The 230,686-nt window shown below is 37.7% G+C and carries 242 protein-coding genes, 5 pseudogenes, 1 riboswitch and 3 other annotated features (2 of these 251 only partly in view); of the genes and pseudogenes, 195 read left to right on the forward strand and 52 right to left on the reverse strand.

Features of this window, described 5'->3' with window-relative positions; all coding sequences use genetic code 11:
* Positions 1 to 634, forward strand: partial view of a class I SAM-dependent methyltransferase gene (locus ACFOY7_RS11345; RefSeq protein WP_390252194.1) — the 3' portion only. 476 nt of this gene lie to the left of the window's left edge; the window shows 634 of its 1,110 coding nt (coding positions 477-1,110); its start codon lies beyond the left edge, outside the window; it ends in the stop codon at positions 632 to 634.
* Positions 635 to 778: 144 nt separating this feature from the next.
* A complete protein-coding gene (locus ACFOY7_RS11350) occupies positions 779 to 1,963 on the forward strand; it encodes an acetate kinase (protein ID WP_390252195.1) in 1,185 nt (394 codons plus the stop codon).
* A 51-nt stretch (positions 1,964 to 2,014) separates the two neighbouring features.
* Here ACFOY7_RS11350 and ACFOY7_RS11355 read toward each other — a convergent pair whose 3' ends face one another.
* The gene (locus ACFOY7_RS11355) at positions 2,015 to 2,458 is read right to left on the reverse strand and encodes a universal stress protein (protein WP_390252197.1); all 444 of its coding nucleotides are present in this window, start codon (positions 2,456 to 2,458) and stop codon (positions 2,015 to 2,017) included.
* A gap of 318 nt (positions 2,459 to 2,776) precedes the next feature.
* Between ACFOY7_RS11355 and ACFOY7_RS11360 the strand changes: the two genes are divergently transcribed.
* The 8 genes from ACFOY7_RS11360 (at position 2,777) to ACFOY7_RS11395 (ending at position 9,943) form a co-directional block, all read left to right on the forward strand.
* Positions 2,777 to 3,529: an SDR family oxidoreductase gene (locus ACFOY7_RS11360; RefSeq protein WP_390252198.1), complete on the forward strand. Its 753-nt coding sequence runs from the start codon at positions 2,777 to 2,779 to the stop codon at positions 3,527 to 3,529.
* A 137-nt stretch (positions 3,530 to 3,666) separates the two neighbouring features.
* The gene (locus ACFOY7_RS11365) at positions 3,667 to 4,176 is read left to right on the forward strand and encodes a DUF4178 domain-containing protein (RefSeq protein WP_390252199.1); all 510 of its coding nucleotides are present in this window, start codon (positions 3,667 to 3,669) and stop codon (positions 4,174 to 4,176) included.
* Positions 4,177 to 4,189: 13 nt separating this feature from the next.
* Complete coding sequence (locus tag ACFOY7_RS11370) at positions 4,190 to 4,858, forward strand: PspA/IM30 family protein (RefSeq protein ID WP_390252200.1); 669 nt, start codon at positions 4,190 to 4,192, stop codon at positions 4,856 to 4,858.
* Between the two features lie 91 nt (positions 4,859 to 4,949).
* Positions 4,950 to 5,624 (forward strand): DUF4247 domain-containing protein, encoded by a 675-nt coding sequence (locus ACFOY7_RS11375; RefSeq protein ID WP_390252201.1) that lies wholly within the window; start codon positions 4,950 to 4,952, stop codon positions 5,622 to 5,624.
* Between the two features lie 21 nt (positions 5,625 to 5,645).
* Complete coding sequence (locus ACFOY7_RS11380; protein ID WP_390252202.1) at positions 5,646 to 6,041, forward strand: DUF350 domain-containing protein; 396 nt, start codon at positions 5,646 to 5,648, stop codon at positions 6,039 to 6,041.
* A 113-nt stretch (positions 6,042 to 6,154) separates the two neighbouring features.
* On the forward strand, positions 6,155 to 7,684 hold the full coding sequence (locus tag ACFOY7_RS11385) for a polyamine aminopropyltransferase (protein ID WP_390252203.1): 1,530 nt from the start codon (positions 6,155 to 6,157) through the stop codon (positions 7,682 to 7,684).
* Positions 7,685 to 7,758: 74 nt separating this feature from the next.
* On the forward strand, positions 7,759 to 8,439 hold the full coding sequence (locus ACFOY7_RS11390) for a metal-dependent hydrolase (RefSeq protein WP_390252204.1): 681 nt from the start codon (positions 7,759 to 7,761) through the stop codon (positions 8,437 to 8,439).
* A 190-nt stretch (positions 8,440 to 8,629) separates the two neighbouring features.
* A complete protein-coding gene (locus tag ACFOY7_RS11395; protein WP_390252205.1) occupies positions 8,630 to 9,943 on the forward strand; it encodes a DRTGG domain-containing protein in 1,314 nt (437 codons plus the stop codon).
* An 18-nt stretch (positions 9,944 to 9,961) separates the two neighbouring features.
* Here the strand turns inward: ACFOY7_RS11395 and ACFOY7_RS11400 are convergent, their stop codons facing one another.
* Positions 9,962 to 10,261, reverse strand: coding sequence for a YtpI family protein (locus tag ACFOY7_RS11400; RefSeq protein ID WP_390252206.1), 300 nt, complete (start codon positions 10,259 to 10,261; stop codon positions 9,962 to 9,964).
* Positions 10,262 to 10,390: 129 nt separating this feature from the next.
* Between ACFOY7_RS11400 and ACFOY7_RS11405 the strand changes: the two genes are divergently transcribed.
* Complete coding sequence (locus ACFOY7_RS11405; RefSeq protein ID WP_390252207.1) at positions 10,391 to 11,332, forward strand: DHH family phosphoesterase; 942 nt, start codon at positions 10,391 to 10,393, stop codon at positions 11,330 to 11,332.
* A gap of 44 nt (positions 11,333 to 11,376) precedes the next feature.
* Here the strand turns inward: ACFOY7_RS11405 and ytrI are convergent, their stop codons facing one another.
* A complete protein-coding gene (ytrI, locus tag ACFOY7_RS11410) occupies positions 11,377 to 11,886 on the reverse strand; it encodes a sporulation membrane protein YtrI (RefSeq protein WP_390252208.1) in 510 nt (169 codons plus the stop codon).
* The gene (ytrH, locus tag ACFOY7_RS11415) at positions 11,886 to 12,218 is read right to left on the reverse strand and encodes a sporulation membrane protein YtrH (RefSeq protein ID WP_390252209.1); all 333 of its coding nucleotides are present in this window, start codon (positions 12,216 to 12,218) and stop codon (positions 11,886 to 11,888) included. The genes ytrI and ytrH overlap by 1 nt, the downstream gene beginning before the upstream one ends.
* A gap of 195 nt (positions 12,219 to 12,413) precedes the next feature.
* On the opposite strand from ytrH, the gene dnaE reads away from it, so the two are divergent.
* The 6 genes from dnaE (at position 12,414) to ACFOY7_RS11445 (ending at position 21,331) form a co-directional block, all read left to right on the forward strand.
* The gene (gene dnaE / locus ACFOY7_RS11420; RefSeq protein ID WP_390252210.1) at positions 12,414 to 15,716 is read left to right on the forward strand and encodes a DNA polymerase III subunit alpha; all 3,303 of its coding nucleotides are present in this window, start codon (positions 12,414 to 12,416) and stop codon (positions 15,714 to 15,716) included.
* Between the two features lie 178 nt (positions 15,717 to 15,894).
* A complete protein-coding gene (gene accD / locus ACFOY7_RS11425) occupies positions 15,895 to 16,776 on the forward strand; it encodes an acetyl-CoA carboxylase, carboxyltransferase subunit beta (RefSeq protein WP_390252211.1) in 882 nt (293 codons plus the stop codon).
* On the forward strand, positions 16,754 to 17,719 hold the full coding sequence (gene accA / locus ACFOY7_RS11430; protein ID WP_390252212.1) for an acetyl-CoA carboxylase carboxyl transferase subunit alpha: 966 nt from the start codon (positions 16,754 to 16,756) through the stop codon (positions 17,717 to 17,719). The genes accD and accA overlap by 23 nt, the downstream gene beginning before the upstream one ends.
* Before the next feature lie 231 nt (positions 17,720 to 17,950).
* Positions 17,951 to 18,910 (forward strand): 6-phosphofructokinase, encoded by a 960-nt coding sequence (pfkA, locus tag ACFOY7_RS11435; RefSeq protein ID WP_390252213.1) that lies wholly within the window; start codon positions 17,951 to 17,953, stop codon positions 18,908 to 18,910.
* A gap of 64 nt (positions 18,911 to 18,974) precedes the next feature.
* Positions 18,975 to 20,738: a pyruvate kinase gene (pyk, locus tag ACFOY7_RS11440; protein ID WP_390252214.1), complete on the forward strand. Its 1,764-nt coding sequence runs from the start codon at positions 18,975 to 18,977 to the stop codon at positions 20,736 to 20,738.
* A gap of 200 nt (positions 20,739 to 20,938) precedes the next feature.
* Positions 20,939 to 21,331 carry an FxsA family protein gene (locus ACFOY7_RS11445; protein ID WP_390252215.1) on the forward strand — a complete coding sequence of 131 codons (393 nt, stop codon included), beginning with the start codon at positions 20,939 to 20,941 and terminating at the stop codon, positions 21,329 to 21,331.
* Here the strand turns inward: ACFOY7_RS11445 and ytvI are convergent.
* A complete protein-coding gene (gene ytvI, locus ACFOY7_RS11450) occupies positions 21,312 to 22,439 on the reverse strand; it encodes a sporulation integral membrane protein YtvI (RefSeq protein WP_390252216.1) in 1,128 nt (375 codons plus the stop codon). The genes ACFOY7_RS11445 and ytvI overlap by 20 nt on opposite strands.
* A gap of 304 nt (positions 22,440 to 22,743) precedes the next feature.
* Here ytvI and citZ point away from each other — a divergent pair, with 304 nt between their 5' ends.
* The 18 genes from citZ (at position 22,744) to ACFOY7_RS11540 (ending at position 43,250) form a co-directional block, all read left to right on the forward strand.
* A complete protein-coding gene (gene citZ / locus ACFOY7_RS11455) occupies positions 22,744 to 23,859 on the forward strand; it encodes a citrate synthase (protein ID WP_390252217.1) in 1,116 nt (371 codons plus the stop codon).
* A 108-nt stretch (positions 23,860 to 23,967) separates the two neighbouring features.
* Positions 23,968 to 25,233 (forward strand): NADP-dependent isocitrate dehydrogenase, encoded by a 1,266-nt coding sequence (gene icd / locus ACFOY7_RS11460; RefSeq protein ID WP_390252218.1) that lies wholly within the window; start codon positions 23,968 to 23,970, stop codon positions 25,231 to 25,233.
* Positions 25,234 to 25,446: 213 nt separating this feature from the next.
* Positions 25,447 to 26,142, forward strand: coding sequence for a response regulator (locus ACFOY7_RS11465; RefSeq protein ID WP_390252219.1), 696 nt, complete (start codon positions 25,447 to 25,449; stop codon positions 26,140 to 26,142).
* Positions 26,142 to 27,521 (forward strand): two-component system histidine kinase PnpS, encoded by a 1,380-nt coding sequence (gene pnpS / locus ACFOY7_RS11470; RefSeq protein WP_390252220.1) that lies wholly within the window; start codon positions 26,142 to 26,144, stop codon positions 27,519 to 27,521. The genes ACFOY7_RS11465 and pnpS overlap by 1 nt, the downstream gene beginning before the upstream one ends.
* A 173-nt stretch (positions 27,522 to 27,694) precedes the next feature.
* Entirely contained in the window at positions 27,695 to 28,678 is a 984-nt protein-coding gene (gene hflK, locus ACFOY7_RS11475; RefSeq protein ID WP_390252221.1) for an FtsH protease activity modulator HflK, read from the forward strand.
* Positions 28,665 to 29,603: a protease modulator HflC gene (hflC, locus tag ACFOY7_RS11480; protein ID WP_390252222.1), complete on the forward strand. Its 939-nt coding sequence runs from the start codon at positions 28,665 to 28,667 to the stop codon at positions 29,601 to 29,603. The genes hflK and hflC overlap by 14 nt, the downstream gene beginning before the upstream one ends.
* A 128-nt stretch (positions 29,604 to 29,731) precedes the next feature.
* Positions 29,732 to 32,374, forward strand: a complete 2,643-nt coding sequence (gene polA / locus ACFOY7_RS11485; protein ID WP_390252223.1) for a DNA polymerase I — start codon at positions 29,732 to 29,734, stop codon at positions 32,372 to 32,374.
* Between the two features lie 18 nt (positions 32,375 to 32,392).
* Entirely contained in the window at positions 32,393 to 33,223 is an 831-nt protein-coding gene (mutM, locus tag ACFOY7_RS11490; protein ID WP_390252224.1) for a DNA-formamidopyrimidine glycosylase, read from the forward strand.
* A gap of 62 nt (positions 33,224 to 33,285) precedes the next feature.
* A complete protein-coding gene (locus tag ACFOY7_RS11495; RefSeq protein WP_390252225.1) occupies positions 33,286 to 33,897 on the forward strand; it encodes a manganese efflux pump in 612 nt (203 codons plus the stop codon).
* Between the two features lie 14 nt (positions 33,898 to 33,911).
* Positions 33,912 to 34,520: a dephospho-CoA kinase gene (gene coaE, locus ACFOY7_RS11500; protein WP_390252226.1), complete on the forward strand. Its 609-nt coding sequence runs from the start codon at positions 33,912 to 33,914 to the stop codon at positions 34,518 to 34,520.
* Between the two features lie 334 nt (positions 34,521 to 34,854).
* On the forward strand, positions 34,855 to 35,232 hold the full coding sequence (speD, locus tag ACFOY7_RS11505; protein ID WP_390252227.1) for an adenosylmethionine decarboxylase: 378 nt from the start codon (positions 34,855 to 34,857) through the stop codon (positions 35,230 to 35,232).
* A gap of 293 nt (positions 35,233 to 35,525) precedes the next feature.
* Entirely contained in the window at positions 35,526 to 35,915 is a 390-nt protein-coding gene (locus tag ACFOY7_RS11510; protein WP_390252228.1) for a cytosolic protein, read from the forward strand.
* Positions 35,916 to 35,933: 18 nt separating this feature from the next.
* Positions 35,934 to 36,401, forward strand: a complete 468-nt coding sequence (gene nrdR / locus ACFOY7_RS11515; protein WP_390252229.1) for a transcriptional regulator NrdR — start codon at positions 35,934 to 35,936, stop codon at positions 36,399 to 36,401.
* Between the two features lie 12 nt (positions 36,402 to 36,413).
* Positions 36,414 to 37,790, forward strand: coding sequence for a replication initiation and membrane attachment family protein (locus ACFOY7_RS11520; protein WP_390252230.1), 1,377 nt, complete (start codon positions 36,414 to 36,416; stop codon positions 37,788 to 37,790).
* 11 nt (positions 37,791 to 37,801) lie between these two features.
* Positions 37,802 to 38,734 carry a primosomal protein DnaI gene (dnaI, locus tag ACFOY7_RS11525; RefSeq protein WP_390252231.1) on the forward strand — a complete coding sequence of 311 codons (933 nt, stop codon included), beginning with the start codon at positions 37,802 to 37,804 and terminating at the stop codon, positions 38,732 to 38,734.
* Between the two features lie 553 nt (positions 38,735 to 39,287).
* Entirely contained in the window at positions 39,288 to 40,130 is an 843-nt protein-coding gene (ytxC, locus tag ACFOY7_RS11530) for a sporulation protein YtxC (RefSeq protein WP_390254067.1), read from the forward strand.
* 376 nt (positions 40,131 to 40,506) lie between these two features.
* The gene (gene thrS, locus ACFOY7_RS11535; RefSeq protein ID WP_390252232.1) at positions 40,507 to 42,453 is read left to right on the forward strand and encodes a threonine--tRNA ligase; all 1,947 of its coding nucleotides are present in this window, start codon (positions 40,507 to 40,509) and stop codon (positions 42,451 to 42,453) included.
* Between the two features lie 347 nt (positions 42,454 to 42,800).
* Positions 42,801 to 43,250, forward strand: coding sequence for an Lrp/AsnC family transcriptional regulator (locus ACFOY7_RS11540; RefSeq protein ID WP_390252233.1), 450 nt, complete (start codon positions 42,801 to 42,803; stop codon positions 43,248 to 43,250).
* Between the two features lie 34 nt (positions 43,251 to 43,284).
* On the opposite strand, the gene ACFOY7_RS11545 is transcribed toward ACFOY7_RS11540, so the two are convergent.
* Positions 43,285 to 43,815, reverse strand: coding sequence for a chromate transporter (locus ACFOY7_RS11545; protein WP_390252234.1), 531 nt, complete (start codon positions 43,813 to 43,815; stop codon positions 43,285 to 43,287).
* A 6-nt stretch (positions 43,816 to 43,821) separates the two neighbouring features.
* Positions 43,822 to 44,370, reverse strand: coding sequence for a chromate transporter (locus ACFOY7_RS11550; RefSeq protein WP_390252235.1), 549 nt, complete (start codon positions 44,368 to 44,370; stop codon positions 43,822 to 43,824).
* Between the two features lie 504 nt (positions 44,371 to 44,874).
* Between ACFOY7_RS11550 and ACFOY7_RS11555 the strand changes: the two genes are divergently transcribed.
* The 7 genes from ACFOY7_RS11555 to ACFOY7_RS11585 all read left to right on the forward strand — a co-directional run bounded on the left by ACFOY7_RS11555 (position 44,875) and on the right by ACFOY7_RS11585 (position 49,519).
* A complete protein-coding gene (locus ACFOY7_RS11555; RefSeq protein WP_390252236.1) occupies positions 44,875 to 45,900 on the forward strand; it encodes an LCP family protein in 1,026 nt (341 codons plus the stop codon).
* Positions 45,901 to 46,030: 130 nt separating this feature from the next.
* Positions 46,031 to 47,005 (forward strand): aldo/keto reductase family protein, encoded by a 975-nt coding sequence (locus ACFOY7_RS11560; protein WP_390252237.1) that lies wholly within the window; start codon positions 46,031 to 46,033, stop codon positions 47,003 to 47,005.
* 64 nt (positions 47,006 to 47,069) lie between these two features.
* Positions 47,070 to 47,203 (forward strand) — a sequence feature (ribosomal protein L20 leader region).
* Positions 47,204 to 47,320: 117 nt separating this feature from the next.
* Complete coding sequence (gene infC, locus ACFOY7_RS11565) at positions 47,321 to 47,827, forward strand: translation initiation factor IF-3 (protein WP_390252238.1); 507 nt, start codon at positions 47,321 to 47,323, stop codon at positions 47,825 to 47,827.
* 34 nt (positions 47,828 to 47,861) lie between these two features.
* Positions 47,862 to 48,056: a 50S ribosomal protein L35 gene (gene rpmI / locus ACFOY7_RS11570; protein WP_089742733.1), complete on the forward strand. Its 195-nt coding sequence runs from the start codon at positions 47,862 to 47,864 to the stop codon at positions 48,054 to 48,056.
* A 63-nt stretch (positions 48,057 to 48,119) separates the two neighbouring features.
* Positions 48,120 to 48,476 carry a 50S ribosomal protein L20 gene (gene rplT, locus ACFOY7_RS11575; protein ID WP_153402087.1) on the forward strand — a complete coding sequence of 119 codons (357 nt, stop codon included), beginning with the start codon at positions 48,120 to 48,122 and terminating at the stop codon, positions 48,474 to 48,476.
* Positions 48,477 to 48,629: 153 nt separating this feature from the next.
* Positions 48,630 to 48,893, forward strand: coding sequence for a DUF1294 domain-containing protein (locus ACFOY7_RS11580; RefSeq protein WP_390252239.1), 264 nt, complete (start codon positions 48,630 to 48,632; stop codon positions 48,891 to 48,893).
* A gap of 47 nt (positions 48,894 to 48,940) precedes the next feature.
* Positions 48,941 to 49,519 carry a VTT domain-containing protein gene (locus tag ACFOY7_RS11585; RefSeq protein ID WP_390252240.1) on the forward strand — a complete coding sequence of 193 codons (579 nt, stop codon included), beginning with the start codon at positions 48,941 to 48,943 and terminating at the stop codon, positions 49,517 to 49,519.
* Here the strand turns inward: ACFOY7_RS11585 and ACFOY7_RS11590 are convergent, their stop codons facing one another.
* Positions 49,520 to 49,900 carry a sigma-w pathway protein ysdB gene (locus ACFOY7_RS11590; protein ID WP_390252241.1) on the reverse strand — a complete coding sequence of 127 codons (381 nt, stop codon included), beginning with the start codon at positions 49,898 to 49,900 and terminating at the stop codon, positions 49,520 to 49,522.
* 133 nt (positions 49,901 to 50,033) lie between these two features.
* Here ACFOY7_RS11590 and ACFOY7_RS11595 point away from each other — a divergent pair, with 133 nt between their 5' ends.
* From ACFOY7_RS11595 to ACFOY7_RS11605, 3 genes are all read left to right on the forward strand, one after another.
* On the forward strand, positions 50,034 to 50,519 hold the full coding sequence (locus ACFOY7_RS11595) for a dUTP diphosphatase (protein ID WP_390252242.1): 486 nt from the start codon (positions 50,034 to 50,036) through the stop codon (positions 50,517 to 50,519).
* A gap of 17 nt (positions 50,520 to 50,536) precedes the next feature.
* The gene (locus tag ACFOY7_RS11600; RefSeq protein WP_390252243.1) at positions 50,537 to 51,613 is read left to right on the forward strand and encodes a M42 family metallopeptidase; all 1,077 of its coding nucleotides are present in this window, start codon (positions 50,537 to 50,539) and stop codon (positions 51,611 to 51,613) included.
* A 320-nt stretch (positions 51,614 to 51,933) separates the two neighbouring features.
* A complete protein-coding gene (locus tag ACFOY7_RS11605) occupies positions 51,934 to 54,522 on the forward strand; it encodes a family 43 glycosylhydrolase (RefSeq protein WP_390252244.1) in 2,589 nt (862 codons plus the stop codon).
* A gap of 33 nt (positions 54,523 to 54,555) precedes the next feature.
* Here ACFOY7_RS11605 and ACFOY7_RS11610 read toward each other — a convergent pair whose 3' ends face one another.
* Together ACFOY7_RS11610 and sspI are read right to left on the reverse strand one after the other, a co-directional pair.
* The gene (locus ACFOY7_RS11610) at positions 54,556 to 55,200 is read right to left on the reverse strand and encodes a lytic transglycosylase domain-containing protein (protein WP_390252245.1); all 645 of its coding nucleotides are present in this window, start codon (positions 55,198 to 55,200) and stop codon (positions 54,556 to 54,558) included.
* Between the two features lie 114 nt (positions 55,201 to 55,314).
* Entirely contained in the window at positions 55,315 to 55,521 is a 207-nt protein-coding gene (gene sspI, locus ACFOY7_RS11615; RefSeq protein ID WP_390252246.1) for a small acid-soluble spore protein SspI, read from the reverse strand.
* Positions 55,522 to 55,621: 100 nt separating this feature from the next.
* Between sspI and ACFOY7_RS11620 the strand changes: the two genes are divergently transcribed.
* From ACFOY7_RS11620 to pheT, 3 genes are all read left to right on the forward strand, one after another.
* The gene (locus ACFOY7_RS11620) at positions 55,622 to 56,362 is read left to right on the forward strand and encodes a TrmH family RNA methyltransferase (RefSeq protein ID WP_390252247.1); all 741 of its coding nucleotides are present in this window, start codon (positions 55,622 to 55,624) and stop codon (positions 56,360 to 56,362) included.
* Between the two features lie 68 nt (positions 56,363 to 56,430).
* Positions 56,431 to 56,669: a binding site (T-box leader), on the forward strand.
* Between the two features lie 81 nt (positions 56,670 to 56,750).
* Positions 56,751 to 57,785, forward strand: coding sequence for a phenylalanine--tRNA ligase subunit alpha (pheS, locus tag ACFOY7_RS11625; protein WP_390252248.1), 1,035 nt, complete (start codon positions 56,751 to 56,753; stop codon positions 57,783 to 57,785).
* A gap of 16 nt (positions 57,786 to 57,801) precedes the next feature.
* Positions 57,802 to 60,228, forward strand: coding sequence for a phenylalanine--tRNA ligase subunit beta (gene pheT, locus ACFOY7_RS11630; protein WP_390252249.1), 2,427 nt, complete (start codon positions 57,802 to 57,804; stop codon positions 60,226 to 60,228).
* A 101-nt stretch (positions 60,229 to 60,329) separates the two neighbouring features.
* Here pheT and rnhC read toward each other — a convergent pair whose 3' ends face one another.
* Positions 60,330 to 61,271 carry a ribonuclease HIII gene (rnhC, locus tag ACFOY7_RS11635; RefSeq protein WP_390252250.1) on the reverse strand — a complete coding sequence of 314 codons (942 nt, stop codon included), beginning with the start codon at positions 61,269 to 61,271 and terminating at the stop codon, positions 60,330 to 60,332.
* 171 nt (positions 61,272 to 61,442) lie between these two features.
* Between rnhC and zapA the strand changes: the two genes are divergently transcribed.
* From zapA to uvrC, 7 genes are all read left to right on the forward strand, one after another.
* Positions 61,443 to 61,703: a cell division protein ZapA gene (gene zapA, locus ACFOY7_RS11640; RefSeq protein WP_390252251.1), complete on the forward strand. Its 261-nt coding sequence runs from the start codon at positions 61,443 to 61,445 to the stop codon at positions 61,701 to 61,703.
* 25 nt (positions 61,704 to 61,728) lie between these two features.
* The gene (locus ACFOY7_RS11645; protein WP_390252252.1) at positions 61,729 to 62,256 is read left to right on the forward strand and encodes a CvpA family protein; all 528 of its coding nucleotides are present in this window, start codon (positions 61,729 to 61,731) and stop codon (positions 62,254 to 62,256) included.
* A 72-nt stretch (positions 62,257 to 62,328) separates the two neighbouring features.
* Positions 62,329 to 64,050: a DNA polymerase/3'-5' exonuclease PolX gene (polX, locus tag ACFOY7_RS11650; RefSeq protein WP_390252254.1), complete on the forward strand. Its 1,722-nt coding sequence runs from the start codon at positions 62,329 to 62,331 to the stop codon at positions 64,048 to 64,050.
* A 13-nt stretch (positions 64,051 to 64,063) separates the two neighbouring features.
* Positions 64,064 to 66,412: an endonuclease MutS2 gene (locus ACFOY7_RS11655; protein WP_390252256.1), complete on the forward strand. Its 2,349-nt coding sequence runs from the start codon at positions 64,064 to 64,066 to the stop codon at positions 66,410 to 66,412.
* Between the two features lie 18 nt (positions 66,413 to 66,430).
* Positions 66,431 to 66,838, forward strand: a complete 408-nt coding sequence (locus ACFOY7_RS11660) for a DUF350 domain-containing protein (protein WP_390252258.1) — start codon at positions 66,431 to 66,433, stop codon at positions 66,836 to 66,838.
* Between the two features lie 183 nt (positions 66,839 to 67,021).
* On the forward strand, positions 67,022 to 67,336 hold the full coding sequence (gene trxA / locus ACFOY7_RS11665; RefSeq protein WP_089742766.1) for a thioredoxin: 315 nt from the start codon (positions 67,022 to 67,024) through the stop codon (positions 67,334 to 67,336).
* Positions 67,337 to 67,593: 257 nt separating this feature from the next.
* Positions 67,594 to 69,381, forward strand: coding sequence for an excinuclease ABC subunit UvrC (uvrC, locus tag ACFOY7_RS11670; protein ID WP_390252260.1), 1,788 nt, complete (start codon positions 67,594 to 67,596; stop codon positions 69,379 to 69,381).
* Positions 69,382 to 69,400: 19 nt separating this feature from the next.
* Here uvrC and ACFOY7_RS11675 read toward each other — a convergent pair whose 3' ends face one another.
* Positions 69,401 to 69,829, reverse strand: a complete 429-nt coding sequence (locus ACFOY7_RS11675) for a YslB family protein (protein WP_390252262.1) — start codon at positions 69,827 to 69,829, stop codon at positions 69,401 to 69,403.
* Between the two features lie 363 nt (positions 69,830 to 70,192).
* Here ACFOY7_RS11675 and ACFOY7_RS11680 point away from each other — a divergent pair, with 363 nt between their 5' ends.
* The 24 genes from ACFOY7_RS11680 to opp4A all read left to right on the forward strand — a co-directional run bounded on the left by ACFOY7_RS11680 (position 70,193) and on the right by opp4A (position 92,967).
* The gene (locus ACFOY7_RS11680; protein ID WP_390252264.1) at positions 70,193 to 70,801 is read left to right on the forward strand and encodes a succinate dehydrogenase cytochrome b558 subunit; all 609 of its coding nucleotides are present in this window, start codon (positions 70,193 to 70,195) and stop codon (positions 70,799 to 70,801) included.
* Between the two features lie 38 nt (positions 70,802 to 70,839).
* On the forward strand, positions 70,840 to 72,591 hold the full coding sequence (gene sdhA / locus ACFOY7_RS11685; protein ID WP_390252266.1) for a succinate dehydrogenase flavoprotein subunit: 1,752 nt from the start codon (positions 70,840 to 70,842) through the stop codon (positions 72,589 to 72,591).
* A gap of 18 nt (positions 72,592 to 72,609) precedes the next feature.
* The gene (sdhB, locus tag ACFOY7_RS11690) at positions 72,610 to 73,371 is read left to right on the forward strand and encodes a succinate dehydrogenase iron-sulfur subunit (RefSeq protein ID WP_390252268.1); all 762 of its coding nucleotides are present in this window, start codon (positions 72,610 to 72,612) and stop codon (positions 73,369 to 73,371) included.
* Between the two features lie 210 nt (positions 73,372 to 73,581).
* Positions 73,582 to 75,159, forward strand: coding sequence for a tetratricopeptide repeat protein (locus ACFOY7_RS11695; RefSeq protein WP_390252270.1), 1,578 nt, complete (start codon positions 73,582 to 73,584; stop codon positions 75,157 to 75,159).
* Between the two features lie 522 nt (positions 75,160 to 75,681).
* Positions 75,682 to 76,143 carry a GNAT family N-acetyltransferase gene (locus ACFOY7_RS11700; RefSeq protein ID WP_390252272.1) on the forward strand — a complete coding sequence of 154 codons (462 nt, stop codon included), beginning with the start codon at positions 75,682 to 75,684 and terminating at the stop codon, positions 76,141 to 76,143.
* Between the two features lie 423 nt (positions 76,144 to 76,566).
* Positions 76,567 to 77,073, forward strand: a complete 507-nt coding sequence (locus ACFOY7_RS11705; protein ID WP_390252273.1) for a hypothetical protein — start codon at positions 76,567 to 76,569, stop codon at positions 77,071 to 77,073.
* A complete protein-coding gene (locus tag ACFOY7_RS11710) occupies positions 77,066 to 77,287 on the forward strand; it encodes a helix-turn-helix transcriptional regulator (RefSeq protein WP_390252274.1) in 222 nt (73 codons plus the stop codon). Before ACFOY7_RS11705 ends, ACFOY7_RS11710 begins: the two co-directional genes overlap by 8 nt.
* Positions 77,288 to 77,314: 27 nt before the next feature.
* Positions 77,315 to 77,974 (forward strand): DUF4386 domain-containing protein, encoded by a 660-nt coding sequence (locus ACFOY7_RS11715; RefSeq protein WP_390252275.1) that lies wholly within the window; start codon positions 77,315 to 77,317, stop codon positions 77,972 to 77,974.
* A 143-nt stretch (positions 77,975 to 78,117) separates the two neighbouring features.
* A complete protein-coding gene (locus ACFOY7_RS11720) occupies positions 78,118 to 78,414 on the forward strand; it encodes a DUF3817 domain-containing protein (protein ID WP_390252276.1) in 297 nt (98 codons plus the stop codon).
* A gap of 86 nt (positions 78,415 to 78,500) precedes the next feature.
* The gene (locus ACFOY7_RS11725) at positions 78,501 to 79,262 is read left to right on the forward strand and encodes a PAS domain S-box protein (RefSeq protein ID WP_390252277.1); all 762 of its coding nucleotides are present in this window, start codon (positions 78,501 to 78,503) and stop codon (positions 79,260 to 79,262) included.
* A gap of 512 nt (positions 79,263 to 79,774) precedes the next feature.
* Entirely contained in the window at positions 79,775 to 80,029 is a 255-nt protein-coding gene (locus tag ACFOY7_RS11730; RefSeq protein WP_390252278.1) for an HPr family phosphocarrier protein, read from the forward strand.
* A 257-nt stretch (positions 80,030 to 80,286) separates the two neighbouring features.
* A complete protein-coding gene (locus tag ACFOY7_RS11735) occupies positions 80,287 to 80,691 on the forward strand; it encodes a VOC family protein (protein WP_390252279.1) in 405 nt (134 codons plus the stop codon).
* Between the two features lie 142 nt (positions 80,692 to 80,833).
* A complete protein-coding gene (locus ACFOY7_RS11740) occupies positions 80,834 to 81,703 on the forward strand; it encodes an AraC family transcriptional regulator (protein ID WP_390252280.1) in 870 nt (289 codons plus the stop codon).
* Positions 81,704 to 82,159: 456 nt separating this feature from the next.
* On the forward strand, positions 82,160 to 82,780 hold the full coding sequence (locus tag ACFOY7_RS11745; protein WP_390252281.1) for an NUDIX hydrolase: 621 nt from the start codon (positions 82,160 to 82,162) through the stop codon (positions 82,778 to 82,780).
* Positions 82,781 to 82,942: 162 nt separating this feature from the next.
* On the forward strand, positions 82,943 to 83,488 hold the full coding sequence (locus ACFOY7_RS11750) for a sigma-70 family RNA polymerase sigma factor (protein WP_390252282.1): 546 nt from the start codon (positions 82,943 to 82,945) through the stop codon (positions 83,486 to 83,488).
* Positions 83,472 to 84,560, forward strand: coding sequence for a DUF4179 domain-containing protein (locus tag ACFOY7_RS11755; RefSeq protein ID WP_390252283.1), 1,089 nt, complete (start codon positions 83,472 to 83,474; stop codon positions 84,558 to 84,560). The genes ACFOY7_RS11750 and ACFOY7_RS11755 overlap by 17 nt, the downstream gene beginning before the upstream one ends.
* 151 nt (positions 84,561 to 84,711) lie before the next feature.
* Positions 84,712 to 85,005: a hypothetical protein gene (locus ACFOY7_RS11760; RefSeq protein ID WP_390252284.1), complete on the forward strand. Its 294-nt coding sequence runs from the start codon at positions 84,712 to 84,714 to the stop codon at positions 85,003 to 85,005.
* 53 nt (positions 85,006 to 85,058) lie between these two features.
* Entirely contained in the window at positions 85,059 to 85,862 is an 804-nt protein-coding gene (locus tag ACFOY7_RS11765) for a phosphotransferase family protein (protein WP_390252285.1), read from the forward strand.
* Positions 85,863 to 85,978: 116 nt separating this feature from the next.
* Positions 85,979 to 86,866 carry a VanW family protein gene (locus tag ACFOY7_RS11770; protein WP_390252286.1) on the forward strand — a complete coding sequence of 296 codons (888 nt, stop codon included), beginning with the start codon at positions 85,979 to 85,981 and terminating at the stop codon, positions 86,864 to 86,866.
* 401 nt (positions 86,867 to 87,267) lie between these two features.
* Entirely contained in the window at positions 87,268 to 88,287 is a 1,020-nt protein-coding gene (locus ACFOY7_RS11775) for an ABC transporter ATP-binding protein (RefSeq protein WP_390252287.1), read from the forward strand.
* Entirely contained in the window at positions 88,274 to 89,206 is a 933-nt protein-coding gene (locus tag ACFOY7_RS11780) for an ABC transporter ATP-binding protein (RefSeq protein ID WP_390252288.1), read from the forward strand. The genes ACFOY7_RS11775 and ACFOY7_RS11780 overlap by 14 nt, the downstream gene beginning before the upstream one ends.
* The gene (opp4B, locus tag ACFOY7_RS11785; RefSeq protein ID WP_390252289.1) at positions 89,207 to 90,169 is read left to right on the forward strand and encodes an oligopeptide ABC transporter permease; all 963 of its coding nucleotides are present in this window, start codon (positions 89,207 to 89,209) and stop codon (positions 90,167 to 90,169) included.
* A gap of 18 nt (positions 90,170 to 90,187) precedes the next feature.
* Positions 90,188 to 91,084: an ABC transporter permease gene (locus ACFOY7_RS11790; protein WP_390252290.1), complete on the forward strand. Its 897-nt coding sequence runs from the start codon at positions 90,188 to 90,190 to the stop codon at positions 91,082 to 91,084.
* Between the two features lie 17 nt (positions 91,085 to 91,101).
* Complete coding sequence (opp4A, locus tag ACFOY7_RS11795) at positions 91,102 to 92,967, forward strand: oligopeptide ABC transporter substrate-binding protein (protein ID WP_390252291.1); 1,866 nt, start codon at positions 91,102 to 91,104, stop codon at positions 92,965 to 92,967.
* A gap of 119 nt (positions 92,968 to 93,086) precedes the next feature.
* Here opp4A and tlp read toward each other — a convergent pair whose 3' ends face one another.
* Complete coding sequence (gene tlp / locus ACFOY7_RS11800; RefSeq protein ID WP_390252292.1) at positions 93,087 to 93,320, reverse strand: small acid-soluble spore protein Tlp; 234 nt, start codon at positions 93,318 to 93,320, stop codon at positions 93,087 to 93,089.
* Positions 93,321 to 93,729: 409 nt separating this feature from the next.
* Positions 93,730 to 94,242, reverse strand: a complete 513-nt coding sequence (locus ACFOY7_RS11805) for a DUF3231 family protein (protein WP_390254069.1) — start codon at positions 94,240 to 94,242, stop codon at positions 93,730 to 93,732.
* 259 nt (positions 94,243 to 94,501) lie between these two features.
* On the opposite strand from ACFOY7_RS11805, the gene ACFOY7_RS11810 reads away from it, so the two are divergent.
* From ACFOY7_RS11810 to ACFOY7_RS11850, 9 genes are all read left to right on the forward strand, one after another.
* Positions 94,502 to 95,116 (forward strand): hypothetical protein, encoded by a 615-nt coding sequence (locus ACFOY7_RS11810; RefSeq protein WP_390252293.1) that lies wholly within the window; start codon positions 94,502 to 94,504, stop codon positions 95,114 to 95,116.
* Positions 95,117 to 95,187: 71 nt separating this feature from the next.
* The gene (locus ACFOY7_RS11815) at positions 95,188 to 95,724 is read left to right on the forward strand and encodes a hypothetical protein (RefSeq protein ID WP_390252294.1); all 537 of its coding nucleotides are present in this window, start codon (positions 95,188 to 95,190) and stop codon (positions 95,722 to 95,724) included.
* Between the two features lie 57 nt (positions 95,725 to 95,781).
* Positions 95,782 to 96,591, forward strand: a complete 810-nt coding sequence (locus ACFOY7_RS11820) for a multinuclear nonheme iron-dependent oxidase (RefSeq protein ID WP_390252295.1) — start codon at positions 95,782 to 95,784, stop codon at positions 96,589 to 96,591.
* Between the two features lie 280 nt (positions 96,592 to 96,871).
* Positions 96,872 to 97,246, forward strand: coding sequence for a VOC family protein (locus tag ACFOY7_RS11825; RefSeq protein WP_390252296.1), 375 nt, complete (start codon positions 96,872 to 96,874; stop codon positions 97,244 to 97,246).
* A 432-nt stretch (positions 97,247 to 97,678) separates the two neighbouring features.
* Positions 97,679 to 98,098, forward strand: coding sequence for a DUF5412 family protein (locus ACFOY7_RS11830; protein ID WP_465260651.1), 420 nt, complete (start codon positions 97,679 to 97,681; stop codon positions 98,096 to 98,098).
* Positions 98,099 to 98,319: 221 nt separating this feature from the next.
* A complete protein-coding gene (locus ACFOY7_RS11835; RefSeq protein WP_390252297.1) occupies positions 98,320 to 98,859 on the forward strand; it encodes a P-loop nucleotide/nucleoside kinase family protein in 540 nt (179 codons plus the stop codon).
* 79 nt (positions 98,860 to 98,938) lie between these two features.
* The gene (locus ACFOY7_RS11840; protein WP_390252298.1) at positions 98,939 to 99,643 is read left to right on the forward strand and encodes a tubby C-terminal domain-like protein; all 705 of its coding nucleotides are present in this window, start codon (positions 98,939 to 98,941) and stop codon (positions 99,641 to 99,643) included.
* Positions 99,644 to 99,733: 90 nt separating this feature from the next.
* The gene (locus ACFOY7_RS11845) at positions 99,734 to 100,651 is read left to right on the forward strand and encodes a PhzF family phenazine biosynthesis isomerase (protein WP_390252299.1); all 918 of its coding nucleotides are present in this window, start codon (positions 99,734 to 99,736) and stop codon (positions 100,649 to 100,651) included.
* A gap of 6 nt (positions 100,652 to 100,657) precedes the next feature.
* On the forward strand, positions 100,658 to 100,855 hold the full coding sequence (locus ACFOY7_RS11850; RefSeq protein WP_390252300.1) for a DUF4083 domain-containing protein: 198 nt from the start codon (positions 100,658 to 100,660) through the stop codon (positions 100,853 to 100,855).
* Between the two features lie 454 nt (positions 100,856 to 101,309).
* Here ACFOY7_RS11850 and ACFOY7_RS11855 read toward each other — a convergent pair whose 3' ends face one another.
* Complete coding sequence (locus ACFOY7_RS11855) at positions 101,310 to 102,116, reverse strand: methyltransferase domain-containing protein (RefSeq protein WP_390252301.1); 807 nt, start codon at positions 102,114 to 102,116, stop codon at positions 101,310 to 101,312.
* 53 nt (positions 102,117 to 102,169) lie between these two features.
* Positions 102,170 to 102,384, reverse strand: a binding site (T-box leader).
* 335 nt (positions 102,385 to 102,719) lie between these two features.
* Here ACFOY7_RS11855 and ACFOY7_RS11860 point away from each other — a divergent pair.
* The 3 genes from ACFOY7_RS11860 (at position 102,720) to ACFOY7_RS11870 (ending at position 104,318) form a co-directional block, all read left to right on the forward strand.
* On the forward strand, positions 102,720 to 103,145 hold the full coding sequence (locus ACFOY7_RS11860; RefSeq protein WP_390252302.1) for a GNAT family N-acetyltransferase: 426 nt from the start codon (positions 102,720 to 102,722) through the stop codon (positions 103,143 to 103,145).
* 327 nt (positions 103,146 to 103,472) lie between these two features.
* Positions 103,473 to 103,664 carry a DUF6366 family protein gene (locus ACFOY7_RS11865; RefSeq protein WP_390252303.1) on the forward strand — a complete coding sequence of 64 codons (192 nt, stop codon included), beginning with the start codon at positions 103,473 to 103,475 and terminating at the stop codon, positions 103,662 to 103,664.
* Positions 103,665 to 103,805: 141 nt separating this feature from the next.
* The gene (locus ACFOY7_RS11870; protein ID WP_390252304.1) at positions 103,806 to 104,318 is read left to right on the forward strand and encodes a DinB family protein; all 513 of its coding nucleotides are present in this window, start codon (positions 103,806 to 103,808) and stop codon (positions 104,316 to 104,318) included.
* A gap of 658 nt (positions 104,319 to 104,976) precedes the next feature.
* Here ACFOY7_RS11870 and ACFOY7_RS11875 read toward each other — a convergent pair.
* The 3 genes from ACFOY7_RS11875 to ACFOY7_RS11885 all read right to left on the reverse strand — a co-directional run bounded on the left by ACFOY7_RS11875 (position 104,977) and on the right by ACFOY7_RS11885 (position 108,248).
* Positions 104,977 to 106,557: a DUF4179 domain-containing protein gene (locus ACFOY7_RS11875; RefSeq protein WP_390254073.1), complete on the reverse strand. Its 1,581-nt coding sequence runs from the start codon at positions 106,555 to 106,557 to the stop codon at positions 104,977 to 104,979.
* A gap of 1 nt (position 106,558) precedes the next feature.
* Positions 106,559 to 107,086 (reverse strand): RNA polymerase sigma factor, encoded by a 528-nt coding sequence (locus ACFOY7_RS11880; RefSeq protein WP_390252305.1) that lies wholly within the window; start codon positions 107,084 to 107,086, stop codon positions 106,559 to 106,561.
* Positions 107,087 to 107,333: 247 nt separating this feature from the next.
* On the reverse strand, positions 107,334 to 108,248 hold the full coding sequence (locus ACFOY7_RS11885) for a class I SAM-dependent methyltransferase (RefSeq protein ID WP_390252306.1): 915 nt from the start codon (positions 108,246 to 108,248) through the stop codon (positions 107,334 to 107,336).
* A 296-nt stretch (positions 108,249 to 108,544) separates the two neighbouring features.
* Here ACFOY7_RS11885 and ACFOY7_RS11890 point away from each other — a divergent pair, with 296 nt between their 5' ends.
* Positions 108,545 to 108,907, forward strand: a complete 363-nt coding sequence (locus ACFOY7_RS11890) for a hypothetical protein (protein WP_390252307.1) — start codon at positions 108,545 to 108,547, stop codon at positions 108,905 to 108,907.
* 581 nt (positions 108,908 to 109,488) lie between these two features.
* The gene (locus ACFOY7_RS11895; protein ID WP_390252308.1) at positions 109,489 to 110,025 is read left to right on the forward strand and encodes a hypothetical protein; all 537 of its coding nucleotides are present in this window, start codon (positions 109,489 to 109,491) and stop codon (positions 110,023 to 110,025) included.
* 554 nt (positions 110,026 to 110,579) lie between these two features.
* On the opposite strand, the gene ACFOY7_RS11900 is transcribed toward ACFOY7_RS11895, so the two are convergent.
* Positions 110,580 to 111,467, reverse strand: a complete 888-nt coding sequence (locus ACFOY7_RS11900; protein WP_390252309.1) for an alpha/beta fold hydrolase — start codon at positions 111,465 to 111,467, stop codon at positions 110,580 to 110,582.
* 246 nt (positions 111,468 to 111,713) lie between these two features.
* Here ACFOY7_RS11900 and ACFOY7_RS11905 point away from each other — a divergent pair, with 246 nt between their 5' ends.
* The 14 genes from ACFOY7_RS11905 (at position 111,714) to ACFOY7_RS11970 (ending at position 125,041) form a co-directional block, all read left to right on the forward strand.
* Positions 111,714 to 112,148 carry an NUDIX hydrolase gene (locus ACFOY7_RS11905; RefSeq protein ID WP_390252310.1) on the forward strand — a complete coding sequence of 145 codons (435 nt, stop codon included), beginning with the start codon at positions 111,714 to 111,716 and terminating at the stop codon, positions 112,146 to 112,148.
* Positions 112,149 to 112,265: 117 nt separating this feature from the next.
* Positions 112,266 to 112,976 carry a nucleotidyltransferase domain-containing protein gene (locus ACFOY7_RS11910; protein ID WP_390252311.1) on the forward strand — a complete coding sequence of 237 codons (711 nt, stop codon included), beginning with the start codon at positions 112,266 to 112,268 and terminating at the stop codon, positions 112,974 to 112,976.
* 54 nt (positions 112,977 to 113,030) lie between these two features.
* On the forward strand, positions 113,031 to 113,393 hold the full coding sequence (locus ACFOY7_RS11915) for an NIPSNAP family protein (RefSeq protein ID WP_390252312.1): 363 nt from the start codon (positions 113,031 to 113,033) through the stop codon (positions 113,391 to 113,393).
* 187 nt (positions 113,394 to 113,580) lie between these two features.
* Positions 113,581 to 114,606, forward strand: coding sequence for a DUF2332 domain-containing protein (locus ACFOY7_RS11920; RefSeq protein WP_390252313.1), 1,026 nt, complete (start codon positions 113,581 to 113,583; stop codon positions 114,604 to 114,606).
* Between the two features lie 334 nt (positions 114,607 to 114,940).
* Positions 114,941 to 115,849, forward strand: a complete 909-nt coding sequence (locus ACFOY7_RS11925) for an endonuclease/exonuclease/phosphatase family protein (protein ID WP_390252314.1) — start codon at positions 114,941 to 114,943, stop codon at positions 115,847 to 115,849.
* A gap of 346 nt (positions 115,850 to 116,195) precedes the next feature.
* On the forward strand, positions 116,196 to 117,275 hold the full coding sequence (locus ACFOY7_RS11930) for an NAD(P)H-dependent flavin oxidoreductase (RefSeq protein WP_390252315.1): 1,080 nt from the start codon (positions 116,196 to 116,198) through the stop codon (positions 117,273 to 117,275).
* A 122-nt stretch (positions 117,276 to 117,397) separates the two neighbouring features.
* Positions 117,398 to 118,303, forward strand: coding sequence for a VOC family protein (locus ACFOY7_RS11935; protein ID WP_390252316.1), 906 nt, complete (start codon positions 117,398 to 117,400; stop codon positions 118,301 to 118,303).
* Between the two features lie 466 nt (positions 118,304 to 118,769).
* Positions 118,770 to 119,147, forward strand: coding sequence for an SET domain-containing protein (locus ACFOY7_RS11940; RefSeq protein ID WP_390252317.1), 378 nt, complete (start codon positions 118,770 to 118,772; stop codon positions 119,145 to 119,147).
* 402 nt (positions 119,148 to 119,549) lie between these two features.
* On the forward strand, positions 119,550 to 119,738 hold the full coding sequence (locus tag ACFOY7_RS11945; protein ID WP_390252318.1) for a hypothetical protein: 189 nt from the start codon (positions 119,550 to 119,552) through the stop codon (positions 119,736 to 119,738).
* Positions 119,739 to 120,253: 515 nt separating this feature from the next.
* Entirely contained in the window at positions 120,254 to 120,376 is a 123-nt protein-coding gene (locus ACFOY7_RS11950; protein ID WP_390252319.1) for a hypothetical protein, read from the forward strand.
* Positions 120,377 to 120,417: 41 nt separating this feature from the next.
* Positions 120,418 to 121,401, forward strand: coding sequence for an alpha/beta fold hydrolase (locus tag ACFOY7_RS11955; RefSeq protein WP_390252320.1), 984 nt, complete (start codon positions 120,418 to 120,420; stop codon positions 121,399 to 121,401).
* A 38-nt stretch (positions 121,402 to 121,439) separates the two neighbouring features.
* On the forward strand, positions 121,440 to 121,655 hold the full coding sequence (locus ACFOY7_RS11960) for a VOC family protein (RefSeq protein WP_390252321.1): 216 nt from the start codon (positions 121,440 to 121,442) through the stop codon (positions 121,653 to 121,655).
* Between the two features lie 561 nt (positions 121,656 to 122,216).
* Positions 122,217 to 122,576 carry a hypothetical protein gene (locus ACFOY7_RS11965; protein WP_390252322.1) on the forward strand — a complete coding sequence of 120 codons (360 nt, stop codon included), beginning with the start codon at positions 122,217 to 122,219 and terminating at the stop codon, positions 122,574 to 122,576.
* Positions 122,577 to 122,773: 197 nt separating this feature from the next.
* A complete protein-coding gene (locus ACFOY7_RS11970; RefSeq protein ID WP_390254075.1) occupies positions 122,774 to 125,041 on the forward strand; it encodes an ATP-dependent DNA helicase in 2,268 nt (755 codons plus the stop codon).
* A gap of 107 nt (positions 125,042 to 125,148) precedes the next feature.
* Here the strand turns inward: ACFOY7_RS11970 and ACFOY7_RS11975 are convergent, their stop codons facing one another.
* Entirely contained in the window at positions 125,149 to 125,343 is a 195-nt protein-coding gene (locus ACFOY7_RS11975; RefSeq protein ID WP_390252323.1) for a YwbE family protein, read from the reverse strand.
* Positions 125,344 to 125,727: 384 nt separating this feature from the next.
* Here ACFOY7_RS11975 and ACFOY7_RS11980 point away from each other — a divergent pair, with 384 nt between their 5' ends.
* From ACFOY7_RS11980 to ACFOY7_RS12005, 6 genes are all read left to right on the forward strand, one after another.
* Positions 125,728 to 126,738 (forward strand): hypothetical protein, encoded by a 1,011-nt coding sequence (locus ACFOY7_RS11980; protein ID WP_390252324.1) that lies wholly within the window; start codon positions 125,728 to 125,730, stop codon positions 126,736 to 126,738.
* A gap of 104 nt (positions 126,739 to 126,842) precedes the next feature.
* The gene (locus ACFOY7_RS11985; protein WP_390252325.1) at positions 126,843 to 128,027 is read left to right on the forward strand and encodes a winged helix-turn-helix domain-containing protein; all 1,185 of its coding nucleotides are present in this window, start codon (positions 126,843 to 126,845) and stop codon (positions 128,025 to 128,027) included.
* Positions 128,028 to 128,136: 109 nt separating this feature from the next.
* Positions 128,137 to 128,237, forward strand: a riboswitch (TPP riboswitch).
* A 139-nt stretch (positions 128,238 to 128,376) separates the two neighbouring features.
* Positions 128,377 to 129,129 carry a 3-oxoacyl-ACP reductase gene (locus ACFOY7_RS11990; RefSeq protein ID WP_390252326.1) on the forward strand — a complete coding sequence of 251 codons (753 nt, stop codon included), beginning with the start codon at positions 128,377 to 128,379 and terminating at the stop codon, positions 129,127 to 129,129.
* Positions 129,130 to 129,202: 73 nt separating this feature from the next.
* Positions 129,203 to 130,510: an LLM class flavin-dependent oxidoreductase gene (locus tag ACFOY7_RS11995; RefSeq protein WP_390252327.1), complete on the forward strand. Its 1,308-nt coding sequence runs from the start codon at positions 129,203 to 129,205 to the stop codon at positions 130,508 to 130,510.
* 442 nt (positions 130,511 to 130,952) lie between these two features.
* The gene (locus tag ACFOY7_RS12000) at positions 130,953 to 131,519 is read left to right on the forward strand and encodes a GNAT family N-acetyltransferase (protein WP_390252328.1); all 567 of its coding nucleotides are present in this window, start codon (positions 130,953 to 130,955) and stop codon (positions 131,517 to 131,519) included.
* Positions 131,520 to 131,969: 450 nt separating this feature from the next.
* Complete coding sequence (locus ACFOY7_RS12005; RefSeq protein ID WP_390252329.1) at positions 131,970 to 137,330, forward strand: phosphodiester glycosidase family protein; 5,361 nt, start codon at positions 131,970 to 131,972, stop codon at positions 137,328 to 137,330.
* Between the two features lie 267 nt (positions 137,331 to 137,597).
* Here the strand turns inward: ACFOY7_RS12005 and ACFOY7_RS12010 are convergent, their stop codons facing one another.
* Complete coding sequence (locus ACFOY7_RS12010) at positions 137,598 to 138,047, reverse strand: AraC family transcriptional regulator (RefSeq protein ID WP_390252330.1); 450 nt, start codon at positions 138,045 to 138,047, stop codon at positions 137,598 to 137,600.
* A gap of 163 nt (positions 138,048 to 138,210) precedes the next feature.
* Here ACFOY7_RS12010 and ACFOY7_RS12015 point away from each other — a divergent pair, with 163 nt between their 5' ends.
* From ACFOY7_RS12015 to ACFOY7_RS12030, 4 genes are all read left to right on the forward strand, one after another.
* Positions 138,211 to 138,498, forward strand: coding sequence for a hypothetical protein (locus ACFOY7_RS12015; RefSeq protein WP_390252331.1), 288 nt, complete (start codon positions 138,211 to 138,213; stop codon positions 138,496 to 138,498).
* Between the two features lie 167 nt (positions 138,499 to 138,665).
* Positions 138,666 to 138,815, forward strand: a complete 150-nt coding sequence (locus tag ACFOY7_RS12020) for a hypothetical protein (RefSeq protein ID WP_390252332.1) — start codon at positions 138,666 to 138,668, stop codon at positions 138,813 to 138,815.
* Positions 138,816 to 138,928: 113 nt separating this feature from the next.
* A complete protein-coding gene (locus ACFOY7_RS12025; protein ID WP_390252333.1) occupies positions 138,929 to 139,489 on the forward strand; it encodes a sugar O-acetyltransferase in 561 nt (186 codons plus the stop codon).
* Positions 139,490 to 139,508: 19 nt separating this feature from the next.
* Positions 139,509 to 139,634, forward strand: coding sequence for a P-loop NTPase family protein (locus tag ACFOY7_RS12030; RefSeq protein WP_390252334.1), 126 nt, complete (start codon positions 139,509 to 139,511; stop codon positions 139,632 to 139,634).
* Between the two features lie 9 nt (positions 139,635 to 139,643).
* On the opposite strand, the gene ACFOY7_RS12035 is transcribed toward ACFOY7_RS12030, so the two are convergent.
* Both ACFOY7_RS12035 and ACFOY7_RS12040 read right to left on the reverse strand, forming a co-directional pair.
* Positions 139,644 to 139,826, reverse strand: coding sequence for a hypothetical protein (locus tag ACFOY7_RS12035; RefSeq protein WP_390252335.1), 183 nt, complete (start codon positions 139,824 to 139,826; stop codon positions 139,644 to 139,646).
* Between the two features lie 19 nt (positions 139,827 to 139,845).
* Positions 139,846 to 140,316 carry a hypothetical protein gene (locus ACFOY7_RS12040; protein WP_390252336.1) on the reverse strand — a complete coding sequence of 157 codons (471 nt, stop codon included), beginning with the start codon at positions 140,314 to 140,316 and terminating at the stop codon, positions 139,846 to 139,848.
* A 374-nt stretch (positions 140,317 to 140,690) separates the two neighbouring features.
* Here ACFOY7_RS12040 and ACFOY7_RS12045 point away from each other — a divergent pair, with 374 nt between their 5' ends.
* The 4 genes from ACFOY7_RS12045 to ACFOY7_RS12060 all read left to right on the forward strand — a co-directional run bounded on the left by ACFOY7_RS12045 (position 140,691) and on the right by ACFOY7_RS12060 (position 143,001).
* Entirely contained in the window at positions 140,691 to 141,203 is a 513-nt protein-coding gene (locus ACFOY7_RS12045; RefSeq protein WP_390252337.1) for an excalibur calcium-binding domain-containing protein, read from the forward strand.
* Positions 141,204 to 141,445: 242 nt separating this feature from the next.
* Positions 141,446 to 141,622, forward strand: a complete 177-nt coding sequence (locus ACFOY7_RS12050; RefSeq protein ID WP_390252338.1) for a hypothetical protein — start codon at positions 141,446 to 141,448, stop codon at positions 141,620 to 141,622.
* Between the two features lie 164 nt (positions 141,623 to 141,786).
* Complete coding sequence (locus ACFOY7_RS12055) at positions 141,787 to 142,011, forward strand: helix-turn-helix domain-containing protein (RefSeq protein WP_054859055.1); 225 nt, start codon at positions 141,787 to 141,789, stop codon at positions 142,009 to 142,011.
* A 189-nt stretch (positions 142,012 to 142,200) separates the two neighbouring features.
* The gene (locus ACFOY7_RS12060) at positions 142,201 to 143,001 is read left to right on the forward strand and encodes a nuclease-related domain-containing protein (RefSeq protein WP_390252339.1); all 801 of its coding nucleotides are present in this window, start codon (positions 142,201 to 142,203) and stop codon (positions 142,999 to 143,001) included.
* A 283-nt stretch (positions 143,002 to 143,284) separates the two neighbouring features.
* Here ACFOY7_RS12060 and ACFOY7_RS12065 read toward each other — a convergent pair whose 3' ends face one another.
* From ACFOY7_RS12065 to ACFOY7_RS12080, 4 genes are all read right to left on the reverse strand, one after another.
* The gene (locus ACFOY7_RS12065) at positions 143,285 to 143,743 is read right to left on the reverse strand and encodes a hypothetical protein (protein ID WP_390252340.1); all 459 of its coding nucleotides are present in this window, start codon (positions 143,741 to 143,743) and stop codon (positions 143,285 to 143,287) included.
* A gap of 130 nt (positions 143,744 to 143,873) precedes the next feature.
* Positions 143,874 to 144,062, reverse strand: coding sequence for a GNAT family N-acetyltransferase (locus ACFOY7_RS12070; RefSeq protein WP_390254077.1), 189 nt, complete (start codon positions 144,060 to 144,062; stop codon positions 143,874 to 143,876).
* Positions 144,034 to 144,288: a hypothetical protein gene (locus ACFOY7_RS12075; protein ID WP_390252341.1), complete on the reverse strand. Its 255-nt coding sequence runs from the start codon at positions 144,286 to 144,288 to the stop codon at positions 144,034 to 144,036. Before ACFOY7_RS12075 ends, ACFOY7_RS12070 begins: the two co-directional genes overlap by 29 nt.
* A 478-nt stretch (positions 144,289 to 144,766) precedes the next feature.
* A complete protein-coding gene (locus ACFOY7_RS12080) occupies positions 144,767 to 146,446 on the reverse strand; it encodes a methyl-accepting chemotaxis protein (protein ID WP_390252342.1) in 1,680 nt (559 codons plus the stop codon).
* Positions 146,447 to 146,955: 509 nt separating this feature from the next.
* Here ACFOY7_RS12080 and ACFOY7_RS12085 point away from each other — a divergent pair.
* Together ACFOY7_RS12085 and ACFOY7_RS12090 are read left to right on the forward strand one after the other, a co-directional pair.
* Positions 146,956 to 148,494 carry a BCCT family transporter gene (locus tag ACFOY7_RS12085; protein ID WP_390252343.1) on the forward strand — a complete coding sequence of 513 codons (1,539 nt, stop codon included), beginning with the start codon at positions 146,956 to 146,958 and terminating at the stop codon, positions 148,492 to 148,494.
* A 189-nt stretch (positions 148,495 to 148,683) separates the two neighbouring features.
* Entirely contained in the window at positions 148,684 to 148,773 is a 90-nt protein-coding gene (locus ACFOY7_RS12090) for a putative holin-like toxin (protein ID WP_390254079.1), read from the forward strand.
* A 341-nt stretch (positions 148,774 to 149,114) separates the two neighbouring features.
* On the opposite strand, the gene ACFOY7_RS12095 is transcribed toward ACFOY7_RS12090, so the two are convergent.
* The gene (locus tag ACFOY7_RS12095; RefSeq protein WP_390252344.1) at positions 149,115 to 149,948 is read right to left on the reverse strand and encodes an AraC family transcriptional regulator; all 834 of its coding nucleotides are present in this window, start codon (positions 149,946 to 149,948) and stop codon (positions 149,115 to 149,117) included.
* Positions 149,949 to 150,059: 111 nt separating this feature from the next.
* On the opposite strand from ACFOY7_RS12095, the gene ACFOY7_RS12100 reads away from it, so the two are divergent.
* Together ACFOY7_RS12100 and ACFOY7_RS12105 are read left to right on the forward strand one after the other, a co-directional pair.
* Entirely contained in the window at positions 150,060 to 151,061 is a 1,002-nt protein-coding gene (locus ACFOY7_RS12100; RefSeq protein WP_390252345.1) for a Gfo/Idh/MocA family protein, read from the forward strand.
* Between the two features lie 5 nt (positions 151,062 to 151,066).
* Complete coding sequence (locus ACFOY7_RS12105; protein ID WP_390252346.1) at positions 151,067 to 151,996, forward strand: aldo/keto reductase; 930 nt, start codon at positions 151,067 to 151,069, stop codon at positions 151,994 to 151,996.
* A gap of 703 nt (positions 151,997 to 152,699) precedes the next feature.
* On the opposite strand, the gene ACFOY7_RS12110 is transcribed toward ACFOY7_RS12105, so the two are convergent.
* Positions 152,700 to 153,152, reverse strand: coding sequence for a hypothetical protein (locus ACFOY7_RS12110; RefSeq protein WP_390252347.1), 453 nt, complete (start codon positions 153,150 to 153,152; stop codon positions 152,700 to 152,702).
* Positions 153,153 to 153,216: 64 nt separating this feature from the next.
* Positions 153,217 to 153,534, reverse strand: a complete 318-nt coding sequence (locus ACFOY7_RS12115; protein WP_390252348.1) for a helix-turn-helix domain-containing protein — start codon at positions 153,532 to 153,534, stop codon at positions 153,217 to 153,219.
* Between the two features lie 198 nt (positions 153,535 to 153,732).
* Between ACFOY7_RS12115 and ACFOY7_RS12120 the strand changes: the two genes are divergently transcribed.
* The 8 genes from ACFOY7_RS12120 (at position 153,733) to ACFOY7_RS12155 (ending at position 161,475) form a co-directional block, all read left to right on the forward strand.
* Entirely contained in the window at positions 153,733 to 155,994 is a 2,262-nt protein-coding gene (locus tag ACFOY7_RS12120; RefSeq protein WP_390252349.1) for a phage/plasmid primase, P4 family, read from the forward strand.
* Positions 155,995 to 156,405: a hypothetical protein gene (locus ACFOY7_RS12125; RefSeq protein ID WP_390252350.1), complete on the forward strand. Its 411-nt coding sequence runs from the start codon at positions 155,995 to 155,997 to the stop codon at positions 156,403 to 156,405. It abuts the gene before it with no gap.
* A gap of 560 nt (positions 156,406 to 156,965) precedes the next feature.
* Entirely contained in the window at positions 156,966 to 157,517 is a 552-nt protein-coding gene (locus ACFOY7_RS12130; RefSeq protein ID WP_390252351.1) for a CPBP family intramembrane glutamic endopeptidase, read from the forward strand.
* Positions 157,518 to 157,645: 128 nt separating this feature from the next.
* The gene (locus ACFOY7_RS12135; protein WP_390252352.1) at positions 157,646 to 157,912 is read left to right on the forward strand and encodes an HAD family hydrolase; all 267 of its coding nucleotides are present in this window, start codon (positions 157,646 to 157,648) and stop codon (positions 157,910 to 157,912) included.
* 13 nt (positions 157,913 to 157,925) lie between these two features.
* Positions 157,926 to 158,048: a hypothetical protein gene (locus ACFOY7_RS12140; protein WP_390252353.1), complete on the forward strand. Its 123-nt coding sequence runs from the start codon at positions 157,926 to 157,928 to the stop codon at positions 158,046 to 158,048.
* A 463-nt stretch (positions 158,049 to 158,511) separates the two neighbouring features.
* Positions 158,512 to 159,672: an acyltransferase family protein gene (locus tag ACFOY7_RS12145; protein ID WP_390252354.1), complete on the forward strand. Its 1,161-nt coding sequence runs from the start codon at positions 158,512 to 158,514 to the stop codon at positions 159,670 to 159,672.
* Between the two features lie 532 nt (positions 159,673 to 160,204).
* On the forward strand, positions 160,205 to 160,762 hold the full coding sequence (locus ACFOY7_RS12150; protein WP_390252355.1) for a cysteine hydrolase family protein: 558 nt from the start codon (positions 160,205 to 160,207) through the stop codon (positions 160,760 to 160,762).
* Between the two features lie 275 nt (positions 160,763 to 161,037).
* Entirely contained in the window at positions 161,038 to 161,475 is a 438-nt protein-coding gene (locus ACFOY7_RS12155) for a VOC family protein (protein ID WP_390252356.1), read from the forward strand.
* Positions 161,476 to 161,675: 200 nt separating this feature from the next.
* Here ACFOY7_RS12155 and ACFOY7_RS18450 read toward each other — a convergent pair whose 3' ends face one another.
* The 3 genes from ACFOY7_RS18450 to ACFOY7_RS12175 all read right to left on the reverse strand — a co-directional run bounded on the left by ACFOY7_RS18450 (position 161,676) and on the right by ACFOY7_RS12175 (position 164,489).
* On the reverse strand, positions 161,676 to 162,248 hold the full coding sequence (locus ACFOY7_RS18450; protein WP_465260652.1) for a LysM peptidoglycan-binding domain-containing protein: 573 nt from the start codon (positions 162,246 to 162,248) through the stop codon (positions 161,676 to 161,678).
* A 646-nt stretch (positions 162,249 to 162,894) separates the two neighbouring features.
* On the reverse strand, positions 162,895 to 163,875 hold the full coding sequence (bioB, locus tag ACFOY7_RS12170) for a biotin synthase BioB (protein WP_390252357.1): 981 nt from the start codon (positions 163,873 to 163,875) through the stop codon (positions 162,895 to 162,897).
* An 11-nt stretch (positions 163,876 to 163,886) separates the two neighbouring features.
* Entirely contained in the window at positions 163,887 to 164,489 is a 603-nt protein-coding gene (locus ACFOY7_RS12175) for a biotin transporter BioY (protein ID WP_390252358.1), read from the reverse strand.
* A 744-nt stretch (positions 164,490 to 165,233) separates the two neighbouring features.
* Between ACFOY7_RS12175 and ACFOY7_RS12180 the strand changes: the two genes are divergently transcribed.
* From ACFOY7_RS12180 to ACFOY7_RS12245, 14 genes and pseudogenes are all read left to right on the forward strand, one after another.
* Positions 165,234 to 165,683: a DinB family protein gene (locus ACFOY7_RS12180; RefSeq protein ID WP_390252359.1), complete on the forward strand. Its 450-nt coding sequence runs from the start codon at positions 165,234 to 165,236 to the stop codon at positions 165,681 to 165,683.
* A gap of 300 nt (positions 165,684 to 165,983) precedes the next feature.
* Positions 165,984 to 166,304, forward strand: a complete 321-nt coding sequence (locus ACFOY7_RS12185; RefSeq protein ID WP_390252360.1) for a response regulator transcription factor — start codon at positions 165,984 to 165,986, stop codon at positions 166,302 to 166,304.
* Between the two features lie 188 nt (positions 166,305 to 166,492).
* Positions 166,493 to 166,621 carry a hypothetical protein gene (locus ACFOY7_RS12190; RefSeq protein ID WP_390252361.1) on the forward strand — a complete coding sequence of 43 codons (129 nt, stop codon included), beginning with the start codon at positions 166,493 to 166,495 and terminating at the stop codon, positions 166,619 to 166,621.
* A complete protein-coding gene (locus ACFOY7_RS12195) occupies positions 166,618 to 167,367 on the forward strand; it encodes an NAD(P)-dependent oxidoreductase (protein ID WP_390252362.1) in 750 nt (249 codons plus the stop codon). Before ACFOY7_RS12190 ends, ACFOY7_RS12195 begins: the two co-directional genes overlap by 4 nt.
* A gap of 264 nt (positions 167,368 to 167,631) precedes the next feature.
* Positions 167,632 to 168,660, forward strand: a complete 1,029-nt coding sequence (locus ACFOY7_RS12200) for a serine hydrolase domain-containing protein (protein ID WP_390252363.1) — start codon at positions 167,632 to 167,634, stop codon at positions 168,658 to 168,660.
* A 2-nt stretch (positions 168,661 to 168,662) separates the two neighbouring features.
* A pseudogene (locus tag ACFOY7_RS12205) lies at positions 168,663 to 168,925 on the forward strand (carboxymuconolactone decarboxylase family protein); the annotation flags it as partial.
* 178 nt (positions 168,926 to 169,103) lie between these two features.
* The gene (locus ACFOY7_RS12210) at positions 169,104 to 170,384 is read left to right on the forward strand and encodes an MFS transporter (protein ID WP_390252364.1); all 1,281 of its coding nucleotides are present in this window, start codon (positions 169,104 to 169,106) and stop codon (positions 170,382 to 170,384) included.
* A gap of 215 nt (positions 170,385 to 170,599) precedes the next feature.
* The gene (locus ACFOY7_RS12215) at positions 170,600 to 171,043 is read left to right on the forward strand and encodes a YrvL family regulatory protein (protein ID WP_390252365.1); all 444 of its coding nucleotides are present in this window, start codon (positions 170,600 to 170,602) and stop codon (positions 171,041 to 171,043) included.
* A gap of 71 nt (positions 171,044 to 171,114) precedes the next feature.
* On the forward strand, positions 171,115 to 171,570 hold the full coding sequence (locus tag ACFOY7_RS12220; protein ID WP_390252366.1) for a hypothetical protein: 456 nt from the start codon (positions 171,115 to 171,117) through the stop codon (positions 171,568 to 171,570).
* A 62-nt stretch (positions 171,571 to 171,632) separates the two neighbouring features.
* Complete coding sequence (locus tag ACFOY7_RS12225) at positions 171,633 to 171,776, forward strand: hypothetical protein (protein WP_390252367.1); 144 nt, start codon at positions 171,633 to 171,635, stop codon at positions 171,774 to 171,776.
* A 671-nt stretch (positions 171,777 to 172,447) separates the two neighbouring features.
* Entirely contained in the window at positions 172,448 to 172,735 is a 288-nt protein-coding gene (locus ACFOY7_RS12230; protein ID WP_390252368.1) for a GrpB family protein, read from the forward strand.
* Between the two features lie 138 nt (positions 172,736 to 172,873).
* A complete protein-coding gene (locus ACFOY7_RS12235) occupies positions 172,874 to 173,041 on the forward strand; it encodes a GrpB family protein (RefSeq protein ID WP_390252369.1) in 168 nt (55 codons plus the stop codon).
* Between the two features lie 91 nt (positions 173,042 to 173,132).
* Positions 173,133 to 173,684 (forward strand): DUF6609 family protein, encoded by a 552-nt coding sequence (locus tag ACFOY7_RS12240; protein ID WP_390252370.1) that lies wholly within the window; start codon positions 173,133 to 173,135, stop codon positions 173,682 to 173,684.
* A gap of 33 nt (positions 173,685 to 173,717) precedes the next feature.
* The gene (locus ACFOY7_RS12245; RefSeq protein WP_390252371.1) at positions 173,718 to 174,455 is read left to right on the forward strand and encodes a hypothetical protein; all 738 of its coding nucleotides are present in this window, start codon (positions 173,718 to 173,720) and stop codon (positions 174,453 to 174,455) included.
* Between the two features lie 138 nt (positions 174,456 to 174,593).
* Here the strand turns inward: ACFOY7_RS12245 and ACFOY7_RS12250 are convergent, their stop codons facing one another.
* From ACFOY7_RS12250 to ACFOY7_RS12260, 3 genes are all read right to left on the reverse strand, one after another.
* Complete coding sequence (locus ACFOY7_RS12250) at positions 174,594 to 175,016, reverse strand: VOC family protein (RefSeq protein WP_390252372.1); 423 nt, start codon at positions 175,014 to 175,016, stop codon at positions 174,594 to 174,596.
* Positions 175,017 to 175,291: 275 nt separating this feature from the next.
* Entirely contained in the window at positions 175,292 to 175,573 is a 282-nt protein-coding gene (locus ACFOY7_RS12255) for a hypothetical protein (protein ID WP_390252373.1), read from the reverse strand.
* A gap of 9 nt (positions 175,574 to 175,582) precedes the next feature.
* Complete coding sequence (locus ACFOY7_RS12260) at positions 175,583 to 175,723, reverse strand: hypothetical protein (RefSeq protein ID WP_390252374.1); 141 nt, start codon at positions 175,721 to 175,723, stop codon at positions 175,583 to 175,585.
* Positions 175,724 to 175,837: 114 nt separating this feature from the next.
* Here ACFOY7_RS12260 and ACFOY7_RS12265 point away from each other — a divergent pair, with 114 nt between their 5' ends.
* Together ACFOY7_RS12265 and ACFOY7_RS12270 are read left to right on the forward strand one after the other, a co-directional pair.
* Positions 175,838 to 176,335 carry a kinase gene (locus ACFOY7_RS12265; RefSeq protein ID WP_390252375.1) on the forward strand — a complete coding sequence of 166 codons (498 nt, stop codon included), beginning with the start codon at positions 175,838 to 175,840 and terminating at the stop codon, positions 176,333 to 176,335.
* A 74-nt stretch (positions 176,336 to 176,409) separates the two neighbouring features.
* On the forward strand, positions 176,410 to 177,150 hold the full coding sequence (locus tag ACFOY7_RS12270) for a DUF4184 family protein (protein WP_390252376.1): 741 nt from the start codon (positions 176,410 to 176,412) through the stop codon (positions 177,148 to 177,150).
* 213 nt (positions 177,151 to 177,363) lie between these two features.
* Here ACFOY7_RS12270 and ACFOY7_RS12275 read toward each other — a convergent pair whose 3' ends face one another.
* Positions 177,364 to 178,569: an MFS transporter gene (locus tag ACFOY7_RS12275; RefSeq protein ID WP_390252377.1), complete on the reverse strand. Its 1,206-nt coding sequence runs from the start codon at positions 178,567 to 178,569 to the stop codon at positions 177,364 to 177,366.
* Between the two features lie 152 nt (positions 178,570 to 178,721).
* Here ACFOY7_RS12275 and ACFOY7_RS12280 point away from each other — a divergent pair, with 152 nt between their 5' ends.
* The 4 genes from ACFOY7_RS12280 to ACFOY7_RS12295 all read left to right on the forward strand — a co-directional run bounded on the left by ACFOY7_RS12280 (position 178,722) and on the right by ACFOY7_RS12295 (position 182,238).
* The gene (locus tag ACFOY7_RS12280; RefSeq protein WP_390252378.1) at positions 178,722 to 179,309 is read left to right on the forward strand and encodes a TetR/AcrR family transcriptional regulator; all 588 of its coding nucleotides are present in this window, start codon (positions 178,722 to 178,724) and stop codon (positions 179,307 to 179,309) included.
* A gap of 271 nt (positions 179,310 to 179,580) precedes the next feature.
* A complete protein-coding gene (locus ACFOY7_RS12285) occupies positions 179,581 to 180,039 on the forward strand; it encodes a GNAT family N-acetyltransferase (protein ID WP_390252379.1) in 459 nt (152 codons plus the stop codon).
* 452 nt (positions 180,040 to 180,491) lie between these two features.
* Entirely contained in the window at positions 180,492 to 181,016 is a 525-nt protein-coding gene (locus ACFOY7_RS12290) for a hypothetical protein (RefSeq protein ID WP_390252380.1), read from the forward strand.
* Positions 181,017 to 181,404: 388 nt separating this feature from the next.
* Positions 181,405 to 182,238 (forward strand): SPL family radical SAM protein, encoded by an 834-nt coding sequence (locus ACFOY7_RS12295; protein WP_390252381.1) that lies wholly within the window; start codon positions 181,405 to 181,407, stop codon positions 182,236 to 182,238.
* Positions 182,239 to 182,590: 352 nt separating this feature from the next.
* On the opposite strand, the pseudogene ACFOY7_RS12300 reads toward ACFOY7_RS12295, so the two are convergent.
* Positions 182,591 to 183,316 (reverse strand): annotated as a pseudogene (locus ACFOY7_RS12300) (MerR family transcriptional regulator).
* 93 nt (positions 183,317 to 183,409) lie between these two features.
* Between ACFOY7_RS12300 and ACFOY7_RS12305 the strand changes: the two are divergent.
* The gene (locus ACFOY7_RS12305; protein WP_390254081.1) at positions 183,410 to 184,114 is read left to right on the forward strand and encodes a CPBP family intramembrane glutamic endopeptidase; all 705 of its coding nucleotides are present in this window, start codon (positions 183,410 to 183,412) and stop codon (positions 184,112 to 184,114) included.
* Between the two features lie 206 nt (positions 184,115 to 184,320).
* Here the strand turns inward: ACFOY7_RS12305 and ACFOY7_RS12310 are convergent.
* Positions 184,321 to 184,681, reverse strand: a pseudogene (locus ACFOY7_RS12310) (GyrI-like domain-containing protein).
* A gap of 133 nt (positions 184,682 to 184,814) precedes the next feature.
* Here ACFOY7_RS12310 and ACFOY7_RS12315 point away from each other — a divergent pair.
* The 14 genes and pseudogenes from ACFOY7_RS12315 (at position 184,815) to ACFOY7_RS12380 (ending at position 197,622) form a co-directional block, all read left to right on the forward strand.
* The gene (locus ACFOY7_RS12315) at positions 184,815 to 186,362 is read left to right on the forward strand and encodes a PTS sugar transporter (protein ID WP_390252382.1); all 1,548 of its coding nucleotides are present in this window, start codon (positions 184,815 to 184,817) and stop codon (positions 186,360 to 186,362) included.
* Positions 186,363 to 186,603: 241 nt separating this feature from the next.
* A complete protein-coding gene (locus ACFOY7_RS12320) occupies positions 186,604 to 187,005 on the forward strand; it encodes a hypothetical protein (RefSeq protein WP_390252383.1) in 402 nt (133 codons plus the stop codon).
* A 17-nt stretch (positions 187,006 to 187,022) separates the two neighbouring features.
* Complete coding sequence (locus tag ACFOY7_RS12325; protein WP_390252384.1) at positions 187,023 to 187,235, forward strand: hypothetical protein; 213 nt, start codon at positions 187,023 to 187,025, stop codon at positions 187,233 to 187,235.
* 20 nt (positions 187,236 to 187,255) lie between these two features.
* Positions 187,256 to 187,666: pseudogene (locus ACFOY7_RS12330) on the forward strand (GNAT family N-acetyltransferase); the annotation flags it as partial.
* A gap of 161 nt (positions 187,667 to 187,827) precedes the next feature.
* Positions 187,828 to 188,448 carry a lysozyme inhibitor LprI family protein gene (locus ACFOY7_RS12335; RefSeq protein ID WP_390252386.1) on the forward strand — a complete coding sequence of 207 codons (621 nt, stop codon included), beginning with the start codon at positions 187,828 to 187,830 and terminating at the stop codon, positions 188,446 to 188,448.
* Positions 188,449 to 189,170: 722 nt separating this feature from the next.
* Positions 189,171 to 189,506 (forward strand): annotated as a pseudogene (locus tag ACFOY7_RS18430) (hypothetical protein); the annotation flags it as partial.
* 17 nt (positions 189,507 to 189,523) lie between these two features.
* Entirely contained in the window at positions 189,524 to 190,117 is a 594-nt protein-coding gene (locus ACFOY7_RS12345; RefSeq protein ID WP_390252388.1) for a GrpB family protein, read from the forward strand.
* Between the two features lie 14 nt (positions 190,118 to 190,131).
* On the forward strand, positions 190,132 to 190,689 hold the full coding sequence (locus ACFOY7_RS12350; protein ID WP_390252389.1) for a GNAT family N-acetyltransferase: 558 nt from the start codon (positions 190,132 to 190,134) through the stop codon (positions 190,687 to 190,689).
* 312 nt (positions 190,690 to 191,001) lie between these two features.
* The gene (gene ggt, locus ACFOY7_RS12355; RefSeq protein ID WP_390252390.1) at positions 191,002 to 192,720 is read left to right on the forward strand and encodes a gamma-glutamyltransferase; all 1,719 of its coding nucleotides are present in this window, start codon (positions 191,002 to 191,004) and stop codon (positions 192,718 to 192,720) included.
* Between the two features lie 274 nt (positions 192,721 to 192,994).
* The gene (locus tag ACFOY7_RS12360; protein ID WP_390252391.1) at positions 192,995 to 193,546 is read left to right on the forward strand and encodes an ATP-binding protein; all 552 of its coding nucleotides are present in this window, start codon (positions 192,995 to 192,997) and stop codon (positions 193,544 to 193,546) included.
* A gap of 924 nt (positions 193,547 to 194,470) precedes the next feature.
* Positions 194,471 to 194,776, forward strand: a complete 306-nt coding sequence (locus tag ACFOY7_RS12365; protein WP_390252393.1) for a TIGR04104 family putative zinc finger protein — start codon at positions 194,471 to 194,473, stop codon at positions 194,774 to 194,776.
* 95 nt (positions 194,777 to 194,871) lie between these two features.
* Positions 194,872 to 195,660, forward strand: coding sequence for a CPBP family intramembrane glutamic endopeptidase (locus tag ACFOY7_RS12370; protein WP_390252394.1), 789 nt, complete (start codon positions 194,872 to 194,874; stop codon positions 195,658 to 195,660).
* 105 nt (positions 195,661 to 195,765) lie between these two features.
* Positions 195,766 to 196,875, forward strand: a complete 1,110-nt coding sequence (locus ACFOY7_RS12375; protein WP_390252395.1) for a PQQ-dependent sugar dehydrogenase — start codon at positions 195,766 to 195,768, stop codon at positions 196,873 to 196,875.
* A 246-nt stretch (positions 196,876 to 197,121) separates the two neighbouring features.
* The gene (locus ACFOY7_RS12380) at positions 197,122 to 197,622 is read left to right on the forward strand and encodes a hypothetical protein (RefSeq protein ID WP_390252396.1); all 501 of its coding nucleotides are present in this window, start codon (positions 197,122 to 197,124) and stop codon (positions 197,620 to 197,622) included.
* A gap of 243 nt (positions 197,623 to 197,865) precedes the next feature.
* Here the strand turns inward: ACFOY7_RS12380 and ACFOY7_RS12385 are convergent, their stop codons facing one another.
* Together ACFOY7_RS12385 and ACFOY7_RS12390 are read right to left on the reverse strand one after the other, a co-directional pair.
* The gene (locus tag ACFOY7_RS12385; RefSeq protein ID WP_390252397.1) at positions 197,866 to 198,387 is read right to left on the reverse strand and encodes a GNAT family N-acetyltransferase; all 522 of its coding nucleotides are present in this window, start codon (positions 198,385 to 198,387) and stop codon (positions 197,866 to 197,868) included.
* Positions 198,388 to 198,603: 216 nt separating this feature from the next.
* Complete coding sequence (locus tag ACFOY7_RS12390) at positions 198,604 to 199,818, reverse strand: CynX/NimT family MFS transporter (RefSeq protein WP_390252398.1); 1,215 nt, start codon at positions 199,816 to 199,818, stop codon at positions 198,604 to 198,606.
* A 321-nt stretch (positions 199,819 to 200,139) separates the two neighbouring features.
* Here ACFOY7_RS12390 and ACFOY7_RS12395 point away from each other — a divergent pair, with 321 nt between their 5' ends.
* The 3 genes from ACFOY7_RS12395 (at position 200,140) to ACFOY7_RS12405 (ending at position 202,300) form a co-directional block, all read left to right on the forward strand.
* Complete coding sequence (locus ACFOY7_RS12395) at positions 200,140 to 200,622, forward strand: DinB family protein (RefSeq protein ID WP_390252399.1); 483 nt, start codon at positions 200,140 to 200,142, stop codon at positions 200,620 to 200,622.
* Between the two features lie 76 nt (positions 200,623 to 200,698).
* Complete coding sequence (locus ACFOY7_RS12400) at positions 200,699 to 200,881, forward strand: hypothetical protein (RefSeq protein ID WP_390252400.1); 183 nt, start codon at positions 200,699 to 200,701, stop codon at positions 200,879 to 200,881.
* 132 nt (positions 200,882 to 201,013) lie between these two features.
* Positions 201,014 to 202,300, forward strand: a complete 1,287-nt coding sequence (locus tag ACFOY7_RS12405; protein WP_390252401.1) for a serine hydrolase — start codon at positions 201,014 to 201,016, stop codon at positions 202,298 to 202,300.
* Here the strand turns inward: ACFOY7_RS12405 and ACFOY7_RS12410 are convergent.
* On the reverse strand, positions 202,297 to 202,584 hold the full coding sequence (locus ACFOY7_RS12410) for a transposase (RefSeq protein ID WP_390252402.1): 288 nt from the start codon (positions 202,582 to 202,584) through the stop codon (positions 202,297 to 202,299). The two genes, ACFOY7_RS12405 and ACFOY7_RS12410, sit on opposite strands and share 4 nt — an antisense overlap.
* A gap of 144 nt (positions 202,585 to 202,728) precedes the next feature.
* Here ACFOY7_RS12410 and ACFOY7_RS12415 point away from each other — a divergent pair, with 144 nt between their 5' ends.
* Entirely contained in the window at positions 202,729 to 203,544 is an 816-nt protein-coding gene (locus ACFOY7_RS12415) for an aminoglycoside adenylyltransferase domain-containing protein (protein WP_390252403.1), read from the forward strand.
* Between the two features lie 492 nt (positions 203,545 to 204,036).
* On the opposite strand, the gene ACFOY7_RS12420 is transcribed toward ACFOY7_RS12415, so the two are convergent.
* On the reverse strand, positions 204,037 to 205,416 hold the full coding sequence (locus ACFOY7_RS12420; RefSeq protein ID WP_390252404.1) for an aminotransferase-like domain-containing protein: 1,380 nt from the start codon (positions 205,414 to 205,416) through the stop codon (positions 204,037 to 204,039).
* Between the two features lie 108 nt (positions 205,417 to 205,524).
* Between ACFOY7_RS12420 and ACFOY7_RS12425 the strand changes: the two genes are divergently transcribed.
* From ACFOY7_RS12425 to ACFOY7_RS12445, 5 genes are all read left to right on the forward strand, one after another.
* On the forward strand, positions 205,525 to 205,950 hold the full coding sequence (locus tag ACFOY7_RS12425; RefSeq protein ID WP_390252405.1) for a GNAT family N-acetyltransferase: 426 nt from the start codon (positions 205,525 to 205,527) through the stop codon (positions 205,948 to 205,950).
* Positions 205,951 to 206,027: 77 nt separating this feature from the next.
* The gene (locus ACFOY7_RS12430) at positions 206,028 to 206,591 is read left to right on the forward strand and encodes a DUF4256 domain-containing protein (RefSeq protein ID WP_390252406.1); all 564 of its coding nucleotides are present in this window, start codon (positions 206,028 to 206,030) and stop codon (positions 206,589 to 206,591) included.
* A 411-nt stretch (positions 206,592 to 207,002) separates the two neighbouring features.
* A complete protein-coding gene (gene nhaC / locus ACFOY7_RS12435) occupies positions 207,003 to 208,475 on the forward strand; it encodes a Na+/H+ antiporter NhaC (RefSeq protein WP_390252407.1) in 1,473 nt (490 codons plus the stop codon).
* 394 nt (positions 208,476 to 208,869) lie between these two features.
* On the forward strand, positions 208,870 to 209,400 hold the full coding sequence (locus ACFOY7_RS12440; protein ID WP_390252408.1) for a GNAT family N-acetyltransferase: 531 nt from the start codon (positions 208,870 to 208,872) through the stop codon (positions 209,398 to 209,400).
* 256 nt (positions 209,401 to 209,656) lie between these two features.
* The gene (locus ACFOY7_RS12445; protein ID WP_390252409.1) at positions 209,657 to 210,916 is read left to right on the forward strand and encodes a LysM peptidoglycan-binding domain-containing protein; all 1,260 of its coding nucleotides are present in this window, start codon (positions 209,657 to 209,659) and stop codon (positions 210,914 to 210,916) included.
* A gap of 40 nt (positions 210,917 to 210,956) precedes the next feature.
* Here the strand turns inward: ACFOY7_RS12445 and ACFOY7_RS12450 are convergent, their stop codons facing one another.
* Positions 210,957 to 211,829 carry an N-acetylneuraminate synthase family protein gene (locus ACFOY7_RS12450; RefSeq protein WP_390252410.1) on the reverse strand — a complete coding sequence of 291 codons (873 nt, stop codon included), beginning with the start codon at positions 211,827 to 211,829 and terminating at the stop codon, positions 210,957 to 210,959.
* 268 nt (positions 211,830 to 212,097) lie between these two features.
* Between ACFOY7_RS12450 and ACFOY7_RS12455 the strand changes: the two genes are divergently transcribed.
* Together ACFOY7_RS12455 and ACFOY7_RS12460 are read left to right on the forward strand one after the other, a co-directional pair.
* Entirely contained in the window at positions 212,098 to 212,790 is a 693-nt protein-coding gene (locus tag ACFOY7_RS12455) for an aspartate/glutamate racemase family protein (RefSeq protein WP_390252411.1), read from the forward strand.
* A gap of 105 nt (positions 212,791 to 212,895) precedes the next feature.
* Positions 212,896 to 213,180 (forward strand): hypothetical protein, encoded by a 285-nt coding sequence (locus ACFOY7_RS12460; protein ID WP_390252412.1) that lies wholly within the window; start codon positions 212,896 to 212,898, stop codon positions 213,178 to 213,180.
* Positions 213,181 to 213,261: 81 nt separating this feature from the next.
* Here the strand turns inward: ACFOY7_RS12460 and ACFOY7_RS12465 are convergent, their stop codons facing one another.
* Positions 213,262 to 214,089: a metallophosphoesterase gene (locus ACFOY7_RS12465; protein WP_390252414.1), complete on the reverse strand. Its 828-nt coding sequence runs from the start codon at positions 214,087 to 214,089 to the stop codon at positions 213,262 to 213,264.
* Positions 214,090 to 214,227: 138 nt separating this feature from the next.
* Here ACFOY7_RS12465 and ACFOY7_RS12470 point away from each other — a divergent pair, with 138 nt between their 5' ends.
* Together ACFOY7_RS12470 and ACFOY7_RS12475 are read left to right on the forward strand one after the other, a co-directional pair.
* The gene (locus ACFOY7_RS12470) at positions 214,228 to 215,025 is read left to right on the forward strand and encodes an alpha/beta fold hydrolase (protein WP_390252415.1); all 798 of its coding nucleotides are present in this window, start codon (positions 214,228 to 214,230) and stop codon (positions 215,023 to 215,025) included.
* Positions 215,026 to 215,203: 178 nt separating this feature from the next.
* On the forward strand, positions 215,204 to 216,112 hold the full coding sequence (locus ACFOY7_RS12475) for a BMQ_0737 family morphogenetic spore coat protein (protein ID WP_390252417.1): 909 nt from the start codon (positions 215,204 to 215,206) through the stop codon (positions 216,110 to 216,112).
* 205 nt (positions 216,113 to 216,317) lie between these two features.
* Here ACFOY7_RS12475 and ACFOY7_RS12480 read toward each other — a convergent pair whose 3' ends face one another.
* Together ACFOY7_RS12480 and ACFOY7_RS12485 are read right to left on the reverse strand one after the other, a co-directional pair.
* Complete coding sequence (locus tag ACFOY7_RS12480; protein ID WP_390252418.1) at positions 216,318 to 217,022, reverse strand: BclA C-terminal domain-containing protein; 705 nt, start codon at positions 217,020 to 217,022, stop codon at positions 216,318 to 216,320.
* A 101-nt stretch (positions 217,023 to 217,123) separates the two neighbouring features.
* Positions 217,124 to 217,498 (reverse strand): S-Ena type endospore appendage, encoded by a 375-nt coding sequence (locus ACFOY7_RS12485; RefSeq protein ID WP_390252419.1) that lies wholly within the window; start codon positions 217,496 to 217,498, stop codon positions 217,124 to 217,126.
* A gap of 358 nt (positions 217,499 to 217,856) precedes the next feature.
* Between ACFOY7_RS12485 and ACFOY7_RS12490 the strand changes: the two genes are divergently transcribed.
* The 5 genes from ACFOY7_RS12490 to ACFOY7_RS12510 all read left to right on the forward strand — a co-directional run bounded on the left by ACFOY7_RS12490 (position 217,857) and on the right by ACFOY7_RS12510 (position 221,878).
* Positions 217,857 to 218,330, forward strand: coding sequence for a 2-thiouracil desulfurase family protein (locus ACFOY7_RS12490; RefSeq protein WP_390252420.1), 474 nt, complete (start codon positions 217,857 to 217,859; stop codon positions 218,328 to 218,330).
* Positions 218,323 to 219,015: an SAM-dependent methyltransferase gene (locus ACFOY7_RS12495; RefSeq protein ID WP_390252421.1), complete on the forward strand. Its 693-nt coding sequence runs from the start codon at positions 218,323 to 218,325 to the stop codon at positions 219,013 to 219,015. Before ACFOY7_RS12490 ends, ACFOY7_RS12495 begins: the two co-directional genes overlap by 8 nt.
* Before the next feature lie 424 nt (positions 219,016 to 219,439).
* Positions 219,440 to 220,051, forward strand: coding sequence for a class I SAM-dependent methyltransferase (locus tag ACFOY7_RS12500; RefSeq protein ID WP_390252423.1), 612 nt, complete (start codon positions 219,440 to 219,442; stop codon positions 220,049 to 220,051).
* 81 nt (positions 220,052 to 220,132) lie between these two features.
* Positions 220,133 to 220,267 (forward strand): hypothetical protein, encoded by a 135-nt coding sequence (locus tag ACFOY7_RS12505; RefSeq protein ID WP_390252425.1) that lies wholly within the window; start codon positions 220,133 to 220,135, stop codon positions 220,265 to 220,267.
* 111 nt (positions 220,268 to 220,378) lie between these two features.
* Positions 220,379 to 221,878 carry an extracellular solute-binding protein gene (locus ACFOY7_RS12510; RefSeq protein ID WP_390252427.1) on the forward strand — a complete coding sequence of 500 codons (1,500 nt, stop codon included), beginning with the start codon at positions 220,379 to 220,381 and terminating at the stop codon, positions 221,876 to 221,878.
* Positions 221,879 to 222,101: 223 nt separating this feature from the next.
* On the opposite strand, the gene ACFOY7_RS12515 is transcribed toward ACFOY7_RS12510, so the two are convergent.
* Positions 222,102 to 222,923: a lipid II flippase Amj family protein gene (locus ACFOY7_RS12515; RefSeq protein ID WP_390254083.1), complete on the reverse strand. Its 822-nt coding sequence runs from the start codon at positions 222,921 to 222,923 to the stop codon at positions 222,102 to 222,104.
* Between the two features lie 155 nt (positions 222,924 to 223,078).
* Here ACFOY7_RS12515 and ACFOY7_RS12520 point away from each other — a divergent pair, with 155 nt between their 5' ends.
* Entirely contained in the window at positions 223,079 to 223,279 is a 201-nt protein-coding gene (locus ACFOY7_RS12520; RefSeq protein WP_390252428.1) for a hypothetical protein, read from the forward strand.
* Positions 223,280 to 223,347: 68 nt separating this feature from the next.
* Here the strand turns inward: ACFOY7_RS12520 and ACFOY7_RS12525 are convergent, their stop codons facing one another.
* Complete coding sequence (locus tag ACFOY7_RS12525) at positions 223,348 to 223,539, reverse strand: PspC domain-containing protein (protein WP_390252429.1); 192 nt, start codon at positions 223,537 to 223,539, stop codon at positions 223,348 to 223,350.
* A gap of 52 nt (positions 223,540 to 223,591) precedes the next feature.
* Entirely contained in the window at positions 223,592 to 223,717 is a 126-nt protein-coding gene (locus tag ACFOY7_RS12530) for a hypothetical protein (protein ID WP_390252432.1), read from the reverse strand.
* Between the two features lie 299 nt (positions 223,718 to 224,016).
* Between ACFOY7_RS12530 and ACFOY7_RS12535 the strand changes: the two genes are divergently transcribed.
* A complete protein-coding gene (locus ACFOY7_RS12535) occupies positions 224,017 to 224,586 on the forward strand; it encodes a DUF6434 domain-containing protein (RefSeq protein ID WP_390252434.1) in 570 nt (189 codons plus the stop codon).
* A gap of 11 nt (positions 224,587 to 224,597) precedes the next feature.
* On the opposite strand, the gene ACFOY7_RS12540 is transcribed toward ACFOY7_RS12535, so the two are convergent.
* Positions 224,598 to 224,777, reverse strand: coding sequence for a hypothetical protein (locus ACFOY7_RS12540; protein ID WP_390252436.1), 180 nt, complete (start codon positions 224,775 to 224,777; stop codon positions 224,598 to 224,600).
* 80 nt (positions 224,778 to 224,857) lie between these two features.
* Between ACFOY7_RS12540 and ACFOY7_RS12545 the strand changes: the two genes are divergently transcribed.
* Genes ACFOY7_RS12545 through ACFOY7_RS12560 form a run of 4 tightly spaced genes read left to right on the forward strand, consistent with a single transcriptional unit; the run spans position 224,858 to position 227,150 of the window.
* Entirely contained in the window at positions 224,858 to 225,328 is a 471-nt protein-coding gene (locus ACFOY7_RS12545) for a GNAT family N-acetyltransferase (protein ID WP_390252438.1), read from the forward strand.
* 21 nt (positions 225,329 to 225,349) lie between these two features.
* Positions 225,350 to 226,090 (forward strand): class I SAM-dependent methyltransferase, encoded by a 741-nt coding sequence (locus ACFOY7_RS12550; protein ID WP_390252439.1) that lies wholly within the window; start codon positions 225,350 to 225,352, stop codon positions 226,088 to 226,090.
* A 4-nt stretch (positions 226,091 to 226,094) separates the two neighbouring features.
* The gene (locus ACFOY7_RS12555; RefSeq protein ID WP_390254085.1) at positions 226,095 to 226,829 is read left to right on the forward strand and encodes an AAA family ATPase; all 735 of its coding nucleotides are present in this window, start codon (positions 226,095 to 226,097) and stop codon (positions 226,827 to 226,829) included.
* Between the two features lie 21 nt (positions 226,830 to 226,850).
* A complete protein-coding gene (locus ACFOY7_RS12560) occupies positions 226,851 to 227,150 on the forward strand; it encodes a TIGR04104 family putative zinc finger protein (protein WP_390252440.1) in 300 nt (99 codons plus the stop codon).
* 176 nt (positions 227,151 to 227,326) lie between these two features.
* Here the strand turns inward: ACFOY7_RS12560 and ACFOY7_RS12565 are convergent, their stop codons facing one another.
* Entirely contained in the window at positions 227,327 to 228,817 is a 1,491-nt protein-coding gene (locus ACFOY7_RS12565) for a hypothetical protein (protein WP_390252441.1), read from the reverse strand.
* Positions 228,818 to 229,112: 295 nt separating this feature from the next.
* Here ACFOY7_RS12565 and ACFOY7_RS12570 point away from each other — a divergent pair, with 295 nt between their 5' ends.
* The 3 genes from ACFOY7_RS12570 to ACFOY7_RS12580 all read left to right on the forward strand — a co-directional run.
* Positions 229,113 to 229,790 (forward strand): BMQ_0737 family morphogenetic spore coat protein, encoded by a 678-nt coding sequence (locus tag ACFOY7_RS12570; protein ID WP_390252442.1) that lies wholly within the window; start codon positions 229,113 to 229,115, stop codon positions 229,788 to 229,790.
* Positions 229,791 to 229,935: 145 nt separating this feature from the next.
* Positions 229,936 to 230,475, forward strand: a complete 540-nt coding sequence (locus ACFOY7_RS12575) for a hypothetical protein (RefSeq protein WP_390252443.1) — start codon at positions 229,936 to 229,938, stop codon at positions 230,473 to 230,475.
* On the forward strand, positions 230,462 to 230,686 hold the 5' portion of the coding sequence (locus tag ACFOY7_RS12580) for a hypothetical protein (RefSeq protein ID WP_390252444.1). 60 nt of this gene lie beyond the right edge of the window; the window shows 225 of its 285 coding nt (coding positions 1-225); the start codon lies at positions 230,462 to 230,464; its stop codon lies off the right edge, out of view. The genes ACFOY7_RS12575 and ACFOY7_RS12580 overlap by 14 nt, the downstream gene beginning before the upstream one ends.

Here is a 230,686-nt window from a genome sequence, read left to right on the forward strand (position 1 = left end):
TCGCCTGTTTGATCCAGCGAGTGGTACAGGGAACTTACTAACAGCAGTAATGAATCAAGTAGAAGCGGATGTTGAAGGGTTTGGAAGTGAGATTGATCCAACACTAATTCGTCTGGCTGTGGAAAGTGCTAATCTGCAAAAACAAACGATTGAGTTTTTCCATCAGGATAGTTTAACATCACTTTTACTGGAACCAGTAGATATTACAATTGGAGATTTACCTGTTGGATACTATCCAGATGATATCCAAGCGATGAAATACGAACTGAAAGCAGAAGAAGGGCATTCTTATTCACACCATCTATTTATCGAGCAAAGTTTAACATACACAAAAGAAGGCGGATATTTATTGTTTTTAATCCCGAATTTTTTATTTACTAGTGATCAGAGAGAACAACTTCATAAATTTTTGCATAAGCATGTACACATTGTAAGTCTATTACAATTACCTTTAACCATGTTTGCATCAGAAAAACATGCCAAGAGTATATTCATCCTGCAGAAAAAAGGGGAAAACACGAAAGCACCGAAGCAAGCATTAATGGCCCAATTACCTTCTTTTAAAGATGCGGATAAAACATATAATATGTTAAGAAAGATAGATACATGGTTTAAGTCGGAATATAGGGAATAGTCTGAAAATATAAAATTTTGCAAAGGAAACGGTAACATCCGAGATCTCTGTTGCAAACTTGATCTGTCGGTGGTTAAATGGAGTTGGGAATGTTAATTTCATTAATTATTTAAAGGAAAAAGAGGAACGAAAGGATGGAAAATATTGCGTAAAATATTAGCAATAAACGCTGGTAGTTCATCATTAAAATTTCAACTGATCGAAATGCCGGAAGAAAAAGTACTGGCAATCGGATTGATTGAAAGAATAGGAATTAATGATTCTATCTTCACAATTGAATTTAATGATACGAAAGACCAGGTAACAGAGGATATTCCAAATCATGAACAAGCAGTAAAGCTTTTATTGGACAAGCTCACACAAACTGGTGTGATTAAAAGTCTGGATGAAATTGATGGAGTTGGCCATCGTGTTGTTCATGGTGGGGAGAAGTTTAATGATTCAGTAAAAATAGATGAAAAGGTCATTGAACAAATCGACGAAGTGTCAGAACTGGCACCATTACACAATCCGGCAAACTTAACTGGTATTCGTGCATTTTTGGAAGTATTACCGAATGTTCCAGCTGTGGCTGTCTTTGATACAGCATTTCACCAAACAATGCCAGAACAATCTTATCTTTACAGTTTACCATATGAATATTATGAAAAATATGGAATCCGTAAATACGGTTTCCATGGTACCTCACATAAATATGTTTCCGAGCGTGCAGCAGAGTTAATGGGAGTTCCACTAAATCAATTACGCCTATTATCTTGCCACCTTGGAAATGGAGCAAGTATAGCCGCAATTGAAAATGGTGAATCCATCGATACTTCCATGGGCTTCACACCATTAGCTGGTGTGACAATGGGTACGAGATCAGGTAATATTGACCCTGCTTTAATTCCGTACATTATGGAAAAAACAGGTCAATCTGCTAATGAAGTAATGAATGTATTAAACAAGAAGAGCGGGATGCTTGCATTATCTGGCTTCTCTAGTGATCTTCGTGACATTCAAGAAAAAGCAGATGCAGGAGACCATCGTGCTGAATTAGCTTTAGAGGTGTTTGCTGAACGTATTCACAAATATATTGGTTCATATGCAGCTAGAATGCATGGTGTTGATGCGATTATCTTTACGGCAGGTGTTGGTGAGAATAGTATCACGATTAGAGAACGTGTATTAAAAGGACTGGAGTTTATGGGTGTATACTGGGATCCTAAACTTAACAACATCCGTGGAAAAGAAACATTTATTAATTACCCGCATTCACCAGTAAAAGTAATTATCATTCCAACAAACGAAGAAGTAATGATCGCAAGAGATGTTATGCGATTAACATAACTTACAGAAGGAAAAAAACGGCTTTCTCCGAAACTGGAGAAGGCCGTTTTATTAACTTCGTACAACAAGGACGTCACATTTTGCATAACGAGTAATGCTCTCTGAAACACTGCCAATTAGAAACCGTTCAACAGCATTCATTCCTGTAGCACCACATATAATTAAATCTGCTTCAAGTTTTTTGGCTAAGTCTTTTGGTATTTTTATTTTTGGTGAGCCTATTTCTACATGTGTCATAATATTAGTAATGCCTTTTTTGTTCGCCTTTTCTTTATACTCATCTAAAAGTGATTGGGCATAATTTTCTGAGCGGGCAGCAAGAGTCTGGTCATAAACTTCTGGTGCCACCGTTGTGATAGTTCGTGTATCAATAACATGCACAAGGAACATCTTTGCATTATTCCTTAAAACAATATCTACCGCTTTCTTAAACGCTAATTCTGATGCATCTGAACCATCGACAGCAACTAGAATACGATGATATTCGAATGCCATGATGATCACTCCTCTCTATAGTTCCATTATAACATGAACACGCTTACATGTGCTTTTATTAGAAGAATTTACTTATATATTTATTTACCACTTTTTTTCTGTCATGAAACACTTTAGAAGTTCTCCTGGAAAACATTCCATTTTTACATAAAATTATTATTTCATGAACTGCTAATATTAGAAAAAAAAGTAACCTTATTGTACGATAGTATGGTAAGTATTTCTGTTCATGTAATACAATATAGTGGAGGTTATGGTAATTGCCATAAGCAGACCAAGAGATGAGTCAAGCTTTTCGAAAGATAGGAGGTAATAAAAATGGGTCACGCGTTTATTACAGCTGGAACCAAAGGGCTAGGTAAAAAAGTTACTGAAGCAATGCTGGAAAAGGGGCATTCGGTTACTGTTACTTATTTCCAGGATGGAGAAAGAGCTAGACAACTAAAAGAAGAATATAAGAACTATCCCCTACATATTGTGCAAGCAGATGTATGTAACAAAGATTCAGTAGATCATGCTGTAAAGGAAGCGGTTCATGAATTTGGTACAATTGATTACCTTATCAACAATGCCGGGCCATTTATATTTAATAGAAAAAAACTTATAGAACATACCGATCAGGAATGGGAGGAAATGGTTCATGGGAATTTAAGCAGTGTATTTTATCTGCTGAAACGAACGGTTCCTATGATGAGGAAACAGCGATTTGGCCGAATCATTACATATGGCTTTCAAGGAGCGGCAAGTGCTAGTGGGTGGATGAAACGATCAGCGTTTGCGGCAGCGAAAGTTGGATTGGTGTCATTGACTAAAACGATTGCTTATGAGGAAGCAGAAAACGGCATTACAGCTAATATGATTTCACCTGGTGATATAACTGGTGAAATGAAGGAAGCAGCTATTGAGGAAAGCCGTGAAGTGTCAGATGCTTTTACTCCTATCGGGCGCTCTGGGACTGGGGAAGATATTGCAAGAGTTGTATTGTTTTTATGTGAAGATAATTCTGACATGATAACAGGTACAGTAATTGATGTGAATGGGGGATTAGATGTGATTCATCAAAATCGATAAAATTTTTAAATTTTTTATAAAAACTGAAACTTTGATGGAAACATGATCGTACATAATAATAACAAGACAAAATGTAACATTGCTATCCTTTAGGTAAAATATATTGGATAGTAAAAGAAAGAAATGAGGTGCACCCATTGGGGTTTTTTTCAAGGCTTTTTTCTAAAAAGGAAGAAAAGAAAGCTGTAACGAAAAGAGATCCACTATCTATTCAGATAGGTGATATTGTAGAATATGATCTGGCTGATTATGAAGTAGTTGGAAAAATTGTTTATAGGCAAGGTAATTATGAATGGTATAGCTACCAATTATTGGGGGAAAATGATACGATATGGTTAGCTGTCGAAATGGATGATGAACTTGAGTTAGGGATTTACAAGCGGATTCAGCTTCCTGAGGCAAGCACCTATCCAAAGCGGTTGGAGTATGATGGCATCACATATCATTTAGATGAGAGTGGTCAGGCGAACATCCGCGGGGAAGGCCGCAGCAGTAACTTAACGGGACAAGTGATGAAGTATACAGAGTATTGTGATGAGGATGAAGAGCATTTTATTAGCTTGGAAGATTGGGGAAGTGAAGTCGAAGCGAGTTACGGCTATCCGATCCAATCATTTGAAATAAAAATTATAGCAGGTACAAACTAAGGAGGAAAATAGAATGTTTCAATTTTTTAAAAGAGTAAAAACAGTGGTGAGTTCAGAGTTGAATTCAATGTTAGACAAGGCGGAAGATCCAGTAAAAATGCTAGATCAATTCATGCGTGATATGGAGTCAGATATTCGTGAAGCAGAAACATCCGTAGCAAAGCAGATTGCCAATGAAAAAATGTTGAAGCGAAAAGCAGATGATGCAAAGGCGCTTGTGGAAAAACGCCAGGCACAAGCAGAGAAAGCGATTGAAGCTGGTAATGAAGATTTAGCAAGACGTGCGTTAGAAGACAAGAATAGCCAGGAGCAGCAGGCGAATATGCTGAAGGAATCTTGGGAAAAAGCGAAACGCGATGCAGATCAGTTACGTGATAAACTAGATGAAATGAAGAAAGAATATCAAGAGATGCAATTAAAGAAAGACACTTTAAAAGCACGTGCAGAATCTGCGAAAACGAGAACGAAAATGAATCGTGCAATGTCCAATATTGGTACTGATGATTCTAAGCGAGGATTTGAACGGATGGAGGAAAAAGTTCTACGTTTTGAAGCGGAAGCTGAAACGAGTGATGATCTATCCTCATCAAGCAAAAGCTTGGATGATGAGTTTGAAGAATTAGATAAAAGCGGTGTAGATGATGAATTGGCTGCATTGAAAAAGAAAATGGGCAAAGAATAACACAATGTTAGAACAGTTGAGAAAGAGCCTTCCTTTTCGAAAGGTTCTTTCTTGCCTTTATACAGCATAATAGAATATAGGAGGTGAGTAAATGAAACATCATCTACTTATTATGAGCGGATTGATTTTATGTTTGATCCTGGCGGGGTGTGGTCAAGACCAGATTCAAAATATATCTGCGTTTGATGGGTCATCTTCCGTTAATAAAGAAGACGTTCAGACAGAAGAATCAAAAGAAGAGATTATTGACCAATTAAAGAATGGTAATACCGCAGATATGGAAAGGTTAATTGCAAACACTTTTCCGTTTGTAGACTCTGCAACCGGTGAGAAAACGACAGCGAACATATATGCAACAGATAAATTTGAAGTTCAGGAATTAGCAAAACTTTTAGAAGAGATTGAAAAGCCTGATGAAATCAGTGAGTATATTGATAATCAGCAAATTTTAATTTATAACGATCATTTTATTATTCTAAAAGATAGTGAAGAAATGGATGATGTTGTCTTTATTGAAGTAGCTAGTGATGATTTCGTCCGTAATAATTATTCACCCAATTTTCTAACAACCTATTTCGCTATTCGTTTATTAGATGATGTACTGGGTGTGGATAATTGGGCAAAGAAAAGAAGATCAACCTGTCAAAATGGTGGCTGTTATGGTGGGTATCGATCAAGTCAATCATATAATAAAGGGAATACAACGAATTCATCAAGTCGAGGCATGGGGTCGTTTCGTGGCGGCGGACCAGGCACTGGTAAATAATTTAAGGAGGGATTGTTAATAATGGAGGCATTTATATCAACATTTATTTATTTTATTGCAGCAATTATTATCGTGATTATCGGTTTAATAATTTTTGAGCAGTTAACAACGAAATACAAAGACTGGGATGAGATTAAGGCAGGTAATCGTGCCATTGCGTTATCGATTGCAGGAAAGATTATTGGCATCTGTATTATCCTGGCATTTGCAATCTATAATAGTATTACTGTTTGGGAGACTTTAATCTGGGGTGCTTATGGTGTTATCCTGCAGATGATTGCTTATTTAGTGTTTGAATTAGTAACTAGAAAATTCTCAGTGGAACAGCAGTTAAAGGAAAATAATATGGCGGTTGGAATTATTTCATTTGGTGTTTCAGTAGGGCTTGCATTTGTTATCGGTGCATCGATTACATAGTCCATCTTAAGAACCTGGTCGATTCATTGGCCAGGTTTTTCTCATAGAGATGAGTTAAATCACCCATAGCAGTTGGCTTTATAATTAAAATAGAAACACATGGAGTGGCAAAAATGGATAAACTTAAGGAAAGACAAAGTTATTTTATTTACTGGGCTTCGGGAATAGTATCAATTTGCGGGCTAATATTCGAAGTGTTGTTTGGGGCATTAGGCTCTTACATATTAGGTGATGGTGTGAAACAATATACATTGACCATCTCATTATTTTTAACAGGGATGGGGATTGGTGCAAGTTTAAGTGAAAAAGTAACAAAACGCTTAATTTTGTCGTTTATATATATAGAATTTGCAGTCGCATTAATTGGTGGATTTTCCAGTTTTATGATGTTCGGTATGACTGCTTTTGGGTCAAATGGAGCTGATGCGATCTTTTTATATGTCATTACACTGCTTGTAGGTGCATTGACTGGGGTCGAACTGCCAATTCTAATCCGCAAGGCAAACGCTATTGGTGTAACACTTGAGAAAAGTACGGCACGTGTATTATTTTCTGATTATGCTGGTGGTTTAATTGGTGGTCTCTTGTTTGTATTTTTTCTGCGGCCACAGTTAGGAATGGTTAAAAGTGCTTTCTTTGTAGGCCTGATTAATTTAACTGTTGCACTGATTGTACTTTATTTATTTAGAAAAGAAATTAGCAATAGTAAAATTCATAGCCTGACAGGTATTGCAATAGGATTATTACTAGTATTTGGATTGTTTTTTGGTGAAAAGATAGCCAATGGTTTTGAACAGAAGATTTACCAAGATCCCATTATCCATTATGAACAGAGCCAATATCAAAAGATGGTCATAACAAAGCAACAAGATGATGTCCGGCTTTACTTAGATGGTGCCTTACAGTTCAGTTCCATTGATGAGCACCGATATCATGAGTTGTTGGTCCATATACCGATGGCACAAGCTGATGAAAGCACTTCTGTATTACTATTAGGTGCTGGTGACGGTCTAGGTGCAAGAGAGTTATTGAAATATGAAGACATAGAAGAAATTACATTAGTTGATTTAGACCCTGCTGTTATTGAACTTGCAAATTCGAACCCGCATATGCTTGCTTTAAACAAAGGGGCTCTTCAAGAAGACCTGGTAAATGTAATTAATATGGATGCATTCCAATATTTAGAGGAAACTGATGAATGGTATGATGTAATCATTGTTGATTTACCTGACCCAAATAATGAAAGTCTGAATAAATTATATACAAAAGAGTTTTATTCATTAATTCGTAACCATTTACAGCCAGATGGAGCTGTTATGATTCAGGCAACAAGTCCCGTCTTTGCTCGTGAAGTTTATTGGACAATTTCTCACACCGTTGAAGCAACGGGAATGAATGTAGAGAATTTTCATGTTGATATACCAAGTTTCGGGAATTGGGGATTTGTGTTAGCAAGTCGGGAAGCGATTGATGTAGAACAGCTTGAAATAAATGTGGACACCTCTTTTTTAAAGACAGATATGTTAAAAAGCTTAATGAGTTTCGGTAAGGATGAAGACAAGGAAGGATTAGACATTGGTGTCAACACGTTAATTGATCCAATTCTCATTCCAATCTATGAGAAGTCTTGGCAGTATTACTAATATGTCGAGTTTTAATCTGTATGGAAGATGGGTATAAAAGAAATAGACCATAAAAATAAGGGAGTGTATTTTTCATGCGTGTTTCTTTTCATGGCCAATCTGTTGTGAAAATTTTAACAGAAAAACACACTATTTTAATTGACCCGTTTATTACCGGCAATGGATTGTGTGACTTAAATGCAGAGGAAGAAAAGCCTGATGTCATTCTACTGACACATGGTCATAATGATCATGTTGGAGATACAATTAGTATTGCAAAGCGAAGTAATTGTCTGGTAGTGGCACCAAACGAGTTAGCAGTATATTTAGAGTCGAGAGGTTTGAAAACACACCCAATGCATATTGGCGGAGCACATCAATTTGAGTTTGGTAAAGTGAAGTTCACCCAAGCCTTTCACGGGTCCATGTTTACAGATGAAAATGGGGAAAAAGTATATGGAGGGATGCCTGGAGGTATTTTATTCACTGCTGAAGGAAAAACTATCTATCATGCAGGGGACACGGCACTCTTCTCTGATTTAAAGCTAATTGGTGAAATGAACGACATTGACCTGGCCTTCTTACCAATTGGTGATAACTTTACAATGGGTCCAGAAGATGCATTAATTGCTGCAGAATGGATAAAGGCAAAGAAAGTTGTGCCAATTCATTATAATACGTTCCCGCTAATTGAACAAGATGGGGAAGGCTTCGCTAATAAAGTCAAGCCTGGTGAGGGGATCGCTCTTCAACCTGGTGAATCTGTTACACTATAGGGAAAAAGCCAAGGGGTGAATCCTTGGCTTTTTCAATTGGTACAGAGCACTAAATTAATATAAAACAGTCCATCATTTATGGAAGGAAATACATATTATTGTTAGAATAAATTGAATATTCATGAATTGAACTGTATAATAACAATAGATTAATAACTATTAGTACAGATGAAAGAATGGTGAGCTACTATTGGCTACAAAACATGAACAAATATTGTCATTTATCGAATCTTTAAAAGTAGGCAACAAAATATCTGTTCGACAAATTGCAAAAGAATTGCATGTGAGTGAAGGTACTGCATATAGAGCAATTAAAGAAGCAGAAAATAAAGGTTTGGTTAGTACAATAGAGCGTGTGGGGACAATTCGAATTGAACGAAAACAAAAAGAGAATTTTGAAAATTTAACATTTGCAGAAATTGTTAGTATTGTTGATGGGCAAGTTTTAGGTGGAAGAGAAGGACTTTATAAAACCTTAAACAAATTTGTTATTGGGGCAATGAAGCTTGATGCCATGATGCGCTATACAGAGAAGGATTCTTTGCTGATTGTCGGTAATAGAACAGAAGCACATGAATTAGCTTTACAAGAAGGTGCAGCTGTTTTAATAACAGGTGGCTTTGATACAGATGATAATGCCAAAAGGTTAGCAGATGAAAAAAAACTGCCAATAATCTCGACAAGTTATGATACTTTTACTGTCGCGGCAATGATTAATCGAGCGATCTATGATCAGTTAATTAAGAAAGAAATTGTCTTAGTTGGTGATATTTATACGAAAGAAGAACAAACATATTATCTATCAACAAAGGATACGGTTTCAAAATGGCATGAGTGGGAAAAAAAGACAACCCATAGCAGGTATCCTGTTGTTGGTGAGAAGAAAAAAGTTGTAGGGATTGTCACATCAAAAGATGTAATTGGTAAAAAGGAAGAAATGCTAATCGAGAAGGTAATGACAAAAAACCCGCTGACTGTTATGAAGGAAACTTCACTTGCTTACGCAGCGCATATGATGGTGTGGGAAGGGATAGAAATTATGCCGGTTGTTGATCAACATCACCAATTAGAAGGATTAATATCAAGACAAGATGTATTAAAAGCATTACAACATATCCAAAAACAACCTCAGGTTGGTGAAACGATTGATGATATTGTTTCCAACTATTTTGAACACACATCCAATGAACTTCACAAAAATACGTTTGAAGCAGAAATCACACCACAAATGACGAATCAGCTTGGAACATTATCAAATGGCGTTTTCGTATCATTTGTTATTGAAGCTGCGAGCAGTTTATTGCGTCAACAGAAAAAAGGCGACTTAGTTGTCGAAAATATTACCGTATACTTTATTAAACCAATTCAACTGGAAACAAAAGTAGTTTTTCAACCAAAGATTATTGATATTGGAAGAAAATCGGCGAAAATAGATGTTGAAGTTTATCATGAGCGGAAAATGGTGGGGAAAGCTATGCTAATGGCACAATTAATTGATCGGTAAAAGGAAAACTGCCTGTAATTATACACTGGCAGTTTCTCTCTTCTTAAATTCAGTTTTATAATGGCGATATCGTTTCCACCCTGCCAAGATTTGCATTATACCGATAACCAAAAAAATAATGGCGATAAATAAAGCTAGCTGTGTTTCATAAAATAAATATTGATTTACTCCAAAGAAACTGATACACAGACCGAGCGACATACGCGCCTTCGCATTTGTAATTTCTTGTATTAACGGATCTACACTGCGAACAATCATTACTTTATAATATACATACAGTATAAAGGAAACAATAATAACTATAGGATAAATAACCAATCGTCGACCTCCTAACCGTGCTATAATAGGAATGGATAATCTGAAACTCATTGTACCTTTTTGTTAGGTGAATTGCTAGTAAAAAATCATACAAAATATGTTGAAAATGTCTACTAATGGAGGAATATAATGAACACGACAGCAATTATTGAAAAAATTAAATCATACGATAATATTATCATTCATCGACATGTAAGACCAGATCCGGATGCTTATGGATCACAAAATGGTTTAGCTGAAATTATTCAAGCATCTTTTCCAGAGAAAAAGGTGTTTGTTGTTGGTGAAGAAGAGGATTGGTTAAAATATTTTGCGGTTATGGATGAGATTGATGACTCTATTTATGAGGAAGCACTAGTAATCGTATGTGATACAGCTAATCAAGAACGCGTGTCTGATCAGCGATTTAAAAAAGGGAAAGAAATTATAAAAATTGACCATCATCCAAATAATGATGCATATGGCGACATATTATGGGTGGACACATCTGCCAGTTCAACAAGCGAAATGATCTACACATTATATAAACAAGAAAAAGAACAAGGGCTTGTTATGACAGACCGTTGTGCTTCCCTGTTGTATGCTGGGATTGTTGGTGATACGGGGCGTTTTTTATATCCTAGTACATCCAACCTTACTTTCCAAATTGCATCAGAATTAGTCGAATATAAATTTGACAGAACAGAAATGTATCAGCATATGTACAAAACTAGTTTAAAAATGGCTAGACTGAAAGGATATGTTTTACAGAATGTTGAAGTCAGTTCAGCAGGTGTTAGTCATGTTAAGCTATCGAAAGACATCTTAGAGAAATTTGATGTGACTGCAAATGAAACAAGTGCCATTGTCGGTGTGTTAGGTGATATTGAAGGAATGAAAGCATGGGCGATTTTTGTTGAGGAAGAGGATGTTATCCGTGTTAGACTTCGTTCAAACGGACCTGTCATTAATGGGGTTGCTGCAAAGTATGAAGGTGGAGGGCATCCGCTTGCATCAGGCGCCAAAATACATACCTGGGATAAAGTTGATGACCTGCTGCAAGACCTTGAGCAAGTCTGTTTAGAAATGTAGTCAAAGAAGAAGCACATCATAGCAATGACATGGTGTGCTTCTAACTAATTTCCTTTGCTTAATTCAATAGATAATTGCAGAGTTTCTGTTACAATCATTTTTTTTACCTTTGCGCGGAATTTAAAATCGTCAATCGTGATGGTCTTATTTTCGATTGCACGTATGAGCAAATCTGTACTGTTGGTAACTTCAGCTAGGTTCATGCCAATCATTTGGCTGGTTTCCTGTTTAATTGCTTCATTCAATTGCTGGATCATTATGCGGTCATGTTCGATTTTATATGTTTTTAGATTGGTAAAAGTAATCGTAACTTCTTTTATTTCAATTCCTTCTTTAGCCTGTTCGTCCAATATTCGATGATTTTCTACTAATGCATTATGCGTTTCTTTCAGTTCTAAGAGTTCCCCACGCAATGCCAGGTTTTCTTCAATCCATTTTTCTTGCATTTCACCATACATAAAGACAAAAATAAAGTAAGCAATAAATGCACCAATAACCGAACCAGCTAAGAATCGTTGCCATCCAGGTCGTTTATATAATGGAGGAATATGCATTATTCAATCTCCTTCTGAATTAGCCATTCAATTATTAACAGTGCAGTTTGGGCTCCTCCCATTGCAATCACAATTAAAATAATTTGTTTGACCATATCAATGGTGGAACCATCTATCAATCCGCGTTCAAGGTTGGAGATCGCATCAAATGTTCCGCCAATGGCTGCTACAATTGCCCATATGTGTAACCCTCTCGCGATTCGGTGCATTTGAGTAAATGGTGGTTCACCTGTTGCAAACGATCCGATACTTCCGATTATTGATCCACCGATCATTACACCAAATGCAATAAAATAACATTGAATCATTGTCGCGAAAAAGCGTTCTTCCATAAGCATCCTCCTTGTATATCGGCATACTGTACTGTTTAGATGAATAAAATGGTAATGATCGTATAAGAAAAACGAAAGCTTATCTAATTTACTAAAATATATGGTTTTGTCTACCTACATATGTTTCTTAATTTCATCAGAGCAAATATTCGGGTATAATAAGATAGAGAAGAAAGAACGGTAGGTGAAAATAACATGCCTTTCACACAATTGCACATTAAAAGTGGCTATAGTTTGCAAAAAAGCATGATTCAAATTGATGAATTAGTCCAGCAAGCGAAAGAAATGGGCTACACACACTTAGCTTTAACTGATGAAGGTGTGTTACATGGCACTATCCCGTTTTACAATTCATGCAAAAAAGCAGGGATTGAACCGATTATCGGAATAGAAATACCTGTTACGATCAATGAAGACGAACCACCTGTTGCAATGATTATTTTGGCACGAAATGAAGAGGGGTATAGTCATCTATTAGCAGTTAGTACAGCTGTCCAACGGGAGAATATTCTCACATTAGCGAATTTTCGAGAGATGACGGATAGTCTTTTTTTTATTATTAAAATAGAGTCTTTTATTATTGAGAATGAACTAAAGATAGATAGGTTAGAAGCCTGTATGAATGTTATCAGGGAAAAGTCGTTTTTTTTCGGTGTTACTCCGAAACAGAAGCATATTTGGCCAATCATTAAAGATAATATAAAACATACCTCTGTTAAAGGTGTAGCGATTTCAGATGTCCGGTATATTCATAAACAAGATGAAGTTCCGTTTCGTTATTTATTAGCGATGGCAAAAGGGGAGAAATATGATGGGCAACTATCCAATGTTCTGAAAGGATCCCATCTTGAAACAGAAATGGAGCAACAGTATGCCTATGAGGAATGGCCTGAATTAGTTGAACAAGCGAATCATATTGCACGGTGCTGCAGATTAGAACTGCCCTCAAACCAACGTCTATTGCCGAAGTTTCCAGTCCCTAACGGGGAAAACGCCGATGAATATTTAGAAAATATTTGTCATAAATTGCTTCATGAAAAATATGAGAAGATTACAGAAAGTATTTATGACCGTTTGAATTATGAATTAGATGTAATTCACTCTATGGGATTTAGTGATTACTTTTTGATTGTGTCAGATTTTATCCAATATGCCAAAAACGAGAGGATTATGGTTGGTCCAGGGCGTGGTTCAGCAGCAGGATCTCTTGTGGCCTATATTCTGGGTATTACAAATGTAGATCCTATAGAGTATGACCTATTGTTTGAGCGGTTCCTAAATCCGGAACGTGTGACAATGCCTGATATTGATATAGATTTCTCTGACGAAAAACGTGATCAGGTCATTCAATATGTTGTGGACAAATATGGAAGGGACCATGTTGCACAGATAATTACCTTTGGGACATTTGCAGCCCGATCAATATTAAGAGAATTAGCAAAAACGATGGAGATTCCAGATAGTGATCTGCAATACATTCTGAAAATTTTACCAAAAGATCATAATGCGAAGCTCGCTACATTAGTGAATCAATCGAAAGAGTTGATTGATTATGTGAAGCAGTCGGAGAAGCTGAAACAATTTTTTAAAATTGCGAATCGGTTAGAAGGTTTGCCTAGACATATATCAACACACGCAGCTGGTGTGATTATAAGTGACCAAGAGCTTGTCCGGCATGTACCAACACTCCCTGCGCAAAATGGCATCAATTTAACACAGTATGCGATGAAAGAACTGGAACAAATTGGTTTGTTAAAAATGGATTTTCTAGGTTTGCGAAACTTAACATTAATTGAACGAATTGTCGGTCAATTAACTATGCAAAAAATACCAATAGATATAGAAAAAATTCCGCTCCATGATGAGAAAACATTTGAACTATTTAGAAATGGACTAACAAACGGTGTGTTTCAATTAGAATCACAGGGGATGAAACAAGTATTACGAGAAATGCAACCAAGCCATTTTGAAGATATAGTTGCTGTTAATGCTTTGTATCGTCCAGGTCCCATGCAATTTATCCCGACATACAATAACAGGAAAAACGGACGTGAAAAAGTTGACTACCTTCATCCAGATCTGGAACCAATTTTAAAGAAAACATATGGTGTATTAATCTACCAAGAACAAATAATGCAAATTGCAAATAAATTAGCAGGGTTTTCCTATGGTGAAGCTGATCTATTACGGCGTGCCGTAAGTAAGAAGGAAAAGGATGCGATTTTAGCCCAAAAAGAGAAGTTTATCCAAGGGTGTAAGGAAAATGGTTATCAGGCTAGTCTGGCGAATGAAGTATTTGATTGGATTATCAAATTTTCTAATTACGGATTTAACCGGAGTCATGCAGTAGCTTATAGTATGATTGCATATCAACTCGCTTATTTAAAAGCAAACTATCCGTTAGTCTTCTTCGCTGAAGTTCTCAGTATGCAGCTGGGAAATGTAGAGAAGCTGCAGTTGTATATAAGGGAAGCGAAAAATCGAGGGATAACCATATTACCTCCTTCGATCAATCAAAGCATTGGTAAATTTAAAGTCGAGGGTAAAGCGATTCGGATGGGCTTAAATGTAATCAAAGGAATTGGTTATACGGTAGTCCAAGACATTTTAACAACAAGAAAAAATGCTCCTTTTAAAAACATATTTGACTTTTGCTTACGGGTACCCAGTCAATTAAAACGAAATGTGATTGAATCACTTATACTGGCAGGTGCTTTTGATGAAACATACTCCAACAGAGCAACATTACTTGCAAGTTTAGATGATGCGATCGAGCAAGGCGAGTTATTTGGGGAATTTGATGACCAGTTTTCCTTATTTGATGATGATATAGCTTTAGATGTTTCCTATGTAGAGAAAGAGCCATTCCCAGCCATTAAACAATTAATGATGGAACAGGAAGTGATTGGCTTCTTTGTGTCAAAACATCCGTTACAAACAATTCGCCAAGCTGTCAGAGAACGGGGGTATTTGACAATCGATGAAGCATTATCCAGGAAAATGAGAAAAGTGAAACTGGCAACTGTTGTGCAAGCAATTCGAGTTATTCGTACAAAGAAAGGTGAATCCATGGCATTTGTGACAATTGCTGATGAAACAAATGAAATAGATACAGTCATCTTCCCGAATATATTCCGTCAAGTCAATCAGTGGCTTGATGAAGAAATCTTTGTCTTTGCAGAGGGGCGCCTTGATGAAAGAAATGGCAAACAACAATTAATTGTGGAAAAAGCGGAGCAGTTCGACATTGACAAACAAAAAACAAGTAATAAAAGAATATACATTAATTGGACAAATGATCATAAGTCTGAGATGATGGAGCGTCTCAAAACCATCGCACAAAGATATCCAGGTACGACACCGGTTTATTTGTATAAAAAAGAAGAAAAGCAATTGTTCAAGTTAGATCAACACTACAATTTGGATAGTGGCTGGGATGTGATCAAAGGTTTAAAAGATCAGTTTGGTGAGGAGAATGTAGTCCTTCGTCAAGAATAAGGGAGCGAAGGCTATTCTCTCACTACTTTACATAAAGAAGCCTTCTGATATAATATAGTAGTTAATGAACAAATACATTTGTGTGTGTTCTTTTAACAAGAATATTCATATACATAAGCAGTGATAACTGGATGCGTTAATCGTACAAGCTATGTACTCACAAAAGGAGGAATAATCCTTGCAATTGAAAGATTTGTTTGCGAAAAAGAAAAAATACGCGTCAATACCTAGTGAAAATGCAAAGAAAGATGTGCCTGAAGGATTGATGCAAAAATGTGATCATTGTCAAAAAATATATTATCAAAAAGAATGGCAAAAACATTTATATGTATGTCCAGACTGTGGACATCACCATCAAATAACTGCACATGAAAGAATTAACCACTTATTCGATGAAGATTCTTTTGTGGAATGGGATAAAGAGTTAATCTCTGGCAATCCACTTGATTTTCCACAATATGATGAAAAACTAGAAAAAGACCGGATAAAAACAGGTTTAAATGAAGCAGTTGTAACAGGTGAAGGAAGTGTGAAAGGTGTAAGAGCTGCGGTTGCTGTAATGGATTCTCGTTTCCGAATGGGAAGTATGGGTTCAGTTGTTGGCGAGAAGATCACGAGAGCAATTGAAAATGCCCGTGAAAAGCAGATACCGATTATTGTATTTACTGCTTCGGGAGGCGCTCGAATGCAGGAAGGAATCTTAAGTTTAATGCAAATGGCCAAAACATCGATGGCTATCCAACGACTTCATCAAGAAAATGGTCTGTTTATTTCTGTGATGACCAATCCTACGACAGGTGGTGTCTCGGCAAGTTTCGCATCAATTGGTGATTATAATTTTGCAGAGCCTGGTGCGTTAATTGGTTTTGCTGGACGGAGAATTATTGAGCAAACGATTCGCGAGAAGTTACCGGACGATTTCCAAACAGCGGAGTTCCAATTAGCTCATGGACAACTTGACAAAGTGATCCCAAGGGAAGAAATGCGCGACACCCTTGCAACAATTTTGGAAATTCATCAGTTGGGAGGTGCAACAGATGAAGCAAGTACTGGAATTTGAGAAACCTGTCGTCGAATTACGTGAAAAAATTGAAGAATTAAAACGAATTACAAAAGATAGTGATATTGATTTATCAGAAGAAATCGAGAAAATGGAAACAAGACTTGCTAAGCTTGAAAATGATATTTACGGTAAGTTAAAACCATGGGACCGCGTGCAAATTGCCCGTCATTCCGAAAGACCAACGTGCCTGGATTATGTATCGCAATTATTTACTGATTTTATCGAATTCCATGGGGACCGTTATTTTGGGGATGATGAAGCAGTTGTTGCAGGAATTGCTAAATTCGATGGCAAGCCTGTTACTATCATCGGTCAACAACGTGGGAAAAATACGAAAGAAAATATTGACCGTAACTTCGGTATGCCGCACCCGGAAGGTTACCGAAAAGCACTGCGTCATATGAAACAGGCAGAGAAATTCAATCGACCGATCATCACTTTTATCGATACGAAAGGTGCTTATCCTGGTAAAGCAGCAGAAGAGCGCGGACAAAGTGAGGCAATTGCACGTAACTTGATGGAAATGGCTGGGCTTCAAGTACCCATAATCTGTATTGTTATTGGCGAAGGTGGAAGTGGTGGTGCACTCGGAATAGGTGTTGGTGATCATATTCATATGTTAGAAAATTCCACATACTCTGTTATATCACCTGAAGGGGCTGCTGCATTATTATGGAAAGATGCAAAGCAAGCAGAACGTGCAGCAAAATCATTAAGAATTACAGCACCTGATTTGAAAGAGCTAGGCGTAATTGATGAAGTAATTGATGAGCCATTAGGTGGTGCCCACCGAAATATTGAAGAACAAGCTAGTTATATTCGGAAAGTATTGAGCAGTTCATTAGACCAATTAGCAGGACTGGATCAACCTAGTTTACTTGAAAAACGCTGGCTAAAATACAAAAAAATCGGTGAAATGAATGAGAATGTAAAAGCATAAGAAAAAAGCATCTTCCATATGCTCGAAGATGCTTTTTCCTGTGAACAAAATTATCTGTAAGGTAAAAACATTTTTTGACCGTCTTTTCGGGAAAAAAACAAATTCATAAGCAAAAACGTGAGTTTAGAATAGAATTCATGTATAATCATTTATGGAGTACACTTGTTTAAGATACAAGTAAAATGGGGAGAAATGAATAGGGACATTTTATTTTGAAAAAGAGGTGACATAATGCAGAAAATCGGCGTTTTAACTAGTGGTGGAGATGCACCTGGAATGAATGCAGCAGTACGTGCCGTTGTTCGGAAGGCAATATACCACAACTTAGAAGTGTTTGGTGTATATAACGGCTATGAAGGCCTAATGGAAGGTAATATCAAGAAAATGGAACTTGGTTCGGTTGGGGATATCATCCAACGTGGAGGAACGGTTCTTTATTCAGCAAGATCTGAAGAATTTAAAACAGATCAAGGACAACAAAAAGCAATCGAACAGATGAAGAAATTTGGTATCGAAGGGCTTATCGTTATTGGTGGAGATGGATCATTCCGCGGTGCAGCTAAATTAACAGAAAAAGGCTTCCCATGTATTGGTGTACCAGGAACAATTGATAACGATATTCCAGGAACAGATTATACGATTGGTTTTGATACAGCATTAAATACTATTGTTGATGCAGTAGATAAAATTCGTGATACGGCCACATCGCACGAACGTACATATGTTATTGAAGTTATGGGACGGGACGCAGGTGATTTAGCACTATGGGCAGGATTAGCAAATGGTGCAGAAAGTGTGATTATTCCCGAGAAAAAAGAAAGCTTTGAAAGTGTTGTTGCGAAATTAAACCGTGGTCAGGAACGCGGTAAAAAGCATAGTATTATCATCCTGGCAGAAGGTGTCGGCAGTGGGATGGAGTACGGGAAGAGAATAGAAGAAGAAACCAAGATGGAAACTCGCGTAACAGTGCTTGGCCATATTCAACGTGGCGGATCCCCGTCGGGATATGACCGCGTGCTTGCAAGCCGTCTCGGTGCAAAAGCGGTTGACTTACTAATCGATGGAATTGGTGGTCGCATGGTAGGGATACAGAATAATCTGGTGGTCAGCCACGATATTCTTGAAATACTAAATAAAAAACATGCAGTCAATATGAACATGTATGATTTATCAAATCAATTATCAATCTAGCCCGTGAGCTAGATTGGTATGAATACATACAATTTAGAAAACTGAAGGAGGAAATAGAAATATTATGAGAAGAACAAAGATAGTATGTACAATTGGACCTGCATCGGAAACGATTGATAAACTAGAACAATTAATGGAAGCTGGTATGAATGTTGCTAGATTGAATTTTTCCCATGGAGACTTTGAAGAGCATGGTGCCAGAATTAAAAATATCCGTAAAGCAGCGGAGAAATTAGGGAAAACTGTTGCGATTTTGTTAGATACAAAAGGTCCTGAAATTAGAACAGGGGTACTAAAGGACGGAAAAGCAGACATTACTAAAGGAAAAACGGTTTATGTTTCCATGGATGCTTCGATTGAAGGGGATGCTGAAAGAATTAGTGTAACATACCCTCAATTGATCAATGACGTAGAACCAGGTTCAAAATTGCTATTAGATGATGGTCTTATTGCATTAGAAGTAGTGGAAGTACTGAAAGACCAAAATGAACTAAAGACAGTTGCCTTAAACTCTGGTCTATTAAAAAATAAAAAAGGTGTAAATGTACCAAATGTAAGTGTGAAATTACCAGGGATCACAGATAAAGATGCCGCAGATATTAAATTTGGGATTGAACAAGGGGTAGACTTTATCGCTGCTTCATTTGTACGTCGTGCATCGGATGTTTTAGAAATCCGTGGCTTACTGGAAGAAAACAATGCAACACATATTCAAATCATTCCAAAGATTGAGAATCAAGAAGGTGTTGATAATCTTGATGCTATCTTGCAAGTTAGTGATGGATTAATGGTAGCACGTGGTGATTTAGGTGTGGAAATTCCGCCAGAAGATGTACCGCTAGTACAAAAAGAAATGATCGAAAAATGTAATAATGCTGGAAAACCTGTAATAACAGCAACACAAATGTTAGATTCAATGCAGCGTAATCCTCGTCCAACAAGAGCGGAGGCTTCCGATGTTGCCAATGCTATCTTTGATGGAACTGATGCAATTATGCTTTCAGGAGAGACTGCAGCAGGAGATTATCCTATCGAGGCGGTACTTACGATGAGTAATATCGCAAGAAAAGCGGAAACAGCGATTAATCATAAAACAGTATTAGACGCTCGTTCTAAAGCAACAGATATGACAATTACTGATGCGATCAGCCAATCAGTGAATCACTCTGCAATGAACCTGAACGTTGATGCAATTCTTACACCAACTGTTAGCGGGTATACTGCACGAAATATTTCTAAATATCGTCCCGAAGCACCTATCATTGCGATGACATTCAATGAACAAGTAAGTAGAAGACTTGCCCTTGTCTGGGGAGTAGAAACAATTGTTGGAAACTTACTACACACAACAGATGATGTGTTAGAAGAAGCAATTGAAAGAGGGCTTAAAACAGGACACTTTAAGCGCGGAGACCGTGTAATTATAACTGCTGGTGTACCAGTAGGAGAAAGTGGAACAACAAACTTAATGAAAATACACGTAATCGGCGATGTTCTTGCAAAAGGACAAGGTGTTGGTAAAGGCAGTGCATATGGACGAGCAGCTGTTGTAAAAGATGCGGACGAGGCAAAACTAAAAGTTAAACAAGATGACATTATTGTGACATATGGTACAGACAAAGATATGATGCCAGCAATTGAAAAAGCTGCAGGAATAATTACCGATGAAGGCGGCTTAACATCACATGCGGCTGTTGTTGGTTTAAGCCTGGGAATCCCAGTAATTGTTGGGGTGGAAAAAGCCCTGGAATTTATCAAAGACGGTCAGGATATTACTATAGATGCACACAAAGGTGATATCTATGCAGGTCACGCAAGCGTACTATAATTGATAGACATGTTATAATAGAGGAGCAGGACAATTAATGTTCTGCTTCTCTATTTTTATATGGGAAAGGATTCAATTGTTCAACATATCAAAATGCACCCTATAAAATGTGATTGAAGGATTAGAAACTGCTCAAATATATTAATTGATGAAACACGTACCGAAGGATATTTACTGAAAACAGAAAGGATTTGATGTAGATGTTTCGTTGGATTTTTATAGCGATTTTAGTTATGCCCGCATTAGAAATAGGTGTAATGATATGGGCTGGTGGTCAGGTCGGTCCATGGTGGGTTGTATTACTAATTGTCTTAACAGGAATTGCAGGTGCATGGTTAGCTAAGAAGCAAGGACTTGAAACCGTTCGAAAAGCACAGCAAGCAATGCAAATGGGCCAGTCACCACAAGAAGAAATCTTTGATGGGCTATGTATTTTGATTGGCGGTATTGTACTGCTTACGCCAGGATTTATTACTGATGCGTTTGGCTTCGTCCTGTTAATTCCTTCAACAAGAAAACCAGTAAAAGAAATGATTAAAAAACTCCTTCAAAAATTGATGACTAGTGGGCGGTTTACGATCTATCGACGTTAAAAGTTCCGGTTTTTAGAAAGTGGCTAATTGTTTTAAAAAGTCTCGCTTGATGTGCAGCTTTACCTAGAAAAAGAATAAGTGGTCCCGCCCAAAGCCCATGTAAACCAAAGAATTGAAAACCCAAATATACCGCCAGGATCGTTAATATTGGATGGATCCCAATCGCTTCAGATAATAGTTTGGGTTCTAATATTTGCCTTTGAATAATAATGAGCAAGTATAGCCCCATTAAAAAAATCGCTAATATGTTTTGTCCACTTAAAAGTAAGTACAATGCCCACGGGATAAATACAACGCCTGTTCCTAGTATCGGCAGCAAGTCTAATGCGGACATAATCAGGGCAATGGTAAAAGCATGTTCGATTCTTAAAAGCAAAAGCCCGATTAAAATAGTGATAAATGAAATACTAATCAAAATCAACTGTGCTTTCAGATACTTTACTAATGTAATTTTTAACTGATCATAGATTTGAAATGGGACTTGGTAGATGGAATCGGTAATATTTTGTTCCAGCCAATGGTCAAATTTAGGCCAATCTTTGCATATAAAGAAAGTACACAACAAAGAAAAGACAATAATTGTCATCATACCAGGTAATGCTGCTAATTGTTCACCGATTGAACTGAGCACATTTTCCAAAAAGTTGGCAAACTGATCAGCAAAACTTATACTGATTTCATCTAACTGCTCCTTCATCAAAGCATTTTGCTCAGGGGTTAAACTGTCCATATAACTATTCAGTTTGCTAAACAATGGCAATAACCAGCTGCTGATTTTTCCGGAAATGTCTATTAAAAATGTATGAAAGGGGCTTGGCAGCCATTTTGCTAAATAAATGATTCCATCAATAATTTCGATAAGGATGAATGCAAATAATAAGGCAATCGAAATGATGGAAAAGAATAATACTACAACACATGCAAAGGTATGCTGGAAGTTGAACGTTTTTTTGATGAATTGTATGAATGGATATAACATAATCGAAAAAAAGCATGCTAATAAAAACGGAAACAAGTATTGGATAGAAGAAAACAATACTAGAATGAAGATAACGAGAATAACCAGTAAAAGCACAGAACGATAGACTAATTTATTTGGAATATTCATTATTTTAATCCCCTCATGAACGAACATTGATATTTTTCAAAATATATTAAAATATGTTAAGATAATAAGGGTCAGAGGCTTTTCAAAATTTATTTAACATAACTTAATATATGTTCTCGTATTGTCTTGTTAGTACAAGCTATGCAAACAGGAAGATTATATGCTTAAATTTAATCGTTTTCATTTACTATCTAATTTTCTTTGTTTATAATAATAAGCATGGGGATGTTCAAAAGTACCTATTTTAAGAGCTTTTGAGGATAAGAGATTATTGAAAAAAGGATATGAAAAGGAGAGAGATGTTATGTCAACAACGAAAGGACTTGAAGGGGTAGTTGCAGCAGAGACAAAGATTAGTTCGATTATTGATGATCAACTTACATATGTTGGTTATACGATTGATGACCTTGCTGAAAACGCTAGTTTCGAGGAAGTTGTTTTTTTACTATGGAATAAACGCCTTCCAAATAAAGAAGAATTAGCACAATTGGAAAAAGACCTGTTCAATAATATGGCTATTCCATCAGGGATAATTGATCACTTTAAATCGTATGAAATACATAAAGTACATCCAATGGGGGCATTACGTACAGCGATCTCGTTACTAGGCCTTTATGATGAAGAAGCAGATGACATGAGTGAAGATGCAAACAAACGAAAGGCCATCCGGCTGCAAGCGAAAGTTGCTTCAGTCGTTACAGCGTTCTCTAGAGTTCGTGATGGGAAAGATCCCATCCAACCAAAGGAAGGGTTAAGTTATGCAGCAAACTTCTTATATATGCTAAAAGGGGAAATACCATCTGAACTAGAAGAAGAAGCGATAAATAAAGCATTGGTTTTACATGCGGATCACGAATTGAATGCATCAACTTTCACTTCTCGTGTGTGTGTTGCCACATTATCTGATATGTATTCAGGCATTACTGCAGCAATCAGTGCATTAAAAGGTCCACTTCACGGTGGGGCGAATGAAGCCGTAATGAATATGCTGCTTGAAATTGGCGATACAGAAAATGCGCTTCCATATGTGAAAGAAAAAATGGCTAATAAAGAAAAAATTATGGGAATGGGGCACAGGGTTTATAAAACAGGTGATCCACGTGCCAAGCATTTAAAGAAAATGTCTAAAGAATTAACATCACTTCACGGTATGGAAAAGTGGTATGAGATGTCAGAGCAAATTGAAGAGTATATTAAAGCAGAAAAAGGCTTACCGGCAAATGTTGATTTTTATTCCGCTTCTGTGTACCATTGTTTAGGAATCAAGCATGATTTATATACACCAATGTTCGCGATGAGTCGTTTCTCTGGTTGGATTGCCCACATTTTAGAACAGTATGAGAATAACCGCTTAATCCGCCCGCGTGCCGAATATGTTGGTCCAGAGCAGCAAAAATATGTTGATATTAACGAACGTTAATTTGGAGTAAAAACGAAGGCGAAATTATCAGGCAGTTTTACTTTCTGATTCGTCTAGTTTTTCTATACATGCTATAATGATAGTGATTATATTTTAGGAGGTTAAAGAATGGGAGAAAAAATTACAGTAGAAAACGGTAAGGTGCAAACACCAAATAAACCAATTATTCCATTTATCGAAGGAGACGGAACTGGTCCTGATATTTGGGCAGCAGCTAGCCGTGTTCTAGAAGCAGCGGTTGAAAAAGCATATAATGGTGAAAAAGGTATTGAGTGGAAAGAAGTACTAGCAGGGGAAAAAGCATACAATCAAACTGGTGAGTGGCTTCCGGAAGCAACTTTAGACGCTATTCGCGAATATAAAATTGCAATCAAGGGACCTCTTACTACTCCAATCGGTGGCGGTATCCGATCATTAAACGTTGCATTACGCCAAAAATTAGACTTATTTACATGTCTTCGTCCAGTACGCTGGTTTGAAGGTGTACCTTCTCCAGTAAAACGTCCGGAAGATACCGATATGGTAATTTTCCGTGAGAACACGGAAGATATTTATGCAGGTATCGAATGGCAAAAAGGTTCTGACGAAGTGAAAAAAGTAATCGACTTCTTACAAAATGAAATGGGTGTAACAAATATTCGTTTCCCTGAAACTTCTGGTATAGGTGTGAAGCCAGTATCTGAAGAAGGAACAAGTCGTCTGGTTCGCGCAGCAATTGATTATGCGATCAAAGAAGGCCGTAAGAGTGTTACTTTAGTACATAAAGGTAACATCATGAAATTCACAGAAGGTGCGTTCAAAAACTGGGGTTATGAACTTGCTGAGAAAGAATACGGTGACAAAGTATTCACGTGGGCTGAGTATGACAAAATTGCTGAAGAAAAAGGCCGCGGGGCAGCAGATCAAGCACAGTCTGAAGCAGAAGCAGCTGGTAAAATTATTGTGAAAGATGCGATTGCAGACATTTTCTTACAGCAAATCCTTACACGTCCGAAAGAATTTGATGTTGTAGCAACAATGAACTTGAATGGTGATTATATCTCTGATGCATTAGCAGCACAAGTTGGGGGTATTGGTATTGCACCAGGTGCGAACATTAACTACGAATCAGGACACGCGATTTTTGAAGCTACTCACGGTACGGCTCCTAAATACGCTGGTCTTGACAAAGTAAACCCATCTTCCGTTATTCTTTCAGGTGTACTTATGCTTGAACACCTGGGCTGGAGAGAAGCAGCTGATTTAATCGTTAAATCCATGGATAAAACGATTGGCTCTAAAGTTGTAACATATGACTTTGCTCGTCTAATGGATGGTGCAACTGAGGTAAAAGCTTCAGAGTTTGCTGATGAATTAATTAAAAATATGGGTTAATTACAGAAACCTCCCTTATGTGGGAGGTTTTTATATGTCTTTTGTTTCTTACTGGCAGGCTTTCCTATTACAATTCCTTTTTTGTTAAATAAATTTTAAGAATTGTAAATAAAAATTAACAGTAAATTTGTTTTTTTACGGGTCTAATCTATTCACAATCGTTTCCTGTCAATGTATGATAGGGGTAATATAGATAGTAGATGGGGTGCTTGAATGGAAGAGAAAGTCTTAATTGTCGATGACGAACAATCGATTGTTACACTTTTACAATATAATATTGAGAAGTCAGGTTTTCAGACTGAAGTAGCTTATGACGGTGTGGAAGGCCTTGAGAAAGCATCCACAGGAGAGTTCGATTTAATTGTGCTTGATTTAATGCTGCCTGGTATGGAAGGGACAGATGTTTGCAAAGCATTGAGACAGAAGCAAGTGGACACACCAATTTTAATGCTGACAGCAAAAGATGATGAGTTTGATAAAGTTCTCGGATTGGAACTAGGCGCTGATGACTATTTAACAAAACCATTTAGCCCTAAGGAAGTGGTTGCACGCATTAAGGCAATCTTAAGAAGAACAAGACAAAGGGATACGCCATCAGACCAACCTTTTATTAAAATATCGGATTTAATCATTTATCCGCAACAATATGAAGCAACGATTAATGGGGATACATTAAGTTTTACCAGGAAAGAGTTTGAATTATTGCATTATCTGGCTAAACATAAAGGGAAAGTATTATCAAGGGACCAGTTATTAAGTGCTGTATGGAATTATGACTTTGTTGGCGATACAAGAATTGTTGATGTCCATGTTAGTCATTTACGGGAGAAAATCGAACCAGACACGAAACATCCAGTCTATATTAAAACAATTCGCGGACTTGGTTACAAAATGGAGGAGCCGTCTTAATGGGTGACGGGAGTAAAGGCAATCTGTTTTTAAGATACACTGTGATGATGACTTCTGTCTTTATTTTAATGGGCATAGTTATTGTGCCATTTACAACAGGTGATGAACAATTTTTTGTCATTTTTGCTTTAACAATTGCTTATATAATTTTATTAGTTTTAATGTATCATTTATTCGAGAATTATGTAAAACCGATTCGTGCGTCAATAAATGTTACCAATGAGTTAGTCAAAGGAAATTATAATGTGCGTACATATGTTAAACCTGCTGGTGAAGCTCAACAATTAAGTGAACTAATTAATCAATTAGCACGAAACTTGCAAGAAATGTACATACAAGAAAAGATGCAAGGAAGCCAGTGGAAAACTGTGATCAATAATATGGAAAGTGGATTAATGTTAATTGATGAGCGGGGATACGTCCATCTGGTTAACCGTAAGTTTTTACAATTATTTGGTGAGAATTCGTTACATTACATCGGTTATTTATATTATGATGTGTTAGCACACAAAAGTATCCATAGAGTTGTTCAAGAAACATTTTTATACGAAGAAAAAATGACTGGTGCCATTACGCTGTCGATTGAGAATCAAAAGCATCATATAGAGGTGGTAGGCGCACCTGTAATTAATGATGTGAAAGAATTAAAAGGTGCCGTTCTTGTATTCCATGATATTACTGATTTGAAACGTGTGGAACAAATGCGAAAAGATTTCGTTGCAAATGTGTCACATGAATTGAAGACACCCATTACTTCCATCAGAGGGTTCTCAGAAACATTACTTGATGGTGCAATGGAAGATGAAAAATTATGCAAACAATTTCTTGATATTATTTTAAAAGAAAGCTCAAGATTGCAAGCATTGGTTCAGGATTTGCTAGAGCTATCTAAGTTAGAGAAAGAAGAGTTGCAGTTATCCAAAAAAATGATTCATATAGATGAATGGATAACCAATATAACAACATTAATTGAACAGCAAGCTAATAATAAATCAATCAGCTTTAAGGTGAACCTTGAAAAAGGGATCTCTTTTTATGGGGATCCTGATCGGCTGCAACAAGTTGTGCTCAATTTACTTTATAATGGTATTAATTATACAGCGGAAGGTGGAGAGATTTCTCTGCAGATCAGCAGTGACAAAGATGCTGTAAGGATAAAAGTGGCCGATACAGGTATCGGTATTCCTGAAGATTCTATTCATCGCATCTTTGAACGATTTTACCGTGTTGATCGTGCCAGAAGCCGTAATACAGGTGGCACAGGGTTAGGTTTGGCGATTGTTAAACACATTGTGGAAGCACATAAAGGGAAAATTGAAGTGGAAAGTGAAGTTAATAAAGGCACCACTTTCACCGTTATACTTCCAAAAGAGTGGTAGGAGTAATCCTGCCGCTTTTTTTTACGATTTTAGTATCTGTATCCACCAACTAAATACATCGAACTTTTGTTTTACATACTGTACTGTTTCGTTCAGGTTCTTGAAACCTTTTGATCAGTTTAACCGTACATATAGAAGAATTATTTTTATATATACAAGAGGGGGAAATAGGGATGACACTAAAACAAATCTATAGTTGGATTGGTATCGTGGCTGCTGCGATAGTGCTAGGTGTTGTTGCACTAACAAGCTGGTACACTGTGGACGAATCCGACCAAGCGGTTGTTATAACATTCGGGAAAGCGGACGAAGGGATAACAGAGCCAGGGCTCCATTTTAAATTACCGTGGCCTGTTCAAACGGTTGAAAAACTATCAAAAGAGACATTCAGTCTGAATTTTGGTTATGATCCTGAGAATGCAGAAAACGCGGATATTGTACGGATGATTACAGGTGATGAAAACATATTACAAGCAGACTTAGTTGTTCAATGGAAAATTATCGAGCCAGCACAATATATTTTCCATGCGGATGATCCGGAACAAATATTATATAATGCAACATCTGCCTCATTAAGAAGCATTATTGGTTCATCAACCGTTGATGAAGCATTGACAGATGGAAAGGCAGAAATAGAAAATCAAGTACTAGATCTATTAGTATCAGTAATGGAAGATTATGAAGTAGGAATTGCGATACAAGATGTAAAATTACAGGAAGTAGACTTGCCAAATGAAGAAGTGCGTCAGGCATTTATGAAAGTTACGGATGCTAGAGAAACAATGAACACAAAGAAAAATGAGGCAGATAAATATCGAAATGAGATTATTGAGGAAGCACAAGGGGAAAAAGATGCAATCATCTCTCGTGCAGAAGGAGATAAGGTTGAACGGATTGAAACGGCACGTGGTAATGTGGCTGGGTTTAATGCACTGTATGATGCATATCAAAGTAACCCGGACATTACACGCCAGCGTTTAGTGTTAGAAACATTAGATGAAGTATTACCTAATGCCAATATTTACATTATGAATGATGATGGAAATACGATTAAGTATTTACCGCTTGGACAAAACGGCTCTGCAACGACAATTCCACCAGTAGAGGACAATGCAGAGGACAGCAGTGAGGAGGGGAACACCAATGACAACCAATAATTCTGATAACGTGTACGATATGAAGAAAATGACGCCAAAACAAATAAAACGATATCTCAAAATCGGAATTTCACTATTACTTTTTGTTATTGTTGCCATTGTTTTTATTAGCAGTATGTTTGTTGTAAAAGAAGGAGAGTATAAAGTGGTTCGACAGTTTGGGGAAGTTGTTCGGATTGAAAGTGAACCAGGGCTAAATTTCCGAATACCATTACTCCAATCGCTTACAACATTACCAAATAAAAAACTAGTCTATGATGTAAATGAAAGAGAAATAAACACATTAGATAAAAAACGGATGATTATTGATAATTATGCAATATGGGAGATTACTGATCCAGGATTGATGATTGCTAATGCAAGGTCAGAAATGGGAGCGGAAGCAAGAATGGGTGAATTTATTTTCTCTGTTATTCGCTCAGAATTAGGGTCAATGAATTATGAAGAAATTATTAATGATGAAGGAAGTACGAGAGGTGACTTAAATCAACGGATTACAGAAAAAGTGAATGAGTTACTTGCACGTGATCAATATGGTATACAAGTAGATGATGTAAGAATAAAGCGGACTGATTTACCTGAAGAAAATGAACAGTCAATCTTCAACCGCATGATCTCTGAACGTGAATCACAAGCTCAACGTTATTTATCACAAGGGGAAGCAGAGAAGAAGCGGATTATTGCACAAGCTGATCGCGAAGTCACCGAAATGGTGTCAAAAGCAAATGCAGAAGCAGAGAAGATCCGGGCGGAAGGAGAATTAGAAGCAGCAGAAATGTATAATAATTCCTTCTCACAAGATCCGGAATTCTATCAGTTATACCGGACATTAGAGTCCTATAAACAGACAATTGATGGAGAGACAACAATTATTATCCCGCAAGGCTCGCCATATGCTGATATTTTGTTAGGGTATATAGAATAAATTTTAAAGTCTCACTTCTGCCGCGGAAGTGAGACTTTTCTTTTACATCCTTTCCTATTACATGATAATAGACACGAATAATGGTAAAATAAAAACCAGATCAGTTCAGGTAAAGGAGACTTTTAAAGATGTCCAATAAATTAGTTTTAATTGATGGGAATAGTATTGCCTATCGTGCATTCTTTGCATTGCCATTACTAAACAATGACAAAGGTGTTTATACCAATGCAGTGTACGGTTTTACGACAATGCTGCTACGAATGCTAGAGGAAGAAAAACCGACTCATTTACTTGTCGCATTCGATGCAGGGAAAACGACTTTTCGCCATAAAACATACAATGAATACAAAGGCGGCCGGGAGAAAACACCATCAGAGCTTAGTGAACAGTTTCCATTGTTGCGGGAATTACTGGATGCCTTCCAAATTAAGCATTATCAGTTAGAAAATTATGAAGCGGATGATATTATCGGAACCATTTCTCACAAGGCACAAGCGGAAAATTGGCAAGTGAAAGTATTCTCAGGAGATAAAGACTTACTTCAGCTCGTTTCGGATCAAATAGACGTTAGCCTGACGAAAAAAGGGATTAGTGATGTCAAAACATATAATCCATCCACATTAGTAGAAGAAATGGAAATTTCTCCTGAGCAAGTTATTGACCTGAAAGCATTAATGGGAGATAAATCGGATAATATCCCTGGTGTTCCCGGTGTTGGACAGAAAACAGCGGTCAAATTATTAAAGCAATATGAAACCCTGGAAAACTTATATGACCATTTAGATGAGGTTTCAGGTAAAAAGTTAAAAGAGAATTTAACCAATTATAAAGAGGATGCATTTATGAGTAAAGAGCTTGCTACAATTAACCAATCCTCTCCATTAGAAATTGGCTTAGCAGATGTACAGTATGATGGCTATGAACATACAAAGGTGCGGACAATATTTACAGAGCTTGGCTTCCAATCACTTATCGGGAGAATTTCTGGTGACGAAGCGGAGGAAGGAGAAGCGAGTGATCCGATCTCAGAGATTGAATTTACAAAAGTGGAGGAAATAACGGGAGAACTTTTCACTGGCCGTGATGCGTTTGATATCGAGATATTGGATGAAAACTATCATAACGAGAAAATGATTGGTGCTGCAATTGTGAATGAGAACGGAAATTTCTATATACCGATCGAATTATTAGAAGAATCGGATTTGTTCAAAAATTGGGCAGAAGATAATTCGAAAGTGAAATATGTTTTTGATGCAAAAAAAATAACAGTACTTTTAAACAGACTTAATATTGCGATCAAAGGCATACAATTCGATTTATTACTAGCATCTTATTTAATCAACCCATCAGATAATAACCATGATATCCCAGCGATAAGTCACAGGTTTGGTAAAACGGATATAATGCTTGATGAAGAAGTTTATGGCAAAGGTGCGAAAAAAGGCTTACCGGATGATGCGAGCAAGTATGAGGAACATATTGTGAGAAAAACTTCGATGATTCATTTGCTCAAAGACCAAATGGAAGAAGCTTTGTCTGACAACAAACAGCTTGATTTATTAATGGATCTAGAATTACCGCTAGCTTTAGTACTAGGTGAGATGGAAGCAACAGGGGTTAAAGTTGACCGCGAACGTCTAAAAGGCATGGGGAAGGAGTTAACTGAGCGTCTAAATGTTTTAGAGAATGATATCCAGGAATTAGCAGGGGAATCGTTTAATGTCAATTCACCAAAACAGTTAGGACCAATTCTATTCGAGAAATTAGAACTACCTGTTATTAAGAAAACAAAAACAGGTTATTCTACCTCTGCAGATGTGCTAGAGCAATTAGCTGGAAAACACCCGATTATTGAAAAATTACTGTTATATCGTCAATTGAAAAAACTGGATTCCACTTATATTGCAGGACTGCTTCGAGTAATTCATAATGATTCAGAAAAAATCCATACCCGATTTAACCAGGCATTAACACAAACTGGTCGTCTTAGTTCGATTGATCCGAATTTGCAAAACATTCCAATAAGAATTGAGGAAGGGCGCAAGATTCGCCAAGCATTTGTGCCATCTAAAGCAGGTTGGAAAATACTTGCTGCTGACTATTCTCAAATTGAATTACGTGTACTTGCCCATATTGCAAAAGATGAGAAATTACAAGCAGCTTTTAAAAATGATAAAGATATTCACACCCAAACAGCAATGGATGTGTTTCATGTCAAGGAAGAAGAAGTTACGAGCAATATGCGTCGTCAAGCAAAGGCGGTAAACTTTGGAATTGTTTATGGAATTAGTGATTATGGTTTATCACAGAATTTAGGTATTACCAGAAAAGAAGCAAAACGATTTATTGAGCGATATTTAGAAAGCTATCCAGCAGTTCGGGATTATATGAAAGCCATTGTCCAGGAAGCGAAACAAAACGGCTATGTAACAACAATTATGAATCGCAGACGTTATTTGCCAGATATTACGAGCAGGAATTTTAATGTGAGAAGTTTTGCTGAGCGAACAGCGATGAATACACCAATTCAGGGAAGTGCTGCTGATATCATTAAATTAGCAATGATTGAATTAGATACGAGGTTAAAAGAAGAAAAAACACAAGCTAAGCTCTTATTGCAAGTACATGATGAATTGATTTTAGAAGTACCTGAAGACGAATTAGAAGCAATGGAAAAGCTTGTAGTAGATGTGATGGAAAATGCAATAGATTTAAGTGTTCCACTAAAGGTTGATGCATCACATGGCGATACATGGTATGATGCAAAATAATAGTTAGGAGTAAGACAAATGCCAGAGTTACCAGAAGTAGAAACAATTAGACAAACATTAAGGCAGCTTGTAGTTGGTAAAACAGTCGAAAGTGTTGCTGTCCACTGGCCCAAGATTATCCAGGCACCAGACGATGTCGAACAATTTAAGCAACTGATGCCAGGTCAGACAATTACGGAAATACGCCGCAAAGGTAAATTTTTATTGTTTGATTTAACCGACTATGTATTAGTTTCTCATTTACGTATGGAAGGGAAATATGGTGTTTATCCCAAAAAGGACAAGATGCAGGATCACACCCATGTGATATTTTCTTTTACTGACGGGACAGAGCTTCGTTATCGTGATGTTCGTAAGTTTGGTACAATGCACTTATTTGAAAAAGGGAAAGAGCTATTGGACAAGCCATTAGTACAATTAGCAAAAGATCCGCTGGAGACAGATTTTGTCATCGATCTGTTTAAGGAAAAAGTTAAAAAAAGTACTCGCGTTATTAAGAATATTTTATTAGACCAGACGGTGATTGCTGGGCTTGGTAACATTTATGTTGATGAAACATTATATCTTGCAGGGGTTCATCCTTTAACGAAAGGAACAGATCTGTCTGACAAAGCCTTGGACCGTATTGTCGATGCGGCAATTGAAACATTAGAAAAAGCGGTTGCTCAAGGTGGTACAACGATTCGTTCCTATGTAAATTCGCAAGGACAAATAGGCATGTTCCAACAGGAATTAAAGGTCTACGGTCAGACAGAGAAACCATGTCAAGCATGTGGGAGACCGATCGAAAAAATAAAGGTTAGTGGCCGTGGTACGCATTATTGCCCGAACTGTCAAACACAAGCATAGTTTCACCGAATACCGTTTGTGCCCATATACTACAGATATCATACGGTAAAGGGGCATGAACTGTGATTACACTTACGCTTGTAGCGATTGCGATTAGTATGGATAGTTTCTTCATAGCATTTACTTATGGATTAAAGAAAATGGAATTGTCAATTGGACAGATGGCGAAGATTGCAGCAATTGTTGGCAGTGTCATTACTTTATCTATGACTGTGGGTAAATTAATTGTTAAGTATTTATCGGAAAGTCAAGCAGAAATAATAGCAGGGGCGATTTTAGTAATTATTGGCATTGTATTTCTTTTATCAAATGTAAAATTAACTGTGAATCGATTACCTTTATGGAAAAAACTCTTCTTTTTCTTTGATATATTGAAAAAACCGATGAAAGCAGACCTTGACCAATCAGGGAAAATTAATGGGGTGGAAGTGCTTGTATTAGGCATAGCATTATCATTAGATTCCATTGGAGCAGGTGTGGCAATCTCCATGCTGGATGTCCCCAGAATAATTGCAGCACTAATGGTAATGACAATTACCCTGCTTTTCCTGAAGCTTGGTCTCATTACAGGGAAATATTTCTCTGGATTTCAAAAGATGGATCGACTAAGTTTTATTCCAGGGTGTATATTAATTGTAATAGGGATGACTAAAATAATACTTGCTCCATTATAATTGGTGGTGATGTAATGATTATTGGACTAACGGGAAACATTGCAAGTGGGAAAAGTACAATTAGCAGAATTTTAGCAGAGGATTATGATCTACCAGTCATTGATGCAGATGTCGTCTCACGGCAGGTTGTAGAGCCTGGTGAGACGGCACTTGCACAAATTGCAGAAGTTTTTGGCACAGATATCTTGCAGGAAGATGGTCAATTGGATCGGACAAAACTTGGAAAAGTTGTTTTCACAGATAGTGCGAAACGGGAACAGCTTAATGCGATTGTCCATCCAGCTGTAAGGGAGCGAATGATGCTTGAGAAGGAACGGCTAAAGGCGGAAGGTTTCCCAACCATCGTGATGGATATTCCGTTGTTATTCGAAAATAATTTGACATATTTAGTTGAAAAAACGATTGTAGTCTATACAGAAGAAGCTACACAATTAAGGCGTCTAATGGAACGAAATAACTTATCGGAAACAGAGGCTAGACAACGAATGAATGCACAAATGCCACCATGTAAGAAAAAGGAATTAGCTGATGAAGTTGTCGATAATAGTGGCACAATTGAAGCATCAAAACAGCAACTTGATGCCATTTTACATAAGTGGGGATTAAAATCGGGAACCAGGTAAAAATAATTAACGTCTGATTTTTATAAAGAGTGAAATCATTATAATTTTTCCACAGGTGAAAGCTTTCACTCTACAGACTTTCACAACAGGCGGAGACATTAATACAAAAATCTCGACAAAATAACTTGTAAAATTGGCCAAAACCCGATATAATCTTGTTGCATATCTTTTATAGGCAATGCATAAGAAATATGTTAAGCTTGTAGAAAGATCTTTTGAATAAATGCATTCAAATGAAGACTTAAAGGGTTAGGACCTCTTTGGACTAACTTTCCCCCGTGGTCATTCATGCATTGATTTCGAGAGAACTTATGAATTAAGGGGGAATTACACAATGGATACAATGGGAAGACATGTTATTGCGGAATTATGGGAATGTAATCTTGACATATTGAACGATATGGAACGGTTAGAAAAGACGTTTGTTAATGCAGCATTAAAAGCTGGAGCTGAAGTGAGAGAGGTAGCTTTTCATAAATTCGCTCCATTTGGTGTTAGTGGTGTTGTCATTATTTCGGAATCACATTTAACGATTCACAGTTTTCCGGAACATGGCTATGCAAGTATTGATGTGTACACATGTGGCGATATCATCGATCCACATGTTGCTGTGCAATATATCCAAGATGAGTTGGATGCAAAAACAACGGAAATAATTGAAGTGCCTAGAGGTATGGGTGCTGTACAATTGAAAAATATAAAGGCACAGTAAAATAGTAAAATAAAGCGCTAATCCATTATGGATAGCGCTTCGTTTTATTATTATCTCGCTTTGGTTACTATGTATAGATTAGACAGATATCAGGTTGTGGCAAGACTCCATTGATCCAGGAGACTATTGCTGATGATAGGACAAATAGTTTCTGCTCTTACAGTTTAAAGTAAGAGTTTTTATTTTCCCATCAAAATGTATCTCTAGTTATTTATAGTCTTTCGTCGTTTTCTACATGAAAACGTGTTAAAATAGGAATAACTATAAATACATAATGAGGGTGTGAGCGAGAAATGTCATTTCGTAATACGTTAAATAAAAATTTCAATAACCACTCGGAAACAAGAGATAAACATTGGGATCCTGCATTACAGACACACTATTTTAAAACAACAAAAGATAAAGCGTTTGATAAATTAGAGCCATTATTTCGAAATATGAAAGAATGTGAAATTGTAGGGGTATCTAAAGATCATGGAGAAATGAGTTTTAATTATAAAGCAGGTCGAAAAGTTTTTGTAATTATGACAATTATTATGGTAAAACCGTATCGTACTGCGATCGATATTTCAGCAACAACCGAGTCAGCCATTCCGTTTGACTTTGGTTACAGCCATAAACTTATTCCTAAATTATATGATAAAATAAAACAAGAATTAGACTTTGTTGGTACAACAGAATAAAAGTTAGGATGATATACCGTGCGATGTCCACATTGCCATTACAAAAATACAAAAGTTCTAGATTCACGGCCTATAGAGGAAGGGCGGTCCATCCGCCGCCGCAGAGAATGCGAATCTTGTCAATTCCGTTTTACAACATTTGAAAGGATAGAGGAAGTACCACTAATTGTTGTGAAAAAAGAGGGGACAAGGGAAGAATTCAGCCGTGACAAACTAATGCGCGGCTTAATCAGGGCTTGCGAGAAACGTCCAGTTGCCTTGGAACAAATCGAAAATATAGCTATTGATATTGAGAAAGAATTACGCAATCGAGGAACATCAGAAATACAGAGTAATCATATTGGAGAAATGGTGATGGATCGACTTGTCCATATTGATGAGGTTGCTTACGTTCGTTTTGCATCAGTATACCGCCAATTTAAAGACATAAATGTATTTTTAGATGAGTTGAAAGACTTGATTCGGTCAGACAATGATAAGAAGTAAGGAGCGAGCGGGATGAGTCTAGGTGACTTAGGAAAGATTTTGCCATCAGAGCGTTATATTGTTGAATTATCTCGTGATGTACCAAGTTCTTTTACAAATGTGTTAACACATTTATATCAGCCGTTAATTGGTATTGATGCTCTCTGCTTATACCAGACATTGCATACTGAATCAACATTATTCTTTTCATCATCCAACTATCAGACACACCATATGTTAATGAATTATATTGGTTTACCCTTGGACAGGATTTATCGAGCACGGAGAAAACTAGAAGCAATTGGTTTATTAAAGACATATGAATATAGCCAATCAGATGACAGAGTTTTTCGCTATCTTTTATACCCGCCATTTTCTCCAGCTGGGTTTTTCAACAATGATTTTCTAAGTCAGCTGCTTCTCCATGAAATAGGAAAGGAAAAGTTCGACAAGTTACACCAGGCATTTGTGAAGGAAAATGAGATGGATCCCTCTCATATGGTGGAAACAACTGCGCATTTTAAAGATGTCTTTCAAGTGAAAGATGGTGTCACAGAAACCGAGCTTCTCTCAATAGAAGAGCATGAGGAAGAACATATTGTTGTTGGGAAAGAGATCGACTTTGAATGGATCGGTCAATTATTGGAGCAGCGGATGCTGCCAAAAACATCGATTTTAACGGTTTCCAATAAAAAATTAATTCAGCAAATGGCAGGGCTGTATAATTTAACAAATCAAGAAATAGAGAAAGCATTATTATGGGCGATTGCTGAAGACCACCGCTTTAATCGGCAGGAATTTAAAGAAGCTTGTTTTGACTTCGCCAAATCACCTAATCAAAAGGTCTCATTGAAAGTGGTAGATGACCGTGATAAAATTGCTCAGCAAGCAAGCAGTGATGATAAGAAGTCAAAAGAAGAGCAATTTATTGAAATGCTTGAACATATATCTCCAAAAGAATTGCTGCAGGATTTGACAGATGGTGCTACTGCATCTAACCAGGATTTAAAGGTAATAAGTGAAGTGATGACACAGCAAGGATTGAGCCCTGGTGTGATGAATGTGCTGATTCATTATGTGATGCTTAAAACAGATATGAAATTGTCGAAAAGTTATTTGGAGAAAATAGCAAGTCATTGGGCGCGCAAAAATGTAAAAACAGTCAGACAAGCAATGACACTAGCCAAGTCTGAGAATAAAAAATATCAGCAGTGGACAAATTCGACACCACAAAAACGGACAAGCTATACATCTAATAAAAAAGATATTGTCCCAGATTGGTATAAGAAACAAAAAGATGAGCAAAAGCGTACAAAACAGCAAGAAACAGACGAGGAAAAGGCAAAGAAGGCGAAGGAAGCCGATGCATTGCTTGCAGAATATTTACGCCAACATGCCAATGATGAGTAAGGATGATACAAATGGAACCAATTCAGTCCGCAATGAAAAGATGGATGAAGTCAAACAAGAAAATAGGAGAAACTTATCAAGCAATAAGTGAAGAAGTATTAAATGATCCACAGATTCAGGCAATTTTAAGTGAGCATATTGAACTTGATGAGAATGACATTAACCGTAATTTAATGAAATTGTATGAATACCATAACGCTTCTAAAGATTGCAGAAATTGTCCGAACTTAACAGGTTGTATAAATATTTTAAAAGGATATACACCGCATATCGAATTAGATGGTAAGGATATATCTTTACGTTATGAAAGGTGCTCTAACAAAGTGCAAGAAGATCTAATGAAAGAGAAAGAATCTCTTGTGCAAAGCATGTATATGCCGAAGCAAATTAGACAAGCAGAATTAACGGAATTAAAAACAGATTCCTACGAAAGAAAAAACGTTGTGGCTGAAGTGATCGATTTCGTTCAAAATTATACTCGGGATAATTTTCGAAAGGGTCTTTTTATCCATGGACCGTTTGGTACAGGGAAGTCTTATATTCTAGGGGTTGTCGCAAATGAGCTTAAAAAGCGAAATATTGCTACAGCGATGATTTATATGCCAGAATTTGTTCGTGTAATGAAGTCATCTATTCAAGATGATTCATTACAATCAAAAATGGACCATTTTAAAAATGTTGATGTTCTCATGTTTGATGATATTGGGGCGGAAACAATATCGTCATGGTTTCGGGATGAGGTACTAGGAGCTATTATGCAATACCGGATGACAGAAGAACTGCCAGTATTTTTTACATCGAACTTTAATTTAGATCAATTAGAAAAACATTTAGCTACATCGAACCGTGGCGATGTGGAGACAATTAAGGCAGGGAGAATTGTTGAACGGATCAAGCAATTGAGTAAACCTGTTGAGCTTGAAGAAAGATATCGTAATAACTAAAATGAGACTGGAACCTATCAAAACTTTACAGCTGACGACAAACTATAACAGAATTAAAATTTTGAATGTACCACTAGTAAGCATTGGTTCTAATACGCAGTAGAACAAACAGTGTATGAATAACACTATAGAGAATGCTTGTGAGTGTCGAGTGCCAAGACAGTCGATCCGGAGGAGTATTCCGCGTCCTCTGGGGCTGGCCACAGCTTCCTCTTAAAGAAATTCACTTTACTGCACTTCATATCAGTCATCCACAGCAGGAGGATCTGATTAGCATCAAATTTCCCATCCCCGTCAAAAAAATGATAAGTAGATCCATTAAATTTATCGTTTTTTCTCCACACGGTTTATATAAAACACAGCATTCCTTCCTCTTATTTCCAGAAAAAATTTTACGATTATGTTCTAATTTTATTACTTATGCCCATGCAAACTCCACAGGTAATGCTCGCACAAATTAAATCTGTTTTCAATTTCTCTGGTTATTTTTTCACTTTTTCACCCATATAATATACCAGTTTGATGCTGATGAGGGTGATGAGAATTGTTAGAAGTGAATTTTGAGCAAGTGTATGAAGCGGAATCATTTTACCAATTTATAAAAGAGGGTTGTGCAAATTGGAAGGCATTTCGAAAACGTGGTGATATTCATACGATTCATATCTTACCAGAGGATGAGTTGGAATGGGATACTTGCAAGAAAAAGTTATCGCAACTGTTAAGCAGTGTTTATATAAAACATAGAGAAATCCCAGCGATTCAAACCATTCTAGAAAAAAAGTACCATTTTACAAATCCAGAAGAAAAAGAACGGATTACGAGTCTGGCGATGTCATTAATTGAAAAAGATGAAGATGTATATGAGCACCGTATCCATCAGCATGAATTACACGACATATTACAAGCAATATTCATACTTCATTTAGAAAAAGGGACCATTCGTTTTGATTCGATTGTTCATTTCAGGTTTCATCATTATATAGAACAATTAACAGAATTAGTGGGACTTGCCATTGATGAATTTAAGCGGGAAGAGGATTATCAATCATTTATCCATTCTGTCAGGGAATTTATCACACGAAAGGAACCAGAGGTTGACGTCGTTTATGTGGTAGAGGGAGAACAGTTTCAATTCTTCCGTGAAGATGGTACGCATTACACGGAAAAAGACATGACTGACTTAATGAGCAGGTTTCCGCTATATGTTTTTGGCTTATCAGAAGGGGAGTGGAACATATCCCCGTTAATAATGCTTGCACCAAATCATGTGTATTTGTTCGGAGATGATTCTACAGAGCCTCGGATGACAACAGTAATCAATATTTTTCAGGAAAATTGCACCTTTTTACCAACAGAAGAGTTTCCTTTTTCAATGGAGGTAGAAAAAGGCTCTTGATTTTTACTGCAACTGTCGTTATAATATAGCGCATAGATCAATATTTATTGTTATGAAGAGGACAAGATAGTCTGTATGGGTTTCTAGAAGAGAGGAAAGCCTTGGCTGAAAGCTTTCTGTTACACCACATGCTGTTACCACCTCTGAACTCTGCTTATGAAAACTAACCATGTGATTAGTAAGTGGCGACTCATCATCGTTATCGATTAGAATGAAGCCATACGTTTATTTGTATGGAAAAATGGGTGGAACCACGGGTATAACAACGCTCGTCCCTTTACTGCAGGAGTAGAGGGATGGGCGTTTTTTAGTGTGGAATTTTACTGCAGACCATGTGTATTAAATGATGAAAGAAGAAAAGAAGGAGCGTTAACCAATGAGTGAAATTAAAATAACTTTTCCTGACGGATCAATTAAGTCATTTGATCAAGGAATTACTGGTGAACAAATTGCACAGTCGATCTCACCAGGTCTTAAAAAGCAGGCAGTTGCAATCAAGTTGGATGGGGAATTCTATGACTTACGTACACCACTTGAACACGATGGAGCGATTGAAATTGTTACATTAAAAAATGAAGAGGGCTTGGATATTCTTCGTCACTCAACAGCACACTTAATGGCACAAGCAATTAAACGCCTATATAAAAATGTAAAATTAGGTGTTGGTCCAACAATCGAAAATGGTTTCTATTATGATATTGATATGGAAGAAAGCTTAACACCGGAAGATCTTCCGCGTATTGAAAAAGAAATGAAACGAATTGTTGATGAGAACCTGGAAGTTGTTCGTAAAGAAGTAAGCCGTGATGAAGCGAAAGCGAAATTTGAAGAGATTGGCGATAATCTGAAACTGGAATTATTAGAAGCAATCCCGGAAGATGAAAAAGTAACCATATATGAGCAAGGGGAATTTTTTGATCTTTGCCGTGGAGTCCATGTTCCACAAACAAGTAAAATTAAAATCTTTAAACTGTTAAGTATCTCCGGTGCTTACTGGCGTGGTGACAGCAAAAATAAAATGCTTCAGCGTATTTATGGAACAGCATTTGAAAAACAAAGTCAGCTTGATGAGTACTTGCGTCTCCGCGAGGAAGCGAAAGAGCGTGATCACCGCAAACTTGGAAAAGAATTAGGAATCTTTACTATATCACAAAAAGTAGGTCAAGGTTTGCCGTTATGGTTGCCTAAAGGGGCGACAATCAGACGTACAATTGAGCGTTATATTGTCGATTTAGAAGAACGTTTAGGCTATAACCATGTTTATACACCAGTTCTTGGAAGTGTGGAATTGTATAAAACAAGTGGACACTGGGATCATTATCAAGATGATATCTTCCCGCCGATGGAAATGGACAATGAAGATCTAATCTTACGCCCAATGAACTGTCCGCACCATATGATGGTATATAAAAATGAACTGCACAGCTATCGTGAGTTACCTATTCGTATTGCTGAGTTAGGCACAATGCACCGTCACGAAATGTCAGGAGCACTAGCTGGACTTCAACGTGTTCGTGGGATGACATTGAACGATGCCCATATTTTTGCAAGACCTGATCAATTAAAAGATGAATTTAGCCGTGTTGTTGAACTTGTACAAAACGTGTACAAAGACTTTGGCATTGAAGATTACTATTTCCGTCTGTCTTACCGTGATCCGGAAGATACAGAGAAATATATTGATAATGATGAAATGTGGGAAAAGGCACAGGGCATGCTGAAAGAAACAATGGAGGATCTAAAGCTTGATTATGTCGAAGCAGAAGGTGAAGCGGCATTCTACGGTCCGAAGTTGGATGTCCAGGTAAAAACAGCACTTGGTAAGGACGAGACGCTTTCCACTGTTCAACTTGACTTCTTGCTGCCAGAACGTTTTGACTTGACTTACATCGGGGAAGATGGAAAAGAACATCGTCCAGTCGTTATTCACCGAGGAGTTGTGTCAACAATGGAACGTTTTGTTGCATTCTTATTAGAAGAATATAAAGGGGCATTTCCTGCATGGCTAGCACCAGTCCAGGCACGAATCATTCCTGTTTCCAATGAAGTTCACTTAGACTATGCGAAAAAGATAGAAGAAGAATTACGTTTTGCTGGTGTACGTGTTGAATTGGATGAACGTGATGAGAAAATTGGTTACAAAATCCGTGAAGCCCAAACAGAGAAAATTCCATTTGCGCTTGTTGTTGGTGACAAAGAAGTGGAATCGAATGCTGTCAATGTCCGCCGTTACGGAGAAAAGGATTCGGAAACAATCAATTTTGAAGAGTTCAAGAGTCTGATTAGTGCAGAGATTCAACAAAGAACATTACGTCAAAAATGAATGGAAAGAACTCCCTAAATCAGGGGGTTCTTTTTTATTAAGTTCTGCTTCTCTATGAGGACAGGAAATGGATGCCGCCTTACTAACAGCAGGACAGTATGAGTTTAGTTTTCAGATTGGGAAGTATTATCAGAATAAAAAAGTGCGGTCAGGGGGTTATTCAAGTCTATAAAGGGAGTTAAATTATGAAACTGTTTTCAACTTAATAAAAAATGAAACTGGTTACCTTCGTTCATATTTTTATGATTTTACATTTACAATTGTTATCCATGGGCTGTATTTCCTTGACTTTTAGAAACGGACATTGCATCCTAATGTTAGACAATGCTCGCAAAAGGATGATTAGGATGAAAATAGATGACAAAGATAGAATGATTCTTGACCTGTTAGCGAAAAATGGCCGGATGTCTTATGTAGATATCGGTAAGGAGTTGGGTCTCTCAAGGGTTGCAATTCGCGAACGTGTCAATCAGTTAATCGATAATGGAGTCATTGAAGGGTTTAGTGTGATTATTAACTCGGAAAAGGTAGGGAAACAAGTTTCTGCATTTTTTGAAGTGGATTGTGAACCAGCCTCTTTAGTCCGAGTCGCACAACACTTGGCTGAACTCCCGAGCGTTGCTAGCTGTTACCAGATGACAGGACCAAGTACATTGCACATGCATGTTTTAGTCGAGGATTTTACGAAATTGGAATCTTTTATCAACAAGGAATTGTACAGCTTAGAAGGCATTACAAGAGTAGAGAGCCACATATTGTTGCGCAGGTTCAAAAGTAGAAAAGGGTTAAAGTTATAAGAAGAAGCGTCCAATGAAGAAGGACGCTTTATACTTACGCTAAAAATAAGGCACCATAACCTAATGCTGCTATGATAACAAAAACAGGATGGACTTTGAACTTTACTAAGAGCAGCCAGCTGGCACCAATTAGTATGAGTGTTTGCCATGTTCCTTCACTTTCATATGACTGATAAAAGAATTGAAAGGTTAATAAACCTAAAAGTACGCCAATGGTTGGTCTTATATACATTGTCATTCTTTTAACTTTTGGTGAACTTTTAAACTTATACAATATACTTAACAGAATAATCATTAAGATTAGAGAAGGTGCTACCGTAGCGAATATGCCGACAGCTGCTCCTAGCAGGCCTGCCTGGTCATAACCAATATAACCTGCCATTTTCGTAGCAATCGGGCCGGGTAATGCATTTCCAATTGCCAGTACTTCACCAAACTCTGAGATTGTCAGCCACCCAAAACGATCAACCACTTCATTTTGAACAAGTGGTATACTTGCAGGTCCGCCGCCATACCCCACAATCCCGGGGATGAAAAAGGCAACAAAAATCTCCCAATATATCATGGTCATTTACTCCTCTCTCTTATTCTTTGGTTTAATGGTGAATGCAGCGATGAGTAAGACGAGAATGATGATTGCAGGATGGATATTCAGAAACTGTAAAAGAATGAGGCTAGCCACCGTTAGTATGAGAGAGAATTTCCAGCCCAGGTCTTCCTTGGCTTTCACTAAAAAATCCCACGTTAACATAGCCAGCATAACACCGACTACTGGCACAATGGCATTTGTCATACCTGTTACCCATGGTAAATCACTAAAAGTACTTAATGAAACAAGCAGAACAATCATCGCAATTATGGATGGAACAACCGAAGCTATAACGGCATTTATTGCACCAAGCCATCCTGCCATCCTGTAACCTATGTAGCCTGCCATTTTAGTGGCGATTGGACCTGGAAGGGTATTTCCGATTGCCAGTATGTCAGCGAATTCATCGTCGTCCAACCAGTTGTAATGCTCCACAACCTCTTTCTGGACGAGTGGAATGGAAGAAGGACCTCCGCCATAGCCAAATATACCAACCTTGAAAAAAACCCAGAAGATTTTTAAATGTATCATCAAAATTCACTCATTTCTTAGTTGCGTAAATAAACTTTTGATGTTATCTTATCATAAATATTTACTTATGTTAAGGTAAAATAAACATGTACTTAACAAAAGGAACAAAAGAGCAAGTACTTTGTGTGAAGCTAAGAAGATATTTAAATGGAACGACCAACTATAAACTATAATGGCAATGATAGGTCATTATTATGCAGAGACGCTCTAGGTAGTTGCAGAAAAACATGGAGGTAGTTTCCAAGTACTTAAAAATACTACTTAAATCAATGATGCCAGTACTACATTTTCTAGAAGTTAACCGGGAAGTGATAGGCTTGCGTTAGGCTATTTACACTATTGATTCTCCCTTTATAAACAAAATGATCAGCTCGCAAGTCATATCATTGGTAATAAATGAAATTGAAAAAAAATAGTTACTATATTATCATAAAGGTTGTTTACTAATAGAAGGAAAACGTGTAAATTGTAGATTAGTGGTTATTTATGGAGAGAGGGAAAAAAATGGTGGAAAGAAAAAGAGTAATTGTGAAGAAAAAACGAAAGAAAAGAAGAAAACGCAAGCTGATTTTGTTTGCTATTCTTATATTTTTCCTCAGTGCGGTAGTATTTTCAGCTTTTCAATACTGGGAAGGGAAAAAAGAAGCAGAGGAGCGAATTAACGACCCTGAACGTAATGAAGAAATGGAAGAATATGCGAATGAATTTGAATCTGCTGAACCGGTTGATGGGAAATTAAATATGTTAATTCTCGGGGAAGATTCTGCTGATGAAGGAATTCCCAGAACAGATACCATTATGATCGCCCAGTACGATGCTGACGAACAACGAGCAAAGCTGGTTTCTATTATGCGTGATACGTATGTCAATATACCAGATCATGGATATAATAAAATAAATGCGGCTTATGCGTTTGGTGGCCCAGAATTATTAAGGAAAACGATTGTAGAAAATTTTGATATAGATATACATCATTACGCGATTGTAGATTTTGAAGGGTTTGAACATATTGTGGACACCATTGCCCCTGATGGCATAGAAGTTGATGTGGAGAAAAGAATGGTCTACACAGATACTGCAGATGGACTATACATCGACCTCCATCCAGGTGTGCAAACATTAAATGGAGAAGAACTACTTGGTTACGCCCGTTTTAGACATGATGCGGAAAGTGATTTTGGGCGTGTAAGAAGGCAGCAGCAAGTAATGGGACTAGTAAAAGATGAATTATTGTCATTTTCTAGTGTAATAAAAATTCCTAAAGTTGTCGGTACTTTAATTCCATATGTTAATACGAATATGTCAGAAACAAACATTGGGAAATATGCCCTTTCGTTCCTGACAAATACACCTAAGGAACTTGAAACAATGCGTATTCCTATAGAGGGATCATACTGGGATGAAGACCACAGCCATGCTGGTGCTGTATTAGAAATAGATGAAGCAGAAAACAGACAAGCATTAGAAGATTTTTTAGAAAGAGGAATTCGACCAGGTTCTGATGATTCGGAAGTAGAGAAAGAAGAGTAAACCTGTTAAATTTATCAATTTAGTAAGGCCCCTTATTTATGACGGGCCTTTTTTTTTATATATTTTTGGATACAAATTAAATGCAATCCTTTTTCTTGTAGTTTATGATAGTATCAAGGGAGGCGAGAGAATGAAATATCGTTATCTAGGCAATAGTGGATTAAGAGTTAGTGAAATCGCGTTAGGCAGTTGGCTGACATATGGTAAAGCAGTGGAGGATCAAACAGCAGAAGCATGTATACATAAAGCATACGAACTGGGAATTAATTTTTTTGACACAGCAAACGCTTACGAAGGCGGACAAGCAGAAGAGGTTCTGGGACAAGCGTTAAAATCTTATGACAGAAGCAGTTTGGTTGTTGCTACGAAAGTATTTTTTCCGATGGGTGCAGGGCCGAATCAGCGCGGGCTTTCGAGAAAGCATATTATTGAACAATGTGATGCAAGCCTAAAACGGTTAGGTATGGATTATATTGACCTTTATCAATGTCATCGATTCGATGAGAATGTCCCTGTTGAAGAAACATTGTTAGCATTAGATGACCTTGTAAGACAAGGGAAAATATTATATGCTGGTGTTAGTGAATGGACAGCAGCACAAATAGAAAAGGCGACAGGATTTGCGAAAAATTGGCGGCTTCATCCGCTTATTTCAAACCAGCCAATCTATAATATGATAGAGCGCTATATTGAAGAGGAAGTTATTCCGGTATCAGAACAGAATGGCCTTGGTCAAATTGTTTTCTCACCACTTGCACAAGGTGTATTAACAGGTAAATATAAACCAGGTGGAGAAATCCCTGCTGACAGCAGAGCAGCTAATGAGACCACAAATATGGTGATTAGCAGTTATTTTGATGAACGGGTTTTAACAACTGTCTCGAAAATGAATGATTTTGCCCAAGATCATGGGATGAAATTATCACAATTAGCACTCGCATGGATTTTGCGACAACCAAATGTTAGTTCAGCAATTATTGGTGCTAGTCGACCGAGTCAAATTGAAGAGAATGTTAAAGCGGTTGATATAAAGCTTACAGATCAAATGCTTAGTGAAATGGAACAAATATTAGAACCAATAAAAGATTTTCATCCAGCACGATAGATTATAAGGTTGACAAGATAAAGGGTGCATGTTAAGATATTAAGAGTGAATTAAATATGATCTCAAAGACAAGTAGAAGCACCCGCTTCTCACCTGATTGACACAAGTGCTGTAGTTAACAGGTATTTATCCGATGTTATTTGTAATGAAATCGAGGATGTGTGGGTGCAGTATGTGTACCGACACTTTTTTTATGGAGCAAAACAGATGTCACTGAAGATGATATCTATTATAATGATACGCTTGTCTCATATAATGATCATGTTTCATTACGCTTTTATTAAATTTCGGAGGTGGCTGATTATTAGCAAAGATATGAATGTCAATGAGAGTATTCGAGCACGTGAGGTACGTCTCATTGATTCAAATGGGGATCAATTAGGAGTTAAATCTCGCCAAGAAGCATTGGAAATTGCTCAAACAAGAAACCTTGATCTAGTATTGGTGGCGCCAAATGCAAAACCGCCAGTATGTCGTATCATGGATTACGGTAAATTCCGTTTTGAGCAGCAGAAGAAAGATAAGGAAGCTCGTAAAAAACAAAAAGTAATTAACGTGAAAGAAGTAAGATTGAGTCCTGGGATTGAAGAGCACGATTTCAATACGAAACTTCGAAATGCACGTAAATTCTTGGAAAAAGGAGACAAGGTTAAAGTCTCTATTCGCTTCCGCGGACGTGCGATTACCCATAAAGAATTAGGTCAGAAAGTATTAGAACGTATGGCTGAGGAATGTAAAGATCTTTCCACTGTTGAGCAAAAACCGAAGATGGAAGGTCGTAGCATGTTCTTAATGCTTGCACCTATTACAGAAAAGAAATAATGCCAACTATTTAGTTTTACAAGGAGGAACTATTATGCCAAAGATGAAAACACATAGCGGTACTGCAAAACGATTCAAAAAGACAGGTTCTGGGAAGGTAAAACGTTCCCATGCTTATACAAGTCACTTGTTTGCTAACAAGTCTCAAAAGCAAAAACGTAAATTGCGTAAAGCTGCAATCGTATCTGCAGGAGATTACAAACGTATCAAACAAATGTTACCTAAATAAGTAACAAAAGCGAAAACACAAATACAAACTTAGAATCGTTGATATATATAGGAGGGAATTATTATGCCACGTGTTAAAGGTGGAACAGTTACGCGTAAACGTCGTAAACGTATATTAAAGCTAGCTAAAGGTTATTATGGTGCGAAACACTCGCTATTTAAAACAGCAAAACAACAAGTAATGAAATCAGGTCAATATGCTTATCGTGACCGCCGTCAGAAAAAACGTGATTTCCGTAAATTATGGATCGCGCGTATCAATGCGGCAGCACGTTTAAACGATCTTTCATACAGCCGTTTCATGCATGGTTTAAAATTAGCTGGTATCGAAGTTAACCGTAAAATGCTAGCTGATTTAGCTATAAATGATGACAAAGCATTTGCAAGCCTAGCTGAACAAGCTAAAGCAGCATTAAAATAAATGATCGAATTAGACAGTTAAAAGGATTGTTTCATCACAATTGATGGGACAATCTTTTTCTTTTGGATAAGTAACCGATAAAATATTATTAATGAAGGAAACGTAAATACTAGTTGACCGTAACAACTGAAAAATTGCGACAGGAGATTTATTATGCTGTTAATCTATCTAATTATCATTAATTTAATTGGATTTATTGTAATGGGGGTGGACAAGAGAAGGGCGAGGAAACAAAAGTGGCGTATACCCGAAAGCCGTATCTGGTTCATTGCGATCATCGGTGGGGCACCTGGAGCAATGATAGCTATGAATTATTTTCGACATAAAACGAAGCATACAAGCTTTCGTGTGTTTTTACCACTGCTGGTGTTTGTACATATTGGTCTTTTTGTTTGGTATGAGTTCTTTCTGTCATAGCAGCACGTCTCATGTCATAGGCTAAGGACAGAAGGAGTTGATCCAATATGCATCTAGAATGGCTGACAGAAATGAAAGTAATCGAGGGATACTTTTTCGTTGCACCTTTTGCTTTTATTTTAATCCATATATTGCGACCGCTTTTTTTCTTACCTGTACTACTGTTATGTATAACCGGGGGCATTTTATTCGGTGTATTGGCAGGGACCATTTATTCTTTAATCGGCCTTATGCTGTCAAGTGTCCTCTTTTATTTAATTATGCGTTCCATGCCTAAACTTTATCAGAAGTGTGAATACCTTGAACAGAAGTGGCTTGGTAAGAAGACAGCTAATTTAACTATATGGCAAATCAGCCTGTTAAGGTTATTACCATTCATGCATTTTCATCTCTTATCATTTTACATTTATGAGAGATCAGATAACTTTGCAGCCTATTTGCGCACAACTCTTGTCACTGTCACACCATTAACAGTAATCTACACGATATTTGGGCAAACAATGCAAAGCCTATCTCTATTATATATGATCCCATTTTGCGCGGTAATTCTCATCTTTACATACATTTTCCGTCGCCGTCAAATGATTATCAAATGGCACACATTTTTCCCGCCTACTTCCCATTAGTTAAAGATGCAGGCGATCTATTGGGTGTTTCCAATCAATTTCTGCATGGGGATAGCGGATAAGAATTTCCTCTTCCAGAAAATAGAGATCTTTTCGCTCAAATCCCTTTAGTTTTTCCGGTTGATGGGTATGCATGGTGATATGTGTTACCTCAAAAGAGTTTTCCGTTGTTCCTAAGTACTTTTCCCCCTCAAATAAATAACCATGATAAGTAATAAAGAAATTTTTCTTAATATTATCATTGTTATCAAGGAAGTAAAATTCTTTCTTCTCCTGTGCCACTTCTAACTTTCGTTTCGAGTTCATTAAATATTTAAAGGCTGTATAAATCAATACAATGATTGCAATAAGGACAAGCAATCGAAATAATAAGACAATCATCTCTAGTCAACTCCTTTAAAGTGCATCGGCGTGTCTTTATATGATTTTTATACGAATGAGTAAGGGCAAAGGTTTCAAAAAAACTAAAAAAACATGCTATAATATTAACAGATCGACAGAAAAGAGGTGCAAAATGAACTGGCAAACATTATTTCACATGCAACGCGACTTAGATCATTATATCCTACAACAGCATGATTTGAAAAATGAAGAGGTTTTTGAGAAAAAGGTATTGGCACTTCTTGTCGAAGTTGGGGAACTTGCCAATGAAACAAGATGTTTCAAGTATTGGAGCTTGAAGCCTGCCAGCCCAAAGCAGGTGATTGCCGAAGAATATGTTGACGGAATCCATTTTATTTTATCAATTGGGCTTGTACTGGGGATAGAAGATTATAAAGAAAATGTCCCGGAAATAAAAGCTGATATAACAGAGATGTTCCTTCACATATATGAAGCGATCACCATTCTGAAAAAAGAGCGTACAAAAGCTGCGTTTAACAAGTTATTTTATACATATTTGCAATTAGGTGATAATCTAGGCTTTACGGCAGAAGATATAAAAACTGCCTATATTGAGAAGAATAAGATTAACTTTGAAAGACAAGACTCAGGATATTAAATCTAGGAGGTTTTTAAATGGATGAAATGTTAACAATGCTAAAGGAATTAACCGATGCAAAAGGAATCCCTGGTGATGAAAAAGAGCCGCGTGAAGTAATGGAAAAATGGATTACTCCATATGCTGACCGTGTATATACAGACAATTTAGGCAGTTTGATCGCAGAGAAAGTTGGCGAGGAGAACGGTCCGAAGATTATGGTTGCAGGTCACTTAGATGAAGTCGGATTTATGGTAACAAGAATTGATGAGAAAGGATTTGTATACTTCCAGACTGTTGGCGGCTGGTGGAGTCAGGTAATGCTCGCACAACGTGTAACAGTTATGACTAGAAAAGGTGACGTAACAGGAATTATTGGTTCCAAGCCACCACACATTTTATCAGCAGAAGCGCGTAAAAAACCTGTTGATATTAAAGATATGTTTATTGATATTGGTGCAACGAGCAAAGAAGAAGCGGAACAATTTGGCGTCCTGCCAGGGGATTCCATCGTGCCTTATTTTGAGTTTACACAAATGAACAATGAAAAGTTACTGCTCGCTAAAGCCTGGGATAATCGAATTGGCTGTGCCATTGCGATTGAAGTGTTGAAACGTTTAAAAGGGGAAAAACATCCAAATATCGTTTACGGTGTAGCAACAGCACAAGAAGAGGTAGGTCTTCGTGGGGCAAAAACAGCAACAAATACAGTTCAACCAGATATCGGCTTTGCTGTGGATGTAGGGATCGCTGGTGATACACCTGGAATTTCAGCAAAAGAAGCTGACAGCAAAATCGGTGAAGGGCCGCAGATTATTTTGTATGATGCATCAATGGTTTCACATAAAGGATTGCGTGACTTTGTTGTAAAAACAGCAGATACACACAATATCCCGTATCAGTATGCAACAATGGCTGGTGGTGGAACAGATTCTGGTTCGATCCATGTGACAGCTAATGGTGTCCCGGCCTTATCCATTACTGTTGCGACAAGGTATATTCATACACATGCAGCAATCTTACACCGTGACGATTTTGAAAATGCGGTACGTTTACTTGTTGAAGTAATTAAAGATTTAGATAACGATACGGTAACAAATATCACGTTTGATTAATGGAAAGATAAAGCTCGTAATGGCATCAGCTGTTACAAGCTTTTTTATTTAATAAATCAATCCATTTACATGCATAGTTTTTCCTAGTTAAAACATTAAAAAATAGTCAATTTGTAACTTGTTATTACATCTTTTCTCATGTAAAGTTATATTAACTTATACGTATATTATACGCTTAAAGTGTGAAAGAAATTAATGAAGTTATTTGGTTGTGCTGCTAAATGTGTTGTACGCTAAATAATTATGGTTGGTTCTTTTCTTTTTGCATAATGAAAGCGTTTAATTATAGGCGTATAAGAATATAAATCAGGAGGAATTTGATGAAAAAGTTATTACTTATGTTTCTTACTATTATTATGTTATTTGCCGGAAGCGGAAATGTAAGCGCAGCACAAGAGAGTCCGCAATTTTCGAATGTTTCTGTACATGATCCATCAGTTATTCGGGTCGATGAGAGTTATTATATATTCGGCTCACATTTAGCTGCAGCAAAGACAGAGGATTTGGTAAATTGGGAGCAGATTGAGGGGGATGGAGTAACAGCTGAAAATTCGTTATTCGATGATGTTACAGTGGAACTGGAAGAAGCTTTAACATGGGCAAAAACAGAGACTTTGTGGGCACCAGATGTCATTCAATTAAAAGCAGATGGAAAATATTATATGTATTATAACGCTTGTGAAGGAAGTTCCCCTCGTTCTGCGATGGGGATAGCAGTGAGTGATCATCCAGAAGGTCCATATCAGGATTTAGGGTTAATCTTACGTTCCGGCATGACACCGGAAGAATCGGCAGTAGTTGATGGAACTCCTTATGATGAAACACATTATCCTGAAATATATGATGCAACCATTCATCCGAATGTGGTTGATCCTACTGTATTTTATGATAAGGATGGAAAGTTATGGATGGGTTATGGTTCCTATTCGGGCGGGATTTTTATTTTGGAGTTGAATCCTGAAACGGGATTCCCGATTGAAGGACAAGGTTATGGTACCAAATTGTTAGGCGGAAACCATAGCAGAATAGAAGCACCATATATCACTTATAATGAGGAAACTGATTATTATTATTTATACTTATCCTATGGCGGCCTGGATGCTGTTGGGGGATATAACGTTCGTGTGGCACGTTCTGAAAATCCGGATGGTCCATATGTTGATATGCAAGGCAATCAAATGATTCATACAAAAGGGGAAGATGGGACATTTTTTGATGATGAGTCAATTGCACCAACAGGAACAAAATTAGTTGGAAATCATATTTTTGATACCGTTTTCGGAGAACAGGGAGAGACAACAGGATATGTGTCTCCAGGACATAATTCGGTATATTATGATAAAGAATCGGGCGAGCAGTATCTTATTTTTCACACGCGTTTTCCAAACCGCGGCGAGCAACACGAAGTACGTGTTCACTCCATTTATATGAATGAAGATGGCTGGCCGGTTGTTGCACCATACCGGTATACATTCGAAGAAAATAGAGAGTTTACGGAAACGGATGTAGCAGGGAGTTATAAGTTTGTCGCATTCCGTTCTGAAATAACCGCAGATATTGATCGATCTGTCCAAATTAAGTTACAGGAGGATGGAACGGTCACTGGTAATGTAACTGGAACATGGCAATTAACCGAAGATAAATTTATAACATTACAAATTGATGATACGGTATATAAAGGTGTTACATTAAACCAATGGAATCCAACGACCCAATCCGTCACACCAACTTTTACAGCAGTTGGGGATAATGGTTTATCTGTATGGGGAAGTCAGTATGAAGAGATCAACTATTCGGACAAGGAAATTGTCAGTATAGTTACAGACAATCTATCATTAGGGGATACTTCCAATATAATGAATAATTTATCATTGCCAACAAAAGGTGAAGCAGGAACAACCATTGTGTGGGAGTCGTCTGATCAGGATGTTGTGACGAATGATGGTATTGTCAATCGTCCCAAATATGGAGAAGATCCAAAAGTGATAAATTTGTCAGCAACCGTAACAAAAGGAACCGCATCGAATACAAAAACATTTGAGCTTACCGTCCTTCCTGAAACATTCCGGGGTTTAACAGCACATTATCAATTTGAACAAGATTTAACTGATTCAACAAACCGTGCAGCTGCAGGTGAAATCACAGGCAGTGTACTTGATGCAGATGGTGGTACAATTACCTATGTACAAGGTAAAAATGGTTATGCGGCTAAGTTTGATGGTCAGTCAGGGATTCGTTTAGCAGATGGTTTAATTACAAGTAACCGTTATACTGTTTCATTTTGGTTAAAACCAGAAACATTGACAGATTTTACGACAACTTTTTTCGGTGCGAAAAGCAGGGAAAACTGGATAAGTTTTGTTCCGAATGGATTGGATAGTAATGACAATGCTCTATTATGGTCTAGTACTAACTGGTTTGAAGGCACTGCAATTACAACGTTAGCCTTAAATGAATGGAGTCATGTTGCGTTTTCTGTGGACCAAGGAGATTTAGCGATTTATATTAATGGGGAGTTAAGCAACCGTATTACAGACTTTCCTGATGTATTTACTACATTGGATGGTGTATTTAGTTTAGGTGTGAATTACTGGGATACACCATATAAAGGTTTGATTGATGAAGTTGCTGTTTATAATAATATGACTTTGTCTGAAACACAGATACAAACATACTATAAGACTATGCAACTGCCTGCAGATCCGTCTGCATTGTTAGCTGTATTAGAGGAAGCGAAAGAGAAAGCGGCAGACAAGCAATATGCATATGGTTTACGAAAGAAACTAGATCGTGCTGTCCGGGAGATTGAACCGGTTATTGATGAAATGTCGCAATCAGAATTGGATAAAGCAATGGAAGAACTAGAAGAAGCATTAGATAAGTTAAAGCGATTAGGAAAATATAAATAAATGACAAAAGCGACAGATACTGGTCTGTCGCTTTTATGCTAAATAACTGCCTAGTACTTTCTGGACATAACTTTGTGTTTCTTGGAATGGTGGAATTCCATTATATTTGTCCACATTACCCGGTCCAGCGTTATATGCTGCTAAGGCTAATGATTTATTGCCATTATATTTTTTTAACATTTGGGCTAAATATTTCGTTCCACCTTCAATATTTTCCCTTGCATCAAACGAATTGAGTACACCAAGGCTGGCTGCAGTTGCTGGCATTAATTGCATAAGCCCCTGAGCTCCTGCATGACTGACTGCTTGCTGATTGTAGCCGGATTCGTTTTGAATGACTGCATCAATTAACTTCGGATCAACTTGATACTTTTCAGCAGCTTCTTCGATAATTGCTTTGATCTTAGTATTTGCAATGGTAGGTCCCGGCTGATTATATGCAGCAGGATTTGGTAATGCCGCTGGTCGTGTATCATTTGTCACCGGTGATATCGGTGATTGTAAAAAGTACGAAGCAGGGATCGCCTGATTCGATGAATAACTGCCTGATTGGCCCATGCCCATCATTAGTTCTTGAAAGATTGTTTCAAATCCTGTTGATGCGCCAGTTGTTTGGGTATTACTTAAGCTGGACATTGCTTGCATTTGCATTGCATGTCGAATGTATTGAATGTTCAATGTGAAGAACCTCCTATTTCCGTTCACTAAAAGATAGGAAATGTTGTCTATAAATCGCCAAGCTGATAGATTAAATATACAATGTTCTTCTAAAACATGCAATGCTTTTATGACTTATTGTACAGCTTTTTCTAATGCATCTAGTACTTCTTGCTTATCTTCTTCTGCTGCATTTTGCCAGTAAATTTCGAACAATACTCCTAAGCCTGGAAGCATTTTCTCTTCTCCGCTTTGAATGGCATCAACAATTGTTGCTTCTAAATCATTTGCAGTGTTTCCATGAATGTTTGACATAATTGCTTTTCTTAAATTTAAATCCATCATTTTCACCTCATATTGACATGTTTTTTTCATTATAGTTTGACCACAGGAAGCAAAAATATGTATGATAAAACTAATTAATCAGCGAGGATGAAGAAAAATGATTACATCAGTGAAAAATGAAAAAGTTAAAGAATGGCGTAAATTAAAGCAGAAAAAGGAACGGGACGCCAGTGGGAGATTTCTAATTGAAGGCTTTCATTTGATTGAAGAAGCCCATAATAGTGATTGGGTAATTGTTGAAGTTATTTATGAAGAAGGAAATGTGGATATCGGAGAACTTTCACAATATGAGCATTTTGCCGTTTCGGACAATGTGATGAGTACAATAACAGATACGAAATCCCCACAAGGAATTGCTGCTATTGTAGAAAAGAAGAAGTTTTCTGATCAAACTGTAACAAAAGCATTGTTAATCGATCGGGTACAAGATCCTGGTAATGTAGGTACAATGATTCGGACAGCAGATGCAGCTGGGTTTGATACAGTGATACTTGGCAAAGGTACGGTCGACTTATATAATGAGAAAGTTGTCCGGGCAACCCAAGGATCAATATTTCATTTAAACATAATCGAAGCAGATTTAGCTGATGAAATCAAACATCTTCAGTCGGCTGGTGTAAAGGTTTGGTCAACTGGATTGGAGAAAGCAAGCGTCTATCATGATCTGGAAGTTCCGGAAAAAGTAGCGATAATTGTGGGTAATGAAGGTTCGGGTGTTTTACCTGAACTTATGGAAAAGGCAGACCAAAATGTAATCATTCCGATCCATGGCCAGGCAGAATCATTAAATGTCAGCATTGCTGCCGCAATTTTAATGTATTATGTTGTGGGAAAATGAGCAAAATTTATTTATTAGGACTTGCATCATCTCAGACGTTTCATTATACTATATGAAGTAAAACTTGATAAAAAGCTGAGAAAGAGCTAGTAAATAGGCAACTATTGTTTATAAGGGAAGAAACACCACCTGACTGAAAGTGTTTCTAACAATCGCCTGTTGAATTTCACTCTGGAGCTGGCACTTGGACCTCTGTTTCTTAAGAGTAAAGGTGTTCCGGACTTTTCCGTTATCAAAAACCAAGTGGGTATAGCATGTGCTATATCAACAAGGGTGGTACCGCGATACATACAGTCTCGTCCCTTTTTAGGGGATGGGGCTTTTTTTATACAATCTTATAGTAGTTCCATTTCAAGTTTTTCAATTTTTTAAAGGAGGGTAATAACTGATGAAAGAACAATTACAGGCATTGGAACAGGAAGCATTAGTGAAAGTAGAAGCTGCTTCCACACTGCAAGAACTGCAAGATGTAAGAGTTGCATATTTAGGGAAGAAAGGTCCCATCACAGAGGTTTTACGAGGGATGGGGAAATTATCGGCAGAAGAACGTCCGGTAATTGGCGAACTTGCTAATAAGGTGAGAGGAAATATTGCCGAAGCCATTGATGAGAAAAAAGCTGGGATTGAAGCAGCACAATTAGAAAAACAATTGGCAGAAGAACAAATCGATGTAACATTACCAGGTCGTCCTGTTGCGGTTGGTGGTCCACACCTTTTAACAAGTATTGTGGAAGAAATCGAGGATTTATTTATTGGCTTAGGCTTCGAGGTGCGTGAAGGTCCTGAAGTAGAGACAGATTATTATAACTTTGAAGCATTAAATTTACCAAAAGGACACCCTGCACGTGATATGCAGGATTCTTTCTACATCACGGAAGAACTGTTATTGCGAACACATACGTCACCAATACAGGCGCGTACAATGAGTGCATCGGAAGATAAACGTCCAGTGAAAATGATTAGTCCAGGGAAAGTATATCGCCGTGATACAGATGATGCGACACACTCCCATCAATTTACACAAATTGAAGGACTTTATGTTGATAAAAATGTGCGCATGAGTGATTTAAAAGGTGTGCTGGACCGCTTTGCAAAGCATATGTTTGGTGAAGATCGTGAAATCCGCTTACGTCCAAGCTTCTTCCCATTTACTGAGCCATCTGTTGAAATGGATATCTCATGTAAAGTGTGTAATGGCAAGGGCTGCAGTGTTTGTAAACGAACTGGCTGGATTGAAATTCTTGGTGCAGGAATGATTCACCCGCGCGTTTTAGAGATGGCTGGGTATGATCCGAAAGAGTATAGTGGTTTTGCTTTCGGGATGGGTCCTGAGCGAATTGCCATGTTGAAATACGGGGTTGATGATATTCGCCACTTCTATACAAATGATATACGATTCTTAAAGCAATACCATCAAGCATAAGGAGGAGTTGAAAAGGATGTTTGTTTCATTAAATTGGTTAAAAAATTATGTCGATATCGATCAATTATCACCAGAAGACCTTGCGGAACGAATTACGAAATCCGGGATTGAGGTTGAAGGGATTGAACGGTTTGCACAAACCAGCACAAACGTTGTTGTCGGTTATGTGGAAAGTTGTGAAAAACACCCGAATGCAGATAAATTAAATGTATGTCAGGTGAGTGTTGGGGAAGAAACACTGCAAATTATTTGCGGGGCACCTAACATTGCCCAAGGGCAAAAAGTAGCAGTAGCAAAACCTGGTGCTGTTTTACCAGGGGATTTTAAAATTAAACGTGCAAAATTACGTGGCATTGAATCAAATGGAATGATTTGCTCACTGCAAGAGCTGGGTGTTGAAGAGAAATATGTTCCGAAAGAATATGCGAGCGGGATCTTTGTCTTCCCTGAGAATACAGAAGTTGGTGCAGATGTAACTGAGTTGTTGAACTTAGATGACATTATCATCGAGCTTGGTTTAACACCAAATCGCTCTGATGCATTAAGTATGCTAGGTGTTGCATATGAAGTTGCGGCAATCCTTGATGTGCCGATCCGTTTACCGCAAACCTCACTAAGAGCAGCAGATGAAGTGGCTGAGGATCATGTGTCGGTAAAAGTAGAAGCAACGGATGTGAACCCATATTATGGAGCATTTGTTGTGAAAGATGTCAAAGTAGGCCCATCCCCGCTATGGATGCGTAATTATTTAATGGCAGCAGGGATCCGCCCAATCAATAATGTTGTCGATATTACGAACTATGTTTTATTAGAATATGGTCAGCCGCTGCATGCATTTGATTATGATAAGTTCGGTTCAGATGAAGTGGTTGTTCGTATGGCGAAGGATGGCGAGAAAATGGTTACATTGGATGATGTGGAACGAACATTATCTGCTGAGCATTTAGTCATCACAAATGGCAAGGAACCTGTAGCACTTGCTGGTGTCATGGGTGGAGCTGATTCAGAGGTTTCTGATACAACCACAAACGTATTGTTAGAAGCAGCATACTTTAACGGGCAAACCGTAAGGAAAGCTTCAAAAGCTTTCGATCTTCGCAGTGAAGCATCAAACCGTTATGAAAAAGGGGTGGACCCGAATCGTGTTCGTGAAGCCGGTGTTCGAGCTTGTCAATTATTGAGTGAGTATGCTGGGGCAACTGTTTTATCAGGTGCAGTCGAGTTTGACCAGTTGGATTATTCAGAGAAAAAAGTTACGATCTGGACATCTACCATTAATGACCGTTTAGGAACATCTATTTCTAATGATGAGATTGCTGATATTTTACGTAAATTGCATTTTACTTATGAACAAGATGGAGAAACATTTGTCGTATCCGCACCAACTCGCCGTCAGGATATTGTCATTTTTGAAGACATGGTCGAAGAAGTTGCACGTATCTTTGGTTACGATAATTTGCCATTCACATTACCACAAGGCGGTTCCCAGGCAGGCGGTTTAACCAAAAATCAAGCATTGAAGCGCCATGTGAAACGTTTCTTGGAAGGTGCGGGGTTATCAGAAACTGTTACTTACTCATTAACAAGTAAAGATCGTGCCGAACAATTTGTCAGTCCTGAAGTAAAAGAACAAATGGTATCGACCGTCTCCCTGGCTATGCCGATGAGTGAAGAGCACAGTACGTTACGTGTCAGTATATTACCGGAAATGCTGAACTCTGTTGCATACAATTTAGCACGAAAACAGGCAGATGTTGCTTATTATGAACTTGGCAGTATCTTTATCTCTGAGGAAGAAAATGTAACGAAACAACCGGAAGAAAAATTGCGCCTTACTGGTGTAATAACAGGTCAGTGGCTGACACACCCGTGGCAGCAAGAGAAAAAACCTGCAGATTTCTTTGTTATAAAAGGTGTGTTAGAGGCATTGTTCGCTTCATTAAAAATCGATGTGACATATAAGCAGGCAAAAATCGATGGCATGCATCCGGGGCGTACGGCGCAACTTTTTGTTGGTGATCGTGCCATCGGGTTTGTTGGTCAAGTTCATCCAGCAATGCAAAAAGCTTATGATTTAAAAGAGACGTATGTATTTGACGTTGATTTTGAATATCTATTAGCCATTCACGATAATGAACCAGACTATGCTGTTATCCCGCGTTTCCCTAGTGTTACACGTGATATTGCACTAGTTGTTGATGAAACAGTACCAGCAGGTGCAGTCCAGGCAGTAATTGCTGAAGCGGGCGGAGAACTTGTAAAAGACATTCAAGTTTTCGATGTGTATCAAGGTGAGCACTTAGAAGCAGGTAAAAAATCAATTGCCTATAGCTTATTCTATCAAGATCCGGAACGAACATTGACAGATGAGGAAGTAGAAGCATCTTATCAGGCGATTTTAGAAGAAACAGCGAAGCAATTTGATGCGCAACTAAGAGGTTAAATGAGAGGAACTGTATCCGAGAGGGTGCAGTTCTTTTTTATGAAACACGATACGGAAAAGCACCACAGCTAATTACAAAAAAAGAGCCCGCATTCGGAGCTCTACTTATTTAGGTATTTCATCGCTTTTTCTGTATTCGCAAAATGGATTTTCGCAGCATCTTTTAATACATCGCGACCGCGTTTCTTTATTAGATAGGCAGCTGTTTCATCGACTTTGGCTGAAGCCCCTTTTGGAATGGTTACACCAAATCGCTGAGATAAAAGATCCATTTCTTTTACAAATTTAGCCCGAGCAAGAATGGATGCTGCCGCAACAGATGTGGAATGGCTTTCTGCTTTCGTCATAAAAAAGGTGTCAGGTCTTAATTCGCCACCTTCTGTCCCGATATATTTCATATAAACAGATGGCTGGCAAAATTGGTCAATCAAAACAGGCTGTTCTTCATCTATTTTGACCATAAGCTTCTCAATGGCATAGTGATGTAACATTGCCTTCATCTTGCCTTGATTCCAGCCTTTTTCCTGCAGTCGATTATATTTCGCATTATCCATTGTTAATAAGGTGTACGGAATTTCCGCACGTACTATCTCTTTCGCTAAGGAACGAATCCGGTCATCTGTTAATGCTTTAGAGTCTGTTATACCAAGCTTTTTCAAATAATCGATTTGGTCTTCTGAAACGAATACAGCACTAACGGTAATTGGACCAAAGTAATCACCAGTCCCTGCTTCATCTGTTCCAATATGTGCACTTGTGAAGATATCATTTGATGGTGCATAATCGTGATCGTTCACCGATTTTGAGGCTTTTTTCTTACTGCTGCTCGCAACAGTCCCGCCTTTTTGCAGCCATTTATTTGCTTCGGTTTGAGAATCCGTCCCTTGGAACATCACTTTACCTGATGCATATGCTGTAATAGAGGTACCATTCACTTTTGCTAAAAACAATGCGTTCTGAGGCATACTTACAATTGCATCAAGATAATACTCTTTCACTGCAGATAATTCTTCCCGTTTCATTTGTATAACTACATTTGACAAATAAATCGCTCCTTCATTGTATCTACCAACTAGTATAACAGAGTTTATCTTATCAGAATAGTTTTCTATTTGGCTCGTTCATGTTAATATAAAATTTAAGGTTTTACTAGGTTATACCACGTATTAATAGTATAATCAGATAAGTGAAAAGAATTTGTAGGGGGTATGAAGGTGACCCAACCGAAAAAATCACGGACTACTGTTAAAATATATGGAAGATCCTATAAAGTTGTAGGGGAAGAAAAAGAAGATCATGTTAAATTAATTGCAAACTTAGTAGATGAAAAGATGCAGGAAATACATGAGGTTAATAAATCCCTTGATACAACTAGTTTAGCCGTTTTAACAGCAATTAATACAATGAATGATTACATAAAATTAAAAGAGGATTTTGAAGTATTGCAAAATCTTCTGGAGGAGAAAGAGGAATAATATTGTCATGGTTACTTTAGCTATTTTGTTTTTTCTTGTAATTGGTTTTTTTGTTGGATTAAAAAGAGGATTAATCCTGCAAGTTTTACACCTAGCAAGCTTTATTATCGCATTTGTCATTGCAGCATTATACTATAAAGATATCGCCCCTAAATTAGAAATGTGGATCCCATATCCCCAACTTTCCGAAGATACACCGTGGGCTGTCTTTCTAGGTAATTTACCGCTTGAGACAGCATATTATAATGCAATTGCATTCGGTATCTTATTTTTTGTTACAAAAATTGTTTTACAAATCATTGCTACAATGTTAGATTTTGTTGCAAACTTGCCTCTCCTAGGTTTGGTAAATAGCTGGCTTGGTGCCATTCTGGGTTTTATAGAAGTCTATCTAATTATCTTCGTCCTATTGTATATCGCTGCACTTGCACCAGTGCCACAAGTCCAGGAATGGTTGGAAGCATCATCATTAGCCAGATTCATTATTGAACAAACACCAGTTTTATCAGAAAAAATCCGTGATATATGGTTTGCGAATGACCCAGCAAATTAAGACAGATAATAATGAAGACATACCCTTGCCACGATGATTTCGCAAGGGTATTTGCGCGAAAGGAGTTTTGTGATGACTGTAAATAAGAAAGATGTCATTAAATTACTAGAGAAAATTGCTACATATTTAGAATTAAAGGGAGAAAATCCTTTTAAAATATCTGCCTACAGAAAGGCAGCACAAGCATTGGAAAGAGATGAACGGTCTTTATCTGCGATCACAGACTTCACCAAAATACAAGGTGTGGGAAAAGGAACAGCAGCCGTCATAACCGATTATATGGAAAATGGTAAATCAGAAACACTTACCGAGTTGGAGAAAGAAGTACCAGCAGGCCTCATCCCGCTTTTACATGTCCAGGGATTAGGCGGGAAAAAGTTAGCGAAACTGTATAAGGAATTAAATATTACCGATGCTCAAACATTGCGCAAAGCCTGTGAAAATGGCCAGCTCCAAGATTTAAAAGGGTTTGGCAAAAAAACAGAAGAAAAAATTCTTGATGCTTTAAATAAAGTGAATGAACGGCCAGAACGGCTTCCTGTAGCATTTGTTCTGCCGATTGTTGATAAAGTCGAAGCATATTTAGAAACGATCGATGAAATCATCCGCTTCTCTATTGCAGGAAGTATGCGCAGATTCCGTGAAACGGTTAAGGATTTAGATTTTATTGTGTCAACAAACAAGCCTGAAGCTGTCCAAAAGAAACTGCTGGAAATGGACGGAATTGTGGAGACTATTGCAGCAGGTGATACAAAAGTTTCGGTTACAGTAAATCACTACTATGATGTGAGCATCGATTTCCGTATCGTGACAGATGAAGAGTTCCCAACAACGTTACACCACTTTACTGGATCGAAGGATCATAATGTGCTGATGCGTCAACTAGCGAAAGCACAAGGGAAGAAGATTAGTGAATATGGTGTAGAAGATGTGGAAACAGGTGAAGTGGAAACATTTGCTTCCGAGGAACAGTTTTTCCAAAGTTTTGGACTTGCTTATATCCCGCCGGAATTACGTCAAGGAAAAGATGAACTGAAGCTCGCCGAAGGAGAGATTCAAGTTTTACAAGATCATGATATGAAAGGCGATCTTCATATGCACACAACATGGAGTGATGGCGCCCAATCTGTGGAAGAGATGGTGGAACGCGCGATCGAAAAAGGGTATGACTATATTGCGATTACCGATCACTCCAAATATTTACGTGTTGCGAATGGATTAAATGAAGAAAGACTGCGCAAACAAGCAATAGAAATCGAACAAGCAAGAAAGAAATACCCTGATTTTCATATTTTCCGCGGTGTTGAAATGGATATTTTACCAGATGGATCGCTCGATTTTAATGATGATTTCCTGCAAGAGCTCGATTTTGTCATTGGCTCGATACACTCCAGTTTCAGCCAAAGCGAGAAACTGATCCATCAACGTTTGTTAACAGCGTTAGAGAATCCATATGTGAACATGATCGCACACCCTACAGGAAGACTTTTAGGAAAAAGGGATGGTTATCGCGTTGATGTCAAATGGCTGATTGATCAAGCAAAACGAACGAATACGATTCTCGAATTAAATGCGAACCCCAATCGATTAGACCTTGCCGCAGAATGGGTGGCACTTGCCCAGGAAAAAGACGTGAAGATAGCGATTAATACAGATGCCCATAGTTATGACATGTTGGAACATATGCCGATTGGCTGTGGGACAGCGCGTCGGGGCGGATTGACTACAGATACGGTTGTGAACAGTTGGCCGAAAGACAAACTGATTGAATTTTTAATGAAACAGAAGAAATAGGAGGAGTGCGACAATGAATGCGCGAATTTTTAACGTATTAGAGTTTAGCAAAATAAAAGAGCAATTAATCGCACAGGCAGCATCATCACTTGGTGTAGAAAAAGCACGATCACTTGCTCCTTCTACTGATTTAGAGGAAGTTATCCGGTGGCAAGATGAAACAGATGAAGCGTATCATGTTATACGATTAAAAGGAAATGTGCCACTTGGCGGTATCACAAATATTAAACCACATGTGAAGCGGGCTGCGATTGGCGGTGTATTAAGCACACACGAATGTTTGGAAATTGCGAGTACCATATATGGCGGAAAGCAATTGAAACTATTTATCGATAAACTGGACGATTTAGAGCTGCCTATTATTCGCGACATTACGGAAGAAATTGTGCCATTAAATGAATTGGAGCGGGAGATTAAAAACTGTATCGATGATAATGGTCATATGATGGATGGTGCGTCAGATAAATTGCGCAGCTTACGTACAAAAATTCGTACAAATGAAAACAAAGTTCGTGACAGATTGGAAAATGTGACAAGAACAAAAGCGAAGATGTTATCAGATGCGATTATAACGATTCGAAATAACCGTTATGTATTACCAGTGAAGCAAGAGTATCGCTCGGCAATCGGCGGGATTGTGCATGATCAATCGGCCTCTGGACAGACATTATTTATGGAGCCGCAATCTGTTGTAGAGTTAAATAATGCGTTATCGGCAGCAAAAGTTGAAGAGATGCGTGAAATTGAACGGATATTAAAAGAGTTGTCTGTCAGAGTGGCAGAGGATGAGGAATTATTACTGCAGAATGCAGAAGCATTAGCAACACTTGATTTTATTTTTGCCCGTGCAAAATTAAGCCATGCTATGAAGGCTAGTCGTCCAAAAATGAATGATCGCGGTGTAATTAAAATGAAACAAGCGCGTCATCCGCTTATTGATACAGACGATGTTGTCGCAAATGATGTCGAGCTAGGCGAGGAATTTACGGCTATTGTGATCACAGGACCCAATACTGGCGGGAAGACAGTGACATTAAAAATGGTTGGACTTTGTACACTGATGGCACAGTCCGGCTTGCAAGTTCCAGCACTTGATGGCTGTGAACTGGCCGTATTCTCCAACGTATACGCAGATATCGGTGATGAGCAGTCAATTGAGCAAAGCTTAAGTACGTTTTCTTCCCATATGACAAACATTGTTGACATACTAAAAAGTTTCGATCATCAATCGTTATTACTATTCGATGAATTAGGGGCAGGGACAGACCCGCAGGAGGGTGCCGCACTGGCAATGTCTATTTTAGATTATGTGATCGAAAGAGGCGCCCGTGTTATTGCAACAACGCACTATCCTGAGTTAAAAGCATATGGCTATAATCGGGATGGTGTTATTAATGCATCGGTAGAGTTCAATGTCGAAACATTAAAGCCAACCTATCGTTTATTAATCGGTGTACCTGGTCGAAGTAATGCATTCGAAATTTCAAAACGGCTTGGGCTGGACGATGCTGTGATTCAAGAGGCGAAAACACATATTGGAGCAGATTCAAAAAGTGTGGAAAACATGATTGCATCATTAGAAACCTCACGAAGAAAAGCAGAATCAGATTATGAAAAAGCGGAGCAAATTTTACAGGATGCCGAACAATTAAAGCGAGACGTGGAAAAACAATGGCAACAGTTTGAACAGCAAAGAGAAGCATTATATAAAAAGGCGGAAGAAAAAGCAGAAAAGGCTGTTGCGAAAGCTCGTGAAGAAGCAGAAATCATTGTATCTGAATTGCGTAACATGCAAACAGAATCGGAGTGGAAGGAACATGAATGGATCGAGGCAAAGAAATTACTGCAAGATGCCCAGCCAGAATTGTCGAAGAAAGAGAAGAAACAGCAAGCAGCTTTTGATGAAGGCAAAGCCAAGGAATTAAAGCCAGGGGATGAAGTTCGGTTATTGACTTTAGACCAAAAAGGAACAATTATCGAGCAATCCGGGAAAAACGAATTCCAAGTGCAAGTAGGAATAATGAAGATGAAGGCAAAGCGCAAAGACTTGTTATTTATTCGCAGAGAAGAGCCGACTGTCGAAAGGCCGCTGGCAACTGTCAGAGGCTCGAATTATCATGTCAAGCCAGAGCTCGATCTGCGTGGTGAGCGTTATGAGGAAGCATTACAACAGTTAGAAAAATATATGGACGATGCACTACTGGCAGGATATAACCATGTTTCGATCATTCATGGAAAAGGAACTGGCGCGCTGCGTAAAGGAGTACGTGACTATGCAAGAAAGCATTCACGAATTGCTCATGCACGTGATGGGGAGATGTCGGAAGGCGGATCTGGTGTCACTGTACTGGAATTGAAATAATTAACTGGAGGTGGAGAGATGTCAGATTTCTGGTCGAATCCATTTATTGAGACAGCGGCAAGGTATAGTGTGGCAGTACTTTGTTTAGTTGTCTTCCTTGTCATTTTCGAATTAGTGACATCCTATAAAAATTGGGATGAGATTAAGCGAGGCAATATAAGTGTTGCAATGGCAACAGGTGGGAAGATATTCGGGATCGCAAACATTTTCCGCTATACAATCGAGCATAATGACACGATTTTAGAAAGTATTGTATGGGGCGGTTTCGGCTTTATTTTATTATTGCTCGGTTACTTTATTTTTGAATTTCTTACACCAACTTATAAAATCGATAAGGAGATTGCCAGTGATAACAGGGCAGTTGGTTTTATATCGATGGTGATTTCAGTCGGTTTATCGTTTGTAATTGGTTCGAGTATCGGTTAAGAGGAGTGGCACACTATGAAGACATTGGCATATGTGTTAATTGCAGTAGCAATTATTTTTCTTATTGTAGGAATTTATTACGTGATGTCGGTATAAGCTAGCAATGATAAGCAAAGTATTAGTAAGTTTTTCATTAGTAATGGTATACTTGACTAGAAATTTGCAATACAAGGAGGAAATATAATGGCAATTGTAAAAGCGACAGATTCTAATTTTAATACAGAAACTAGTGAAGGTTTAGTCTTAGCAGACTTTTGGGCAACATGGTGTGGACCTTGTAAAATGATCGCACCAGTGTTGGAAGAAATAGATGCAGATATGAGCGAAACAGTAAAGATCGTTAAATTAGATGTTGATGAAAACCAAGAAACAGCTGGTAAGTTCGGTGTGATGAGTATCCCGACATTACTACTCTTCAAAGACGGCGAAGTTGTTGATCAAGTAGTTGGATACCAACCAAAAGAAGCACTTGTTGAGTTAATCAACAAACATGCTTAATCAAATTCCAAATCCCTTATTATAGTGCTATACTATAATGAGGGATTGTTTTTTGTTAAAATCCTATCAGACTTGGAGTCAGGCATGGATGATTAGACAGGCGTCTAAACATCAGAAGCAGAATCCGGGATTTGATGAAATTACTGATGGCGCAGATTTTTTTATACAACTACTGAACTTATATAGATAAAGAGCAAAAGTAAGATGAATCCCAGAACCAATTATTAGCATGAATTAGAATAGTGGAGGTGACCCATTTGAATGAGCATATTCAAGAAAAGCTTGCGGTATTGCCGATGCAGCCTGGCTGTTACTTAATGAAGGACAAACACGGTACAGTCATTTATGTCGGTAAATCCAAAAAGCTGCGCAACAGGGTCAGGTCCTATTTTATTGGGGCGAATGATCAGAAAACACAGCGGCTCGTTCGCGAAATTAGAGACTTTGAATATATTGTGACAAGCTCAGAAATTGAAGCACTTATTCTCGAAATGAATCTGATAAAAAAATATGATCCAAAATATAATGTATTGCTAAAAGATGATAAATCCTATCCTTTTTTGAAAATTACCAATGAGCGACACCCACGCCTTGTTATCACAAGGAAAGTGAAAAAGGATAAAGGGAAATATTTCGGACCTTATCCGAACGTAATAGCAGCACGGGAAACGAAAAAGCTATTGGATCGGCTTTATCCTCTGAAAAAGTGTAATAACCCTAAAGGACGGCACTGCTTGTATTATCATATGCATCAATGTTATGCATGTGCAGAAAACCCGCCATCACGAGAAGAATATAACGAAATCGTTCAAGAGATAGCAAGGTTTTTAAATGGAGGGCATCGTAAAATTAAGGAACAGTTAACGGAGAAAATGCTGAACGCCTCGGAAGAGCTGAATTTTGAGCGGGCGAAAGAATTACGTGATCAGATTCAGCACATTGAAGCAGTGATGGAAAAACAAAAGATGACAATGAAAGATCAGGTTGACCGCGACGTTTTTGGTTACAGCTATGATAAAGGCTGGATGTGTGTCCAAGTATTTTTTATCAGGCAAGGAAAGTTGATTGAACGGGATGTATCTATGTTTCCATTTTTTGATGATGCGGAAGAAGCATTCTTAAGCTTTATAGGAAGTTTTTATCTCCATCATCATCATCCAAAACCGAAACAGATTCTTGTTCCAGTCCCTACAGATGTCAATATCCTAAAAGAATTACTGGAAGTGGACGTCCATATCCCGATGCGAGGCCAGAAAAAGGAGCTCGCTGAATTGGCGAAAAAGAATGCAGAAATTGCCCTTGAAGAGAAATTCTCTTTAATTGAACGTAATGAAGAGCGTACCATAAAGGCAATTGAAAGTTTAGGTGAAAAACTTCATATTGAAACACCGTACAGAATTGAAGCATTTGATAACTCGAACATTCAAGGAACGGATCCTGTTTCCGCAATGGTTGTTTTCATTGATGGTAAGCCTGCCAAAAAAGAATACAGGAAATATAAGATTAAACAAGTTGAAGGTCCTGATGACTATGATACAATGCGTGAGGTTATTCGCAGACGTTACACTAGGGTGTTAAAAGAAGGAGCGCCATTACCAGATCTTATTGTTGTCGATGGGGCGAAAGGACAAATGTCAGCAGCGATTGATGTACTGGAAAATGAATTAGGTTTAGATATTCCGCTTTGTGGTCTTGCGAAAGATGAGAAACATAGAACGAGCGAACTGCTGTATGGTAATCCGGCAGAAGTTGTTTCACTTGACCGCCGCTCACAGGAATTTTATTTTATCCAACGAATTCAAGATGAAGTCCACCGTTTTGCGATAACTTTCCACCGTCAATTACGAGGTAAAAGTGCGTTTCGTTCCCAACTGGATGATATACCAGGTGTTGGTGAGCAGCGGAAAAAACTTCTCCTGACACACTATAAATCTTTAAACGAGATTAAGAATACAAGTATAGAAGATTTAATTAAATTAGGTATTCCGGAGCCTGTTGCAAGGAACATCATTGAACAATTAAAAAAAGATGATCTTTCTGATTAGAAATGATCATCTTTTTCTATTAATCACTATACATAACTTGGAATTCGACGAAGTCTTTCTTCACTTCGGCAATACATTCACAAGATTTACTAGTAATCTGTTCCATTACATATGCCAGAAAACCAGCTTCTAAGCGGAACTCAATATTTTCAATTGTTTCAATGCGAGCTTCAATCACTTCCCCGCTTAATTGAAACACATTCCCGCGGCGTTTTTCTTTCACAAGCTGCAGTTCTCCCCAGCCGACATGACGGAAGAATTCCATTACTTCTTCTATTGTTACCCAATCACTTTTGCCTGCCAAATTTTTACCCATTACATATAAAATTAAATCAGAATCCTTGCCAAGCATGTCAGGCAACCCAATATAGCGTAACAGATCATAGCCACTGCCCGTAATATGTAGATTTGCAATAATTGTTGCGATATTTGTCTTTTTATCTATCAAGATTTGACCCCTCTCTTACCAACAATCCGTATAGTTTTATTATCTACTTTTTTGTCAAATGGTGCAATAAGTAATATGATGTATTTCTTTTCAGCTTCACTGGATACAAGATTTATTCCCCTAAAAATCGACAACTAATCATTAGAAAAAGTATTCGTTTTCTTGACGCTTTCCCGTGATAGAAGTACAATAGTTGTGTTGACAATATACGAATTTCCTTGGATGGGTTGTCTCGTTCATTTATGGATGATACGAAAGAGAAATCTCTTATGACGAGATGTAAAGCGCTTTAAAGTAGTTTAATATAAAATCGTATGTTGAAATTTTAACACTTATCTATGTTAGAGGGGGGTAAAAAAAGAGATGGAGAATAGGGATTTTTTTTATCGTAGGTTACACTCATTATTAGGGGTAGTGCCAATTGGTATCTTTTTAATCCAGCACTTAATTGTCAATCATTTCGCAGTGTATGGAGCAGAGAGTTTTAACAAAGCGGCACATTTTATGGAATCATTACCATTCCGTTTCGCACTGGAAGCTATCATTATCTTTTTGCCGATTTTGTTCCATGCGGTATTAGGGGTGTATATCGTCTTTGTTGCAAAAAACAATGTTAAACGTTATGGATTTTTCCGTAACTGGATGTTCTTCTTGCAGCGTATTTCTGGGATAATTACACTTATCTTTATCGTTTGGCACGTATGGCAAACACGTGTGCAAATCGGACTTGGCAATGTTGAATTGGATTACAGCTTAATGGGAGATATTTTAGCCAGCCCGGCAATGTTCTGGTTCTATGTGATTGGGGTTGTTTCTACAACATTCCACTTCGCTAATGGACTATGGAGCTTTTTAGTGACATGGGGGATTACAGTAACACCACGTTCACAGAAGATTGCTACATACGCAACTTTAATCGTTTTCCTTGCGGTAACATATATAGGTATTCGCGCATTGTTCGCATTTGTTTAATAGATTAGTAATGTTAGAAAAAGAAGGAGTGAGTAGGAATGAGTGATCGCAATATTGTTATTGTCGGTGGTGGTCTGGCAGGATTAATGGCCACAATCAAAGCAGCAGAAGCAGGAGTACATGTGGATTTATTATCGATTGTTCCTGTAAAAAGGTCTCACTCTGTTTGTGCACAAGGTGGAATTAACGGTGCGGTAGATACAAAAGGAGAAGGAGATTCTCCGATGATCCACTTTGATGATACGGTTTACGGCGGGGACTTTTTAGCAAATCAGCCGCCAGTAAAAGCGATGTGTGAGGCAGCGCCAGGTATTATCCATATGTTTGATCGAATGGGTGTTATGTTTAACCGGACAAATGAAGGTTTACTGGATTTCCGTCGTTTCGGTGGAACACAACATCACCGTACTGCATTTGCTGGTGCGACAACAGGGCAGCAATTATTATATGCATTAGATGAGCAGGTTCGACGCTATGAAGTACAAGGATTAGTAACGAAATATGAGGGCTGGGAATTTATTTCAGCAATTATTGATGAAGAAGGTGTTGGCCGAGGCGTTATCGGTCAAAACATCAAATCACATGAATTTAAAGTGTTTAAAGGGGATGCGACGATTTTTGCATCAGGCGGACCTGGTATAATCTTCGGAAAATCAACGAACTCTGTCATTAACACAGGTTCTGCGGCTGCGGCACTTTATTTGCAAGGTGCAATCTATGCAAACGGTGAATTCATTCAAATCCACCCGACAGCAATCCCAGGTGATGACAAGCTTCGTTTAATGAGCGAGTCTGCACGTGGAGAAGGTGGTCGTATCTGGACATATAAAGATGGGGAACCATGGTACTTCTTAGAGGAAAAATATCCTGCATATGGAAACCTTGTACCACGTGATATCGCCACACGTGAAATTTTTGATGTTTGTGTTAATCAGAAACTGGGAATCAATGGCGAGAACATGGTGTACCTTGATTTATCACATAAAGATCCGAAAGAACTTGATATAAAACTTGGTGGAATTATCGAAATCTACGAGAAATTCGTTGGGGAGGACCCACGTAAAGTGCCAATGAAAATTTTCCCTGCTGTTCACTATTCAATGGGTGGTCTTTGGGTTGATTATGATCAAATGACAAATATTCCTGGTATTTTTGCTGCAGGTGAGTGTGATTATTCCCAACATGGTGCCAACCGTCTTGGAGCTAACTCATTATTATCATCTATTTTTGGTGGTATGGTCGCAGGACCGAATGCCATTAAATATATCGAGGGATTAGAAAAAACAATAGATGATATCCCTTCAACTGTTTTTGATCAACAATTAAAGCAGGAAGAAGAGCAATTCGAGCAATTGATTAACATGCGTGGTGAGGAAAATGCTTACCAAATCCACAAAGAGCTTGGAGAGTGGATGACAGATAACGTAACAGTTGTTCGTGACAATGCGAAACTGTTAAAAACAGATGAGAAAATCCAGGAGTTGCTGGAACGCTGGGAAAACATTAATATGGATGACACATCCCGGTGGAACAACCAGGGCGTTATGTTCACACGACAATTGAAAAACATGTTACATCTTGCTCGTGTTATTACGCAAGGTGCTTATAATCGGAATGAGAGCCGCGGGGCACATTATAAACCGGAATTCCCTGAACGTAATGATGAGGAATGGTTAAAGACTACAATGGCTTCATTCGATACTGCTAACAATGCACCGAAGTTTTCGTATGAAGAGGTTGATGTATCATTAATCAAACCAAGGAAACGTGACTATAGTAAGAAAAAATAATCAAGGGGGTAGCAAGAGATGGCTGAAGATAAAATAACGCTGATTATTACAAGACAAGATAGCCCGGACTCTCCGTCATATCAGGAGACATATAAGATCAACTATCGTAAGAATATGAATATTATTTCAGCTCTAATGGAGACCCAAAGTAATCCTTACAACGCGGATGGAGAAAGACGTCCCCCAGTCAATTGGGAGTCTAACTGTTTAGAAGAAGTATGTGGGGCTTGTTCGATGGTTATCAATGGGGAACCGAGACAAGCATGTTCTACACTTGTTGATAAATTAGAACAACCAATTACCATTGAACCAATGTCAACATTTCCAGTAGTCCGTGATTTGGTCGTTGACCGAAGCCGCATGTTTGATTCCTTGAAAAAAGTGAAAGCATGGATTCCCATTGATGGGACGTATGATTTAGGACCAGGGCCGAGAATGCCTGAGAAAAAGCGTCAGTGGGCATACGAGTTATCGAAATGTATGACGTGTGGTGTCTGTTTAGAAGCATGTCCAAACGTTAACAGCAAGTCAGACTTCATTGGACCAGCACCACTTTCTCAAGTGCGCCTGTTCAATGCACATCCTACTGGTGAAATGCATAAAGCGGAACGTCTGGAAGCATTGATGGAAGATGGAGGGATCACTGGCTGTGGTAACTCGCAAAACTGTGTTCAAGTTTGTCCAAAAGGTATTCCATTAACTACATCTATCGCGGCATTAAACCGTGATACGAATATTCAATCATTTAAAAACTTCTTCGGTAGTGACAGTAATTATTAATAGGAAACCTGTTCCATTAAATGGAACAGGTTTTTTTGTATATAAGTAAAAAGCATTACCTGCATTGTGTGTAAATATGGTGATATACACCTAAAACTAAAATAATTCCTCCTACTATTCAATCATTCTCTTAAACATAAACAGATAAATATTTACAGTTTTACCATATCTATATTATAATATTTGATGTTTACTTGAGGAGGCTTACCAATGGAAAATGAGACGAAAAGTCCAGGTTTATCCTTTTTATCACAACCTGTACGCATGTTTGAAGAATGGCAAGAAAAACGGTTAAGTTGGCAACAATTATTATTGCTGTCACTGGGATTAGGCAGCACCAATCTATTAAATCGATTTTATACGGTCGAAATGGGGGAACATTTCTCTATCATTGTGCTTATTGTTCTGGCAATCCTTCTAGGACCATTAGCTGGATTTGTTGGAATTAAAGTTGGAGCATTTTTTGCGGAGAAAATTGGTCGGCTTTTTAAAGGGAAAGCTACTTATCGTCAGATGGAGAATGTTGTCGGCTGGTCTGTTCTTCCACATCTATTATTAATTCCATTATGGATTATGGAAATCATTCTTTTCCCGGATATATTTACAGCAGAATTGTTCGCTTCAATGACAGAGCAGGAAGCATTTCTTTTTAATTTACTCTTATTTTTTGAAGTTATCGCCTATGGGTGGAGCATGCTTATATTTGTGATTGGCTTCTGTAACTATCATCAATTTAAGAAAATGAAGCCAGTTGTCTACATTGTACATACACTAGTCTTCCTGTTTCTCCTATTCAGTTGGGGGGCAGGAGGTTTGCAAATATATGATACAGTACAATACAACAATGCATTAGAAGAAGAAGATTATGAAACAATCCTGACGAATGCGGAAAAAGATCTAGAGGAAGAACCGACAGACCTTGTTGCATTAAATAATAAAGCATATGCGTTAATAAATGAAGGAAATTATGAAGAAGGTCTTGAGCTCGTAAATCAAGTATTGGAAATCGAACCGGAAAATGATATTGCCTTAAATAATAAAGGCTGGGCTCTCAATTTGCTTGAGCGAAATGAAGAAGCATTAGAGGCAATCCTCAAAGCACTTGAAGTTGCTCCAAATGATACTTATGAATATGTTAATCTAGGAAACATTTATTATGGCTTAGAAGAATATCAATCAGGTATAGAAGCATTTAATATGGCGATTGATTTGGGTATTACTGAAGATACAGCTAGTGCCTATTACGGACTGGGGCTCATCCATTATGAATTGTCAGATTATGACCAATCGATAGAAAACATGGAAACATATTTATCCTATGTCCCAGACGACATTGATGCCTATTGGGTGTTAGCAAATACTTATGATATACTCAGTGATCAAACAAAAGCCATCGAAATGGTTGATGAAATTCTTTTGAGAGATCCGATGAACGTCCCTGTCCAAACATATAGAGCAGACCTTCACCTTTATTATGAACAAGTAGAAGAAGCGGAAGCAATTTATCAGGAAATCCTTGCGAATTACCCTGATTACCCTGATGGTTATTATGGAATAGCAGCCATTGCAGCATATAAACAGAACATGTCAGAAGCCATCTCTAATTTAGAGATTGTATTACAATATGACCCTTACTATTTCGCAAATGCACTCCATGATGCTTTTTTTGATACGATCCGCAATACGAGTGAATTTAAAGAATTAGAAGCAAGATATTATGAGATGGATGGATTGTCCGAAGATGATGGTGATAGTGGTTTTAGGGAAGAAACCATTCAATATGATTAAAGAAAAATGTCCAGGCAAATGCCTCGGACATTTTTAATTGGCATCGGAACAAATTTTACCTTAATGATTCCTCAGAGATATACTAATTATTCGTATCAAAGTGCAAATCGACTGATAGCCTTTAACAGATGGGAGATCCCCTTTATATATAATCTTTGTTATTGAATGGATCAGTGGATTATTTCCCGGGACGATTAGTCCCTATAAGAATTCGAAAATAATAAACGGAAAGGAATCAACTCACCTTTTTATTCTTCTCGTTCTGGATAAATTTTTAACAGGAAAATTCCACCGAAAAAGAAATGTATCGTTAGGGGCGGATTTAAAAAAATGGGGAGAAATATGAGCTATTATTCTATCTATAGGACAGAGGTACAGGTATCTTCTTGGCAGGGTGTTGTACCATCTGCCTCCGTTTGCCAACTGATTGCTTTCTTAAGGAATAATAGGGATAAAATTGCATATAACTTATCGACAGTTTAAATCAATTGATGTCCCCGTGTTAACAAAGGAGGCTACTTTATGGACAGAGAAATTCATTTTAGAATGGCTGCAGAGCAAGATTTGGACAAAGTTGTTGAAATGCTTGCTGATGACGTTTTGGGCAGTAAAAGGGAAAAGTATGAACAGCCACTGCCAGAAAGTTATCTAAAAGCTTTCCAGGCAATTAGCTCTGATCCTAATAATGAATTAATTATTGCATATCAAGGAGAAGAAATTATTGGTGTCCAGCAAATTACTTTCACACCATATATAACACATCAAGGCGGATGGAGAGCTACAATTGAAGGTGTCAGAACTGCCAGGACTTATCGTGATAAAGGGATAGGAACAGCACTTATCCAATGGGCTATTAAACGAGCAAAAGCCCGTGGCTGCCATTTAATTCAGCTTACAACAGACAAAGACAGACAGGATGCTCTGAGATTCTATCAGCGACTGGGATTTAAAGCAACACATGAGGGTTTAAAAATGAAACTGTGAGCAACGAATCAGGAGGCTGAGGTTTCATCAATCTTTGCTAGGATATTGCTTTTTAGATATGTCTCAGCCTCGTAATTTATAAAATGGAAGGTCACAAGATAGGATAAAGTTTCCTAGAGATTCCGCCTGTATTAAATCTTCCGCCAAATAATTTGGACGGCAATCAATAATGCTTTTATATACTCCACTATGTCTCCTTCCTATGAAGTGCCTTTCCACCTACATACTCGCATACAGTGTTGTTTGGACTCTTTGTATGATCCATCCACTCTGAACTAACTTCCCAGGATAGTTAAAACTCTATCAAGCAAAAAAATTGGATGTCATCAAAAATTTACAGACAATAATGTTTAATCGCTTTGACATGATGTAAAAAAAATCATACAATATGTATATAATCTATTACGCGGAGGGGTGTTAGATATGTCGTTTCATGAAAAAAAGGCTATTATTTTAATGCTGACAGGTACCATTATTTTGGTGGCATATTGTACTTATGCATATCAGAAGTATCAGTTGGGCGTGATTGGTACAAATGATATGAAATTCTGGTCAGGTATCATACTTTTGTTTATCGGGATAGGAATTGTCGCTGCCATTATAATTCAAATTATTTTTCATATTATTCATTCTATAGCAGTTACTGTACAGGAAAGAATTAGGAATGGCCACCGTAATGAGAAGGAAATACAGAAAACAATCGAATCAGATATGGTTCCAGATGAAATGAATCGGCTTATTGAACTAAAATCAATCAAAATTGGCTTTATTGTTGTAGCAATTGGATTTGTCACAGCCCTTGTTTCCCAGGTATTAGATTATTCAAGTGCAGTTATGCTCAACATCTTGTTTTTATCGTTCTTTGCAGGCTCGCTTAGTCAAGGATTGGCCCAGCTGTACTTCTACAGAAAGGGGGTAAAGAATGCCTAAGAAACTTCAAATTACAAACAACATCCGAAGACAACGTTTCTTTGCTGATGAAATGACACAGCAGCAGCTGGCTGAAAAGGTAGGAGTCTCGAGACAGACCATTATCTCAATAGAAGCGGGAAAATACTCTCCCTCATTGGAACTAGCTTTTAAAATCGCTGAGACATTCGAATTAGAAATCGGTGAAGTGTTTGGATATGAAAGGAAAGAATAAAAACATAAAAGGGAAGAGGAATAGAAAATGATCAACCATAAAAGGACTGCTGCATTTGTTGGGTTGTTATATATCATTGGAACCATTTCAGGCATATTAAGTGTTATGTTTACAGGGTCGATCCTTGAGAGTACCGATTTGTTTATGACAGTTTCCACAAATGAAAGCCATATAATTTTAGGAGTCGTTTTTATATTGATCATGGGTATTTCTCTTGCATTTGTTCCAATTATTATTTATCCGATTGTTAAAAAGACTAATCAAGCTTTGGCTCTTGGGTATGTGGTTTTTCGTGGAGCGCTTGAGAACTTTACTTATCTTGCATATGCGATTAGCTTGCTAGTGTTAGTGGTTTTTAGTAAGGAATTTGTTCGTTCAGTTTCTCTCGATAATACCATTTTTCAGGTGATGGAAAATATAATAGTGGACTCAGGTGAACAGATTCAGGCTATCTCAACAGTTGTATTTAGCGTTGGTGCTTTGATGCTTTATTACTTATTATATCAATCCAGACTAATACCGAAATGGCTATCGGGCTGGGGTTTTATTGCCGGCATAATCTACTTAGCGACAGGTGTCTTTGGACTATTCGGACCAACATTCACGATTTTGATGATGCCCCTTGCATTACAGGAAATGGTCATGGCAGTATGGCTTATTATCATGGGCTTTTCACCTGCAAAGTAAGCAATGAGCAATCCTCTGCCTTCCACAATCAGAGATGGATTTCGAAGCAGGGGGTATATATGTTGAAGTTTGAAGCAGGATTATGGAAATGGTATATAGAATAATCTATTGAGGAGCATTTTATAAAGTATAGGAGGATAATTATGTTTAACTCACCGATTGGCCGATTTAGAATAATAGGTTTTTTAGAAGGTTTATCCCTGCTTGTTTTATTATTTGTTGCAATGCCGCTTAAATATTTAGCTGGACTTCCTGAAGCAGTTACCGTAATCGGTACGCTTCATGGTGTACTATTTATTTTGTATCTGGCTGTCATAGCATATGTAACTTTTAAGATCAGGTGGTCTTTATTATGGGTGATCTCAGCAATAGCTGTTGCATTTATTCCATTCGGTAATCTTCTTTTTGATGTAAGACTGCGCAAGGTATCCTTCAACTAAATAAAAATGGAATGATTCCAATTAATTGTAATAAAAGATTCTTGTTTGTATATATGTTACACTAGTGAGTATAAGGAGGGATAATTGTGAGTGATAATATATCAGAGATAGATTATCGTGAAGTTTTGGATTATTCACTTGATCCAATTATCATTCATACGGACTATAGAATAATGTACATAAATCCTGCTGCAGAGGAACTTTTTAAAACGACGCAGGAAGAAGTTATAGGTATCAGTCCATTGGATATATTCCAGGAGACGTCCAAATCGGCTATTAAAAAACGTATAACAGGAGCATATGCTAGTCCGGCAGATGTGATTGAGGAAACGGTATACAAAATGGATGGCACAACGGTTGATGTTGAATTATATTGTCATCCTGTTATGGTAGGAAACAAAAAGGCGATTCAAACTTACATAAGAGATATAACTGATCGCAAAATAACGGAAGAGAAACAAAAAGAAATGGAAAGGCAAATTAATGAATTGTCAGCAACGGTTGTTCCGCTTCTGGATGAAATAGGGGTGTTGCCATTAGTAGGTAAAATAGATCAAGAAAAGGCGATCCAGATTCTGGAAATTGTACCATTAAAGGTCCAATCCCTAAATATTACCCATTTAATTATAGATTTCTCTGGAGTATATTCGTTAGATGATGTGGTGATTGATTCTCTTTTTCGAATAGGCAGTGTTTTATCACTTCTAGGAGTACAATCTATTATCACTGGTTTAAGACCCGAATTAGCGATAGAAGCAACCAGTTTAAACATTGACTTATCCTCATTCCCGACAATGTCAACAGTCAAAAATGCACTTTCTTACCTTGGTTTAAATGTGAAATCTTAAAACAGGAAGGAGGACTCTCTCTGTTCTTCTTTTTTTTTTTTAGGTGGAAAGTGTTTCCTCTTGCAGGCTGCTAATTACCTCTTATACTTATAATCCCTTCAAATTTTTAAAATTCTCTAAATATATTTAAATATTTCGTCAGATGAATCCGTCATATGGGGGTCCATTTGTTTCGCGCTAAAGAGATGAGCAAGAAGAAGCCTTAATATCGATTTACAGTGATGAAACAGGCTATTCCAGTTTTTTCATCTCTCCCATTTGAGCTGGTAGAGGGAAATGCTGAGTTACCTGTAGGGGAACTGCAAGAGAGAGCAACAGGGTAACTGGAATTAGTTGTTGGGAATATTCAAGAGAATATGTTTTAGATGAAACGTATAACACTAAAATGCATTGATGATACAGGAATGATAAAGGTAAGTGAATAAACAAGGCGGGACAGATAATCTTTCCCGCCAGTTTACGTGATACAGCTTCATTTTTTGGACATAATAAACAAAGAAGGAGCTGATCGTATGTATGTAAAAGAATTAACAGTAAATAGAGTGTTGGGTGCAAAAGGAATGGCAGGTCTGACGAATTTAGCGCAAAATTTTGAGAGCGATATCAAATTAAAATCCAATAATTATCATATCGATGTGAAAAGTATCTTAGGTCTGCTCTCCCTTAATCTTGGTCAAGGAATGGATGTTACGATTATCACGAAAGGTGATGATGATAAGGAGGCACTCGTTGCGATCTGTGAATATTTAGAAGCAATAATCCCATGAAATAGAATTTTTTGAAAAGTAGGATTTGATTGAAAATAAAAAGAACATACATTCTGCCCCTGTGGTATAATTATCCAAAAGGCTAAGGGTGATTGGATGACTATTTTCAACCCTAATATCGAGGAGCTTATAAAGTGTTTTTCTTGACCAGTCAAAAAAAGAACTCACTGATACAGCTGTTCATCAATTGGGCGAAATAATTGGGGAATTATTCCCGAATTTTGGATAACGTATTTATGAAAAGGAGGGGGTCACTAATGAAACATAAATTGGAGAGAGTTGGTACAACATATATACCTGTAACCAATGTAGAGCTTTCAGCTGAATGGTATGTGAATAAATTGGGCGGGGAGTTAAGCTATAAGGATGAAGACAAAGCAATTGTGAATCTAGCAAACCAAAGCTTCTTTCTCGTACAATCAAATGGGCAGCAAACTGCTAATTTTATAGATATTCATGGGGAAGAGCGATTCTCTTTAACTTTTGAAGTGGATGGATTGGATGCCTTAAAAGCAATCCATCAAGACTTCAGACATGCTGGTATTAAAGTTGGAGAAATTGAGAATAGAGGACACCCGGGAAGAAACTTTGTTTTTCAAGATTTGGATGGGAATCAATTTGACGTATGGAGTAAACTGGCGGTAGATAAGAAGATGGAATGATAGGGTTTACACATGGCTAAATGGATGAAGGCTCTCAAAAGTTGTGAAGTAAGTCATAAGTTAATTCTCCTATCATTAGAGCGCACACAATGACAGGAAAAAGCAATGAAGAACAGTTAAGATAGTATTGGAAAGGGAGGTTATGGGATTGGAAGGACTTAAGCGAATGAATGATACGATTCAGTATATAGAGGAGCATCTGGATAAAAAAGTAGATATAGATAAACTGGCAGGGATTGCCTATCTATCAAAATTTCACTTTCAGCGATTATTTCATATGATTACAGGTGTTACTGTTGCAGAATACATACGAAAAAGAAGATTAACACTGGCTGCCCAAGAACTGATTGCATCAGACTCGAAAATAATCGATCTATCCTTAAAGTATGGATATGATACCCCGGAATCTTTTTCCAGAGCCTTTCGTATCGTTCACGGTATGAGTCCTTCTCAAGCACGGAAAGCAAAGCAGCGTTTAAAGGCATATCCTAAGCTTTCCTTTCAAATTCATTTAAAAGGAGAAGAAGATATGAATTACCGAATTGAAAAAAGAGAAGGCTTTAAAGTTGCAGGGAAAGAGATTAGAACATCAACAAAGAATGGAGAAAATTCTAAAAGAATCCCACAGTTCTGGGAAGAGTTAAATGGGGACGGAACAGTCGAGAAACTGATCGAGCATTCAGGGGAACTAGGGGTATTAGGAGTTTGTATGGAATTTGCTCCACAAATGGATGAACTTACTTATGTAATTGGTATGGAAAAGACAGAGGCAGCACCAATGGAAGAACTTGTGGAAAAAGAAATTCCGAAAGCAACATGGGCAGTATTCGAAGCAGTTGGTCCAATGCCAGATGCTATTCAAAAAGTGTGGAAGCGCATCTTTTCAGAATGGTTTCCATCAACAGGATATGAGCACGCGAATGCACCAGAGCTTGAAGTATATCTGCCAGGCAACCCGAATGATGAGGATTATCGAAGTGAGGTATGGATTCCGATTATTGATAATAAATAAACACAGCTGGGCAGGTTCACTGCCCTGTTTTTGTTTCTAATAACACAAATTGCAGACTTATTTATGGCTATTTATCTCTGTAATTCATAGCATAATGGAGAATATCGAACTCCTTTTTTTTTTCTTTATTAGCTATTTACTTACATATTCAGTACATATGATAACAAAATTCTTGGTGGGAGGGAATCTTTTCTCGGTTAACAGCGTCCCTTATTTTTTTATTTGATGGTAAAATTGTTGGGATTTTATGTTAATATAAAATGTAATGAGAATGTTGTACGTATAAGAGGAGTATATTCCTATTTTCACTAAAGTTAATATTCCACATTGGAATACCGGATTCGGCATTTATTTTACTATAGGGAGTCCCTCGATTGATGGTATAGTGTCTGGTTTGGATAAAAAGTAAAAATAAATTAGGAAAAAGCCTCATTTTATGACAAAGGAGCGAATCGTTTGGAAACAGAACAATTGAAGATTTTCGACAATAAAGGAAATGAAATAGGCGCAGCTACCCGAAGCGATGTACATAGGCTGGGATACTGGCATGAAGTGTTTCACTGCTGGTTTGTTGGCAAAGAGGAGGATACCAATTATATTTACCTTCAATTACGAAGTGCCAATAAGAAAGACTATCCTAACCTTTACGACATAACTGCTGCAGGGCATTTATTAGCAGATGAAACGGTAGAGGATGGAGTTAGAGAGATTGATGAAGAGTTAGGGATTAGTGTCAGTTTTCAAGAATTGACCCCATTAGGTGTGATCCATTATTGTACGACAAAAGAAAATTTTATTGATAAAGAAATTGCCAATGTATATCTATTGAAAACTAATAAAAAAATGGAAGATTTCACTTTACAAAAAGAAGAAGTCGCGGGAATCGTTAAAGTGAAATTTACCGATTTTGAAGCATTGTGGATAGGTGAGAAAGATAAGATAGATATTAGCGGATTTGCGATAAATGATATTGGTGAAAAAAAGTTTGTTGAAGATCGTGCAGGGAGAGATAAATTTGTACCCCATCAGGCTGATTTCTACCAAACAGTTATTGGGAAAATAAAAGTTCACCTCTAAGCAGATTGCAAGTTTCCGTATACTGTAAGGACACCGCGACAGATAGTTGATAGTATGTTTAGATTCTCAAAAGATCAAAACATACTTTTTTTTGAGAAAAATTTTCGAAATTGAAACTTTCCATGTGATCTGTTGACTCTAAGTTAGTGAAAGGAGGGTAACATGGTGAAACATGATATTAATACAGTAAAGAAAGCAATGAATGGGGATGCTAGAGCTTTTGAGGAATTGCTTATTAAGGAAGAAAGAATGCTGTATTATAAAGCACTTTCTTATGTGCGTTCAAAAGAAGACGCATTGGATGCAATTCAGGAAACATCTTGTAAAGCATTCTTGGCAATCGGTCAATTAAAGAATCCGGCATATTTCTCCACATGGCTGTTCAGGATCCTTATCCGTGAGTGTTACAGTCTCTTAAGAAGCCGGGATAAGATGATTCCATATGAGGAGAATGAATTATTAAAAAGATTGGATCGCGAGCAGGAGGAAGAAATAGAATCTTTTTATTTAAGTGAGGCGTTATCCAAACTACGATCATCCTACCAGACTTGTCTCATCTTATTTTATTATCACGACCTGTCGATTTCAGATATCGCTGAAGTCATGGAAAAACCTGTTGGTACGGTAAAAACATACTTACGCAGAGCGAAGAAAAATTTAAAAAGTGAGTTGGAAAGGAGTTATAAATTAAATGAAAAAATTACATGATGAGACGGAAAATTTTCCACAGACAGATGTTCGATCAGCTATTCAGGCGGGGATTGTACAAGCGGAGGAACAAATAAACAGTAAGACCAAGTATAGGGAGAAAAGCAGAATGAAAAAGAGTAGACAAAAGATTTTGTATGGTTTGGGAAGTGTTGCAGCTATGTTTACTATATTAGTTGGCTCATCCTACTTATCACCAACATTAGCAAGCAGTTTGTCCCAGATACCTTTTATTGGTTCTGTTTTCGGTAACTCTGATTTAATTGGATTACAACAAGCACAAGAGAATGGCTTAACAAGTAGAATTGGGGAAACACAGACGGTTAATGGCATTTCGGTTACGCTTGATGAAGTTTTATATGCTCCAAATAAAATTACAGTTGGTCTTATTATTGAATCGGAAAAAGAACTTGAAGAAGAATACTTTGGTGCAGGGATGGATGTAACAATAAATGGAAAATTACCGGCAAGTTCCTCTGGCAGTTACGGTGAAGAAATCCAATCTTCTAGAGTTCGCACAGCCATTCAGGAAATCGCTGTATCCGAGGATTTACCAGAGGCATTTGATCTCGGATTAATTTTACACGGAGAAGATGGGGAAACATGGTATTTCACTACACCGATTGAAAAAATTACTGACATGGAACAAATACCTGTTCAACATACACAAAATGCTGATGGCGTGGAACTTACTGTAACAGAATTAACATTAAGTGAAGCTGGTGTTAGTATGTCCTTTGAGAGTTTGGAGGAAGGAGATAACTTTGAATTAAGTCGTGGACAATATATTGAATTCATGATAGTAGACCAGGATGGAAATAAAATAACAAGTTATTCAGGCGGAGGATCAGGAGAAATAGTGAACGGTAAAATGGTATATAAAAGCAGCAAAGAATTTGATCCAATTGATTCGACTGTAACTGAATTAACAATTACTCCATATTTAGCCCTTCCTGCTGGTGGAGGAGGAGTAGAGGTGGATGAAAATGGTGAATCAAAAGAGTTAGAGTTTGAAGGGAATACTTTACAGCCGATTGAATTTGAATCATTCAAAGTAAAAATACCACAATAAAAATCTTATATGTAATCTAAGGCTTCTACCACAAAAATCTGGGTAGATAGCCTTAGTTTTATTCTATATAAAAATGGCAAGTTTTAAAGAGTAATATGGATTTTTATGTTAAAATTGGATGGTGTAAACTTATATAAAGTTGGTGGTAGAAATGAGAGTATTGTTAGAGATCCTCCGCATTATCTTAATATTCGGCCTGCTTGGTGGAGTTGGGTGGGCACTTATTGAAAACATCTATACAGGTAATCAACAAATTGAAAAATATTCATGGCTTGGAGGAATCGCATTATTTGTATTACTGTTTGTCCTATACAGAAATAAGTGGCATTTTTCTGGGTGGTATCATGGCAAAGGCAGGGTGAAATTATCAAGGCCTGTAACTTTGGCATTAGTTGTTATTTCCGTATTTTTATTTAGTGTACCTTTTGTAATTAGCGTGTTTTAGCAGGGTGGTTGCGAAGTAAAATGACTAAATAGGAAATATGCTAAACAAGTGAGGTGTCATCATTGCAGCCAATTCAAATCAGTGAAATACCCGACACTATAAAGCAATATGCTGGAGAGATCCATTCCATCAGATTTCCCCAACAAGGCTGCACATCTGATCTGGGAATAATTGAATGTAACGGAATTTCATTGGCATTGAAAAGGGCGAAAGATCCACTATACAACGCTTGGCTAAAAAAGGAGCATTTTGTGTTGCGTTGCTTGTCGACAGAGACAACAATACCAGTACCGAAAATAAAGAAACTTGATATCGATAGTGACAAGACTCAAGTTTGGCTTCTCATGGAGTTTTTGGAAGGAAGAACACTAAGAACAGCTCTATCGAAAGAAACGAATCAGGCTGTGAGAAGCGAATTGATTTATAACTTCGGAAAAATGCTACATCAAATACATTCAACAGCATGTCCTAAAGAGTTAATGAAAGAAGAACCTTGGCTGGAGGCTATGTTAGCAGATGCCGAATATAATTTAGCCAACTACAAGGTTGACGGATCAAAGATATTACTTGAAAAAATATCAAGCAATAAACCGAAAGCATTTGCACCAACCTTAATTCATGGTGATTTTACGATGGACAATGTTCTCGTTGAAAATGGAAAAATATCAGCGGTGATCGACTGGGCTGGAGGAACTTATGGCGATCCAAGGTATGATGTTTCGCTTTCAATCAGACCTAAACCTGGTCTGTTTGAAAGCGAGAATGATAAAGAAATGTTCTTCCAGGGTTATGGTAAGAAGATCATCGATAATGAGGAATATGAGTATTTTGCTAACGGTCTATATGAGTTTTTTTAGAATGGAATGTTGTGAACAACAGGAACAATACTCCATACTCCCTGTTTTATTATTTATAATTTATACATGAAATCATGCCTCTTAAATCATACTAATGATGGGAGGCAGATTAGTATATGAAAATAATAGGTATGACGATCTTTTTTTTGTTATTTCATTCAATCCATATTTCCAGTGATGCAGTGGACTTGGTGGTTACCTATCAAGGGGAAGCGATTGCGAATGTTAGTAGAGCGGAAGTGAGTGTGCCATTTTTTGATGAGCCAGTAATTGATGAAGAGAAATTGAAACAGCTCATGGAGGAAATTGACAAAAAAGTTTACCAAGAAGCAGTTGATGCAACGATTAACGAAAATGGAGCAATTGTTCCGGAAAAAGCCGGGTATCAAATGGACCGGAAAAAATTTAGAGAGATGTTATACAGCTATTTTTTTACCAATGATTCTGCTAAGGTAGAAGTCCCAATGATGAAGATTTTCCCCAATGTTGACAGTGAGCTGCTTGCAAATATTCGAACACAGCAAATTGGTCAATATGTAACCTATTTTAATCATAAAAATGAGGAAAGGTCTCATAATATTTTCCTTGCATCTGAAGCGATTAATAACCATGTTGTTTTTCCTGGTAAGACCTTCTCGTTTAATAAGGTTGTTGGAAAAAGGACGGAAGAGAAAGGTTATTTACCTGCTCCTGAAATTGTAGAAGGAGAATTAACGGAGGGAATAGGCGGAGGAATTTGCCAGGTGTCATCTACATTGTATAATGCCGTGGACCGTGCTGGTGTGCAAATGATTGAGCGGTATTCCCATAGCAAGAAAGTTCCCTATGTCCCGCCAGGCCGTGATGCAACGGTCAGCTGGTATGGACCTGATTTTACGTTCAAAAATAATTTGAATCAGCCATTGCTTATTCGGTCTAAAACAATAGATGGTAAAGTAATGATTAACATTTTTTCATCCGAACAAATTGAATATACACCGCGTGAAGTGCCTGATGCTTCCTAGCAGTTCACAAAAAGAGGCAAAAAGTCGACCTGATAATGGATCGACTTTTTTTAATATTATTTAAATACAAGAATAGGATAGTAATACAGGGATGTAATTAAAAAATGCAGTTGGAGGAGATTAGACTTGATTATTTCTTTTGAAAATAATAAATCTTACAAAACAAAGTGGATAAATCTATTTTGTAAGCGTTTACCTAACAAGTGGAGAAAGGAGTTTTTACAAGTATTGAAAACAATTCGTTAGATTACTTTACATTATTATTGTCCGAATAAAGGTTCAGACATAAAATAATTTTAATCAAACACTTCATCGAGTTTTCAGTGGGCTGGTATTCTTAACAAAAATATCAACAATTTTAAGCTCAAAATACAAAAAAAAGAATATAACGGGGTGAGAGAATGTCAAATGGTTTGCTTAAAATTCAGAGTTTACGAACTTCTTTTAAAATAAAAGATAATTATTATGCAGCGGTTGATGATGTCACACTCGAAGTAAATAAAAATGAAATTGTCGCTATAGTTGGAGAATCAGGCTGTGGCAAAAGTGCACTCGCATCTTCTGTAATCGGGTTACACAACAAAAACAGAACGAAGATCGATGGTCATATCTACTACAGAGGCTATGATATTGCCAATGCAAGCGTGTCTGAATTAAATCAATTACGCGGTTCGGAATTAGGAATGATCTTCCAAGATCCGCTAACAGCACTTAATCCTCTAATGATTATTGGAGAACAAATTGAAGAGACATTGTTGTTGCATCAGAAAATGACGAAGCAGGAACGGAAAAAAAGAGTGCTGGAATTGTTGAACGATGTAGGAATTCCACGTCCTGAATATACATTTAACCAATATCCACACCAACTCTCTGGTGGAATGCGACAAAGAGTGGTAATAGCAATTGCCATTGCAAATAATCCGAGCTTATTAATTGCTGATGAACCGACTACTGCTCTGGATGTAACCATTCAATCACAGATACTTGATTTAATCATGAAATTAAAAAAGGAGATGCATGCAGGAGTGATATTGATCACCCATGATCTTGGTGTTGTAGCGGAGATGGCTGACCGAGTTGCTGTTATGTATGCAGGTCAGATCGTTGAAATGGCACCAGTAACTGATTTATTTGACAACCCGCAACATCCCTACACACGCTCATTACTTGAATCTGTACCACAAGCCTCGTCCAAACAAGACCGGTTATATGTTATTCAAGGAGTTGTCCCGCCATTACCAAGCTTGCCACGTACAGGATGCCGATTTAAAACGCGAATCCCTTGGATCTCAGAAGACGTCCATGAAAAAGAACCAACATTACATGAAATCAACCCAAACCATTATGTAAGGTGTACGTGTTATAAACATTTTCACTTCTTAGATGAAAAGGAAGGAGGATTTACTCATGGCGCTTCTTAAAGTCGAGGATTTACATGTACATTTTCCCATCCGAAGTGGCTTGCTTAAAAGGGTGGTTGGCCATGTGAAGGCGGTCAATGGTGTTTCACTAGAATTAAAGCAAGGAGAAACCTATGGATTAGTCGGTGAATCAGGTTCTGGTAAAACAACGACAGGGCGAGCAGTTATCGGATTAAGTGAAGTGACTTCAGGCAAAGTTGTTTACAATGACCAGGATTTAGTTGGTGTGAAGCGATCAAAAACAATTCAAAAAGAAATACAAATGATTTTCCAGGATCCTTATTCTTCTTTAAATCCGAAAAAGCGTGTTTTGGATATAATTGCGGAACCGCTGCGTAATTTTGGAAGAATGTCAAAACAGGAAGAGTATAGTCGTGTAGGAGAATTACTTAATCAGGTAGGTTTAAGCAGTGAAAGCATATTGAAATATCCTCATGAGTTTTCTGGTGGGCAAAGGCAAAGAATAGGCATTGCTCGTGCCATTGCATTACATCCGAAACTGATTATTGCCGATGAGCCAGTTTCTGCCCTGGACGTGTCGGTACAGGCACAGGTTTTAAATTTTATGAAGGATTTGCAAAAAGATTTGAATTTAACTTATTTGCTTATTAGTCATGATTTGGGAATTATTCGGCATATGTGTGATCGAATCGGAATTATGTATAAAGGGCGTTTGGTAGAGGAGGCGAGTGCGGAAGAAATCTATCAAAATCCGCAGCACATTTATACGAAACGATTAATTTCATCGATTCCAGATATTGATCCGAAAAACCGCGAAAAGCGAGCGGCATTAAGAGAAGAAGTGAAACGTGACTTTGATAAAACCATTGCAAATTATTTTGATGATGATGGCATTGCTTATGATTTAAAACCAGTATCTCACAGTCATTTTGCTGCATTGCCAGGGGAGGGACATTAGATGTGGACATTTACCATTCGGCGGGTCCTGATTATGCTTCCACAGATTCTTTTATTAAGTGTTGTGATCTTTATTTTAGCCAAAATGATGCCGGGTGATGCACTAACAGGTTTAATTGATCCTAATATTGGCCCAGAGGCAATTGAGGCACAGCGGGAAAAGCTTGGCTTAAATAACCCATGGTATGTGCAGTATTGGAATTGGATAACAAATGTTTTTCAAGGAAATCTCGGGCAATCCTTTCAGCATAAACTGCCAGTATCTGAATTAGTTAATCAGCGACTAATCAATACTTTCTGGCTTTCTGTCATGACATTAATTTTAACATATGCTATTGCAATTCCACTTGGTTTAATTAGTGGTCGCCATAATGATACGGTTGCTGATCGATTGATTACTGGGTATACCTATATCGGATTTGCTGCCCCTATTTTTATTTTTGCTCTTCTGATGTTATTTCTCTTTGGTTTTCAGTTAGGCTGGTTTCCAACAAGTGGCAGTGTTGAACCGGGTATGGTTCCTGGCACACTCGATTATTTTATAAGCAAGCTTTATCATATGCTGCTTCCAGCACTATCAATGGCTCTCATTACGACTGTATCAACCGTCCAGTATTTACGAAGTGAGATAATTGATACAAAGCAGAAAGATTTTGTCTTACTTGCCAGGTCCAAAGGTGTCAGTGAGTCCCGAATTTACCGGAATCATATTTTCCGCAATTCCTTGCTGCCGGTTGCCGCATTTTTTGGCTACGAGATTACCGGTTTGATCGGTGGATCCATTTTCATTGAAAATATATTCAGTTACCCGGGAATAGGACAATTGTTTTTAAGTTCATTAATGCAGCGGGATACAAGTGTTGTGACAGCACTCGTACTGTTGTTTGGGATCGCATCAATATTAGGTGCATTGATTTCAGACATTATTTTGAGCATTATCGATCCTAGGATTCGAATGAAATAGCATGGAGGAGGTGGGAAGATGTTTCAATCAGAAGCAGTGGAACAAAAACCAATGCGAAGTCCATCAAGTTGGAGTATTTTATGGCGTGAGATTGTACGGGATAAAATTGCCCTTATATCGCTTATTTTCTTAGTGGTGATTATGACATTTGTTTATGGGATTTCTTTTTTTCTTAATCAATCTGAAATTGTTAGAGTTGATTTATTTGCCATTCATGAGCCGCCATCGGAAAATTTCTGGCTTGGGACTGACTATGGCGGTCGGGATGTATTTGGTCAATTAATCATTGGTACGAGAAACTCCCTCTCTATTGGGATTCTGGTAACACTTATTAGCGGGATTGTCGGAATAACAACTGGCATCGTATCCGGCTATTTTGGGGGAACGATTGATAATGTCTTAATGCGCATTTTAGATTTCTTTATGATTCTTCCAACATTAATGATTGTCATTGTTTTTGTTAGTGTTGTTCCCAATTATGGGGTGATGTCCTTTTCCTTTATCATGTCAGCTTTTTTATGGATGGGGATTGCCCGCTTAATTCGTTCCAAAGCCTTGCAAGAGAAAGAGCTGGATTATGTTAATGCATCTAGAACACTAGGCTCTTCTCATTTAAAAATTATTTTTACACAAGTGTTGCCGAATATCAGTTCATTGATTATTGTCACAATGACTTTGAATTTGGCTGCCAATATTGGGTTAGAATCAGGGCTTTCCTTTTTAGGCTTTGGTTTTCCAGAGAGTACACCCAGTTTAGGGACACTTGTCAGCTATGCGAGAAACCCGCAAACATTGGAGTTTCGCTGGTGGATATGGTTACCTGCATCATTATTAATTTTAATTCTGATGTTGAGTATAAATAACGTCGGTCAAGCATTGAAACGCGCGACAGACGCAAAACAAAGAAGAGGATAAAAAAGGGAGGAATGAGAATGTCAAGCATAAGATTTCGTTGGTTTTTCTTCGCATTGGTTACAGCGGTTGTTATGGTTCTGGCAGCATGTAGTGAAAATACGAATCAAACAGAGGTAGATGATCCGGAAACGGATGTAGAAAGTGAAGAGACAGAAGAAACAGAGGAAACCGGAGGAGATGCGGAAGAAGAAGGCGAAGAAGCAGATGGACTCTACTCTATTGATGATTTCACCAATATAAAAGGGGAAGATGGAACACCAATTGAAGGTGGTGAAATAACCTTCGGACTTGTTTCAGATACTGCTTTTGATGGTATATTAAATTTCAACTTCTATGACGGTAATCCAGATGTTCAAGTATTAGAATGGTTCGATGAAGGTTTGCTGACATGGGATGAAAATTTCGTGTATACAAACGATGGAGCTGCCACATATACCATGTCAGAAGATAACAAAACGGCTACCATCACGATTCGGGACAATGTAAACTGGCATGATGGGGAACCAGTAAAGGCTGAGGACTTGTTATTTGCACATGAAGTAATCGCACACCCTGATTATGATGGGGTTCGCTTTGATGGCACACTTAGAAATGTGGAAGGCATAGAAGCATATCATAATGGAGAAGCAGATACGATTTCCGGGATTGAAATAGTTAATGAGAAAACGTTAAAGATTACTTACAATGAAGCAACCCCTTCCCTAATAACAGGTGGTATTTGGACCTATCCATTAGCAAAGCATATTTTCGGTGAGATGAATGTTGCTGACATCTCTTCTTCTCCGGAAGTACGCCAGCATCCGATTGGCTTCGGTCCATATAAAGTGGAAAGCATTGTACCAGGGGAATCAGTCGTTTATTCAAAAAATGAGGATTATTGGAGAGGTGAGCCAAAGCTTGATCAAGTAACATTAAAAGTAATAAATCCAAATGTGGTCGTAGAGGCACTGAAAAAAGGGGAGGTGGATTTAGTCAGCAGTTTCCCTGTTGATCAATTCCCTGACAATGCAGAAATGTCTAATGTGACATGGCTTGGTGTAACAGACCGTGCTTATACGTATATCGGATTTAAGTTAGGAAAATGGGATGATGAGAATGGTGTCAATATCTATGATCCTGAATCCAAAATGGCGAATGTGAATTTGCGTAAAGCGATGGCACATGCAGTTGATAACAATACCGTTGGGGAAAGGTTCTATCATGGCTTAAGATGGGCTGGTACGACATTAATTCCACCATCACACCCTGAATACCATGATAGTGAGAATGAAGGCTTAGCTTATGATCCGGAATTAGCGAAACAACTTCTCGATGAAGCTGGTTATGTTGATACAAATGGGGATAATTACCGTGAAGATCCTGAAGGTAATGAGCTTGTGATTAACTTTGCCTCGATGAGTGGCGGTGAAATAGCAGAACCACTAGTCCAATATTATATTCAGGCATGGGAACAAGTCGGATTAAATGTAAAAATGCTGGACGGACGCCTGCATGAATTTAATTCATTCTATGATCGTGTCGAGGCGGATGATCCGGATATCGATATTTATCAGGCAGCATGGAATGTTGGAATTGATGTGGATCCAGGTGGCTTATGGGGCGAGCAATCTTTTTACAATATGACCAGATGGACTAATGAGGAAAATACACAATTAATTAATGAAGGATTATCTGAGGCGGCATTTAATGTGGAGTCACGAATTAAGACTTACAAGGAATGGCAGCAATTAATGGTGGAAGAAGTACCAGCCTTCCCGACATTATATCGAGCTGAACTTGTCCCTGTTAATAATCGTATCCAAAACTATGCAATCGGTGATGGACATGGAATTTACAGACATGAAATAGCCGTAACAGCAGAAGAGCCGGAAGCGGCAGAATAGGAACATAAGGAAACAGGCCTCTTCCTTGTTTTTGAGAGCGGGAAAGAGCCTGTTTCTTTCTATTTTGTCATAAGCAGGGAAGGGCATACAGAATAGCAAGTTTCTATATGCGCCTATGATTATTGTTGTTGCTGGTCATGTGCTTCGTCTTTTATTTCTGCTCTCATTCCAGCAATGGCTTCTTCTCTGCGACGGTTTTTTGCAATAATATTCTCTTTTTCTTCGCCTGATGCAAATTTCATTGTATCATGTGCTGCTTCAATATTTTCAATGGTATCTTGCACCTTTTGCTGTAACTTTTCCACATTATCTGAACGATCATCAGGGTTCGGCTGGTTATGATGGTTTACCATTTTCATTCCTCCTTGAACTGTTGTCCATTTTATTATTAGTAAGGACGAGGGAAATATGTATGGATTGTTTTGGTTTGAATTATTTAAAATGGTTTTCTATCCCTCAACTGCCTTATGATGACATCTGATTAACGATTTGAGGGTGAGTTTTCAGCATAAGTATTCTTATAAAGAGAAATAATATGATCCGGAGCATTCATCAAGTATATTAAAAGTTACTGGAGTGGAGAGATCCATGGGTTCAAGAATCATCCATTTAATTATTGGCGATAAAGTAGGAGAGTCTTTGGCGATAGAAAATAAAAATAAATTTCTTCTTCCATAAAAAAGTGGAGTATGAGGAAGTTAGCGTGCAGCAGAATAATTAAGGAAAAACAAATGGAACAGAATTATTCTGCTCCTTTTGTTTTTAGTAATCATCTGCATTATTGTGGTGCAATGGCGGTGGAATTAACCAGCCTTTTTCTTTGTTTAGGCGGAGGACTTTTCCTCCTAATGTTGCTTTTTGCGTATGGAATTGTCCGAACATCATCGCAATATCTTCACGAATGGATTGCCCCATAATCTGGCTGCATGTAACTAGGCCTGCTGCGATTGTTGCTGATAAAGAGGCAGCAATTTCCTGATCCAGAAAACGCGCACCTGCCGGAATGTCCTCGATACGTGTGTTAGGACGTTCTGGAGGAGTTGGCGGTAACCCGATGCCATTTTCTTTTAATAATGTTTCAATTTGCTTGATTTCCTGTTGACTACCATCAATTGCTTCCTGCAATAATTTCTTAAGATCTTCATCACCAGCATGGTTTAGTTTCGTCTGATAACCTGCAACCGTACCTTTAGCTGACGACAGAAACGCCCATGTTGAAAAAACTTCACCATAGTGCATAGGCTCATTCGCTGGATTTCCACTTAAAACTCCCATAAACACACTCCTTAATGTATCTTTAATTTTCATATAATTACTTCTCCTTGCCGAAGCGGAATACAAAGAAAGTATTTGTAAAAGGATACGAAAATATACATTTAATCAAAGATCCTTAATAAATATTTCAGTGGATGTGAGAAAATTTGCTTAGACATTTTATTTTAATTAATATTCGATGATTCGTTGGAATTTTATGTTAAAATAGAAGGGAAAATGAGAAGTTCGAAACAAAATAAAAAGGGCTGGAGAGGTTAAGTTGAAAAAAAACATTGTTGCTGTATTCATCAGTTTGCTCATAATAACTGCTGGTTGTTCCGTTAAGCAAGAGATGGATAAACCAACAATAGCGAAAAGTCCAGATTCCCAATATGAGACCACATTAAAGGAATTAGGTTTAGGGATGGTATTTAATTTTGATTTTTATTTACCCAGTGCTGATGAAAGGTGGGTTACACTTTGGGTAGAAAGGTACAAACAAGGCGAAAAAGAAGCGGACCCTGTAGCGAAATTTTCTTTCGGTAACAGTCCAAATGAAGTGGATGAAGGAGCATTGGGGTTTGGAATCATTAATCCTGGCAGAGACAATCCATTAGTATTTCTTTATGCACCAGGGGTAACCGCTCAGCCTGCTCAGGTGGAGAAGCAGTCAATCAGTAATCATAGTTCATGGGATTATGCGCTAGGTGATGAAGAAATAGAATTAGACCTGGGCGAAGCAACCTTGTTGGCAGCCTATCGAGAGACAGAAGGTAACTCAATCGAAATGGTCGATTTACAAGATGAGCGATCGGTAAATAAAATGATTCATGAAGATGAGATGGTACTGTTGTTTAAGATAATGGTGGAAAAAGAAGGCAGAGACAACCAATAAATTCTGTAGTAAACAAATAGTCAGGCGCATAAAGGGCAAGTCCAATTATGAGAACGATGAGGAGATGTTCGATGAAAAATTTTCTTTTAAAAAGTATGAGCATTGTTTTTTTCCTTTTATTAGTGGGATGTCAGCTTAACACCATTACAACCAATAATGCTACGAAAGGTTTTTCTGAGCCGGGATCATCTGATTGGGTGGCCTACATGAAGCCAATCAGAGAGTATATGTACTACCGAACGCAAGCGGTGATCAATAAGGATATAGATATTCTTTGGGCAAAATACCCGGAAATTAAAAACGACAGGGATTTTGAAAAAGGGATCAATGTGGAAAAAGATGAGTTGGATTCATTGAATATGGGTTTTGAATTAATTGATGCCAATTATGATATAGAAGCATATGAACCAATCAAAGTGAAGACAATCAGTGAGGAGGAAGTGGTAGCTCTTGTTCATGCTAGTATCGTTTATTTAAGCAATGATTTCGAAGAATCTGGAGGTGAATATTTAATAGAGATTTCTTTAGTAAAGGAAGAGGATCAATGGACGGTTGTGAAAACGGATGAGTATACCATGCCTGAGTACAAAGAATGGCTGGAGGAGTAGCAAAAGACGGATTTATGCAAACATGATACAGAAATTTTTGGGGGATGGGGTGAAAATATGAAGCTTGCTGTAAATTATTCTTTGGAGACAGAAAAATTGGTTAAAGATTCTGTGATCGACATAGATATGTTTAAATGTCCCGATTTTAGTAAGGAATTGATTGATAATGCGAAGCAAACGAAGCCTTGTTATGTTCATTTTGCCTTAAATGCTGGTGATAATCAAATGAATAAAGTGAATTGGACTGCAATCGAAGCATTAAGAGAAGAAACAAATACACCATTTGTCAATGTACATGCGGTTGCTTTTGTAAAGGATTACCCTGACATGGATACTTTTACATCGAATCCTGTTCATATTAATCGAATAATAGATGCAGTCATCAAAGATTTGGCACCTGTTATGGATAAATTCGGGGCAGAGAATGTAATGATGGAGAATGTGATATGCAGAGGCGAAAACGAAAATATGATGAGGGCGATTATAGAGCCGGAGATCTTAAGTGAAATTATGCAAGAGACAGGTTGCGGATTATTGCTGGATACCGCACATGCGCAAATGACCTCGAAATGTCTTGGATTAGATGTGAAACAATATATTTCACAACTTCCATTGGACCAGCTGAAAGAACTTCATATAACTGGTATTCAGCCAGATAATAAGGGCCGTTTACATGATAGTATGCCGATGACTGATGAAGATTGGGATCTCGCTAAATGGGTAATTCAACGAATAAAAGCTGGTTATTGGCAGGAGCCATGGGTGGCAGCATTTGAATATGGCGGAGTTGGTCCCATATTTGAATGGCGAACAGATGAAGAGGTACTGGCAAAACAAACGCCTATTTTATATGAATTAGTCAAATAGTTAGATGCTGGTTAATTTTTTATAAAAGGAAAAGTTGAATTCATGATGTGGTGGAAAAGGAGTGTATGGCATCTGCGTCTTTATATTTTTCTCCATGTTGGTTAATTATTCATTGATACTTTCTATCTGTTCGCTCACATTCAACATTCCTAATGCGCTTACTGTTGTACATATATTTGATTTACATGGAAAGACACAATTACTAAATGGCCGCTAACAATTCAGCCTTAACCATTTAACCAATGGGGCATTTTATGAATAAAAAAGGGAGATGGATGCTATGATTACTGGCTTACATCATGCACAGGTGACTATTCCCAAAGGTGCAGAAGAAGAAGGGAAAAATTTTTACTGTGGAATTCTTGGTTTAACCGAGAAAGAAAAACCGGAATCATTAAAAGGCCGTGGAGGATTTTGGCTGGAAGTCGGAGATCAGGAAGTGCATATCGGCACTGAGGATGGTTTTGACAGATTAACGACAAAAGCTCATTTAGCTTATCAGGTAGAAGATATTTCATACTGGAGAAGTGTGCTAAAACAAAATGGAATTCAAATGATTAAAGGGGTCCCCATTCCGGGCTATGAACGATTCGAGTTCAGAGATCCTTTTGGGAACAGGGTGGAAATGATTCAAGAATTACCGCAAAGAATTTAATATCTGCAATCGGATGTGTTGTTCAGGTTTAGGAAAGATGTATAGCTTTACAAAAAATAAACCTATTTTGAGCGATTCTTATTCGAAGCAGGTTTATTTTTTTACATTAAATGCGGTGACAGAAGTTATTTAAAAATTTGAATTGGCTATCATCCTTTAGGAAATTGGAAAGGGAAAGAGAGAAACATATCATACTAGCAGCAGAGAGAGACTTGGTGAATTTGGGAAAAAGCAAATGCAAGGAAATAAATATTAAAATGTAAATACGGAAACAATTGACAAACGAAGGGGTTGGCGATTATTACCTATTTAAATTTGTTTGGTCTACTTATATGTTTGATTACCATTCTATTATTTTTCATTTTCTGTTTCCAGGTTCTTGTGTTTTTGATCAAAAGAAAGAGGTTTCCGAAAAAAATGCTGATTGCCATCATGATTGGAGTCATTATTGTTTCGGTACAGTTTGGATATAATAAATATTTTTTTACTTTCAATGATAAAGATGGGGAATTATATAAAGAGCCAGTACCTTCACCAAATGATACATATAGCGCCAGCGCCTATTACATGCCATATGGCGGTGCGGCCGGCGGTGTGAAAATATGGGTTGAAATTACTGATCCGAATGAGGAAGACATAGAAAAGACGGTATATTATGCAGAGGCAAATGGCAACTTTTCGATGGAGTGGAAAGATGAGCATACCTTATCCATAGTAAATCAAGAACCTGCGTATCCAAGTGAAGACAGAAGTGTGGAACTGAATGTGGAAAAAGAGATTTACCATGATAGAGGCCTGGCATGCGACAGTTGGATAATGAAGAGTGAGTATGATACTTGTTTGAAGAAATAGAGGAAGAGATGACGTTATTAAAAAATAACTCAAACATCCTCCCAATCGGATGGTTATGGAGGCTTAAATAAAAATTATTTTCTTTGATTAATCAAGCGGACGAGTATTTCATCAAGCAAAACGGGATGAAAAAAATGAACAACATGACTATGACATTTTCGTTTAAGATAAGAATAGTGAAACCAACTTCAGTAAGGATTATTAGGAGGAGGGGAGATCGTTTGCAAGCTCATACTGTCTTTATCGTCTCAGGCCCGGCAGGAGTTGGAAAGTCAACCACTTCCAAACAGCTTGCTAAAAAGCTTCCGTTTAGTGCCTTCATTTCTGGTGATCTTGTTTCCCACATGCATATAGGCGGGCGGCAGAAGCCTTGGAAAAGCCAAGAGGAAACCTCGTTAATTTGGGAAAATATTTTAAGTTTAACTAGAAACTTTTTGAAATATGGGAATGATGTGGTGATAGATTATGTTACATTCCCAGGTGAAGCGAGATGGTTGCATGAGAAATTGCTGGATGTTGAATCGGAAGTACACGTTAAATATGTCGTTTTGTGGACAGACAAAGATACTTTAGTGAAAAGAGACAGCATGAGAAAAGAAGAGTACCGAATGGGGGACAGATGTCTTATCCTTGTTGACGAATTTCATCATTCGGGACTGGATAAACGGCATATTTTAGATACTAGTGAGAAGTCTGTTAGGGAACTTAATGAGATTCTTGCAGAGATCATCGATAACGAAAGATTCACTATAAGAGAGTAACGGTAAGGATAAGTAGCATGAGTGATTTTAAATGAAACGATAACAGATTTTTAACGTAAATATACTGAGGTGAAAATTTATGATTCATTTAAACTTACTCTTTATTTTATTATTAATCACACTACTTGCTCGTTATATAGTAAACGAAGCATTTGAGCCAGAGATATTCGCTATGACTTTTCTCTTTCCAGTTGCAGCTCTTGTTTTGTATGTTATTGGGAAAAGATTTGAAGTGAGAGAGCGTAATTATCAACCTGATGGAATTGCAGGCTGGTCTTTTTACAATATACAAAAATTATTTATGATTCGAAAGCCATTGTTTAAAGAGAAGGAAAAAAGGGGTTATATAAAACGTTACTTTCAGCAGAAATGGCAATATATCATTGCTGATATTTTTGGTTCTCACTGGTACTTGTCATTGGAAATCCTCATCGACGAAGATCTGTATGATATGCGCTGGTACCGTGAAAAATGGTTTACACAGCAGGACCGATGGAAGATATATAAAAATGGGGAGCTTGTAGGAGATGCGCGTACACTTATCAATTGGAAGAACACAACAAAATTGAAAGAAGTATTGGAGTACAGGTTTGATGAGCAATCGTATAAATCGGCGGCATCAACGGTAACATCAACCATTTCCTTAACTCATGGTGATCAGGTGGCTGGATCACTGAAACGTAACCATTTAATGAGCGGCATTCAAGTAATCGATACACAAGAAGACCGACCTGAATGTATTGTCGCATTAATCCTGCATTCCTATTATTTTAAAGGTAAATAACCGCTCGCTATATTAAGGCTATATGTTGGTTTAAAATAGTGTGTTTATCAGTGGGAAGGATATGGAAAATATGCTTAGAGGTGGTGTAAGATGAAGCGAATCAAGGTTTATCATTATGATGCATTTAGCAGTAAACCGAACAAGGGTAATCCTGCGGGAGTAGTTTTAAATGGGGATGAACTAACAGAGGATGAAATGCAAGAGGTAGCATATAAGGTAGGGTTTAATGAGACAGCCTTTGTGGTGAAAGCAGAGGAAGCCGACATGAGACTACGCTTTTTCACACCAGGTCATGAAATGAACCTATGTGGTCATGCAACAGTGGCGACGGTTTTTGCTTTAAAGAGGAAGGGTTTACTGGGTAAAAAAGCAAATTTAAAAATTGAAACAAGGGCAGGAGTTTTGCCGGTAACACTTATTAAAACAGCTGATGACGGCATCCGGATTACGATGAAACAGGCTGCCCCTCAATTTGAAAAGTTTAGTGGTTCAAAAGAAAGCTTAGCTCATTCAATAGGTATAGAAGAAAAAGAGATTGATCACACTTTACCGATTTTATATGGAAGTACAGGAACTTGGACACTATTACTACCTATTAAAGAATTAAGTGCATTTAATAGGATGGAACCTGACAATAAGGAGTTTCCAGCAATTTTAAAAGAAATGCCGAAAGCATCTGTACATCCTTTTTGTATGGAAACTTATGATCCGTCTGCAGACATGCATGCACGTCATTTTTCTTCACCTTACTCTGGTACAATTGAAGATGCAGTAACAGGGACTGCTTCTGGGGTGATGGGAGCATATTTTGCAAAATACATCAATAATCACTGGCATGAACCTCTCCATTTAGTAGTGGAACAAGGGCATGAGCTGAAAAAGGACGGACGAGTTTTGGTTCAGGTTTCACAAACGAATGATCAACTTAATGTTGAGATTACAGGAAATGCAGTATATGTACAGGATTTTGATGTTTTGATAGGCGATGAAAATATAGAACGGAGGTAATATCATATGATTAGTAGTTTTTCTATTCCGGGTATTATTATGCTATGCATCGTGGTTGCTCTTATCATTTTATTCATCATATCCTTCACACTCTTTATCCGCAGATTGCTTAACAATATTTCTGTCACAAGCAATCAGTCAGATCAAATGGAGAAGAAACTGGATAGAATTATAGAATTGCTGGAAGAAAATAAGGGCAGATGACACAAAGAATATGAAAGACTAGGATTGGTTAGGGAATGGATAAGAGTGGTCCTGATTTAACGTCAAACTATCGATATCCATGTAAAATTCTCAGCTAAGAGCGCATCATAACGTCAAAACAGGCAAGAGCCCGGGTAGTTTTGCAGTTAAGAGCGCATCATAACGTCAAAACAGGCAAGAGCCTGGGAAGATTTGCAGTTAAGAGCGCATCATAACGTCAAAACAGGCAAGAGACCTGAGAGATTTGCAGTTAAGAGCGCATCATAACGTCAAAACAGGCAAGAGCCCGGGTAGTTTTGCAGTTAAGAGCGCATCATAACGTCAAAACAGGCGAGAGTCTGGGTAGATTTGCAGTTAAGAGCGCATCATAACGTCAAAACAGGCAAGAGCCCGGGGAGATTTGCAGTTAAGAACGCATCATAACGTCATGATTATCCTCTTTCCTTATATCGGGTCAGTTTTTTCTGCCACTAACTGCTAATAAATACATTTGCATGGATTCAGCTGATGTGATTATCCATTCTCGATATTCCTTGACAGCTCGTGCCCGTTCTTCTTCCCTTAGATAACCGTCAGCAACTAATTGATGTCCCCTTGACTCAGCTACTTCTGCCCAAATATTGATCTTTGGCTGGAAATCCGGATCTTTTTTTGAAACAGTTTCATGTTGTACGGAAATTTCTATATCAGTAAGCCCAATAGCTGAGAACATTTCTGCCAAATGATCAGCGATTGCATTATTCATCCCGGCATCTGATCTCCAGTTAAGAAAAGCTTGATAGAAATGGTTCATGCTTGTCGGGGCTTCAGGTTCCCACTTAATTTTTTCGTGATTATAATCAAGAACAACGACATGACCTCCGGGTTTGGTTGCACGCGCCATTTTACTAAGTGCCATATCAGGGGCAGTAAGCCATTGCAATACCCTGGCAGCCGTTACGACATCAAATTGATTTTCCTCCTCCAGCTTATATAGATCTTTTGTTTCAAATGCTAGATGGTCAATCTCTTTGAAGTTATTGCTTGCTGATTCAATAAACTGCTTGTTTTCATCAATTCCCAATACCTTTCCTGGTGCCACCTTTTTGGCAATATCTGCTGTTATCACACCAGTTCCACAGCCAATATCGAGCACGTTTTTTCCCTTTTGCAAAAAGTCTGTTAATCGCTGATGGGAGTTTTGTAAGGAACGTTGGTCAATAATAGATGTGGTTCTTTTTGGCATCTGGGCACGATTCCGAGCGATTTCTTCATTTTTCATGGTAAACACCACCTTATCATTGATTAACTAAAAAACCCCGTCTCTATATAAATATAAGAGACGAGGCATTGCTCGCGGTACCACTCTAATTGATTATTGATTAAGACAATAATCCACTCATTTTTATAACGGAAAAATCCGGCATCCCTTACTATTTTCAGGGAAGCTGCTTTTGGATGAGTTCAAAGGTGACAGCTGCCGATTTCCACCAACCAACGGCTCTCTGAAAGGTTATCAGCCTTTTACTATTTCCAGTCTTTGCATTTTTAGTATTTATTTTAAAATATCATATATTAGGGAATTGCCATTGTCAACAAAAATTTCTAAAATGTGTAAAATATTTTGGGGTATTTATGCTATTATGGAAGGTGAGGTAGAAACTGGGATTTTAGGCTTTTGTTACGGAGATAAGGAGCGATTATTTTTGCATATAGTTTTGAAAAATTAGATGTATCCCTTTTGATAGCGTTTCTTTATTATTGGTATTGAGTTCAAATTTCAGTAGGCCGGCAGTTGGATCAATAGGCAGATTGTAAAAATGATGATTTGCTTTTATATTTAAGCAAATCGCTTTCAGAGAAAATATAATTGGAGAGAAGCATAATGGGACTTTATATAACGAATGAACTCGATAAAAAAGCGAAACAACATGTTAATGATGGACTCTATCAATTTAATTTAAGGCATTTTCCGGAAGATTTAAGTGGCAGGTACGAAGATATCGGTTTGTTTATCAAGGATGATACTGGCGATGTTTATGGTGGGTTAATTGGTGCAGTATGTTGGAATTGGCTGGAGATCTATCAATTATTTCTGGATGAGAAGATTAGAAACCAAGGCTATGGAACGAAATTACTATTAGAGATTGAAAACATGGCAAGAGAGAGAAAATGTGATTATATCAAACTCGATACATTGAGTTTCCAGGCATTAGACTTTTACAAGAAACATGGTTATGAAGTTTTTGGAAGTATTAATAATGTTGGCAGAGAGCATGTGCATTATTATTTGAAGAAGGATTTGGGCTAGAAAAACGGGAGAAATATGGAGGATAGGGTAATATGTTAGGATGGAAGTGCAGGGTAAAATGCAAAGGATAGTTTTCAGTAAATAAGGTAAGAAAAATCGAAATGCAGGTGATCGAAGTTGGTAAACAATAACCTTTCAATGATGATCGCTACAATAGTTAGTTTCCTGTTTAACTAGCGGAAGATGAAATCATGAAGAGTCTTAGCACCATTATTTTTTCCTTGTGAGATTGCCTGCCCGAAACTTTGGAATTTGACTTGGGCTGCTATTTCTATACAGCGACACTTGTGAAATCGTTTTATGTAAGAGGGAAGGAGGTTATTCTAGATGCAGGATGGTAAAGAAAGCCCGGAATATAGACGAGAGAGAATGAGGCAGGAGGAATTAAAGCATCCTTCCAGCAGCGTGCATGGGAGCGGATTGTCCGATTTAGTTGGTGGTTTAGGTTGGAAAGGCACTTTAATTATCGTTATTGTTCTTATTTTAGCACTCATAATCTACTCGTTGTTCTTTCGTTGACCGATCGGCAGAGGTTATGAAAGTGAAAAGCTTAATTCTTATGGTAACGAGGGATGAGAATTTCAGGCGTGAATGGAACAATTTTCTTTTTTAAAAGGGAAGTTTCTGAGTAAAATTGATCTTCCGAGGGGAGATATGAGGATGATTTACGATTTACCGGGTGATACAAATATGTCACCAATTGTTGGAATGTTATATGCAGCAGTGAAAGAAAACAGTGAACGGCTGCGATTAATAACAAATGGGATGTCACAAGAAGAGGTGGATTTCAGAGGTCAAAATAATAATTTTAATAGTACAGCACAGTTAATAACACACATTACATATGTTGATCTTAACTGGATTTTTAGAATAAGAGATCAATCACTTCCTCTTTCATTAATAGAAGATTATGGACCAATGTTGGGGGAAGATAATAGACTTCCAATGGTTGAGGGGGTCTCTTTGAATACACTTCTTACTAAACGTGAAAAGGTTTTAGGGATGCTGAGAGATGCATGTATTCAATTAAAGGATGAAGAGTTAGATAGAGTGGTTGCATTTGGTCATGAAAACGAAAAGCTTGCAACCATTCGGTGGGGCCTATGGCATATGGCAGATCACAATCGCTATCATCAGGCCCATATTAATCAGCTGAGAAAATGGTATAACTGAAGGGTTTTTGGAGTATGTCTAAACAACAAAGGTCAGAAAGTAATATAGAGGCATTCAAGCCTGCTTTCAATGCCAAAGTAGAGATCAGAAAGCATTGTCCAGGCATTCAACCCTGTTTTCAATGCCAAAGTAGAGACCAGAAAGCATTGTCGAGGCATTCAAACCTGTTTTCAATGCCAAAGTATAGGTCAGAAAGCATTGTCGAAGCATTCAAACCTGTTTTCAATGCCAAAGTATAGGTCAGAAAGCATTGTCGAAGCATTCAAACCTGTTTTCAATGCCAAAGTAGAGCCCAGAAAGCATTGTCGAGGCATTCAAACCTGTTTTCAATGCCAAAGTAGAGGTCAGAAAGCACTGTCGAGGCATTCAAACCTGCTTTCAATGCCAAAGTAGAGGTCAGAAAGCATTGTCGAGGCATTCAAACCTGATTTCAATGCCAAAGTAGAGCCCAGAAAGCATTGTCGAGGCATTCAAACCTGTTTTAAATGCCAAAACCGAGGTCAGAAAGGCACATAGAGGCATTAAACCGAGCTTTAAATGCCAGAACCAAAACCAGAAAGTAGCATAGAGGCATTAATATTAGTGAGCAAGCAAGTCCATATTTCTAAAGCTTGATGAAAATAAGCCAACCATTTATTAAAACAGCTGGCTTCATAACTTATTTAAGTTTTACTACCTTTGTACGATCTTCATAAGTGGAATAGAGAAATACATGTAACATAATATCCTGCTCATTGATATTAGTAAATGTTTCAACCTGTTTATTGCTAGGATTTAACCCATCATTAGAGCGAGTATCCGCGAAAATTCTATCATTATGATCATAAATAACACTTTGTGTAACACCAGCGAATTGTTCATCTTCACTTTCTGACTCAATAATTAAATCGCTTCCGTCAAGGTAATACGTAAATTCAACTGGGTAACCCTTCACATCTGTTTTAACAGTTTGAGGCTCCTTAGAGATGTTTTCTAGGAGAACCTTGTCTTGGTCTGTTCCTTCATAAGAGACTTTTGCATCTGTTAAAGAGAGAGAGATTGGTTGGTCATCTATATCTTTTAACACACTTTCCGTTTCAAATGTTAAGTAATTCTCTCCGGAAAAATATCCATTTAATTCATGTTCTCCTAGCTGTAATTTTATTGTATCAAATTGAACAAAAATTTGCTCACTGCTGATGGTGTCTTCATTATAGTATAGTTTAACAGAACTTGGTGTGATCGCTAACTCTGTAAATTGCAGTACTCTGCTGCCTAGTTTTGCTTTTTTATCCAAATTCATTACAAATGTAGAATTTTGGGCAAGGTCATGATTGTATTCAAAATTTACTGACCATGATGCAGGATGATGGGCGATAGTATCTTGGTATTCTAACGATATTTCCAAATCTTTGACTTTATCTTTCGCCACTTGAATTGATTCACCAATCTTCATCACATTTGGCTTTGGTCGTTGGTATACGACACTGGAACTTTCAATTCGTTCCCCATTAAGATGAAAAGTGAGGGCAGCATAATCAATTTTATTTGGATCTTCTAATTCAATCAGGTAATCGATTTGATAAATGCCGTTACTGTAATCATTAGTTAGCAGTTCTATTTGTGAAATACCATCTCGACCAATTGAGATGTTGCTTAATTGCGTAAAATCTTCGAAAGAAAGATCTGCTTTCTTCGTTCCATATTCATGTAAGCCAGAGACATTGAGGGTAACTGCTTCATCAGCTTGAATTTCATCCTCTGTATGAAGGAAACCTACAATTTTTCCGGCTTTCTGATCATAAACAGCCGTTGCATTTAACATTGTTTCACTTCCATCATCCTTGACGAGAGTTGCTTCATCAAATTGTGCTGCATGGATAATTTGGCTATGTTCTTTTTCTAAACTGAAATTTATCGTTGTGCCATTTTGATCTGTGACTACATTGTGTACTGTGAGCTTTCCTAACTCATTTTCGCTGGATTGATTTATCTCCTGTCCAAATCCATTCTCTAATGATGTGATAACACCAGGGCGATTCATTTTATGCATCCAATCCATAATTTCACTAGAGTATGCAGCGAGTACAGGAGTTGAGGTGATGACAATTGCAAATAATAATGCTGGTATGGCAACTTTTAGTTTCTTGCTAGTCCGCTCCCTTTTCTGTTGTTTTACCAGTATTTTGTTCCACATTTTCTCTTCATCAGGGATATGATTATCATCTTTCTTTACATGCTTTTTGAAAATATCTGACATGTTATTCAAAGCTTTTCCTCCATTCTAGAAAATATGTTTGGTTGTCTTGAAATAACTTTTTGATTAATTTTTTTCCTTTAAAGTGTCTGGATTTTACTGTTCCTTCAGGGATCTTTAATATATTTGCAATTTCCTTATCTCGACATTCGTGTATATACTTCAGAATCATGACTTTTCTTATCCGAACAGGCAGTTTCATCATCAGTTCAGCGAGTTCACTTCTGTGTTCATTTTTTTCTGTTTGCTGACCTGTTTCTGAATTGTTCATAAAAGGCAGCAGCTGTGCCGTTTCTTTTAAGATTAGTCTGTTCCTTTTCTTAAGGTAGTTTCGTGACATGTTCATAGCAATACTTAGCAACCAGGACTTCTGATTTTCGATCGACTGGAAATCTGCTGTCAGTGCTTTCGCAAACACTTCCTGACAAAGGTCTTCTGCGTCATGTGGATTGTGAACCATGTAATTGCAGGCACGAAACACATCTTTATAATGTGTTTGGAATAAAGCTTTGGCATTAGTAACCTGTTTCACCATTCCACCTCCTTTTTCGTTTCTATACTAGTAACAATTTCAGTTAGGATAAGGTTCATTTTTATGAAAAAAAATTGATTGAGAGTGTGATGTACAGAAGAAGACAGTGGTTCCATTTCCATCGAACGGTTGTAAATAAATCACAAATGTTGACTTAGGGCAGTCTGTGGGAGTAGGTAATAATGGTGTAGCCTGTCCAAAGTCTCCATAACAAGCCTCTCAAATAGTTTGAGAGGCTTGAAATAAATTATTTTTTTACAGCATGGATGAAATGAATGGTCTCAAATGCTGTTAAGTAATCTGTTCTGTTAGTGAAGAAAAGGTCATTAATCATAGATGGAGATAAATGTTCATAGATTAGTAAACCAGCTCTTTCAAGCATTTTTTCCATTTCCATATAAGGAAAGCTGGATTTCATTGGTTCTCCGCTTGCCGAAGCCAGTTTTACCATATTCTCCACTCTATTTGCCATTCCCTTTTCTTTAAACAGTTTTTCGTCTGCATAATCAAAAACAATCGAACTGCCTGGTGGGACATTAGAAAATAGACGGAGAATCAAAATTTCGTTTTCCTCTTTGGTTAAATAATAGGAAACACCCAGAAGGCTAAAGAATGTTTTTTTGTTCTCAAACCCTTGATTTCCCAAATGGTCGTGTAGCTCTTTGTTAGTAAAATCCATTGGAATATAATGAATATTTCCCGGGACATGAAATCTTGCGCGCTCTAATCTTTTCTTTTTAAATTGTTGTGTAGCTGGATGATCCACTTCGTATATTTCTAAGCTGCTTTCCAAATGCGGATATCGAAAAGCAAAGGTATCTAATCCAGTTCCAAGGATCACATACTGTTCTGCTCCTAACTTATGTTCATGTAATAAAGTTTTTTCACAATAGGCGGAACGAGCTAAGGGAGTTGGGGAAAGCTGAACTTGTACGATCCACTTTAAGATTTCATCAGGGTTTTCTTGCCATTTCTGACTAATATCTTTGTTGAAAAAATGTATTCCGTCTATCATATTCCTGCTGATAGCTGAAAACTCTTCCTGTGATATTAAATCATTTGCAACAATATCATCAAAAATCTTTGGTGTGTCATATTTACTGTGATATGCTCTAGCGAAAGCCGATACTAAAGAAGTCATGCTAGACTCATTTTTTTCCATACCGTTTTCCTCCACAAAAAAAGATTCCCCTGGCCAGGAGAATCTTATAATAACAAAAGAAATAATTATTGTAAATTATAGCATAAATAGATTTTTTTGTCAATTTGTTTGATTGAGTTGTCTTCAGGGTGAGTAATAAATGGGTTCGCTTATTTCTTTTTTATGCAACCCGAAATTTGGAAATTTTATTGAAAACAAAGGCCAGAGTGTCGAAGGCCGGAAAGAAAAGCAATCTGTGAGAAACGAAAAAGAACAGTAGGTGATATAGTAGATATATGGTAAAGGAGGTAGTTTATATGGAAATGTCAAAGGGAGAATTCAAAGGTGGAAATAACATTGCTCTAAAGATTCCTAAATTCAAATACAACGAGACGGTCCATTTTTATAAGGAAGTGATAAAGTTACCGTATTTGGGCTTCATTTCTGAATCACATGCCTTTCGGTTTGGGGATTCGACACTGTGGTTGGATTGTATGGACAATTATTCTCAACAAGATGTATGGTTGGAGATTCAGACAGACAATGTAAAGATGGCAGCAGAGTATTTACAGGAGAATCATATTAATAGAAGAGACGAAGTGGAGGTACACGAAAACTCAGAGGGTTACTGGATTTCCGACCCCTGTGGAACAATCCTTAGAGTCAATTCGCAAAAATAGAAAGATATCCCCATCTTAAAATGGTTAAAGTAATGGTATCTCCATCTTTTGTCGTAAACTTAATTGTAGTCACAGATTTCGTGTAGGGTTAGAGAATATAGTAAATAAATCCTGTTCTTCTATTAAAAAAAACCGCCTCTTGTGCAAAGACCACAAGTGACGGCTTTTTTGTTATAACTCTATTGAATTTCCTGCTTCCGTTAACTCGCTTTTCACATTTTCGAGACCTAATTTATCTAGTTGGTCATTATCAATGGCTGCTTCGATTTATTAATAGTAGTTTCCATTCTATAGAAATAGCTTTAAATGTTCTTCATTAAATATAGTATCCGTTTCATTTGTCAGCTTGATTGTTTCATTTTCTTTTCGATCATAAAATGTTGGTTCATTTTGTTTTATCTTTATATCATTTTCTCCTTCTCCATAATAGGAGAAAATGTATCCAATAGAAGGAGCAATATGAGGTAAAGTAAAAGGAATTTAACTATCTGAATGGATATATATGAGCAATTCCTGCAACTTTTCTTTGAAGTAGGCGTCTAATAAATAGATATAGCAACAAAAGAGGAGGCAGTTGATTTTTGAGAAAAAGAATTGTGTTTGTATGTATCTTTCTTTCGATTGCTGTATTTCCTATCCAGACAAAGGCTCTCACTTGTGTAGAGCAAGAAGAACCAGTTATGGATCATTATGACCTTGCTGTTATTGGCACGGTTATGGATGTAAAAAAGGATACGGGTTTACCGATTGGATTTGTTTCTAAAGATGAATTTAAAAAATATGTGATGATGGAAGTGGAAGAAAGCTGGAAACAAAAAGTTCCGTCAGAACTAGTTTTCACTGCTGATTTTACTTGGGGATTCAATTTTGAAAAAGAGAAGAAATATTTTATTTATCTTAATAAAGAGAATGGCGATTATTATAACAGTCCGTGCAGCCCTGTTCTGGATGCAACAGACGAATTGGAGGGGATTGACAACAAGCAAGCATGGAGACCTTTGGGAGAATCTGATTTAAGCTTAACAATGTGGTTGATGTTTAATATGGAGAAAGTTGTATTCTTTGGTGTGTTACTATTGGTTATTATTATTTGGAGTTGGTATGTGAAAAAGAAATAATAATTCTTGAGGTGTATCGCATGGAAATTCAACGAAAGTAAAATTAACGACATTCGTATCTGTTGCTTTAAGCGTTGTCTGGGTATGGACATAGTCAGTGGAGGTTCGGCTGCAGATACGTGATAACTATGTCTGGAACCCGTAAATCCCTCCTTTTTTTAGAAGTAGGAGGTAAGGTATCCAAAAATCTATTATGAACTTATCTCTCCGTTACACAAAATAACAGAGAGATAACAGAAGGTGTTTATGAAATATAAAATAAATAGATTGTTAAAAAAACCATTGTAAACATCATTATATTTTCAAACATCGTAAAGTGGAGTAACTACGATTTCAATCTTCCTTTAATGAATTGAACACTTAATGAGGTAACTAATGCTACTATTATCGGCAGTAAAAGTATTATTATTTTATAACTTTTATTCATTTAATCTACCTCAATTAGTATTTATAAACCAGTTCTGAGCTGTTTTTCCATTCCCAATAAAATGACAGATATTCGGATTTATATTCTATTGATGGCATGTTAAAAATACATGCACACAACCTTAATGTCAGGATTCGATGCGAATTTGTTTCACAATACTGTTTTGTTGAAGAAAATCTATTGTCAATTTATCCGCTTCACTTGCTGATTTGCCAAGCCAGATTAAATGTCCCCATGCTTCCAAAAAGTGCAATTCGGAAGTCGGAATATGTTCATGGGCTAAGGACGGGTGTTCGAGCGGAACAGAACCATCGTATTTACTGTGCAAAATTAAAGTTGGACATCTTACCGCTTGTAATTCTTCTGTTGTTATGGTGTTTACTTGTTGCAAATCAATAAAAAAGCCTGTGCCTGAGCGTTGGCGATTGTTCATATTCTTAATTTCTTCAATGTCTGTCTCATTGAATTTGTCTTTAGCTTCCCGAAACTTCAAATTACTGAATGATGGAAACATCTGTCTGAAAATAAAACCTGGGAATAATTTATTCATTGATCCAATCATTTTCCATGTGTATTTCTCGGTATTAGGGTGGAATAAAACCTTTGCTGCTTTGTATTCTGTATCTTTTGGTGTAAGCCATTCTTTAGTAACAGCAGATTGTAATGTTAGTGTTTGGACATATTCCGGGTAGTTGGCAGCAAAATAGATGCCGCTCGGACCGCCAGCTGATATTGCTAATACATGAACTTTTTTTATAGCTAGATAATCTAGTAATCTTTTGTAATATTCACTGGCTGTTGCTAAACTTTCTCCGATTTCTTTCGAAGTTTTTCCATAACCAGGTCGGGATGGGGTGATGATAGAGAAGCCATTCTCGATTAATGTATTGTACCCAAACTCTTCACGGCAATTGGAGTGTCCACCATGGAATAAAAGAATTGGTTCTCCTTCGCCAATAATGGAATATTCGATCGTTACATGATCTATCGTTAGTGTTGCGATTTTTCTTTCCATATATTTTCTCCCTTAAGTGTATTTACCATTAGGTTTATCATAGCATAATCCATTTTTAAATAATAGATGTTTCATGATGAAGTAATTTATGGAATAATATGTATATAAGATGATTGTGAAATAATTGTCTTTATTTTTATTGTTGGTAATGGGTTGTTGTCAAGGCAATGTTAAGGATGAACCTGTTGCTGATATAGTGTTATTAATTGTGAAAACGTTTTACAACTGAGGAGGTTGTATCAATAAATGGACAGATGGCTTGGTTCGGCAGGAATTTGCTTCAATGAGAATAGAGAATTACTGATGGTATTGCAAGGAAAACCTGATGAGGTGAAGAAGTGGTCTGTACCATCAGGCGGGGTCGAAGCGGGGGAAACTTTTGCCGAATGCTGTATCAGAGAGTTTTGGGAAGAGACAGGGTATTTGGTAGAGGTTGAAGAAGAAATTAAGGTTAAAAAAGGCTGTAATCCGAAAATCTCTATTGCCCATGAAGTTCATTATTTCTCTGTAAAAATTGTGGGTGGGGAGATGAAGATTCATGATCCGGATCAGTTGATTTATGATATTAGATGGAAAACGTTAGATGAAATAAAAGAATTAGAGTTTAGTTTTCACGAAGATCGGGGGTTTTTATTAGATTTTATACGTGAGAAAGGTTTATGGAAGCAAAAGCTGGACTGATAGAAGATATGAAATGTTTCCAGGAACGCAAATTCCAGGCAGTATAGCAGAGGGTGATGGAATTTTTTATGAAAAGCTGATTTACGGAAATTAGTTGTAAAGTTAGGGGGAGGACTTATGGATAGGGGTTTACAAGCAACTGATGCTGCAATTCAATTCATCGAAACATTTTTCCCATCTTGCCAAGGGGCAGTCTTGGCTGGAAGTGTTGTGAGGGGAGAAGCAACGGAAACTTCTGATCTGGATATTGTTATTTTTGATAAAAGGTTGAAATCTTCTTATCGTGAGTCATTAGTTGAGTTTGGCTGGCCAATTGAGATTTTTGTACATAACCTTAGCTCCTACAAACATTTCTTTGAATTGGATTATGGAAGCGCCAAGCCATCGATGCAGAGAATGATTGCGGAAGGGATTGTCTTAAAGGATGAGGGAATAATACAAGCGATAAAAATGGAAGCGGAAGAAATCTTGCGAAAAGGTCCGGAGAGTTGGTCGGAAGAAACAGTAAAATTAAAGCGTTATTTTCTTACAGACTTGCTGGATGATTTTATTGGTTGTGATAATCGTGCGGAAGAACTATTTATTGCTGGCGAATTGGCGATGATTGTTCATGAATTTGTTTTACGAACGAACAATTGCTGGATTGGTTCCTCGAAATGGATCGTGCGCGCATTACATCAATACGATCAAAATTTCACCGTGAAATTCGTTGATGCATTTGATCTTTATTATAGAACAGGTGAAAAGAGTATGGTGATTCAGTTGTGTGATGATGTACTGGCACCTCATGGGGGAAGATTATTTGATGGGTTTTCGCTGGGGAAGTAGTGATTCACCGGTTTATAAGTCAGAAATCCATATGGAAAGCGAAAGGAGAATTCCATGATTTATCGAAGAAAAACCTACCACATTGACCCAGTTATTTTAAACGCTTTTAACCAACATTTTAATGACACTCTTCTGCCTGCACAGCTTAAATATGGTGCGAGATTAGTAGGCAGGTGGATGGCAAAAAAAGATAACGGGATGATAGAGATTTTTGCGATATGGGAATATGATCGTTATGAAGATTATGAAAGGATTGAAAATAAAGTTAAGAGCGACGAAGAGCATGTGAAACGGGTGCAGAATTGGTATCATAAAATGGGTGGGCGAGAAAAACTTAAGGAATGGTTCTTTAAAATGGAGCAAGATTTTTTGGAGACAACCGTTCCATTTGAGAAGACTATCTTGTCTAAAAAATAGTTTATGTCCTGCTAACGAAACGTCACGACATATATGAAATTATTATGGAGGTAACGAATGTGTATCGTTCAGTTAACAAGAGCGAATCATGTTATGGAATTGGGAGTTTTTTTGGTGTTAATAATGCACGATAATTTAAGATGGAGACAACGGCGCTGGTCATATTTTTCAAGAGGGGGAATTATATGTGAAAAGATCGATATTGTCTGAGAGATTTAGAAATTTTGCTGAAAGGGAATGCAAAGGTTCCAGTAGTTTGTATGAAAATTTATCACATAAAATTGCTGAAGACAGCGAAATTCTTGAATTATGTTCCCACGCAAAAGAGGGGCAGCCTGTTCCAAATCTATTATTTGGGGCCGTTCACTTTCTGCTGATAAAAGGAAAAGAACATCCTTTGAGCGGGTATTATCCAAGTCTTGTTGACCATCCATTAGATACGGGGGAAGCTTTTCCTCATTTCAAAGATTTCTGTAGAACTTATGAAAAAGAAATAACAACTATTTTAACTAATAAGTTTGTACAAACAAATGAAGTAAGGCGCTGTGCTTACCTGTATCCATGCTTTTGTTACATGTTTAGCAAAGCAAAAAAGCCTCTATCATTAATTGAAATTGGAACAAGTGCAGGCCTTCAGCTTCTTTGGGACAAATATAGTTATTCTTACGGTACAAATGAAATATATGGGGATAAAAATTCTGCAGTTCATGTTACTTCCAAAATAAAAGGCGGAAAAATTCCTTCCTGTTTGCTAGATATGCCACCTGTAGCATCAAAGATTGGCATAGATTTACATATAAGTGATATAAAAAATATGGAAGACTATTTATGGCTCAAGTCTCTTATTTGGCCGGAGCACAAAGAAAGGTTAGAATTATTCGAGCGTGCAGCAACCTGTTTTAAGGAGAATTCAGTAGAGCTGCTTGAAGGTGATGGGATTGAATTGCTTTCTGATGTAGTGGAAACCATTCCGAATGATACGATTATCGGAATATTTCATACACATGTTGCCAACCAAATTCCAGACGATTTGAAGCATATACTGATAGATATAGTTCGGAGAATTGGTCAAATACGAGATCTTTTTCATCTGTATAATAATATGTGGGATAGAAAGCTTCATCTGGATTATTTTATTAATGGTGTTGAATACAATCAAGTGATTGGAGAAACGGATGGTCACGGAAGATGGTTTGAGTGGAATCTATCATGAGTTAAAGCAGTTTTAACTTTCCAATCATGCACTGGCTACCGGGATTAGATGAATTTTAATGTGTTTCATCAAAATGAGCATCCGCCAAAGGTGGCGTGAAAAGTACTTCCTAAGTGTTAATTATGTAAATTTTTTTAGGTAATCGATCACTGGATTATTTACTAATTCGTAATATCTCTTAGCACCATTTTCCCTTTTTTGGCTGTTGAATCCTTGTTATTGTAAAATTTCTTCTACCCAAAGCTGCTGTAATAAACAATAAATCTTCCTTTAATACAGTGTTAATATTTACTCGATATACTGGTTTTGTATTACATAACAAGGAGGAATTATGGTGAAAAAAGTAGTACAGACTGTGTTATTAATGACAATGGTAACAGTGTTGGTAAGTAGTGCCTTTTCTGGATCATTAACAGTACAAGCTTCTGAAAAATCAGAGAAAGTGGATGAAGTTGATTTAAAGGTAATGGCATTTAATTTGAGGTATTTGAATGACAATGATCCTTCCCCACACACTTGGGCAGAAAGAGTTCCTGCAATTAAAAAACTAATCAACAAGCGCAAACCTGGAATTATCGGAACACAAGAAGTTGTATATGAACAGCTTCAGGATTTGGAAACCAATTTAAAAAATTATGAATGGATCGGACTAGGGCGAGAAGGTGGAAACAAAGGGGAGTACTCAGCAATTTTTTATGATGAAAAGCAATACTTGCCTCTAGAGTATGATCATTTTTGGTTATCAGATACTCCGGATGTGATAGGATCGAACACGTGGGGCAACAGAATTCCTCGTATGGTGACATGGGCGAAATTCCTTGATAAAAAGAGTGAGCAAAGCTTTTATGTTGTGAATACTCATTTTGACCATGAATCTGCTAATGCCAGAGAAAAAAGTGCGGAATTAATTATCGAAAAGATAAAAGAATTTGATTCAGATTTACCAATTATTTTAACAGGGGATTTTAATGCAAGTCCTGACAGTACTCCACACCAGACTTTAACAAGTGAAGATGCATTTGATGACTTGTGGAACACAGCAAATGTTCGAATCAATGAAGATCTTGGAACATTCAATGGGTTCCGTGATCCGACTGGCGGTGGTCCGGAAAGAAGAATTGACTGGGTACTGGCAAAAGGAAATGTATTAACACATACTATTGAAATCATTAATGATACGAACAAAGGACAGTTCCCTAGTGACCATTACCCCGTTATGGCAGATGTAACATTGAATTATTAAGGATTAGAAGAGGTTCGGCCATACAGGTTGAACCTCTTTCCTATATTTACTAAAAACTATTTTCATATATATCCAGAAACTTAGAAATTTTCACACCCTGTTGTTGAACACTTTGGTCCGTAACAGTTATTTGCCATGCGGATGAAGACTTTCATAGGGACCTCCTGTCATTCGTTTTCATCATAGACGTTTTTCTGTCAAATAAGTTTATTGGAAAAATATATCCGAAAAAAATTAAGCGGGTGAAAAAAGCATTTTTTTTAAAAGGGATTTTTACACATTTATCGAAGTAGTTAAGGTGAACGTAATTAACCGTGAAAAACAGATGGCTATTGGAGTGTAAGGGATGATAAATAATGAGGTGACAAAACTTTTAAACATGACGTATCCGGTTATACAAGCACCTATGGCTGGTGGTGTGACAACATCTGAATTAGTTGCAGCGGTTGCGGATAACGGAGGACTGGGAATGATGGGGGCAGGTTATATGACTTCTTCCCAAATTCGTGAACAGATTCGCGAGATCCAACAGTTAACCGAAGGGCCGTTTGGTATCAATCTTTTTGTGCCAAATGAATTTCATGTTTCCGAACAGGAAGTAGAGTTAGCTAGCAACCGGTTGCAGCCTATTCGGGAACAATTGGATTTACAGCAAAAAGAGCAGGTGGATATCCCGAATTTTGATAAAGTTTCCGAATCATTTCAGCAACAAATAGAAGTTGTAATCGAGGAAAAGATCCCTTTTTGTTCGTTTACATTTGGCATACCTTCCAAAGAAATTATCGAGGAATTAAAGCAACACCATATCATACTGATAGGCACAGCAACAACTGTTAAAGAAGCAGTAGAAAATGAAAAAGCGGGAATGGATATGGTTGTTGTGCAAGGCTGTGAAGCTGGCGGACACCGGGGAAATTTTCTAAGCGGAGATCAGGAGAGTTTAATTGGTCTAATGGCACTAATACCGCAGGTTGTTGACAATGTAAGCATTCCAGTCATTGCTGCAGGGGGAATAATGGATGGAAGAGGCTTAATGGCAGCCCTTTGTTTAGGTGCTCAATGTGTTCAGATGGGCACAGCTTTCCTCAACTGTGAAGAAAGTGGGGCGCATGCTTCCCATAAAGAAGCTATACTCCATGCTGCGGAAGATGAGACCGTATTAACTCGATCATTTTCCGGCAAATGGGCTAGAGGTTTAAAAAATGACTATATCAATGAAATGCATGAGGATGAATCTTTATTCCCGGCTTTCCCTGTGCAAAATAAATTATCACAAGATATTAGAAAAGCAGCTGCAGCACAGAACAAAACCGCATTCATGTCACTATGGTCCGGGCAGAGTCCGCGATTAGCTAAAAAGCAATGTGTGGAAAGTTTAATGGAACATATAATTTCGGAAACTAGAAAAATAGGGAGAAAAGTTTAGGGGGGTAAATCCTCCTTCTTCCTATGAATGGAAGATTATATTAGTGCATCTTCCCAAGTAAGGATGAAAGTATTTTAGATAACAAGCCTTTTGAAAAAAGATACGGAATAGGAGGAGTAACTATGAAGCAAACGATTGTTCCACATTTATGGTATGACAAGGAAGCACAGGAAGCGGCTGAGTTTTATACTTCGGTTTTTCCTGAGTCAAGAATTATGTATAAAACAACCGTTCATGAGACACCATCTGGTGAGGCCGATGTGGTTTCTTTTGAATTGTGGGGACAGAAATTCATGGCAATTAGTGCAGGTCCCCATTTCCGATTTAATCCGTCCATTTCATTTATGGTTAATTTTGACCCATCGCGGGATCCGAATGCGGCGGAAAAAATAGAGGAGGTTTGGCACAGATTAGCGGAAGGCGGCACCGTATTAATGCCGTTTGATACCTACCCATTCAGTGAAAAGTATGGCTGGATTCAAGATAAATTCGGTTTATCATGGCAGTTAATCCTTACCAATCCTGAAGGGGAAGATCGGCCGGCAATCATTCCTTCTTTCATGTTTGTTGGAGAGAATTGTGGTAAAGCGGAAGAGGCGGCGGATTTTTACCTATCCGTTTTTCAGAACGCAAAGCGTGGCGAAATTGCTCGATATCCGCAAGGCATGGAACCTGACAAAGAAGGAACCATTATGTTTTCTGACTTTGTTTTGGAGAAACAGTGGTTTGTGGCAATGGACAGTGCGCAAGATCATGATTTTCAATTCAATGAGGCTGTCTCGTTCATGGTGTATTGTGCCACACAAGAAGAGATCGATTACTACTGGGATAAGCTGTCCGCAGTTCCGGAATCAGAACAGTGCGGCTGGTTGAAGGATCAGTACGGCATCTCATGGCAAATTGTGCCGTGCGAAATGGAAGAAGTGATGAGTGACGGCACTCCTGAACAAATCGCACGGGTTACGAAAGCAGCATTTCAAATGAAAAAACTTGATATTGCAAATTTACAAAAGGCATACAAAGGGTAATTGTGGGAAATGGAATCCATGTGTTAGGTTTTAGGGTAGGCAATGTTTTACTGCATGCGTTTCTGGATACAGACAGGGTGGCTGCCAAATTCTTGGCATCAAAACGGGAGAGAGTTGGGGGGAGTTATGCAGTTATGAAGGCGTCATAGCATCAAAACGGGAGAGAGTTGAGGAAGTTATGCAGTTATGAAGGCTTCTTGGCATCAAAAAGGATGAGAGTAGGGAGAGTCATGCAGTTATGAAGGCGTCATAGCATCAAAACGGATGATAGTTGAGGGAGTTATGCAGTTATGAAGGCGTCATAGCATCAAAAAGATCTATAATTAAAATGTTATGATAGGCAAAGGGGTAGTTTTCGAAATTGTCGGACAAGGAATGATTCCTATAAAGCAAGAATTGGAATTTAGTGTTATAATGATGGTTGCAATTAGAAACAATAATTAAAAAAAGTGAGTAGGTGAAAGACATGATTGAAATTAAGACATCTTCACTAAGTGATGGAGAATTCAATAGAGGGGTGTTTGCGACTTGTGATATTAAAAAGGGCGAGCTTATACATGAAGCTCCTGTAATTTCTTATCCAAACGAAGAGCATCAACACATTGAAAAAACATTACTCGCTGATTATGCTTTTGAGTATGGAATAAATCATACGGCAATCCTTCTTGGTTATGGAATGCTTTTTAACCATTCCTATGAACCTAACGCAAATTATGAAATTAATTTTGATAATCACACCTTTGAGTTTTATGCGTACACAGATATAAAAGCTGGAGATGAGATTCTGATTAATTATAATGGTGAGGTGGATATTAATGATCCACTCTGGTTTAATCAGGAATAAGACAAAGACCTCTGTTAATTAGAGGTCTTTGATTTAATGAAATAATAAAACTCATATCTATGTGAGTCACCCATTTTCTTATAAAATCGCTGATCCTTTTGATTATCCTTTGCGGGAATCCATATGGGCTTGTGACAAAGTGACGAAAGCTCCCGGGCACCTCCTTCTCCTCGCATATCTCAACCATATCATTCATTTCTGTTGCTTTGTCTCCGTGACATAATATTCACCTGTCTCCCTTAATTTTTAATATAAATGAAAATAAATTCCCCAAAATATGTTACGATAAATGAATATATTGTAAAATCCTATGCGATATTTAACTCTCCTTTAATCTTTCGAATGCTTATTCCTGTCAAAAAATACTTCCCCTGCTTAATCGAATGTGAAGGAGGATGTTTAATGGCATTATCGGCTATTATGTTTGGGATGGTTGTTTTCATCTTGCTGGTTTCCATCGTCATTCCTGTACTAATCGTTAATACTTTTGGAAACGGTTCCCCACCGCTGAAATTTTCTTATGCTGCATTCGCATTGTTAATAACCAGTGGATTTTGTACATTGGTGGTTTTTATGTGTTGCTTCCAGTAAGTCTATCAGAGGTTCTCTTTATCCCCATCTGGTTTGTCATATGTGGATATTGTACGATAGCTATCGTACTCGAACTTAAAAATAATCCCACAGTATCCTTCGTTCTTGCAGGATTAACGGGGATCAGTTTTATTTTTGCTGTGTTTTTAAATGGATTGGAGCGAATGTAATCATAAATTATTTTTGGAGGAAAAAGCAGTGCTTAACATTCGCAAGATTGCATTGAGAAGGTGGATTCAATGCCCCTAGCCATGATTTTCATTCGCGCCATGGTATTGAGTGGTGGATTCAATGCCGCTAGCCATGATTTTCATTCGCACCATGGCATTGAGAGATGGATTCAATGCCCCTAGCCATGCTTAACATTCGCGCCATGGTATTGAGAGATGGTTTTAATGCCACTAGCCATACTTAAGTTTCGCGCCATGGTATTGAGAGGCGCTTTAAATGGTCAGTGAAAAGAGAAGACCTTTATAAGTCAAAAAAATAAGAAGGTATGATTATTTCTATGGATAATGGAAGGAAAAAGAATATTAGACTTAATTGGTGTTTACGGATCATCTATTATTGGTGATTATCATGAAAAGTCTGATCTCGATTTATTTAATCGATGCTTTCTTTTGGTGAGTGATTCCTAGTAGATTTGGACCAATCTAAAAAATCAATGGGAGGAATTTTCTTGAAAGTAGATGGAATGAGTGTTCACTTCATGAAGGAGTTTGTAACTATTGATGGTCATAAAAATGGTCTATTTATAGAAACAACAGATTACCAAAATCCTGTACTTTTATTTTTGCATGGCGGACCTGGATTCCCGCAATATCCTATCATAAGACAATCTGAACTTTCATGGGAGAAAGATTTTACGGTTTGTTACTGGGAGCAACGAGGGACAGGCATGTCTTATAATTCATCGACACAAGGAAAACTTACATTAGAAACATTGATTTCCGACGCAGTCAACATAACAAATTATCTAAGAGAAAAATTCAACAGTAAAAAGATATACATTTGCGGCCACTCCTTTGGAACATTACTTGGCAGTATCGTTGCGAGTCGTTATCCTCAGTATTTCCATGCTTACATTGGTGTGAGTCAGATTGGCAGACATTTTGAATCTAACCAGCGCACCTATGATTTTCTACTGGAGACTGCAATTAAAATAGGGGACAAAAAGGCAGAGAAGGATATTCGCTCTGTCATGTTTGATAGAGATTTTTATAAAAATCAAGGTTATCGGAGAATTCTAGGGCGGTATCTTAATAAGTTTGGTGGGGGTACGAAGCGAACAGGCTATTCCAATTGGCAGGGCATCAAAGATCTTTTTACATGCAGAAAATATTCATGGAAAGAACGTTTTAATATACCAAGAGGGATTTTTTACAGTTATGATGCGTTAGGTGAAACAATGGCAAAAGCTGAAGCTGCAATAATGGCACCTCGATATGACGTTCCCGTTTTCCTCATGCATGGTATTTATGATTATCAGACATCTTACAAAGAGGCAAAACGGTTTTACGAAAAAATAGAAGCCCCATCAAAAAAATTCTATACGTTTGAGAATTCTGCCCATTCTCCTTTTCTAGAAGAAAAAGAGAGATTTGCAGTCATTTTAGAAACTGATGTACTGGGTATGGGTGACCATAAAAAGGGGGGACTATGATGGGGTTTTTAATAGGGATATAGGTTTTCGGCGGATTATTGTCAATTTACGATGAGCTGCTGTCCGCAGTTCCGGAATCAGAACAGTGCGGCTGGTTGAAGGATCAGTACGGCATCTCATGGCAAATTGTACCGTGCGAAATGGAAGAAGTGATGAGTGGCGGTACTCCTGAACAAATCGCACGGGCTACGAAGGCAACATTTCAAATGAAAAAACTTGATATGGCAAACTTACAAAAGGCATACAAAGGGTAATTGTGGGAAATGGAATCCATGTGTTAGGTTTTAGGGTAGGCAATGTTTTACTGCATGCGTTTCTGGATACAGACAGGATGGCTGCCAAATTCTTGGCATCAAAACGGATGAGAGTTGGGGGAGTTATGCAGTTATGAAGGTGTCATAGCATCAAAATGGATGAGAGTTGGGAGAGTTATGCAGTTATGACGGCGTCATAGCATCAAAACGGATGAGAGTTGGGAGAGTTATGCAGTTATGAAGGCGTTATAGCATCAAAACGGGAGAGAGTTGAGGGAGTTATGCAGTTATGAAGGTGTCATGACATCAAAAAGATCTGTAATTAAAATGTTATGATAGGCAAAGAAGTAGTTTTTGAACTGTCGGACAAGGAATGATTACAGGAAAGCAAGAATTGGAATTTAGTGTTATAATGATGGTTGCAATTAGAAACAATAATTTTTACGATAAATATATATTGTAAAATCTTATGCGATATTTAACTCTCCTTTAAGCTTTCGAATTCTCATTCCTCTCAAAAAATACTTCCCCTGCTTAATCGAATGTGAAGGAGGATGATTAATGGCATTATCGACTATTATGTTTGGGATGGTTGTTTTCATCTTGCTGGTTTTCATCGTCATTCCTGTAATAATCGTTAATACTTTTGGGAACGGTTCCCCGCCGCTGAAACTTTCTTATGCTGCCTTCGCATTGTTAATTATCCAGTGGATTTTGTACATTGGTGGTTTTTATGAGTTGCTTCCAGTCAGTCTATCAGAGGTTCTCTTTATTCCCATCTGGTTTGTCATATGTGGATATTGTACGATAGCTATTGGACTCGAACTTAAAAATAATCCCACAGTTTCCTTCGTTCTAGCAGGATTAATGGGGATCAGTTTTATTTTTGCTGTGTTTTTAAGTGGATTGGGGCAAATGTAATCACTAATTATTATTGGAGGAAAAATAGGAAACAAAATATTTATGATGGGACTTTTTTTGGAGCATTCCATCGTAACAGCGAGAAAAGAGATGGGATAAATGTTGAGTGAAGGATAGGAAAGAAATTGCACTGGGTAATCGATAAGAGACGTTTTAAATGCCAATAGCCATGCAATTTAATTAATTTAGGTGATATGATGACAAACGTAGTGAAAATCTCAGTAAGAAATTTAGTAGAATACGTGTTTCGCAGTGGCAGTATTGAGTCGGGCTTCCGTACGACTCGAGCGATGACGGAAGGAACCAGAATCCATCAATTAATCCAAAAAAACTATCGGGATCAAGATCAGAAGGAAGTGTTTGTGGAAGCAGAAATTCCTTATGAAGATTTCGTTGTTCGAGTGGATGGACGTTGTGATGGATTACTTAAAGATGAAGAATCTGTGACAATTGATGAAATAAAGTCCACTGTCCATTTACTGGATGATATTCAGGAAGATACACACCCAGTACACTGGGCACAGGCTATTTTTTATGGTTATATTTATGCCGGAGACCATAATTTGCCGGAAGTGACTATTCAACTTACATATGTACAGGTGAAAACGATGGAACAGAAACAATTTCGTCGTGTGATGACATATGAGGAAATGGAAAGCTTCGTTTATGGAGTCATTGAGGAATATGCTACATTTTTAAAAGTGAAGATAGAGCATAAACAAAAGAGAAATAAGACAATTAAAATATTGGCATTTCCGTTTGAAACCTATCGTGAAGGTCAGCGTAAACTTGCAGGTGCCGTATATAAAACCATTGATGACAAAAAAACACTATTCGCAAGTGCTTCGACTGGGATAGGTAAAACCATTTCAACTATTTTTCCTGCTGTCAAAGCAATTGGCGAAGGAAAACTGGAGAAGATGTTTTACTTAACTGCAAAGACAATCACAAGAACAGCTGCGGAAGAAGCATTTCAACTATTGATTGATCATGGTCTCGATATTAAAGTTCTGACAATAACTGCCAAGGATAAAATTTGTTTTCAAGAGGAAACGATTTGTTCGAGTGAGAAATGCCCTTTTGCAGATGGTTTTTATGACCGGTTAAATGGGGCGGTTATTGATATTTTGGAACAAGAAAAGATGATGGGGAGGAGCGTAATTGAACGTTACGCTAGAAAACATCGGGTTTGTCCTTTTGAATTTTCACTTGAGCTTGCTTATGCAGTGGATGCCGTCATTTGTGATTATAATTATATTTTTGACCCGAGAGTATCGTTGAAGCGGTTGATGGAAGATCAGAAAAAGAAAACAGCTATACTAGTGGATGAGGCACATAACTTAGTAGATCGTGCGAGAGAAATGTATTCTGCTGCGATAAATAAATCAAACTTTTTGCAGCTGAAAAGAGAATTTAAAAATAGCCGGCTTGCGACAGAGGCTAAAGCTATCAATGACCATTTATTACAAGTTAGGAAGTCTGAAGAATATTTGCGAAAGGACTTAGATGAAGAACTAGTAGAATTACTAGAAACATTCATCATGGAAGCTGAGGTAGAACTGGTAATGAGTGACCATGAATTGTTACTGGATACGTATTTTGCTGCTCAAAACTTTGTGAAAATTGCTAAATTATACAATGAGCAGTTTATGACGTATGTTGACATTCATAAGAGTGAGGTGAGTTTTAAGTTATTTTGTCTTGACCCATCAGAGCAAATTCTTAAAATGGGGAAAGGATTTAGGGCGAGGGTGTTCTTTTCAGCAACATTAATACCTGCCGATTATTACAAAGAGTTACTTGGCGGACAATCTGCTGATTATGTTATCTCGATTCCATCCCCTTTTGTGAGAGAGAACACAGAGGTTATCATTCAACCATTATCGACGAGATATCGTGATAGAGAAAAGACAATGGATCCTATGATACGCTTTTTCAAAGATGTCATAGATAAGAAGGATGGAAATTTCTTAATCTTCTTCCCGTCTTATCAGTATATGAGAAATGCGTATGAGAAATTTACCGAATCTTACCCCAGTGTGTCAACCATTATTCAAGATGCAGGAATGGCAGAAGCAGAGAGAGAAGGCTTTCTGGCAGAGTTTAAGTCTAAACGTTCCGAAAGATTGGTAGGTTTTGCTGTACTCGGTGGAATTTTTTCTGAAGGTGTGGACTTAAAAGGAGACAGGTTAGAAGGTGTAATCGTAGTTGGGGTCGGCATGCCGCAAATTGGTTTTGAAAGAAACATTATAAAGGATTACTTCCAATCGGTTGGAAAAAATGGCTTTGATTATGCTTATGTGTATCCGGGAATGAATAAAGTATTGCAAGCTGGTGGACGACTTATTCGTTCAGATTCTGATACTGGCGTGATCGCCTTAATCGATGATCGATTTTTACAAAAGAAGTATCAGGCACTACTCCCTTATGAATGGCAGCATTATAGAGTTGGTGGTGACGCTTAAGAAAATGTGCTTTACACTAAAGTAGTAATAGGGCTGTCCCTAGATTGTCAAAGATAATAACTTGGCTTTTAAAAGTGGGACGGAGGGCCTTGTCGCCCTGTCCCTTTCTAGTCTTCGATTTCTTTCACTCTACCTACTATCCCATTCTCTAATCTTACTTTAATACCATGGGGGTGTGTGGCAGAATTTGTCAGTATTTTTGATACATGACCTTCTGTTAATTTCCCGGAGCGTTGATCCTGTTTTTGTACCACTCGCACTTTCACGCCTATTTTAATATTTTTTCTCTCTGTTCCTTTCATGATGGTACTCCTTCACTTTTTTTACTATTATAACAGATTTTACATTCTGCCTATAGGGTGCGCCCCATGAAACTATAATTAGGACTCTGTTTTTGTGCAATTAGCAGAGTAAATGTCCAGCCCCAAGAGATGATCTTATTTCATTAATCGCTTTAACTTCTCTTAAGTAAATGATTCTTCAACCAGAGTATAAACACTGCAACGTAAATCTTGATCTCCATGTAATTGTAACAGATTGTTCCACGGATTAAAAATGGAGGAAGAATTCCTAGTTATCAATTATATTACGAAAAAACTTATAACTACTAAGATTTTTATATTTAGTTATATTTGTAATATTAGGTATAAATATGTATATTATGAAGAGGAGAAAGGAGAGGTATTGTGCGAAATTTTAAACTGTTTATTATTCTATTACTAGGAATTACTATTTCTCTGTCCGCTTGTTCAAATGAGTCAAAGAATATAGTGAAACCAGATAATGAAAAAGAAATGAATGAATCGGAAGAAAACAAAACTAAAGATGAAGAGGAGTCAGATACAGAAGACAAACAAAATGCTCCATCCGTACAAATTGAAATGGAAGGCCAGGTAACATACGAAGATCATACATTGACTGTAGAAGGAAAAACAAATTTACTTCCTGATTCAAATGTTTTTGTTTATCCTCAAGCTTTCGGAAGTGCCAGTTTTATCGGTGTTTCGGGTTCTGCGACTGTAGAGCAAGATGGGACATTTTTGTATGAAACGAAGGTGCCGGAAGAATATAATTATGGTTTATTTGTTGATATCCGCTTTAGACCAGAGGATGCGACTAATGAATCTGTTAAAGAATTCTACGGAGAATATGGGGAGAACATAGAAGGCCCTATGACAAGCTTGTATGAAAGTGATGAAAAAGTAAGGAAGCAAGCATTAACGGAAGTTTATTTACCTGTTAAAAATGGTGAAGCAGTCACAAAAGAAATTGAAACACCTGAATGGCAGGTACCTGATGACTATGGAGATCCTAACGTGAGAATGGATGCAAATGTTACATATGATGATCAATTGATATATATTAAAGGTGAAAGTAATTTGTTAGAGGGTAGTGAATTAATGTTAACCCTCCTAAGTCCAGAAGGGAGTTTAACAGGAGTAGGCGGAAGGGCAAACGTTAAACCAGATGGAAGTTTTTTTACCGTTTTAGACAGAGATTCCTATGAGGAAGAACTTAATAATCATACGTTTAGGGTGACTTTTGCACCTTCAGAATACTCATGGGAAACCATCCGTAACAACTATGGCGATCAAGGAGAAAAAATAACAGGAGAGCATTTAAAAGAAAAGCTGAATGATCAAGAAGCCGAACTGCTTATCGATCTAGGAGGAGAAAAAGCGAATGTCGTGGAGTAATTGGGACATAGTGACAGTAAATTGTATTCATTGTCTCTGCATGTAATAGATAATATGATAATTGGCGTTGTTTATCCATGTGCTTTTGAAGCAGGAGGTACGAAATGATCAAATTAACGCACCGTCAGGCACGGCAATTTATATTGTTAAAACAAGGACTGCTGGGCGGATATAAATTTGCAGAAAAGCAGGGTGTATTAGATTTTGTTCGGCAGGCTGGCTGTATTCAATTTGACCCGATAGATGTTTGCGGAAAAAATGCTGAACTTGTGCTGCAGTCGCGAATTAACGGATTTTCCAAGAAAATGCTTGATGAGTTGCTGTACATAGATAGAAAGTTGGTTGATTATCCTGATAAGAACCTGGCGATTATCCCTGTCGAGGACTGGCCGTATTTTGAAAGATACAGGGAGGTTGCCCGAAAACATGCTGATAATTATCCTGAAATGCCGGCGTTAACAAAGGAAGTTCGGACGCTTATTCAAAAACACGGTGCCCTGAGTTCAAAAGATATAGAATTGGATGGGGATTTCTCGTGGCAATCAGCCATTCACTGGAGCGGTGGCAATAACTCATCTCGTTCGGTATTGGAGCAGATGTACTCGACAGGCGATTTGATTATCCATCATAAAGAAGGCACGCGTAAATACTACGATATCGCCGAGAAATATATACCGCCCCATTTGCTAAATGTGCCGGATCCGCTGCCAGATCAGCTTGACCATCACAAGTGGCGCGTACTCCGCCGAATCGGTGCGGTTGGCCTTTTATGGAATCGCGCGTCCCATGCCTGGTTGAACATATGGGGGTTGAAAGCGGAGCAGCGCAAAGAGGTTTTTCGCCAGCTATTGGACGAAGCTCGGATTATAGCTGTCTCCGTGGAAGGAATGAAGGATATACTGTACTGTTGTGCGGAGGACTTGCCATTAATTGAAACGGTCCTGCAAAACCCGACTTGGAAATTTCGCTGCGAGTTAATCGCCCCATTGGATAATTTAATTTGGGACAGAAAGCTAATCAACGAACTATTTGGCTTTGATTACACCTGGGAGATTTATACGCCAGCATCCAAACGGAAATACGGCCATTATGTGTTGCCTCTACTATACGGAGAGACCTTCATTGGGCGAGTCGAGGTAATTGCAGAGAGAAAGGCCAAGAGACTTGTCGTTAAGAACATCTGGTATGAGAAAGGTGTGAAGCAAACAAAACAATTGCAAACAGCATTGGACAATTGTTTCGAGAAGTTTGCGATTTTTAATAGCTGTGAAACGATAGTTGTTGATTGAGATTCTTATGGAAGGACGGGTGAAGAATAACAAATTTATAGAATACGATAACTTTACTATTTTCACTTGACATTTATTTCCTAAAACTATACATTGAATATAACTTAAATATATGCACTAGGGGTGTTATTTAACTGAGATGAGTTTTACCTCAAACCCTTTGAACCTGAACTAGTTAAAACTAGCGTAGGAAAGTGTAAACTTTATTACATACTTAAGGAACGATTGTGCCTTATTTTCATATGTAGTTATTTGTTTTACGCAACTTTCCGGGGGAAGGTTGCGTATTTTTTTATCTAGCATTTTATTATTTGGTTTCAACAAAATTTAAAATATAGGAGTTTTTATGATGACTAGAACAGTATTAGTAACAGGTAGTAGTAGAGGTTTAGGAGCAACTATTGCAAAGACATTGGCAGAACAAGGATTTCAAGTGGTTATCAATTACTATAAAAGCAAAGATGCTGCTGAGAAGCTCGTATCTGAGATTGGGGAAGAGAATGCTATTGCAATTCAGGCTGATGTAAGAAACCGTAAAGAAGTAGATAAATTGATAAAAAAAGCAACGGAATATTTTGGCCAAATAGATGTGGTAGTCAACAATGCATTAGTAGACTTCAAATTTGATCCAAACAAACAGAAAACCTTCACAGAACTCACGTGGGATGACTATCAAAAGCAATTAGATGGTACTTTAAAAGCAGCATTTAATGTCGTTCAAAGCATAGCACCTCAATATATTGAACGACAAAATGGAAGTATTATAAGTATAGGTACTAATCTATATCAAAATCCTGTTGTACCCTACCACGAATATACAACAGCTAAAGCTGGATTAATAGGTTTTACACGTAATATCGCTTCAGAATTAGGACAATATGGTATAAAAGCGAATGTAGTTTCAGGTGGATTATTAAAAACGACTGACGCCAGTGCTGTTACAACACCAGAAGTTTTCGATTTAATTGCTCAATCAACGCCAATGAAGAAGGTGACAACGCCTCAAGATGTAGCCAATATGGTCGCTTTTTTATCTTCGGAAAACGCGAACGGTATTACAGGACAAAATTTCACCGTAGATGGCGGTTTGACAATGAACTAAACGCTTAAATTAGCATAGTTCATCCTGCAAAAAAACAGACAATGAATAATGACGGATTTTGAGGTGTAAACAAATGACAAAAACTAAAGGAAAACAACTCCACTTAGGTGTTTTGCTGTATGGTTGTGGACACCATCAAGCTGCCTGGTTAATGCCTGATTCAAGTGTTGAACGTATTGGAGACATTTCTTATTACCAGTCTTTAGCACAGTTAGCAGAAAGGGGCTACTTTGACGCAGTATTCTTTGCTGATAACCAATCATTTGCGGGTAAAGATTCCAGTAATATGCCAGCATTCTGGTTTGATCCAGTAGTTAATTTAACTGCTATTTCTCAAGTGACAAATCATGTAGGATTGGTTTCAACCATTTCAAGTACTTTTTCTAATCCTTTCACAGCTTCCAGACAACTATTGAGTTTAGACCATATTACAAAAGGACGTGTCGGTTGGAACCTTGTTACGTCAATGACTGATTTTGAAGCGTTAAATCATGGTATGGAAGGACTGCCTTCTCATGACAAACGCTATGAGAAGGCAGATGAATTCGCTGCATTAATGAATAAGTTATTTCTTTCATGGGACAGTAATGATTTTTTACATGATCGAGAAGAAGGAAAATTGATCAATCCTTCAAACATTCAGCCTATTAACCACAATGGTACCTATTTTAAAGTGTATGGCCCATCCACTACGCCAAAAAGTCCGCAAGGCAAACCAGTATCAATGCAAGCAGGTGCATCTAAACAAGGCATTGCATTAGCCGCGAAATATGCCGATGCAGTCTATTCAGTGTCGTGGAACTTAAAGCAAGCCAAAAGATTCCGTGAAAAATTAGATGAACAAGTTAAACAAAGCGAAGACAGCAATAGACATATTAAAGTATTTCCAGGCTTAGTGACCTATGTAGGGCATACTCAAGAAGAAGCTTTAGCCAAAAAAGCAGCATTAGATGAGCAATTACCTCTTGAAACAGCTTTAAAACAGTTGAGTTTCTTTATTCAACAAGACTGTTCTAATTGGGAAATCGATAAAGAAGTACCTCAGTTACCCCCAGTAGAAGAATTTAATGGTCCAGTTGGTCGGTACGAAACGATATTAGAAATAATTAATGATACACAACCAACAGTAAGAGAATTATTAGGATATCTTAATGCAGGCGGTGGACATCATACGCTGATAGGTACACCCGAAGAAGTTGTGGATCAGATGGAAGTCTGGATTGAAGCTGGTGTGGCTGACGGATTTAATCTTATGCCCCCTACATTACCCGGTAGTTTAGAAGACTTTGTTGAACTAATTGTTCCTGAATTACAAAAAAGAGGTATTTTCAGAAGGGAATATGAAGGTCATACTTTTCGTGAACATTTAGGATTAACGTAGTTCAGGTGCTAATGTTGAATAAGAAAGCAAAAAAAGTAGATTCGTTTACTTTGCAACAAGAGTTTTCACTTATGACTTTAAATAATTCCTGTGCTAAAAACTAGTAGCCATTTATGAATGTCCACCTGTTGGAAAAGCAACTTATTTATGGTTCAGTTGTATTGTTACACATGACCGTGGTAGTAATTTATTTCTATTCGTTTAATTTGTACTTTTTTCTTTTGACTAAATAGATGATTCTTTAATAGGTATATTGGTTTTCGGTGGATTATTGGCAATTTACGATGCACTGCGGAAAATAAATAATAATATTCTCATTCAATCCGAAGAGCTAAAAAAACTTCAGGAAGAACTCAAAAAAGAAAAACGATAAGGCAGCTTTCCTTGGTTTAGTGAATGCATCCTTATTCATTTATGAAGCAGATCATTTGAGGAGAAGGTTATGTACATAATTACAGAAAGACTAATAATACGGGAATTTCAACCAGAGGACTGGAAAGCTGTTTTAGAATATACTTCTGACAATAATGTAATGAGGTATATACCTGAAGGAGTCTTTTCTGAACAGCAGGCAAAGGATTTTGTGAGTAAAAATGTTGGTGAAAGTGCTGAAAAATATCCTGTTTTACTAAAAAAAGAAAATGTTCTAATAGGACATATCGATTTTCATCAGTGGCCTGGTGAAGGAACTTATGAGATTGGTTGGGTATTCCATCCAGCGCATCATCATAAAGGTTTTGCAACAGAGGCTGCACGGGCTATTTTAATGTACGGTTTTGAGAAATTGGATATTCATAGAATAATAGCCACTTGTCAGCCGCAGAATACAGCTTCCTATCACGTAATGGAGAAGATTGGTATGAGGAGAGAAGGCCATTTTAAAAAGTGTATACCTGCTCATTTTAAGAAAGGGAATAGTGAATGGTGGGACGAATATTTTTATACAATATTGGAAGAGGAATGGAGACAGAAGAAGACGAATTGCACGTTTAATGGCAATAAGGAATGATCATTTTGACCGGGAGAACGGTTTTCCTTTCACCTTACAGATGAATTGAAAAAAGGTTAAACCTTGAGACTAATCTAATGGAGATTGAGGTTAACTAATTTTTGTAAACATAATCGGATGAGATGAGAAAAAGCGAATGAAGGCTTTTTCTCTTTTTTTTATTAAATTAGGGCTAATTTATCATATAACAGCTATATTCTTTTCCTGACTGTCTGCAGTTCCTGCAAAATGGCAGTATTTTTGCTCATTCAATAGGTATTAATTACCTCTTATTATTCATAGAGAATTATTGTGTGAATTAGTACCTATATTATACTACCTAAAAAGTAACATAGTGTAAAAACGATGAATTTTTACAAAAAATTTATATAAAAACAGCTGCTACTTAATAATAGATTTTTAGAATGGTATGTGAGATTTACTAATATGAACAGTTTAGGAGGTTAGAAAATGAATATTGAACTAACCAAGACCAGGAGGCACAGGAGAAGAAAGGGAAAAGCATTATACATACTTCTTATTTTTGTAATGGTGTTCTCGTCTTTTAGCCAGATATCTGCTGCTCCTCTTCCGGAAACGGAGTATGGTACAGTCTTGGATACACGACAGGTGGAACTGGTTCCAGAGGTAGATTATTCGTGGCGTAATATGGACACAGAGCATGGGCTGCAGAAAATGCACGTTGTTGAGTTCAATCCTGCAAACGAACATTTGCACTTGCAGGGAGGGACAAGCAAGGGCAAGGTGCGTGGTTTTCAACAATTGACCGGAATGGCAGCAGATGTAGATGCGCAAGGCAATCGTGTTATTTCCGGTATTAATGGTGACTTCTATGAAGTAGCAACAGGGATACCAAATGGAATGTTTATCAATAATGGTGAGATTTGGAACACGGCAAATTCCAATAATCGTTATGCATTTGGTATTACGGATGATGGAAGAAGTGTGTATGGACGTCCGAATCAGCACCTGACGAAAGAATTGGTGATAAACGGCCAATCATACCCGATTAACCATATTAATCGTTCGCGTGGTGATAATCAGCTTGTCCTGTATACGGATAAGTATTACACTTCCACACAGACGGACAGTGACGGAGACGAAGTAATTGTAAGGATCCTATCAGGCAGTGTGAAAAGTGGCGAAACGTTGGTAATGGAAGTTGTCGAGGTGAAGAAAGGTCAAGGAAATACAAAACTTGTTGAAGGACAAGCTGTATTATCCGCAAGTGGTACGGCAAGAGATGTTTTAGCAGGATTACAAGCTGGAGACCAGCTCGAAGCGAGTTTTCAATTGGAAGCACCTTGGGACGAAGTAGTTACAGCAATTGGTGGTTCAGCCATGCTTGTTGAGAATGGCGTAGCGAATACAGATGCTAGCAATGGTGTCCACCCGCGTAGTGCGATCGGTACGAAGCCGGATGGTTCCATTGTGATGTTTGAAGTGGATGGACGTCAGCCTGGATTTAGTGAAGGGTTGGGGCTGGATGATCTTGCACTCGTTATGAAGGACTTAGGGGTAGAAAATGCCATTAATTTGGATGGTGGCGGATCGTCTACTTTTATTGGCAGAATGCCTGGTGATACAACTGCTCAAATGTTAAACAGCGGTTCAGATGGCGGGGAAAGAAGCAATGCGAACGGTCTGCTTCTTGTTAGTACGGCACCTGAGACAAATGTGGCAGAGAATTTAGTCATTTCCCCATCGTTTGAGCGTATTTTAGCTGGATCAAGTCTCCCATTAGAAGCATCAGCAGTTGACAGTAATGGGCATGCCGTTCCATTTGATGGGACGTTAAACTGGAGTGTTGATCAAGGACTTGGGTCGATAGCAGACGGACATTTTACCGCTTCAGACTTGGCAGGGACAGGAGAAATACGAGTTTCATCAGCAAATGTAAATGATGGTCTGGCAACTGTTGAAGTTGTCAACCAAATAACAGAATTGCAGTTAGAAACAGCTGAACTGGCGGTTATGCCTGGTGAGACAATCCCACTTGATATTACTGCTTTACGCAATGGCCAAGTCATTCAGTCAGATGCAGACCAATTTGACTGGAAGGTGGAAGGGGATATTGGTTCGATTAATGCGGAAGGAGTTTTTACAGCGACTGAGCAAGATGCAGTAGAGGGGAAAATCATTGTCAGCTATGGTGCCATTTCAACTGAGATGGTTATCAATGTAGGGATGCCACCAGTTGTCGTAGAAAATTTTGACGGTTTCTCAGAGGAATTTGCTTTTAGTGATCGTTATTACAGTCAGTCTGGAGCGGCATATACATCCGTGAACGCAGAATTGGAAACAAATCCGGATTATGTTCGTTCAGGTGATCATTCATTGCGTCTTGACTATGATTTTCGAGGGAAAACAGGAACATCTGGTGCCTATTTAACAGTAAGAGGTGCAAGCAATCGGCTGGAGGTTCCTGGTTACCCGCAAAAAATAGGAATGTGGGTATATGGTGATGGCCAAGGGCACTGGCTGCGTGCACAATTGCGTGACGGTGATGGCAATGCCGTTCCAGTGAATTTTACTGGCAGTAATCCAGGAGTGGACTGGGTTGGCTGGCGATACGTGGAAGCAAATATTCCACAAGGTCGTCCATTGCCGCTATCGATAGATATGCCAGTACGTTACATGGAAACAAGTAATGAGAATAAAACAGCTGGAACTCTTTTTGTTGATGATATTCGCGTATTGTACGGGGAAGTGGAAGAAGACCGGGAGCCGCCGATTATACGAGATATTTATCCAGCAGATAACGAGACGATCGACACAAACATGCCAACAATTAAGGCATTTGCAGAGGACGCGCATTACGATCCAGCTCTGCACCCTGCGAATACACTTATCAATCCTGACAAGATCCGGATGTATGTCGATGGTGAACAAGTTGAGCCTGCATTGTATCCACTTAACGGACAAATAAGCTATACACCAGAAGAGAGCCTGAGTGATGGTATTCATTATGTTAAGCTTGCGGTACGCGATATGTCTGAGAATGAAACGATTCGAGAATGGCAGTTTAATGTCGACACTGGCTCATCGAAATTCCGATATACAACACCAACAGAGGTATATGCTGGACACACTTATACGGTTGATTTGACAGCAGAACAGATTGAAAAATTAAGTGGAGGCCATCTCGCATTCCAATTTGATCCGAATCAAACGGCAAATTGGTCTGTCACACCGCATTCCCTTTTATCAGATGGTCAGGTAAGCAGTGAAATTGGCCAAGATGGGCTCGTCAAGGTAATGTTTGAAAATCTCGAAAATCAAAGTTTAACAGATGAAGATGTATTGGCACAAATTCAATATACAGTTAAAGGAACTGCAGCGGGAACAAATCAGATTCAATTCGTGTCTGGAGATATGTTACAAGTTGGAGGGTCCGAACCGCAAAGCTATGCTGGTGTTCATCTCGAATCACAAATTGGCCATGAACTTAGCCTGGAATGGAACGATCAGTATGCGCAAGGACAGACGACAACTTTTACAGTGAAGGATGAACAAGGACAGCCTGTTGCTGGTGCATCGTTGTATGCAAATGGTGAGCGTGTTGGTGACGAAAGTTTGGTAACTGACGAGAATGGCTTGCTGCAAACAGCGTTATTGACCCAAGAAGTAACAACACATAGCATTCAGGCAGTGGAAGGTATTCGTCACAGTCAAGTACAAGACTTTGAGGTTTCCGAACTGGCAGGGGAGATGGAACCGTACAATATTAGTGTGGCGATGGGTGTGAATCCAACAACAGAGAGAAGATTTAACTGGAATACTCACCCGAGTATTGATACTACGGTTGTAGAAGTGGTGAAAACTGAAGAATTTACTAGTTTTGAAGCTGAAAATGTAGAAACTTATCAAGGATCCAATTATTCGTACAACACAACATTACATGGAACGATCCGTGTTCATAAAGCAAGTGCTGACGGTCTGGAACCAGGAACATCTTATACGTACCGTGTAGGTGATGGTGAAGGGTATTACAGTCAAACTGGAACATTTAAGACAGCACCAGCATCTGATGATCAGACCAAATTTTTATTGTTTGGTGATTCCCAAGCCGGCTCATTGGAAACTTTCCAAATATGGGGGAATACGCTGGATACAGCAATGAACAGCAATCCAGACAGTGACTTCATCCTTCATATGGGTGATATGGTCGACCATGGCCATAATGAACAGCAGTGGAACTGGTGGTTTGAAACAGCACAGGAGCATTTACTTAACACGACTGTCCAAACGGTTGTTGGTAACCATGAAGTGACAGGAACTCGTATGAATGAAGATTACTTGGCACACTACAACAATCCAAGTACAGGTTCTCCAAGTGGAGCGCTGGACGGAACGGTTTATTCGTTTGATTATAACAACATTCATTTTGTTTTCTTAAACAGTGAATATGATTATGAAGCACAGAGTGAATGGCTGCGCAATGACCTGGCCGAGAGTGATAAGAAATGGACAGTAGCCGTATTCCACCGCAGTCCATATGGCAGTACCTATGTTACAGAAGCTGTCCAAAAACACTGGGTACCTGTCTTTGATGAGTTTGGTGTCGATCTTGTTCTGAATGGGCATGATCATATCTACTTACGGTCCCATCCGATGAAAGGTGGCCAGCAGGTTGCCGAAGGAGAGGGTACTACTTACATGACTCCTGGTGCGACGGGGAATAAATTCTATGGCCTTACTGAATATCCTTGGCAAAAGGTTGTCGATGACGAGAATACACAAATGTACTCCACTGTGGAAGTAACTGGAGAGAACCTTCATGTTATCACAAAAACAGTTGGTGGCAGAACCGTTGATGAATTTAGTTTAACACCGCTTGATAAGCCTCATACAGTGCCAGATTCTATTAAACTTAGCAAAACAGAAGTAGATTTGGCAGTAGGGGAAAGTGAACAGCTAGAGGCAACAGTTTTACCGGAAAATGCTGCGGACAAGGGTGTAGAGTGGAGTGTTGTTGACCAATCTCCTGTGGTGAGTGTGACTGAAAATGGAATGGTGACGGCTCATGCGGCTGGAGAAGCGCGTGTCAGAGCAACAAGCACAGCGAATCCTGAAGTCTATGCGGAAGCGATTATTCGTGTTACAGAAAAACCAGTCGAGCTGACAGCACATTTGTCAGGTGAAAATATTGTCCGAGCAGGGGATGAATTCACTCTATTATACGGACTGGAAGGTATGAAAGGCCAACTGCCAGCCCAAGAGGTTACGATTCGCTTTAATGAGGAACAAATCAGCTTTGAAGGTTTTGCAGAAACAGCGGAGAAAGAAGGTTTCAGCATCCTGTCACATGAACTTAGTCCGGGAGAATTGAAATTTACAGCAGTCGATCACTCCCAGGATGCAGAATCCTTGAATGAAAACTTACAAAAATTGATCTTCCGTGCGAATAAGAAGACTGATTCAGCGATCAGTAACATTATTTTAAACGATGTGGTAATGGAAGATCAGAATGGGGAGGAAGTCCTTATCCCTGGGATGACATTTGAGGTTACTATTCAAGGAGCTGTTGATGCATCAAAATTAAATAAATTAATTGAGAAAGCACAACAATTATATGATGGAAAGGGCAACCATCCTGTAGAGTATGAAGAAGAAGCGAGAAAGGTGTTCCATAACGCAATAGAAGCAGCACAGCTTGTCGCTGATGACATCACAGCAACGAAAGCCGAATTGGATCAGGCAGAAAAAGAACTCAAGCAAGCTATTAAAGCGTACCGAGATGCAAAAATTCCACCGAACTCAGGGAAAGGTAAGGGGAAGGGCGACTCTAAACCAGGCAAGCAGAAATAAAACTCCTGAGCCAGATAAACATAATTGGCAAGAAATAATGAGCTGAGTCTTACTGTAACTGGGAAATAGATCTTTTCGAACATCGTTTATCAAATACTATTTTCCTGCAGTATATGATGAAAGAAAGGCACACCTTCTTATAAATAAGAGGTGTGCTTTTCTCCGCTCATATTCACTTTTTTATAGAATGAATATGTGTCATTAAAGCTAAACCTGGAGTATGATCATTGTAATCAAGTAGAAAATGCACCTGTTATGATAAATGCTTCAAGAAGAAACAGGGACACACAATTCACAATATTCATTTCTGATCATCTCCACAGTATATCTTTCTAAAATCGGTTTCTGTTCAATCTGGTAACCATTTTTCTTTGCAAATGGAATAATGTCTCCCCATGCTTGCTGAACAGCTGCAGCAGTATGCTCTATCTTGCAAACCAGATAGGTTCCTCCATCAAGCACACCTTCAGAAAGAGATTGGTCAATGGTTTGTTCCTCTGAAATGACAACACAGGCATCATACCGGCATTTTTCGGGGGGAGTTGTTTCTGGATTGTCCTGGGCTATGCCGAATATGGTAGTTGTTCCAAGTAAGTTATTCTCCTTAGCCCAATTTTTTAATTTCTCCATTGTTTGTTTATTGCTCGGACCATATGGCCCGACTTGTCGTACATAGGCGATTCGTGATGTTGGAATTGTTTCGATTTTCATTTCCATTATCCTGTTCCTCTCTTGTTTTATTACAGACGCTAAGTATCCTTGATCAGTCAGGGAACAAAAAACTCCCACAGATCAACGTCTCACTTTATCAGTACTTTTCGAATGTATCATGATATAAAATGATTTTCACGGAATTTTTTAAAATAGATGGAGGGATTTTATGATAATCAGATCAGCTTCATTAAAAAACGTCCCCAGTATTGTTAAGGTCCATGTTAGTAGTTTGAAAAGTTCGCATAGAGATATTCTGCCAGTAGAATTCTTGGATCGTTTAGATGATGATTATTCTACCGGTCGATTTATAAATGCACTAACGAGGAATGATGAAAAGATCTTTGTTGCCCAAGACAGGAAAGCCTGGCTCGTTGGATTTATATGGGGTGGTTTAGCGCGCGGGCAGGGTTTTAAATATAAAGGCGAAAATTATGCGAAGTTTCAGAGCTTTTAGCCGCGGAAGTTACTACAATGATGGTCGCTGTTATTGCTGATAATATTCCATCATGCCGATTCTATCACAGCGCTAACCGTCTGTAATTCCCCTAATCAAGGATTCGCGAAACACGAAGAAAATAAGTAGGGGAAAACAGACGCTAAGCATCCTGATAAGTTTCGCTAATGATCAGTGGGTGGGTCCCGCTGATCAAAGTCTCACTTTATGAAGCAATGGGTGGCGTTAAAGCGGGTGAGGGAAGCTTTGAAGTTACTGGTGTGAAGGTAAAAGATGTTATTTATGGATGGGAGGATATCAGCAGGTTAGGAAGATAGAATCTAAGGATGAAAAAAGGTGTGATTTCATCATTTATTGCCTCCAGATACAGAAAGAATATCAGCTGATATGGTATGATAATATTGGCAATTTTAACTAAAGGAGAATTCAAATGAAAACAGAAAGAGAAAAGATGCTTGCGGGGGAGATGTATATGCCGGCAGATCCTGATTTATTAAAAGGCCGGGAAGAAGCGAGAAGACTAGTCCGGTTATATAATCAAACATTAGAAACAGAAGAGGAAAAACGGACCGAAATTTTAAAAGAATTACTTGGCTCAACTGGTGAAACAATCCGTATGGAGCCCAATATCCGTTTTGATTACGGCTGTAATACATATGTTGGGGAAAACTTTTTTGCCAATTTTGATTGCACGATCCTGGATGTTTGCGAAGTAAGGATTGGCGATAATTGCATGCTTGCTCCAAGTGTGAGAATCTACACAGCCACACATCCGCTTGATCCTGTTGAGCGAAATTCTGGCAAAGAATTTGGAAAGCCAATTACGATTGGTAACAATGTTTGGATTGGCGGAAGTGCGGTTATCAATCCAGGTGTGACAATCGGCAACAATGTGGTAGTTGGATCTGGTTCTGTTGTAACAAAAGATGTGCCAGATAATATGGTAGTTGCAGGGAATCCTGCTAGAGTGATCAAGCAGATTGAAGGATAATTTCATTTAGGAGAATGAGATGAACAAAATAATCATTATCGGTTCAGGCGTTGCAGGGAAGTCACCGCTGACTAGGCAATTAGGAGAAAAATTAGAAATGGAAGTTTTTAAACTGGATACATTAATATGTGTTATCAAATTTTAGGGGCATTTTTTAGAACCAAAACACAATGATAGCTAGTATGATAATGATCATGGATAAGACGAATCGAACAAATACTGGGCGGATATTCTCTTCGCCTTCTGCATCTATCAGTTGTTTTCGGAAATCCCGCCAAGATGTCCATGTGGAGAGACATAGCAAAAGGGAGAGTACTAGTTTCAGGGTTTCATTCATTGAGGGCACATCCTCTTCGTTAATTACCGATCCTGGCAGTAACTGCTATCATATTCAAATCTCTAATTAAAATACGCCAATCCTTCTCTGGATCAATTGTAATAATGCCTTCACTCTCGAGTGCTTCCGCATTACTTAAAACATAACCAAGTTCAAAATGGTCTGTCGTAAAGACTATTTCCTCGTCATTAATTTCTTCAAGCGGCCCATTCATTTGATACAGTTTTTCAACTGTCCAATAGGAGTCACTTTGTCTGACGTCAGCAACCCAAATATCTGATTCATTCATGGCACCTGTAAAGGCGATTAGAACCATAGTGTCCCTGATGTGACGGGAGCTATATACTTTAATTTCTCGTTCTTCTTTCGTTTCATCTATGAATTTCAAAGCTTCTTCGGGGGTTGTTGCACCTTCTGTTACTGGTGTTGTTTCCTGATTGGTACAGCCGATGAGAATGAACAGCAAAAATAAGGGTGATAACCACTTCAAATAAAAACCTCCCAATCACGTATTTATAGAATATTATACCAATATTGCAAAATAATCAAAGGTATTTTTTTCTTACAGGTCGAGGGCCAGCCTATAGTCACGGAAGAGTTCTTTTGATGATTACTTTTCCAGGAAAAAAGTAATCGATAAGAGTCACATTCCCGCGTCATTCTGTCTTTTATTGATAGGTTTTGTCCTTTTTGCAAAAATAGGTAAATTATGTTGTATAGTATTCTATAAAATTACTATTTTTGCGGAGGTGCGCTATTATTGGCATTATTCTTTTTTTATCTTCTATTATCTATCTTGCTATTCATGTAATAAAAAAACGGATAGACAAAGAGAGAAAAGTTCCCATTAAGGTTTTTCTTTCATTGTTAGCAAGCGGATTTGTTCTGGTCATTCTCGGTGTAAGTTTTAGTGGGGAAAATCATACAGCCCAACTAGAAGATCAAGCATCAAAGATAGAGGAACTTACCAAAGAAAATGAAGACTTAAAGCAAGAGAACCTGACACTGACTGAGGAAGTTGAAAATCTTCAATCAGAAAAAACAAAAGTAGAACAAGAATTGGAAAGCAAAAATAACGAATTCCAAACACTAAAAGAAAAAGCATCCAACCATGCATCTGAAGTAGATGATTTACATAACCAAATTGCAGAATTAATGACAACGATAACGCAAAAAGAGCAAGAAATCAGCACACTGAATGCCAAGGCTGAAGAACAAGTAGCAACAGCAAGTGCGGATAGTTCCTCAGGTGAGAAGAATGTTTATTATAAAAATTGTACAGCGGCTCGTAATGCAGGAGCGGCACCAGTAAAAACAGGAGATCCTGGGTATGCCAGACATTTAGATAGAGATGGAGATGGGGTTGGGTGTGAATAAGAAGAATTGTGGGAGGAAGGGAGTAATTGTGGTGCCTCACACTCAGCAGACAAGGGAGGTTAGGATTCTATGCGCTTGTCGCTGGGCAGGAAGCAAGCCATCAAGCATGATTGGAACACAAGTGGTGTGACATAGCTGGTCAAGAATTGAGCGTAACACTTCATCAAAAATTATGCCCATTCTATGTTAAAATGAATTTATTGGTATTTTTATCAAACAACTGGATTTAAGGGGAGTTTTTTATGAATGTTGACACCGAAAACATTGATCGTGCGCTGTTTACAGCAGGTTTTGTCGGTGTGATTGTATTCTTTTTACCTGAAACCAACTCTATCGTCTCTATTCTTGTTGCTGGAATTGCAGCATTTGTCGGCTTTTTGCTGGGGAGCAGGCTTTTCACACAAAAGGAAAAAAAGTAAAGAAACATTTTAGTGAAAAACATTTCAATACAATTGAATTTTCGATATTTTGCTTGTTCTGGACGTTTGTAGAGCACACCTCTTCTCGGGCTGTCATATGATACATTGACTAAGTAATACCCTCTTATTTTAACGCCCTAAAGTCAGCAAGGAGGGGTTCACATTTGAAAGACAATGACTACAAGCCGAAGCAATTATTAACCAAGCGAGAAAGAGAAGTATTCGAATTACTAGTACAAGATAAAACAACGAAAGAAATCGCCCAAGAACTATTTATCTCGCAGAAAACGGTGAGGAATCACATCTCAAACGCAATGCAGAAGTTGGGTGTTAAGGGGCGCTCACAAGCTGTAGTGGAATTATTGCGCATGGGCGAGCTAGAGCTCTAGATGAAAACCAGTTATTCTACAAGAATAACTGGTTTTTCTGTTGATGAGAAGAGTCGAATATTTCTAAAGGAACATATAAATAATGTAGGTAAATTATACTAGTAATGTAAATCGACAAGTGATAAACTTAACTTAACATTGATAAGGGAATGAGAGATCTTTATGCGTTTTTTATTCAAATTGTTCAGAATGAAAGTAAAACAGGATAACAACAAGAGAGTCCTGACTAGTACAACTTCGAATAGAGATAAAGAAAAAGTTGCAGTTCGAAAAGGTGAAATTGGTGAATATAAAATCAATATTCAGTTAGACCAGCTTCCAAGTGAATACAGACATTTAGAGGATGTAATGGTCATAAATTCAAAAGCAAAAACAGGTTACTCCCAGATTGACCATGTAGTTATATCACCATATGGAATTTTTGTAATAGAAACAAAAAACTATCAAGGTACTATATACGGTGGAAAAGACAGAAAAATATGGTCAGTGAATGGTAAATTCAAAATGATGAATCCATTTAAGCAAAATTATGGTCATATACAAGCATTAAAGGAACTAATTGATAAAAAATATTATCCGTATTTCATATCAATGGTGTCCTTTACAAAGCGTTGCACCTTTAAAATAGAGGATATTGAGTTAAGAAAAATTACTTCAAATGAATTAATAGTTTATGACATAGAATTATCGGATTATATTAACAGAAAGGTTTCAATTAATAAACATCAATATAAAGAACCATTTCTAACAGAAGATGATATACATCAAATTTATGATCAAATAAAGCATGCTAATATAACAGATCCATCTATTAGAAAACAGCATATAGATACATTGAAGGAAGAAAAAACAACTTCAAGTAGAACATCCTCAAAAGCAAAGTGTAAAGTGTGTGATAAAGCTGTATCAGCAAAAGTGAGGTCGTACTGCCTATCAAATAATAAATTTAAAGGTGAAGTATATTGCTATGAGCACCAAAAAAGTATCTGATAAGTGATTGGCGTTTGGATAAGTCGAAACGTCCTTATATTAAATGTAAAGTTGAAAGTGTCATAACTTCTAAGTATTGAATCAATTTTTCATAGGTTGTTAGATCAGTGGTCACTTTAGACGCTATCTTGCACCTATTTTAATTAGTATTTTGCATGAAGAGGTACGACCAACAATCTACGCTAAGTGATTTTCAACCTAAAAAAGTCGAATTCCTATACGCGAAGGAACCGACTTTTAGTTTTGCTTGTTAAGCTAAAGCACCCGTTAGTTTAGTAAATAGTTATTGACTTGGTGCTCGGGGAGTTCTGTAAATCAAATTAACCTCTTCATAGTTTTCGAGTACAACTGTCATTGGTTTTTCATTCTCTATATGATGTTGTATTTCATCTGAATTTATTTCTGGTTCGTTAATCGTTGTAAGAATGTCAAGTTGTGCTTCACCCTTCAGGTCGGTTCCTTTAATTTGAAAAGGTATGATTGCATCATTTGGAATTGAAATAGGAGATTCCGAAAAGTGATGAATTACTACTGTTGCATATTTTTCTTCAGGTTTTTCCCCATTATCTTCTTCATAAACTTCTATATGAACCGAAAAGTGTTCAGAATCTAACTGCTCATATTTTGCTATTGGTAACTTATAACCTTCAGGTGTGCGGTCTATATCATTACATGAAACTAAAATGAAACCCAAAACAAATATTAGTGTAAGTGACATAATCAAATATTTCATTTTATACAAAATTTCCCCTCCTTTTTCGTCAAAACTACCATAAAAAATTCATACCCTTCCTTCACTATCCTGCCCTTTACTTCAATCAAAGGTGTGCGATTCTTCTTGAAGATATGAACCCGTTAGTGAAATATAGGAATTATAAAAGTTTTGACAAATAATATTCATCAAGGTATTCGCCATCAATAAATAGTGAATCTCTTTTTGTACCTTCGATTTCAAACCCCATCTTTTTATATAGGGACAAACCAGCTTCGTTACCAGTAACTACCGTTAATTCTAATCGACGTAGGTTATGTTTAGATGCCCATTGTTCTAATTTTTGAATAGAAGAGTACCAATACCTTTTTCTCTGTAGCTTTTAATATTCCAAAAACAATATAACCAGAGTGTCTATTTCTCCTTGCATTCCCGCCAATAACCAGCAAGTATCCAACTAATCCATTTCCGTCTTCAGCAACAAGTATAGTAGAATTTTCGCTATTCTTCATACTCTCAATCATCTTTAGTTGATTCTCTGGTTCAATATTTCTTTCCCCTTCTTCCCATAGCATATATTGTGAACTTCCTTCAACTTCTTTTATAAGGAATGTAAATTTTCTGCATTAGTTCAAAATCTCTAATTTAATAATAACATAATATTCCATTTATTTTTGTCAAAAGGAAAAGACAATCAATGATTGCCTTGTTCAATTCTACCCCACGTTAATTGAGACTAGGGAAAAATATTATCTGTTTAATCTTTCTTTTACTGCCCAATAATGATAATCATGGACTAGAAGCTGTTTCGTATTTTCTATATCTATCCATTCTATGTAACGTTCATCTCCTGCTGGTTCTTGTACTTTATCAGATTAATTTGCTAAGTAGAAATAGCCATCACTAAGTAATGATTCACCTTTGGTTGATTGGAAGTATCTCATTGCATGGCCAATGTAAACCTTTCAAAATCACAGCGTTAGAGACTATGATAAACAATCACAACAAAAAAGGCCAACAATCATCATACATGATTATTGGCCCGCTTACCTGCTACAATTGAAATTTCCTAACTAAAAGCTGCAATTCTTCCGCTAATCTAGCTAATTCCTCTGAACTTGAGGAAACTTCTTGCATGGTGCTTGCTGATTGTTGCGCCGATGCGGTTGTTTGTTCCACACCTGCTGCTGATTCTTCGGAAACGGACGCAATCTCATCAACACTTGTGCTCATTTCCTGGGTATTAGAAGCGATTTCCGCTAAAGTTTCGGAGATGTTTCTAATATTTGTTCCCATCTCATTTACAGAACTTGTAATCTGATCAAATGTTTGACCTGTTGCCTGAATTTGATTGGTTCCTTTTTCAACCTCTGTATAGCCATTTTGTAATGTACCGACAACATTGGTTGTTTCTGATTGAATATTGCCGACAATTTCCGTAATTTCACCAACCGAATCCGATACTTGTTCGGCCAGTTTTCTCACTTCATCTGCTACAACGGCAAAGCCTTTCCCATGTTCCCCAGCACGTGCTGCTTCAATTGCTGCATTTAATGCCAGTAAATTGGTTTGTTCAGCTATTTCTTCGATCACACCAACTAGCTTTGTTACCTCTTTTGATTGATTATCTAATCCTTTCACACTTGCGACAGACGCTTGAATTAATTGATCGATTAATCCCATTTGTCTTACAGAAGAGTTCATCATATCACTGCCTTGTGCTGTCAGATTGATAACATCAGTTGATGATTTTGCCACTTTTTCGCTTTGGTCAAAAGAGTGATCTACTTTTTCTGCAAATGTGCCCATATTGTCAGCTAAATCACTTGCATGATTAGCTTGGGATTCAGCGCCTGAAGACAATTCCTGCATAGTTGAGGAGATTTGTTCCGCACCCTGCATCACTTCATTGGCTGATTGTGTCAGTTCTTCGCTTGACCCTAACACTTTATCAGTCGCATCTGTAACAGAGGTAATCAATGCTTTTAATTGGCCCTGCATTGCATTGGTTGCATTCACTAAGTCACCAATCTCGTCTTTTCGTTTACTCGTAATGGCCTCACTGTGCAAATTCCCTTTGGCTATCTCTTGTAATCGGGTTGCCAGCTGTCTCATCGGGTTGCCGATTGCACGGCCCATAAACAAGCCAACACCTATTGCGATTATCGTTGCTACTGCACTGAAGATGATAATAGCTGTTAATAATTGCTTGTAAATAGCATGGCTTTCCTTGTACTCATTTTCAGCAAATTCACTATTAAGCACTTTAATTTCTTCTAATTCTGCTCTTACCTCACTAAAAACTTCGCCACTTCTTTCTAAACCTTCAAGTGTAACGTCATATTGCTCAGCAGATAATGTTACAACATTTTTCTTTTCTATTTCTGAAAATGCATCCCAGTCTTTCATAAAATCATCCAGCACTCTGTCTTCTCTCATAAAATCATAGGAAGCATATTGTCCAAGCAGTTGATTTAATTGCTCAATATTTGCTAAGGCATTCTCACCTCTGCTTGGATCCTGGTTAGCAACTCCTGACACCATTTGGACTCTTGTGTCTTCCAATAATTGCACCATATCGATTATATAGGAAGTAGACTTCATCCTTTCATTGTACATATTTCCTGTATTGTCATTGATCGTTTTTAATCCGATAGATGCAAAAACTCCCAATAAGATAACAATAACTGCTAAGACCATGTATGACATCACTAATTTTCCTGTAATTTTCATGATGCGCCTCCATCAATATTATTTATATATGTAATGGCAATTTACAATATGCTATATATATCGACATTTTTATACAAATATTGATATGTTTTTAGTGAAATTTTATAGAATAGTTTTCCGAGGCGTCATAGCGTCAAACAGAGATAGAGTTGCGTGTGAGTAACTCAGCAAGTTCGAAGAGCTAAAACTGGAATAATATCGAATGAATTTTCCAATGATAAATAGAAAATGCCAATGTAAAAGAATCAATTTTAAGTGTGCCAAGCCTCGGAAAAATTATCGTTTTAAAACCCTCTTTCACTGGGTAATAATAAGTAGACTGCGTGTGCTACGCCACGAAATACTGGGTTATATAAAAAGTGGTTTTTTTGACTAATTTTCGACAATCACCTATAATTAATGATTGTGTTTTAAAATTTACAAAATTCAAACGTGAAAATAAGGACATGAATATTAATAGTAAATGGCATAAATGAAACGTTATGTGGATTTATTCAAGGAGGAAAATAATGGATGATTATACGAGGAAAAAGAAAAGCCTGGATTGGATTGCATTTAGTTTAAGCGGGGGACTGCTTGTTCTATTTGTCATTGCTTCTTTTATTAATGTGGATTTAGTAGGGGAATGGATCGGTCAAGCCTTCTCTGTGACAGCAAAGTATTTTGGTGCATATTGGCAAGTGTTATTGCTTATAATGTTTGTCATTGGAATATTATTAGCGTTTAGCAAATATGGAAAAGTACGACTTGGTAAGATGGAACGGCCAGAGAACGGAAATTTCCGTTGGGTTGCAATGATTCTGTGTACACTTTTAGCAAGCGGCGGGGTCTTTTGGGCAGCGGCAGGGCCCATGTATCATTTCATCACAACACCACCGCTGTTTCCAGATATTAAAGCAGGAACAATGTCAGCAGCATTTCCTGCGATGGCGCAAAGTTATTTACACTGGGGCTTTACAGCATGGGCAAGTCTAGGTACATTGACGACAATTGTGCTAATGTATGTTCATTATCACAAAGGCTATCCACTGAAACCGCGTAGCCTTTTATACCCAATGCTTGGTGAGAGAGTTTTTAATAAAAGCGTGCTAGGCTCAACGGCTGATATTGTGTCCATATTGGCTGCAGCAGCGGGAACGATTGGTCCTATCGGATTTCTTGGCCTTCAAGTCGGTTATGGACTGAATGCCGTATTTGGCATTCCTAACACCTTTTTCACGCAGGCTGTAATTATTATCTTTTTAGCGGTAATTGCTTCGATATCAGCCGCAACTGGTGTGGAGCGCGGGATCCAATGGCTCAGCAGAATCAATGTCAGTTTGGTTGTTGTTTTAATGGTTGCCATGCTGATTCTGGGGCCAACGTTGTTTATTATCGATTTATTTATCGGTTCAGAAGCTTTTCACCTGCAAAACTTTTTGACAATGAGTTTGTATCGGGTAGACCAGGCATGGCTTGGATCATGGACCATCTTCTTCTGGGGCTGGTTTATCGGTTATGGACCAATGATGGCAATGTTTATCAGCCGAATATCCCGAGGAAGAACGATCAGAGAATTGATTATCGCTGTGTCGATTATTGCACCGATTGTCAGTAATTTCTGGTTCACGGTTGTTGGTGGTTCGGGGATTTTTTATGAAATAGAAAACCCTGGTTCTGTTTCCACTGCCCTGAATGAAAGTGGTATGCCGGCAACTGTGATGGCTATCCTTAATCAAATCCCGCTAGGAACTGTTCTGGCAATTGGATTTATTATTGTATCGATTATTTTTGTGGCGACAACAACGGATTCGATGTCTTATACGGTTGGTGTGACATTAAGTGGTACAGATGAACCTAATCGTTTGAATCGTGTTTTCTGGGCGATTATGTTTGGCGTTGTTGCTGTTTCGTTGCTAGCGATTGGCGAAGGAACGGTCAGTACACTGCAGAACTTTATTGTCGTGACAGCTGCACCTGTTTCGCTGCTTCTGCTCCCATCCTTGTGGGATGCACCAAAGATAGCGGCAAAATTGGCGAAAGAACAAAATATTGGAAAGAAAAAATAATGCGAAGCTGCCTGATTGTTTGGGCGGCTTTTTTGATGGATGGGACTATATTTTGTCGATATTTTTATAAAAGAGCTTGTCAAAAAGGAATGTATGTTCGTATTAAGTGTGGTATAATAGTGAGTGGATAATGTTCTTTTAGGGCAAGGTCGGCTAATCCCCTGGCGAAAGGGGGTGATGCTTGTGAGTATGTATGAGAGTTTCATGGTACTGTCAGGATTTGGTACCTTTCTGATTGCACTGCTCGCATTGATCATTTCTTTGATCAACAAGAAATAGACCTCCCTATTTGCCCAACAAGTAACTAGGAGAGGTCTATCATATCATCGATAGCCGATCCCTCTGGGGGAACCGCTTATCCATAACCCGCAGTGACAGCTGCGGGTTATATAGTATATACAATACTGATCGCTTTCATTATAACATATTTTTTGGTGATTTGTGAATGGTGATCGACACATTCACTTACAGGGAATCAGTTTGAGCAAAATATTGCCAGAGATAATCCACAGCGATATTCCTATGAATACAATACACCGAAGATTACTACATAGGGAAGCACATATTTCATTAGAATACCTCCCATTCATTTTTTTCTTTATCATTTCATCATAATTTTATTAGAAATACATTTGCCGATACTTCGTCGGGGTCATGCCCTCATTTTCTAGGAAAAGTTTATTAAAATAGCTTGGATTAGCATAACCAGCTAGTGCGGCAATCTCCTTGATGGTGAGATGTTTTTCTTCCAAAAGCAGTTGTTTACTCAATTGCAGCCGGCATAATGTGATAAAAGCCATTGGGGTCATTTGCGTGACCCGTTTAAATAAGCGGCAGAAATAATAGGTACTGACACCTGTTTCATTTGCCCAATATTCCAGATCAAAGGGGTCTGGCGCTTTTTCCTGCATTCTTGGTAAAAGGGACTGGATCCGTAAATCTAATTCCTGCTTTGTTTTCGACTCTCTCGGTATGGCAATATGGATAAAAGTGGACAAAAAGGCATAAGTCAGTGTGGATAATTGAGTTAATTGCAGAAAGCTGTTTTCCTCTGCTTCCTGTAATAACTGCTCATGTGTTCTCTCCAATTTAGCGATGTTCGGCAGTCTCCACAATGTATACCGGCCAAACCCGATCTCTGATAAAAAAGCGTGTAATGTTCTTCCATAAAAATGAACCCATCGAACATTCCACGGGTCGTCATGACTGCTGTAATATCTTTGTTCCTGCTGCGGGAAATAGAGAAAGGCATCCCCTTTTTTCAAAGTGTATTTTTTTCCGTCCATTTCCATAAAACCTGTTCCTGTTAAGACAAAATGAATACTGAAATTATCGAGTGCACCTGCTTCCCGATGGACATCATGGTCTGCCGCTGTATTGTACCAGCCGACAGACTCTGGAAGGATCATATATTCATGTTTCTTTAGTGTCGGCAGTAAAATCTGACGGTACATATTTTCACATCCTATAGGACAATATTGTGTTAGCTTATAGCAAAAAGCTTCTATTTCCATATTAATAGGAATCGATTATAATAACAACAAAGTTATAGAGGAGGTTGGAAAGTGGCGGTTAAATGGGGAGTTATCAGTACAGCCAATATCGCTAAAAAGGCGGTAATTCCTGGCATAAAAGAATCGAAAACAGGGGAAGTCTATGCAATTGCCAGCCGTAATTCTGACAATGCGAAAGAAACAGCGGAAAAATTAGATATTCCAGTTGCCTATGGCAGCTATGAAGAGCTATTGGAGGATCGTGAAATTGAAGCCGTTTACATCCCGTTGCCGAACCATTTACATAAAGAATGGTCGATCAAAGCGATCGAAGCAGGCAAGCATGTGCTTTGTGAAAAACCAATCGCTTTAACTGCTGATGAAACCAAAGAAATGGTGGATGCAAGCAAAAAAGCTGGAGTTCTTTTGGCAGAAGCCTTTATGTACCGCTATCATCCAAGATATCAAATGATTGAGGAAGTCATTCAATCAGGAGAAATTGGGGAAATTCGCGGCATTCATGGTGTGTTCACATTTAACAGTGCAGGGGCAAAGGAAAATGTCCGTTTCAAAAAAGAATGGGGTGGCGGCTCCTTGTATGATGTGGGGGTATATCCGATCAGTGCCGCCCGCATGATTTTAAAACAAGAACCGCAAGCTGCGACGGTGCATGCATTTTTTTCTGAAAAGCATGGGGATGTGGATATGATGGCATCAGGTCTGCTTGAGTTTGGCGATGGGGTTGCGCTCACCTTTGACTGCGGCATGTGGGCAGACTTCCGGAACCGGCTGGAGATCCTGGGAACAGAAGGCAGAATCGAAGTTCCTTCCGCTTTTGTTGTGAATCAAAATGCACAGGATCATTTTTTTGTGCACAATCGTGAAGGAACAAAAGAGGTGGGGGTTCCTTATGTGAATCAATATGCACTGCAAGCAGATGCCATTGGTGAAAGTATTCGGAATGGTGCGGCACTACCTTTTCCTGCTGAGGATGCGGTTTTGAATATGAAGGTATTGGACGCATGTCTCACTTCCGCTGAGGAGAGTAAACGTGTCGAGATAAAGAAAGGGTGACGGGAATGAATACCATTCAAATTAACGGATTGGAAAAGCCTGTGACAACATTAATTCAAGGCTCCGATTATTTTAAACCAAGTATTTATGAAAAAGTTTGTCAGGTGCTTGATCGTTATGTCGCAATTGGCGGGAATACGATTGATACAGCCTATGTTTATTGCGGCGGAGAAAGTGAAGTGGCGATTGGCATGTGGTTAAAAGAACGGAATAACAGGGAAGATATCGTGATTTTAACAAAAGGTGCGCACCATGACCAAAATGGGCAAAGGGTAAATCCTGAAGCGATCAGCCATGACCTTTTTAAAAGTTTAGAAAGACTTGGAACAGATTATGTGGATTTATATGCATTACATCGAGATGATCCTGATGTTCCCGTAAGTGTGATCATTGATGCATTAAATGAACATATTGAAGCAGGGAGAATCAAAGCAATTGGCGGATCGAACTGGACAACAGAGCGAATTGAAGCAGCAAACGAATACGCGGCATCCAATGGCTTAGTTGGTTTTACATTCAGCAGTCCAAACTTAAGCTTGGCTAAGGCTAACGAGCCATTCTGGAAAGGGTGTGTATCAACAGACCTCGCTGATTTGCAGTGGCATAAGGCAACCCAAATGCCTATACTGTCATGGTCGTCCCAGGCAAGAGGTTTCTTCACAGGCCGATTCACACCAGAAGACCGGTGTAATAAGGATTTGGTGCGGGTGTTTTACAGTGAGGCTAACTGGGAACGGCTTCATCGAGCGGAGCAAATGGCAGAGAAAAAAGGCGTGACGGCAATCCAGATTGCTTTGGCCTATGTTTTAAATCAAGCTTTTCCAACATGTGCCTTGATCGGCGCTCAAAACGAGCAAGAGCTTGTTTCCTGTTTGGAAGGGTCGAAAATTGAACTATCCGATGAAGAAGTTGATTGGCTGGAAAATGGGGAATAATATGGGGGACTTCAGGCTGGCATGATGAGATGTCAGCTTGCTTTTTGTTTGGAAGGAGATGCGTAGAGGAGAAATGCAGTTATGAACGCATCATAGCGTCAAAAGTGAGGAGAATCAGAGGAGAAATGCAGTTATGAACGCATCATAGCGTCAAAAGTGTGGAGAACCAGAGGAGAAATGCAGTTATGAAGGCATCATAACGTCAAAAGTGTGTAGAACCAGAGGAGAAATGCAGTTATAAACGCATCATAGCGTCAAAAGTGTGGAGAACCTGAGGGGATATGCAGTTAAGAACGCATCATAACGTCAAAAGTGTGGAGAATCTGAGGAGATATGCAGTTATGAACACATCATAACGTCAAAAGTGTGGAGAATCTGAGGAGATATGCAGTTATGAACGCATCATAGCGTCAAAAGTGTGGAGAGCCTGAGGAGATATGCAGTTATGAAGGCATCATAACGTCAAAAGTGTGGAGATACTGAGGAGAAATGCAGTTATGAACGCATCATAGCGTCAAAAGTGTGGAGAGCCCGAGGAGAAATGCAGTTATGAACGCATCATAGCGTCAAAAGTGTGAAGGACCTGAGGGGATATGCAGTTATGAACGCATCATAACGTCAAAAGTGTGGAGAATCTGAGGAGAAATGCAGTTAAGAACGCATCATAGCGTCAAAAGTGTGGAGAACCTGAGGAGAAATGCAGTTATGAAAGGGGCATACGCATGAAAACAGCGCTCAATTCATAATTATCCGGTTCCCATTCCATATGATCAATTCGATGAAAAAGGCGATTGTCATTGGTAACTGTGTAGCTTCCCGCATAACCAAAATGGGCGCCATTTTTCCCCACACCCACATCATATACTTCCCCATAATTGGTATGGATTTGGACAATATAATCAAAGTCTGGTATCTTGTCTTGCTTTTTTAATTCCATATCTGCTGGTTCTTTCAAAAGTTTCCTTATCAACTCGGCAGATGTTATTTCTAATTTAGTTCTTCTGTTTTCTATAATAACTTTCGTAATATCTTTTGGGTCATGGATCATTTCTGCAATCACTTCTTCATAGGTTGTGTATTTCAATTGGTCCATTACTAAAAAAATCGCTATTCCCAACAGGATGGGTATTACAAGTGCGATTGCTCTTTTCTTCAAAATTTTTCTAGCCCCTTTCTGCATTTATTGAATTATATCCATCATTTATAGCAATAGGAAGCCTTTACTCTGATCCTTCTCTCTCTTCCTTCGCCTTCCACTTCACATAATCAATATGCCGTTTGATATCTGCAATCTCATCTTCAGTCAGCCCTTTTATGTCAATAAAATTCCCATCATCTCGTCCAGCTAAATAATCGATTGATACATCAAAAAAATCGGCAAATTTTATTACGAGTTCTAAATCAGGTTTGCGGTTGCCATTTTCATAGCCTGAGATAGTTGATTCTGCCAAGGCGAATTTTCTCCCGAATTGCTTCATTGTCAATTTTTCTTTTTGCCGTAATTTTCTCAGTCTTTCTCCAAACAGATTGTCACCCAAGAGGATCTCCTCCCTGTCCTCATTATACTTGGACATCCGCCAATTTACTAAAAATGTAACTGCTCATAATGTGAAGATGAATGCCCCTTTGAACAAAAAACTATTCATTTTGCAAAGTTTATAAAAGTGATGCTACCTCCATACCACCTTTTATTGATTATAACAATGAAGGAGTACTTGATAAAAGGAGGAATTATGATGGATTTTTCAAAACTGTTTCCATCAGCAAAGAAACCGTTCAAAGTAATTAAGTTAGCCGGATATTCATCACTTAACAAGGAGAATGATTACAGTGTGGCGAAACGGCCATTTATGAAAAAATGGCAGGATCCTACGCTGGCAGGATTAACAGAACAAGAGGCAGATCGTTGGCTGAGACAGGGTGGATGGACAGGCTTGGTAATCCCTGATGCTTATATTGTGATCGACATTGATGAAAAAAAGGAAGGGAAAGCCATATTTGATGCACTGCTTGCCGCTAATTTTCAGTTTCATGCGATCGAAACAGTGAGAGGGTTCCAATTTTTCTTTAAAACGACAGGGAAAGTTGCTGGCCAGGATGTGAAAGTGCTGATGGCAGGCGGCTTTATTGGTGATTACAGACTTGCTGGAAAAGGGCAGGTTGTGATGCCAAGTGTAAACACAGAAGGCCGCAGCTGGATCCACACAGCAGATGGCGACTTGGACGGGATGCCGATCTTTTTTGAAAAATTAAAGAAAATGCCAAATGAGCAGGACCGGCCATTTTCCCTCCCTGTCAAAGAAGGTGGGCGCAACAATACATTATACAGTCACTCCTGCCGGTTGATAGAGTTCGGCTATTCACAAAAAGAAGCTGTATATATCACCAGTTTTCTTAACCGTTATTTTTTCACACCACCGATCGAGCAAAAGGAATATTTGCAAACATTGCGAAGCGCGTTCCAATTCCGCCCCTCTGGTGTCAATTACAAGGCACCAGAAGTAAGCAATCGCAAAAAATTCCATCGTACGGAAATGGGCAATGCCGAACGTCTTGTTGCTCGAAAAGGCGAAGATTTAAGGTATTGTGTGGAATTGGAAGCATGGCTCTTGTGGGATGGGAGCACATGGGTCGAAGATAAACGGAAAAAAGTAGAGCGAATTGCAATCAAGACCTTTCGCGAAATGTATGGCGAAATTCACCATTTGACCAATACAGATGAACGCAAAGAGCTGTGGAAATGGGCACAGGCAAGTGAGAGAAGCTCTGTTTTTCTTAATAGTATCGCAAGGGCAGAGGCAATGTTGCCTGTCAGTCAGGAGGAATTGAACAGGGATCCATATAAACTGAACTGCCAAAACGGGGTGGTTGACCTGAGAACAGGGGAGCTGCTTGAACATCAGCGTGAGTTTTTTATGACGAAAAATACGAATGTTGCTTATGACCCAACGGCAGAATGTCCGAATTGGATCGCATTCCTGCATAATATTTTCAAAGATTCGAACGGACAGGTGAAGCATGAACTAATTGAATTTATCCAGCGGTCCATTGGCTATGGACTAACAGGTGACACAAGTGAACAGGTTGCATTTTTCTTCTGGGGAACCGGCCGCAATGGCAAGAGCACATTGATGAATACGATTAAGGACCTGTTAGGTGATTATGGCAAACAAACCAATTCCGATACATTTACAACGAAAACATATGATGGCGGGGTGAACAATGATATTGCCAGACTTCACGGTGCACGCATGGTATCAGCAGTTGAATCAGATGATGGCCAAAAGCTGTCCGAAGCATTAATCAAGCAGCTGACAGGCGGGGAGCCGATCATCGCACGATTTTTGCGCAGGGAATTTTTCGAGTTTACACCGGAATTCAAAATCTTTTTCACAACCAATCATAAGCCGATTGTCAAAGGCGATGATGAAGGGATCTGGCGCAGGATCCGGCTGATTCCATTTAATTATACAATTCCGAAAGAGGAAGTGGACAAGCACTTGCCGGAAAAATTGCAGAATGAGCTGCCAGGTATATTGAATTGGGCGGTGGAAGGCTGTTTGAAATGGCAGAAAGATGGGCTGGGTGAGCCGGAAGATGTGAAGGCGGCGACAGATGAGTATAAAGAAGAGATGGATTTGTTGTCGAGTTTTATTGAAGAGTGTTGTGTTGTTCATACGGATACCAAAATCGAGGCAAGCACGTTATACAAGGAATATATACTATGGGCAGAAATGAATGATGAATATGCCGTCAAAAAGCGCACTTTTAATAATCGAATGGTAATGAAAGGCTTTCGGAAGAGGAAATCCACTGGAAATAAGACGTACCTTTTTGGAATTGGACTATTGAATACAAGTTACCAAATTACCGAAAATGACCATAAAAAGGGTAAACCGCCATATAGAAATGAAAATGAGGGGAATAGGGGAAAACAGTCACTTTTGGTAACAAATCCTTCAAAAAGTAACTCTGAAATAGTGGAGGAGGAAATTTAATTGTTAAATACCCTCCTTGATAAGATATATACCAATAATATTCAACTCACATTACATCATAAAAATATAAAAATAGAATATAAAATGGATCAGAATATAGAAAAAATAAAACAGGAAATCAAACAACATAAGAGAAAAATAGTAAAAAGACTAACAGAGAACCAAAAAGCGGCGGATAAAGGGTTTTTCATATATGGCCATGGGGATCTGTATGAATATCGCTATGGCTTCCACTCCTACTTGTATATGGAGCGGCATGACAATGAACTGGTCAGTATTTACAGGCTGAAATACCAGAAGGGGAGCAGTGTGCCATATAAGACGACTGTTATGAGGAAGAATTGTTCCTTTGAGCGTGGATTTGATCGTGCGGCAGGGTTTATTGACTGGGTGGAGGAGAGAAGGAACTAATAGCAGAATTTTCCCCATGCATTTTGACAAAAAAAATCCTATTATAACTTTGAGCATTTCTTCCATACCGAAGAAATGTTTTTTTGATTTTTTATGAAAACAAAAGGAAAAATATGCTAAAATTGTAAGAGGTGAAATTAAATATCGAGCAGATTGCACAAAAGGATGTGAGAAGGTGGATACTTCTTTGTCCACTTATAATGCAAGCAAAGCCAACATCGGAATCGAGACATTGATCTAGAGGCAATTTCAGTTCACAGTGATTTAGTTGTCAAGGAGGGATTTATAGAGAATTTACCAATTCACATCTGAGGGAAAAATGAATGATATGATAATAAAAAGGAATTTAATCCCAAGTGTGGAAACCTATGATACACTTAGATTATCTAAGTTTACTGTATAAAGGTTATTTCTTTATTCAACTAACGGAGCAGGATTGGTGAAGAACAGAGGAGGAGTTTATTGTAGAATTAAAGAAAAGATACATTTCGTTATATTTCATCTTATTTTATGCTTTATGGTGCATTAGAGAATTATGGTTAGTTCTCTATTTAGACAGAATGGAGCCTGTTCCAGAAGCAATGACATCAGCTATTATTAAAATCGTTATTTGGGTTATTCCCGTAATAATTTTAGTTAAAATTACTGAAAAAACGGAACTATTTTCTTATTTAGGTTTACGTCATAGTATAAGAAAAGGTTTAAAATGGGCAGGTGGGGTATCCATACTTTTCATATTGTATTTTTTAGTTTTGAATATTGCATTTTTAGAGGGTGCTGAACTCCAAATAGGGTTTAACGAATGGCTAAACACCATTATATTAGTAGGAATAACTGAGGAAATCGTATTTAGAGGATTTTTATTAAGAAAACTTCTGAATTCTTATAGATTTTGGATAGCGAATATAATTACATCTATACTCTTTGTCTCTATTCATTTTCCAATATGGTTTCATAAAGGGTTGTTTGAATTTCCATATATTTTAAGTGCTACAATAACAGCTTTTATATTGAGTATGATATTTGGGTTTGTATATAGGAAAAGCAACTCCCTTTGGTCGGTTATTATTCTTCATTCCTTTTATAATTTGTTAGTCTCCCTCTTTTATTAATGGGTGCGTTAGTTCAATAAGACAATAAACCAAACAGAACTTCCAGTTTTATTGAATTTCTGTTTTTCTGTAAATATCAACATTAAACTTTAACAGAGCCTTTTAGAAAAATAGAGGTGAGATTACTTATGGGTCGTCTGATTTTTGATTTAGATGGTACTATTTGGGATCCAATTGATACAGTTCTTAACGCTTGGAATAGCTGTATCAAGGAATATAGTCAAATTAAGAAAGAATTATCTAGAGCGGATTTTGAAGAAACAATGGGATTACATATGCAGGATATTGGTAGAAAATTGTTCCCTGACTTGAGTGAAGGCCTACCCTGCAATAATTTATTGCAAAACGGAAAATATGGACAGAGAACACGGAACGCTAAATCAATTCTTGTTTGAAGGAGGAAAATAAATGGAATCATCATACCTGCTACTATTTATCGCTCTTATTTTTTTGGTGATTATTGTTCTCTTATATCAAAAAATATGGAAAGAAGAAAGGCCACAATCTTCCAAAGTTCGGTTTGGGCAATAACTGGTGTCATGCTTATAATCGTTTGGATAGTGACAAAATGAAATTTAATGCTGATACCAGTTTATCAGTTTAACAAAGAAGGAATTAAGAATCTTCTTCAACGGCAGGTGATTCATACTCATTTCAAATACAACTTGTTGACGTTTGGATGTTAAGATTCTCTAAGGGTTATGCAAAAAGAGCGAACTTTATTAATCCACTATACTCTTCAAATGATGAGATAAAAATAAGATGAACCCTTATAGAAAAAAATAACGGAGCAAAAATTTGAAAGTTGTTTACAAACTCACTTCAAATGTAATCCCTAATGATTTGGACTGTATTCTTGAGCAAGAAGCATATGAATTAGAAGGATTAAAAAGGTTATCAGTGCCATTTATGGTTAAAAAATTTATTTTTTAATCGATCAGTATTTTCATCATTGTTCTTATCTAAATATAATTTCTAATAGGGGGGGTTATAGGTGAAAAAAGAGAGTGATCATTTATATTTCATAGATAATATAAAAATAGCTTTAATTATGCTTGTAGTAGCTCACCATGCTGGACAAGCCTATGGACCAGGTGGTTGGTGGTTTTTTTTGGATGGTGAATCTATCAACTGGTTGGGCAGATTTTTCTCTGTAAATGCAGCATTTTTTATGAGTATGTTTTTCTTTTTATCAGCCTATTTTCTCCCTCAATCAATCTCGAGAAAAGGGCCGAAACGGTTTTTAAAAGAAAGGCTTATTAGAATTGGTATTCCATTACTACTGGGATTTCTCGTGATAATTCCTATTCTGATGTATTTATATTACATTAATTTCAGAGATTATGAACCCATCTCATTTTTTTCTTACTATATTCATATATTTTTTGGACTTGCTAATGAACCCACGAATTGGTCTGGTCCATCATGGCCTGATATGCAATTTGGCCATTTATGGTTTTTAGAGCATTTACTTGTGTATGCGATTGTGTTTTCAGTTTGGACTTTCTTTACATCTAAAAAAACTACAAAAAAATTAAATGGAAACATTAAGGTTTATCAGATTCTTTCTCTGTGGTTGGTCGTTAGTTTAGTTACTTTTATTACAAGGATATGGTTTCCTATTGATCATTGGACAGCTTTTTTAGGATTTATACAAACAGAATTTGCACATGTACCACAGTATGTGAGTTTCTTTTGTTTAGGTATTATGGCCTATCATCGCAAATGGTTTTTAACCTTGAGTGCGAGAGCAGGATACATCTGGCTTATTATTGGAGTGTTAATAGTAACCATTTTGTATTCTGGAGGAAATACGATAGATCCTTTTCTTTTAAAGGGTGGACAAAACTTCGGTTCGTTGGCTCGATCATTAATGGAGACGTTACTGTGTATCTCGCTGGTAATCGGTCTACTTGTTTTATTTAGAGAAAAAATTAACGGCACTAATCGTTGGTCTAAGATGTTATCAAACAATGTATTTGTTGTTTATTTCATCCATGTCCCAGTAGTTGTCTTCCTTCAATATGCATTGAATGACCTGCCAATAACAGTCTGGACTAAATTTCTTATAACGGCATTATTAGGAATCATTCTAAGTTTTTTGCTAAGTCATTTTGTATGGCGAAAGATTCCATACCTCAAAAAAATGATGTAAAAGAAATAATATTTAGATATTGAAAGTGAAAAAAGCCAACCAATACTTGCTTTTGTCTTATAAAGATAATAGTTCTTGTTCAACTAACGGGTGCTTATTTGGAAAAAGAAAACTTTATTGAATATTAATGCCTTGACTTTTAATATTAACCATCTTGGTATTTATCACTTTGCCAGATGTATATTGGTACTATTCATTTTTAGTTGTCATTGTTTTGGGTTAGTAGTACTTTATGGTTAGCAAGAAGAAAAAAATTAAGCTAACGGAAGCAAAAGTTAAAAATAATAAAGTGGTTGTTCAACTATCGAGGCAGGATAGTGAAAAGAAAACTGATTGACGATATTAAGGTGTTATTTCAACTATAATATTTTAATATTTAACTGTCTGAAGATTTTAACATTCATTTAAAGGACAATCTCAGTGTAGGAGGTAGATATTATGAAAATGAAAAAATATATCGACGTTAAAAACATTAAGGGGAAAACGTCAAATTAAATAAAGCGCTTCCCCAAAATTGAGAGGGGAAAACTGTTTGAAACAAATATTGTTAATCATTGATGCGCAGCAGGAGTTAATGGAAGGTAATCAAGAAGAAAGTGCTGTTTACAAAAAGGAACAACTTATCACAAATATCAATGCAGTGATTGAAAAAGCAAATAATTTTAATGTTCCTATTGTCTTTGTAAGGGACTTGGAGGTTGCAGAAGGCATAGGCAAAGGTTTTCAAGTTCATGAAAAAATTAATGTACCTAAAAATGCCAATTTCTTTGAAAAAACTGCAACGAATTCGTTTCATGGTACAGGACTTCTAAACTACTTAAAAGCTCAAGAGATTGGACATGTTGTTGTAATGGGATGTGCAACCCAACATTGCATAGATAGTGCAGTCCGAACGGCAACTATTAATGGAATGGATGTCACCTTAGTTGGAGATGGACATTCAACAACAGACGGCGATGTTTTAAGTGCGGAACAAATTATAAAGCATCATAACGAAACTCTTCATGGACATTACAATGTTGAAAACTTTTCCATTGTAAGAAATACAGAAGAAGAGTTATTCTATCCAACACATAATTCATATAAGTAATAATTGATTATCCCAATTTCTTAGTTCGATTTAAGAAATTGGGATATTACTTATTAAGGTAGAGTCGAATATAATATAAAACGTCAAAGTATGTGAAAGATTATACTTTAATTAACGGGTGGCTAATGTTGAAGAAGAAACCCGCAAAACAACAGATCCATTTGCTGCACGAATCTGACCAATCTTTTGAATAATGAGGAAAAGCTTTAGCAATCGAGAAGAAATTTCAGGTGACAAATCTGATAAAATTAGGAAAAGGAGGTATGAGATAGGATATGAAGATTCATCGAGTAGATCATGTTGGTATAATTGTCAATGATCTTCCTGCCGCGAAAGCGTTTTTTCTTGACTTTGGCCTTGAAATGATGGGGGAAGGAGAAGTGGAAGGTGAGTGGGTGGAGCGTATAATAGGCCTTCAAAACGTTAAAGAGGAAGTTGTAATGTTGCGAACACCAGACGGTGAGGCGAATATAGAACTAGTCAAATTTCACACGCCATCAGATGAAAATGGCGTGCAGCGTGCTTTTGCGAACACTCTGGGTATTCGGCATATTGCCTTTGCTGTTGAAGATATTGAAGCCATTGTTACCAAATTAGAAAAGAATGGCGCAGAACTTATTGGTGAGATACAAAATTACGAAAACGCTTATAAATTATGCTACGTTCGTGGACCAGAAGGAATTATTTTGGAATTGGCTGATAAAATAAATTAAATAGTGGTGCAATTTTTAAAAATTGTAAATGTAAAAAGCTGCGGTATCCCCGCTAATCTTTGTGAGGCGAGCATAGAGCAAATGTTAAATGATATAACAGCGAAGGGATTAGCAGAAACGCTTTTTCACGAACGGGGCAGTAGAGCTGCTACCTCTCAGTTACACAAGATGAAGGACAGCCCCGTTTGCTTTTATTGTTGTTATTGGCAATTTCCAGCAAGAATTATACCTTCTAAGACAGGAGCACCTGAAGTGCCGGCCAACGAATTAAAAGGGCGTACTAACACACGCGAGTTTGGGGTAACGGATGCAGCGGTAGGAAGTTCTATTCTGGATGACCAAGTAGGTGGGTCTTCGGGAGTTGCAAATAACTGGTTTCTAAAACTGCCAGTCCCAGGAATGACGATTTCACCTATATACTTGTCAAAATTACCGAAGACTCGAGGTTCTGGTAAGGTTGACATAATGCTCACTGCCTGACCTCCTCTTGGACCAAAATGCACAAAAGCTACACCGCCTGTACCGAATGGCACACTCCCTCGGGGCTGTAAAGACGTACAGCAGGGGTAAGGGATTAAACCCGGAACGCAGAGTATGTCTCCGGGGAATAATAAATTAGGATTTGGAATATGAGGGTTATTGACTGCGAGTGCTTCTATTCTAACTCTAAACATTTGTGCAATGGTATAGAACGTGTCTCCTGGAATTACGGTATACCGACCCAAAAACCCTTGTGGACAGTTCCCAGGTATTCTTGTTTGCTGTCTATACATAATAAATACTGCCTCCCAATTGTAGAAACTTTATTTTATACGGTCATTTTATGGTATGTGGTAACATCTAAAATGGGCCTGCTTTTTTTGAATTATGATTAATTATCATCCAGACAGTAAAAACACTTTCCTATTTTGTATCCATTTAAAGCATCTCTGAAAGAGGTTATGTTTGACCGTGTATTTTTTAATCACCTATCTATTAGGAAAATCTATGTATGTAGAACCCTTGACATAACTTGAATCGGGAGGAACATCAAATGAATCTTGGTTTTTACTAAAATCAAGTGATGTAGAGTAAAAGGCGTAGTGAGATCATTTTCTTACTACACAGTAGACTCTTACTGCGCAACAACGAATTTTAAGCTTTGTTTAGTGTTATCCCCCACCTGAACTTCTCGTTTTACTTCAGTCTTAATGTAAGTTGAACATGAATAAGGCGTTTCAAATATCACAAATATCAATAACCATGTGGAGTAAATCCCTGGATATTTCAAATTTAATTTTATCAATAATGGTTGAGGAACCTCAGTAGCAGTCACTACAGAAGTGCTTTGCTAATAACAGATAAGCTCTTCTGTAGTCATTATTTGAAGAAAGCTATTCTGAAAAAATACAAATCCTATTATTTTGTTTAAACAGTTTTCTATGTCGTCACATAGTCAATTTCAAAACCTAGATCTTTAATCATTTGATGATCCCTAGATCCTTCCTGTCCAGCTGTAGTCAAGTAATCTCCTACAAAGATTGAGTTTGCGGGGTACAGACCGAGTGGTTGAAGGCTTCTTAAGTTAACCTCTCTTCCACCAGATATCCGGATTTCTTTTGTTGGATTAATAAATCGAAACAGACACAGCACCTTTAGACAATAAGTAGGATTTAACTCATTCGTTCCTTCGAGTAGTGTACCATCAATAGCATGCAAAAAGTTGACAGGTATGGAGTCTGCATCAAGCGCTTTAAGTGCACGTGCCATTTGAATAACATCTTCTTCTTTTTCCTTCATCCCTACAATAACCCCTGAACAAGGAGATATACCAGCATGTTTCGCGTGATTGACAGTTTCCACTCGATCATGATACGTATGACTCGTTGTAATGTTATTATGATGTTGTTCGGATGTGTTGATATTATGGTTATAGCGATCTACCCCAGCTTCTTTTAATTGTTTCGCTTGCTCAGGTTTCAATAAGCCTAAACATGCACAAACTTTCATATCGTAATTTTTTTTAATTTCTTTAACGGCTGAGGTAACGATATTGAGTTCTCGATTTGTTGGTCCACGGCCGCTTGCCACGATACAATAGGTACCGGACTGAAGGCGGTCAGCTTGCTTGGCTCCTTCGATAATTGTCTCTTTGTCCATCATCCGGTATTTTTGAATCGGTGCAGAAGAATCTCTTGATTGAGCACAATAACCACAGTTTTCGGGACAAAATCCTGACTTTGTATTAATAATCATATTTAACTTTACCCGATTTCCATAGTAATGCTTGCGTACTTGATAAGCGCTATGTAATAGTTCTAATATCTCTTCATCAGGACATGTTAAGACAGTGTGTGCTTCCTGGGCTGTTAGTTCTTCACCGAGCAGCACTTTTTCAGCTAAAAAGTTCCAATTCTTCATATTATCCCCCTTTAAGCAACTTTGTTTTGGTTTCGATATGCACTTTTGGATAGAACACTTTTCTCAAGACGATGAGCCATAAATCCTGCAAAGATAGTTAGAGCAACATCTTTTGGTAAAGGGAACATCATCCAATACCAAACCATTTGATAGTTAAGCCCATCTGGTGCATCAAACCAAAGCATATAAGCAGCATACATCCAATTTGCACCAAAGATATAATTAATCGCCATTGCTACTAAAGCAGCCGAAATGTACATAGGAAAAGTACGATTTTTTTCCACGATCTTACCTGCTAAATACGCAATCAATATAAACGATAAGATAAATCCGAAAGTAGGAGATAGCACCACTGCTGCTCCCCCCTTAAATTGAGCGAAAATGGGTGCCCCAGCTAATCCTAAAATCATGTATGAAAACATAGACAGAGCCCCGAGCCTACTACCTAACATAAGTCCCGCTAAGATTGAAAAAAATGTTTGTAATGTGATTGGTACTCCGCCAATCACCATAAAAGGTGCAATAGTTGTGATATTGGCGCCAATAGCCATCAATGCGACAAACATACTTCCCATAGTAAGGTCCAGTGGAGCCCAATGCTTTCTTTTTTGCATAAATTTTCCTCCTTTTTATAGACTAGCTTAGTGATTAACACAACATTTGTCAACCTTTAATTTTTTTGGGTTAACAATTGTTTTTTTAACGTGGTTTGAACTTTTGAAGAAGAAAATAAAAGAAGCTGCCCATACTCAGTTGATATTTTTAATGTTTGAATGGGTAATCTTTCGTTTACCAATCCAAATTGACAGAAGTTAAAAGAGTAGTACCCTGACATCGAAGTGGTAAATGCCAAATAACTGATCCATTTGTTGCACAGTACAACCATTCTATTCTTTATAATGATATAAAGAGATGTCATACACATTTTATGATATCTCTATTTCTTTGGAGGGATTTTACAACTGTTGTCGAACTATGTTTAGTAAGAAGTGTATTTTTATAGAAATGATGATGTCAAATTAGGTAGGTTAGGGGATTGGAGAGATAGATGATTACTATCAAGTTGCTTAAAGGAAATTAAAATTTTGTTAAAAAAGCCAATAAGGTATTGCCCTGTAAAAATTAACTATCAGAAATATATGATAATCGCAGGTGATTACTTACTCTCAGAATTCTTAAAACTTCTGGATTAGAATTTAATATTAAAATAAAACCAGTTAGACATAGGGACGATGATCGATTGATGCTGATAAGCTATATAAACTAAATCAACTAAAATATTGTCAAAGTCATCAAGAACAAAATAGGTATGATAATTGTTAATTAGTATTCAAATAAATTTTACAAGGGAGAAAACTATGAATAAAACATTCAATCAATTTAGTAAAACGATTGATGAAGTTTTGAAATTAAAAGAAACTTCTAGAACAAAGCTATGCGAAGCTATACGTGAAGGGAAATGGTCAATTAGAGAAATCGTTGGTCATCTATATTATTGGGATAAATTCAATCTGGAGAAGATGGTACCGTTAATGGTTCAAGATGCTGATTTACCGAAGTTCCCAGACCATGACCAACATAATGAAGAGGCTGTGACATTTCTTAAAGATTACTCAGTTGAAACTATTATAGATAATTTTGTTGTAACTCGTAAGGAGTTAACTGAAAGAATATCCAGTTTAGACGGAGATGTAAGGTTTACTATTGGTGGGGGTAAAAGAAAGTTCTCAGGAGAAAGCTTTGTGAAAATTTTCATAAAACACGATGCTCACCACTTAAAACAAATCAATGAAAAATTACATAAATAAAATTTAAATACTAATCATTATGGCTATCACTGTCACGCTTACTGCGCAGTAACGGATTTCATAACTTTGGTAAAAATGTCAAACTGCACGCTGTCATTTGGTATAATTTTTTAAGTGATTAAATAACATAAAACCGTGAAAGTTTATCAAAAAGTATTGAGTGATGCAGGATTGTTAATGAGAATAAAGAATAGTGGTTCATATTAGCGAATATCCAGTGGGATATAAATAGAAAAGAGGAAAGTGAATGACTACTCCAATTCTAAATACTAAGTTTAATATCCCACATAACAGTTTTTCATGGATGAAGGGCTGCCTATTTACAGGTTATTATCTGAACCATTAGTCTATGAATCAAATCCAGATTTTGTATGCAGGTTGAGATGTGCAATAGAAGCAGCTTCTTCTAAGCTGCCACATGGATTGATGGAACCATTAAGCGAACGTGAACTAGATGTATTAAAGCTCATTGCTGAAGGCCTTACTAATCATGAAATTGGCGAACGGCTGTTTTTAGCATTAAGTACAGTAAAGGGATATAATCAAAATATATTTGGAAAGCTCCAAGTTAAAAGAAGAACGGAAGCTGTTGGGAGAGCTCGTGAGTTGGGATTATTATAAATATTGGTTGTTTTATGTGGGTGCCTTAATTTTTTGAGGTACCTTGTTTTATACATAGAAGAATTTTTTTATTTCCTATGTAATAGGATTTGAATAGTACCTTTATTAGTACTTAAGTATCTAAAAGTATGTAATAGGACTTTATATATTATTAGTAATTACTTCTTAAAATACGAGGAGGAAGTAAAATGAGGAGAGTTGAATTATATTATTGCTTTTTTGGATTGGAAATTATGTCCAAATGGTTATCGATCTCTGTTTACCTGATAGTTAAAAGGTTCCATCCATATATAAAACAAGAAGGAGGGATACTATGACAATTCTTGTAGTGGGAGCAACTGGTGCAACAGGAAAATTAGTCGTCAAACAATTACTAGATTGTGGAGAGAAGGTAAGAGTGATTGTTCGTTTCCCAGATAAATTATCAGAAACAATTCTATCTCACCCAAATATATCTGTTATATCTGTTGGTAATGTTTTACACATAAACAAGCATAAGATGAGAGAATATGTTAAAGATTGTGATGCTGTAATCTCCTGTCTTGGACATAACCTAACTCTACGTGGAATATTTGGACCTCCTTTTACACTTGTAACGGATGTAACTAAACTCATTTGTCATGCCATTAAAGAAAATAAGCCCGAAAGACCAATTAAATATATCCTTATGAACACAACAGGGAATAGGAATAAAAATCATAGAGAAACAGTATCTTTAGCCGAAAAATGTGTTCTGGGTATGATTAGATTGCTCGTTCCGCCACAAAGAGATAATGAAAAAGCAGCTGAATATTTACGAGTCGAAATTGGTCAGGACAATCCAGAGATAGAATGGATCGCTGTTAGACCTGATAGTTTATTAAATTTAGATGAAGTAACTAAGTATTCTATATTTCCTTCACCTATCAGAAGTGCTATTTTTAACCCAGGAAAAACGAGTAGGATTAATGTGGCCCATTTTATGTCAGAATTAATTATCAATGAAGAATTGTGGGAGGAATGGAAAGGGCAAATGCCTGTTATTTATAATGATGATTCAGTAGTAGAGGAAGGAAATAAATGAAAGCAATTGTGTGCAAAAAATCAGGTTCACCGAATGTATTGAAATTTGAAGAAATGAATAAACCAGAGTTAAGAAGGCGACTTAAATGATTGCCTTCCTTTTTTTGCAGAAATTCAATGTTTTCTTTTTGGAATATTATGTTAGCATAGTCATTAAAGTAACTGGCAGGTTTGTTGAAGAAGAGGCTCTATTACTAGCAGGGTGAGTTGCGGTTCTTGTGAAGTAAAGGAGCAAATAATACCTTTTAAATGGGAGGGGAATTTATTGTTGTTAGAAAAAGTGAATAATATCAATTTTTCACCTGTATTTGACCATGTTAAAAATACTTTTAAGAGAGTAAAGGGTTCAGATGCTTCGGCATTAGTGATTCATAAGGATTCTGTTGTATTAGAGGAGTATATAGGTGAACAATCAAATAAACCTGATTCAAGGATTGTACAGCCTGACACCCAATTCCATGTAGCTTCTGTGAGGAAAAGCTATATTGGTTTTGCTGTAGCATATGCCGTATTTAATGGCTATATAAATAGTATTGATGATTTAGTATTGAAATATTTACCAGAACTTGATGAAAGTTGTTGGAAAGGTACAACAATAAGACACCTATTAACTCATACTCATGGTTTAAGTCAAACGGGTGAAACAATATATCGTGAGTACCCAGCAGGGGAAAACTGGACATATAAGCAAGTTGGGATTAATGCTTTGACTACTATTGTAAAACGAACAACAAACAGAACAATAGCTGATATTCTGCATGAGCAAGTGTTTGTACCTTTAGGTTTTTCAGAAACAAATTGGTATGCCAATAAACATGAAAAACTTGTTGATGTAATCCTAGCATATGATGAAGATAAAAATTGGAAAATAAGTAATAGTACAGAAGGCGACGAGCCGAATATGTATGTTTCAACACGTGAGTTGGCTATGTGGGGATTTTTACATCTTAATGAAGGCAAAATAAATGGAAAACAAATTATACCTAAGGAGATCATACATATGGCCACATCTATTCAAAGTCCTGCTAAAATAGATAAAGACTTACCTCAGAATGGTTTTTTGTGGTTTGTAAAAGATTTACCTGCTAAAAAAACTGAAATAGGTGAAAAAGTATCTCTGGGGTCTTTTCAAATCCTTGGTTATACAGGTGTAACCTTATTAGTAATTCCGGAAAAAAGTTTGGTTGCAGTTCGTATGTTTAATAGTTTCGGCTCCCCTGAAGGTTTTGATTACTTATCTGATGTCAGGTCTTTTGGAGATACCGTTGTCGGCTGTCTGGAAAAAGAAATTTAATAATTGCGTCTCTTGCTACTAAGGAGGGTGTGAGCCTCAACTTAACGTCCATATTAACGCTTCACTTAACGTAGGACTCACCCCTAACAAAGTAATTGAGGCGATTACTCAATGTGTTCCGTATACTGAGTTTCCGAGAGTTCTTAAAGCAACTTTTGTTGCAAATCAAGTTTTTGAAGAACGAAAATTGATGGCAACTAATGAATGTATTTTTTACCAACGAACCGCGATGATGTTGCATATTGCAGAGATCCATATTGTTTGATGTCGGCAAAGACGGTGGAAATTTTAAAAGCTAAAGGTAATAATGCTTATCGCTTAGAACAAAGCGTACAAAATTGGAATGAAGATCGAGAATATTTAAATTAAATGAGAATGTGATGCTTAGGGATAGTTGGCTCACAATGTTCTTCATTAATAGATGAAGGAAGCAGGTGTTTACTATGACCAGTGAACCGAATGATTTGGTACAAGGATATGTAGATGATCCAAAGAAAATAAAAAATTTATATAAAAGAACATTAATGATTGTAGTTATTTCTCAAATATTTGGTGGTGCAGGATTAGCTGCCGGGATAACAGTTGGTGCATTGCTTGCTGAACAAATGCTTGGAACAAACACATTTGCAGGTCTTCCTGCTGCTTTATTTACATTAGGCTCAGCAGGAGCTGCTTTAATGGTTGGGAGACTCTCTAACCGTTTTGGAAGACGTACCGGCCTAACAACAGGCTTTTTAACAGGTGGACTTGGGGCGATAGGAGTTATATTTGCAGCTTTGTTAAACAGTGTATTTTTATTATTTGCTGCCCTGCTAGTATATGGTGCAGGTACTGCAACAAATTTACAAGCACGTTATGCTGGTACCGATTTGGCATCAAACAAACAGCGAGCGACAGCTGTAAGTATAGCGTTGGTTTCCACAACAATTGGTGCAGTGGCAGGTCCGAATTTAGTTGGTGTGATGGGTAATATCGCTCTTTCTTTTGGTATTCCATCACTTGCAGGACCTTTCATTTTAGCAGCATTTGCCTATATTTTAGCAGGAGCTGTTCTTTTCATAATGCTTCGTCCGGATCCATTCGTAATCGCTAGAATGATAGAAACAACCAAACAAATGCCTCGTGACAATGAAGATTTGGCCGCAACTAATCATACAGAAAACAAAAAAGGTATATTTGTTGGTGCAATAATAATGGTTCTTACTCAAATTATAATGGTAGCCATTATGACAATGACACCAGTACATATGAAACATCATGGTCATGGGTTAAATGCTGTAGGTCTTGTAATTGGATTTCATATTGGTGCAATGTATCTCCCTTCACTGGTTACAGGTATCCTTGTTGATAAGTTGGGACGACCTGTAATGGCTGTTGCTTCTGGAATTACGTTGCTTTTCGCAGGCATAGTATCAGCGACTGCACCAGCAGATTCGATGTTCCTTCTGGTAATCGCTCTTTCATTACTTGGATTAGGATGGAATTTTGGTTTGATTAGTGGGACCGCACTTATTGTTGATTCAACCGATATTTCCACACGGGCTAAAACTCAAGGTACAGTGGACGTTTTAATTGCACTAGCAGGAGCTTCTGGGAGTGCCTTGTCAGGAATGGTTGTTGCTGGATCAAGTTATGAAACGTTATCACTTTCCGGTGGCATCTTAGCCATCATACTTATTCCAGTCGTAATTTGGTCTATTAGCAAGAGTCACCAAAAATATTGATTCGGATTATCTTAAAAGTGGTTCATTAAAAGTAATATAAACAGAACCATGCACCTCCTTCCATTTGACATCGTCATGTGTTTAGGAGTACAACTAATTTTCTGAATCGGCTGGAAGATGAGAGGGATTGAAGGATATTACTGGAATATTATGTTATAATTAACTGGTGAATAGATCGGGTTAACAAGACCTGTGATAGAAGGAGATTCATAGATATGTCAAAAGATAATCCAGATTCCTTCCGGGAGTTGAATGGAAAAGAAAAGATTGCAGCAATCTTAGGAATAGCCATTCTAATCATTCTTGTGATCGTTTTTGTGTTAGGATTTTATTTTTTCGGAATCGCAGGATTGTTTAAATTACTTGGAGTACAGTATACATCGATCTGGTCATTAGTTGTTTTTGTAGTCTGTTTCTTTCTTGTAAGTATCATTGTCGAATTATTCACGAACGCAATTTACAAACTGTCTGTTCAAAATATATCAGGAAAAGGGAAGCAGTTTTTCATCCGTATCTGTTTCGAAGGTGCTTCAAACTGGTTCGTCCTCTTCACAGTCGATGAGTTTATGAAGAGCATTACTCTTTCATTGCAAACAGAGCTGATCATTGCATTGCTGCTTGCTATTCTGGAATGTGTTTTTGACAAGGAGGATGATTAGTTCTTTATATACCTCGATCTAGATGCACAGGAGAAAAGCGAACAGGATGGGAGAGAAAGGTGTGGTGTGATATGAAACAAGAATGGGAAAGTTTTAAAAGAGTAAAAGACTGTTTACTAGAAGGGATTTATGCAAATCAACTTAGCGCCCAGCTGGTAAATAAAGATATTACACTTGTTGCTATGGAACCTTTGCTGTCCATTAAGAAAAATAACTCAGCTTATCAAACATATTGGAAAATGGACTGGACAGAGGATGCTGATGGAGATGATATACTGTTAGTTAAAGAACAGAATACTCCTGAACCAATTGAATATGGTGATCATTTCATCATGGGATCGAGTTTTTCTTTACAAAATAATTGGATTAAAAATGTTAGTGGATACGGATCTAAAGATGGTAATATATTTTCTGTTTTACTGGCACTCGAGAATTTATATATTTTAATCGAAGCAGGGCCAGTTATAACAATAAGCATTACAGAACAGGAACCTAATGATTTACATGATCAGATTTTTACTGCATAACTAGATTGAACTGGGACGCTATTGGCAGTCGCATTAAGTATTGATGGAGGAGGAAATTTCAAATGTGGTTTGTTGATGATCTAGCGGGGGCAATATATGACATTTTGAAGTTTCTTTTAAGTGCGGTTAGTTATTTACTCGCGGGTGCGATAATTGTTGCTATTCCTATGTATCTGATCGTTTGGTGTTTTGATCTGTTTTGGTGATTTTTCTAATTGATACGACAGAGCGTCAAGAACCAAGGGAGTTAAGCAGATAAGAAAGCTTCATAGCGTCAAAACAAGCTCGAATCCGAGGAGTTATGCAGTTAAGAGCGCGTCATAGCGTCAAAACAGGCGCGAGTCCTAGGAGTTAAGCAGTTAAGAAAGCTTCATAGCGTCAAAACAGGCGCGAGTCCTAGGAGTTATGCAGTTAAAAGTGCGTCATAGCGTCAAAACAGGCAAGAACCAAGGGAGTTATGCAGTTAAGAGCACATCATAGCGTCAAAACAGGCGCGAGTCTTAGGAGTTATGCAGTTAAGAGCACATCATAGCGTCAAAACAGGCGCGAGTCCTAGGAGTTAAGCAGTTAAGAAAGCTTCATAGCATCAAAACAGACTCGAGCCCGAGGAGTTATGCAGTTAAGAAAGCTTCATAGCGTCAAAACAGGCAAGAGCCAAGGGAGTTATGCAGTTAAGAAAGCTTCATAGCGTCAAAACAGGCAAGAACCAAGGGAGTTATGCAGTTAAGAAAGCTTCATAGCGTCAAAACAGGCGCGAGTCTTAGGAGTTATGCAGTTAAGAAAGCTTCATAGCGTCAAAACAGGCGCGAGCCCGAGCAATTTGCATTTTCCTTATCACTATTGGAAGTTCATTAAGTTAGCGGTATTCAGGAATCAGATGTGTAATTTTAAAAAGCTGAAAGACAAAAACTCTCTGAAAATTAACGTACTAGTTGGGAGTGGTCAAATGCTTGGCCTAAACAAAGGAGAAGTAAAGCTAGTTGAACATTCCGCTGATTGGAAAAAGCTGTTCCATAAAGAGAAAGAGTTGCTGAATGGAGTGATAGGTGAATATGTGCTGGATATCCAGCATATTGGGAGTACAGCAGTAGATGGATTGGAGGCAAAGCCTGTAATTGATATGGCAGTCGGGTTAGAAAAAATTGGAGGATATTGGAAATATTGATAAGAGAAAATTAAAGGAAAATAGTTATTATCTTTTACACCGAGTGAAAACAGAGGGGAAAGTAGTTTTTGCAAAATTCTCTGATCTGAAGAATTTGACCAAAACACATATCCTTCATGTAGTAGAGCATGACGGAGAATGGTGGACCAGCATATTTTCTTTAGGGATTATTTGAATGACCACCCTGAAGCTGCCAAGGAATATGGGGCGTTGAAAAAGAAATTAGCTTTTACATTTCCTAATGATGAGAGTGCCTACACGAATGAAAAGAAAAAGTTTGTTGATGAAATTTTAAATAGAAGATAAAGTGTTGATCAACAAGGAATACAAGGCATTGTAAACCTAACAAATCTATATAAGATATGGGAACAGGATAAATTCCTGGAGGAGGAATGAAGTGGGGACGAGAAGAGAATATAATACGCAGAGAACAGTAGGTGTATGGCTGATTTATATTGGTGTTATTATAATTCTTTCCGCGATTACTGGGGGAGAGTTGTTCATTCAGCCATATATAATGGGTTTCGGATTTTTTATTGGCTTTTTCCTAATATTCGGTTTACCTTTTGTCAATAACAAACTAGCATATGGCAAGAATTCTAAGTTTCAAGATAGAATGGATAACATCTCCGTTGCCGTTACTTTCATTCTATGCACACTGTGTGGGTTAATTATCGGTTTTGATGACTTAAGATTCGTGTGGCTATGTATATTTTTCGTCATTGGGGTGCACTTCCTTGGTTTTTATTTTTCTCAGGGGAAACTAATGCTCTTTCTTGGAGGAATAACCGCATTCATTGCCGTGATGGGGATACTTTTCGCCAATATTCCTTTTCTATTGCTGGCATTGCTTGATGGTATTGTAAAAATTATTTTCGGGTTCCAAATGCTGTTTAAGAAACGTGAGTGGAATAATGATCCCCAACAATCTGATGTAATAACAGAATAATCGCCAATAGATATTATATTAAAGGAGCAAGTGATGTTAGATCAATACGTAGAGTTTATAGAACAGCTGCCTGATTCCAGAGAGCTAAAGAAAGAAGATTTGCTTACCTCTCCTTTTCTTATCGAAAAAGAGAACAACCTGGAAATGTATTACTCCCCGCATAATGATTACATAAATGAGAATGCAGTCATCGTTATTGTTGGAATTACTCCGGGATGGACGCAAACAAAGAAAGCATTTGAAACGTTTGTTTCTTTACATAAGAAAAGAGAGTTACCTATCCATACTATTCTTAAAGAGACAAAAAAAGCTGCGAGCTTTTCCGGTTCAATGAGATCGAATCTAATCCACATGCTGGACGAATGTCATCTGCACAGTGCTCTGGGGATACCGAGCTGCTCTTATTTGTTTGAAGAAAAACGATCCATCCTGCATACAACTTCATTAGTAAAATATCCGGTTTTTTACAAAGGGAAAAATTATACAGGCCACCAGCCCAAAATTGCTAATAGTGACCTTCTTTCAAGGTACTCCTATCACTCGTTTGCAGAGGAAATCCATTCATTGCCAAGTACATCCCTGCTCATCCCTTTAGGTAAAAGAGTAGATGCTGTGATCAATGAACTAAAGCAAAAAGGTAAAATCACCCAAAATTGCTTGAAAGGTTTCCCACATCCGTCAGGAGCAAACGGTCACAGAATTAGAGAATTTAATATACGTAAGGATCAATTAATAAGTGAAGTGACTCACTGGGGGAATATGAAGGTGTGATCATGTAATCCCGCAATTATTTTATAGCTTAGACACTCCAGCCTCTCTTGCCACACACTAGAGGAATTTATAGTCCCGAGTTTAACAGCAAAAGTAAAAATAGAGTGCAGGTTTGAAGCACGCACTCCATTTTATATTTTAGTTTTGACTTTCGGTATAAACTTGAAAGGTCACGCCGAATTTATCTGTTACATCACCAAAAGCTGGGCTGAAAGGAGTTTCTCCAAACGGCATATTGATTTGACCGTCTTCTTGTAAGACATTAAAAATGCGTTTTGATTCTTCCACGTCGTTCGTTGAAATGCAAATTGTCACTTTTTTCCCCTGTTCAATAGTCGAACCACCTGGAGCATCGGAAAACATGAGCTCCGATTCACCAACTCGTAACTTAGCGTGTGCCACTAGATTCTTCAGATCATCGGTGAAAGTATTAGACATTTCCGGCATATCTCCGTAAGTAATAAGGCTGAGGACTTCAGCACCGATTGCTTTTTCATAAAACTTAATAGCTTCTCCTGCGTTCCCTTCCATATTTAAATAGGGGGTAATTCTTACTGTCATCATCGGTCAACTCCTTTATTTATTCTTCTTATCTATTGTAGCAAATAAATAATCCCTTGATTTCTTTTCGATTGCTATCTTGAACAATTAACAGGAGAGGTAGAAGGAGAAAAAGGTTGTGCCTGTCGGAATTATGGTGAATTTATGACACCTGCAGCTTAGAAACACTAGTTTTGCTATCGGTCTTTTCTTCTGGTGTATGTAAGTCCTTACCATAACATTACAAACTTGCTGGAGGAACAGGTGGTAAGGACTTCATTCAAATACTCAGAAAACTATAAGTTGTTATTTATTTTAACAGAAAAATCTACTACATCACTACTACCTTCATCTTTTGAATTATTTTTTAGTAAGAAGTAGTAGTGGCCATTCTCTGGTGTTTTATAATCAGAGTGGTTTTCTAGAATTAGCGTGTCTTCAAGAGATTGATCACTATATTCCACCAGATAAATCTCTATCTCATTACTTGGAGTGGTATAATTAATGGAGAATGTGCTATCTTTTTGAAGGGAATACCCTGTGAAAGTTGTTAGTATTCGGGCATTTGCGTCACTCATCGAATTTCTCTAAACATAACCACTAGGATGAATCCGGTCATTTATCCCATTAATCCGGTCATTAGCAGGAGTATTCCGGTCGTTAATCGGAGTAATCCGGTCGTTATGTTTGATTTTCCGGTCGTTACAGCCATTAATCCGGTCGTTCAAATCTTTGTGCCAGTGAATATCCCTGTATTTTTAGCAAGTAAATTTCAAGTCTTCATCCTACTTCTTAACCGTGATATAAAATATGAAAATATGAATAATAGGCAGGAGGAAACCATGGAATCTAAGTTAATTATTTTACGAGGAAACTCTGGAAGCGGGAAAACAACGACGGCCAAAAACCTCCAAAATCATTTGGGACGTGGCACGCTCCTCGTTTCACAGGATACTGTTCGTAGGGAAATGCTGAAGGTTCACGATCGGGATGGCAACCTTTCTATTGAATTAATCCGGCAAATTGCTGAATACGGAAAAGGTAAGTGTGAATTTGTTATTGTGGAAGGGATTCTGTACAAACAACGTTATGGCGAAATGTTGAATCACTTAATCGAGTTCTTTCACTCCAAGACATATACTTATTACTTTGATTTATCTTTTGAAGAAACGGTATTACGTCATAACTCTAGACCGAAAAAGATGGAATTCGGAAAAGATTCTATGCGTGCCTGGTGGAATCCGAATGACTATCTTGGTGTGGATGGAGAAGTGAGCTTGACCAGTGACATGTCGCAGAATGATGTTGTTCAACTGATTTTACAACAAGTGCAAGAGTAAATTGAATGCCTTCTTTCTACTAAAAAAGCAGGAGGAGACTTTTGACAAGAATTTTTCTAGGAGTGAAGATATAGATGCCGTTGACTTTTGCTCACCCAGCAGCAGTATTACCTTTTTCGAGGAACAGTAGATATGTAGATTTTTTAGCAATGGTATTAGGCAGTATGTCACCTGATTTTGAGTATTTTCTGCGGGGGATGCCGTATGGTGAGATTGGCCATACACTCAGCGGATTTATCTGTTTCAACCTTCCTATCGTAATCATTGTTTACTGGATTTATAAATTTTATATTCATCAAACATTATTTAGTAATCTTCCATCTATTTTGCAAGAAAGCTCTCCCAAAAAAGTACGTTCAACTAGATGGTTAAAGGTGATTGTATTCTTGTACTCTGCATTGTTTGGAATGGTAACACATGTAGTCTGGGATTCTTTCACTCATTTAGACGGTTTTATGGTGAGGAATTTCCCATTCCTGCATTATCCTGTTGAAATTTCCCATTATCCTATCCCTATCTTTAAGTTCCTTCAGCACGGTGGCACATTAGTTGGTCTCCTTGCAATAATAGCGTATATGTACTTTCGGGCAGCAAAAAACAGAGCAAATAATGACAGGAATACAAGTCCAAAACAAAAAGTGATGTATTGGGGGCAAATAGCATTACTGACAGCACTATTATTTTGTTTTTGGTTTCTGATTGATGAAGTTTCGATGAAGTCTTTTGGAATTATGGTGGTAAGAATAATAGATTCCGCTTTAATTAGTTTGTTAGTTGTTTCCTTGTATTTTAACTACAAGTGTCATGGTGATTAATGTTTTAAAGAGCTGGTTAATTGGATATGCTCAACTCTCCGATAAATTTAGCAAAACTGCCACTGCCGTTAGGGAAAGGTTGGACCAGTTTTCCGAGATTCCCCCTGATAAACCCCTTTGAGCGGATATTTCCCAAAGGGGTATTTAGGAAGGGAAAATATTTACTAACTAGAAAACTTCCCTTTCAGACCTTGGCGTTTTCAAAAAATGACGTTACCCATTCACATACTTAGGTGATTTGACGAAAACACCAATAGCCATGATTAAACCAAGTATGCCAAAGATCAAAAGAGTGACCTTTATGGAAAGACCTGTGGAAATAAGCCCGCTGACTACCCCGTAAGCAATAGGATCAAATCCATTCATCGAAAGGAAAATAATACTCATTACCCTTCCCATTAAACGATTTTCGGTCGTTTCCTGGACAGCAGTAAAAAGTGGAATGTAGACAAATGACATCGAAAATCCGATGAAAAATACAATGGCTGTTAACAAGGTTAGGTTAGGTGCCTGACTGAATATCAAAAAACTAAAAATCGTCGCAAACAACCCAAGAATAGATGCCCTTCCTCTTCGTTTCAGCTGAATTCTGCTAAGAACAAGGGTACTTATAGCCATTCCTATGCCCAAGCTTACTTCCATTGCACTTAAATTAATGGGACTCCCGCCATAAAGATCGACAACAAGGGGCAGTGCAATGCTCAGTGTACCAAAAATGAAAAAATTAACGGTAATTAAAACAATTAAACCTGTTAACAGGAAAGAAGAACTGCGGACATATGAGAGTCCTTCTTTAAAATCCTTGATTGGATGCTGATTCTCCTGATTTTCAACAGGTCCTTCTTTCACAAATGGAGGAAAGATGATAACAGCTGATAAGAAAACTAGTATCGTAGCTACTAAATAGCTTATGGAAACAGTGAATGCTTCCATAATAATACCGGCGAGAATTGGTCCAATAATAAAGGCAACCTGGTCAACGCCTTGAAAATAAGCAATGGCTTTTTGGAGGAGAGACTTTTCCACAATTTTCGGTATCATTGATGAACTCGCAGGACCAAAGAATGCATCAAGCAACCCGAACATACCAGCCAAGATAAGAAGTAGAGTAAGGTTCATGTGATTACTGCTAACTAACAAAAAAATAACCAATAAAAGAATACTCTGAATGGAATTGGTGAAAAACATAATGGTCGATTTTTTATACTTATCAGCTAGAACGCCCCCGAATACCATCATCAATAAACGAGGGACTGTGGCAGCAATTAGCACAAGACCTAATGAGCTTGCAGAACCAAGGGATGTTACGACATACCAGGTTGTCGTTGTGAGAAACATACTGAATCCCATTACGGCAAAAATCCCGGCAAAAAATATAAGCAGGAATTTGCGATTTTTAAATAAAGACTGATTTACCATTGTTGTCTGACTCCTTTACCTTATTTAAGATATAATTATTTACAAGCTGGAGGAAAACACCTAGAATGTAATACATGAGAAAAAAACAACCGACCGTTCGGTAGTTAAAATATTAACTCCAATTTGAACATTTGTAAAGGAGAATAAAAAAAATGAGTACAAAAGATCAGATTCGATTAAAGAGCCAGGAACTTTTCGCTGAAATGGGTTATGAAGCAACTTCTTTATCAAAGATTGCGGAAAAAGTAGGGATAAAAAAAGCTTCTATTTATTCTCATTATGAGAATAAAGAAGCGATTTTCCTTGATGTGATAAGGGTGATGGCAGAAGAATATGTAAGCAATATAAAAAATACATTTAATGAAGAAGAGGATGATATCGAACAGCAATTGAAGCATGCATTTTTTAGATACATTGAAAATTGGTCTGATGAAGAGGATGTTACGAACCAATTATATAACCGTTTAATCCTGTTTCCACCAGCAGGATTGAAAGATAAATTAGGAATTTATATTGAGGAAAGTGAACGAATCGTTAATGAAATTGTGACAGCTGTGATCGTAAAAGGGCAGGAACTCGGTGATATTCATGCGGATTTTGAAGCAAGTAAAATAACTTCTTCCTTTTTTAGTTTGATAGTAGGGATTATTTCAGAATCCAGCTATAATAAAACTTACGATTTAGAAGAACAGGCTAAATGCTCATGGAACATTTTCTGGAGAGGTATAGCTGCTGATTAGTGGGAACAGATGCAGGATAAAGATTAAGCAAGTGTAAGTCTGCGGAAAATATAAATTTATTCAGAGAATCATAGCCATTGTATTTATTGAAAATCTACAACATTGAGAAAAGGTAATGGCTACTGTTTGTGAAGAGACAAATAATATAATTTTAAATTTCCGAGCACTAAGGGAATTCTTTGTTAAATAAAAAGAATTGGTTCCAGAATTACCAGATAACGAACAATTTTATTGATCCAAGTGATCAAAACGAACAACAAAGGAGCATAAAATGGATATTAAGAAACTTGATAAGAACGATAATTTACCAATGAATTTGTTGCTATCGGCTGATCCTTCCCAAGAGATTGTTGAAGAATATGTGAAGAGGGGCGATTGTTTTGTAGCGGAAAGCGAACAGCGGATAATTGGTGTTTTTGTACTGCTTCCTACTAGACCGAAGACGGTAGAACTGGTAAATGTAGCAGTGGCTGAAGAGCACCAAGGTAAAGGGATAGGAAAACAGCTGGTATTGGAGGCAATCGAAGCAGCTAAGAAAAAAGGCTATAAAAAGATGGAAATAGGTACGGGAAATTCAAGCATAGGGCAACTGGCGCTTTATCAGAAATGCGGGTTTAGATTAACGGGTATTGATCGAGACTTTTTTGTGAAACATTATCCCGAACCAATTTTTGAAAATGGGATCCAGTGTCGGGATATGATTCGCTTATCACAGGATTTACAGCACTGACAGATCGAAGTGTTCCACTGGAGTTAGAAGCTTATCATAACAACATAAAGTTCGAGTGCCCAAAGAGTAATGCACTTATGAACGGATCATAGCATCAAAACAGACGAGTTCTCGGAGAGTAATGCACTTATGAACGGATCATAACATCAAAACAGACGAGTGCCTGAAGAGTAATGCATTTATGAACGGATCATAACATCAAAACAGAAGAGTGCCCGGAGAGTAATGCACTTATGAACGAATCATAACTTCAAAACAGACGAGTTCCCGTAGAGTAATGCACTTATGAACGACTCAAACGGTGTCCCACTACGAAAATGTCCATCTAACTAGAATGCGAGTCTAAGGCCTGAGTCTATCATCAAATAAGACCCTGGACGTATGGAAGGAATCCTCTTTTAATGCTAAAATTTTTCTGTAATAGGTAGTATTCTTATCCATGGAGGGAAATAATGAAAAGAGACATTCGTTTTTCAGAAAAACTGTTGATTGCTGGACTTGGCTTTATTTTCTTATTTATGATTGTGCAAGATTGGGTTCCTTTAGGTACATTAAATGACATCCAAGCGATTAGAGAAGAGCATTCCTTCAATCGATTACTCCTTGTCACAATGATTAATGTAGGGCAAATTTTACTATTAATAGGACTGATAATCCTTTTTATAGGTAAAAGGTATCCAATTTGGGTCAGACTTTGGCTGATTATCCATCAAATCTGTATCTTTGCAGGGGTGTTATTATCCTGGTGGATTCCATACTTTTTTGGCTATGGTTCAGAGCAAATAGCCGAAAGTTATCATGAGATGTTTGGAGATACACACACTTTCCTTCCACTAATGAATGGTATTGCTCCGAATACACTTCATGTGCTATTCCATCTCACGCTATTATTCTGTATTATAGTAACAATCTATATTTCCACAACAACAAGAAAAAAAGAAAAATATAATAACAATCTATCTGAGAACATAAGTTAGATTAATCAGCAGAGAATGCATGTTCGTATTGGTTGTGCTATAATAAATTAGGAGAATGTTCTTTTAGGGTAAGGGCGGCTAATCCCCTTAATAGAATGAGGTAATGCTTATGAGTATGTATGAAAGTTTACGAGTACTGTAAAGTTGCAGTACCTTCTTGATTGCATTGCTCACATTGTTCTTTATGTTAATCAATACAAAATAGACCTCCCTATTTGCCCTGACAAGTAATTAGGAGAGGTCTATCACCCTTAAGATAGACGATCCCGCTGGGGGGAACCGCTTATCCTTAACCCGCAGTGCCCGCTGCGGGTTATTCGTATATGTTTTTCATAATTTAATCGAGCAAAGTCCTATCGCTAACTTGTTACAGGAAAAGAGGGCTAGAATGAACACTCAATATAACGAAACAACTGCAAAAAAGATATTAACAGAAGCAAAAGGGTATCTGGATGTAGGGTTTACTCATTCATTAAATCCTTACAGTGGTTGTGGTTTTTCCTGCCTTTACTGCTATGTCAGAGAAATGCCTATCCAGAAATTCAAGGATCAGCCATGGGGAGAATGGGTCGATATGAAAACAAATGCAGCAGCTAATTACAAAAATGAAATCCAGAAGCTCCGTAAGAAATCAAAGCCTGTCCATATTTTTATGTCGTCTGCAACAGATCCATACCAGCCAATTGAACGGGAAGCAAACATTACCAGGGGACTATTGGAAGCAATGATAGAATTTCCACCTGATTTTCTCCAAATTCAAACAAGGGGTCCGCTGATTAAAAGGGATATTGATTTGCTTGTGGAGTTGAAAGAGAGATGCAAATTGCTTGTTTCCATGACAGTTGAAACAGACAGAGAAGATATTAAGAGGATTTTTGCTCCATATGCACCTGGAATTAAATTACGTTTACGCGTTTTACAGGAACTTCATGATGCAGGAATTTCAACACAGGCGTCCATTTCTCCAGTATTGCCATTTACGCCCGAATTCCCAAAGGTGCTGGAAGGAAAGGTTGATCATATTTGGATTGATACATTGAGCATAGGGGATGGTTCGATGGGAAAACGCTCCGAGAGATTAGGAATGCCCCAGTTGTTCAGAGAAAATGGGTTAGAAAAATGGTATCAGAAAAATTTACATGTAAAGGTGGAAAAGTATTTTAAAAAATATTTCCCTGATGAAATGGTAAGGGTTTCGAAGGATGAAGCGTTTCTGAAATAAGCTGTTATGAGGAACTTTTTTAAGGATAACCACATTTATTAAACCTTCACAATTATGATAGGGTTAGTGTAAAGAATAAGTGGAAAGGAATGATTTCAATGGCCATTCCAGACAAAAAAGAAAAGTATTCGTATGCGGATTATCTAAAATAGTAAGGGAAAAGGTGATCATTACAGTTGATCACCTTTTTGTTATGAGAATGAAACAAGGTTCATGGAATATTATGTTATATACCTAGTTTATTATAAAAGAGTCTTCACTACCAAGCGAAGGATGGGCACATTACTTAAGGTGAAAAAAACTAAGTCTGTAAATCTATTGCTGCATTACTGACAGGTTTTAAAAGAGGCACTTAAGCGGTGGCATAAGCAATACAACGCTCGGCAAACTCCAAAACCTCTTCTGAAATCGGGTATAAACCTGTTTGCTCGGCAGGGAGTTTTCTGACTTCCCAGAACTTCTCGATCAACTCTTCATCACCTTGAAAAGTGTCATTGGTTAATTCTATTAACTTTGTAGCAATTTGATTGCCATGATCTGATTCTGCCTCAATGTTATTTTCTATACACCATTCTATTTGTCTAATCAATGAGATGTATTGCTGTGTTGTGTCATTATTGTCACTGAGGTTGGGAATGCTTTCTTGTAAAATGCCCATTTCACTATCCTGAAAATAATCCATCCATTTTTTTGAGCTTGTTTCTGAATATTGAACAAGCTCGGAAACGCGTTCCCAAGATAAAGAACCTTCCAAATCAATCATATTAATTAATGAACTCGTGTTAGAAATACTTGTTTAAAGGTTCGAAATTTGTTCTTGCAGGTAATTGTAGTGTGAAATGAGAATTTGTTTATAGGTTAATTTTTCCAAAACATCGCGAATATTCTCTAGTGGAAGTGAGAGTGATTTCAGGATGATAATTTTCTCTAATGTAAATAAATCATCTTCTGAATAATAGCGCTTTCCATTAGCATCCTTAAAACTTGGTGTAAGAAGATCTATCTGATCATAATAACGAAGTGTACGAATAGATATGTTTCGCTGTTTAGAAACTTCGCCAGTAGTCCATCGTTTCATTTTTTTATTCCCTCCGTGAAAAAAGTACTTGCAGGTGACGTTACGTTATCCAATATGCTTGTATTATATCATAGGAAGGAAGAGGAAAAACGAATGGAAATCAATCGGATGAACTGGAAAGACAAAGATCATTGGGGTTCTAAAGAATTTATATTATTAATCTTACTTGAATTCGTATTTGTTATTGGTTTTATTAAATGTATTGTTCAGCCAATTTATTCCGACTGGTTTGACAATGATCTGTATGCTGGAACATTAATGGGCTTAACTATCGCGATTACTCTAATATTAGGTGTGTATTTCATTGCCATCCGACCAAAAAAACTTTCGTGGAGTGAAGTAGGAATAAGATCATTCCAGATGAAGGATTGGAAAATGATTGTGCTGTATTCTCTTGCAATAATGGTTGGTGGTGTGATCATTATCGTACTTACCAGTTTTATAGGAAACACGTGGGAGAACAGCAAAACAGAGGCAGTTCAGCAGAATGTAAATTTGTTTACAGTGCTAATTGCTTTTCTCTCTGCAGCAGTTATCTCACCAATATACGAAGAAATTTTTTATCGTGGTTTTCTGTATCGCTGGTTTCGTACACGTATAGGATTGTACGGCGCTATTTTACTAAGCTCAGCTGTCTTTACTATTGTTCATATTCCAACATACAATATTATGCCAGTAAATTTCTTTAGTGGAATTATATTTGCTTTAGCGTATGAGCGAACCAACTCGATCTTGCCATCGATTATTATTCACGGTTTAACAAATGGACTGATGGTTATTTTGACAGTTATGGGGTAATGATAGGCGAATGATAAAAAGGGGAACAAGATCATCAGAATGGTCTTGTTTTTTTATGGTGAAATAAAACTAAACTGAGCAGGATAGTGTAACAGGAAAAAGGGAAATAAATATATATTGAAAAGGGGTTCTGATTTGAAATTACAATAGATAGCAAACCATATGACACCCGCATGGAAGGGCGTCACATGGAAACAAGCGTCATATTATTTCTTTCGGACAGGGAGCCAAACTTCACTATAAGCGTAATCCTTTTTCTGTTTATCCATCTTTGTAAAAGAAAATGAAGGCGCATTGAGTACTTCATAATCAGAAGAGGGAAGCCATTCTGAATAAGTTTTTGCCATTGTTTTTTGTAAGGTTGCTGGAAAATGGCCCTTCATTTGGAGATATCGCCCAAGTGCATGCAGGGACTGGTACTTTAGCTAAACGGTCACTTACATGATTCTCTGTGGTTAATACACCAATTAAGTGGGTCAAATCTCCTGCTTCTTTTTGAAAATCAGCGTCCGCATCATAAGAAGCATTGACAATTTCATATGGCTCGATATTGTTTAGTGAATGCATTTCTTCCTTCTTCAAGAAAAAGCAATACGAAATAATCAGAATATACCAAAAAACACTTTACCACACTAGCGTAATAAACTGTTTTATTCTATAATGGAGAAATATATATAATTCTATCTTAGGGGAATCTGACATGAAGAAAATCGCAGTTATAGGAAGCAGTGGGGGCAATCTATTTAACTTAGGAGGAAAAGATCCTGCCAAACTTTTAAAGGAAATAGAAACACAGGCAGCTAGTGTGGGCATACATATTGAAAGCGTCCAATTTATCGGGGCAGAGGAATCGATGGATAATGCGAAAGATACGACGAAAGCATCATTGTGGCGTATGGATGCTGGGTCTTTTGTTGATGGGGTAAAAGCTAGTTTAATAGAAATTAATCAGGAAGCACATCAAGTAGATAAGGAAATTGCGGAAAAAATTGACCAAGGACAGATTGATGGGTTAATTGTCATGAGCGGGGATCCGAAACATACCAATCGAAAAGCGATCGAAGCTGCTGCCAGAAAAAAAGTACCGATCGTCGGAACAGGCGGCACATCGATGGCCATGATTGCTTCAAAGGGAGCCAATGTTATCTCCACATCAGGTACTACCGGCACAACGAATCGTACGCGAGCAGTATCATTCATCACAGCATTAAGCAAAGAGTTTGGACTGAATTACCGCCCGATTCTCGGCAGTACTAATAGTGAGGTTACGAAAGGAAATGGACTGAAAAATATTAATATTCGCGGCATTATGATGTCTGCATTACCTGGTTTTATCGCGATAGCACTGATTTTGGCATTAAGCAAAATACCAGGCCTCGATGCTTTAAGCAGTGTCTTTGATGTGCTTATTGGTGCTCTGCCAGTGATCATTGCCGTTATTGCAGCGAAACAGATTTCAGAATTGGATGAGGTTTCTATTGTTGCTGGGGTCATTGCAGGAGTGCTTTCAGTAGATGGGGGCATTATCGGCGGCTTGGCTGGTGGTGTTTTAGCAGGCTTATTTGTCCGCAAATTATTTAGAAAATTTGTCGAGTGGCGTTTTCCAATGACCACCGTAAATATTGGAGCAGGCGGTTTTGCAGGTCTTGCAGCAGGTTTGCTAGTATTTTATTTAATTGCACCTGTTGCCTTATTTATCGGTGATGGAATAAAAGAATTAATTGAAGCAGCTGTTGCTTTTAATCCAATACTGGCGGGATTGATCGCTGGCGTGCTCATATGGCCGGCAATTATCGGCGGGGTTTATCATGCCGCTATTTTGCCAATTGTTTTATTGGAGATGGAGAGAACAGGAAACAGTTTTTTAGGTGCGATCGACATGGTAGGACTCGTGATGGTTGCTGCTGGAATTAACCTTGCGAATATCGTTCATCCGCGTGATAAAGGAGAGGCGGCAGTAGCACTGCCAGGTTTTGCGATTAATATGGGGTTTGGTACATTTGTTGAATCTGCCTATCCTTTTATGTTTTCGGACAAAAGAATTTTTGCAGGCGCATTGTTATCAGGCGGGGTAGGCGGTGCATTAGTCGGCATGTTCGATATACGAGGAACCGCTTATGTACCAACAGTTACGGCACCACTATTAGCAAACAACGCCATAGGTTTCGTTATCGCAATGGTCGTTCCTTGTTTGTTGGCATTTATCATTACTTTTATTGTCAATTCTATCAACAAAGTGAAGCAGTAGATTCCTGTCTGATTTTATGAAAAGGCGTAACAGGGAAAACTGTAAACTTTTCAGGATTGCACGAGATAGGAAAATTTTAAATGCTAGGTTTATGTGAAAGGAAGCGTACTGCAATAGGTGGTACGCTTTTCTTTTTCAACAAATCGAATGCGGGAGCAGATGGAAGGTTTAGAATAATCCCAAGCACCTGAAGCCAATGCATGTATAATAAACCTATACAATAGAGAAGGATGTTGTGAGAATGGCAAAAACAAATATACAGCAAGAAGCAGATTTTAATGAACATACTAGACCCCATCCATTACATATCTACTTTTTCCCTGCTTTATTCGGAATTGTCAGTATTGCAGCCCCAAATGAATCCCGGCCATATTCAATTGCAGCAGGCCTGATTATGGCAGTACTGCTTATTTTCGCTCTGTATGTCACATTCCGAAAAAGCCATAGCAAGAAACGGTATAATCAATACTTATCCATCACAATGGTATTCACATCAGTGCTTACCCTCATACCTGGTCTGAAAATATCAGTGGGAATATTCTGGACTGTCTTTTTACTGATTTCTTGGTGTGTGATGTATTTTGTTTCATTTTATGGGAAAGATTCTTTCCATCTAAGAAGTTTCCGGTGTGGATCATTATAGTATTCCTCTCGCTTTTCTTGTTTATCGTTTGGGTAACCAGTAATGGTGCAGCCGGTCGGGGTGGTACACTCTATGTATCCATGCTGGAGGATGAACACATGCTGGTATCTTTATTCGGTGTGGAAAAAGGCTGGAATCTGGTATCCTATTTATACAGCCTTTCCCTATCTTCGCTGTTCCTTATGTTCTCTAAAATCGTTTGGAAGATAAGAAATAAAGAGGGGCTATAGGGTTCAGTGAGTGGCGCTAGGGTGTTCCGGCTGATGATGTGGGGGCTTTGTTTGAAGATGCTGGGTGGGCAAGGAATACGCCATCTTGGCAGAAAGAGAAGTTTTCTCTCATATTCCAAAATTCAACTTGGGCATTTACTGTTTGGGATAATAACAAAATGGTTGGAATGGTCAGGGTTCTCTCAGATCAAATTATGGCTGCTAACATAATGGATTTAGCTGTTTTATCAGATTATCGTGGGAAAGGTATCGGAAGAAAGCTAGTGGAACTCTGTGTTCAAAGACTTCCTCACGGTGATTGGTTTGCACACACATCAGCTAATAATTTCAATTTCTACAAAAAATGCGGGTTTGAAGTAAAAGGCCTAGCCCAAAATGGGACTTGTACGTATTACGGGTATATCCAAGCACGCAAAGAGGGGCATAGATGAAAACTGGTCTGCCAGTTAAAGGAAAGGAACGTCATTGGCGCTCCTTTTCTTTTTGATTTTTTTTAAGAAATATTGGGATTTTATGTTAAAATGGGGAGGAAGCTATTCTACAGCAGATAAAACATTATAATCTGGATGAGGCAGAGAAAGGTAGTAGTCAAATGATAAATAATCCAAAATTTTTAATAGGGATGTTAACACTTTTCTTAGTTAGTTTGGTTGCATGTAACCCATCTGACGAGTCAAGTGCCATATTGGACAATCAATCAGAAAAAAATAACTCAGCCCAAAACACAAACGACGATGCTTCACTAGTTGATAATAAAGATGCATCAAGTAATGGCAAAACTGATAAAGAAAATGATGAAACAGACGAAAAAGCCGAAACGCCAAGCAATAACCCTGATAAAGAAAATTCCGCAAGTCTGAAGGAAGTGTATCTTCAGAAATTAAATGAAACAAAAACAGAAATGGATAAACTGCGAGACAATCCGGAAGACAGTTCAACCTATGCACTTAAAAATGTCGAAAGCGAGCGATTTGATGTTTGGGACGAGATGTTAAATGAAGTTTATGGAATTCTGGAAGAACAACTTCCTGCAAATATGATGGGACAACTCAGACAAGAACAACGCGATTGGATAGAGAACAGAGACAATACAGCAAAAGAGGCTTCGATAAAATATGCAGGCGGTACGATGGAACAATTAGAGTATGTGGCTGTAATGAACCATCTTACAGAAGAAAGAACGTTTGAATTAGTGAGAGAATATATGAAATAAAGTCTCATTACAAAACGAGCAACTGGGCAGGAATAGTTTTACTTCTTGTGCTAATACGACAGATTTGTCCAACCAGGAATGAAAATACAGGTAAGGAAGTGCAGATCATGAAAAAAGTTTCTATTATTTTTTTAGCATCGATTTTAATTATGTTAGGAGCATGCTCCGATACCACAGATGAGAGTAATGAGACAACCGATAATTCGTCAACAACGAATAAACAGGAAGACACTTCTGACTCATCAAGTGAAGACACCGAGAACAATGGAATCTCTCCTGAACCAAATGAGGAGCCAGACAGCAGTGCAGCCGAAATTGACATAGAAAAATACTTGAATGAAAATTATCGGATAGAAAATACACATTATGTTACAAAAAAATGGGAAAATGAAGAAACAGAAAGGGCGGACTACACAGTTAACATCCTTCCTGACACGAAAGAATTTGGCCATGAGATAAATGAGGTCTTCTCAGATGGCACACCTTATGAGGATGATAGAACCAAAATTATGTTTGATATGGCGGAGCAAATCATGAATGAGTTACCTGAAATTAATAATAAGGTTCATATTGACTCCGTTAATTGGGTATCCAATATCGATGATTTTTCTGTTATGTTAATTCAAGACTATGAAAATAGTAACCCAACTGCAGGAGATCAGGAAGACAATAACCCGTTATCCGAGTATTCCAGTCAACAAATCGAATATGCTAGAGTCTGGTTGCAACTTGGTCCGAATCAGGAGATTGATGAATTGAATGTCCGGCATATCGCAGCTGGTGAACCAATGAATCCCAATGATGATAAAAGTGCTGCATATCCGGAAGATGTTATCCAATTAGCAGGTTCCCGCTTGGTAGATGGATCAGTAACATACAGTGGTAACGGAGACGGTACAATTAATGTCTATAATGTTCCTTTACGTTGGGATGGTGATTACACGAAAGTAGATGAAAGCTTCTACACAGATATAATAGAAAATACAGAGCTAGTGTATGTTGATCCAGGTGATGAGGAAGAAATCATCGAATTGATCAAACTGCTAAAAGTTCATTAAAAAAGACGGTGCTGTTGTTGCTTTCAAAACAAGTACCAATCAAGCAATATAATTCCGTGATAAAAGAATTTATAAAAATGGGTGAAGAGATGGCTAAACCTATTGTAACTTTAAGTGAATATAATCCGGGCTGGATAAGGGATTTTAATGAGGAGAGAAAGCGAATTAAAGGTGTTATTGGTGAAAAAGCAGCTGGAATTGAACATATTGGAAGCACATCAATTAAGGGATTAAGAGCTAAGCCGATTATTGCCATTATTATTGGCGTAGAAGATGTAAATATGGTGACCGATCTTGTATCTCCTTTAAGTAAAATCGGTTTTGAGTATATTCCTAAACCGGAATGGCCAGAAAGAAGGTTTTTCAGAAAGGGATTATGGGGAAGAGGCACTTGTCATCTGCATATGGTTGAAATGAATGGCAGCGAATGGGTGGAGAAACTATTATTTCGTGATTACCTGAGAAATCATCCGAAAACAGCTGCAGCCTACGCTTTGCTTAAAAATGAACTTGCCGCTAAATATAAGGATGATCGACCAACATATACCCGTCACAAAGAACCTTTCATTATGGAGATAATTGAAAAAGCCAGATGCCTAAACAATCGATGAAAGAGGGAGAAATAATGAAAGTAGAAGATATATATGGCGATTTACCGAGATTAGAAACAGACAGACTTATTCTAAGAAAAATGACATTAGAAGATGCAGAAGATATTTATCTATATGGCTCTGATGAAGAAGTTTCTAAGTATGTAACCTGGAATACCCATCAATCATTATCAGACACAAAGGGATTTGTTGAATTTATAATCAATCAATATGAGAATAGTCAAATTGCCCCATGGGGAATGGAATATAAGGAAAATGGTAAGTTTATTGGTACGATTGACTTTGTCTCATGGGAACCGCAACACAAAACTGCTGAAATTGGATACGTCCTTTCTAAACAATATTGGGGGAAAGGCTTAACTACCGAAGCTGCAAGAGAAATAATTAGTTTTGGCTTTAAAGAAATGGACTTAGTCCGCATTCAAGCAAAATGTTTTGTTGAAAATACAGCTTCACAGCGAGTGATGGAAAAAGCGGGAATGTCATTTGAAGGGATTATCAGAAAGGGTATGTTCCTTAAAGGAAAACATAGAGATTTAAGGATGTACTCGATAATAAAAGAAGAGTTATAATCAAAAACTTATAGGATGAATGAGAAGCGATTGTTTCATAGAAACGGTCGCTTTTTGTACTAGCGGACGTTTTCCATGAGATTTTATAAATCAATCAAATGTCTCCCCAAGAGTTCAATGCAGTTATAAAAGGCATCATCCTCTCAACAATCGATAAGAGAAGGCCGAGAAGCTCTTTTCTTTGCCTGTCCTCTGCTATCTCTCCAGAAATCAGAAGTCCATCCAGTTAATTCTAGTATTACAAAGTAAAAAAAAGGGTATGTGTAAAAGAAGAAACGATAAATAAATGCAATAGTTAAAGGGAGAGGACCTATGAGTTTAGAAGAAGTTTTCAAAAACCAAAAGCCAGGAAAGACAGCATCCAACTGGGAAACAGCAGAAGGAAACATAGGAATGGTTTCCTGTGCAATAGAAGAAGCTGCAGAAGCGGGAGAACAAGTATTAAAAGATGGCGGGAATGCAATAGATGCAGTTATCGCAATGCAGCTTGCTTTAATACCGACAGAAGCGATGAATACAAGCATTGGAGCCGGAGGGTTCATTGTATATTATGATAATGAAAAGAAAGAAACGAAGGTAATTAATGGACATACGAAAGCGCCGGCAGCAGCGAGGCCTGATTTGTTTCATGATGAAAATGGAGAAATCATGCCATTTGACGAGCGTTCAACAAGCCCTCTTTCCGTAGGGGTACCTGGCATTATGAGGGCAATGGAACTTGCCCAGGAAAAGTACGGGACAATGCCATTGGAACGATTGATTGAACCAGCGATTCAGTTGGCAGAGGAGGATTTCGAGATCAACCGGTTATGGGACCGGACACTTGATATTTTTAAAGACCGGTTAGGAGACGAAGCCAAAAAGCTCTTTGTCCCAAACGGTGAGCGACTTAGAGAAGGAGATAAATTAAAGCAGAAGGATCTTGCGAAAGCTTTGAAAATCATTCGAGACGAAGGTTTTAAAGCAGTATATGAAGGTGAGATTGCGGATGCGATTGTTGCCACACTAGAGAAACAGGGTGGCATTTTAACAAAAGAAGATCTAAAAAACTATGAAGCTACGATTGATGAACCTTTCTGGGGCAGTTACAAAGAATATGATCTCGCGTTCCCTGGACCTCCAAATGGTGGCGGATTTGCGGTGGCCCAGCTGTTAAAACTGCTTGAGCCTATCGATATAACCAAATACGGGCTTCATTCCTGGCAGAAATATCATATCCTCGCAGAAATGCTGCGAATCGTAATTGCTGATCAGCAGACACACTTAGGTGATCCAAGTGTTGTGGATATCCCAATGGAAGGACTGTTTCATCCAGACTATCTGGAGGAGAGACGAAAGGTTTTTTCCTTTGATCACAGAAAAGAAGATATTAAAGGAGGAAACCCTTGGAAATATCAGCAAGGTAAACCAGATCGTGAAATGAAAAGAGATGATACAAAGAAAGGAATGGATACTACCCATTTCACAGCAGTAGACCGCTGGGGCAATATTGCTGCATGTACCTCTTCCATTGAACGAATTTTCGGATCAGGTATTATGGTAGAGGGTTATGGCTTTATGCTTAATAATGATTTAACAGACTTTAATCCGGAACCAGGCACAACCAATGAATTGAATGCAAACAAATTTGCAGTTAGTTCCAAAGCGCCTACCATTGTATTTCACAATGGCAAGCCATTTTTCACACTTGGCTCACCAGGAGCTTCTACGATTATCGGTTCAGTTGTGCAAGTGTTCCTGCATGTTCTGGAATTTAAGATGGATCTAAGGGAAGCCATTGCTGAAACAAGAATATTTAATAATCCGGATCTGTCCATGGAATGGGAGGACGGTATCAATGAGGTGGCAATGGAAAAATTAAAGCAGCTCGGTTATGAGCTTGACCGCAGCTTCCAAACCCAGACAGCAGATAACAGAATTGGAGACATTCAGGCGATCCTTATTGATCCGAACACCGGAAAACTATACGGAGCAGCAGATTCCCCGCGTCCCGGACAGGCAATAGGAGTGAAGAAGGAAAGAAATGAGTAAAAATAACTGGATGTTTCATTAGGGTGGTCTGTTTCACAATTTCTTGTTGTGAAACAGACCTTTCCTTTTTCTTCAAGAAAATTGGTCAGTCATTAACTATCTAAACAGGATGAGCAGGGGATTGGAGGTATTTTATGAAATCGAATGATAAAACTGGGATATTATGTTAAGATCATGTTAATGATCAGAGTTTTTAAAAATGTGGAAGATTCATTTATCCCTACTCAAGTGAGGGCTGAAAATAGACAGGTATTGATTAAAAAGGGGGAGGGACATGGGGAATAAAATACATATATTAGGAGCGTCGGGATCTGGAACATCAACACTTGGTTCTTCATTATCCAAAGTCTTACCACACACCTATTTTGATTCAGATGATTATTTCTGGACAACAAAATTTACCCAGCAAAGACCAGAACCTGAAAGGATAAGAAGACTGGAAAATGATCTGTCTCTACATGAAAACTGGATTTTATCAGGTGCTGTGTGTGGTTGGGGTGATAAGTTGAAACACTGGTTTGATCTTGTGATTTTTTTATGGATTCCGCCAGATATAAGGCTCGAAAGGTTAAAACAGAGAGAATTCCAAAGGTATGGAAAAGAAATATTAGCAGGTGGAAGCAAATATGAACAATCAAGAACGTTTCTGGAGTGGGCTAGTTTATATGATAGTGCCGGAATGGATGTGAGAAGTAAAGTTTTACACGACCATTGGATGGCAGAATTGACATGCCCAATATTAAAAATCGAGGGAGATTATTCTGTCCGGGAACGTATGAATATAGTACTAGAATACCTGAAGTCTGATGGAAGGTATGGGCAATAAGAGGAAAGTAATATTAAGAAGTTAGATTAATAAAAATGGTTGAGGAAAATGAGGTAAAGACTAAAAAAATGGGAGAATATAACCATAAAAAAATGAATGAGAGCTTAGCCGGATAAGTACTGTCCTAAAACAGAATATAGTCCTATCAATATTTTATCTAAAAAGGTAGTTAAAATCGTACCCTTTTTTCTTCGTTACATATGTGAAGAAGGGAATGCCGATTGAGATATACAGTATATTAGTCAAGTTAATTTTATTGATGTTTCCTGTTATTTAATAGAATTAAATAAAGAGTACTTTGAATTATTAGGAATACAAAAGAATTTAATATCAAATAAATTATAGTAGATGCTAAGGTGTTGAACTGTGTAAATGAGGAATAAATAAAACCACACAATACACCAAGAATGAGATAGAATACTATAGAAAATAGGAAATATGAAAATTTATTAGTAGTTCTAGATACAAAATAAATATCTATAAATATGGATAATGGCATAATGAGCAGTAAACATAAGGCTAAGTTAATCAAGAAGCTTACCGTAAATGTATACCAGATTGGGTAATAATATATATCTTCTAATCTTTGATCTGCTGGAATGTAGTTCAATATAACATGTACGGTAGTTGTAATAAGAGCTGAAATAATAGCAGATAACACTTTGGCAATAAATAATTTACTTCAATCCTTAATTTGCATAATATCCCCTTTCTTTCTACGGTATATAAGTTAAAATATCATTGTAGTGTTGTAAACGTCAAACAAACATACCATTTAATAAAAGAGCCATTCACTTATATGAAAAATTAGGATTTGTTAAAAAAGAAGCGCTCACAAGCAGCGTTTATTACAATGATTAAGGAAAAGTAATCATAGCTATTAAAAAATCTCCAGGAAAAAGTGTATTTAATGGAGGTGATCTTTTGCAAACATGCGAAAATTGCAATCAACCATTTAAATGGAGCAGCATCTATAAATCATTATGGATAAATTATAAACCGGTTACATGCAAGGCATGTGGTACGATACATAAGATAACGATTTCCAGCAGATTTATTTTTAGTTCATTGACAATTTTGCCATTGATCATTTTTAGTCAGTTGATGATTCATATTATCAGTAACATTTGGATTATCCTTCTTTTAGCACTTTGTGTTTCTTTCATCTGCTCACTATTCGGGCCATTTTTAGTTTCATATAGAAAGAGAAGTTGTGAAAGTATGCAATAGCCATGCCCTCATTTAAAGGAGGATGCAAGATAATATATTTTTGTAAAGTGGCATAGGTGTTTATCTTCTAGAAGAACTTCATACTTAACCATCGAATGTCTGAAATAAACAGTAAAGCAGGTGAATATTCATTGAAAAATGCATGGATTGTCTCTTTTATCCGAATTCCTTTGTTGTTTATTATGTTGGTAATGGTATTCCTTGTGGTAAAAACATTTGGAGTGGAAACAGATTTTCCCTTTCTGCCTGATTTATCGACTGTTTATTTTACTGTTGTCAATATCATTTGTTTCTTTCTGCTTCATCGGATAGTACAAAAAGAGGGACGCACCATTTTTGAGTTACTAGATTTTGATCCTAAACGTCTGGGAAAAGATATATTGCACGGTTTTTTATGGCTTTTTGTCTTGTATATTCCATTTGTTATTGCAGTTATGGGTACGATGTTTATTATGTATGGATCTGATTTTATCGATCATTTTGGAACAGTTTTTGCTGGAGATGTGGAAGATGGTGCTTTCTCACGACCGAGATCACTTATGTGGTTTGCGGCATGTATATCATTCATTTTTCCCTTTCTGAACGCCCCGATTGAAGAGTTAATGTATCGTGGATATGCTCAGCCATTGTTCATAAAGAAATATAAGAAAGTGTGGATAGGCATCCTAATCCCATCTGTCGGGTTTGCCATACAGCACATTATGTTAGCAGCAAGTTTACAGGGTGCAATTGTCTATACAGCGGCATTCTTCGTATGGGGGATAGGCAGCGGGATCATTTTTCATAAACAAAAAAGATTGTTTCCTCTAATTGTTTGTCATTTCATTGTTAACATAGCATTCAGCGTACTTCCCATTCTCTTTTTATTGTTAGGTGTTTACTAAAGTAAAAAGCAGATTAAGAGATAGGAAGAGTTAAAACAGCACAGCACTTTAACGTACGTGGAAGGATTATGGGTAATTATTTTGAAAAGGAGGGGGAAATCCATGATGTATAAAGCGATATATCTGTCGTTACTTTTACTATTTTTTCTAATTGCATGCTCTGAAGAGGAACAGGTACCAACTGTTGATGAACAGGCAAACCACTCCAGTGACCGAGACGAGGAAAAGCAATCAGATGATGTAGAAGGCCAAAGAATAGTCACAGAAAATTTGAATGTACCATGGGCAATCGAAAAAGCTGATGAGACATTTTATTTAACCGAAAGACCTGGAGCTATTGTGAAAATGGAAAATGGGCAGGCAGAAAGACAAACTGTGGAGCTTAAGAAAGAAATTGCAACTGCTGCTGAAGCAGGTCTGTTGGGTTTTGCCCTTGATCAACAGTTCGCTGAAACAAAACAAGCATATGCTTATTACACCTATGAAGAGGACGCAGACCAATATAACCGAATTGTAACACTTAAGTTGGATGGTGATACATGGACAGAAGAAGAACTGCTTTTGGACAGGATCCCGAGTGGTTCCTATCACCATGGAGGAAGATTGAAAATAGGCCCGGACAATAAATTATATGCCACAACTGGTGATGCGTCGGATCCTAATATTGCCCAGGAAATAGAATCACTAGGCGGAAAAATTTTAAGAATGAATTTGGATGGCTCGGTCCCTGGTGATAATCCATTTGAAGGTTCGTATGTCTACAGTTATGGACATCGTAATCCACAAGGCATAACATGGTCAGGAGATGGTACGTTATATGCAAGTGAACATGGTAATCGTGCAAATGATGAAATAAACCTGATAGAAGCTGGTCAGAACTATGGGTGGCCAGTGATTGAAGGTGATGAGAAAGAGGAAGGGTTGGTTTCGCCATTGTTTACCTCAGGTGCAGATACGACTTGGGCTCCATCAGGTATTGCATTTTATGATGGTAATTTATATGTAGCTGCATTGCGAGGGACAGCTTTATTGGAATTTGATCTGGAAACAGGAGACCAGCGTGAGATTATTTCAGAACTTGGCAGGATACGTGATGTATTAATAGATGAAGATAAGCTTTATGTGATCACAAATAATACCGACGGAAGAGGCAATCCGGAAGAGGCTGATGATATCCTTTATCAAATACCGCTCATAGAAATTAACCAAGAATGACTGCTGAGGAATATGAAGTGCTTGCATTAGCGGCTTTGTATTCTATAAAACGCACAATTATAGTGCAACAATGATGATGCGTGAACGATTATCTTTAACTAATAACGTAAAATGAATCCTCATTAAATGATGCTTGGCCAAAATCTTTTGAACATCTGATCAATCTGAAATGAACAGCGCTTAAACTTAGTAAAGGAGATTCACATGGATGTATAGCCTACATCCCATTATGCAGGGAGCGTTTTTATGAGAAAATTTGAATTTTTCGCACTTGCTTTGCTTTTATTATCCGTTTTTGGTTGTAACCAACAAGAAAGACAGGAAAGGATGGAAGTAGATATTATTGCCTCTGAAAAAAGTTTACCAGCATCGTTTGACGAAATCGCAACAAAACATGAATATGAACAAATACTGGTAGAAAGAGCAGAAAACAAGGAAGAATACCAAGAAATGTGGGAAATGTTTGAGCTTAAACAAGATGTGTTGGATGTGGATATGAAAGCTAAGGATGTTCTGTTCATCGGTTTTTATGAGTCAAGCAGTTGTCCAGAAGAAATTAAAGCGATAACGGCTGACACGGAACAACAGGAATTAGAAATTAACTTGAAAGATCCGGATAGTGATTGCACAGCTGATGCGAGTCCGAAGAATTTCGTTCTAGCGGTAGACAAAAGACATCTTAACGAAATATCAAATATCATTCTTGTAACAAGCGGGCAAAGGATTTCCTTTCCTGTAAATGAATGATAAAGACTGCCGAGGCAGGTGTACTTACTACGCTGCGGATTAGGAGGGGAATTGTACTCAAATATTTCTTTCAAATCATTAGGAAGGGAAACTAGAATGAGCACTATAAAGACAGCGGAATTCATCAATTATGAATTAGCTAGCCGCTTAAAGCGGCCATTTTTAATATGGCATGGGATGATGCGACACTGTCTTTCCGTCTTTCTTGCTTCCTTATTCCCACTTCCCGTTCTCTTAAATAAATCAGTCTAGCAGCAACTGATAAGCTTTGCGCTCCCCATGAGTATACCCAAAGTGAGTCATCCCTCTATAAATAAATCCTGCAGCATAGATAACTTTTTCCATAATGAAATTTTTAGGGTAGGTGTCAATTCTGATATCTTTATATTCCAAATTCCGAGCAAGGACAATTAAGTCATGGAGCAGGATTTTGGCTAAACCTTTACCACGAACAGTAACATCTACTGCGATACGATGAACGGCTATATAACGGTGAGATTCTCCTTGCCATTTTCCTTCTGTCATATTTTCATAGGCTTCTTCCGGTCCAGGAACTAATGTACCATATCCAACAATCTTGCCGTCATCTATCATTACATATGCATAACCATTTATCATGTCGTCTTTTATATTTTCACGATCAGGCCCATGCCCATCCTGCCATTGTGGTAAGCCTTGTTCTTTTAAGTAAGCAATCCCATCATTCAATATTTTCATAATCGCCTCAGTATCAGCCGACTGAGCTTTTCGTGTGTATGTCCTCATTTCTTTGTCCTCCACCATGATAAAATGTGTTCTCTAATCATGCCAAACTTTGGTTTATCTTGCAAGCGCCTCGTTATTCATAACGAATTTAATAGACGAAAAAATGCGATTGATGGATGGAGTGAAATGCTTGTGTCTAAGGGATGCAGCTTTATATGGCGTGAAATAAATTAGGGGATACAAAGAAATAAGGATGAGGAAATGATCCTCATCCTTTTATGTTTCTGATTCCACATTAACTTTTTCATCTTTGCCTGCAATCGTTCCAAGAAAGGCAATTAATAATGCTACGACCATTAAAATATCCAATGCAATGCTCCAGCTGAACCATTCGGCAATAGTCCCAAGCAAAAACGGTCCAAGAGCTGCGATTAAATAGCCTGCTGATTGTGCCATACCAGACAGCTGTGCTGATTCCTCTATCGTATTGGTACGAAGCACAAAGAACATCATAGCTAAACTGAAGGTTGTTCCAGCGCCAACCCCGGTTAAAATAAGGAATGCTACAATCACATTAGAAGATGTGAAAGAAATCCCTAATAGACCAAAGAAAAATAACAGGCCGGAAATACAGCCAATCAATCGCTGGCTTTTCATTTTTGCTGCAATAATTGGGGCAAGAAACGTTGTTGGTATTAAGCCTGCTTGATAAATCGCCATAAGCCACCCTGATTCGCCTTCACTATAACCTTTTGTCATTAAGATATCAGGCAGCCATGTAAACAAGCTATAGGGAATAAATGATTGCAAACCCATAAACAATGTTACAGCCCAAGCAATTTTTGATTTAAATATAGCGGTTGACGGCTTCCCTTTTACCTCAACGAACACCTTCTTGCGCGAATCCTTAATCGCAGGCAGTCTAAGTAACAGTACAAGAACAGCAAGAAAGGAAATGATGCTCCAAATCTGCATAGCATTGCGCCAATCCAGACCCGGAACAGAAGCGACAGGTACCGAAATTCCTGAAGCAAGGGCACCGAAAATGTTCATCGAAACAGAATAGAAACCAGTCATCAATCCAATCCGGAAGGGAAAACTTGCTTTAATTAACCCGGGCATCAGAACATTGCCGACAGCAATGGCAATCCCCATCAAAAATGTTCCAGACAGAAGAATCGTAAAATCTCCAACAGATCTAATGAATACCCCGATGGACAAAAGGAACATAGCGATTAAAAGAGTTATCTCCATTCCAAACTTACTTGAGATTTTCGGAACAAATGGAGAGAAAAGTCCAAAGGCTATTAATGGAAGTGTATTGATTAAACCGATCAAAGCATTGGATGCCTCTAACTCCTCACGAAAAAAGGGAATAAGAGGTCCTACAGAGGTGATCGGTGAACGTAAGGTTGCGGCAATGAGTATAATTGCTAAAATTAATAGAAAAGTATAATACTTTTGTTTCGTTTCTGATGTGATATCTATCATATTAGATTTCCTTTCCAATTCAGTGTTGCAAAGTCTAAATCATAACAAAAAAAAAGATAAATGGGAAGACAAATTTGATCCAATTAACTGCTTCAAAAGTTGATAGAACCTCTTTCATGCATCCTGAAAACATTGGAAACCTTTCCGCCATCAAGGAAATTTGTGTAATTTTTTTCAAACTTATCTTGGCATGTGCGATCACCATCATTGTCTTTGTTAGCCTTCTTTCCCAAAATATAATTTTACTATTTAAATAAACCTTCTTCTTACCTATAATAGAAAGAATATTCAGATATTAAATTAACTAAAGGTGGAGCAATCATGGAAAAGATCGATTATGAGTGGGTAAAACAAACAAGACAGATTCTATTAGAACAGTGCAGCGAATTGAATGAAAGTGAGTTATCAAGAGAGTTTGAATTTGGTTTTCAAAGTATACGGGATTCCTTGGTTCATGTTGCCGGGTGCTATCATGCCTGGCTCGGTTCATTCGTACTTTCAGAAACAACTTCTCCATTATTAACAAAGGAAGTCATTAATCAAATGCAGATAAACGATATCGGCCAATATTTTCAGCAAGCTGATAGATATGTAGAAAAAGTAGTAGAACAATCGCGGGAAAGATTTGATCAGATGATAGAAAAAGAGCCTTCATGGAAAAAAGGAAGTGGGACGTTAAGGAAAACGCCGCACCAATTACTAATCCATTCGGTTACACACGAATATCATCATAAGGGGCAAATTGCCGTAATGTTACGCCTGCTTGGTTATACACCTGAAAATACAGATATACTAGGGCTTTAAAAACTTGAAACCTTATTCTATTTTAAACCGTATTACTATACTATTACATAAGAAAATAGATAGGGGGATTTTGGCTATGGAAAGAAAGAAAATTGTCTTTCGCTTTATTGGAATCGTAGCATTTCTTGTCTTGTTTGCTGTTAGTATGTTTTTCTCAGATAAATATCCACAATTGATTTGGGCAGGGATTATTGGATTAGCCGGGTTTTCATGCATGATCTTTAAAACCGTAAAATTATCGACTAAACACTACAGTTAATCACTTGTGAAAATAAAGAGTGAAACATAATGCATTATTTTCGCTCCAACAACCAATTTCTTAAATAAGATCTCTGAGCAATAAATCATGTGGAACTATTGATTTTGAAATTTTATTGAAAGGATTTTGCTAATGTACCTTTACTTATGGATTGTTTTTGCAGGAATTATTTTAATATCAGCATTACCATTGATTTCTCGGAAAAATAGAACAAAGTGGAGAATTACACAATCCATTGTCGTGACAGTTGCTGTGCTTCTTTCAATTATAGCGGTGGAGGCTCTTCATATTCCTCCACTATGGACGGTTATTTTTGTTGTGATGGTAACATTCTTATCTGACAAATCTACATACACGAAAACAGGGTTAATCATTACTGGATCTGTTATAATCCTTATCGCTGCTGGAGCTTATTACTTATTTCATGACGACCCGGAATATGTCCAAAACTACATAGATAAGAATCCTGATTTAGCTTCAATGTATATGCGTGTTGATGGAGAAACGGTCATCAGACAGGAAAGTGATGTGAAACGTCCCCTGGCAAGTGTTGTAAAGACAATTATAGCCATCGACTATGCCAATCAAGTGGCTGAGGGCACCATCGACCCCGAAGATCACATCCCGCTTGAAGAGCTGGATAAATTTTATCTGGCTAACACGGATGGTGGTGCACACACTAACTGGCTTGAAGATATGAGAGCTAATGACAAAATAGTCAACAATCAGGTACCGCTCTATGAAGTTGCCAAGGGAATGATTCGCTATAGTTCTAATGCCAACACGGACTATCTTTTAGAAAAATTAGGCGCTGATTCAGTTAACGGTGTTATGGAAACACTAAAACTTGAGCACCATGATCCCGTCTATCCACTTGTATCCGCATTATTAGCATCAACCTATCTTAATGAACAGCATAATGGGAACTTGAGTGATCGTGAAATAGAAGAAATGCTGGAAAAAATGACAATGGACGAATACAGAGAACTGGTTTGGGAGATTCATGAACAGTTAACACATGGCGAGGCAGACTTTTTCAATGAGACGGTTTCAGTACCAATGAATTTGCAGAAAATCTGGTCAGATCGGCTGCCAAATGCAAGTGTAGAGGACTATGCAAAGGTGATGAGTAAAATCTCCAATAATACGGCAACAGTTCCTGGGGGTGAGGAAATCCTCCGCGATATAATGGAATGGCCAATGGAGCTGCATCCAACCAACAGAGAAAAGTATGCACACCTTGGAGCTAAAGGTGGATCAACAGGCTTTGTCTTAAATCAGGCCCTTTATGCAGAAGACCATGACGGGAAAAAGATCGAGCTGATTATTTTTACGGAAGGATTTTCTTTTATGGAACGATTGAAAATGAACCAGAATATGAACATGTTTATGAGTCAAGTGCTTGATGAACATTTTTAAACACTTTTTACAGACAGGTTAATCAATTGGTAAATAGCATATAATCCCAAATAAGCACCAGTAATCAGGAAAAAAGGGTTCAGAAAAAGACCATGAATATTTGTCATAAAAACCGTATTATCTCTAATAATCTGATAGATGCTGACAGAAGCAAGATTCCCAAATAGTAAAAGTGCTATAAGTGCAGCAACATTATATACGATCTGAATCCTGTCCCATTTTTTTCGAGCCAGAAACATAACAAATGGCAGTACTATACTGCCCGCAATAAGTAAATAACTCATCAAATCTCTCCATTTATCGTTAGTTATATGAAATTATAACCTTAATAGAGTCTAGGTAAACATATAACATATAAAATATGGAATATTATGTTATCATTTACATATAGTTCATCAATACAATGGTTTATTGTCAGGAGGCTTGACATGCATATACCGAGGATTGTTAATAGAGTTCTGAATGATTATATCGCCTTATTTAACCAGTATTTTCCTGAGACGATGGAAGGATTATATGTACACGGTTCCATTGCACTGGATGCCTATGTTGATCATTCCAGTGACATTGACTTTATCACAGTAACCAATCGTCCTTTAACCGAGAAAGATGCAGAGTATTTATCCTCCATCCATTCCATCATAGCAAATAACTATCCTAAACCTGAAATGGACGGTGTATATATTCAATGGAAAGATGTAGGGGAACTTTATAAGAATACTAGTGAAAATTACTTTTACTATAATAATGATAAACTGCTTTTTGGTGAGTACTTTAACTTTAATCCTGTCACATGGTGGATTATCCAGCATCATGGAATAAACATTATAGGAAAAGATCCGCGCGAATTTGTACTAGATATCCAACCAGAGCAGTTATCTAGTTACGTTTTGGACAACATGAACAGCTATTGGGCGAATTACATTCAAACTGCAGAAAATTCGATCGATCAATTGGTTATCCAGCCAACAGAGACTATCGACTTTCAAATCGAATGGACAGTACTCGGATTACTGCGCCAGTTTTACACACTGAAAGAGAACAGTATTGTTTCTAAATTAGATGCAGGAGAGTATGGGGGGGATCAACTTCCAGCCGGATGGCATCCTATTATTAAAGAAGCAATCAATATCCGTAAAGGGGAAAAGAAAGTAACTTTTCGTTCGGAAAGAGAGCGGATTGATCATGCATTAGGCTTTTCACAATATTTGATGAGAGAGTGTAATCGTGTAATTACGAAGTAGAATGTGTGTATTAGTTAATTATGAGCATCATAGCATCAAAACACCCCTGGGCTCTCTGAGTTATGCAGTCAAGAAAGCCTCATACCATCAAAACTCCGTTGAGCCCGAAGAGTTATGCAGTCAAGAAAGCCTTATACCATCAAAACCCCCCTGACCCCGAAAAGTTATGCAGTCAAGAAAGCCTTATATCATCAAAACTCCGTTGAGTCCGAAGAGTTATGCAGTCAAGAAAGCCTCATAGCATCAAAACTCCGTTGAGCCCGAAGAGTTATGCAGTCAAGAAAGCCTCATAGCATCGAAACTCCGGTGATCCCGAAGAGTTATGCAGTTAAGAAAGCCTCATACCATCAAAACACCCCTGATCCCGATGAGTTATGCAGTCAAGAAAGCCTCATAACATCAAAACTCCATTGAACCCGATAAGTTATGCAGTCAAGAAAGCCTCATACCATCAAAACGCCCCAGGTCCCGATAAGATATGCAGTTGAAAGTTTAAATCTCCATCCTTTCAACAAAACGAACCCCTTCATTTTTTAACTTGTCAATACATTTAGCGATAATCTCAATTCCTTTTGAGATTTGTTCCTCCTCAACCTGCGAAATACATAGCCGAATCAAATGGCCTTTTTTAAACTCTGGTAAAAACAGTCGATCCGCATCCCTAACAAAAACCTCCGATTCTTCTAGCATGGTTACTAATCGATGGGCCTGAACCGTTTTAGGCAAATAGATGGAGAGATAAAACCCTGTAGCTGGCATTGTGAACGGCACATTTGGTGATAAATATTGTTCACATGCCAATTTTGTTATCTCCATCCTCCTTCGATACAATTCTCTAATTCTCTCGACATGTCCATTATACATTCCGCTTTTTAAATAGATCTCCAATGCACCTTGTGAAATCGTTGAGCTGAATAGATCGTTGCTATATTTATATCGCAAAAATGTCTGGACCAATAATTCAGGTAATACAACTCCCCCGATTCTTAAGCCGGGAAGCGTAATTTTAGAAAAACTCTTTAAATAAATGACTTTTTCCAACGTATCAAACGCATACATCGGATCAGATTTGGAGTTTAAATCAAGGTCACTAAAAATATCATCTTCCACAATATAGACGTCATATTTCTGAGCCAATTCCACCATTTTCTTTTTTTCTTCATTAGAGAAACTGTGACCAAGTGGATTTTGCAATGTGGGAATGGTATAGAAAAATTTAATCCCATTATAACGGAACATGTATTCTAGCTGCTTTATATCGATTCCATCCATCGTCCGTTCAATGCCGAATGTTTTTACATTGTTCAGCTGTAAAGATTCTATTATACCAAAATAAGTCGGCTGTTCGATTAGTATATTCGATTTCCCATTAGGAAATGGCATCGATACAAGCAAATTTATCACTTGCTGTGACCCGGATGTTATACATATTCTATCAGGTGTCGTAAAAACTTGGCGCGCTTGTAAATGTTTCATCATTTCCAACCGTAATGAAGGGAGCCCTTGTGGATGGGAATAGGCAAAAAGTTCTCCTTTATATAAATTTATTGCCTGATTCAAGCAATGTTGGAAGTCTTCATATGGCATAGCTTCTGGATCAGGACCTGCTGAGAGAAAATCTATACGATCAATCTCTGAAATATCATTCAATGGATTTCCATCATGAACAACAAAATAACCACTTTTAGGGATCGAGTAAATTAAATGCTGTTTCTCTAGTTCCATATATGCTTTAATAATCGTATTTTTACTGCAATCATACTGTTCAGCCAACTTCCTGATCGATGGCAGTTTCGAGCTGGACTTCAGCACTCCATTAAGAATTTGCTGTTTTATTTCATTATATATCAGGCTGTATTTGGTTTGTGTCATACCAAACCTTCCTTTCCTGTACCCTTACAGACGATAAAAAAAGGGATTCAATAAATTATGGAAAATAACTATACTTCCATTATATCAAATCAATGGGAGGTTTATTTAATGGAGTGGTACAGAAGTGGTTATACAGTCAGTGATAATCAAGATAGAATGGATACGGATGTAATTTACCAAATGTTATCAAAAAGTTACTGGGCTTCCGAACGATCAAAAGAAATAATTGTTCGAAGCATGAAAGGTTCGATTTGTTTTGGTGTGTTTGATGGGGAGAAACAAATTGGCTTTGCCAGAGTTATTACAGATAAAGTGGTATTTTCCTGGATTTGTGATGTGATTATCCACCCGGATCATCGCGGTTTAGGATTAGGTAAATGGTTGTTTCAATGCATCATGGAACATGCAGATAACCAAGTGAGAACATTGGGTTTGGTAACAAAAGATGCCCATACACTATACGAGAAATTTGGCTTTTCCAAAACAGAAATGATGAGGTGTAGAATAGGTGATCCTGTTAGTTGGACAATATAGTTATCTTTTTAGTTTCACCCATTAGGCAAATTATATATACTTAAACTATTAATAGAAAAAGAAGGAGGGAACCGTACATGCCAGAGAAAAAAGAATTAACACGAGAACAACAGGAAGACTTACTGAAAACATTAAAGACCCGTTTTGAAGAGAATATGCATCGCCATAAAGATTTGGAATGGGCGAATGTGCAAACAAAACTAGAGGCACATCCTGAAAAACTGCTGTCGCTCTATGAAATGGAAAGAACGGAAGGTGAGCCGGACATTGTCGATTATGACGCGAACAAGGATGAATACATATTTTTTGATTGTTCAGCCGAAAGTCCCAAAGGCCGCAGAAGTGTTTGTTATGACCGGGAAGCATTAGAGTCAAGGAAAAAACATAAACCGGAGAATAATGCGATGGATATGGCAACAGCCATGGGCATTGAACTTTTAACAGAAGAACAATATCGGGTATTACAGCAAATCGAGAATTTCGATAAAAAAACTTCAAGCTGGATTCAAACACCTTCTGATATTAGAGAACTCGGCGGTGCGCTTTTTTGTGACTTCCGATTTGGACATGTCTTCGTTTACCATAATGGTGCAGAATCTTACTATGGGGTCAGAGGATTCCGTGGCTCGCTAAGGGTTTAACATTCACATAGCCAGTTAAAACGTTTTCATATAATTAGCCTGATTTCTCTCTGGATAAAGGGTAGGATCAGGCTTTTTCTAGTTATCTATTCAATAACCAGTAATTCCCACAACATGCGGGACCATCAGTTTTAACCAGCACAGAACCCTACAGCAACAACCATTCCAGAACATATAACAATAGGAAAACCCATTTCCCATAACTCCTTGATTCTTGTAAATTTGTTTTCTTTCTTTAGGAAACGGGTAATTTTCCACTAATAGCAGTTAGAAGAGTTTCTGAATAACTCTATTATGGACGAATAGCTTAAACAAAACTACTGCTGTTTACAATAGACAAGTTGGGGTAAATACAGACGATATACTAAGATTAGATTCCAACTTTGAAAAACAATAAGGAGTGGTTTTATTATGGATAGTGACAAACGGAGAAATATAAAGACACCATCAGTCAAATATGCATTGTCGATGTTATTAACAGTTGTTGTGATCATTTCGGCTGGTCTTCTCGCATTTGATGCACCGATTCAAATTCTGATGTTTATCAGTATATTAGCAATCGTCCCGTTTATGATGGGGTTAGGTTATAATTATAAACAGGTAGAAAGATCGATGACAAAATCGATGAGCAGGGCATTGCAGCCTGGGCTGATCTTATTGACCGTCGGTATTTTAATCGGTGCATTTATAGCTTCAGGAACTGTTCCCACACTTGTTTACTATGGAATTGAGGCGATTTCCCCCCGGTTCTTTTTAGTTACAACATTGATTTTCTCTTCCCTTGTAGCCTTGGCTATAGGAAGCTCATGGGGCTCCATTGGTACAGCAGGTATTGCCCTGATGGGTGTTGGGGCAACAATGGGCGTACCTGCAGGACTTACGGCAGGTGCAATTATAAGTGGAGCTTTCTTTGGTGATAAAATGTCTCCACTTTCCGATTCAACGAACTTAACACCAGCTGTAACAGGTGGTGAATTGTTCCCACATATTAAACATATGCTTTGGACAACGGTTCCTGCATATATCATTACTGCCATTATTTTCACCGTTATCGGTTTGCAGTATAACACTTCTTCCGTGAATGCGGAGAATGTCAACCAGTTGACAGGGTATTTAGCAGAGCATTTCAAATTGGGGCTTATCCCAATGATTCCAATTGCGTTACTTGTCACATTACTAATAAGAAAAAGACCGCCAATCCCAGCCATTTTTATTGCGACAGCAGTCGGTGGACTTATCGCGGTTTTATATCAAGGCTATACTTTTAGTGACACGATCGGAATCTTCTATAATGGCTATACCCAAGAATCAGGGCTTGAAATTGTGGATAGTTTATTAGTACGAGGCGGTTTGACAAGCATGACTGCGTTAATTGTTTTATTCTTATTTGCCCTTGGGCTTGGTGGAATGTTATCAGATGCAGGTGTGCTGGAAGCATTGATTGCATCATTTTCTGAAAAAATTCAAAGCACGGGCATCCTCGTCTTTGTGACAATTCTTGTTTGTTATGCGACACTGGCAATCGGAGGATCCATCTACTTTTCAGCAGTTATGAGCGGTACACTGATGCGACCTATTTATGAGCGATTGAATTTAAGTCCTGAAAACCTGTCAAGGGTAATTGAAGATTCAGCTACACAGGGAGGAGCACTAGTACCATGGACAGGTGCCGGTATCTTTGCAGCTAGTACACTTGGTGTCTCAGCAGGCACATACCTTCCTTTCTGTTTTCTGGCATTGCTTACCCCACTGATTTCCATGTTCTACGGAATCACAGGGTTAACTATGACAAAGGAAGAAATGAAATCAAACCAAAAAAAGCCAGTAAATAATCAGGGGCAAAAGAAACCAAATAAGAAAATTACTTCTGATTATGTAGTATAAACCTTTAACGATTAAACCTCTGTCTGAAAATGGGTAGAGGTTTTTTCGTATGTCAATTGACAGCTGTGAAAAAAGATGACCAGAACGTAAAAAAATAGAGACGATACTGCATTATTTTCTCATTCGGCAAGATAGTCTGCGAATAGTAAGTTTAGCACGAGTGTAGCTGTTTAATTTACTAACACCATTTACTTTTCGTATGTTTTGTTGACATCAGAGCCATTCGGCAGCAGGCATTAAATCCCAAGGCTGCAGTAAATGCCAGGTAAATAAGGTTTATTAAAATCTCCCGTTCAGTTATAATAATTACATAAAAATTGGAAAGGACTGAATGATGCGCAGATATCAATATTTTTATCCCATATCAGCAACTAAATAATAGGAGGAAAAAGTATTGATTAACAATTTGTATACGAAACGTTTACATTTAAGACAAATGGCAGCAACAGATGCAGCTGAATTATTCGAAGTATGGTCAGATCCTGATGTAACAAAATATATGAATATCACTCCCTTTACAACGGAACAGGAAGCGGCTGGGATGATTAACTTTCTAACCGAATTAGCTAACGAGAATAAAGCGATCCGATATACCATTATCTTAAGAGAAACAAATGAGGTAATCGGTTCATGTGGATTTAATTCATTGGATTATGAACATGAAAAAACCGAAATAGGCTATGATCTGGCAAAAAACCATTGGGGAAATGGCTATGCACCTGAAGCCATCTCCATTTTACTGGAAACAGCATTCGACTCACTTGATCTTAATAGAGTAGAAGCAAAAGTAGAGCCGGAAAATGTAAACTCAATCAAAGTGCTCGAAAAATTAAACTTTATGTATGAAGGAAGACTTAGAGAAGCAGAAAAATCAAAAGGCAGATTTGTTGATTTGAATGTTTATTCCAAATTAAAAACGGATTGAAAAGAAAAAAGGCCGGTTCCTATCTTTCATTAGGGACCGGCCAAGCTCTGAAGTGTCAGGTCAGCAAAACGCCGACAGCCCTTATCATCATAAGTAACGAGGCATAATTTTTAACATCACACATGACTTAAGCTTATGTGAAAAGTACCCCTTTCTTTCTCCAAAAAAATTTGTATAAAAATATTATGCAAAAATCTCGATTTGAAGTACTACTTAAACATTCCAGGCACATAAACTAGCAAAAAGGGGTGAAATAATGACTGTTCATGTTGTCCAATATGGAGAAACCTTATGGCAAATTGCGAACCAATACCAGTTTCCGATTTCTGCTATAGTTGATGTGAACGGATTGCCTTCTGCGGATCTTATCATACCTGGTCTTGCACTTTATATACCTGACGAGACAATTATTCAGAATAGACCTTATTTCGTCAAAGCGGGAGATACGCTTTGGCAGCTGGCTGAACGATTTAATACAACGATCCCTGCTATTTTACAAGCGAACCCTTCCATTAATCCAACCAATTTAGATAGTAATCAAATCCTCATCATTCCAACACTAAACAAACCTCTAATCGCATCATTGGGTTTTCTCTTTCCTAGCTCATCACTATTCACACTTCAGAATTTAGCCAATTCGCTAACATATGCAGCAATTGTTGCTTATTCGTTTACAGCACAAGGAAATGCCTATGTGCTATTAGATGATACAGCTGTTGTCAGAGAATGTAACCGACTTGGTGTTATTCCACTGTTAATGATCCGTAATTTCACAAACGAGGACTTTGATGCAGAATTAGCCGGAAACGTGTTGGCGAATCCAAATTACCGCAGAAATTTAATTAACAGTTTATTACGGTTTGTTAATGAAAAAAAATACGGCGGCGTTTCGCTTGATCTGGAATTTATTCCTCCTGCAAGAAGAGGAGAATTTACTACATTTTTGAACGAATTAAAAACAGCTCTTGGTCCGCGTGTTCTGCATGTGAATGTCCATGCAAAAACAGAAGATCTTCCAACGAACCGGATAGTAGGAGGATATGATTATCAAGCAATTGGATCAATCGCAGACATTGTAGCCGTTATGACAATTGATTATGGTTACCCAGGCGGTCCGCCGAATCCTGTTGCCCCATTGTGGTGGATGTACCAAGTTGTCAGGTATGCAGCGAGTTTGATTCCTCCTCAAAAGGTGCAAATTGCTTTCCCTTTATATGGCTATGATTGGAAAGTAATCGACAATACGACAACAGCTTTATCTGTTAATGCGGCACAAAACCGGGCAATCTCCGTTCAAACGGTAATTCAGTATGACCAAGCAGCAGCCTCACCATTTTACCGGTATGTGGAGGGAGCTGATGAGCACAGAGTATGGTTTGAAGATATCAGGAGTTATCAGGAGAAATACGATTTAGTCGAACTGTATCAATTGTTAGGTGTTACTTACTGGCAATTAAACTTGCCAGCACCACAAAATTGGGCATATTTAACGAATCGGTTTGCTGTTAAAAAATAAAAGAGTGAAACATACTTATTAAACCAGAAGAGTTCCGGATTTATCTCTTCCTGTATTTCAGTTTATCTCTTTGAACCTTTTCAATCGCTAGAATTTCTTCCTCTTTATACTGAAGGGATTGATAAGCTGCATCTAAATCCTGCTTTAATTTTCTTAACACGTCTGGTTCCAAAGATGCTGTATGATCCGTTCCTTTCCATGTGCGATCAAGGGTGTAATGTCGCTCAATGATCGTTGCGCCAAGCGTGTATGCGGAAATATCAATGGCAGTTCCAAGATGATGGCCAGAAAAACCAATTTCCTTTACGATATTCCCGTATAATTGCTGTAAACGTTTTATCTCGAGAAGACAGACTTCATCATAGCTGATTGGATATCCCGATGTACAACAATATATAACTAAATCTTTATTTCGATTTTTCTTCTCAAATAATTTCACAATCTTTTTTTCTTCTTCCTGTGTCGTCATACCAAATGATACATGAATCTCGCCATGATAATGATCTGCTAACCAATTCAGCATTTCATAATGGATATTACATGCTGATGGAATTTTAATCATATCTGGTTGTAATGATGCGATTTCTTTAGCTGATGTGAGATCCCAGACAGAAGTAGAGTAGATCAATCCTTCCTCTTCGCACCATTTCTTCAGTTGCTGATGCTGTGCTAAATTTAATTCCAGAAATTCTCTGTGTTCCCCGTAAGAATTTCCATAAGCGTTTGCGGGATTAGGATGTGGTGCATTGTACTGCTCTTCTGTTAATAACTCTTTTACATTTCTTTTTTGAAATTTCACGACATCTACCTTGCAATAAGATCCAGCAATTTTAATTAAATCTCTTGCTGTATCCATCTCCCCTTTGTGATTACAACCAATTTCAGCAACTAGTCTCGGCCTTTTAAATTCCATACTTCCACCCCATATCAAATCTGCTATACTATAAATATGTTCAAGCTTCCAATTTGGGGATATGGTGGCCAAGCCCCTTGTTCATTTAGGTATATGAATGATGGCACTTTAGCTAGAATGGCAGAAGCTAAAGGGAGGATAACTGGAAGGTAAGCAGATTACGAAAACAAATACTGATTTGCTCTATTAATCAAATTTTTACCAGATTGGCGTTCCACAAGAGATGATTGGAGTACAAACTAATGAGGCGAAATGGAGGGACTTGTAAGTGAAAACAATTGGTCTTATTGGCGGGATGAGCTGGGAATCATCTGCAGAATATTACCGCATTATTAACGAAGAAGTGAAAAACAGATTAGGTGGATTGCATTCAGCCAAATGTCTCTTGTATAGTGTGGACTTTGAAGAGATGGAACGTTACCAAGCAGTTGGTGATTGGGAGAGTGCTGGCAAAGTTTTAGCTGATATTGCACTGTCTTTAGAAATAGCTGGCGCAAATTTTATCGTTATCTGCACCAACACCATGTACAAGGTAGTGGAATATTTAGAAAAAAAGGTCACCATCCCTATTGTACATATTGCTGATGCAACAGCAGACCAGATTATAGATGCAAAGCTGAAAAAAGTCGGTTTACTCGGCACCAAATATACGATGGAACAAGATTTTTATAAAGATAGAATTGTAGCCAACGGGATTAATGTGTTCGTGCCAACGATTGTGGAACGCAATCAAGTCAATGACATTATTTATGAGGAATTATGTGTTGGAGTAATTAACCCATCATCGAAAGCTTATTACAAAAAAGTTATTCAGCAATTAGTTGAGCAAGGGGCGGAAGGGATCATTTTAGGCTGTACGGAAATTGGGTTATTAGTTAAACCGGAAGATGCGGATGTGCCGTTATTCGACACTGCTGTTATCCATGCAAAAGCAGCGGCAGAGCATGCTTTAAAAGAATGACTCTGTTAAAGTTGGTTGTTGATATTTGTCTGATTTGTAATGGAGTTATCAAACAGGAGTTGCCGATGACTTAGGATATAGATAAAAATATATGGAGGGATGATGATGTGGGTAATATTAGGGGTTATCGCTATAATAGCAACTTTTATAAACCTTTTTCTGTATAAGGCAGGAAAGGATTATAAGCTTGCTATGGCGATGGGATTATCATTTACAGCATTAACACTTTGTGCAGAATACAGTCTTGTACATCGGTGGGTAAAAGTGGAAGATTGGGCAGCTTTAGCAGATGTAGTACCCGGTATGGAAAGAGCATTATGGTTTTTGACAATTGTTTCTATCTTACTAAATATAGCACCTGTAATTTTAGAACGAAAAGGTAAGAAATAACTACAACAGATCCAACAGGAATATATAACATCAAAGGAGAGCAATGTCACTACTTTTGGACTTTGCTCTGCTAATCTTCCCTCAATCTGCAATACCTTCGATTGTAAATAACGTCATCTGACTTTGATTAAACAGTCGGACAGGAACAGTACTTGTTCCTAACCCGCTGTCAATATACAATTGCTGCCCCTCTTTTAATGTAAACAAGCCCTTGTCATACTTCGGGAAAAAGCCTTGATCTGGGGCAATAAAAGCGCCAATTAGAGGCAAACGAATCTGTCCGCCATGTGTATGCCCACTAAGAATGAGGTCAATTTCTCCCGGATAATCGTTTTCCATCACATCAGGTGCATGTGAAAGCAATAATGTAAAATAATCTTCAGCTAAACCTTCTGCAGCTAAATCCAAACGGTCATGCTCTGTCGAAACATCTGCTACACCTGCTATCTGGATCAGCATATTATCAATCTCTACCAAAGCATTCTGATTATCAATCATCCTGACATTCCGTTTTTCCAATCCTTCGAAAAGCTTCTCCCTTAAAGGATTCTCCCATTCGTGATTACCAGAAACGTAATAAATATTTGGATTTAGCTCAACTAACTTTTCCACAAGCTCAAAAGCGTTGTCCAGCTGATCTGTTTGGCGGCTAATTAAGTCTCCAGTAATTACCACTATATCTGGATCGATATCTTGCACTTTTTTTAGTAATGACTCATTTTCTTTTCCAAATTCTTTATTGTGAATATCTGTTAATTGCAATATAGTAAAAGATTGATTGCTTGCAAGTTTTTCCGTTTTCATGGTTACTGTTTCCACTTTGAAAATATTAGTGTCATAATAGACTTTCCCAATACCTGCTAAAATCATGATTCCAATGAAAAATAGATACTTTTTTCTTCTGCTCATTTATAGAAACCTCATTCAGTTTGTTTTACTCCTATCCTATCATAAAATGGTATAATAAATGTATTCAAACATTTTATCATGGATTAACTGCTGTAAGACACAAGTATAATCTCACTCTATCAAAAAAGAGGTGTGAAAATGAATATACCATATCGTGAGCATGGTGATAAAACTGCTTCCCTCCTGCTTTTCATCCATGGAGGTGGTGTAAGTGGCTGGATGTGGGATCAACAGGTTGAGCATTTCAGGAATTTTCATTGTATTGTACCAAACTTACCAGAACATGGTCTGGATAATTATGACGTCACATTCTCGATCAAAGCAAGTGCAGAGAGTTTAATTACTTTAATTGAAGAAAAGGCAAAAGGGAAAGAAGTAATCGTCGTTGGATTTTCTTTAGGTGCCCAGATATTGGTTCAAATGTTAAGCCAAAAACCTGAATTAATTGATATAGCGATCATCAACAGTGCTTTAGTTATGCCAAGCCCCTCTATAATAAAGGTAATAGAACCTGCGATAAAACTATCCTTCCCTCTCATCAAATGGAAGAGTTTCTCTAAATTGCAAGCAAGAATGTTATACATAAAGGATGCTTCCTTTCAACAATATTATAAAGAAAGTAGTCAAATCAAACGAGAGTCATTAGTGCGAGTACTAAAAGAGAATATGTCGTTTTCCATCCCAGAGAACTTTCCCCAGGCAACTGCCAAGATATTAGTAACAGTGGGACAAAAGGAAAAAAAAGTAATGAAAAAATCCGCAAAAGCTCTTGTCAAATCAAATTCAAATAGTACAGGCATCATTTTACACCATATTGGTCATGGTATATCACTTGCAAATCCTGAATGGTTTAATCAACTGATAGAAAATTGGCTGAAGCAAGATTTGTCAGAATTAAAGGGAAGTTTCACCGTTATTAATAGTATTGATAACTAATATGGCAATATCTCCACTCTTGTCCTTATAGAAGGTAATAGATATGGAGATAAAAGCCTATTTAATCATTTATTTACTCTTTTTGTTAGGTTTGTAGGTCAAATGTACCAATCTGTCCTTCACATAAATGCGCCTAAACTCATAAACTTAAATAAATAAACCGATGAGGAGAGGAATAATGCCGAACCAATGTATCGTATCATCAATAGTCTATGATTGGGTCACAATCAATGAAAGTTTAAAAAAAGTGAAACTAATCCCTGATATAGCGAAGAAATGTGTAATAGATGATTGTATCTGTATTAACTTTCAATTAAATTGTTTAAATAGTGAACCTTCTGTCATATGGCAAGCAATCGGTATGACTGTCAATACGGCGAGTTTTTCGGTCACACACTGTGGGGGATGTGATCGCGATTTGGCGATATTAGTAAATGGGGAAATAGTCTCGACAGTTTCCAGTGGATCCACATATCGTGCAACAGTAAGTAACCTCGAGACTATTTCGATAGAAGGAGAAGGCATTTGCGTGGAAGGTGAAGAATGTTATGGTGAACTGGAAATTAATGTTCAGTATGTTGCAGCAGAAATAGATCGTCATGATGTTGACATACAATGCTACTTATCTAATGAAACAGGGGATCCTTTTCATACGGTACAGAGCTGTGGGCTTCATTGCAAAGAAGTCAATAGTGACAGAAGGTTAAGGAAACAGTTTAAGTCATCAGATGGAACAATGGTTGAATTATATAACGTGAATCTGCTAATGGAAGGGTATATCACTATTAAAATTAGCAAAAAGGGTACAGATGAATGTCTTCTTATTTGCACATTTCCTATCACATTCCATAAATCTGTCTTACTATGTGCACCGCCTGAGAATGAGATCAAGTGTAAAATTACTCATTTCCAGTGTAATGTAAAAGTTTCAGAAGCAGAAAATAGAAAAGGATGTCTTGAAGCCATTATTGAATTGGACTTTTGCTTAGATGTAAAGTCACTTTATCCATCAGTTATTAGGGTAGATGCTGATGTTTGTGAACCTAGGGATAATTTTAACAAGGAAAGATCGTTATGCCTTTACTAGAAAAATGGATGGAGAGGATGTATCAGAGGAAGCAAGCCTTTTGGTATTATCCTCTATTTGTTTGCGAAAATATATCTTTTTTATGAAAGGAATGTTAATAACTATAATACATAGTAGATTGTTTCATTTAAATCACCCGCTCTATCTTCACGGGATAAAAAAAGAAAGGGCTATTCCACTATCTTGGAATAGCCTATCTTTATATTTAAACGGTCGTATCATCCAGGCGAATAATGGTTAATGCTGCACCTTGACCACCTTGTAATGTAGCTGCACCTAATAACCCAAAAAGTTGTAGACTGATAGTATCACCAGCTGCTAAGTTTGTAATAACATTAGCGCTTAAATTACTAACACTCAGTACAGGGTTTCTTACAGAACTTTCTAATGGGACACCGTTTACTACAATACGTGAACCAACCAGCAGTGCAGCAGTAAGATTAATATTGTACATAATGAGATACCGGCCTTCAGCAGGTACCGTAAAGACAGTGTCTGCTGCATTGACTGTAATTCCACTCAGATTTTGGTCATCTGGTAATGGAATAGTTGAACCACCAAGAACAACTGAGATTAGTGTACCAGAAGAGTTTGCAGCAAATCCAGACGTTTCTGTAATGACTGGTCCAGCTGGTCCTTCAGGTCCCGGAGGTCCGGCAGGTCCAGTAGCTCCAGCAGGCCCGGCAGGTCCCTCAGGTCCAATTGGTCCGGCAGGACCTGGAGGTCCTTCTGCTCCGGCAGGCCCCGTAGGTCCCGCCGGTCCCGCTGGCCCATTAGCACCGGTCGGTCCTGGAGGTCCCGGAGGCCCTTCAACACCAGGAGGTCCTGGTGGTCCTTCAGGTCCGACTGGCCCTCTAGGTCCTCTTGAACAGCCACCACCATCGTTACTATGGAATCTAATATTTGACAATGAAGATCACCTCTTTAAGAATTTTTAAATAGAGAAAGCGGACAAACTAAACTTGATATACTGTGCTTAAAACGTTTTCTTTCAAAACTCCACAATTGAATTTACAGATCACATTCAACTTGATAACGTGGTGTTATACATATTTGTCCCGAAGATATATCTGTAACCCCTCCTGGTGGAACAGTTACCTGAATACGGTCAAAGTTCATGCTTGTAAAAGCAACACTGCTGCCCTCATACACTGTTAAAGTATTCCCAACTGGAGTAGCGCCATTTAAAAAGCGGAAAGTGACAAAATCAGCCGTGCCTTCATCATATGCAAGGTACCCGGACCCAAACACAGCAACTTCTGTTGCGACATAAATATCTTGACTTGTACCCCCTGACACACTCCAACCAGTACAGATTTGATCCATAACAAAGTCACAGGATTCATCTACACAACCATTGGAGCAACATGAACAAATATTCCCCATCTCGTTTCATTCCCCCTTTCTAGAAATAGTGAATCTTAGGAACCCGGTTCTATTTTTATATAAATTCACTCCTTTTCATCACTTAATAGTAGTTTATGTATACAACTAGAATCGGCATGGACGAATAAAATAGACGCGTTTCTTATATTTGACTAGAATTAGTTCAGGGAAGCAGGAATAATTATTCTAGGAAGGTGGTTCCTCTATAGTAGAGTGTGTAGATAGTTTGCTATTTCTCAGACAGAATTCGGTAAATAATGTTAAAATAGTTGTAGAGCTATCATCTAAGTTAATATACGAGGTAACTGATCTTATTTTTATAAAAAGAGTAAATTTAATATAGAAAGGAGTTTATCAGATGATCTTAGTAAGTGCATGTTTAGCCGGCCTTGAGGTTCGTTATGATGGAAGCCATAAGTTAGATAACCGGATAAAACAATTAGTAGAGCAAGGAAAAGCAATCACGATCTGCCCTGAATTGGTTGGCGGATTTTTCACACCACGGGAACCTGCCGAAATTATTGGCGGTGATGGAGACGATGTTCTCAATGGCAAAGCAAGAGTGGTAGAAAAGTCAGGCAATGATGTTACTGAATTATACATAAAAGGTGCCAATGCCACTTTAGAAAAAGTCAGAAAAATTCAGGTAACAACAGTTGTATTAAAAGAGGATAGCCCATCTTGTGGCAGTTCTCATATTTATAATGGAAAATTTAATGGGGAAAAAATAGCTGGAATCGGCGTGACAACAGCGTTATTAAAAAGAAATGGATTCGAAGTAATTTCGGAAGCACAATTCGCGAGAAAAGTGTTGGAAGCGGAAAATGCGTAATCAACTGGATTTAGAGAGAATCGTCTTCATTGGCAGGACGTTTGAAGAATATATCGATATGTTCGGCCTGAAGCAAGCAGATTTATACGGGAAGAAAGTCTTGGATTGTCCGGCTGGAGCATGTTCCTTCACAGCTGTCGGGAACCAGCTAGGCTATCATATTACTGCATGTGACATCGCTTACTACTACCCTGTCGATCTATTAAAAAAGAAAGGATTAGAAGATATAAAGCATGCCATGCATTATATGAAAAAAGCGAAAAACAATTATATTTGGAAATATTTTGATAATATAAGAGGACTGGAGAGCCAGCGGTTACAAGCGTTACTGTCATGTACTGCAGATATGGAAAAAGCGTTAAAGCGATACATTCCAGTTGATTTGCCAATATTGCCATTTGACGATCAACAATTTGATTTGTTGCTATCCGCCCATTTCCTTTTCATCTATTCCGACCGCTTAGATTATAACTTTCATCTAGCAACAATTAATGAATTATTGCGAGTTACAAAGGAGGAAGTGCGGATTTTCCCACTGGTTGATTTAAAAGGAGAACGTTACTTACATTTAGATAAAATGATCAATTATTTGCAGGGAAAAGGCTATACAGTTGAAGAAAAAACAGTTGCTTACCATTTTCAGAAGAATGCCAATACGATGCTGAGGATCGATAAGAAAAAGTAGGGGGTTAATTTTGTTAGTGGCTGTTATTGTCCTGCCTATACTCTCATTATGGTTGATTTATATTTTATTGTCCAAGGACTATGAGAATTAAGACAGTGTGTTGAAAGGAATAAATACGGGAGAAATATGGTCACAGGACTATCTCTAGTTTTCGTTCTGCCACTACTGCTCATCATCCTTTCAACTTATTTAAGTACTGAAATTAACTAATATTCCAGGGATGGAGAGAAGTTAAAAGTATACATGGTAAACTGAAGAAGCAACCCACCTTTTACAGATGAACAATCTCAACAGATATGATTACACACTTCAATAGATACACATTCCCAAATACTGTTTTGTAAATGATGGCCTTTTTGAATTTTATGAGAGGGCATGCAAGAAAGTAATGATTCCAAATGCCTGAATGGAAGGAAGAAATTAGATGCAGAAAAATAAGCTGATAAAAAAATATAATAAACAGGTAAAAATGTATGAAAAGAATCGAAATAACCCGACCCTTGCTCCTTGGCGAAGAGAAATTTTGAAGGGCCTGCAAGGAAAAGTTTTGGAGGTAGGAGTTGGTGCGGGAGCAAACTTTGCTTTTTATGACAAAGCATCTATACATATCACTGGTGTTGACTTTAGTCCTGAAATGTTAAAGAGTGCCAGGAAAGCGGCTGATTCTCATCAGGTTAATACAGAATTGCTTTTGAAAAATGTAGAGAATTTAGATTTCGAATCCAATTCGTTCGATCATATTGTATCAACCCTCTCACTTTGCAGTTATCAGAACCCAGCAGGAGTGTTAGCGAAATTTAACAAATGGTGCCGGCAGGATGGCTCGATTCGGCTATTAGAACATGGACTTAGCTCCAATAAATTTCTCTCATTGTCTCAAAAAGCAATTGACCCGATTTTTACTAAGATTTCTGGATGTCATTGTGATAGAGATATTTTGCAACTAGTAAAAAAGGCAAACATAAAGGTGGATCGGGTCGACAGATACTGGTCAGATATTGTTTATCTGATTTGGGCAAAACCGTCTGTAAATTAATCTTTTTTTCTATACAGAAGACACTTAGCAGATTCGAGGGTCAGAGCAAAGGGTGTATATACCGGAATGACATGCATTTTAATGACAACACCTATTAATTGGGTTGTCTCTTTTTGTTCAGATATCACCATAGACTCTGACAGAGGTGATAAACAGCAATCCTCGTATACTTTTTTAACAATTACAGCTAATGGCGAAACAATAAACATATGGTAAAATCTATTTGAAAGCGCTTCCTGGATTTGTTAGAGGCAATGACTATTATCAACTAATCAACATTCATTGAGCTGGGGTCAAAAGCGTCATTCTATTAATGGAGGGGTTCCAATGGAAAAAAAGAAGCTGTTATTTGTCGGTATGTTTAGTTTACTGTTTATGTTATGTGTTGCTTGTTCTAGCAGCTCAAATGCTGGTGGAGCTGAAGAAATAACTATTATGGCAAATTTAACATCAGCCCAAGCTCCGGCAGAGGATAATCCTATTCTGGAAAAATTAGAAGAGTCAACGAATACGAAATTAAAGATCACTTGGGTAATGGATGAAGTCTATGATGAGAAATTGAATGCAGTGATTGCCACAGGTTCTGCTCCACAAGCGATGTTTGTGAAAAATCAGGATTCGTTTAAGAAGATGAAAGATTCGATTAATGAAGAACAATATTGGAATATAGAGCCATTCTTAGATGATTATGAATATTTAAGCAACCTGGATCCCGATGTGTTAAACAATACGAAAGTGAATGGCAAGCTGTACTCCTTATATTCAGGCCGCCCTGCATCAAGGTGGGGGTTAATTTACCGCAAAGATTGGGCAGACAACTTAGGGCTGGAGGCGCCAACTAATACGGATGAATTATATGAAATGTTCAGGGCTTTTACAGAAGACGACCCGGATGGGAATGGCGAAGATGATACGATCGGTGTAGCAGCAGCATCTGACCTTGTGTATGGCGGTTTTAAATTTACCAGTTCCTACTTTGGTACACCGAATAACTGGGGCGAGAAAGACGGAGAATTACTTCCGGAATTCATGTTTGACAGTTATATAGATACAATGGATTTCTTTAAAGATTTAAGGGACAATGGGTATGTAAACCTGGATTTCCCTGCTACTAGTCAAAGTGATCAGAACGATATGCTGATCACAGGAAAAGCAGGTGCACTAGTAAGTTGTATATGCAGTGCCGGCAGTTTTCAGGACCAGATTCAAAAGAATAATCCTGATGCAGTATTAGATGTACAAAACCGAATCTCAGGACCAAATAATGGCCCTGGTAACTGGTCGAATTCAGGATATGGTGCTGTTGTGTTATTTCCTAAAGCATCCAATGAAACAGAAGAAGATTTACGAGAAGTATTGGCATTTTTTAATGAATTAATGAAACCGGAAAACTATAATCTGCTAACTTACGGAATCGAAGGTACCCATTATGAAGTAGTTGATGGCAAAGCCAAGGGAATAGAATCAGCAGCTGAATTGTCACAACACGAAGTTCGTCCAGTACTTGGGCTGGTTATAGGTGATGAAACAACAGTCGATGCATACCAACCATATCCGAAGAATGAATTATATGCAAAGCAATATGAGCAAATCCTTGATAATAATAACATTCTAATTAATGACCCAACAGCACCGCTTGATTCAGAGACATATGGAGAAAAAGGCGGATCGCTTCAACAAATTATTAATGATGCTACAGTTAATTATATGCTTGGTGACATTAACAGAGACGGCTTCCATAAAGAAATAGAAAGGTGGAAAAAAGAAGGCGGTGAGCAAGTAATAGAAGAGTATAATGGCGAATATAAACAAAGTGTGTCTAATTAAGAATGTAGTAACCCAAAGTGTTATCACGTTTTGTTGTAGGCCTGAAGGAATAAGAACAAATGAATACTCTTCCTATCCGTTATGAGGACCAATGGAACAAACCATTAAAATTTTATAAATGCAACGAAAGAGGACGATCAAATGAGTGATCGTCTTTTTCTATAGCGAAGGGGTTGAAAGTGTTCTGCATAGTAAAATTAATACGGAGAAACGATAATAATGATCAGAAATTTAAAATAAGTTTAGAAAACCATGCAATATAATGGGCACCGGGGATAAACAGTAATTGGGCTAGTAATGTTCCTAATAACCGAGAAGCTACCATCATGATGGAGATATTTTTAAGTTGTTGGTAATCTCCTCTCTGATTTACTACATCGTCTGCCATAACAGATATTTTAGGGTCAATGAAAATTACCAGCAAAATGGTAGCAATTCCATTAATAAGACCTGAAGCCATGGCAGAAGTATAGCCACTGCTTGGTGATAACAAGGCAGAGTACAATGCAGATAATACACCAATAGTGTAAATGGCCGTAATTACCACATTTACTAGAAACAATCGAATGGGTATATCTTTAATTTTTGTATTCTTTAAGTAGGAAAACTTAGGTAAACTAAAATGAGTTAAACCTTGTTTTATGTAAAAAAATGAAAAAATTCTTTTTATTAAGGAGGGAACGGATCCCCGCTCTTCTGATAAATGAATGATTGCCCTTGAAAACACGGAAATAAATGTTGGAAGAAGAAGGATACCAATTGCTGTTCCTACTGTCGATGCACCGATGATAAATCGGAACTGAGCTTCCACCAATTCCAGTGTATTTTGTTCAGGGGCTTTATCAATTAAGTTGCCAGTAAAAGGCTGCTGCATCATATTTGCTAATCTTGATACCATCACCATCACATTAAACAGAGAAAGTGCTGATGCAATTAATTTCACTCTCGCACCTGATAACCTTACAGCATAAGCAAGTGTCTCAATAGAATGAATGATTAATATAAACAATGCAATAAGTATTAGTTTTTCTGTAATAAAATCCACATATAAAACCTCTTTTAAAAGAATTGGTATCCCGCTAATTGATATCATTTAAGCTTCACACAAAATTTCTCCATGTTCTTTCCCCCGCAAGGGGAAAGGTAAAAATAGCCATCAGCCATCATTCTTTATTCTTTATAAGTAAAAGCTTGTTTTCCATGGCGGATAATCGCCTTTACGGAATTCCGAATAAACATCGAACACCATCCCAACCGGGTAAGTTAGATTTTATATTGTACCATAATTTTACTGTAATGGTAATAGAATATTTGCCAAATTGCTTTGATGTTCTAGGGAGAGGCATATCAATCCAATCCCATTACTACCCAGTTGGTGCAATAAAAGTACAAAAAGGATAGAGGACCAGGATGTTATTCCTGTTCCTCTATCCTTTCGTTTTCGCATCTAAAATAGGTAACATTATTAGTCAGGACAATCTTTCCGGACTGTCCGGAAGCGTATTAGCAAGGATAATATAAATAAGCAAACATGCGGGTATAAAAAGGAAAATTACTCGAACAAAAAAGGAAGAGACCCCAAGAAATTCTGCAATTCCACCACAAACACCGTGGAGCGAACGATCAGTTGCAGATTTTCTTAATGTTTTAGATTGATTCATGGAAAATCACTCCGAGTTCTTTTTACTGATTATACCATTTATTGCAGTTCATTTACAGGGGATTGTTCATTTTTAAGCTACCGCCAGTCACTTTCCGGTCATGTATGATCGTAAGAATCAGCAAAATGATTGTTAACATGACATTGAACACGAGAAAAAAGTTTTGTTTGCCCGTCATTTTTCACACTCCTCCATCTTATTTAGGATTAGTATGGCTAAGCCATGATGACTTCATGTAGATTTTATCGAAAACCCAAAAATTAGGCAAATGATTACCAATATTATGATAAGATGGTTGTAAAACATACCGGGGGAAAAGGGGAAAAGAATACAAGAAGAAATTATTAAAAAACAGTAGGGATAAACTGTTGTGGAGGCATTTTTATTCGGAAGATCCTGGAATAATTAGTTATTGTAAAATTATGCTATATCATTTAGAATAAGAACAACTGTTCTTTGAAATGTGAGGTTATGTCAATGAGGCCAAATTTAACGAAAACAATAAAAGTAGAAGATTTCCAGGAATATTACTGGTTAAAAAAAGAATTGCAGCAATTTTGTCGTGAGCATGGAATAAGTGCTGCTGGCTCTAAAGTAGAAATTGCTGATCGAATTGTAACATTCTTGAAGACAGGGGAAAGAAAAAAGCCTGCGAGAAAAACGAGAGTTGCTATATCTTCCAGTAATACGGAGCTTAGCCTTGATACGATCATTGCCGAAAATCATCGCTGCAGCCAGCAAGTCAGAGCTTTTTTTCAGTCACTCATTCCCAACTTTCATTTTTCCACACACATCCAAAATTATTTCAAACAAAATGCTGGGAAGACTTACCGTGATGTGGTAGAGGAATGGAATAAAGAAAAAGAGCGAAAGAAAGATCCTTCCTATAAAAAAGAAATTGGACCACAATTTGAGTACAATCAGTTCATCCGTGACTTTTTTGAGGATAAGGCTAATCATGCAAAAACCAGGGAAGATGCTATTGCTGCATGGAATCATATCAAAAAGTTACCTGGCAATAATAAATATTCCCAACATAAAAAGTAAGACTGGGAATTTCAATCTCTTATTAATACGAATACATTTCCGATTGCACCAATGAACCCGCCACCAGCAAAAATGTACGGAATATATCTTAACATACCATCCGGTATCCCTGTCAGTATGTAATAGCATCCAAGTAAAGATAAGACGCAGCTGGATAGAAGACCAATGATTGTTTTTGTTTTTCTTTTCATACTACCACCTCCAATTAATTGTACGAATAAAATGTTCAAGATGTTTCGCTTATTTTAATCAAAAATAAAGGAAGATAAATATGATAAAAAAACTTGACATCACGGCATATCAGACAGCAACAGAGGTTTTGTCTGTTCAGATCGCATCATACATGGTAGAAGCTGAAATTATTTCATATAATAAGTTACCACCACTGCAAGATACGGTGGAGAGTTTGCAACAATGTAAAGAAATATTCTATGGTTGTTTTATTAACGGAAATTTATGTGGCGCGATTTCTTTTAAAATCGAGGACCAAGTGCTTGATATCCATCGGTTAATGGTCCATCCCTCATCTTTTAATAAGGGAATTGCCCAACAGCTGTTAGATAGTGTCACTGAGAACAATCAAATACATAAATATACAGTTTCCACAGGGAAGGGAAATCTGCCTGCCACTCGATTTTATGAAAAGAATGGCTTTTCCATTACCCATGAAAGGAAAATGAACGACCAGCTTCAACTAGTCTTTTTTGAAAAAATCCGTAACGAGTTACATGATGGTATATAGAGGAAAGAGAGGGGGAAAGAAATGAATGAGTTAGATTTTTATAATAAAATCGGTAAGAAAATTGGCTGGAATTTTAACCAGCTCCAAGTGACAGCAGAAGGGCAGAAATGGGATTTCTATGAAGAAGTGAAAAAACATTGTAAGAAAACAGATATCCTTTTAGATATTGGTACAGGCAGTGGGGAAAATTTGATAAAATTAGCGGAAGATTTTCATTTGCTTGTCGGTATTGATCAGTCTCCCAGTATGATCGAGAAGGCGTCCGAGAGTGCAGTAAACGCTGGAGTAAACAATGTGCGCTTCTTTAACATGGCAGCAGAACACCTTAAATTTCCGGCACAATTCTTCCACTGTATCATAAGTCGCCACGCGCCGTTTGATATGGAAGAAGTTGCTAGAATGTTAGCAGATGATGGTATTTTCTTAACACAACAAGTCAGTGAAGCGGACAAATTAAACGTGAAAGAAACATTTGGCATTGCTCAAAACGTCGAAGAAAATGATGGGAAACTAAAACAACGGTATGTTGCAGAACTTGAAAAGGCTGGTTTCACAGAGATTCATGCATATGACTATAATGCGACAGAATACTATCAACGGGCAGAAGACCTGCTGTTTTTACTTGAGCATGCACCAATTATTCCTAACTTCGGAAAAAACGAAACGGACGATAAGAATTTCAATACATTCATTCACCGGTATCAAACAGACAAAGGGATCCGAACAAATGAAAAACGGTTCCTGATTATTGCAAGGAAGTGATCGTTTGTTTTTGCGGAATATTCAATTGCAAAGGGAGAAAATTGATTCTTTTTCCTCCTATCCTTTTTCTATCCCTGCGATCAGGCAATTTCACGAATTAGAAATAACAAAGCCTGTCACATTTTTTATTGGTGAAAATGGAACAGGAAAATCAACATTACTTGAGGCAATTGCGGATAAATGTGAATTTAATACAGCTGGTGGCGGGAGAAATAATCTATATCAAGTCGATTCCGCCGCATCAGATTTAGGGGATTATATTCGTTTAGCATGGTTACCAAAAGTGACAAACGGATTTTTCTTAAGAGCGGAATCATTTTACAATTTTGCAACACACCTTGATCAAGTTGAGGCAGAAGCAATGAAACCATATGCAGCATATGGCGGAAAATCATTACATCACCAATCACATGGGGAATCGTTTTTGTCCTTGTTCCTGAATCGATTCAGGGGAAAAGCTATCTATCTTTTGGACGAGCCAGAAGCAGCATTATCACCAAATCGCCAGTTTACCTTTTTGCGAATTTTACATGACCTTAGTAGAAATCAAGAGTGTCAGTTTATTATAGCAACCCATTCGCCTATATTACTAGGTTATCCTGATGCCATGATATTGTCCTTCGATAATGGCATGATTGAACCAGTTGAGTATGAAGAAACCGATCATTATCGTGTAACCAAATATTTTTTGCAGCACCGGGAGAAATTTCTGAATGAATTGTTTGCGGATGACGAATAGGATAGGGAAAGGAGCTTTGCCATGCCAACTTGTCAAAAATGCAAACACCAATGGACATGGAAAGAAACCGTAAAGAAGTCTTTTACACTTGACAGTGGAATGACATGCCCAAACTGTAATAAGACACAGTACCTAACAAAAAAATCAAAGAAAAAAGCAGGTCTCCTCAATCTCATGCTGCCATTTTCTATGTTTATTCTAGCAATAAATGGTGCATCGATCCTTGGTGTCTGCTTGCTCCTGATCATAGGTTTACTTACAATGATTGCCGCCTATCCGCTAATGATAGATGTAACGAATGAAGAGATGACATTATGGTAAGTGTGTATTTGCAGAGTCATGAGAGGATAGTATGCTTAGTGAGATGGAGACAAGAGGGGGGGTAATAAGGAATGTTAAACAGCCTCAAGATCCCCTCTAGTCTATCGGCAATATATTAGAATGGTAAATCTAAGTTTCTTTCATTTTTGCCGATAAAATCATACTATACTGCCAACTTAATCTTTCGATTTGCCTAAAAATGATTTTGCCATCAGCCAAGTCTTCTTCCATCCGGATGGAGTTTCTTTTGTTTCATTAAGTGAATGATCAGACTCCGGTTCATTAGTCGGTAAACTGTTCGTTTTTGGAGTTTCTGTTGTAAGTTTATGTGGAGATATAAATGTATTATCATCGATGATCAGTTCGTTGCTTTTTTCAGCATGATCTGTACTTTCCTGGCTAGGTTTTTCCGGTGTGGAATGTGTTTTTGTTTTTACTACAGCTTGCTTATTCTCTTCTACTTGCATCACACTTTTTTCTTCATTAACCATAGATATTTCTGTTTCTTTGTCTTTTTGTATGCTTTTCGTCTGACCAACCTGTTGCTTCCCAGCTGATTCTGGTGTTGGCTGATCTAATGGGATCTGATCAGCATTTTGCCTTAATGCCGATTTATTTTCTGGAGACACTGCACCTTTCTGATCAATAGGATCATTACCGGTTGTCTCAGTTGTCTGCTGATCTGTTGGGACTTGATCAGGATTTTGCCTTAATGCTGATTCATCTGGAAGTCTTGCTTCGACCTTGTCAATCGGTTGCTTTTCCGTTACTTCTGTTGTTTGCTGATTTGTTGTTCCGTGATCAGCATTTTGTTCCAATGCAGTTTTATCTTGAAGCAGTGCTTCTATTTGATCAACCTGGTGTTTCCTGGCTGATTCTGTTGCATGCTGGTTTGTTGTGATTGTCTCCACATTTTGCTTTATTGCAGATTTCATTTCTGGGTTTTCTGCTGTGGTATATCCAGTCTGTTCTGGCTGGACTTCTCTCTTTTTCTTTGGCCGGTTAATAATATTTTTGCTGCCATCAATGCGCCCACTAAAAAAGGTTTTCTGTCCATTTCGTATAAGGATGGACTGCTGACTGTTGCTGGTGGGTTGCTTGTTAGGTACTGATGGACCACTTTTCGGCGGCTTTGGTTCCTGTTGTTGCCTGCTCATCCCAGTTGATTGGACCGAACCTAGCATGTTTTGTAATTGCCGGTATTCTGAACCATATGACCTTCGTTGCTTGGTTGGAGCAATTGTACTTTTTAATTGGCTTATTTCCTTCTTCTGTGACCCGATTTCCTGTTTTACTTTTGCTAAATCCTGCTCTGATTTTATCATTACCTGATCTACTTTTGTTAATAACTCTTTCATTCTTGCTGCCCGGACCTCTCCTTTGATTAAGGAAACATCCTGTTTGAGTTGGTTAATCGAATCATTTAAGGAACGAATTTGTCTGGACCATTGCAGCTCCTCTTGTTCTTTCCGTCTGATTTTATTTTCATAAGATTCTTCCATTGTTTTCATTTCTCCTTTTAACTTGACGAGTTTCTCTTGAAGCACGGATAACTCCTGAAAATTATTTTTCTTATCTTCTAAGTTTGAAGCAGACTCCTTATAACGCGCTAAATCACTTCTTAACTTCTCTATTTCATTTTCATTATAAAGCCTATATTGATACATAGTTATTCACCCTTTTTATGGCACATTAATATAATATTTGTGAAACATCAAATCGTGACAAATGTGCTATGTTTTCCGTCAATGGCAAGCATTTATCATTATAAGTCAAAGGACATATCATAGTTGCACTACGATCAGTCATGGTTGTTGTTGCGTAAGTGAGAGAGCTCTTTAATAGTATGATATTCGCCCATCTTCACAAATATCATGATATTTCCGCTCTTAAACTAAAACATTTTGTTGCATGTTGTCATAGGCTATATGGACATTAATCTTATTTGGAGGTGTTTGCATAATGCAAGCAAAAAATGTAACAGGAGGGCAGGAACTTCTTTGTATTAACACAGAGAAGGTATATGACTGGATTTTAAATGAAGCAACATTTGACTTAGCATTAAATAACCTGGACTTACCGTTAAATCCAGCAACTGGAGCACAATTAGAATGTGAAGATATTGATTTAGATACAGTTACATGTGCTGTTGATCCTGCTGAAGTTGATCCAATTGTTGTAACAGGCCGTGAAGACCAAGTATTTACTATTGATGGTGAAGAGGTAACATTGCAAGTCGTGAATATCCGCAAAAATTTTGACGTCACAATTTTTGTTAATTTAGTACCAGCACTTGGTGGTACTCAAGTTGTACTTGGAACTGTCCCTTTTACTCGTTGTGAGCAAGTAATCTTGTGTGCGCCAGCTGGAACAGATATTGACGTCACTTACACAGATTTAGACTGCTTTGTATGTACAGCAAGCTGTGACCCTGGAACAACAACTGAAATTGATGAAATAGATGTCACAGTAACTGTTCGCTTATGTCAAAGTATTAAGTCAACATATCCTGTAACATTAGAACTTGTTGCAGAATTCTGTCAACCACGTGATATTCTCCCATTCCCGCCATGCCCTGCACCGACAATGCCAGCACAATGCCCAGTGGTTTTCCCAACTAATGCAGGTCATATCGGATAAGCGGCTGACATATAATAAAGAGAGGAAACCCCTCTCTTTATTTTTTTTATTTTAGAGAACCATCGATCAAGAAAATCCCCTTATTAAAAGGATGCAATTAGAAAAATAGAAAGAGGTGAGCAATTTGTCATTGGAGAAAAAGTTAATGGAATGGCAAGAAATGCAAACATCTTATCTGGAGAGAATTCAAGCATTAATAGAAGGGATCGAAAAACCATTACAGTTAATTCCATACTTCACGTACTCCATTCAAATTACCCATCATGCTAACAGGGAAAATTACATTCTTGGCACCTTCCATGTTCAGAACATTAGTGATCAACCTGTTACCAATCCAATGATTTGTATAAAACTGAAACCCGCAGAACTGTTTGAGTTTTCCGGTAAATATATCTATCCCAATACAAAACAGCCGATGCAATTAGCTAATGCGTGGGAACGAGTAAATGAGGCAACAAATAAGGAAGAGTTCTGGTTAAGACCAACTAAAAAGACAACCATTGAGGCAAAGGAGACTATATCTTTTACCAATTTCCAAGTGAAATGGAATTCTGACACGACGTATAATGGTTCGATTCAAGGATTTGTTTATGGTGATGAGATAAAGGAAGGACTCCATGCGATCAATCAAATTAATCTGAATGGAACGATTGTAGAGGAGGAGGATTTCTATGAAGAAGAGTAATATGGAGGAACTTGCCCAGCAGCTGATTGCCAACTATATGATGGATTACCAGAAGCAAATAGGCAAAAGCGAAGGGGAGGCAAATGGTAGCTTTGTTTTTTTGGATCACCAGACATTACAGATGATCCTGACATACATGTTTGCCCAAATGGGGCAGGCCCAGTCAGTGACATATGATACTGCTGAACTTGAATCGAAAATGGATCATGTC

This window comes from Gracilibacillus xinjiangensis, from assembly GCF_042651765.1.
GTDB lineage: Bacteria > Bacillota > Bacilli > Bacillales > Amphibacillaceae > Gracilibacillus > Gracilibacillus xinjiangensis.

What these genes read in the sequence shown, in the direction of transcription:
- ACFOY7_RS11355 (WP_390252197.1), bottom strand. Translation starts at nt 2,458, where the DNA reads ATGGCATTCGAATATCATCGTATTCTAGTTGCTGTCGATGGTTCAGAT.
- ACFOY7_RS11360 (WP_390252198.1), top strand. Translation starts at nt 2,777, where the DNA reads ATGGGTCACGCGTTTATTACAGCTGGAACCAAAGGGCTAGGTAAAAAA.
- ACFOY7_RS11370 (WP_390252200.1), top strand. Translation starts at nt 4,190, where the DNA reads ATGTTTCAATTTTTTAAAAGAGTAAAAACAGTGGTGAGTTCAGAGTTG.
- ACFOY7_RS11375 (WP_390252201.1), top strand. Translation starts at nt 4,950, where the DNA reads ATGAAACATCATCTACTTATTATGAGCGGATTGATTTTATGTTTGATC.
- ACFOY7_RS11380 (WP_390252202.1), top strand. Translation starts at nt 5,646, where the DNA reads ATGGAGGCATTTATATCAACATTTATTTATTTTATTGCAGCAATTATT.
- ACFOY7_RS11385 (WP_390252203.1), top strand. Translation starts at nt 6,155, where the DNA reads ATGGATAAACTTAAGGAAAGACAAAGTTATTTTATTTACTGGGCTTCG.
- ACFOY7_RS11390 (WP_390252204.1), top strand. Translation starts at nt 7,759, where the DNA reads ATGCGTGTTTCTTTTCATGGCCAATCTGTTGTGAAAATTTTAACAGAA.
- ACFOY7_RS11405 (WP_390252207.1), top strand. Translation starts at nt 10,391, where the DNA reads ATGAACACGACAGCAATTATTGAAAAAATTAAATCATACGATAATATT.
- ytrI (WP_390252208.1), bottom strand. Translation starts at nt 11,886, where the DNA reads ATGCATATTCCTCCATTATATAAACGACCTGGATGGCAACGATTCTTA.
- ytrH (WP_390252209.1), bottom strand. Translation starts at nt 12,218, where the DNA reads ATGGAAGAACGCTTTTTCGCGACAATGATTCAATGTTATTTTATTGCA.
- dnaE (WP_390252210.1), top strand. Translation starts at nt 12,414, where the DNA reads ATGCCTTTCACACAATTGCACATTAAAAGTGGCTATAGTTTGCAAAAA.
- accA (WP_390252212.1), top strand. Translation starts at nt 16,754, where the DNA reads ATGAAGCAAGTACTGGAATTTGAGAAACCTGTCGTCGAATTACGTGAA.
- pfkA (WP_390252213.1), top strand. Translation starts at nt 17,951, where the DNA reads ATGCAGAAAATCGGCGTTTTAACTAGTGGTGGAGATGCACCTGGAATG.
- pyk (WP_390252214.1), top strand. Translation starts at nt 18,975, where the DNA reads ATGAGAAGAACAAAGATAGTATGTACAATTGGACCTGCATCGGAAACG.
- ACFOY7_RS11445 (WP_390252215.1), top strand. Translation starts at nt 20,939, where the DNA reads ATGTTTCGTTGGATTTTTATAGCGATTTTAGTTATGCCCGCATTAGAA.
- ytvI (WP_390252216.1), bottom strand. Translation starts at nt 22,439, where the DNA reads ATGAATATTCCAAATAAATTAGTCTATCGTTCTGTGCTTTTACTGGTT.
- citZ (WP_390252217.1), top strand. Translation starts at nt 22,744, where the DNA reads ATGTCAACAACGAAAGGACTTGAAGGGGTAGTTGCAGCAGAGACAAAG.
- icd (WP_390252218.1), top strand. Translation starts at nt 23,968, where the DNA reads ATGGGAGAAAAAATTACAGTAGAAAACGGTAAGGTGCAAACACCAAAT.
- ACFOY7_RS11465 (WP_390252219.1), top strand. Translation starts at nt 25,447, where the DNA reads ATGGAAGAGAAAGTCTTAATTGTCGATGACGAACAATCGATTGTTACA.
- pnpS (WP_390252220.1), top strand. Translation starts at nt 26,142, where the DNA reads ATGGGTGACGGGAGTAAAGGCAATCTGTTTTTAAGATACACTGTGATG.
- hflK (WP_390252221.1), top strand. Translation starts at nt 27,695, where the DNA reads ATGACACTAAAACAAATCTATAGTTGGATTGGTATCGTGGCTGCTGCG.
- hflC (WP_390252222.1), top strand. Translation starts at nt 28,665, where the DNA reads ATGACAACCAATAATTCTGATAACGTGTACGATATGAAGAAAATGACG.
- polA (WP_390252223.1), top strand. Translation starts at nt 29,732, where the DNA reads ATGTCCAATAAATTAGTTTTAATTGATGGGAATAGTATTGCCTATCGT.
- mutM (WP_390252224.1), top strand. Translation starts at nt 32,393, where the DNA reads ATGCCAGAGTTACCAGAAGTAGAAACAATTAGACAAACATTAAGGCAG.
- coaE (WP_390252226.1), top strand. Translation starts at nt 33,912, where the DNA reads ATGATTATTGGACTAACGGGAAACATTGCAAGTGGGAAAAGTACAATT.
- speD (WP_390252227.1), top strand. Translation starts at nt 34,855, where the DNA reads ATGGATACAATGGGAAGACATGTTATTGCGGAATTATGGGAATGTAAT.
- ACFOY7_RS11510 (WP_390252228.1), top strand. Translation starts at nt 35,526, where the DNA reads ATGTCATTTCGTAATACGTTAAATAAAAATTTCAATAACCACTCGGAA.
- ACFOY7_RS11520 (WP_390252230.1), top strand. Translation starts at nt 36,414, where the DNA reads ATGAGTCTAGGTGACTTAGGAAAGATTTTGCCATCAGAGCGTTATATT.
- dnaI (WP_390252231.1), top strand. Translation starts at nt 37,802, where the DNA reads ATGGAACCAATTCAGTCCGCAATGAAAAGATGGATGAAGTCAAACAAG.
- thrS (WP_390252232.1), top strand. Translation starts at nt 40,507, where the DNA reads ATGAGTGAAATTAAAATAACTTTTCCTGACGGATCAATTAAGTCATTT.
- ACFOY7_RS11540 (WP_390252233.1), top strand. Translation starts at nt 42,801, where the DNA reads ATGAAAATAGATGACAAAGATAGAATGATTCTTGACCTGTTAGCGAAA.
- ACFOY7_RS11545 (WP_390252234.1), bottom strand. Translation starts at nt 43,815, where the DNA reads ATGATATATTGGGAGATTTTTGTTGCCTTTTTCATCCCCGGGATTGTG.
- ACFOY7_RS11550 (WP_390252235.1), bottom strand. Translation starts at nt 44,370, where the DNA reads ATGATACATTTAAAAATCTTCTGGGTTTTTTTCAAGGTTGGTATATTT.
- ACFOY7_RS11555 (WP_390252236.1), top strand. Translation starts at nt 44,875, where the DNA reads ATGGTGGAAAGAAAAAGAGTAATTGTGAAGAAAAAACGAAAGAAAAGA.
- ACFOY7_RS11560 (WP_390252237.1), top strand. Translation starts at nt 46,031, where the DNA reads ATGAAATATCGTTATCTAGGCAATAGTGGATTAAGAGTTAGTGAAATC.
- infC (WP_390252238.1), top strand. Translation starts at nt 47,321, where the DNA reads ATGAATGTCAATGAGAGTATTCGAGCACGTGAGGTACGTCTCATTGAT.
- rpmI (WP_089742733.1), top strand. Translation starts at nt 47,862, where the DNA reads ATGCCAAAGATGAAAACACATAGCGGTACTGCAAAACGATTCAAAAAG.
- rplT (WP_153402087.1), top strand. Translation starts at nt 48,120, where the DNA reads ATGCCACGTGTTAAAGGTGGAACAGTTACGCGTAAACGTCGTAAACGT.
- ACFOY7_RS11580 (WP_390252239.1), top strand. Translation starts at nt 48,630, where the DNA reads ATGCTGTTAATCTATCTAATTATCATTAATTTAATTGGATTTATTGTA.
- ACFOY7_RS11585 (WP_390252240.1), top strand. Translation starts at nt 48,941, where the DNA reads ATGCATCTAGAATGGCTGACAGAAATGAAAGTAATCGAGGGATACTTT.
- ACFOY7_RS11590 (WP_390252241.1), bottom strand. Translation starts at nt 49,900, where the DNA reads ATGATTGTCTTATTATTTCGATTGCTTGTCCTTATTGCAATCATTGTA.
- ACFOY7_RS11595 (WP_390252242.1), top strand. Translation starts at nt 50,034, where the DNA reads ATGAACTGGCAAACATTATTTCACATGCAACGCGACTTAGATCATTAT.
- ACFOY7_RS11600 (WP_390252243.1), top strand. Translation starts at nt 50,537, where the DNA reads ATGGATGAAATGTTAACAATGCTAAAGGAATTAACCGATGCAAAAGGA.
- ACFOY7_RS11605 (WP_390252244.1), top strand. Translation starts at nt 51,934, where the DNA reads ATGAAAAAGTTATTACTTATGTTTCTTACTATTATTATGTTATTTGCC.
- sspI (WP_390252246.1), bottom strand. Translation starts at nt 55,521, where the DNA reads ATGGATTTAAATTTAAGAAAAGCAATTATGTCAAACATTCATGGAAAC.
- ACFOY7_RS11620 (WP_390252247.1), top strand. Translation starts at nt 55,622, where the DNA reads ATGATTACATCAGTGAAAAATGAAAAAGTTAAAGAATGGCGTAAATTA.
- pheS (WP_390252248.1), top strand. Translation starts at nt 56,751, where the DNA reads ATGAAAGAACAATTACAGGCATTGGAACAGGAAGCATTAGTGAAAGTA.
- pheT (WP_390252249.1), top strand. Translation starts at nt 57,802, where the DNA reads ATGTTTGTTTCATTAAATTGGTTAAAAAATTATGTCGATATCGATCAA.
- polX (WP_390252254.1), top strand. Translation starts at nt 62,329, where the DNA reads ATGACTGTAAATAAGAAAGATGTCATTAAATTACTAGAGAAAATTGCT.
- ACFOY7_RS11655 (WP_390252256.1), top strand. Translation starts at nt 64,064, where the DNA reads ATGAATGCGCGAATTTTTAACGTATTAGAGTTTAGCAAAATAAAAGAG.
- ACFOY7_RS11660 (WP_390252258.1), top strand. Translation starts at nt 66,431, where the DNA reads ATGTCAGATTTCTGGTCGAATCCATTTATTGAGACAGCGGCAAGGTAT.
- trxA (WP_089742766.1), top strand. Translation starts at nt 67,022, where the DNA reads ATGGCAATTGTAAAAGCGACAGATTCTAATTTTAATACAGAAACTAGT.
- ACFOY7_RS11680 (WP_390252264.1), top strand. Translation starts at nt 70,193, where the DNA reads ATGGAGAATAGGGATTTTTTTTATCGTAGGTTACACTCATTATTAGGG.
- sdhA (WP_390252266.1), top strand. Translation starts at nt 70,840, where the DNA reads ATGAGTGATCGCAATATTGTTATTGTCGGTGGTGGTCTGGCAGGATTA.
- sdhB (WP_390252268.1), top strand. Translation starts at nt 72,610, where the DNA reads ATGGCTGAAGATAAAATAACGCTGATTATTACAAGACAAGATAGCCCG.
- ACFOY7_RS11695 (WP_390252270.1), top strand. Translation starts at nt 73,582, where the DNA reads ATGGAAAATGAGACGAAAAGTCCAGGTTTATCCTTTTTATCACAACCT.
- ACFOY7_RS11700 (WP_390252272.1), top strand. Translation starts at nt 75,682, where the DNA reads ATGGACAGAGAAATTCATTTTAGAATGGCTGCAGAGCAAGATTTGGAC.
- ACFOY7_RS11705 (WP_390252273.1), top strand. Translation starts at nt 76,567, where the DNA reads ATGTCGTTTCATGAAAAAAAGGCTATTATTTTAATGCTGACAGGTACC.
- ACFOY7_RS11710 (WP_390252274.1), top strand. Translation starts at nt 77,066, where the DNA reads ATGCCTAAGAAACTTCAAATTACAAACAACATCCGAAGACAACGTTTC.
- ACFOY7_RS11715 (WP_390252275.1), top strand. Translation starts at nt 77,315, where the DNA reads ATGATCAACCATAAAAGGACTGCTGCATTTGTTGGGTTGTTATATATC.
- ACFOY7_RS11720 (WP_390252276.1), top strand. Translation starts at nt 78,118, where the DNA reads ATGTTTAACTCACCGATTGGCCGATTTAGAATAATAGGTTTTTTAGAA.
- ACFOY7_RS11730 (WP_390252278.1), top strand. Translation starts at nt 79,775, where the DNA reads ATGTATGTAAAAGAATTAACAGTAAATAGAGTGTTGGGTGCAAAAGGA.
- ACFOY7_RS11735 (WP_390252279.1), top strand. Translation starts at nt 80,287, where the DNA reads ATGAAACATAAATTGGAGAGAGTTGGTACAACATATATACCTGTAACC.
- ACFOY7_RS11740 (WP_390252280.1), top strand. Translation starts at nt 80,834, where the DNA reads ATGGGATTGGAAGGACTTAAGCGAATGAATGATACGATTCAGTATATA.
- ACFOY7_RS11750 (WP_390252282.1), top strand. Translation starts at nt 82,943, where the DNA reads ATGGTGAAACATGATATTAATACAGTAAAGAAAGCAATGAATGGGGAT.
- ACFOY7_RS11755 (WP_390252283.1), top strand. Translation starts at nt 83,472, where the DNA reads ATGAAAAAATTACATGATGAGACGGAAAATTTTCCACAGACAGATGTT.
- ACFOY7_RS11760 (WP_390252284.1), top strand. Translation starts at nt 84,712, where the DNA reads ATGAGAGTATTGTTAGAGATCCTCCGCATTATCTTAATATTCGGCCTG.
- ACFOY7_RS11770 (WP_390252286.1), top strand. Translation starts at nt 85,979, where the DNA reads ATGAAAATAATAGGTATGACGATCTTTTTTTTGTTATTTCATTCAATC.
- ACFOY7_RS11775 (WP_390252287.1), top strand. Translation starts at nt 87,268, where the DNA reads ATGTCAAATGGTTTGCTTAAAATTCAGAGTTTACGAACTTCTTTTAAA.
- ACFOY7_RS11780 (WP_390252288.1), top strand. Translation starts at nt 88,274, where the DNA reads ATGGCGCTTCTTAAAGTCGAGGATTTACATGTACATTTTCCCATCCGA.
- opp4B (WP_390252289.1), top strand. Translation starts at nt 89,207, where the DNA reads ATGTGGACATTTACCATTCGGCGGGTCCTGATTATGCTTCCACAGATT.
- ACFOY7_RS11790 (WP_390252290.1), top strand. Translation starts at nt 90,188, where the DNA reads ATGTTTCAATCAGAAGCAGTGGAACAAAAACCAATGCGAAGTCCATCA.
- opp4A (WP_390252291.1), top strand. Translation starts at nt 91,102, where the DNA reads ATGTCAAGCATAAGATTTCGTTGGTTTTTCTTCGCATTGGTTACAGCG.
- tlp (WP_390252292.1), bottom strand. Translation starts at nt 93,320, where the DNA reads ATGGTAAACCATCATAACCAGCCGAACCCTGATGATCGTTCAGATAAT.
- ACFOY7_RS11805 (WP_390254069.1), bottom strand. Translation starts at nt 94,242, where the DNA reads ATGGGAGTTTTAAGTGGAAATCCAGCGAATGAGCCTATGCACTATGGT.
- ACFOY7_RS11815 (WP_390252294.1), top strand. Translation starts at nt 95,188, where the DNA reads ATGAAAAATTTTCTTTTAAAAAGTATGAGCATTGTTTTTTTCCTTTTA.
- ACFOY7_RS11820 (WP_390252295.1), top strand. Translation starts at nt 95,782, where the DNA reads ATGAAGCTTGCTGTAAATTATTCTTTGGAGACAGAAAAATTGGTTAAA.
- ACFOY7_RS11825 (WP_390252296.1), top strand. Translation starts at nt 96,872, where the DNA reads ATGATTACTGGCTTACATCATGCACAGGTGACTATTCCCAAAGGTGCA.
- ACFOY7_RS11830 (WP_465260651.1), top strand. Translation starts at nt 97,679, where the DNA reads ATGATTGGAGTCATTATTGTTTCGGTACAGTTTGGATATAATAAATAT.
- ACFOY7_RS11840 (WP_390252298.1), top strand. Translation starts at nt 98,939, where the DNA reads ATGATTCATTTAAACTTACTCTTTATTTTATTATTAATCACACTACTT.
- ACFOY7_RS11845 (WP_390252299.1), top strand. Translation starts at nt 99,734, where the DNA reads ATGAAGCGAATCAAGGTTTATCATTATGATGCATTTAGCAGTAAACCG.
- ACFOY7_RS11850 (WP_390252300.1), top strand. Translation starts at nt 100,658, where the DNA reads ATGATTAGTAGTTTTTCTATTCCGGGTATTATTATGCTATGCATCGTG.
- ACFOY7_RS11855 (WP_390252301.1), bottom strand. Translation starts at nt 102,116, where the DNA reads ATGAAAAATGAAGAAATCGCTCGGAATCGTGCCCAGATGCCAAAAAGA.
- ACFOY7_RS11860 (WP_390252302.1), top strand. Translation starts at nt 102,720, where the DNA reads ATGGGACTTTATATAACGAATGAACTCGATAAAAAAGCGAAACAACAT.
- ACFOY7_RS11865 (WP_390252303.1), top strand. Translation starts at nt 103,473, where the DNA reads ATGCAGGATGGTAAAGAAAGCCCGGAATATAGACGAGAGAGAATGAGG.
- ACFOY7_RS11870 (WP_390252304.1), top strand. Translation starts at nt 103,806, where the DNA reads ATGATTTACGATTTACCGGGTGATACAAATATGTCACCAATTGTTGGA.
- ACFOY7_RS11875 (WP_390254073.1), bottom strand. Translation starts at nt 106,557, where the DNA reads ATGTCAGATATTTTCAAAAAGCATGTAAAGAAAGATGATAATCATATC.
- ACFOY7_RS11885 (WP_390252306.1), bottom strand. Translation starts at nt 108,248, where the DNA reads ATGGAAAAAAATGAGTCTAGCATGACTTCTTTAGTATCGGCTTTCGCT.
- ACFOY7_RS11890 (WP_390252307.1), top strand. Translation starts at nt 108,545, where the DNA reads ATGGAAATGTCAAAGGGAGAATTCAAAGGTGGAAATAACATTGCTCTA.
- ACFOY7_RS11900 (WP_390252309.1), bottom strand. Translation starts at nt 111,467, where the DNA reads ATGGAAAGAAAAATCGCAACACTAACGATAGATCATGTAACGATCGAA.
- ACFOY7_RS11905 (WP_390252310.1), top strand. Translation starts at nt 111,714, where the DNA reads ATGGACAGATGGCTTGGTTCGGCAGGAATTTGCTTCAATGAGAATAGA.
- ACFOY7_RS11910 (WP_390252311.1), top strand. Translation starts at nt 112,266, where the DNA reads ATGGATAGGGGTTTACAAGCAACTGATGCTGCAATTCAATTCATCGAA.
- ACFOY7_RS11915 (WP_390252312.1), top strand. Translation starts at nt 113,031, where the DNA reads ATGATTTATCGAAGAAAAACCTACCACATTGACCCAGTTATTTTAAAC.
- ACFOY7_RS11930 (WP_390252315.1), top strand. Translation starts at nt 116,196, where the DNA reads ATGATAAATAATGAGGTGACAAAACTTTTAAACATGACGTATCCGGTT.
- ACFOY7_RS11935 (WP_390252316.1), top strand. Translation starts at nt 117,398, where the DNA reads ATGAAGCAAACGATTGTTCCACATTTATGGTATGACAAGGAAGCACAG.
- ACFOY7_RS11940 (WP_390252317.1), top strand. Translation starts at nt 118,770, where the DNA reads ATGATTGAAATTAAGACATCTTCACTAAGTGATGGAGAATTCAATAGA.
- ACFOY7_RS11945 (WP_390252318.1), top strand. Translation starts at nt 119,550, where the DNA reads ATGGCATTATCGGCTATTATGTTTGGGATGGTTGTTTTCATCTTGCTG.
- ACFOY7_RS11950 (WP_390252319.1), top strand. Translation starts at nt 120,254, where the DNA reads ATGGAAGGAAAAAGAATATTAGACTTAATTGGTGTTTACGGATCATCT.
- ACFOY7_RS11965 (WP_390252322.1), top strand. Translation starts at nt 122,217, where the DNA reads ATGGCATTATCGACTATTATGTTTGGGATGGTTGTTTTCATCTTGCTG.
- ACFOY7_RS11970 (WP_390254075.1), top strand. Translation starts at nt 122,774, where the DNA reads ATGACAAACGTAGTGAAAATCTCAGTAAGAAATTTAGTAGAATACGTG.
- ACFOY7_RS11975 (WP_390252323.1), bottom strand. Translation starts at nt 125,343, where the DNA reads ATGAAAGGAACAGAGAGAAAAAATATTAAAATAGGCGTGAAAGTGCGA.
- ACFOY7_RS11985 (WP_390252325.1), top strand. Translation starts at nt 126,843, where the DNA reads ATGATCAAATTAACGCACCGTCAGGCACGGCAATTTATATTGTTAAAA.
- ACFOY7_RS11990 (WP_390252326.1), top strand. Translation starts at nt 128,377, where the DNA reads ATGACTAGAACAGTATTAGTAACAGGTAGTAGTAGAGGTTTAGGAGCA.
- ACFOY7_RS11995 (WP_390252327.1), top strand. Translation starts at nt 129,203, where the DNA reads ATGACAAAAACTAAAGGAAAACAACTCCACTTAGGTGTTTTGCTGTAT.
- ACFOY7_RS12000 (WP_390252328.1), top strand. Translation starts at nt 130,953, where the DNA reads ATGTACATAATTACAGAAAGACTAATAATACGGGAATTTCAACCAGAG.
- ACFOY7_RS12005 (WP_390252329.1), top strand. Translation starts at nt 131,970, where the DNA reads ATGAATATTGAACTAACCAAGACCAGGAGGCACAGGAGAAGAAAGGGA.
- ACFOY7_RS12010 (WP_390252330.1), bottom strand. Translation starts at nt 138,047, where the DNA reads ATGGAAATGAAAATCGAAACAATTCCAACATCACGAATCGCCTATGTA.
- ACFOY7_RS12015 (WP_390252331.1), top strand. Translation starts at nt 138,211, where the DNA reads ATGATAATCAGATCAGCTTCATTAAAAAACGTCCCCAGTATTGTTAAG.
- ACFOY7_RS12020 (WP_390252332.1), top strand. Translation starts at nt 138,666, where the DNA reads ATGATCAGTGGGTGGGTCCCGCTGATCAAAGTCTCACTTTATGAAGCA.
- ACFOY7_RS12025 (WP_390252333.1), top strand. Translation starts at nt 138,929, where the DNA reads ATGAAAACAGAAAGAGAAAAGATGCTTGCGGGGGAGATGTATATGCCG.
- ACFOY7_RS12030 (WP_390252334.1), top strand. Translation starts at nt 139,509, where the DNA reads ATGAACAAAATAATCATTATCGGTTCAGGCGTTGCAGGGAAGTCACCG.
- ACFOY7_RS12035 (WP_390252335.1), bottom strand. Translation starts at nt 139,826, where the DNA reads ATGAATGAAACCCTGAAACTAGTACTCTCCCTTTTGCTATGTCTCTCC.
- ACFOY7_RS12050 (WP_390252338.1), top strand. Translation starts at nt 141,446, where the DNA reads ATGAATGTTGACACCGAAAACATTGATCGTGCGCTGTTTACAGCAGGT.
- ACFOY7_RS12060 (WP_390252339.1), top strand. Translation starts at nt 142,201, where the DNA reads ATGAAAGTAAAACAGGATAACAACAAGAGAGTCCTGACTAGTACAACT.
- ACFOY7_RS12075 (WP_390252341.1), bottom strand. Translation starts at nt 144,288, where the DNA reads ATGCTATGGGAAGAAGGGGAAAGAAATATTGAACCAGAGAATCAACTA.
- ACFOY7_RS12080 (WP_390252342.1), bottom strand. Translation starts at nt 146,446, where the DNA reads ATGAAAATTACAGGAAAATTAGTGATGTCATACATGGTCTTAGCAGTT.
- ACFOY7_RS12085 (WP_390252343.1), top strand. Translation starts at nt 146,956, where the DNA reads ATGGATGATTATACGAGGAAAAAGAAAAGCCTGGATTGGATTGCATTT.
- ACFOY7_RS12090 (WP_390254079.1), top strand. Translation starts at nt 148,684, where the DNA reads ATGTATGAGAGTTTCATGGTACTGTCAGGATTTGGTACCTTTCTGATT.
- ACFOY7_RS12095 (WP_390252344.1), bottom strand. Translation starts at nt 149,948, where the DNA reads ATGTACCGTCAGATTTTACTGCCGACACTAAAGAAACATGAATATATG.
- ACFOY7_RS12105 (WP_390252346.1), top strand. Translation starts at nt 151,067, where the DNA reads ATGAATACCATTCAAATTAACGGATTGGAAAAGCCTGTGACAACATTA.
- ACFOY7_RS12120 (WP_390252349.1), top strand. Translation starts at nt 153,733, where the DNA reads ATGGATTTTTCAAAACTGTTTCCATCAGCAAAGAAACCGTTCAAAGTA.
- ACFOY7_RS12130 (WP_390252351.1), top strand. Translation starts at nt 156,966, where the DNA reads ATGGAGCCTGTTCCAGAAGCAATGACATCAGCTATTATTAAAATCGTT.
- ACFOY7_RS12135 (WP_390252352.1), top strand. Translation starts at nt 157,646, where the DNA reads ATGGGTCGTCTGATTTTTGATTTAGATGGTACTATTTGGGATCCAATT.
- ACFOY7_RS12140 (WP_390252353.1), top strand. Translation starts at nt 157,926, where the DNA reads ATGGAATCATCATACCTGCTACTATTTATCGCTCTTATTTTTTTGGTG.
- ACFOY7_RS12155 (WP_390252356.1), top strand. Translation starts at nt 161,038, where the DNA reads ATGAAGATTCATCGAGTAGATCATGTTGGTATAATTGTCAATGATCTT.
- ACFOY7_RS18450 (WP_465260652.1), bottom strand. Translation starts at nt 162,248, where the DNA reads ATGTATAGACAGCAAACAAGAATACCTGGGAACTGTCCACAAGGGTTT.
- bioB (WP_390252357.1), bottom strand. Translation starts at nt 163,875, where the DNA reads ATGAAGAATTGGAACTTTTTAGCTGAAAAAGTGCTGCTCGGTGAAGAA.
- ACFOY7_RS12175 (WP_390252358.1), bottom strand. Translation starts at nt 164,489, where the DNA reads ATGCAAAAAAGAAAGCATTGGGCTCCACTGGACCTTACTATGGGAAGT.
- ACFOY7_RS12180 (WP_390252359.1), top strand. Translation starts at nt 165,234, where the DNA reads ATGAATAAAACATTCAATCAATTTAGTAAAACGATTGATGAAGTTTTG.
- ACFOY7_RS12185 (WP_390252360.1), top strand. Translation starts at nt 165,984, where the DNA reads ATGGATGAAGGGCTGCCTATTTACAGGTTATTATCTGAACCATTAGTC.
- ACFOY7_RS12190 (WP_390252361.1), top strand. Translation starts at nt 166,493, where the DNA reads ATGAGGAGAGTTGAATTATATTATTGCTTTTTTGGATTGGAAATTATG.
- ACFOY7_RS12195 (WP_390252362.1), top strand. Translation starts at nt 166,618, where the DNA reads ATGACAATTCTTGTAGTGGGAGCAACTGGTGCAACAGGAAAATTAGTC.
- ACFOY7_RS12210 (WP_390252364.1), top strand. Translation starts at nt 169,104, where the DNA reads ATGACCAGTGAACCGAATGATTTGGTACAAGGATATGTAGATGATCCA.
- ACFOY7_RS12215 (WP_390252365.1), top strand. Translation starts at nt 170,600, where the DNA reads ATGTCAAAAGATAATCCAGATTCCTTCCGGGAGTTGAATGGAAAAGAA.
- ACFOY7_RS12220 (WP_390252366.1), top strand. Translation starts at nt 171,115, where the DNA reads ATGAAACAAGAATGGGAAAGTTTTAAAAGAGTAAAAGACTGTTTACTA.
- ACFOY7_RS12225 (WP_390252367.1), top strand. Translation starts at nt 171,633, where the DNA reads ATGTGGTTTGTTGATGATCTAGCGGGGGCAATATATGACATTTTGAAG.
- ACFOY7_RS12230 (WP_390252368.1), top strand. Translation starts at nt 172,448, where the DNA reads ATGTGTAATTTTAAAAAGCTGAAAGACAAAAACTCTCTGAAAATTAAC.
- ACFOY7_RS12235 (WP_390252369.1), top strand. Translation starts at nt 172,874, where the DNA reads ATGGTGGACCAGCATATTTTCTTTAGGGATTATTTGAATGACCACCCT.
- ACFOY7_RS12245 (WP_390252371.1), top strand. Translation starts at nt 173,718, where the DNA reads ATGTTAGATCAATACGTAGAGTTTATAGAACAGCTGCCTGATTCCAGA.
- ACFOY7_RS12250 (WP_390252372.1), bottom strand. Translation starts at nt 175,016, where the DNA reads ATGACAGTAAGAATTACCCCCTATTTAAATATGGAAGGGAACGCAGGA.
- ACFOY7_RS12255 (WP_390252373.1), bottom strand. Translation starts at nt 175,573, where the DNA reads ATGAGTGACGCAAATGCCCGAATACTAACAACTTTCACAGGGTATTCC.
- ACFOY7_RS12265 (WP_390252375.1), top strand. Translation starts at nt 175,838, where the DNA reads ATGGAATCTAAGTTAATTATTTTACGAGGAAACTCTGGAAGCGGGAAA.
- ACFOY7_RS12270 (WP_390252376.1), top strand. Translation starts at nt 176,410, where the DNA reads ATGCCGTTGACTTTTGCTCACCCAGCAGCAGTATTACCTTTTTCGAGG.
- ACFOY7_RS12275 (WP_390252377.1), bottom strand. Translation starts at nt 178,569, where the DNA reads ATGGTAAATCAGTCTTTATTTAAAAATCGCAAATTCCTGCTTATATTT.
- ACFOY7_RS12280 (WP_390252378.1), top strand. Translation starts at nt 178,722, where the DNA reads ATGAGTACAAAAGATCAGATTCGATTAAAGAGCCAGGAACTTTTCGCT.
- ACFOY7_RS12285 (WP_390252379.1), top strand. Translation starts at nt 179,581, where the DNA reads ATGGATATTAAGAAACTTGATAAGAACGATAATTTACCAATGAATTTG.
- ACFOY7_RS12290 (WP_390252380.1), top strand. Translation starts at nt 180,492, where the DNA reads ATGAAAAGAGACATTCGTTTTTCAGAAAAACTGTTGATTGCTGGACTT.
- ACFOY7_RS12295 (WP_390252381.1), top strand. Translation starts at nt 181,405, where the DNA reads ATGAACACTCAATATAACGAAACAACTGCAAAAAAGATATTAACAGAA.
- ACFOY7_RS12305 (WP_390254081.1), top strand. Translation starts at nt 183,410, where the DNA reads ATGGAAATCAATCGGATGAACTGGAAAGACAAAGATCATTGGGGTTCT.
- ACFOY7_RS12315 (WP_390252382.1), top strand. Translation starts at nt 184,815, where the DNA reads ATGAAGAAAATCGCAGTTATAGGAAGCAGTGGGGGCAATCTATTTAAC.
- ACFOY7_RS12320 (WP_390252383.1), top strand. Translation starts at nt 186,604, where the DNA reads ATGGCAAAAACAAATATACAGCAAGAAGCAGATTTTAATGAACATACT.
- ACFOY7_RS12335 (WP_390252386.1), top strand. Translation starts at nt 187,828, where the DNA reads ATGATAAATAATCCAAAATTTTTAATAGGGATGTTAACACTTTTCTTA.
- ACFOY7_RS12350 (WP_390252389.1), top strand. Translation starts at nt 190,132, where the DNA reads ATGAAAGTAGAAGATATATATGGCGATTTACCGAGATTAGAAACAGAC.
- ggt (WP_390252390.1), top strand. Translation starts at nt 191,002, where the DNA reads ATGAGTTTAGAAGAAGTTTTCAAAAACCAAAAGCCAGGAAAGACAGCA.
- ACFOY7_RS12360 (WP_390252391.1), top strand. Translation starts at nt 192,995, where the DNA reads ATGGGGAATAAAATACATATATTAGGAGCGTCGGGATCTGGAACATCA.
- ACFOY7_RS12370 (WP_390252394.1), top strand. Translation starts at nt 194,872, where the DNA reads ATGTCTGAAATAAACAGTAAAGCAGGTGAATATTCATTGAAAAATGCA.
- ACFOY7_RS12375 (WP_390252395.1), top strand. Translation starts at nt 195,766, where the DNA reads ATGTATAAAGCGATATATCTGTCGTTACTTTTACTATTTTTTCTAATT.
- ACFOY7_RS12380 (WP_390252396.1), top strand. Translation starts at nt 197,122, where the DNA reads ATGAGAAAATTTGAATTTTTCGCACTTGCTTTGCTTTTATTATCCGTT.
- ACFOY7_RS12385 (WP_390252397.1), bottom strand. Translation starts at nt 198,387, where the DNA reads ATGAGGACATACACACGAAAAGCTCAGTCGGCTGATACTGAGGCGATT.
- ACFOY7_RS12390 (WP_390252398.1), bottom strand. Translation starts at nt 199,818, where the DNA reads ATGATAGATATCACATCAGAAACGAAACAAAAGTATTATACTTTTCTA.
- ACFOY7_RS12395 (WP_390252399.1), top strand. Translation starts at nt 200,140, where the DNA reads ATGGAAAAGATCGATTATGAGTGGGTAAAACAAACAAGACAGATTCTA.
- ACFOY7_RS12400 (WP_390252400.1), top strand. Translation starts at nt 200,699, where the DNA reads ATGGAAAGAAAGAAAATTGTCTTTCGCTTTATTGGAATCGTAGCATTT.
- ACFOY7_RS12405 (WP_390252401.1), top strand. Translation starts at nt 201,014, where the DNA reads ATGTACCTTTACTTATGGATTGTTTTTGCAGGAATTATTTTAATATCA.
- ACFOY7_RS12410 (WP_390252402.1), bottom strand. Translation starts at nt 202,584, where the DNA reads ATGAGTTATTTACTTATTGCGGGCAGTATAGTACTGCCATTTGTTATG.
- ACFOY7_RS12415 (WP_390252403.1), top strand. Translation starts at nt 202,729, where the DNA reads ATGCATATACCGAGGATTGTTAATAGAGTTCTGAATGATTATATCGCC.
- ACFOY7_RS12420 (WP_390252404.1), bottom strand. Translation starts at nt 205,416, where the DNA reads ATGACACAAACCAAATACAGCCTGATATATAATGAAATAAAACAGCAA.
- ACFOY7_RS12425 (WP_390252405.1), top strand. Translation starts at nt 205,525, where the DNA reads ATGGAGTGGTACAGAAGTGGTTATACAGTCAGTGATAATCAAGATAGA.
- ACFOY7_RS12430 (WP_390252406.1), top strand. Translation starts at nt 206,028, where the DNA reads ATGCCAGAGAAAAAAGAATTAACACGAGAACAACAGGAAGACTTACTG.
- nhaC (WP_390252407.1), top strand. Translation starts at nt 207,003, where the DNA reads ATGGATAGTGACAAACGGAGAAATATAAAGACACCATCAGTCAAATAT.
- ACFOY7_RS12445 (WP_390252409.1), top strand. Translation starts at nt 209,657, where the DNA reads ATGACTGTTCATGTTGTCCAATATGGAGAAACCTTATGGCAAATTGCG.
- ACFOY7_RS12450 (WP_390252410.1), bottom strand. Translation starts at nt 211,829, where the DNA reads ATGGAATTTAAAAGGCCGAGACTAGTTGCTGAAATTGGTTGTAATCAC.
- ACFOY7_RS12460 (WP_390252412.1), top strand. Translation starts at nt 212,896, where the DNA reads ATGTGGGTAATATTAGGGGTTATCGCTATAATAGCAACTTTTATAAAC.
- ACFOY7_RS12465 (WP_390252414.1), bottom strand. Translation starts at nt 214,089, where the DNA reads ATGAGCAGAAGAAAAAAGTATCTATTTTTCATTGGAATCATGATTTTA.
- ACFOY7_RS12470 (WP_390252415.1), top strand. Translation starts at nt 214,228, where the DNA reads ATGAATATACCATATCGTGAGCATGGTGATAAAACTGCTTCCCTCCTG.
- ACFOY7_RS12475 (WP_390252417.1), top strand. Translation starts at nt 215,204, where the DNA reads ATGCCGAACCAATGTATCGTATCATCAATAGTCTATGATTGGGTCACA.
- ACFOY7_RS12485 (WP_390252419.1), bottom strand. Translation starts at nt 217,498, where the DNA reads ATGGGGAATATTTGTTCATGTTGCTCCAATGGTTGTGTAGATGAATCC.
- ACFOY7_RS12490 (WP_390252420.1), top strand. Translation starts at nt 217,857, where the DNA reads ATGATCTTAGTAAGTGCATGTTTAGCCGGCCTTGAGGTTCGTTATGAT.
- ACFOY7_RS12495 (WP_390252421.1), top strand. Translation starts at nt 218,323, where the DNA reads ATGCGTAATCAACTGGATTTAGAGAGAATCGTCTTCATTGGCAGGACG.
- ACFOY7_RS12500 (WP_390252423.1), top strand. Translation starts at nt 219,440, where the DNA reads ATGCAGAAAAATAAGCTGATAAAAAAATATAATAAACAGGTAAAAATG.
- ACFOY7_RS12505 (WP_390252425.1), top strand. Translation starts at nt 220,133, where the DNA reads ATGACAACACCTATTAATTGGGTTGTCTCTTTTTGTTCAGATATCACC.
- ACFOY7_RS12510 (WP_390252427.1), top strand. Translation starts at nt 220,379, where the DNA reads ATGGAAAAAAAGAAGCTGTTATTTGTCGGTATGTTTAGTTTACTGTTT.
- ACFOY7_RS12520 (WP_390252428.1), top strand. Translation starts at nt 223,079, where the DNA reads ATGGCGGATAATCGCCTTTACGGAATTCCGAATAAACATCGAACACCA.
- ACFOY7_RS12525 (WP_390252429.1), bottom strand. Translation starts at nt 223,539, where the DNA reads ATGAATCAATCTAAAACATTAAGAAAATCTGCAACTGATCGTTCGCTC.
- ACFOY7_RS12530 (WP_390252432.1), bottom strand. Translation starts at nt 223,717, where the DNA reads ATGACGGGCAAACAAAACTTTTTTCTCGTGTTCAATGTCATGTTAACA.
- ACFOY7_RS12535 (WP_390252434.1), top strand. Translation starts at nt 224,017, where the DNA reads ATGAGGCCAAATTTAACGAAAACAATAAAAGTAGAAGATTTCCAGGAA.
- ACFOY7_RS12540 (WP_390252436.1), bottom strand. Translation starts at nt 224,777, where the DNA reads ATGAAAAGAAAAACAAAAACAATCATTGGTCTTCTATCCAGCTGCGTC.
- ACFOY7_RS12545 (WP_390252438.1), top strand. Translation starts at nt 224,858, where the DNA reads ATGATAAAAAAACTTGACATCACGGCATATCAGACAGCAACAGAGGTT.
- ACFOY7_RS12550 (WP_390252439.1), top strand. Translation starts at nt 225,350, where the DNA reads ATGAATGAGTTAGATTTTTATAATAAAATCGGTAAGAAAATTGGCTGG.
- ACFOY7_RS12560 (WP_390252440.1), top strand. Translation starts at nt 226,851, where the DNA reads ATGCCAACTTGTCAAAAATGCAAACACCAATGGACATGGAAAGAAACC.
- ACFOY7_RS12565 (WP_390252441.1), bottom strand. Translation starts at nt 228,817, where the DNA reads ATGTATCAATATAGGCTTTATAATGAAAATGAAATAGAGAAGTTAAGA.
- ACFOY7_RS12570 (WP_390252442.1), top strand. Translation starts at nt 229,113, where the DNA reads ATGCAAGCAAAAAATGTAACAGGAGGGCAGGAACTTCTTTGTATTAAC.
- ACFOY7_RS12575 (WP_390252443.1), top strand. Translation starts at nt 229,936, where the DNA reads ATGGAATGGCAAGAAATGCAAACATCTTATCTGGAGAGAATTCAAGCA.